This window comes from Streptomyces sp. DS1-CR2, from assembly GCF_055760475.1.
In genome coordinates, this window is the sequence record NZ_CM147085.1 from 8,804,086 (window position 1) to 9,028,170 (window position 224,085).

At 68.9% G+C, this 224,085-nt stretch carries 216 protein-coding genes and 16 pseudogenes (2 of these 232 cut by a window edge); 117 read left to right on the plus strand and 115 right to left on the minus strand.

Annotated elements, in window-relative coordinates; translation table 11 throughout:
* From ACY0PA_RS41230 to ACY0PA_RS41250, 5 genes are all read right to left on the minus strand, one after another.
* Positions 1-333, minus strand: partial view of a carbohydrate ABC transporter permease gene (locus ACY0PA_RS41230; protein WP_473082448.1) — the 5' end (the start) only. Its footprint begins 651 nt before the window's first position; the window shows 333 of its 984 coding nt (coding positions 1-333); it begins with the start codon at positions 331-333; its stop codon lies beyond the left edge, outside the window.
* A gap of 31 nt (positions 334-364) precedes the next feature.
* The gene (locus tag ACY0PA_RS41235; RefSeq protein WP_473082449.1) at positions 365-1,711 is read right to left on the minus strand and encodes an ABC transporter substrate-binding protein; all 1,347 of its coding nucleotides are present in this window, start codon (positions 1,709-1,711) and stop codon (positions 365-367) included.
* Positions 1,712-1,814: 103 nt separating this feature from the next.
* The gene (locus ACY0PA_RS41240) at positions 1,815-2,981 is read right to left on the minus strand and encodes a substrate-binding domain-containing protein (protein ID WP_473082450.1); all 1,167 of its coding nucleotides are present in this window, start codon (positions 2,979-2,981) and stop codon (positions 1,815-1,817) included.
* A gap of 173 nt (positions 2,982-3,154) precedes the next feature.
* On the minus strand, positions 3,155-3,517 hold the full coding sequence (locus ACY0PA_RS41245) for a PucR family transcriptional regulator ligand-binding domain-containing protein (RefSeq protein ID WP_473082451.1): 363 nt from the start codon (positions 3,515-3,517) through the stop codon (positions 3,155-3,157).
* Between the two features lie 175 nt (positions 3,518-3,692).
* Entirely contained in the window at positions 3,693-3,896 is a 204-nt protein-coding gene (locus tag ACY0PA_RS41250) for a substrate-binding domain-containing protein (RefSeq protein WP_473086596.1), read from the minus strand.
* Between the two features lie 172 nt (positions 3,897-4,068).
* Here ACY0PA_RS41250 and ACY0PA_RS41255 point away from each other — a divergent pair, with 172 nt between their 5' ends.
* Positions 4,069-5,547 carry an FGGY-family carbohydrate kinase gene (locus tag ACY0PA_RS41255; RefSeq protein ID WP_473082452.1) on the plus strand — a complete coding sequence of 493 codons (1,479 nt, stop codon included), beginning with the start codon at positions 4,069-4,071 and terminating at the stop codon, positions 5,545-5,547.
* 134 nt (positions 5,548-5,681) lie between these two features.
* Positions 5,682-6,572 (plus strand): MBL fold metallo-hydrolase, encoded by an 891-nt coding sequence (locus ACY0PA_RS41260; protein WP_473082453.1) that lies wholly within the window; start codon positions 5,682-5,684, stop codon positions 6,570-6,572.
* 135 nt (positions 6,573-6,707) lie between these two features.
* Here the strand turns inward: ACY0PA_RS41260 and ACY0PA_RS41265 are convergent, their stop codons facing one another.
* From ACY0PA_RS41265 to ACY0PA_RS41290, 6 genes are all read right to left on the minus strand, one after another.
* Entirely contained in the window at positions 6,708-7,157 is a 450-nt protein-coding gene (locus ACY0PA_RS41265; RefSeq protein WP_473082454.1) for a spore-associated protein, read from the minus strand.
* Positions 7,158-7,419: 262 nt separating this feature from the next.
* On the minus strand, positions 7,420-7,713 hold the full coding sequence (locus ACY0PA_RS41270) for a zf-HC2 domain-containing protein (protein WP_473082455.1): 294 nt from the start codon (positions 7,711-7,713) through the stop codon (positions 7,420-7,422).
* A gap of 249 nt (positions 7,714-7,962) precedes the next feature.
* Positions 7,963-8,652 carry a response regulator transcription factor gene (locus ACY0PA_RS41275; RefSeq protein ID WP_473082456.1) on the minus strand — a complete coding sequence of 230 codons (690 nt, stop codon included), beginning with the start codon at positions 8,650-8,652 and terminating at the stop codon, positions 7,963-7,965.
* A complete protein-coding gene (locus ACY0PA_RS41280) occupies positions 8,649-9,848 on the minus strand; it encodes a sensor histidine kinase (protein WP_473082457.1) in 1,200 nt (399 codons plus the stop codon). Before ACY0PA_RS41280 ends, ACY0PA_RS41275 begins: the two co-directional genes overlap by 4 nt.
* A 147-nt stretch (positions 9,849-9,995) precedes the next feature.
* Positions 9,996-10,583 (minus strand): hypothetical protein, encoded by a 588-nt coding sequence (locus ACY0PA_RS41285; RefSeq protein WP_473082458.1) that lies wholly within the window; start codon positions 10,581-10,583, stop codon positions 9,996-9,998.
* The gene (locus ACY0PA_RS41290; protein WP_473082459.1) at positions 10,580-11,389 is read right to left on the minus strand and encodes a ferritin-like domain-containing protein; all 810 of its coding nucleotides are present in this window, start codon (positions 11,387-11,389) and stop codon (positions 10,580-10,582) included. The genes ACY0PA_RS41285 and ACY0PA_RS41290 overlap by 4 nt, the downstream gene beginning before the upstream one ends.
* A 463-nt stretch (positions 11,390-11,852) precedes the next feature.
* Between ACY0PA_RS41290 and ACY0PA_RS41295 the strand changes: the two genes are divergently transcribed.
* Together ACY0PA_RS41295 and ACY0PA_RS41300 are read left to right on the plus strand one after the other, a co-directional pair.
* Positions 11,853-13,049, plus strand: coding sequence for a Rieske 2Fe-2S domain-containing protein (locus ACY0PA_RS41295; RefSeq protein WP_473082460.1), 1,197 nt, complete (start codon positions 11,853-11,855; stop codon positions 13,047-13,049).
* Positions 13,009-13,236, plus strand: a complete 228-nt coding sequence (locus tag ACY0PA_RS41300; RefSeq protein ID WP_473082461.1) for an FCD domain-containing protein — start codon at positions 13,009-13,011, stop codon at positions 13,234-13,236. Before ACY0PA_RS41295 ends, ACY0PA_RS41300 begins: the two co-directional genes overlap by 41 nt.
* A gap of 29 nt (positions 13,237-13,265) precedes the next feature.
* Here the strand turns inward: ACY0PA_RS41300 and yicI are convergent, their stop codons facing one another.
* The 6 genes from yicI to ACY0PA_RS41330 form a co-directional block, all read right to left on the minus strand.
* Positions 13,266-15,602 carry an alpha-xylosidase gene (gene yicI / locus ACY0PA_RS41305; protein WP_473082462.1) on the minus strand — a complete coding sequence of 779 codons (2,337 nt, stop codon included), beginning with the start codon at positions 15,600-15,602 and terminating at the stop codon, positions 13,266-13,268.
* A complete protein-coding gene (locus ACY0PA_RS41310) occupies positions 15,599-17,083 on the minus strand; it encodes a beta-glucosidase (protein WP_473082463.1) in 1,485 nt (494 codons plus the stop codon). The genes yicI and ACY0PA_RS41310 overlap by 4 nt, the downstream gene beginning before the upstream one ends.
* 29 nt (positions 17,084-17,112) lie before the next feature.
* Positions 17,113-17,940, minus strand: a complete 828-nt coding sequence (locus ACY0PA_RS41315) for a carbohydrate ABC transporter permease (protein ID WP_473082464.1) — start codon at positions 17,938-17,940, stop codon at positions 17,113-17,115.
* A 6-nt stretch (positions 17,941-17,946) separates the two neighbouring features.
* Complete coding sequence (locus ACY0PA_RS41320) at positions 17,947-18,912, minus strand: carbohydrate ABC transporter permease (protein WP_473082465.1); 966 nt, start codon at positions 18,910-18,912, stop codon at positions 17,947-17,949.
* A 10-nt stretch (positions 18,913-18,922) separates the two neighbouring features.
* Positions 18,923-20,161 carry an ABC transporter substrate-binding protein gene (locus ACY0PA_RS41325; protein ID WP_473082466.1) on the minus strand — a complete coding sequence of 413 codons (1,239 nt, stop codon included), beginning with the start codon at positions 20,159-20,161 and terminating at the stop codon, positions 18,923-18,925.
* A 157-nt stretch (positions 20,162-20,318) separates the two neighbouring features.
* Positions 20,319-21,365: a LacI family DNA-binding transcriptional regulator gene (locus ACY0PA_RS41330; protein WP_473082467.1), complete on the minus strand. Its 1,047-nt coding sequence runs from the start codon at positions 21,363-21,365 to the stop codon at positions 20,319-20,321.
* Positions 21,366-22,085: 720 nt separating this feature from the next.
* On the opposite strand from ACY0PA_RS41330, the gene ACY0PA_RS41335 reads away from it, so the two are divergent.
* Positions 22,086-22,361 (plus strand): hypothetical protein, encoded by a 276-nt coding sequence (locus ACY0PA_RS41335; RefSeq protein ID WP_473082468.1) that lies wholly within the window; start codon positions 22,086-22,088, stop codon positions 22,359-22,361.
* Between the two features lie 47 nt (positions 22,362-22,408).
* Here the strand turns inward: ACY0PA_RS41335 and ACY0PA_RS41340 are convergent, their stop codons facing one another.
* From ACY0PA_RS41340 to ACY0PA_RS41360, 5 genes and pseudogenes are all read right to left on the minus strand, one after another.
* The gene (locus ACY0PA_RS41340) at positions 22,409-22,546 is read right to left on the minus strand and encodes a hypothetical protein (RefSeq protein WP_473082469.1); all 138 of its coding nucleotides are present in this window, start codon (positions 22,544-22,546) and stop codon (positions 22,409-22,411) included.
* Between the two features lie 161 nt (positions 22,547-22,707).
* A complete protein-coding gene (locus ACY0PA_RS41345; RefSeq protein WP_473082470.1) occupies positions 22,708-22,929 on the minus strand; it encodes a hypothetical protein in 222 nt (73 codons plus the stop codon).
* Positions 22,930-23,010: 81 nt separating this feature from the next.
* Positions 23,011-23,862, minus strand: a complete 852-nt coding sequence (locus tag ACY0PA_RS41350) for an ABC transporter permease (RefSeq protein ID WP_473082471.1) — start codon at positions 23,860-23,862, stop codon at positions 23,011-23,013.
* A complete protein-coding gene (locus tag ACY0PA_RS41355) occupies positions 23,822-24,667 on the minus strand; it encodes an ABC transporter ATP-binding protein (RefSeq protein ID WP_473082472.1) in 846 nt (281 codons plus the stop codon). The genes ACY0PA_RS41350 and ACY0PA_RS41355 overlap by 41 nt, the downstream gene beginning before the upstream one ends.
* Before the next feature lie 95 nt (positions 24,668-24,762).
* A pseudogene (locus ACY0PA_RS41360) lies at positions 24,763-25,203 on the minus strand (MarR family winged helix-turn-helix transcriptional regulator); the annotation flags it as partial.
* 87 nt (positions 25,204-25,290) lie between these two features.
* Between ACY0PA_RS41360 and ACY0PA_RS41365 the strand changes: the two are divergent.
* Positions 25,291-26,490, plus strand: coding sequence for a cysteine desulfurase-like protein (locus ACY0PA_RS41365; RefSeq protein ID WP_473082473.1), 1,200 nt, complete (start codon positions 25,291-25,293; stop codon positions 26,488-26,490).
* A gap of 216 nt (positions 26,491-26,706) precedes the next feature.
* Here ACY0PA_RS41365 and ACY0PA_RS41370 read toward each other — a convergent pair whose 3' ends face one another.
* Together ACY0PA_RS41370 and ACY0PA_RS41375 are read right to left on the minus strand one after the other, a co-directional pair.
* Positions 26,707-27,363 (minus strand): TetR/AcrR family transcriptional regulator, encoded by a 657-nt coding sequence (locus ACY0PA_RS41370; RefSeq protein ID WP_473082474.1) that lies wholly within the window; start codon positions 27,361-27,363, stop codon positions 26,707-26,709.
* Between the two features lie 55 nt (positions 27,364-27,418).
* On the minus strand, positions 27,419-28,357 hold the full coding sequence (locus ACY0PA_RS41375; protein WP_473082475.1) for an alpha/beta fold hydrolase: 939 nt from the start codon (positions 28,355-28,357) through the stop codon (positions 27,419-27,421).
* Positions 28,358-28,507: 150 nt separating this feature from the next.
* Between ACY0PA_RS41375 and ACY0PA_RS41380 the strand changes: the two genes are divergently transcribed.
* The 5 genes from ACY0PA_RS41380 (at position 28,508) to ACY0PA_RS41400 (ending at position 33,463) form a co-directional block, all read left to right on the plus strand.
* Complete coding sequence (locus ACY0PA_RS41380; RefSeq protein WP_473082476.1) at positions 28,508-29,326, plus strand: enoyl-CoA hydratase-related protein; 819 nt, start codon at positions 28,508-28,510, stop codon at positions 29,324-29,326.
* A 19-nt stretch (positions 29,327-29,345) separates the two neighbouring features.
* Positions 29,346-30,887 (plus strand): long-chain-fatty-acid--CoA ligase, encoded by a 1,542-nt coding sequence (locus ACY0PA_RS41385; protein ID WP_473082477.1) that lies wholly within the window; start codon positions 29,346-29,348, stop codon positions 30,885-30,887.
* Positions 30,888-31,084: 197 nt separating this feature from the next.
* The gene (locus ACY0PA_RS41390) at positions 31,085-31,897 is read left to right on the plus strand and encodes an SDR family oxidoreductase (RefSeq protein ID WP_473082478.1); all 813 of its coding nucleotides are present in this window, start codon (positions 31,085-31,087) and stop codon (positions 31,895-31,897) included.
* Positions 31,898-31,990: 93 nt separating this feature from the next.
* A complete protein-coding gene (locus ACY0PA_RS41395) occupies positions 31,991-33,088 on the plus strand; it encodes a phosphotransferase family protein (RefSeq protein WP_473082479.1) in 1,098 nt (365 codons plus the stop codon).
* A gap of 57 nt (positions 33,089-33,145) precedes the next feature.
* Positions 33,146-33,463 carry a putative quinol monooxygenase gene (locus tag ACY0PA_RS41400; RefSeq protein ID WP_473082480.1) on the plus strand — a complete coding sequence of 106 codons (318 nt, stop codon included), beginning with the start codon at positions 33,146-33,148 and terminating at the stop codon, positions 33,461-33,463.
* A gap of 116 nt (positions 33,464-33,579) precedes the next feature.
* Here the strand turns inward: ACY0PA_RS41400 and ACY0PA_RS41405 are convergent, their stop codons facing one another.
* Positions 33,580-33,765, minus strand: coding sequence for a hypothetical protein (locus ACY0PA_RS41405; RefSeq protein WP_473086597.1), 186 nt, complete (start codon positions 33,763-33,765; stop codon positions 33,580-33,582).
* A gap of 196 nt (positions 33,766-33,961) precedes the next feature.
* On the opposite strand from ACY0PA_RS41405, the gene ACY0PA_RS41410 reads away from it, so the two are divergent.
* Positions 33,962-34,384 carry a universal stress protein gene (locus ACY0PA_RS41410; protein ID WP_473086598.1) on the plus strand — a complete coding sequence of 141 codons (423 nt, stop codon included), beginning with the start codon at positions 33,962-33,964 and terminating at the stop codon, positions 34,382-34,384.
* Here the strand turns inward: ACY0PA_RS41410 and ACY0PA_RS41415 are convergent.
* Both ACY0PA_RS41415 and ACY0PA_RS41420 read right to left on the minus strand, forming a co-directional pair.
* Positions 34,356-35,633: a hypothetical protein gene (locus ACY0PA_RS41415; protein ID WP_473082481.1), complete on the minus strand. Its 1,278-nt coding sequence runs from the start codon at positions 35,631-35,633 to the stop codon at positions 34,356-34,358. The genes ACY0PA_RS41410 and ACY0PA_RS41415 overlap by 29 nt on opposite strands.
* A 178-nt stretch (positions 35,634-35,811) precedes the next feature.
* Positions 35,812-36,621 carry a DUF4389 domain-containing protein gene (locus ACY0PA_RS41420; RefSeq protein ID WP_473082482.1) on the minus strand — a complete coding sequence of 270 codons (810 nt, stop codon included), beginning with the start codon at positions 36,619-36,621 and terminating at the stop codon, positions 35,812-35,814.
* Positions 36,622-37,166: 545 nt separating this feature from the next.
* On the opposite strand from ACY0PA_RS41420, the gene ACY0PA_RS41425 reads away from it, so the two are divergent.
* The 18 genes from ACY0PA_RS41425 to ACY0PA_RS41510 all read left to right on the plus strand — a co-directional run bounded on the left by ACY0PA_RS41425 (position 37,167) and on the right by ACY0PA_RS41510 (position 55,426).
* Positions 37,167-38,441 carry a winged helix DNA-binding domain-containing protein gene (locus tag ACY0PA_RS41425; RefSeq protein ID WP_473082483.1) on the plus strand — a complete coding sequence of 425 codons (1,275 nt, stop codon included), beginning with the start codon at positions 37,167-37,169 and terminating at the stop codon, positions 38,439-38,441.
* Positions 38,442-38,765: 324 nt separating this feature from the next.
* Positions 38,766-40,475: an enoyl-CoA hydratase-related protein gene (locus tag ACY0PA_RS41430; RefSeq protein WP_473082484.1), complete on the plus strand. Its 1,710-nt coding sequence runs from the start codon at positions 38,766-38,768 to the stop codon at positions 40,473-40,475.
* A gap of 128 nt (positions 40,476-40,603) precedes the next feature.
* Positions 40,604-41,692, plus strand: coding sequence for an NADH-quinone oxidoreductase subunit B family protein (locus tag ACY0PA_RS41435; RefSeq protein ID WP_473082485.1), 1,089 nt, complete (start codon positions 40,604-40,606; stop codon positions 41,690-41,692).
* Between the two features lie 89 nt (positions 41,693-41,781).
* Complete coding sequence (locus ACY0PA_RS41440; protein WP_473082486.1) at positions 41,782-43,560, plus strand: nickel-dependent hydrogenase large subunit; 1,779 nt, start codon at positions 41,782-41,784, stop codon at positions 43,558-43,560.
* Positions 43,557-44,159, plus strand: coding sequence for a hypothetical protein (locus ACY0PA_RS41445; protein WP_473082487.1), 603 nt, complete (start codon positions 43,557-43,559; stop codon positions 44,157-44,159). The genes ACY0PA_RS41440 and ACY0PA_RS41445 overlap by 4 nt, the downstream gene beginning before the upstream one ends.
* The gene (locus tag ACY0PA_RS41450) at positions 44,156-44,809 is read left to right on the plus strand and encodes a DUF5947 family protein (protein WP_473082488.1); all 654 of its coding nucleotides are present in this window, start codon (positions 44,156-44,158) and stop codon (positions 44,807-44,809) included. Before ACY0PA_RS41445 ends, ACY0PA_RS41450 begins: the two co-directional genes overlap by 4 nt.
* Positions 44,806-45,471 (plus strand): DUF6084 family protein, encoded by a 666-nt coding sequence (locus tag ACY0PA_RS41455; RefSeq protein ID WP_473082489.1) that lies wholly within the window; start codon positions 44,806-44,808, stop codon positions 45,469-45,471. The genes ACY0PA_RS41450 and ACY0PA_RS41455 overlap by 4 nt, the downstream gene beginning before the upstream one ends.
* Positions 45,468-46,913 (plus strand): hypothetical protein, encoded by a 1,446-nt coding sequence (locus ACY0PA_RS41460; RefSeq protein WP_473082490.1) that lies wholly within the window; start codon positions 45,468-45,470, stop codon positions 46,911-46,913. The genes ACY0PA_RS41455 and ACY0PA_RS41460 overlap by 4 nt, the downstream gene beginning before the upstream one ends.
* Positions 46,910-47,452 (plus strand): hydrogenase maturation protease, encoded by a 543-nt coding sequence (locus tag ACY0PA_RS41465; protein WP_473082491.1) that lies wholly within the window; start codon positions 46,910-46,912, stop codon positions 47,450-47,452. The genes ACY0PA_RS41460 and ACY0PA_RS41465 overlap by 4 nt, the downstream gene beginning before the upstream one ends.
* Positions 47,453-47,462: 10 nt before the next feature.
* A complete protein-coding gene (locus ACY0PA_RS41470; protein ID WP_473082492.1) occupies positions 47,463-47,567 on the plus strand; it encodes a DUF6893 family small protein in 105 nt (34 codons plus the stop codon).
* A 136-nt stretch (positions 47,568-47,703) separates the two neighbouring features.
* Complete coding sequence (locus tag ACY0PA_RS41475; RefSeq protein ID WP_473082493.1) at positions 47,704-48,102, plus strand: hydrogenase maturation nickel metallochaperone HypA/HybF; 399 nt, start codon at positions 47,704-47,706, stop codon at positions 48,100-48,102.
* 3 nt (positions 48,103-48,105) lie between these two features.
* The gene (hypB, locus tag ACY0PA_RS41480; protein ID WP_473082494.1) at positions 48,106-48,855 is read left to right on the plus strand and encodes a hydrogenase nickel incorporation protein HypB; all 750 of its coding nucleotides are present in this window, start codon (positions 48,106-48,108) and stop codon (positions 48,853-48,855) included.
* Entirely contained in the window at positions 48,852-51,209 is a 2,358-nt protein-coding gene (gene hypF / locus ACY0PA_RS41485) for a carbamoyltransferase HypF (protein WP_473082495.1), read from the plus strand. The genes hypB and hypF overlap by 4 nt, the downstream gene beginning before the upstream one ends.
* Positions 51,210-51,259: 50 nt before the next feature.
* Positions 51,260-51,586 (plus strand): HypC/HybG/HupF family hydrogenase formation chaperone, encoded by a 327-nt coding sequence (locus ACY0PA_RS41490; RefSeq protein ID WP_473082496.1) that lies wholly within the window; start codon positions 51,260-51,262, stop codon positions 51,584-51,586.
* Positions 51,583-52,707, plus strand: coding sequence for a hydrogenase formation protein HypD (gene hypD, locus ACY0PA_RS41495; protein WP_473082497.1), 1,125 nt, complete (start codon positions 51,583-51,585; stop codon positions 52,705-52,707). Before ACY0PA_RS41490 ends, hypD begins: the two co-directional genes overlap by 4 nt.
* Positions 52,700-53,773, plus strand: coding sequence for a hydrogenase expression/formation protein HypE (gene hypE / locus ACY0PA_RS41500; protein WP_473082498.1), 1,074 nt, complete (start codon positions 52,700-52,702; stop codon positions 53,771-53,773). The genes hypD and hypE overlap by 8 nt, the downstream gene beginning before the upstream one ends.
* A gap of 165 nt (positions 53,774-53,938) precedes the next feature.
* Entirely contained in the window at positions 53,939-54,292 is a 354-nt protein-coding gene (locus ACY0PA_RS41505) for a VOC family protein (protein ID WP_473082499.1), read from the plus strand.
* A 699-nt stretch (positions 54,293-54,991) separates the two neighbouring features.
* Positions 54,992-55,426: a VOC family protein gene (locus ACY0PA_RS41510; RefSeq protein WP_473082500.1), complete on the plus strand. Its 435-nt coding sequence runs from the start codon at positions 54,992-54,994 to the stop codon at positions 55,424-55,426.
* A 770-nt stretch (positions 55,427-56,196) separates the two neighbouring features.
* Here ACY0PA_RS41510 and ACY0PA_RS41515 read toward each other — a convergent pair.
* The 4 genes from ACY0PA_RS41515 to ACY0PA_RS41530 all read right to left on the minus strand — a co-directional run bounded on the left by ACY0PA_RS41515 (position 56,197) and on the right by ACY0PA_RS41530 (position 62,603).
* Entirely contained in the window at positions 56,197-59,229 is a 3,033-nt protein-coding gene (locus tag ACY0PA_RS41515) for a 3-keto-alpha-glucoside-1,2-lyase-like domain-containing protein (protein ID WP_473082501.1), read from the minus strand.
* Between the two features lie 187 nt (positions 59,230-59,416).
* Positions 59,417-60,610 (minus strand): hypothetical protein, encoded by a 1,194-nt coding sequence (locus tag ACY0PA_RS41520; RefSeq protein ID WP_473082502.1) that lies wholly within the window; start codon positions 60,608-60,610, stop codon positions 59,417-59,419.
* 663 nt (positions 60,611-61,273) lie between these two features.
* Positions 61,274-61,741 carry an SRPBCC family protein gene (locus ACY0PA_RS41525; RefSeq protein WP_473082503.1) on the minus strand — a complete coding sequence of 156 codons (468 nt, stop codon included), beginning with the start codon at positions 61,739-61,741 and terminating at the stop codon, positions 61,274-61,276.
* A 196-nt stretch (positions 61,742-61,937) separates the two neighbouring features.
* The gene (locus ACY0PA_RS41530; protein ID WP_473086599.1) at positions 61,938-62,603 is read right to left on the minus strand and encodes an SDR family NAD(P)-dependent oxidoreductase; all 666 of its coding nucleotides are present in this window, start codon (positions 62,601-62,603) and stop codon (positions 61,938-61,940) included.
* A 550-nt stretch (positions 62,604-63,153) separates the two neighbouring features.
* On the opposite strand from ACY0PA_RS41530, the pseudogene ACY0PA_RS41535 reads away from it, so the two are divergent.
* Positions 63,154-63,444: pseudogene (locus ACY0PA_RS41535) on the plus strand (hypothetical protein); the annotation flags it as partial.
* On the opposite strand, the gene ACY0PA_RS41540 reads toward ACY0PA_RS41535, so the two are convergent.
* On the minus strand, positions 63,431-63,943 hold the full coding sequence (locus ACY0PA_RS41540) for a DinB family protein (protein ID WP_473082504.1): 513 nt from the start codon (positions 63,941-63,943) through the stop codon (positions 63,431-63,433). The pseudogene ACY0PA_RS41535 and the gene ACY0PA_RS41540 overlap by 14 nt on opposite strands.
* Before the next feature lie 70 nt (positions 63,944-64,013).
* On the opposite strand from ACY0PA_RS41540, the gene ACY0PA_RS41545 reads away from it, so the two are divergent.
* Both ACY0PA_RS41545 and ACY0PA_RS41550 read left to right on the plus strand, forming a co-directional pair.
* On the plus strand, positions 64,014-64,799 hold the full coding sequence (locus tag ACY0PA_RS41545; protein WP_473082505.1) for a cyclase family protein: 786 nt from the start codon (positions 64,014-64,016) through the stop codon (positions 64,797-64,799).
* Positions 64,796-66,430, plus strand: coding sequence for a thiamine pyrophosphate-binding protein (locus tag ACY0PA_RS41550; protein ID WP_473082506.1), 1,635 nt, complete (start codon positions 64,796-64,798; stop codon positions 66,428-66,430). Before ACY0PA_RS41545 ends, ACY0PA_RS41550 begins: the two co-directional genes overlap by 4 nt.
* Positions 66,431-66,968: 538 nt before the next feature.
* On the opposite strand, the gene ACY0PA_RS41555 is transcribed toward ACY0PA_RS41550, so the two are convergent.
* On the minus strand, positions 66,969-67,766 hold the full coding sequence (locus tag ACY0PA_RS41555) for a maleylpyruvate isomerase family mycothiol-dependent enzyme (RefSeq protein ID WP_473082507.1): 798 nt from the start codon (positions 67,764-67,766) through the stop codon (positions 66,969-66,971).
* A gap of 272 nt (positions 67,767-68,038) precedes the next feature.
* Between ACY0PA_RS41555 and ACY0PA_RS41560 the strand changes: the two genes are divergently transcribed.
* The gene (locus ACY0PA_RS41560) at positions 68,039-68,935 is read left to right on the plus strand and encodes a LysR family transcriptional regulator (RefSeq protein WP_473082508.1); all 897 of its coding nucleotides are present in this window, start codon (positions 68,039-68,041) and stop codon (positions 68,933-68,935) included.
* A 69-nt stretch (positions 68,936-69,004) separates the two neighbouring features.
* Here ACY0PA_RS41560 and ACY0PA_RS41565 read toward each other — a convergent pair whose 3' ends face one another.
* On the minus strand, positions 69,005-69,778 hold the full coding sequence (locus ACY0PA_RS41565) for an SDR family oxidoreductase (RefSeq protein ID WP_473082509.1): 774 nt from the start codon (positions 69,776-69,778) through the stop codon (positions 69,005-69,007).
* Positions 69,775-69,906: a hypothetical protein gene (locus tag ACY0PA_RS41570; protein WP_473082510.1), complete on the minus strand. Its 132-nt coding sequence runs from the start codon at positions 69,904-69,906 to the stop codon at positions 69,775-69,777. The genes ACY0PA_RS41565 and ACY0PA_RS41570 overlap by 4 nt, the downstream gene beginning before the upstream one ends.
* Positions 69,907-70,340: 434 nt before the next feature.
* On the opposite strand from ACY0PA_RS41570, the gene ACY0PA_RS41575 reads away from it, so the two are divergent.
* The 5 genes and pseudogenes from ACY0PA_RS41575 to ACY0PA_RS41595 all read left to right on the plus strand — a co-directional run bounded on the left by ACY0PA_RS41575 (position 70,341) and on the right by ACY0PA_RS41595 (position 74,834).
* A complete protein-coding gene (locus ACY0PA_RS41575) occupies positions 70,341-72,182 on the plus strand; it encodes a SpoIIE family protein phosphatase (RefSeq protein WP_473082511.1) in 1,842 nt (613 codons plus the stop codon).
* Positions 72,183-72,860: 678 nt separating this feature from the next.
* Positions 72,861-73,097: pseudogene (locus tag ACY0PA_RS41580) on the plus strand (integrase); the annotation flags it as partial.
* Positions 73,098-73,428: 331 nt separating this feature from the next.
* A pseudogene (locus tag ACY0PA_RS41585) lies at positions 73,429-73,725 on the plus strand (amino acid permease); the annotation flags it as partial.
* Positions 73,726-73,797: 72 nt separating this feature from the next.
* Complete coding sequence (locus ACY0PA_RS41590) at positions 73,798-73,926, plus strand: hypothetical protein (RefSeq protein WP_473086637.1); 129 nt, start codon at positions 73,798-73,800, stop codon at positions 73,924-73,926.
* Entirely contained in the window at positions 73,923-74,834 is a 912-nt protein-coding gene (locus tag ACY0PA_RS41595; RefSeq protein WP_473086600.1) for a TniQ family protein, read from the plus strand. The genes ACY0PA_RS41590 and ACY0PA_RS41595 overlap by 4 nt, the downstream gene beginning before the upstream one ends.
* Before the next feature lie 7 nt (positions 74,835-74,841).
* Here ACY0PA_RS41595 and ACY0PA_RS41600 read toward each other — a convergent pair whose 3' ends face one another.
* Positions 74,842-75,675, minus strand: coding sequence for a transposase family protein (locus ACY0PA_RS41600; protein ID WP_473082512.1), 834 nt, complete (start codon positions 75,673-75,675; stop codon positions 74,842-74,844).
* Between the two features lie 54 nt (positions 75,676-75,729).
* Positions 75,730-76,182, minus strand: coding sequence for a hypothetical protein (locus ACY0PA_RS41605; RefSeq protein ID WP_473082513.1), 453 nt, complete (start codon positions 76,180-76,182; stop codon positions 75,730-75,732).
* A 258-nt stretch (positions 76,183-76,440) separates the two neighbouring features.
* Between ACY0PA_RS41605 and ACY0PA_RS41610 the strand changes: the two genes are divergently transcribed.
* Positions 76,441-77,478, plus strand: a complete 1,038-nt coding sequence (locus tag ACY0PA_RS41610; RefSeq protein WP_473082514.1) for a hypothetical protein — start codon at positions 76,441-76,443, stop codon at positions 77,476-77,478.
* A 711-nt stretch (positions 77,479-78,189) separates the two neighbouring features.
* Here the strand turns inward: ACY0PA_RS41610 and ACY0PA_RS41615 are convergent.
* Positions 78,190-78,795 carry a hypothetical protein gene (locus tag ACY0PA_RS41615; protein WP_473082515.1) on the minus strand — a complete coding sequence of 202 codons (606 nt, stop codon included), beginning with the start codon at positions 78,793-78,795 and terminating at the stop codon, positions 78,190-78,192.
* Positions 78,796-79,387: 592 nt separating this feature from the next.
* Between ACY0PA_RS41615 and ACY0PA_RS41620 the strand changes: the two genes are divergently transcribed.
* Both ACY0PA_RS41620 and ACY0PA_RS41625 read left to right on the plus strand, forming a co-directional pair.
* Positions 79,388-79,843 (plus strand): VOC family protein, encoded by a 456-nt coding sequence (locus ACY0PA_RS41620; RefSeq protein WP_473082516.1) that lies wholly within the window; start codon positions 79,388-79,390, stop codon positions 79,841-79,843.
* A gap of 639 nt (positions 79,844-80,482) precedes the next feature.
* Complete coding sequence (locus ACY0PA_RS41625) at positions 80,483-81,109, plus strand: hypothetical protein (protein WP_473082517.1); 627 nt, start codon at positions 80,483-80,485, stop codon at positions 81,107-81,109.
* A 206-nt stretch (positions 81,110-81,315) separates the two neighbouring features.
* Here the strand turns inward: ACY0PA_RS41625 and ACY0PA_RS41630 are convergent, their stop codons facing one another.
* From ACY0PA_RS41630 to ACY0PA_RS41645, 4 genes are all read right to left on the minus strand, one after another.
* The gene (locus tag ACY0PA_RS41630; protein WP_473082518.1) at positions 81,316-81,702 is read right to left on the minus strand and encodes a fic family toxin-antitoxin system, toxin component; all 387 of its coding nucleotides are present in this window, start codon (positions 81,700-81,702) and stop codon (positions 81,316-81,318) included.
* The gene (locus tag ACY0PA_RS41635) at positions 81,699-81,998 is read right to left on the minus strand and encodes a type II toxin -antitoxin system TacA 1-like antitoxin (RefSeq protein ID WP_473082519.1); all 300 of its coding nucleotides are present in this window, start codon (positions 81,996-81,998) and stop codon (positions 81,699-81,701) included. Before ACY0PA_RS41635 ends, ACY0PA_RS41630 begins: the two co-directional genes overlap by 4 nt.
* A gap of 140 nt (positions 81,999-82,138) precedes the next feature.
* Complete coding sequence (locus ACY0PA_RS41640; RefSeq protein WP_473082520.1) at positions 82,139-86,212, minus strand: trypsin-like peptidase domain-containing protein; 4,074 nt, start codon at positions 86,210-86,212, stop codon at positions 82,139-82,141.
* 8 nt (positions 86,213-86,220) lie between these two features.
* Positions 86,221-86,532: a trypco2 family protein gene (locus ACY0PA_RS41645; protein WP_473082521.1), complete on the minus strand. Its 312-nt coding sequence runs from the start codon at positions 86,530-86,532 to the stop codon at positions 86,221-86,223.
* Between the two features lie 320 nt (positions 86,533-86,852).
* Here ACY0PA_RS41645 and ACY0PA_RS41650 point away from each other — a divergent pair, with 320 nt between their 5' ends.
* Entirely contained in the window at positions 86,853-87,791 is a 939-nt protein-coding gene (locus ACY0PA_RS41650; RefSeq protein ID WP_473082522.1) for an endo-beta-N-acetylglucosaminidase H, read from the plus strand.
* A gap of 283 nt (positions 87,792-88,074) precedes the next feature.
* Here the strand turns inward: ACY0PA_RS41650 and ACY0PA_RS41655 are convergent, their stop codons facing one another.
* The 6 genes from ACY0PA_RS41655 to rhaI form a co-directional block, all read right to left on the minus strand.
* Positions 88,075-88,737, minus strand: coding sequence for a LutC/YkgG family protein (locus ACY0PA_RS41655; protein ID WP_473082523.1), 663 nt, complete (start codon positions 88,735-88,737; stop codon positions 88,075-88,077).
* Entirely contained in the window at positions 88,734-90,170 is a 1,437-nt protein-coding gene (locus ACY0PA_RS41660) for a LutB/LldF family L-lactate oxidation iron-sulfur protein (protein WP_473082524.1), read from the minus strand. The genes ACY0PA_RS41655 and ACY0PA_RS41660 overlap by 4 nt, the downstream gene beginning before the upstream one ends.
* A complete protein-coding gene (locus tag ACY0PA_RS41665) occupies positions 90,167-90,910 on the minus strand; it encodes a (Fe-S)-binding protein (protein WP_473082525.1) in 744 nt (247 codons plus the stop codon). Before ACY0PA_RS41665 ends, ACY0PA_RS41660 begins: the two co-directional genes overlap by 4 nt.
* The gene (locus ACY0PA_RS41670; RefSeq protein ID WP_473082526.1) at positions 90,910-92,376 is read right to left on the minus strand and encodes a rhamnulokinase; all 1,467 of its coding nucleotides are present in this window, start codon (positions 92,374-92,376) and stop codon (positions 90,910-90,912) included. The genes ACY0PA_RS41665 and ACY0PA_RS41670 overlap by 1 nt, the downstream gene beginning before the upstream one ends.
* A 119-nt stretch (positions 92,377-92,495) precedes the next feature.
* On the minus strand, positions 92,496-94,541 hold the full coding sequence (locus ACY0PA_RS41675; protein WP_473082527.1) for a bifunctional aldolase/short-chain dehydrogenase: 2,046 nt from the start codon (positions 94,539-94,541) through the stop codon (positions 92,496-92,498).
* Between the two features lie 56 nt (positions 94,542-94,597).
* On the minus strand, positions 94,598-95,764 hold the full coding sequence (rhaI, locus tag ACY0PA_RS41680; protein ID WP_473082528.1) for an L-rhamnose isomerase: 1,167 nt from the start codon (positions 95,762-95,764) through the stop codon (positions 94,598-94,600).
* Positions 95,765-96,222: 458 nt separating this feature from the next.
* Between rhaI and ACY0PA_RS41685 the strand changes: the two genes are divergently transcribed.
* The 6 genes from ACY0PA_RS41685 to ACY0PA_RS41710 all read left to right on the plus strand — a co-directional run bounded on the left by ACY0PA_RS41685 (position 96,223) and on the right by ACY0PA_RS41710 (position 102,487).
* Entirely contained in the window at positions 96,223-97,752 is a 1,530-nt protein-coding gene (locus ACY0PA_RS41685) for a sugar ABC transporter ATP-binding protein (RefSeq protein ID WP_473082529.1), read from the plus strand.
* A gap of 2 nt (positions 97,753-97,754) precedes the next feature.
* A complete protein-coding gene (locus ACY0PA_RS41690) occupies positions 97,755-98,804 on the plus strand; it encodes an ABC transporter permease (RefSeq protein WP_473086601.1) in 1,050 nt (349 codons plus the stop codon).
* Entirely contained in the window at positions 98,797-99,837 is a 1,041-nt protein-coding gene (locus ACY0PA_RS41695; protein ID WP_473082530.1) for an ABC transporter permease, read from the plus strand. The genes ACY0PA_RS41690 and ACY0PA_RS41695 overlap by 8 nt, the downstream gene beginning before the upstream one ends.
* Before the next feature lie 62 nt (positions 99,838-99,899).
* On the plus strand, positions 99,900-100,991 hold the full coding sequence (gene rhaS, locus ACY0PA_RS41700) for a rhamnose ABC transporter substrate-binding protein (protein WP_473082531.1): 1,092 nt from the start codon (positions 99,900-99,902) through the stop codon (positions 100,989-100,991).
* 94 nt (positions 100,992-101,085) lie between these two features.
* The gene (locus tag ACY0PA_RS41705) at positions 101,086-101,406 is read left to right on the plus strand and encodes an L-rhamnose mutarotase (protein WP_473082532.1); all 321 of its coding nucleotides are present in this window, start codon (positions 101,086-101,088) and stop codon (positions 101,404-101,406) included.
* Positions 101,407-101,467: 61 nt separating this feature from the next.
* Positions 101,468-102,487, plus strand: coding sequence for a LacI family DNA-binding transcriptional regulator (locus tag ACY0PA_RS41710; protein WP_473082533.1), 1,020 nt, complete (start codon positions 101,468-101,470; stop codon positions 102,485-102,487).
* Here ACY0PA_RS41710 and ACY0PA_RS41715 read toward each other — a convergent pair.
* Complete coding sequence (locus ACY0PA_RS41715) at positions 102,484-102,732, minus strand: hypothetical protein (protein ID WP_473082534.1); 249 nt, start codon at positions 102,730-102,732, stop codon at positions 102,484-102,486. The genes ACY0PA_RS41710 and ACY0PA_RS41715 overlap by 4 nt on opposite strands.
* A 113-nt stretch (positions 102,733-102,845) precedes the next feature.
* On the opposite strand from ACY0PA_RS41715, the gene ACY0PA_RS41720 reads away from it, so the two are divergent.
* The 4 genes from ACY0PA_RS41720 to ACY0PA_RS41735 all read left to right on the plus strand — a co-directional run bounded on the left by ACY0PA_RS41720 (position 102,846) and on the right by ACY0PA_RS41735 (position 104,964).
* The gene (locus ACY0PA_RS41720; RefSeq protein ID WP_473082535.1) at positions 102,846-103,205 is read left to right on the plus strand and encodes an ArsR/SmtB family transcription factor; all 360 of its coding nucleotides are present in this window, start codon (positions 102,846-102,848) and stop codon (positions 103,203-103,205) included.
* A gap of 85 nt (positions 103,206-103,290) precedes the next feature.
* Positions 103,291-103,713: an ATP-binding protein gene (locus tag ACY0PA_RS41725; protein WP_473082536.1), complete on the plus strand. Its 423-nt coding sequence runs from the start codon at positions 103,291-103,293 to the stop codon at positions 103,711-103,713.
* Positions 103,714-103,763: 50 nt separating this feature from the next.
* Positions 103,764-104,156, plus strand: coding sequence for an STAS domain-containing protein (locus tag ACY0PA_RS41730; RefSeq protein WP_473082537.1), 393 nt, complete (start codon positions 103,764-103,766; stop codon positions 104,154-104,156).
* Between the two features lie 457 nt (positions 104,157-104,613).
* Positions 104,614-104,964: an ArsR/SmtB family transcription factor gene (locus ACY0PA_RS41735; protein ID WP_473082538.1), complete on the plus strand. Its 351-nt coding sequence runs from the start codon at positions 104,614-104,616 to the stop codon at positions 104,962-104,964.
* A 167-nt stretch (positions 104,965-105,131) separates the two neighbouring features.
* On the opposite strand, the gene ACY0PA_RS41740 is transcribed toward ACY0PA_RS41735, so the two are convergent.
* Entirely contained in the window at positions 105,132-105,563 is a 432-nt protein-coding gene (locus ACY0PA_RS41740) for a DUF7144 family membrane protein (protein ID WP_473082539.1), read from the minus strand.
* A 686-nt stretch (positions 105,564-106,249) separates the two neighbouring features.
* Here ACY0PA_RS41740 and ACY0PA_RS41745 point away from each other — a divergent pair.
* Positions 106,250-107,245 (plus strand): Acg family FMN-binding oxidoreductase, encoded by a 996-nt coding sequence (locus tag ACY0PA_RS41745; RefSeq protein WP_473082540.1) that lies wholly within the window; start codon positions 106,250-106,252, stop codon positions 107,243-107,245.
* A 346-nt stretch (positions 107,246-107,591) separates the two neighbouring features.
* On the opposite strand, the gene ACY0PA_RS41750 is transcribed toward ACY0PA_RS41745, so the two are convergent.
* The 5 genes from ACY0PA_RS41750 to ACY0PA_RS41770 are packed head-to-tail and all read right to left on the minus strand — an operon-like array spanning position 107,592 to position 112,758.
* The gene (locus ACY0PA_RS41750; RefSeq protein WP_473082541.1) at positions 107,592-108,779 is read right to left on the minus strand and encodes an FAD-dependent oxidoreductase; all 1,188 of its coding nucleotides are present in this window, start codon (positions 108,777-108,779) and stop codon (positions 107,592-107,594) included.
* A 19-nt stretch (positions 108,780-108,798) separates the two neighbouring features.
* Positions 108,799-109,431, minus strand: a complete 633-nt coding sequence (locus tag ACY0PA_RS41755) for a maleylpyruvate isomerase family mycothiol-dependent enzyme (RefSeq protein WP_473082542.1) — start codon at positions 109,429-109,431, stop codon at positions 108,799-108,801.
* On the minus strand, positions 109,428-110,258 hold the full coding sequence (locus ACY0PA_RS41760) for a fumarylacetoacetate hydrolase family protein (RefSeq protein ID WP_473082543.1): 831 nt from the start codon (positions 110,256-110,258) through the stop codon (positions 109,428-109,430). The genes ACY0PA_RS41755 and ACY0PA_RS41760 overlap by 4 nt, the downstream gene beginning before the upstream one ends.
* Positions 110,255-111,415, minus strand: coding sequence for a cupin domain-containing protein (locus tag ACY0PA_RS41765; RefSeq protein ID WP_473082544.1), 1,161 nt, complete (start codon positions 111,413-111,415; stop codon positions 110,255-110,257). The genes ACY0PA_RS41760 and ACY0PA_RS41765 overlap by 4 nt, the downstream gene beginning before the upstream one ends.
* On the minus strand, positions 111,412-112,758 hold the full coding sequence (locus ACY0PA_RS41770) for an MFS transporter (RefSeq protein WP_473082545.1): 1,347 nt from the start codon (positions 112,756-112,758) through the stop codon (positions 111,412-111,414). Before ACY0PA_RS41770 ends, ACY0PA_RS41765 begins: the two co-directional genes overlap by 4 nt.
* A gap of 49 nt (positions 112,759-112,807) precedes the next feature.
* Here ACY0PA_RS41770 and ACY0PA_RS41775 point away from each other — a divergent pair, with 49 nt between their 5' ends.
* Positions 112,808-113,548 carry an IclR family transcriptional regulator gene (locus ACY0PA_RS41775; RefSeq protein ID WP_473082546.1) on the plus strand — a complete coding sequence of 247 codons (741 nt, stop codon included), beginning with the start codon at positions 112,808-112,810 and terminating at the stop codon, positions 113,546-113,548.
* 706 nt (positions 113,549-114,254) lie between these two features.
* Here ACY0PA_RS41775 and ACY0PA_RS41780 read toward each other — a convergent pair.
* A complete protein-coding gene (locus tag ACY0PA_RS41780; protein ID WP_473082547.1) occupies positions 114,255-114,848 on the minus strand; it encodes a TetR/AcrR family transcriptional regulator in 594 nt (197 codons plus the stop codon).
* A gap of 96 nt (positions 114,849-114,944) precedes the next feature.
* Here ACY0PA_RS41780 and ACY0PA_RS41785 point away from each other — a divergent pair, with 96 nt between their 5' ends.
* The 3 genes and pseudogenes from ACY0PA_RS41785 to ACY0PA_RS41795 all read left to right on the plus strand — a co-directional run bounded on the left by ACY0PA_RS41785 (position 114,945) and on the right by ACY0PA_RS41795 (position 116,730).
* Complete coding sequence (locus ACY0PA_RS41785; protein WP_473082548.1) at positions 114,945-115,889, plus strand: alpha/beta fold hydrolase; 945 nt, start codon at positions 114,945-114,947, stop codon at positions 115,887-115,889.
* 15 nt (positions 115,890-115,904) lie between these two features.
* A pseudogene (locus tag ACY0PA_RS41790) lies at positions 115,905-116,072 on the plus strand (ISL3 family transposase); the annotation flags it as partial.
* A gap of 253 nt (positions 116,073-116,325) precedes the next feature.
* Positions 116,326-116,730 carry a nuclear transport factor 2 family protein gene (locus ACY0PA_RS41795; protein WP_473082549.1) on the plus strand — a complete coding sequence of 135 codons (405 nt, stop codon included), beginning with the start codon at positions 116,326-116,328 and terminating at the stop codon, positions 116,728-116,730.
* 72 nt (positions 116,731-116,802) lie between these two features.
* Here ACY0PA_RS41795 and ACY0PA_RS41800 read toward each other — a convergent pair whose 3' ends face one another.
* The gene (locus ACY0PA_RS41800) at positions 116,803-117,807 is read right to left on the minus strand and encodes a GlxA family transcriptional regulator (protein ID WP_405785269.1); all 1,005 of its coding nucleotides are present in this window, start codon (positions 117,805-117,807) and stop codon (positions 116,803-116,805) included.
* Positions 117,808-118,354: 547 nt separating this feature from the next.
* Between ACY0PA_RS41800 and ACY0PA_RS41805 the strand changes: the two genes are divergently transcribed.
* Positions 118,355-119,434: a TDT family transporter gene (locus ACY0PA_RS41805; protein ID WP_473082550.1), complete on the plus strand. Its 1,080-nt coding sequence runs from the start codon at positions 118,355-118,357 to the stop codon at positions 119,432-119,434.
* 96 nt (positions 119,435-119,530) lie between these two features.
* Here ACY0PA_RS41805 and ACY0PA_RS41810 read toward each other — a convergent pair whose 3' ends face one another.
* Both ACY0PA_RS41810 and kgd read right to left on the minus strand, forming a co-directional pair.
* Complete coding sequence (locus ACY0PA_RS41810; RefSeq protein ID WP_473082551.1) at positions 119,531-121,054, minus strand: SLAC1 family transporter; 1,524 nt, start codon at positions 121,052-121,054, stop codon at positions 119,531-119,533.
* 378 nt (positions 121,055-121,432) lie between these two features.
* Positions 121,433-122,578, minus strand: a pseudogene (kgd, locus tag ACY0PA_RS41815) (multifunctional oxoglutarate decarboxylase/oxoglutarate dehydrogenase thiamine pyrophosphate-binding subunit/dihydrolipoyllysine-residue succinyltransferase subunit); the annotation flags it as partial.
* 258 nt (positions 122,579-122,836) lie between these two features.
* On the opposite strand from kgd, the gene ACY0PA_RS41820 reads away from it, so the two are divergent.
* Together ACY0PA_RS41820 and ACY0PA_RS41825 are read left to right on the plus strand one after the other, a co-directional pair.
* Entirely contained in the window at positions 122,837-123,205 is a 369-nt protein-coding gene (locus ACY0PA_RS41820) for a MarR family transcriptional regulator (protein ID WP_266570800.1), read from the plus strand.
* Positions 123,206-123,491: 286 nt separating this feature from the next.
* The gene (locus tag ACY0PA_RS41825; RefSeq protein ID WP_266570801.1) at positions 123,492-123,917 is read left to right on the plus strand and encodes an ester cyclase; all 426 of its coding nucleotides are present in this window, start codon (positions 123,492-123,494) and stop codon (positions 123,915-123,917) included.
* On the opposite strand, the gene ACY0PA_RS41830 is transcribed toward ACY0PA_RS41825, so the two are convergent.
* The gene (locus tag ACY0PA_RS41830) at positions 123,907-124,518 is read right to left on the minus strand and encodes a muconolactone Delta-isomerase family protein (protein WP_473082552.1); all 612 of its coding nucleotides are present in this window, start codon (positions 124,516-124,518) and stop codon (positions 123,907-123,909) included. The two genes, ACY0PA_RS41825 and ACY0PA_RS41830, sit on opposite strands and share 11 nt — an antisense overlap.
* Positions 124,519-125,757: 1,239 nt before the next feature.
* Here ACY0PA_RS41830 and ACY0PA_RS41835 point away from each other — a divergent pair.
* From ACY0PA_RS41835 to ACY0PA_RS41845, 3 genes are all read left to right on the plus strand, one after another.
* Positions 125,758-126,012, plus strand: coding sequence for a hypothetical protein (locus ACY0PA_RS41835; RefSeq protein ID WP_473082553.1), 255 nt, complete (start codon positions 125,758-125,760; stop codon positions 126,010-126,012).
* A gap of 5 nt (positions 126,013-126,017) precedes the next feature.
* Positions 126,018-126,359 (plus strand): hypothetical protein, encoded by a 342-nt coding sequence (locus tag ACY0PA_RS41840; RefSeq protein ID WP_473082554.1) that lies wholly within the window; start codon positions 126,018-126,020, stop codon positions 126,357-126,359.
* Positions 126,360-126,440: 81 nt separating this feature from the next.
* Positions 126,441-127,130, plus strand: a complete 690-nt coding sequence (locus tag ACY0PA_RS41845) for a type 1 glutamine amidotransferase domain-containing protein (protein WP_473082555.1) — start codon at positions 126,441-126,443, stop codon at positions 127,128-127,130.
* A 316-nt stretch (positions 127,131-127,446) separates the two neighbouring features.
* Here ACY0PA_RS41845 and ACY0PA_RS41850 read toward each other — a convergent pair whose 3' ends face one another.
* Complete coding sequence (locus ACY0PA_RS41850) at positions 127,447-128,274, minus strand: alpha/beta fold hydrolase (protein ID WP_473082556.1); 828 nt, start codon at positions 128,272-128,274, stop codon at positions 127,447-127,449.
* Between the two features lie 449 nt (positions 128,275-128,723).
* Here ACY0PA_RS41850 and ACY0PA_RS41855 point away from each other — a divergent pair, with 449 nt between their 5' ends.
* Complete coding sequence (locus tag ACY0PA_RS41855) at positions 128,724-128,960, plus strand: hypothetical protein (protein ID WP_473082557.1); 237 nt, start codon at positions 128,724-128,726, stop codon at positions 128,958-128,960.
* Between the two features lie 148 nt (positions 128,961-129,108).
* Here ACY0PA_RS41855 and ACY0PA_RS41860 read toward each other — a convergent pair whose 3' ends face one another.
* From ACY0PA_RS41860 to ACY0PA_RS41870, 3 genes are read right to left on the minus strand one after another with little or no spacing between them, the layout of a single operon-like run.
* Entirely contained in the window at positions 129,109-129,255 is a 147-nt protein-coding gene (locus ACY0PA_RS41860; RefSeq protein ID WP_473082558.1) for a hypothetical protein, read from the minus strand.
* Between the two features lie 59 nt (positions 129,256-129,314).
* A complete protein-coding gene (locus ACY0PA_RS41865) occupies positions 129,315-129,794 on the minus strand; it encodes a Chromate resistance protein ChrB (RefSeq protein WP_473082559.1) in 480 nt (159 codons plus the stop codon).
* Complete coding sequence (locus ACY0PA_RS41870; protein WP_473082560.1) at positions 129,791-130,645, minus strand: NmrA/HSCARG family protein; 855 nt, start codon at positions 130,643-130,645, stop codon at positions 129,791-129,793. Before ACY0PA_RS41870 ends, ACY0PA_RS41865 begins: the two co-directional genes overlap by 4 nt.
* Positions 130,646-130,867: 222 nt before the next feature.
* Between ACY0PA_RS41870 and ACY0PA_RS41875 the strand changes: the two genes are divergently transcribed.
* Together ACY0PA_RS41875 and ACY0PA_RS41880 are read left to right on the plus strand one after the other, a co-directional pair.
* Entirely contained in the window at positions 130,868-131,824 is a 957-nt protein-coding gene (locus tag ACY0PA_RS41875; protein WP_473086602.1) for a DUF5996 family protein, read from the plus strand.
* A gap of 625 nt (positions 131,825-132,449) precedes the next feature.
* Positions 132,450-132,659, plus strand: a complete 210-nt coding sequence (locus tag ACY0PA_RS41880; RefSeq protein ID WP_473082561.1) for a hypothetical protein — start codon at positions 132,450-132,452, stop codon at positions 132,657-132,659.
* Positions 132,660-132,868: 209 nt separating this feature from the next.
* Here ACY0PA_RS41880 and ACY0PA_RS41885 read toward each other — a convergent pair whose 3' ends face one another.
* The gene (locus ACY0PA_RS41885; RefSeq protein WP_473082562.1) at positions 132,869-133,480 is read right to left on the minus strand and encodes an ABC transporter ATP-binding protein; all 612 of its coding nucleotides are present in this window, start codon (positions 133,478-133,480) and stop codon (positions 132,869-132,871) included.
* A 334-nt stretch (positions 133,481-133,814) separates the two neighbouring features.
* On the opposite strand from ACY0PA_RS41885, the gene ACY0PA_RS41890 reads away from it, so the two are divergent.
* On the plus strand, positions 133,815-134,105 hold the full coding sequence (locus tag ACY0PA_RS41890) for a hypothetical protein (RefSeq protein WP_473082563.1): 291 nt from the start codon (positions 133,815-133,817) through the stop codon (positions 134,103-134,105).
* An 80-nt stretch (positions 134,106-134,185) separates the two neighbouring features.
* On the opposite strand, the gene ACY0PA_RS41895 is transcribed toward ACY0PA_RS41890, so the two are convergent.
* Complete coding sequence (locus ACY0PA_RS41895) at positions 134,186-134,779, minus strand: helix-turn-helix domain-containing protein (protein ID WP_473082564.1); 594 nt, start codon at positions 134,777-134,779, stop codon at positions 134,186-134,188.
* Between the two features lie 104 nt (positions 134,780-134,883).
* Between ACY0PA_RS41895 and ACY0PA_RS41900 the strand changes: the two genes are divergently transcribed.
* The 11 genes from ACY0PA_RS41900 to ACY0PA_RS41950 all read left to right on the plus strand — a co-directional run bounded on the left by ACY0PA_RS41900 (position 134,884) and on the right by ACY0PA_RS41950 (position 145,435).
* Positions 134,884-135,387, plus strand: coding sequence for a flavin reductase family protein (locus tag ACY0PA_RS41900; protein WP_473082565.1), 504 nt, complete (start codon positions 134,884-134,886; stop codon positions 135,385-135,387).
* Positions 135,384-136,271: an MBL fold metallo-hydrolase gene (locus tag ACY0PA_RS41905; RefSeq protein ID WP_473082566.1), complete on the plus strand. Its 888-nt coding sequence runs from the start codon at positions 135,384-135,386 to the stop codon at positions 136,269-136,271. Before ACY0PA_RS41900 ends, ACY0PA_RS41905 begins: the two co-directional genes overlap by 4 nt.
* The gene (locus tag ACY0PA_RS41910) at positions 136,268-137,464 is read left to right on the plus strand and encodes an amidohydrolase family protein (protein ID WP_473082567.1); all 1,197 of its coding nucleotides are present in this window, start codon (positions 136,268-136,270) and stop codon (positions 137,462-137,464) included. Before ACY0PA_RS41905 ends, ACY0PA_RS41910 begins: the two co-directional genes overlap by 4 nt.
* 106 nt (positions 137,465-137,570) lie before the next feature.
* The gene (locus ACY0PA_RS41915; RefSeq protein ID WP_473082568.1) at positions 137,571-138,317 is read left to right on the plus strand and encodes an ABC transporter ATP-binding protein; all 747 of its coding nucleotides are present in this window, start codon (positions 137,571-137,573) and stop codon (positions 138,315-138,317) included.
* A complete protein-coding gene (locus ACY0PA_RS41920; protein WP_473082569.1) occupies positions 138,314-139,294 on the plus strand; it encodes an ABC transporter permease in 981 nt (326 codons plus the stop codon). The genes ACY0PA_RS41915 and ACY0PA_RS41920 overlap by 4 nt, the downstream gene beginning before the upstream one ends.
* 34 nt (positions 139,295-139,328) lie before the next feature.
* Positions 139,329-140,513 (plus strand): substrate-binding domain-containing protein, encoded by a 1,185-nt coding sequence (locus tag ACY0PA_RS41925; protein WP_473082570.1) that lies wholly within the window; start codon positions 139,329-139,331, stop codon positions 140,511-140,513.
* Positions 140,513-141,910 (plus strand): FAD-binding oxidoreductase, encoded by a 1,398-nt coding sequence (locus tag ACY0PA_RS41930; RefSeq protein WP_473082571.1) that lies wholly within the window; start codon positions 140,513-140,515, stop codon positions 141,908-141,910. The genes ACY0PA_RS41925 and ACY0PA_RS41930 overlap by 1 nt, the downstream gene beginning before the upstream one ends.
* A gap of 2 nt (positions 141,911-141,912) precedes the next feature.
* Entirely contained in the window at positions 141,913-142,686 is a 774-nt protein-coding gene (locus tag ACY0PA_RS41935) for a creatininase family protein (protein ID WP_473082572.1), read from the plus strand.
* A gap of 25 nt (positions 142,687-142,711) precedes the next feature.
* Entirely contained in the window at positions 142,712-143,140 is a 429-nt protein-coding gene (locus ACY0PA_RS41940) for a cupin domain-containing protein (protein ID WP_473082573.1), read from the plus strand.
* Positions 143,137-144,660: an amidase gene (locus tag ACY0PA_RS41945; protein WP_473082574.1), complete on the plus strand. Its 1,524-nt coding sequence runs from the start codon at positions 143,137-143,139 to the stop codon at positions 144,658-144,660. Before ACY0PA_RS41940 ends, ACY0PA_RS41945 begins: the two co-directional genes overlap by 4 nt.
* Positions 144,653-145,435 carry a cysteine hydrolase family protein gene (locus tag ACY0PA_RS41950; RefSeq protein WP_473082575.1) on the plus strand — a complete coding sequence of 261 codons (783 nt, stop codon included), beginning with the start codon at positions 144,653-144,655 and terminating at the stop codon, positions 145,433-145,435. Before ACY0PA_RS41945 ends, ACY0PA_RS41950 begins: the two co-directional genes overlap by 8 nt.
* Here ACY0PA_RS41950 and ACY0PA_RS41955 read toward each other — a convergent pair.
* Positions 145,432-145,623, minus strand: a pseudogene (locus ACY0PA_RS41955) (DUF6480 family protein); the annotation flags it as partial. The gene ACY0PA_RS41950 and the pseudogene ACY0PA_RS41955 sit on opposite strands and share 4 nt — an antisense overlap.
* A gap of 102 nt (positions 145,624-145,725) precedes the next feature.
* Between ACY0PA_RS41955 and ACY0PA_RS41960 the strand changes: the two are divergent.
* Positions 145,726-146,859, plus strand: coding sequence for an IS630 family transposase (locus tag ACY0PA_RS41960; RefSeq protein WP_473082576.1), 1,134 nt, complete (start codon positions 145,726-145,728; stop codon positions 146,857-146,859).
* 622 nt (positions 146,860-147,481) lie between these two features.
* On the opposite strand, the gene ACY0PA_RS41965 is transcribed toward ACY0PA_RS41960, so the two are convergent.
* Positions 147,482-147,760 (minus strand): hypothetical protein, encoded by a 279-nt coding sequence (locus tag ACY0PA_RS41965; protein ID WP_473082577.1) that lies wholly within the window; start codon positions 147,758-147,760, stop codon positions 147,482-147,484.
* A 442-nt stretch (positions 147,761-148,202) separates the two neighbouring features.
* A complete protein-coding gene (locus tag ACY0PA_RS41970; protein ID WP_473082578.1) occupies positions 148,203-148,646 on the minus strand; it encodes a MarR family winged helix-turn-helix transcriptional regulator in 444 nt (147 codons plus the stop codon).
* A gap of 105 nt (positions 148,647-148,751) precedes the next feature.
* On the opposite strand from ACY0PA_RS41970, the gene ACY0PA_RS41975 reads away from it, so the two are divergent.
* Together ACY0PA_RS41975 and ACY0PA_RS41980 are read left to right on the plus strand one after the other, a co-directional pair.
* Positions 148,752-149,291: a phenolic acid decarboxylase gene (locus tag ACY0PA_RS41975; RefSeq protein ID WP_473082579.1), complete on the plus strand. Its 540-nt coding sequence runs from the start codon at positions 148,752-148,754 to the stop codon at positions 149,289-149,291.
* A gap of 27 nt (positions 149,292-149,318) precedes the next feature.
* Entirely contained in the window at positions 149,319-149,669 is a 351-nt protein-coding gene (locus tag ACY0PA_RS41980; protein WP_473082580.1) for a YciI family protein, read from the plus strand.
* 357 nt (positions 149,670-150,026) lie between these two features.
* Here ACY0PA_RS41980 and ACY0PA_RS41985 read toward each other — a convergent pair whose 3' ends face one another.
* Complete coding sequence (locus ACY0PA_RS41985) at positions 150,027-150,932, minus strand: LysR family transcriptional regulator (protein ID WP_473086603.1); 906 nt, start codon at positions 150,930-150,932, stop codon at positions 150,027-150,029.
* 146 nt (positions 150,933-151,078) lie between these two features.
* Between ACY0PA_RS41985 and ACY0PA_RS41990 the strand changes: the two genes are divergently transcribed.
* From ACY0PA_RS41990 to ACY0PA_RS42040, 11 genes and pseudogenes are all read left to right on the plus strand, one after another.
* Entirely contained in the window at positions 151,079-152,197 is a 1,119-nt protein-coding gene (locus tag ACY0PA_RS41990) for a PrpF domain-containing protein (RefSeq protein WP_473082581.1), read from the plus strand.
* The gene (gene dctA, locus ACY0PA_RS41995) at positions 152,194-153,609 is read left to right on the plus strand and encodes a C4-dicarboxylate transporter DctA (protein ID WP_473082582.1); all 1,416 of its coding nucleotides are present in this window, start codon (positions 152,194-152,196) and stop codon (positions 153,607-153,609) included. The genes ACY0PA_RS41990 and dctA overlap by 4 nt, the downstream gene beginning before the upstream one ends.
* A gap of 98 nt (positions 153,610-153,707) precedes the next feature.
* Positions 153,708-153,948 (plus strand): annotated as a pseudogene (locus ACY0PA_RS42000) (acetylxylan esterase); the annotation flags it as partial.
* 86 nt (positions 153,949-154,034) lie between these two features.
* Entirely contained in the window at positions 154,035-155,093 is a 1,059-nt protein-coding gene (locus tag ACY0PA_RS42005) for a LacI family DNA-binding transcriptional regulator (protein ID WP_473082583.1), read from the plus strand.
* Between the two features lie 125 nt (positions 155,094-155,218).
* On the plus strand, positions 155,219-156,514 hold the full coding sequence (locus ACY0PA_RS42010; RefSeq protein WP_473082584.1) for an extracellular solute-binding protein: 1,296 nt from the start codon (positions 155,219-155,221) through the stop codon (positions 156,512-156,514).
* A gap of 15 nt (positions 156,515-156,529) precedes the next feature.
* Positions 156,530-157,519, plus strand: coding sequence for a carbohydrate ABC transporter permease (locus ACY0PA_RS42015; protein ID WP_473082585.1), 990 nt, complete (start codon positions 156,530-156,532; stop codon positions 157,517-157,519).
* Positions 157,520-157,617: 98 nt separating this feature from the next.
* Positions 157,618-158,382 carry a carbohydrate ABC transporter permease gene (locus ACY0PA_RS42020; protein WP_473086604.1) on the plus strand — a complete coding sequence of 255 codons (765 nt, stop codon included), beginning with the start codon at positions 157,618-157,620 and terminating at the stop codon, positions 158,380-158,382.
* Positions 158,383-158,440: 58 nt separating this feature from the next.
* The gene (locus ACY0PA_RS42025; protein WP_473082586.1) at positions 158,441-160,663 is read left to right on the plus strand and encodes a beta-glucosidase; all 2,223 of its coding nucleotides are present in this window, start codon (positions 158,441-158,443) and stop codon (positions 160,661-160,663) included.
* Between the two features lie 75 nt (positions 160,664-160,738).
* Positions 160,739-161,821: an endo-1,4-beta-xylanase gene (locus ACY0PA_RS42030; protein ID WP_473082587.1), complete on the plus strand. Its 1,083-nt coding sequence runs from the start codon at positions 160,739-160,741 to the stop codon at positions 161,819-161,821.
* A gap of 5 nt (positions 161,822-161,826) precedes the next feature.
* A complete protein-coding gene (locus ACY0PA_RS42035; protein ID WP_473082588.1) occupies positions 161,827-162,882 on the plus strand; it encodes a glycoside hydrolase family 62 protein in 1,056 nt (351 codons plus the stop codon).
* 79 nt (positions 162,883-162,961) lie between these two features.
* Positions 162,962-163,123 carry a hypothetical protein gene (locus ACY0PA_RS42040; protein ID WP_473082589.1) on the plus strand — a complete coding sequence of 54 codons (162 nt, stop codon included), beginning with the start codon at positions 162,962-162,964 and terminating at the stop codon, positions 163,121-163,123.
* A 109-nt stretch (positions 163,124-163,232) separates the two neighbouring features.
* Here ACY0PA_RS42040 and ACY0PA_RS42045 read toward each other — a convergent pair whose 3' ends face one another.
* Positions 163,233-163,634 carry a transposase gene (locus ACY0PA_RS42045; protein WP_473082590.1) on the minus strand — a complete coding sequence of 134 codons (402 nt, stop codon included), beginning with the start codon at positions 163,632-163,634 and terminating at the stop codon, positions 163,233-163,235.
* A 28-nt stretch (positions 163,635-163,662) separates the two neighbouring features.
* Between ACY0PA_RS42045 and ACY0PA_RS42050 the strand changes: the two genes are divergently transcribed.
* Complete coding sequence (locus ACY0PA_RS42050; protein ID WP_473082591.1) at positions 163,663-164,040, plus strand: hypothetical protein; 378 nt, start codon at positions 163,663-163,665, stop codon at positions 164,038-164,040.
* Between the two features lie 211 nt (positions 164,041-164,251).
* Here the strand turns inward: ACY0PA_RS42050 and ACY0PA_RS42055 are convergent, their stop codons facing one another.
* From ACY0PA_RS42055 to ACY0PA_RS42070, 4 genes are all read right to left on the minus strand, one after another.
* Complete coding sequence (locus ACY0PA_RS42055) at positions 164,252-165,307, minus strand: endo-1,4-beta-xylanase (protein ID WP_473082592.1); 1,056 nt, start codon at positions 165,305-165,307, stop codon at positions 164,252-164,254.
* A 66-nt stretch (positions 165,308-165,373) separates the two neighbouring features.
* Positions 165,374-166,276, minus strand: coding sequence for an alpha/beta hydrolase family protein (locus ACY0PA_RS42060; RefSeq protein ID WP_473082593.1), 903 nt, complete (start codon positions 166,274-166,276; stop codon positions 165,374-165,376).
* 42 nt (positions 166,277-166,318) lie between these two features.
* Entirely contained in the window at positions 166,319-167,413 is a 1,095-nt protein-coding gene (locus ACY0PA_RS42065; RefSeq protein ID WP_473082594.1) for a glycoside hydrolase family 62 protein, read from the minus strand.
* A gap of 308 nt (positions 167,414-167,721) precedes the next feature.
* Entirely contained in the window at positions 167,722-168,696 is a 975-nt protein-coding gene (locus ACY0PA_RS42070; RefSeq protein ID WP_473086605.1) for a LacI family DNA-binding transcriptional regulator, read from the minus strand.
* An 820-nt stretch (positions 168,697-169,516) separates the two neighbouring features.
* Between ACY0PA_RS42070 and ACY0PA_RS42075 the strand changes: the two genes are divergently transcribed.
* Positions 169,517-169,714: a DUF6381 family protein gene (locus ACY0PA_RS42075; RefSeq protein WP_473082595.1), complete on the plus strand. Its 198-nt coding sequence runs from the start codon at positions 169,517-169,519 to the stop codon at positions 169,712-169,714.
* A gap of 575 nt (positions 169,715-170,289) precedes the next feature.
* Here the strand turns inward: ACY0PA_RS42075 and ACY0PA_RS42080 are convergent.
* The 7 genes and pseudogenes from ACY0PA_RS42080 to ACY0PA_RS42110 all read right to left on the minus strand — a co-directional run bounded on the left by ACY0PA_RS42080 (position 170,290) and on the right by ACY0PA_RS42110 (position 177,255).
* A complete protein-coding gene (locus tag ACY0PA_RS42080) occupies positions 170,290-170,694 on the minus strand; it encodes a cofilin family protein (RefSeq protein ID WP_473082596.1) in 405 nt (134 codons plus the stop codon).
* 201 nt (positions 170,695-170,895) lie between these two features.
* Positions 170,896-171,021: pseudogene (locus ACY0PA_RS42085) on the minus strand (aldo/keto reductase); the annotation flags it as partial.
* 179 nt (positions 171,022-171,200) lie between these two features.
* Positions 171,201-171,406 (minus strand): annotated as a pseudogene (locus ACY0PA_RS42090) (FAD-dependent oxidoreductase); the annotation flags it as partial.
* The gene (locus ACY0PA_RS42095) at positions 171,402-174,365 is read right to left on the minus strand and encodes an aminotransferase (RefSeq protein ID WP_473082597.1); all 2,964 of its coding nucleotides are present in this window, start codon (positions 174,363-174,365) and stop codon (positions 171,402-171,404) included. The pseudogene ACY0PA_RS42090 and the gene ACY0PA_RS42095, both read right to left, overlap by 5 nt.
* Positions 174,366-174,416: 51 nt before the next feature.
* Positions 174,417-174,857, minus strand: a complete 441-nt coding sequence (locus ACY0PA_RS42100) for an Lrp/AsnC family transcriptional regulator (protein WP_356284224.1) — start codon at positions 174,855-174,857, stop codon at positions 174,417-174,419.
* Positions 174,858-175,414: 557 nt separating this feature from the next.
* Positions 175,415-176,074 (minus strand): response regulator transcription factor, encoded by a 660-nt coding sequence (locus tag ACY0PA_RS42105; protein WP_473082598.1) that lies wholly within the window; start codon positions 176,072-176,074, stop codon positions 175,415-175,417.
* The gene (locus ACY0PA_RS42110; RefSeq protein WP_473082599.1) at positions 176,071-177,255 is read right to left on the minus strand and encodes a sensor histidine kinase; all 1,185 of its coding nucleotides are present in this window, start codon (positions 177,253-177,255) and stop codon (positions 176,071-176,073) included. Before ACY0PA_RS42110 ends, ACY0PA_RS42105 begins: the two co-directional genes overlap by 4 nt.
* 207 nt (positions 177,256-177,462) lie before the next feature.
* Here ACY0PA_RS42110 and ACY0PA_RS42115 point away from each other — a divergent pair, with 207 nt between their 5' ends.
* The 4 genes and pseudogenes from ACY0PA_RS42115 (at position 177,463) to ACY0PA_RS42130 (ending at position 181,125) form a co-directional block, all read left to right on the plus strand.
* A complete protein-coding gene (locus tag ACY0PA_RS42115; RefSeq protein ID WP_473082600.1) occupies positions 177,463-178,050 on the plus strand; it encodes a DUF308 domain-containing protein in 588 nt (195 codons plus the stop codon).
* Between the two features lie 364 nt (positions 178,051-178,414).
* Positions 178,415-178,621, plus strand: a pseudogene (locus tag ACY0PA_RS42120) (IS630 family transposase); the annotation flags it as partial.
* Positions 178,622-179,241: 620 nt separating this feature from the next.
* Positions 179,242-180,081, plus strand: a complete 840-nt coding sequence (locus ACY0PA_RS42125; protein WP_473082601.1) for a COG4705 family protein — start codon at positions 179,242-179,244, stop codon at positions 180,079-180,081.
* A gap of 168 nt (positions 180,082-180,249) precedes the next feature.
* Positions 180,250-181,125, plus strand: coding sequence for a COG4705 family protein (locus tag ACY0PA_RS42130; protein ID WP_473082602.1), 876 nt, complete (start codon positions 180,250-180,252; stop codon positions 181,123-181,125).
* Between the two features lie 6 nt (positions 181,126-181,131).
* On the opposite strand, the pseudogene ACY0PA_RS42135 reads toward ACY0PA_RS42130, so the two are convergent.
* Positions 181,132-181,896: pseudogene (locus tag ACY0PA_RS42135) on the minus strand (sensor histidine kinase); the annotation flags it as partial.
* A 9-nt stretch (positions 181,897-181,905) separates the two neighbouring features.
* Positions 181,906-182,748 (minus strand): helix-turn-helix domain-containing protein, encoded by an 843-nt coding sequence (locus tag ACY0PA_RS42140; RefSeq protein WP_473082603.1) that lies wholly within the window; start codon positions 182,746-182,748, stop codon positions 181,906-181,908.
* A gap of 73 nt (positions 182,749-182,821) precedes the next feature.
* On the opposite strand from ACY0PA_RS42140, the gene ACY0PA_RS42145 reads away from it, so the two are divergent.
* The 3 genes and pseudogenes from ACY0PA_RS42145 to ACY0PA_RS42155 form a co-directional block, all read left to right on the plus strand.
* The gene (locus ACY0PA_RS42145) at positions 182,822-183,640 is read left to right on the plus strand and encodes a phytanoyl-CoA dioxygenase family protein (RefSeq protein ID WP_473082604.1); all 819 of its coding nucleotides are present in this window, start codon (positions 182,822-182,824) and stop codon (positions 183,638-183,640) included.
* On the plus strand, positions 183,637-183,912 hold the full coding sequence (locus ACY0PA_RS42150; protein WP_473082605.1) for a hypothetical protein: 276 nt from the start codon (positions 183,637-183,639) through the stop codon (positions 183,910-183,912). Before ACY0PA_RS42145 ends, ACY0PA_RS42150 begins: the two co-directional genes overlap by 4 nt.
* Before the next feature lie 143 nt (positions 183,913-184,055).
* Positions 184,056-184,217: pseudogene (locus ACY0PA_RS42155) on the plus strand (ISL3 family transposase); the annotation flags it as partial.
* Between the two features lie 402 nt (positions 184,218-184,619).
* Here the strand turns inward: ACY0PA_RS42155 and ACY0PA_RS42160 are convergent.
* Positions 184,620-184,970: a hypothetical protein gene (locus ACY0PA_RS42160; RefSeq protein WP_473082606.1), complete on the minus strand. Its 351-nt coding sequence runs from the start codon at positions 184,968-184,970 to the stop codon at positions 184,620-184,622.
* Between the two features lie 247 nt (positions 184,971-185,217).
* Between ACY0PA_RS42160 and ACY0PA_RS42165 the strand changes: the two genes are divergently transcribed.
* The 4 genes from ACY0PA_RS42165 (at position 185,218) to ACY0PA_RS42180 (ending at position 187,609) form a co-directional block, all read left to right on the plus strand.
* Positions 185,218-185,688 carry a helix-turn-helix domain-containing protein gene (locus ACY0PA_RS42165; protein WP_331719947.1) on the plus strand — a complete coding sequence of 157 codons (471 nt, stop codon included), beginning with the start codon at positions 185,218-185,220 and terminating at the stop codon, positions 185,686-185,688.
* Positions 185,577-186,359: an IS630 family transposase gene (locus tag ACY0PA_RS42170; RefSeq protein WP_473082046.1), complete on the plus strand. Its 783-nt coding sequence runs from the start codon at positions 185,577-185,579 to the stop codon at positions 186,357-186,359. The genes ACY0PA_RS42165 and ACY0PA_RS42170 overlap by 112 nt, the downstream gene beginning before the upstream one ends.
* 108 nt (positions 186,360-186,467) lie before the next feature.
* Complete coding sequence (locus ACY0PA_RS42175; protein ID WP_331719947.1) at positions 186,468-186,938, plus strand: helix-turn-helix domain-containing protein; 471 nt, start codon at positions 186,468-186,470, stop codon at positions 186,936-186,938.
* On the plus strand, positions 186,827-187,609 hold the full coding sequence (locus ACY0PA_RS42180) for an IS630 family transposase (RefSeq protein WP_473082046.1): 783 nt from the start codon (positions 186,827-186,829) through the stop codon (positions 187,607-187,609). Before ACY0PA_RS42175 ends, ACY0PA_RS42180 begins: the two co-directional genes overlap by 112 nt.
* Before the next feature lie 52 nt (positions 187,610-187,661).
* Here ACY0PA_RS42180 and ACY0PA_RS42185 read toward each other — a convergent pair whose 3' ends face one another.
* Together ACY0PA_RS42185 and ACY0PA_RS42190 are read right to left on the minus strand one after the other, a co-directional pair.
* Complete coding sequence (locus tag ACY0PA_RS42185; protein ID WP_473082607.1) at positions 187,662-188,174, minus strand: MaoC family dehydratase; 513 nt, start codon at positions 188,172-188,174, stop codon at positions 187,662-187,664.
* A gap of 42 nt (positions 188,175-188,216) precedes the next feature.
* Positions 188,217-189,173: an SMP-30/gluconolactonase/LRE family protein gene (locus tag ACY0PA_RS42190; protein WP_473082608.1), complete on the minus strand. Its 957-nt coding sequence runs from the start codon at positions 189,171-189,173 to the stop codon at positions 188,217-188,219.
* Between the two features lie 301 nt (positions 189,174-189,474).
* Between ACY0PA_RS42190 and ACY0PA_RS42195 the strand changes: the two are divergent.
* The 4 genes and pseudogenes from ACY0PA_RS42195 to ACY0PA_RS42210 form a co-directional block, all read left to right on the plus strand.
* Positions 189,475-190,011: pseudogene (locus tag ACY0PA_RS42195) on the plus strand (transposase); the annotation flags it as partial.
* Positions 190,012-190,181: 170 nt separating this feature from the next.
* Positions 190,182-190,880 carry a hypothetical protein gene (locus tag ACY0PA_RS42200; protein ID WP_473082609.1) on the plus strand — a complete coding sequence of 233 codons (699 nt, stop codon included), beginning with the start codon at positions 190,182-190,184 and terminating at the stop codon, positions 190,878-190,880.
* 211 nt (positions 190,881-191,091) lie between these two features.
* Positions 191,092-192,344 (plus strand): IS3 family transposase gene (locus tag ACY0PA_RS42205; protein ID WP_473082610.1). Its coding sequence is split into 2 segments (ribosomal slippage): positions 191,092-191,374 and positions 191,374-192,344, totalling 1,254 coding nucleotides; the frame shifts between segments, so codons are not numbered across the junction.
* 202 nt (positions 192,345-192,546) lie between these two features.
* Positions 192,547-193,071: an AAA family ATPase gene (locus ACY0PA_RS42210; protein WP_473082611.1), complete on the plus strand. Its 525-nt coding sequence runs from the start codon at positions 192,547-192,549 to the stop codon at positions 193,069-193,071.
* Positions 193,072-193,561: 490 nt separating this feature from the next.
* Here ACY0PA_RS42210 and ACY0PA_RS42215 read toward each other — a convergent pair whose 3' ends face one another.
* The 12 genes from ACY0PA_RS42215 to ACY0PA_RS42270 form a co-directional block, all read right to left on the minus strand.
* A complete protein-coding gene (locus tag ACY0PA_RS42215; RefSeq protein ID WP_473082612.1) occupies positions 193,562-194,752 on the minus strand; it encodes a GTP-binding protein in 1,191 nt (396 codons plus the stop codon).
* Between the two features lie 5 nt (positions 194,753-194,757).
* Positions 194,758-194,928 (minus strand): 50S ribosomal protein L32, encoded by a 171-nt coding sequence (gene rpmF, locus ACY0PA_RS42220; protein ID WP_473082613.1) that lies wholly within the window; start codon positions 194,926-194,928, stop codon positions 194,758-194,760.
* Between the two features lie 77 nt (positions 194,929-195,005).
* A complete protein-coding gene (locus ACY0PA_RS42225; protein ID WP_473082614.1) occupies positions 195,006-196,598 on the minus strand; it encodes an ABC transporter ATP-binding protein in 1,593 nt (530 codons plus the stop codon).
* Positions 196,595-197,425: an ABC transporter permease gene (locus ACY0PA_RS42230; protein ID WP_473082615.1), complete on the minus strand. Its 831-nt coding sequence runs from the start codon at positions 197,423-197,425 to the stop codon at positions 196,595-196,597. Before ACY0PA_RS42230 ends, ACY0PA_RS42225 begins: the two co-directional genes overlap by 4 nt.
* Entirely contained in the window at positions 197,422-198,375 is a 954-nt protein-coding gene (locus ACY0PA_RS42235) for an ABC transporter permease (protein WP_473082616.1), read from the minus strand. Before ACY0PA_RS42235 ends, ACY0PA_RS42230 begins: the two co-directional genes overlap by 4 nt.
* The gene (locus ACY0PA_RS42240) at positions 198,372-199,946 is read right to left on the minus strand and encodes an ABC transporter substrate-binding protein (protein WP_473082617.1); all 1,575 of its coding nucleotides are present in this window, start codon (positions 199,944-199,946) and stop codon (positions 198,372-198,374) included. The genes ACY0PA_RS42235 and ACY0PA_RS42240 overlap by 4 nt, the downstream gene beginning before the upstream one ends.
* 55 nt (positions 199,947-200,001) lie before the next feature.
* Complete coding sequence (locus tag ACY0PA_RS42245) at positions 200,002-200,805, minus strand: class I SAM-dependent methyltransferase (RefSeq protein WP_473082618.1); 804 nt, start codon at positions 200,803-200,805, stop codon at positions 200,002-200,004.
* A gap of 32 nt (positions 200,806-200,837) precedes the next feature.
* Complete coding sequence (locus ACY0PA_RS42250) at positions 200,838-202,103, minus strand: MFS transporter (protein ID WP_473082619.1); 1,266 nt, start codon at positions 202,101-202,103, stop codon at positions 200,838-200,840.
* A complete protein-coding gene (locus ACY0PA_RS42255) occupies positions 202,087-203,145 on the minus strand; it encodes a dipeptide epimerase (RefSeq protein WP_473082620.1) in 1,059 nt (352 codons plus the stop codon). The genes ACY0PA_RS42250 and ACY0PA_RS42255 overlap by 17 nt, the downstream gene beginning before the upstream one ends.
* The gene (locus tag ACY0PA_RS42260) at positions 203,142-204,230 is read right to left on the minus strand and encodes a PLP-dependent cysteine synthase family protein (RefSeq protein ID WP_473082621.1); all 1,089 of its coding nucleotides are present in this window, start codon (positions 204,228-204,230) and stop codon (positions 203,142-203,144) included. The genes ACY0PA_RS42255 and ACY0PA_RS42260 overlap by 4 nt, the downstream gene beginning before the upstream one ends.
* A complete protein-coding gene (locus tag ACY0PA_RS42265; protein WP_473082622.1) occupies positions 204,227-205,096 on the minus strand; it encodes a Rossmann-like domain-containing protein in 870 nt (289 codons plus the stop codon). The genes ACY0PA_RS42260 and ACY0PA_RS42265 overlap by 4 nt, the downstream gene beginning before the upstream one ends.
* Positions 205,093-206,349 (minus strand): ATP-grasp domain-containing protein, encoded by a 1,257-nt coding sequence (locus ACY0PA_RS42270; RefSeq protein ID WP_473086606.1) that lies wholly within the window; start codon positions 206,347-206,349, stop codon positions 205,093-205,095. Before ACY0PA_RS42270 ends, ACY0PA_RS42265 begins: the two co-directional genes overlap by 4 nt.
* A 140-nt stretch (positions 206,350-206,489) precedes the next feature.
* Between ACY0PA_RS42270 and ACY0PA_RS42275 the strand changes: the two genes are divergently transcribed.
* Positions 206,490-208,013, plus strand: coding sequence for an alpha/beta hydrolase (locus ACY0PA_RS42275; RefSeq protein WP_473082623.1), 1,524 nt, complete (start codon positions 206,490-206,492; stop codon positions 208,011-208,013).
* A gap of 183 nt (positions 208,014-208,196) precedes the next feature.
* On the opposite strand, the gene ACY0PA_RS42280 is transcribed toward ACY0PA_RS42275, so the two are convergent.
* The 3 genes from ACY0PA_RS42280 to ACY0PA_RS42290 all read right to left on the minus strand — a co-directional run bounded on the left by ACY0PA_RS42280 (position 208,197) and on the right by ACY0PA_RS42290 (position 209,516).
* Positions 208,197-208,685: a carboxymuconolactone decarboxylase family protein gene (locus tag ACY0PA_RS42280; protein WP_473082624.1), complete on the minus strand. Its 489-nt coding sequence runs from the start codon at positions 208,683-208,685 to the stop codon at positions 208,197-208,199.
* A gap of 341 nt (positions 208,686-209,026) precedes the next feature.
* Positions 209,027-209,182, minus strand: a complete 156-nt coding sequence (locus ACY0PA_RS42285; RefSeq protein WP_473082625.1) for a hypothetical protein — start codon at positions 209,180-209,182, stop codon at positions 209,027-209,029.
* 4 nt (positions 209,183-209,186) lie between these two features.
* On the minus strand, positions 209,187-209,516 hold the full coding sequence (locus tag ACY0PA_RS42290) for a hypothetical protein (RefSeq protein WP_473082626.1): 330 nt from the start codon (positions 209,514-209,516) through the stop codon (positions 209,187-209,189).
* Between the two features lie 175 nt (positions 209,517-209,691).
* Here ACY0PA_RS42290 and ACY0PA_RS42295 point away from each other — a divergent pair, with 175 nt between their 5' ends.
* Both ACY0PA_RS42295 and ACY0PA_RS42300 read left to right on the plus strand, forming a co-directional pair.
* A complete protein-coding gene (locus tag ACY0PA_RS42295) occupies positions 209,692-210,153 on the plus strand; it encodes a hypothetical protein (protein WP_473082627.1) in 462 nt (153 codons plus the stop codon).
* 429 nt (positions 210,154-210,582) lie between these two features.
* Entirely contained in the window at positions 210,583-211,173 is a 591-nt protein-coding gene (locus ACY0PA_RS42300) for an ATP-binding protein (protein ID WP_473082628.1), read from the plus strand.
* A gap of 229 nt (positions 211,174-211,402) precedes the next feature.
* Here ACY0PA_RS42300 and ACY0PA_RS42305 read toward each other — a convergent pair.
* The 8 genes and pseudogenes from ACY0PA_RS42305 to ACY0PA_RS42340 form a co-directional block, all read right to left on the minus strand.
* Positions 211,403-211,546: pseudogene (locus ACY0PA_RS42305) on the minus strand (hypothetical protein); the annotation flags it as partial.
* 154 nt (positions 211,547-211,700) lie between these two features.
* Positions 211,701-212,129, minus strand: coding sequence for a VOC family protein (locus ACY0PA_RS42310; RefSeq protein ID WP_473082629.1), 429 nt, complete (start codon positions 212,127-212,129; stop codon positions 211,701-211,703).
* A gap of 402 nt (positions 212,130-212,531) precedes the next feature.
* A complete protein-coding gene (locus tag ACY0PA_RS42315; RefSeq protein WP_473082630.1) occupies positions 212,532-213,326 on the minus strand; it encodes an SDR family NAD(P)-dependent oxidoreductase in 795 nt (264 codons plus the stop codon).
* 332 nt (positions 213,327-213,658) lie between these two features.
* Positions 213,659-214,591: a glutaminase gene (locus ACY0PA_RS42320; protein WP_473086607.1), complete on the minus strand. Its 933-nt coding sequence runs from the start codon at positions 214,589-214,591 to the stop codon at positions 213,659-213,661.
* A gap of 36 nt (positions 214,592-214,627) precedes the next feature.
* Entirely contained in the window at positions 214,628-216,040 is a 1,413-nt protein-coding gene (gene aspA, locus ACY0PA_RS42325) for an aspartate ammonia-lyase (protein WP_473082631.1), read from the minus strand.
* Positions 216,041-216,072: 32 nt separating this feature from the next.
* Positions 216,073-217,089, minus strand: coding sequence for an asparaginase (locus ACY0PA_RS42330; protein WP_473086608.1), 1,017 nt, complete (start codon positions 217,087-217,089; stop codon positions 216,073-216,075).
* A gap of 11 nt (positions 217,090-217,100) precedes the next feature.
* Positions 217,101-218,552: an amino acid permease gene (locus ACY0PA_RS42335; protein WP_473082632.1), complete on the minus strand. Its 1,452-nt coding sequence runs from the start codon at positions 218,550-218,552 to the stop codon at positions 217,101-217,103.
* Complete coding sequence (locus ACY0PA_RS42340) at positions 218,549-219,226, minus strand: FadR/GntR family transcriptional regulator (RefSeq protein WP_473086609.1); 678 nt, start codon at positions 219,224-219,226, stop codon at positions 218,549-218,551. The genes ACY0PA_RS42335 and ACY0PA_RS42340 overlap by 4 nt, the downstream gene beginning before the upstream one ends.
* Positions 219,227-219,481: 255 nt before the next feature.
* Between ACY0PA_RS42340 and ACY0PA_RS42345 the strand changes: the two genes are divergently transcribed.
* Together ACY0PA_RS42345 and ACY0PA_RS42350 are read left to right on the plus strand one after the other, a co-directional pair.
* Positions 219,482-220,114 (plus strand): LysE family transporter, encoded by a 633-nt coding sequence (locus ACY0PA_RS42345; RefSeq protein WP_473082633.1) that lies wholly within the window; start codon positions 219,482-219,484, stop codon positions 220,112-220,114.
* Positions 220,115-220,376: 262 nt separating this feature from the next.
* Complete coding sequence (locus ACY0PA_RS42350) at positions 220,377-220,529, plus strand: hypothetical protein (RefSeq protein ID WP_473082634.1); 153 nt, start codon at positions 220,377-220,379, stop codon at positions 220,527-220,529.
* Between the two features lie 50 nt (positions 220,530-220,579).
* Here ACY0PA_RS42350 and ACY0PA_RS42355 read toward each other — a convergent pair whose 3' ends face one another.
* Both ACY0PA_RS42355 and ACY0PA_RS42360 read right to left on the minus strand, forming a co-directional pair.
* Complete coding sequence (locus tag ACY0PA_RS42355; RefSeq protein ID WP_473082635.1) at positions 220,580-221,140, minus strand: STAS domain-containing protein; 561 nt, start codon at positions 221,138-221,140, stop codon at positions 220,580-220,582.
* On the minus strand, positions 221,137-221,499 hold the full coding sequence (locus ACY0PA_RS42360) for a DUF488 domain-containing protein (protein WP_473082636.1): 363 nt from the start codon (positions 221,497-221,499) through the stop codon (positions 221,137-221,139). Before ACY0PA_RS42360 ends, ACY0PA_RS42355 begins: the two co-directional genes overlap by 4 nt.
* 212 nt (positions 221,500-221,711) lie before the next feature.
* Between ACY0PA_RS42360 and ACY0PA_RS42365 the strand changes: the two genes are divergently transcribed.
* The gene (locus ACY0PA_RS42365) at positions 221,712-222,509 is read left to right on the plus strand and encodes a uracil-DNA glycosylase (RefSeq protein ID WP_473082637.1); all 798 of its coding nucleotides are present in this window, start codon (positions 221,712-221,714) and stop codon (positions 222,507-222,509) included.
* A 31-nt stretch (positions 222,510-222,540) separates the two neighbouring features.
* On the opposite strand, the gene ACY0PA_RS42370 is transcribed toward ACY0PA_RS42365, so the two are convergent.
* A complete protein-coding gene (locus ACY0PA_RS42370; RefSeq protein WP_473082638.1) occupies positions 222,541-222,663 on the minus strand; it encodes a hypothetical protein in 123 nt (40 codons plus the stop codon).
* A 218-nt stretch (positions 222,664-222,881) separates the two neighbouring features.
* Positions 222,882-223,040: pseudogene (locus tag ACY0PA_RS42375) on the minus strand (MBL fold metallo-hydrolase); the annotation flags it as partial.
* A 208-nt stretch (positions 223,041-223,248) separates the two neighbouring features.
* On the opposite strand from ACY0PA_RS42375, the gene ACY0PA_RS42380 reads away from it, so the two are divergent.
* A complete protein-coding gene (locus ACY0PA_RS42380; protein WP_473082639.1) occupies positions 223,249-223,383 on the plus strand; it encodes a hypothetical protein in 135 nt (44 codons plus the stop codon).
* A gap of 432 nt (positions 223,384-223,815) precedes the next feature.
* On the opposite strand, the gene ACY0PA_RS42385 is transcribed toward ACY0PA_RS42380, so the two are convergent.
* On the minus strand, positions 223,816-224,085 hold the final stretch of the coding sequence (locus tag ACY0PA_RS42385) for a hypothetical protein (RefSeq protein WP_473082640.1). Its footprint extends 375 nt past the window's final position; 270 of the gene's 645 nt are visible here — the last part of the coding sequence; the start codon falls outside the window, past its right edge; the stop codon is at positions 223,816-223,818.

A 224,085-nucleotide genomic window follows, 5' to 3' on the forward strand; every position in this document is an offset into this window, starting at 1 on the left:
GATGTAGATCACGCAGTACAGCGTGACCGTGCCGAGGCCGGACAGGAACGACGGGTCCGTGAGCACGGAGGCGTACGAGCGCAGGCCGACGAAGACCGTGCGCTCCGGGCCGAAGCCGAGGCCCGGCTGGTCGTCGCTGAAGAAGCTCAGCCACACCGCCGTCGCGACCGGGATCAGGAAGACGATTGTGAGGAGGATGAAGAACGGGGCCATCAGGACGCCCGCGGCGCCGCCCCGGCGTCGCCCCGCCGCACGCTGCGCCTTGCGCCGGGCGCCGTCCGCCTCCCGCTGGGGAGCCGCCGCCGTAGCGGGGACATGGGTTGTCGCGGTCATGGGACTCACCTGCCTTTCGGGATGCGGGGGCTCACGTGGAGCGCTGGGTGGTCTTGAGGCCGAGCGCCTTGAGATCGGGCATCGTTCCGTCCTGCGCGGCGCGCATGGAGGACTCGATCGTTCCGGAGCCTGCCGCCGCCCGGGCGAAGGCGTCCGACATGACCTGCCCGGTCGCGGTCATCCGGGGCCCCCAGACCCAGCCGTCGCTGATCTTCTGGGCCTCGTTCTCGAACAGCGTGTAGATGTCCTGCCCGCCGTAGTACGAGCGGTCGAAGGCGGCGCGGCCCACCTTGATCAGCTCGGTCGCGGCCGGGTACTGGCTGCTAGCGCCGCTGGAGAGCCGGGCCTTGAGAGCGTCGGGGTGCGAGACCTGCCACTCGATGAACTCCATGGCGGCTTCCGGGTGCTTGCTGTCCTTCGTGATGGCGAAGGTCGAGCCGCCGTGGGTGCCGAGCGCCGGCTTCGCCGAGTCCCACTGGGGCTGCGGGGCGATCCGCCACAGTCCCTTCTGCTGGGGGCGCGCATTCATCTGCGCACCCGCGTCCCAGGCGCCGCTGTGCCGGGTCAGGACGAGGCCGTTGCCGACCTGGGCGTCGGCCTCGCGGCTGTTGGGGGGATTGACATAGACGAGGTCCTCGTCGATGAGCCGCTGCCAGTACTGGGACACGCGGCGCGTGGGCGCGTCGGCGAGCGACACGTTCCAGGCGCCCTTCGAGGTGTCGAACCAGTGCGCACCGGCCCCCCAGCACCAGCCCGAGAACTGGCCCATGTCCGTGGAGAAGAAGGTCACCTTGCGCTTGCCGCCGGTACGGCGCGCAACGGCGCGGGCCAGATCGGTGTACTCGTCCCAGGTGGTGGGGACGTCGAAGCCGTACTTGTCGAAAAGGTCCTTGCGGTAGTGCAGCACCATCGGTTCGACGTCCAGGGGCACGCTGTACGTACGCCCCTCGAACGTCGTCAGTCCGAGCGCCTGCGGCAGCAGCTTGGCCTTGAGTTTGTCGCTGATCACGTCCGTGATGTCCCGGGCCACACCGTCGATCGCGTAGCCCGGGACCTGCGGGTACTCGATGGTGGCGACGTCGGGCGCGTTGCCCGCGCGGGCCGCGTTGCTGAGCTTGAGATATCCGCCGGAGGTGCCGGACGGTATCTGCTCGAAAGCGACCTGGATGGTGTCGTGAGTCTTGTTGAACGCATCCACCACCTCCTGGCTGCCGCGGAGCGCGGACCAGAACGTAATGGTGGTCTTGCCTTTGGTACCGGACTTGCTGCTGCTCCCGGATGACGCGCTGTCGTTCCCGCTGCAGGCGCTCAGGGCGCCCGTCAGGGGCAGCGCGGTGATCGCGGCGAGCACCGATCGACGGCTCTGTCGACCAGGCATGGGCGCCTCCCGCGGCTCCTGCGTGTTCGAGTCACGGGAATCCTGATCGGCTGACCGGACTTGGTCAATAGAGCGATCAGAAGAAAATGAAACGGTCAAACGCTCATTGCGGAGCGGCAGTTGTGCCCGAGGTCCCTGAGGTGTCGGGTGCCTGCGATCCCATGGCGTGCGGGGCCTGAGTCGAACCGCGCACCTGCAGAGTGGGGAGCAGCTCCAGACGTCGCGCCGGTCCCGCCCCCGAGGCCGACGACTGCCCGCCGAGCCGGCGCAGCAGCAACTCCGCCGCCGCCCGGCCCACCTCGGCCTTCGGCGGCGAGACGGCCGAGAGCGGCGTGCTGCCGAGACCCGCGACCACGTCGTCGTACGCGATCACGGAGCAGTCCTGAGGGACCCGCACCCCGCCGTCGCGCAGCGACTGCACCAGCATGAGCGCGTCCACATCACCGTGCAGCACGGCTGCCGTCGCACCCAACTCGGCCAGCAGCCCGGGGAGTTCGACGGGCTTCTCCGTCACCTCCGCCGCCGGGTCGGGAGCCGCCCCGGGCGAGCTGAGCGCCACCGCCCACTTGTCGACGTCCGGATGGTCCGCGGCGATCTCGACGAACGCCGCGCGCAGGGCGCGGGCGGTGGGGCTGTCGTCCCTCGCGGCGAGCACGATGCGCCGGTGGCCGAGGCCGGTGAGGTGTTCGACGGCGAGATGGATGCCATACCAGTGATCGGTACAGACCGTGTCCACGGCGTGCAGCGCGCTGCCGCGCCGGGGCCTGCGCTCCATCACGACCGCGGGCACCGGCAGGCAGGCGAGCCACGTGTAGTCGGCCTCCTCCGTGGCCCTGCTGCGCCAGCGCGGGGCGATGAGCAGGCCACGCGCGCCGGCCGCCAACGCCTGTTCCACGATGGGCTGTTCGGCTCCCGCGACAGCCGGCGCGATGTGCAGCGCGATCCGGATCCCCGCCTCTTCGAACGCGGTCCGGGCGCCGTGCAGCGCCTCGTAGAGATACGAGTGGCGTTCGGGAACGACGACCGCGACCGGACCGCCGTCGGCCATCGGCTCGACGGGGGCAGCGGCCCGTTCCGTCTCGGGCAGCACCGGGCGGGCGACGCCGTGACCACGGCGCAGCTTGCCCTCCCTGGCGAGTTCCTCGACATCGCGGCGCAGCGTCACCACCGACACGGCGAGCTCCGTGGCGAGATCGCTCACCCGCGTCGCCCCGCGCGACTGCACCACGGCGAGAATCCGCTGCCGCCTGAGATCGACCGGCTCACGCATGCTGATGGCCCCCTCGACACCCGCTGTTCGTTTGAGCGCTTCCGTGAACGCTTCGGCGGCAGCATAACCAGCGGGTGCGCGAAGGTCAGCCCTTCTGCGGCAGGGACCTCGGTGTGGGACGGGGCTGCCCTGTGTGCGGATCCACCGGCCGGAGCCGGGCCGCACGATCGTGCTCACCAGGCGGGGCCATCGGGCGGCCGGATGCCGCGGCGTGGGAGGCGGCCCACAACAGGCATGTGCAGTTGGGCGGAGACGGCCAGGGCGGCCACCCCGGCGTCGTCGAGCCGTTCCAGGTAGGCCCGCTGCCCGGCGGCCGAGCGCGGCATCGCGAGACCTGTCGTCATGATCATTTCGGCGCCCAGGAGCCAGGGTGTCGGGTCGTCCAGCTCGCTGACATGCGCCCACGACACCGAGTGGTTCAGGCCCGCCGCGCCCGCGACCAGGCCCAACTGCAACGCGGGGTAGGACAGCAGGTCCCCGACGGTCACCCGCTGGCGGGCCACCCCGTCGGTGCGGTGTTCTTTGCGCTCAGCCACAAAGCGAGGCTGTCGGATTGCTTCGGCAATCGGTGCGGGCACGAAGAGGCCCAGCACGCAGGTGGCGAAGGTGTTGGCGCCACCGAACGCGACTCGGAACAGGTCCAGGGGCTTGGCGGAGCGGTCCCGCCTTCCCCATCCTGTTCGGCCTCTCGTTCTGGCAGTCCGGGCACCGTCACTCCCGGGCCGGTCCGCTCGTCGAGTCCCTGGCCTGGAGGGACGTACGCAGGACCACCGTCCACAGTGGCTTGTCCGTGCCCGCGATGCGCTCCTGAAGGAGTCCCGCCGCGGCGAACCCCAGCTCGTACGACGGGAGGTGGACCGAGGTCAGTGACGGGGTGACCAGTTCGAGCCACGGTACGTCGCCGAAGGAGAGCAGTCCGGTCCGCGCGAACTGGAACTACGTCCTGGCAGCCGCGGTGGTCGCGGTGACACCCATGCTCGCCCCTCTTCCTCGTCTTCCAGCGCCAGATGGTCGAGTCCATCAAGACTTCCGGCCTGAAATGACTCAGCCAAACACTCCGGATCGGACCGGGCAATACGGTGCTCGTATGCCTCAGTCAGCAGTCATCGGTGTGGACATCGGAACGTCCAGCAGCAAGGGCGTGCTCGTCGGCCTCGACGGCGCCGTGCTGCACACGGCCGTCCGAGAACACGCCGTCGACCGCCCGGCCCCCGGGCACGTCGAGATGGACGCGGACATCTGGTGGGGCGAATTCGTGTCCCTGTCCCGCGAGTTGACCACCGTCCACGACGCGGAGGTCGTCGCGGTCGGGGTCAGCGGCATGGGACCCTGCGTGCTGCTCGCCGACGAGCACGACACACCTGTACGCCCCGCGATCCTGTACGGCGTGGACACCCGCTCCGTCCCCCAGATCGAGCGGCTCGAAAGCGAGCTGGGCGCCGAAGAGATCGCCCACCGCTGTGGCTCGCGGCTCACGACCCAGGCGGCGGGGCCCAAGGTGGCGTGGATCGCCGAACGGGAACCGGAGCTCTACGGCCGCGCCCGCAGGCTCTACATGCCCAGCTCCTGGCTCGTACGCAAACTGACCGGTGCCTACGTCCTCGACCACCACTCGGCCAGTCAGAGCACCCCGCTCTACGACACCCTGGCCCGCGACTGGTACACCCCGTGCAGCGACCTGATCGCCCCCGGCATCGAACTTCCCGAACTGCGCTGGTCCGGCGAGGCGGCGGGCACGGTGACCGCCGAGGCCGCGCGCCTCACCGGCCTGCCGACCGGTATCCCGGTCACCACCGGAACCATCGACGCCTGGGCCGAGGCACTGAGCGTCGGCGCGCACGGGATCGGCGACCTCATGCTCATGTACGGCACGACGATGTTCCTTGTTCACACCGTGCCGGGGCTGCTGCGCGACCCCTCGCTGTGGAGCACCGTCGGCGCCCTCCCCGACACCCGCAACCTCGCCGGCGGCATGGCAACGTCCGGCGCCGTCACGAGTTGGCTGCGCGAGCTGTTCGGCAGCGACGACTACCGGCAACTGCTGCACCTGGCCGAGGAGTCGGGCCCAGGCGCGGGCGGCCTGCTGATGCTTCCGTACTTCGCCGGGGAGCGCACCCCGATCACCGACCCACGGGCGCGCGGCGTCATCGCGGGCCTCACGCTGTCCCACACCCGCGGAGACCTGTACCGGGCAGCCCTGGAAGGCACGGCGTACGGAGTGCGGCACAACATCGAGGCCATCGAAGCGGCCGGGGGTGACATCCGCCGTGTCGTCGCTGTCGGCGGCGGCACCCAAGGACGCCTGTGGACCCAGATCGTCTCCGACGTCACCGGCAGGGCCCAAGAGGTGCGTACGACCTCGATCGGTGCCTCCTACGGAGGGGCGCTCCTCGCCGCCCAACTCGTGACCGACGCCCGCATCGACGCATGGAACCCGGTCCAGGAAGTCGTCACCCCCCGCCCGGAGATGACGTCCCGCTACGACGAGCTGTACGCGCTGTACCGCGAGCTCTACCCGGCGTCGTCCCACGTCGTCCACGCATTGGCCGGCTTCCAGTCCCGCTGAACACCACGGCGGCCTCACCGCCGTATGGCGGGCCCGGCCGCGGTTCGCGCCCGCGCTCGTCTTCGACGCTCCGGTGCTGCATGCGATGTGGGCGTTCGACCGGAGACCGGACCGGAAAGTGAGAGAATCTTGAAATGCGGACCACGGAATACACGGCGGCAGAATACGGCGACGTCAGCGTGCTCGTGGGCGCCCAGCGAGGTGCCTACCCGTACGGCAACACGCTGTTGGTGCGTGGCACGGCCGAATCGCTGGTCGTCGACCCGTCGTTGTCGCTCGTCGAAGGCGCGCCACCCGCGGACCTGGTCCTCGTGAGCCATGCGCACGAGGACCACATCGCCGGTCTCGGCAGTTACGAGGTGCCGGTCCACACCCACGAAGGTGACCTCGACGCGCTGCGATCCCGTGAAGCTCTGGTCGCCGGAATCGGCCTTCCGCCCGAAGAGGTCGTCGTCGTCGACAAGATGATGCGGGACGAGTTCCATGTGCAGGGACGACCGGACGCGAAGGGGTTCGAGGACGGGGCCGTGTTCGACCTCGGCGGCCGCACGGTGACCGTCGTGCATCTGCCCGGGCACACCGCGGGCCACAGCGGCTTCCTGATCGAGCCGGACGGCTTCCTGTTCGTGGGGGACATCGACCTGACGTCGTTCGGTCCGTACTACGGGGACACCGGCAGCAGTCTCGTGGACTTCGAGGCGTCGATGCGCCGGTGCCGGGAGATCGACGCCCGCTGGTACGGCACGTCCCACCAGAAGGGCGTGATCGAGGGTGCCGAGGAATTCCGGCGCCGGCTCGACGCTTTTGCCGGCGTGGTGGCCAAGCGCGAGGCGGCGCTGCTCACGTTCCTCGGAGAGCCGCGGACCGTCGAGGAGATCGTCGAGCACAGGCTCGTCTACCGGCCCCACGTCGAAGGGCCGCATGTGAGGCCGGTCGAGCGGAGGACGGCGGTGCAGCACCTGGACGTGCTGATGGGCGGAGGGCTGGTCGCCGAGGTGGAGCGGGGACGGTTCCGGGCGACGTAGGCGCGTGGGTGTCTGCTGCAACAGGCTTGATTCTGTGGGCACTTCGCGCGGAGACCGGCCAACGGTGGGTGAAGTGCTTCCCGTTGGCCGGTCGGTGGTGCGTTGGTCAGCTGTGCCTTGTCGCGCGGCGAGCGATCAGCGGGTCGTGGTGACCCGGTGCTCCCTGAGCGCGGCACAGTTGGACCCGGTCACCTGGACGTACACGTTCTTGATGTTGCCGCCCCAGTCGACGCAGTGGGCCTTGCCGTAGACGTAGATCGGTCCCGCGTACGAGGTGTACTGCCCGTAGTCCTGGTCACCCTGGTCGGTGTCGGAGACGTAGATCCACGCGGACATGTCCAGCCGGGTGCCGGGGTTGTTGCGGATGGTCGCGACGCAGTTCTTGCCGTTCGTCGCGTTGTACGTGAGGTAGACCGTGCCCAGTGAGCCGACCGGCGCCGAGTTGACGGTCTTGTAGCTGCTTCCGCAGACCTTCTGCGGTGTGGTGTTGGGCGCGGCGGAGGCGGGTCCCGCCAGCGCAGTCGTGCCCCCGATCGCCAGGGCTGCCAGAGCTGCACCAGTCAGGACAGGTCGGCTGAATCGCATATTTCCCCCTTGTGATCTTTGCGAGTTTGTTGCTCTTACTTCATGTGACTCGCGACACATCGGGATGGTTGTGCCTCTCCGCAAAAGAAGTCGGATCCGGATCCTCGGGCCTGCCGACAGGTGCCCAACGGCCTTGCGTGGACGGCCTGTTGGCATCGTCACGAATTCTGGATGCGATGCGATGCGATGCGGAGACGGAAGCGGCACGGGGGAGGGCGTCTGCCGGGGGACGCTTGACGCCCTCCCCTCAGTGCACCGCGTTTCAGCCGGTCGCCGCCAGCACCTTGCAGTTCGCCCAGCGCGCGAGAGTCAGCGACTCGGTCCGCGCCGGGCGGCGCCGACGGGGCATGCTGCGGCGAGACTCGTCGGCCAGCGCCTCCCGGAGAGGAATCAGGTGAGCGGCCACCGCCGCCAGGCAGTAGTGCTCGTCCCGGCACGCGGAACAGGTCGCCAAGTGGGCGGTGACGGCGCGGGCCTCTTCCTCGGCGAGCGCGTCGAGCGTGTAACCGGCCAGCCGTTCACGGGTGGTGTGGCATTCCTGGGCGTTACTGAACATGTCGAGTCCTCTCCTGGCCACCGCACAAGCGCGGAATCGCGCAGCTGCGACACATGAGGCGGGCAGGCGCCGAGGCGGTCGTGCCGCGGGGCACTGGGGCTCGAAGACCTGCTTCCTTCATACGTTCAATGTGGCCGACGCGGGGCGATCACGCGTCGTCCCCCTGGAGCGAATCGCGTCTACTGCATCCGTGGTATCCGATGCCCGGGCGTACGGCCGACGCCGTCCCGCCTGCTCCGGGCGGGCCCTTCAGGCCTGTGGGCCGGCCGGTTCCACTGCTGGGCTGACCAGGCCGCACTGGTAGGCCATGACCACGAGCTGGGCCCGGTCACGTGCCGCCAGCTTGGTCATGGCGCGGTTGACGTGCGTCTTTGCGGTCAGCGGGCTTACGAACAAACGTTCGGCAATATCTTCGTTCGATAGGCCCAGCGCCACCAGACACATCACATCGCGCTCCCGTGGCGTCAGGTACTGCAGGCGTTCCTGGACGACGGCCGGATACAGCTCGGGCTGCGCCAGAAAACGGGAAATCAGCGCGCGGGTCGCCACGGGGGAGAGCAGCGCCTCACCGGCGGCCACCGTGCGGACGGCTTCGAGCAGGACCTCCGGCCGCACACCCTTGCCGAGAAAGCCGCTCGCCCCCGCACGCAGCGCCTCGGCGACGTGCTCGTCGTCCTCGAAGGTGGTGAGGATCAGGACTTTCACCCCGGCGAGGTCCTCGGACTCACTGATGAGGCGCGTGGCGTCGAGGCCGTCCATCTCGGGCATGCGGATATCCATCAGGACCACGTCCGGCTGGAGCTCTTCGCAGAGGTCCACGGCCTCCCTGCCGTTCTCGGCTTCCCCCACGGTTTCCATGTCGTCCGCCGAATCGAACAGCATCTTGAAGGTGCCCCGCAGCAGAGCCTGGTCATCGGCGAGAAGGACACGGATCGTCACGCTCGTCCCTCCTCGGCGGTGCCACTCGAAGCCGTCTCGTCGGTACCCGCCGACGCCGGTTCGCCTTCGCCGGTGCCGGACAGCAGCGGCAGCTCGGCAGTCACGGTGAAACCGCCTTCGGCGCGCGGTCCCGCTTGCACCCTGCCTCCGACTGTGCCGGCCCGCTCACGCATCCCGATCAGCCCGTGGCCCTTTCCCGGGTCGGAACGGGCGGGCTGCGAGGGTCCGTCGTCCTGCACAGTGATCGTCAGCAGGTTCGGGAGGTAGGACAAGTCGAGTCGGGCCTGGTCCACACCCGAGTGCTTGCGCACGTTGGTCAGGGCCTCCTGAATGATGCGGTACGCCGCCAGGTCGGCCGCCGGTGGCAGGGGTTTGGCGTCGCCGCTCAGCGTCTGTTTGACAGCAAGCCCAGCACGTTCGAAGGACGCCAGGAGGTCGGGTACGTGACCCATGCCCGGCGTCGGATCACGGGGCGCGGCTGTCTCGTCCGGCTGCCGCAGCAGGCTCACGGTCACCCGCAGCTCGTCGAGCGCGGACTGACTCACGTCGCGGATCCCCTCCAGGGCCGTGAGTACGTGTTCGGGCCGCTGCTCCACAAGATGGACGGCGACGCCCGCCTGGGCGTTGATCAGGGCGATGTGGTGGGCCACGACGTCGTGCAACTCACGTGCGATCCGCATCCGTTCGGCCGCCACCCGCTGCCGGGCCTCCTGCTCGCGGGTGCGTTCCGCGTGCTCCGCCCGCTCTTCCACGGCAGCCACATAGGCCCTGCGCGATCGCACTCCGTCCCCGACCGCCGCCGGCAGAGCCGTCCATGCCAGCATCGCCGCGTTGTCCGGGGAGAGCCACGACCGTTCGGTCACAATGGCCGCTCCCACCAGCACGGTCGCCGACATGCACGCTGTTGTCCAGGTGGTGCGCCGGTCGGTGCACGCGGCGACGGTGTACACGGACAGGATGACCGAGCTCGTCCCCAGTGGACCCTCCCGGAATCCGAGCGCCTGAAGCACCACCCCGCAGCCGACGGCCACGACGAGTACGCCGAAGGGGTGGCGGCGCCGCCACACCAGCGCGAAGCAGCTGGTCCCGACGAGCACCACGGCCTGCCATCGGATGGAGATCCGATGCTCCTCATGAACGATCGAGACCGCCACCATCGACAGCACAAAGAGCACGGCCGCCAACAAGACGTCCACGACGCGAACCCGAGCCTGCGCTCCCGGACGTTTAGCGGTCATCACTGCCATGTCACCAACGTAGGGCTGGTGACCGGACCAGGCACCGCGAGCGCAGGCGTCGTCACCGTGGACGCATCCGCAGTGGGACCCGTGGACACATCCTCCTCAGCGGTCCTCGGTCAGCTGGAAGGCGGGGGCCAGGAAGGTCTTCGCGCCGGGGGCGCTCGGCATCCGCATCAGCGCACGGGCCTGCTCACCGAGGGCTTCCATCTGCGTCTCGGCCCGGCGGAGCTCTTCGGGGTGGCCGTCGAACACGCGGTTGAGCGTCCTGAGCATCTCGGTGTAGGCGCGATCGCACTGTTCGGACGCTGTGCGCGCTGCCGAGCCCTCCTCCAGCCGCTTGGTGTCGGGATTCTCGACCAGGCGATGCACACCGCTCGGATCGAACGGGATCCGCCGCCCGTCGAACGCCCAGTAGCCGTGCGTCTTGACCAGCTGGCGCCCTTGCACGATCTCCCAGAACCGGTAGTAGTGCGCCAGCTCATCCGCACCCGGCTCGGCCTGGACGGCCGGTAGTGGTCCGTCGGCCGCCGATGGTTCGGTGACGGGCGACGGTTCGGTGACGGCCGACGCCGAGGCCGGTGCCCCTGCGCTGGTGACGAGCACCCCCGACACAGCGGCAGCGGCCGCCAGTTGCAGAGCGGTACGACGGTCGGGCCCGCCGGCGGCCCCGTCCTGTTCGGTGCTGGTCATGACGCCCTTCCCGGTAGCGGGCCCACGGTCGGGTCCTGGGCGTGGCCCTCGCCCTGGTCGATGATCTCGAGGATGGCCCAGCACGCTGTCTGCAGATTGGTCACCCGGTACAGCCGTCCGGGGGCGTGCGGCCAGCTGACCTGTCTGTCTGGATCGCCGCTGAACAGATTCTCGTCACTCTCGTCGAGATCGGTCAGCACCTGTGCGATGTGCTGGTAGAACCCGCCGACGGTGGTGGCGTCGTAGTCGGCCAGGGCGAAGAACTTTCGAGGGGCGTCGAGGGCCTCTTCGTCGAGGTTCTGGATGTTCCCGTGCTCGTCCAGCTGAGGGTTGTAACCAGAGATGGCCTTGAGCGCTCTTTGGCCGGCCGGGGCGAGCGGGTCCTCGGGCCGCTCGATGCCCATGAAGACCTGGCGTACCCGTTCGATCGAGCAGGCGCCGAGCGAGACCTCCAGGTCGGGCAGGACCCCGCCGGGCAGCCGCCCCGGGTAGACGGGAACCAGGTCCGGGTCGTCGAACCTGGGGGTGGTACCGATCGAGTTCATGATGTTTCCGATCAGTGCCAGGTGCAGCATCTCTTGCATGACGACGCTGCGGATGATGCGTTCGACCTCTCGGTTCTTTCCGTCTTTGAGGGAGAACATCGCGCAAAGGTACGGGGGAATGGTGGCGTGTTCGAGGGCGAGGGCTGATCTCAGGAGCAAGTCCAGCTCTGCCCGGTCGTGCACCGTCGCGTTCGCCCTGGGGGAGCCGCGATCATTCCCGGCCTCGGCCGTTCTGTTGGGAATTGTAACGGTCTCGTTCATACGTTCCTTTGGTCGCGTCGCTCTGACGCTGCACGATCGCACGGCGTCAACGCGTGGACGGGGAACGGCGAAGCTCAGTACCGCGCCCAGGGGAGCCGAACAGGCAAATGGAGTAGGAGGAGGGCCGTCTCCCGGCCTGCGGGTGCGTCCGGTCCAGTAGTGGACGCACCTCGTCGTGCTCGGGCCTGCCGCGCCCGGACGGACCGGCGATGCGCGCTGTCGCAGTTGCCGTTCGGGCCGCCTGCTACCACCGTGGAGAAATGGAGTCCCGCTGCGGCATGCGGAGCACCCTCGGCCTCCGGTGGCTCGGACCGAACCGATGCCGCCGACGGCGTGCCCGCTGACCGGCAGCCAACGGAACCCAAAGGCTCGGCATGGGACAGGCCGGCCGCGCCACGCGCGTACCCCTCCGGGGAGCTTGGTGCTTCCCTGTCCTGCCGGCTCCAGCGCAAGGGAGCAGTACATGACCGAGGCCCTTCCCCGAACGGACGGGTACAGCGCCGACGGACCGGCGGGCTTTCCCCGGCGTCCGGTGGACGAACGCGGAGAGGCCGTCGCCGACCTGCGGCGCATCGGGATCGACCCGGATTACTGGTATCCCGTGGCCCGGTCGCGGGCCGTGCGCAGGGAGCGCACCTTCGCCGCCGTCTTCGCCGGACAACGGATCGCGCTCTACCGCGGCCGGAGCGGAAGGGTCTACGCCCTGGAGGACCGGTGCGCGCACCGCCAGGTGCCGCTGAGCCTCGGAGTCGTCGAGGGGGACGCCCTGCGCTGCTGCTACCACGCCTGGTCCTACCGCGGAAACGGCCGCATCTCGCAGATCCCGTACCTGCCCAAGGGGTGCGAGCGGCCGCCGCGCGGAGTGCGGTCGTACCCGGTCCGCGAGGCGTTCGGCCTGGTGTTCGTCTTCCCCGGTGACCCCGAGAAGGCCGAGTCGGCGCCGTTCCCGGCGCTGCCGGAGTTCGGCGCGGCCACGCACCGGACCATGACCTTCTCGCGCACCGTGCGCTGCCACTACTCGTTCATGCACGAGAACCTGCTCGACATGAACCACCAGTTCCTGCACCGCAGCGTGCTGGGCAGAATTCAGCCCGAGCTGCTGGGGTACGAGACCGGCCCGCAGTTCGTCGAGGCCCGCTACCTCTTCGTCCCCGCCGGGGGCAAGAAGGACCGCGGTGCCGGACTGCTGTCCGCCGAAGGGCTCGGTGGACAGCAGACACCCGACGAGATCACCATCCGCACCCAGTACCCGTACCAGACCCTGCAAGCCGTCCCCGACGGCGCCGAACTCCCGTCGTTCTCCCTCTGGGCGGCCTACGTGCCGGAGGACGCCGAACAGCGCATCAACCACGCCTACGGCCTGCTGATGATCGCGAAGCCGCCGGTCCCCGGGGTGCTCCACCTGGCATGGCCGCTCATCCGCCGTTTCACTGAACGGGTGTTCGCCCAGGACCGGATGGCGGTCGAGGCCGAGCAGCGAGCCTGGGACGAACAGGGTGAGGACCGGAACCACGAAGTGTTCCCACTGATCCTGGACGTCAGACACATGCTGCGGACGAACGGCGTAACGCTCGACGCCGAGCCCGTCGGCGAGGGCGGGCGGCAGGATGCTCCGCCGGATGCCGACGGCCACGAGACGGATCCCGGGCGCACGAACTGACCGGCACAGCCTGGGTGTTGGCGGTCAGCGCCAGCCCGGCCGCCCTGCCCAGTCACTCGAACAGCATCAACTCGTCGCCGACGCCGTGAGGGCCGGCCCACCCGAAGACGCGGCCCGGGCCATGCACACCCACGTCGACAGCGTCGGCAAGGTCAAACTCCTTGACTGGCGGCCCGAGGGGGAGTGACCGCCCACTAGCCGCTCCCCTTCAGGCAGCTACGTCGAGTCCGCCTCCAGGAGAAGCGCCGAGACCGTCGTGACGCCGGGCGCGGCCGTGATCAGGGTGCCGACGGTGGTCTGCTCGGAGTGCTCGCCGGCGGCTTCGATGCCGACGAGCAGGACCCGCCACGGCACTTGGGCGCCCTCGCCCTCGGTCTCGACCGTGATGACGTCGCCCTCCCGCCGCGTGCGGAAGGTGACTGCCGTGGAACCATCCGCGGCAGGGATCCGAGTGACCGTCATCATGCCGTCCGACGGGTCGTGGACACGCAGCGTCACCCCGTGCGCCCAGTCGTACACCGCGCTGTCGTCACTCTCCCCGAACGGGATCACCGAGCCGGGGCGGGCCAGCAGCGGCAGGCTGTCGAACCCGTACCGCTCGCGTCGCCAGCCGGGCCCCCGGACCCGCTCACCCGACAGCAGATGGGTCCACGTTCCGTCAGGCACGTAGTACTCGACAGTCCCCTCCGCCGAGAACACCGGGGCGACGAGCAGGTCCTCGCCGAGCATGTACTGCCGGTCGAGGGCGTGGCACGCCGGGTCCTCGGGGAACTCGAGCAGCATGGCGCGCATCACCGGCGTGCCCCGCTCCCGCGCCTGCTGGGCCGCGCGGAAGAGATACGGCATGAGGCGGTGCTTGAGCCGCGTGAAGTCGCGGGTGACCGTCACGGCCTCCTCGTCGAACTCCCACGGCACGCGGTACGACCTGCTGCCGTGCAGCCTGCTGTGCGAGGACAGCAGGCCGAACTGCACCCACCGCTTGAAGACTTCGGCCGTCGGCGTGCCCTCGAAGCCGCCGATGTCGTGGCTCCAGAAGCCGAAGCCGGACAGGCCGAGCGACAGGCCGCCGCGCAGCGATTCGGCCATCGCCCCGAAGTGGGACTCGCAGTCGCCGCCCCAGTGGACCGGGAACTGCTGCCCGCCCGCGGTCGCGGACCGCGCGAAGAGCACAGCCTCGTCGGTTCCCCGCGCCTCGCTCAGCACTTCGAAGACGGTTTCGTTGTAGAGCTGGGTGTAGTAGTTGTGCATGCGCTCCGGGTCGGAACCGTCGTACCACACCACGTCCGTCGGAATGCGCTCGCCGAAGTCGGTCTTGAAGCAGTCCACGCCCTGCGCCACAAGACCGCGCAACTTGCCCGCGTACCACTCCCGCGCCTCAGGGTTGGTGAAGTCGACCAGCGCCATGCCCGCCTGCCACAAGTCCCACTGCCACACATCGCCGTTGGCCCTGCGCACCAGGTAGCCATGGCGCATCGCTTCTGTGAAGAGGGGGGACTTCTGGCCGATGTACGGGTTGATCCACAACGAGATGCGCAGCCCCTGGTCGTCCTTGAGGCGGCGCAGCATGCCCCCCGGGTCCGGGAAGACGCCGGGGTCCCAGGTGAAGTCGCACCACTGGTACTCGCGCATCCAGAAGCAGTCGAAGTGGAAGACGCCGAGCGGGATGCCGCGCTCCGACATGCCGCGGACGAACCGGTTGACCGTCTCCTCGTCGTACGAGGTGGTGAAGGACGTGGACAGCCACAGCCCGAACGACCAGGCGGGCGGCAGCGCCGGGCGGCCGGTGAGGGCGGTGTAGCGGTCCAGGATGTCCTTGGGCGTCGGGCCGTGGATGACGTAGTACTCCAGCGACTGGTCCTCGACGCTGAACTGCACCTGCCCCACTGCCTCGGACCCGATCTCGTACGAGACGTGGCCGGGGTGGTTGACGAAGACGCCGTAGCCCCGGTTGGTGAGATGGAAGGGGATGTTCTTGTACGCCTGCTCACTGGCCGTACCGCCGTCGGCCTGCCAGATGTCCACACTCTGGCCGTTCCTGGTGAACGGGGTGAAGCGCTCGCCGAGCCCGTAGACCAATTCACCGACACCCAGGGACAGTTGGGCCAGCGAGTGGTGGCGGCCGTCGCCGGTGAGGGCGAAGCCGGTGCCGCGGGACCCGGCGGAGGTGAGGACGCGGCCCTCGGCGGTGAAGTCCAGGCGCCAGGGTGCGGCGGTGTCCACCCGCAGGGACAGCTCCCCGCTGGTCAGCTCCAGCAGGGACCCGTCCCGGGTGATCTTCGCGGTGTGGTCGGGGTCGGTGCGCAGGGCGAAGTCGGGGCCGTGTGCGGCGGCGCCCGCGTGGTGGGTGGAGCGGACGCCGATCACGCCCTCGGCGGGCGACCAGCATTCGACGGTCAGGAGCGGGCTGTTGAGGGTGTGGCCCCGTTCCTCCACCCGCCGCACCGGGGCGTACAGGGTGAGCCGGTCGCCGTCGACGCGCGCCTCGGCGGTCTCGGTGGCGTACGACGCCCGGACGCCCTCGCGCATCAGCCAGTAGCCGTCGGTGAACTTCATCGGTGGTCCTTGTCAGCGGTGGTGGTTCGCGCGCGGTGGGTGGCGATCAGGTCCCGGAACCAGCGGTAGCTGTCCTTGGGGATGCGCTCCTGGGTGTCGTAGTCGACCCGGACGATGCCGAACCGTTGGCCGTAACCACGGGCCCACTCGAAGTTGTCGAGCAGCGACCACACGTAGTAGCCGCGCACGTCGACGCCGGCGCGAAGGGCGGCGGAGAGGGCTTCCAGGTGGCTACGGAGGTACTCGATGCGGTCCGTGTCGTGGACCCGGCGGTCGTCCGTGACCGTGTCGGCCTCGGCCGAGCCGTTCTCGGTGATGACCAGCGGGGGCAGCTCGGGGTAGCGCTTGGTCAGGTCGACCAGCAGGTCCGTGAAGGTGTGCGGGACGACCGGCCAGCCCATGGTGGTGTGCCGTACGTCGTCGCGCCAGGTCTCGGTGACCCGGATGTCGACGGCCGTACGGGTCGCCGGGTCCGGGTCGCGGTGCGGGGCGTCGGCGATGGTGATCGGCCGGTAGTAGTTGATGCCGACGAAGTCGAGTGGGGCGGCGATCAGTTCGAGGTCGCCTTCGAGACGGTACGAAGTGTCGAGCCGGAACGAAGTGTCGAGACCGTATGAACCGTCGAGCCCGTATGAACTGTCAGGTCGGTTCCAGCCGTTGGCCGGCTCGCCCCAGGTCTCGGCTTCATGCTGCGGATAGCGCCCGGCGAACAGCGGGTCCAGCCACACCTCGTTGTGCAGGGTCTCGGCCCGGCGCACGGCGGCGAGGTCGGCCGGCGAACCCGGGGTGGCGGCGAGCAGCCGGTCCGGGTTGAGCGTGATCCCGACCTCCTGGGCGCCGGCCTCGCGCAGGGCGCGGACGGCGAGGCCGTGGCCGACGAGGAGGTGGTGGGCGGCGGCGAGCGCGCCACGGCCCTCCCGTGCACCGGGGGCGTGGGCGCCCGCGGCGTAGCCGACGAAGGCGCTGCAGAACGGCTCGTTGAGGGTGATCCAGCGGCCTACCCGGTCGCCGAGCCGCTCCACGACAAGGCCGGCGTAGTCCGCGAAGCGCTCCGCAGTTTCCCGTACCCGCCAGCCGCCACGGTCCTCCAGAGCCTGGGGGAGGTCCCAGTGGTAGAGGGTGGTGGCGGGGGAGATCCCGGAGGCCAGCAACTCGTCGACCAGCCGGTCGTAGAAGTCCAGTCCGGCCGCGTTGGCCGGTCCTGTGCCGTCGGGCTGGATGCGCGGCCAGGCGACGGAGAAGCGGTAGCTGTCGACACCGAGGCCGCGCAGCAGAGCCACGTCCTCGCGGTAGCGGTGGTAGTGGTCGCAGGCGATGTCGCCGGTGGCGCCGCCGGCCACGCGTCCGGGCTCGCGGCAGAAGGTGTCCCAGATGGACGGCCCTCTGCCGCCCTCCCTGTAGGCCCCCTCGATCTGGTAGCTCGCCGTGGCGGCGCCGAAGAAGAAGCCGTTGGGGAATTCCGGGAATGCGGGGGTGCTCATGCGGCTGAAGCCCTTATCGCTATGTGCCATTACTTGATGGACCCGCCGGTGATCCCGGCGGAGATGTACTTCTGGGCTACGACCAGCAGGATCGCCGCGGGTACCGCGGACAGCACCGCGGTGGCCATGACCGCGCCCCAGTCGCTGACATGCGCGCCGACGAACTGGTAGATGCCCAGCGTGATCGGCTTGACGTCGTCACTGGTGTTGAGGGTCAGCGCGAACATGAAGTCCGACCAGGCGAACAGGAAGGTGAAGAGCCCGGCGGTGATGAGAGCGTTGCGGCTCATCGGCAGCACGATGCGGACAAACGCGGTGAAGCGGTTGGCGCCGTCGACCATCGCCGCCTCGACGACCTCATTCGGTATGGACACCATGAAGGCCCGCAGCAGCACGATCGCGAACGGCAGGCCGAGCGAGGCGTCGGCGAGGATCAGCCCCAGGTAGGAGTTGACCAGGCCCAGTTCCGCGTACGCGCTGTAGAGGGCGTTGGCGATGACGATGCCCGGCACCATCTGCGTGATCAGCGTGGTGAACACGATGCCCCGGCCGCCGCGCAGCCCGAACTGGGCGAGTCCGTATGCGGCGGGCGCGGCGAGCGCGAGGCATACGGCGACGGCGCCGAGGGCGACGACGAAGCTGGTCAGCAGCGAGCCGCCCTGACTGGAGAACGCCGTGTCGAAGTTCTCCAGGCTGGGAGAGGCGGGGAACCACTTGGTCGCGGCGACGCTCGACTCGGGCTGGAGCGCGGTGTTGAGCATCCAGTAGACCGGGAAGAGCAGGACGGCGAGGATCAGCAGCGCGGCGGTGGTGTTCCAGGCGGCCCGCAGGCGGCGACGGTTCGAGTTCGGGTTCACGGTCGGTCACAGCCCCTTTCCGAAGTCGGCGCGGTTGGCCCGCAGATACAGCACGGCGAAGACCGCGCTGATGAGGATGAGGACATTGCCCACGACGGCGCCCTGGCCGAAGTCGAGCTGGAGGAACGAGAGTTGGTACGTCACGGTGCCCAGGGTCTGTGTGGAGTCCGCGGGTCCGCCCGAGGTCAGCGCGAGGATCAGGTCGAGGATCTTCACCGTGGACATGAAGCCCAGAACGAGGACGACGGTGACGACCGGGCGCAGCATCGGCAGGGTGACGCTGCGGAAGGTCCGCCAGGGGCTCGCCCCGTCCAGTGACGATGCCTCGTAGAGCTCGCGCGGGATCTCCTGGAGGCCGCCGTAGAGGATCACCATGTTGAACGGGATGCCGATCCAGATGTTGACCAGGATCGCCGAAAGCAGCGCCACCCCGGGGCTGTTGAGCCACGGCACGCCGCCCTCGGTCAGGCCGACGGCGTGCAGGGCGCTGTTGAGCATGCCGTGGTCCTGGTCGAGGATGCGCCGCCAGACGACGGCGGACACGACCATGGGCACCAGCCAGGGCAGCAGCAGGATCGCGCGGACGAAGCCGGAGAGCCGGAAGCGGCGGGAGAAGAAGACGGCGAGGGCCAGGCCGATGGTGAACTGGCCGAGCAGGGAGCCGGCTGTGAAGAGCGCCGTGTGCCACAGGGAGCCGGCGAACAGCTCGTTGGCGAAGACGGCCCGCCAGTTGTCCAGGCCGTTGAACGGTGCCTCGCCGGTGAAATACGTCTTGGGCGTGTAGTGCTGGAAGCTCATCACGATGTTGCGGACGAGCGGGTAGCCGAAGAAGAGGGCCATGTAGGCGAGCGCGGGGGCGACGAAGAGCCACCGGAGCAGCCCGCGGCGGCGGGTGCCGGAGCCGGCCCGCGCGGGGGTGGCCGGGGAGCCGGAGGTCTTGGCGGCCGGGGCGGTGGAGGCGAAGGTGCTCATATCCGGTTCCTCACTTCCCCGTGGAGGCCTGTTGCTGGGCGCGGTGCAGGGCCTGTTCGGGGCTGGTCCTGCCGGTCAGTACCGACTGGAAGGCACCCGCGAGCGCGTCGCCGACCACCGGCCAGCGGGTGCCGACCTCGGCGGTCCGGGAGCGGGCGGTGGTGACCAGGTCGGCGAAGGCGGCGAGCTTGGGGTTCTGCTCGGCGTAGGCCCGTGCGGCGGCGGCCCGTGTGGGTACGTTGTTGACGGACTCGCCCCACTGGAGCTGGTTCTTCTGGGAGTTGAGGCAGTTGAGGATCTTCCCCGCGTTCTTCTCGCGGGTTCTGTCCTCGTTCTTCGGCACGGCCATCACGGTGCCGCCGATCGGTGGGATCGCGTCCTGTCCGGCCTCGGGCACCGGGATGCGGGCGACCGCCCAGTCCACCTTCTTCTGGGCGTCGAGCACCGGCACCTGCCACGGCCCGTTGATCATCATGGCGGCGCGGCCTGCCACGAACTGGTCGTTGACGTCCTGCTGGTTCCAGTTGACGACGGACTTCGAGGCGGATCCGTCCGAGACCAGGTCCTTCCACAGCTGGAGTGCGGCTTCGCCCTTGCCGTTGTCGAGCTTCGCCTCGTCACCGCCGCCGGACCAGAAGAACGGCAGGAACTGGTACACCCCGTCGGCGTTGGGGCTCGCGCTGAACGCCATTCCGTAGGTGGTGCCGCGAGTCATCTTCTTCGCGGCGGTCTTCAGCTCGGCCCAGGTGGTGGGCGGCTCGACCCCGGCCTTCTTGAGGAGCTTGGTGTTGTAGATCAGGGCCAGGGAGTTGACGGAGCGCGCGATGCCGTACTGGGTGCCGTCGTACGAGCCGAGGGAGGTGGCGCTGCCGGAGAACCCGGACGTGTCGACGCCGACTTCCTTGAGCGGGCGCAGGCCCTCGGTCCCGGCGAACTGCGGCAGCTCGGACCCGTCCAGCTCCAGGATGTCGGTGAGTGACTTGGACGAGGCCATCCGGAGCGCCTTCGACGCGACCTGGTCCGCGGGCACGCTGATCTGCTCGACCTTCAGCCCGAGGGGCCCAGCGCAGCGATCGAAGAATTTCTGGTTGGCGGTGTGCTCGGCGGTGTCCGTGGCCGAGTTGAGCACGGTGACGGTGTCGGCGGCCGGTGTGGCGGCGCACCCGGTGAGGCCCAGCGACGCGGCCGTGGCTACCGCGAGGCTTGCGGCTATGGCGGGTGGCAGTCTGCGCTCTGCGCGGTAGTGCACGAGCGGTTCTCCAATCGGGGCTGCGGCTCGGGGAGTTGAGAGTCTTGCCGTGCGGTTCGGGGATGGTGCGCGGCAGTGCGTTGCGGCGTGAGCGTCTTGCGAGCGGTTCTTTGCCTGTGGTTCGCGGCTCGCGGCCGCCGCATCGTCGGGACGGCGCTCAGGCGTGCCGTTTCGGCGGCGCGATGGTGATCCCGGGCGCCATCTGCGGCTCGATCAGGCGGTGAGGGGAGAGGCCGGGGGCCGGATGGGTCTGGGTCCCATGGCCGGGGGGCGCGGCGGCAATCGCCTTGACCGCGAGTTCGACGACTGCCAGGGACATCTCTGCGACGGGCAGTTCGATACGTGGCAGGAGCCGTCCGCCCAGGTCGTCGGGGAGGGTGCCGACGGGCACGACGGCGAGGTCCTCGGGGATCCGTAGATCTGCCGCGGCCACTTCGGCAAGCAGGTGGGGGAGGCGGTGCAGGTGCTGGACGACCAGCGCGGTCGGGGCGGGCCGCGCGCCCAGCATGTCGCGCACTCGGCGCCGCAGCACGTCGGGGTCGCTGCTCGAGGGGTGCACCCGGATGTCCGCGCCCGTCTCCTTCGCGGCACGCCGGGCGCCGTCGAGGCCGTGGACGGCGTAGCCGCGGCGGGCCTCGATCTCGTGGTCGGCCGAGGCGAGGAAGATGATGTGCCGGTGGCGGGCCGCGGCGGTCTCGCGCAAGGCGAGGTTGACGGCGGCCTCCCAGTCGAGGTCGACCCAGGGCAGCGCCGAGTCGTCGTCGCCGCGGCCCAGCAGCGCGGTGGGGAAACCCAGTTCGCGCATGGCGCCGATACGGGGGTCCTGCTCCTCCACCGCCATCAGGACCGCCGCGTCCGCCAGGCCGCTGCCGGCCACCCGGCGCAGCCCGCCGACCCCGTCCAGGTCGGTCATCAGCAGCAGGTCGTAGCCGTGACTGCGGGCGGCATCGCTGATGTCGATGGCGAACCGGCCGTCCACCGACCGGTATTCGCCGGGCACGCGGGGGACGGCCAGGGCGAGAACGTCGCTACGGGCACTGCGCAGGGTGCGGGCGCTGGCCCGGGGGTGGTAGCCGAGCTCGGCGATGGCGGCCTGTACCGCGCGCCGGGTGTCCTCAGAGATCTTGCGGGAGCCGCTGAGGACGTAGCTGACGGTGCTGGGCGCGACGCCCGCGCGTTCGGCGACGTCTTTGATCGTGGCCATTCCCGCTCCTTTGCGGTCCGGTCCTGGTCGTCCTGGCCGTTCTGGTTCCGGCCGCTCCCGCGGCGCTGTCCGCTGTCGTCGAATCGATTCGACTGGCGGCGTGCGTGACTCTAGGAGGCTCTGGGGCGCGAGGGCAATACCTCTGCGAGAGATCGTTTGAGTTTATGTACATGAATCTACGTGGGGCTTTTGGGCGCGAAACATGTCAATTGACCGCTTGGATGCGCCAGTGACGCTTCGATAGGCCAGTTGATCGAGTACGTGAACAACTTTCACTGGTACGAACCCTTGAGGGTCCCGAACGGCGAGTGATAGGCCTATGCCCCGACGATTTTTCTCTTCCCTGACACCTGAGTTGTGGGGCTGTCCTGCCTACCGGCGCACCCCGCGACGCGCATCCGTCAGGCCTGGAGGCGACACCGTTGCGAACGCCCATGTCCCGACGCACCTTCGCCCGACCCGCCGCAGTGCCCCCCGTCGGAGCGCTGGTCGGGCTGCAGCCCGGCATCGCGTCGGCTGCGGACCGGCCCGCCGCTCACCCCGCAGGCTCACACACCGGCACCGGCACCGGCACTGGAAGCGCCCGCACTCGAGCCGCGTAAGCCATGCGCCGCGCAGCGGCCTTCATGGACGAGCGCGTGGCCTGCCGCGGCGCGTACGTCTGGAGCTACCGGGATTCATTCGCAGTGCACCGGCCTGAAGGACTCTGCTGATGAATGCGTGATTCGAGCAGGGCTGGGTCGTTGGTTCTCCACGATCGACCTGTTCCGAGGCGCCGACCCGGCCCTGCCCGAGGTGACCGACGGCCAGGCGAGCGCCCTCGTGGACGGCCTCGGCGCCAAGGACCACTGGATCACCCCCATCGGCACCACGACCAACCCGTCGGCAGCACCGCCCGCGCAGCCGCCGTACCAGCCGAACGGCAGTGCCGAGGGCATCACGACGTCCGCCTGCACCGGCAACATGGCCAAGCTCATCGCCTACGCCGCCGACTGAGCCCTCCGCCGCTAAGGTCCCGGCCTCAGGGGGAGCCCAGGACCGGCTCACGGCTCCAGCGGAAGACGTGGACCAGGCGGCTCGACGATTCCGGCGGTCGGAATCTGGCCCGCGAGGTCGCGGAGGAATCCGCCCGATGTGATCAGGCCGTCGGTGAACGGCGCCATCATTCCAAGTCGGAGCATGCCGGGGTTCCCTCGCTTCAGCGCGTCACCACTATGCCTGTGAGAAGTGTTCCTAATCAGGAATAGCGGGAGTGCGGAAGCGAGTGAACACGGAGCGGGTGCCGGCGTCCGCCCTGGCGCTGTCGGGGCTTACGGGAGGGCAGATCGGTGTCGCCCGCCGGTCAACTGTCCTTGCGGGCCCCGCTGGCCTTGATCCACGCGTGGGGGGCGTAGGCCACCTCTACCCTCGTCTCGGCACGGGGGTCTGCCTTCCATACGAGCAGCGCACCGGCGTCGATCGAGTACGAGAACTTGCCCTCCTTGCCGTCGACGAAGTGCAGCACCTCGCCTTGGTGCTCCGAGGTCTGCCCCTCTTTGCCAAGCACTATGAGATTTACGGACATAATTCGACGTTACGGCGCGATCGCCGATTTCGCCCGCCGGATGCAGGGTCGGGGGCTCCCTGGAGGGCCGCCGCGTGCGGGTTACCTGGCCAGTCGGGGCAGCAGCGAGGACGCGGCGACGATGCCGAGTGCAGCGGCCACTGCGAGTACCGCGTAGTCCAGAGGTAGATGCGCGGGTGTGCCCAGCAACAGGCCGCGCAGCGCGTCGACTTGGTAGCTGAGCGGGTTGATGCGGCTGATCGCCTGCAGCCAGCCCGGCATGAGCGAGACCGGGTAGAGGGCGTTGGACGCGAAGAAGAGCGGCATGGTGATGGCTTGGCCGATGCCCATCAGGCGGTCCCGGGTGAGGACGATGCCGGCGATGGTCATCGACAGACAGGAGAAGAACGCCGAGCCCAGCACCACGGCGACGGCAACGCCGAGCAGACGCAGTGGGTTCCAGGTCAGCGCGACGCCGAGGAGCGCCGCGATGACGATCACGACGACGGCCTGGATCAGTGCCTTGACTCCGGCGGCGAAGGCCTTGCCCGTGATGAGCGCCGCGCGCGGTGTGGGCGTGACCAGGAGCTTGGTCAGGATGCCGGCGTCTCGTTCCCAGATGATCATGATGCCGTAGAAAATGGCGATGAACATCGCGGACTGGGCGATGATGCCGGGCGCGAGATAGTCGATGTAGGGGATGCCGTGGGTCGGGATCGCCTTGATCCGGGTGAAGGTCTCGCCGAACACCAGCAGCCAGAGGGCGGGTTGGACGGCTCGGGTGTACAACTCCGAACGGTCGTGCCGGAGCTTCTGTAGTTCTACGGCGCACAGGGCGATCACCCGGGCGGGCACCACGCGCCATCCGGTACGGGCCGTGGGCGGGGTGAGGAGCAGATCGAACTCGGCCGGTTCAGCCGAGCCTTGACGCGGTGCGGCGGGTGCTGCGGACATCGCGGAAGTCACCACCTTCGCCACCGTCGCTGTCGAGCCCGCGGCCGGCGACGTCGCGGAAGACGTCCTCCAAGGTCGGCCAGGGCTCCTGGGATCCGGCGTTCCCGCGCTGCTCGTGCAGGTCGCGGCGGAGTCCGTCGGGGGTACCGAGAGCGTGCACGCGCCCGCGGTGCATCAGCGCGACCCGGCCGCAGTACTGGTCGGCCTCGTCCATGTAGTGGGTCGTGACCAGGACGGTCATGCCGGTGGCAACGCGGATCGCGTTGATGTGGTTCCACACGCTGGTCCGGGCGATCGGGTCGAGGCCGATGGTGGGCTCGTCGAGGATCAGCAGGCGCGGGGCGCTCACCAGTGCCTGGGCGAGTTCCAGCCGGCGCACCATGCCGCCCGAGTAGGTCTTGGCGAGCCGGTCCGCGGCGTCCGTGAGGTCGACCGCGGCGAGTGCCTGGGACACCCGGCGGGCCCGTTCGCGCCGGGAGACGTCGAAGACGCGGGCGAACAGCGTCACGTTCTCCCGCCCTGTCAGGCCGGAGTCGGCGGACAGCTGTTGCGGCACGTAGCCGAGGAGCCGGCGGACCGCCATCCGCTCGGTCGCCGCGTCGTGCCCGAACACGGATACGCGGCCGCGCGGAACCGGCAGAAGCGTGGTGATGCAGCGGATCGCGGTTGTCTTGCCGGCGCCGTTGGGTCCGAGCAGTCCGAAGACCTCGCCCGGCCCGACCGTGAGATCGAGGCCGTCGACGGCCCGGGTCTCACCGAACGCGTACTCCAGTCCGCGGCAGCAGACCGCGGGGTCCTCGCTCATGCCTGTGCACCTCCCGGTTCTCCCTGTATTACCTGTACTGCGTGGGGCGTTTCACCTTCTGTGCGGACGGCGGGCGTGCGGATCGTGGGCGGGCGGTCCTCGTGCAGGTTGCCGGCGAGTTTGCGCAGGGCCGGCAGCGCGGCGGCGAGCGCGGCCCGGTCCGCCGGATCGAGCGCCGCCAGTTGCTCCCGCATCAATGCGCCCCGCCGGACCTGCCAGTCGCGCAACCGGGCCGCGGCGGCCGGGGTCGCGTACAGCAGCACCGACCTGCGGTCCGAGGGATCGGTCTCGCGGCGCAGAAAAGCGGCCTTGACCAGCTGGTTGACGAGTGTGGACACGGAGTTTCCGGCGAGACGCAGCTCCCGGGCGGCGGCCGACACCCCGATTCCCGGCCGGTCGACCACCAGGCGCAGCAGCTCTACCTGGGCGCCGCGCAACGGGGGCGCAGTCAGGCCGTGCCGGAGCCTGCGCCGGGTCAGGCGTTGCACGGCGGTGAGCGCGTCGGCGAAGGAATCTGCCAGCTCGTCCGTGGCCATGAAATAAGTTTAGCTCTGTGTACGAGCTATTCCCAGACCCCTACGGTGGGCGCACGGAGCCTTTCCCTTCTCCAGAAAGCTGAGGCCATGGCCATCGACGTGAACGCTCTCCGGGCCCACTTCCCCTCCCTGGACCACGGGTTTGCCTTCTTCGACGGTCCGGGCGGGACGCAGACCCCGCGCCCGGTCGCCGACGCGATGGTCGCGACGCTGACGGGCCCTCTGTCCAACCGCGGGATTGTCAGCCGCTCCGAGCTCAACGCCGAGCGCGCCGTCACGGACTTCCGCGCCGCGTACGCGGACCTGCTCAGTGTGCCCGCCGACGGTGTCGTCCACGGGCGCAGCGCGACCCAGCTGACGTATGACTTCTCCCGTCATCTGGCCAAGGCCTGGAACGCGGGCGACGAGATCGTCCTCAGCCGCCTGGACCACGACTCCAACGTCCGCCCCTGGGTACAAGCGGCCGAGCGTGCCGGAGTGATGGTCCGCTGGATTGAAATCGACAGCGAGCGCATGGAGCTCGACCTCGATTCGTTCGAGCGGGCGCTGTCGCCCCGGACACGCCTGGTCGCGGTCACGGCGGCCTCGAACGTGCTGGGCACCAAGCCGCCCCTGCGCCGCATCGCCGACCGGGCGCACGAGGTCGGCGCCCTGGTGTACGTAGACGGTGTGCACTACGCCGCCCACCACCTGGTCGACGTGCCCGCGCTGGGCGCGGACCTGTTCGTCTGCTCCCCGTACAAATTCCTCGGACCGCACTGCGGCGTGCTCGCGGCGGCGCCCGAACTCCTCGACACCGTCCACCCCGACAAGCTCGCGCCTTCCCCCGACACCGTGCCGGAGCGCTTCGAGTTCGGCACCCTGCCGTACGAAATCCTGGCGGGAGCCACCGCAGCCGTGGACTTCCTCGCCGCGATCGACCCGGGCACGGGGGCCGCACGCAGGGAGCGGCTCGCCCATTCGCTGGGCTCCCTGCACGAGCACGAGCGGGCGCTGCGTACGAGGCTCGAAGAGGGGCTACGCGCTCTGGGCGATGCCGTCACCCTGCACTCGAAGGCGGCCGACCGCACCCCGACCCTCCTGATGACGATCGAAGGCCGCGACGCCCGCGAGGCCCAGGTCCATCTCGCCGCACGCGACGTCCTGGCCCCCGCCGGGTCGTTCTACGCCTACGAGACCTTCACCGCCCTGAAGCTGGAGAACCCCGCCCTTCGAGTGGGCCTGGCGCCGTACAACTCCGCCGAAGACGTGGACAGGTTCCTCGAAGGGCTTGCGTCTTTCCTCTGACTCGCTTTTCCTGTCTGTGGCCGGCAGGGCCTCGATCAACCGATCATTACCGGGACTGAGGGCCTGCCTGCCCTGTCAGCCCTTGGGCCCCGCGGTCCGTGAGGGCTGCCCCTACTCACCGGCCAGCCGACGGGCGCGGCGCCACGTTGCGACGGTTGCCGCACAGCTCGGGCGTGCAGTACCGGCGCCGGGCCGCCGCGGCCCGGCCCTGGGCGGTCAGCGCTCCGGCTCGGAGGCCGTGAGCTGGAGGCCGTTCTCCCAGATCTTGTTGAGTGTGGTGACGAGCCGCTCGAAGGGAATGCGCTGGCCCAGCACGAACACCATGTAGGCCATGCGGCTCACCATCACGGACAGGGCGTGCGCCGTGACCAGCGGATCCAGGCTCATGTCGGCTTCGCCGCTCTCCTGCAGCGTCTGGATCAGCTTGGCGTTGCGGCGCGCGAACGCGTTGCCGCGCTCGATGCGCAGCGCCATGAACTTCTCGTCGACCTGGGCCACTTGCTCGAACAGCGCCATCAGGCGCGCGTTCTTCTTGTACGCGCGCAAGTACTCGCGGTTCGACGCGTCGATGAGCTGCCGGGTGTCGGTGATCCCGGTGCGCTCGCGCAGGTGCGGGTGGAGCATCTCCTCCTGCACCTGCTCGACAAGCGCCTGGAAGATCTCTTCCTTGCTGTTGAAGTACGTGTAGAAGGACCCGGAGGCGACATGCGCCGCCTTGGAGATGTCCGTGATCCGGGCGTCCAGATATCCGTCGCGTTCGAAGACCTCTCGGGCGGCGGTGATCAGCGCGTTACGTGTCCGGACGCCGCGCGGGCTGCGTGGCGTGATCGGTTGTTTCTGGCCGCCGTCTGCGGCCGGGGCCTGGGCACCCACTGGGGTCCATCCACTCTTGGTCGATCACGTACATCATCGGTAGCGGCGGATGTTATCAGCCGAGGGTGGAGAGGAACTCCAGCAGCGCGGCGTTCACATCCTCCGCTCGCTCCTGTTGGATCCAGTGCCCGGCGCTGTCGAGGACGACGTGTCCGCGGAGGTCGGTGAGCATCCGGTCGAGGCGCGCGGGCATGAACTTCCCCACCGGGTCCTTCGACCCGGTGATGAAGAGTGACGGCTGGTTGATGAGGCGGCCGTCCAGGTGCTCGGTCAGCGCCCAGTTGCGATCGAGGTTGCGGTAGTAGTTGAGGCCACCGGTGAAGCCGGTCTCCTCGAACGTCGTGACGTAGTAGGTGAGTTCCTCGTCGCTCATCCATCGCGGAGGCGGCAACTGCTCGTCGGCCTCGGCGGCCCACTTGGCGGAGTAGATCTCCCTCGTGACGAGGGTCCTGCGCACGTTCTGGCTCAGCGCCCGGTCGGCGACACCCGGCTCCTGGAACCACACAATGTAGAAGTCGTCGCCGTTGCGTGAGCGCAGGATGGGCAGCGGAGGGGCCGGGGCGCGCGGCGTCACCGGCACGCTCATCCCGGCCACCGCGCGTACCCGCTCGGGATGGAGCAACGCCATGTTCCACACCACGGAGGCGCCCCAGTCGTGCCCGACGAAGATGGCGTCGTCCGCGCCGACGTCGTCGAGGAGCCCGGCCAGGTCGGCGCAGAGCGTCAGGATGTCGTAGGCGTCGACATCGTCGGGGCGTGAGCTGCCGCCGTACCCGCGCATGTCGGGAACCAGGACGCGGTACCCCGCCCCGGCGAGCGCGAAAATCTGATGCCGCCAGGAAAAGGCCAGCTCAGGAAAGCCGTGGCACAGGACCACGGGAGGACTGTCCGGCCGTCCTTCGCCGTGTTCGAAGACGCGGAGGCTGATGCCGTTGGTCGTGACATCCCGCGCCGCGACGCGCTCCCAGTCGGTGATCGGCATATGTGTCGTCATGTGCCCGGAACTCCTGTCGTTCGCATGCCGGCCGGCGCAAGGAACGCACGCCGGTGAGGGGCGTGTTGTAGGTGTTGAACTTGACGTTGGGTTCAAATATACATGAGGCGGGCCCCAGAGGTTCGAACCGCTGAAGAGGAGACGACGACGGTGACCGGAAGCATCCAAGCAGCCCAGTCGACGACGGTTCTGGCCGAACGACGAGGTTCCGTGTTCGTGCTGACGCTCAACCGCCCGGACCGTCTCAACGCCTGGACCGACGAGCTGGAAGAACGCTACTTCGGCCTCCTTGACCAAGCCGAGGCGGATCCCGAGGTGCGGGCGATCGTCCTGACCGGAGCGGGCCGCGGCTTCTGCGCGGGAGCCGACATGGACGACCTGCAACAGGCCAGTGCGACAGTGGAGTTGATGGATGGCGCGATACCGAAGAGGGAGCGCCCCCGGTGGTTCCCGCTGACGCTGCGCAAGCCCCTCATCGCGGCCGTCAACGGGGCCGCCGCCGGGCTCGGCCTCGTCGAGGCCCTTTACTGCGACATCCGCTTCAGTACACCCGATGCCAAGTTCACGACGGCGTTCGCGCGCCGCGGCCTGATCGCCGAGTACGGCATCGCCTGGCTGCTGCCGCGCCTCATCGGCCAGAGCCGGGCCATGGACCTGCTGTTGTCCGGGCGGGTGGTGCGCGGTACGGAGGCGTACGAAATGGGGCTGGTCAACATGGTCGTCGACGCGGATCAGCTCCTCGACGTCGCGGTCGAGTACGCCGCCGAACTGGCCACCTGGTCCTCACCCGCGTCGATGGCCGTCATCAAGCGCCAGGTGCTCCAGGCTCTCGACACCGACTTCGTCACGGCCGCCGACGTGGCGGACGCACTCATGCCGGAAGCCTTCCGCCGACCCGACGCCGCCGAGGGCGTCGCCAGCTATCTGGAGGGCCGCGCGCCCGCATTCCGCCCCCTCGACCCCAAGTGAGCACGGAAGGCCGCCCCGCATGACCAATGCTGCCGCACCAGTCTGGAACCACGCCTCGTCGACACCCGACCGCATCGCCCTTCGCGGGGAGGACGGCGAGGAATGGACCTACGGCCGCCTCCGTGAGCGCGCCGCCGCCGTCGCGGGCCGCCTGGCGGAGCACGGCGTACGCCCAGGCGACCGAGTCCTGCTCGTCGCGCCTTCCGTGCCCGAGTTCGCCTTCGCCTACTACGGGATCCTCGCCGCCGGTGCGATCGCCGTCACCGCCAACACCATGGCCCCGCAAAGGGAGTTGGCGTTCATAGCGGGCGATGCGAAGGTGTCGCTCGTCCTGGGCTGGCATGCGATCACTCCGGCACCCGAGCAGGCCGCGGACGAACTGTCCGTCCCGTACTGGGAGTTGCGGCCTGGTCTCACCGAAACGGGTCCGACAGGGACCCCGTCTATCCTCGATGTGCACCCAAGCGAGGACGACGACACAGCCGCTCTCCTCTACACGTCCGGCACCACCGGACGGCCCAAGGGCGCCCAGCTCACCCACGGCAATCTCAACGCCTGTGCGGCGGTCTTCTGCGACTTGCACGCCATCACCGCCGAGGACTGCGCCGTGACCGGCCTGCCCCTGTTCCACGTCTTCGGTCAGGCGTGCGTGATGGGGACCACGATGCGCGCCGGCGGCAGCCTCACTCTCCTCGAACGCTTCCACCCGTCGACCATGCTGGCCATGATCCGCCGCGACCACCCCACCTTCATCGCGGGCGTACCCACCATGTGGAACGCGATCCTGCGCGCCGCCGACGACACAGGCGCCGACTTCACCGGTCTGCGCCTCGCGTCCTCCGGCGGCGCCTCACTGCCGGTGGAGGTGATGCGCGCCTTCGAGAAGCGGTTCGGCTGCACCATCGTCGAGGGATACGGCCTGACGGAGACCACCGGCGCCGCGACCTGCCATCTCGCGGGCCGGCCGGCGAAGCCGGGACACGTGGGACGGGCCCTGCCGGGCTGCGCCGTCTCCGTACGGGACGACGACGGTCACGAACTGCCGCCCGGCCAGGTCGGCGAGGTCCACATCAAGGGCCCCGTTGTGATGAAGGGCTACTGGAACCGACCCGATGCCACCGCCGGGGCCCTGCGCGACGGGTGGCTGAGCACCGGCGACCTCGGCGCCACGGACGAGGCCGGAGACCTGCGCATCGTCGACCGCAAGAAGGACCTTGTCATCCGCGGTGGCTACAACGTGTACCCGCGCGAGGTCGAGGAGGTCCTGTACGAACACCCCGACATCGTCGAAGCGGCCGTCATGGGAGTCCCCGACGAGTTCTACGGCGAAGAGGTCGCGGCCGTCATCGCGGTACGGTCCGGCGCCCGCCTCGGCGTGGCCGAACTGCGCGCATGGGCCAAGGAACGCCTCTCCGCCTACAAGGTGCCCCATCTCGTCGCCGTCGTGGACGAGTTGCCGAAGGGAGCGACCGGGAAGATCCTCAAGCGCGCGATCGATCCCGCCCTTCTGAAGGCGGACACGAGCACGGCCGACGCGCCGGGGACGATACGGCGGGACTGAGCAACTGCACTTCCTGGAACGCCTCGAACCAGCGACGGGACAGACGCATGACGCCGCGGGCGGCGACGCGACTGAAGGGCTGACGTGCGCTCCGCGCGGGGCCGGTCCACCGCGACGAGGCATTGAAGGTGACACCGGATTCAATTACGGTGCAGGGGCCGCAGGAGAGACGGTCGAGCAACTGAACGGGAGAGTTCGTGCAGATCAACGGGAAAGTCGCGATCGTCACGGGAGCAGCGGGCGGCATCGGCGCCGCCATCGCGCAGCGCCTCCTCGAACACGACGCTCAAGGCGTCCTGCTGACGGACCTCGACGCCGGCCGCCTCGACGCGACGGTCAAGCAGCTGGCCGGTTCGCACGGCGAGCGGGTCGCGGGAGTGGCGGGCAATGCCGCGTCGACGGCCGACCTGGAGCGGATAGTCGACGCGGCCGAGGAGCAGTTCGGGCCGGTCGACCTGTACTTCGCCAACGCGGGTGTCGGCGGTGGCGCGGGGCTCGACGCGAGCGAAGACGAGTGGAGCCGCGCGCTCGACGTCAACGTGATGGCCCACGTGCGTGCCGCGAAGGTGCTGGTGCCACGCTGGATGGAGCGCGGCGCCGGCTACTTCTTCAGCACGGCGTCGGCTGCCGGGCTGCTCACACAGATCGGCTCCGCGACGTACTCCGTCAGCAAGCACGGCGCTGTGGCCTTTGCCGAATGGCTCTCCGTGACGTACGGGGACAGCGGGGTGCGGGTGAGCTGCCTGTGCCCGCAGGGTGTCGAGACCGAGCTGCTCATGGCCGGCACCCGGTCGGACGATCCGGTCGAACGCGCCGCCGCCCGCGCCGTGTTGGACTCGGGGGAGCTGCTGCGGCCGCTCGATGTCGCCGACCGCGTGATGGAGGCGGTCGGGGACGAACGGTTCCTCGTCCTTCCGCACCCGCAGGTACTCGATTTCTACCGCCACAAGGGCAGCGACTACGACCGGTGGCTCCGCGGCATGCGGCGCTATCAGGCGGCTGTGAAGTGACCTGAAGCAGCACATCGCTGCCGCGCACTGCCACGCCAGGACTGGTGATCGCGGACCTCGCGCCGGGCGGCCGTCGGTGAAACCGTAAGAGACATGACCGTTGGAGGATGCGTGTTCGAACTGTCCGACCGGGGGGACGAGCGCGAGGCGAACGTCGTCGTCGCCGGGGCGCCGGCGGGCACCGGCCTCGGCGCGCTCGCCCGATGGCTGGGGGAGCGGGGCGAGCAGGTCACCGGGCCGCTCACCGCCCGGCGCATCGGCCTCGGCCAGAGCAACCTCACCTACCGCGTCGACGACGCCGACGGCCACTGCTGGGTGGTGCGCCGTCCCCCGCACGGCCCCCTGCTGCCCACCGCCCACGACATCGGGCGCGAACACCGCATCATGGCGGCCCTCGCCGGCACGCAGGTCCCCGTACCCGCCGTGGTCGGCCTGTGCGACGACGACGGCGTGCACCACCTGGTGATGGAGCACGTCGACGGGATCGTGCTCGACAGCCTGGAAGTGGCCAAGGCTCTGCCCACCCGGGTACGGGAAGGCGTAGGACCGTCACTGACCCGCACCCTCGCCGCCATCCACGCAGTGAACCTGGAGACGTCGGGCCTGCACGACCTCGCCAGCCACCGGCCGTACGCCGAACGGCAGTTGAAACGGTGGTCCCGGCAGTGGGAACAGAGCCGCACCCGCGACCAGCCCGCCCTCCACCGGCTCACCGAGCTGCTGCGCCGCCGCGTACCCGATCGACAGAGCCTCGCCCTGGTCCACGGCGACCTGCACATCCGCAACGTGATCTGCTCGCCGGACACCGGCGCCGTGCGCGCGGCGCTCGACTGGGAGCTGTCGACGCTCGGCGACCCGATGGCCGACCTGGGCACCCTGCTCGCCTACTGGCCCGAGCCCGGCGGAGTCCCGCCCGACCGCCCCGCCCTCGGCGTCACAGCACTGGACGGCTTCGCCCGACGCGACGAACTCGTCGACAGCTACGCCCGGTCGAGCGGCCGTGACATCGGGCCGGAACTCGCCTTCTGGCACGTACTCGCCGTGTGGAAGGTGGCGGTCATCGGCGAAGGCGTACTATGTCGCGCTCTCGACGAGCCACGCAACGCCGCGGAGGGCGGCCCGCCCAGCACTGCCTACATCGACCAGATGGTCGACCAGGCCTGGGCACTGGCCACCGACTACGGCCTCTGACACTGCGCCGCTCTCCCCGCCCCGTCCTCCCATCGATCACCCCAGGAGAAGCACCCCATGTCATACGTCGTCATCGCCACCATGATCGCCAAGCCCGGCCAGGAGGAACTCGTCGAGAAGACGCTCCGAGAAGCCGCGGCCGATGTGCACGCGGAGCCGGGGTGCGCCCGCTGGGCCCTGCACCGCAAGACCGGCACCACCGGCCACTTCGTCATGGTCGAGAAATGGGAGTCCAAGGAAGCGCTCCACACCCATGGCAAGGGCGCCGCGCTCGCCGGGATCGGACGCGCGCTGAAGGACGCGTTGGAGGGACCGGCGGATGTCGCCGTCTTCGACGCGCTTTGTGCGGGAGACGCCGAGAAGGGCGCGCTGTAGACACGCGCGATCGCGTCGGCCACGCAGTAGTGCGTACGTGCTGATGGCTCCGGTGCCCGTGGCGGGCGGCACGGGCACCGGAGCCGTTCAGAACCGCTCGGAATCCCTCGGACCCGTCAGAGCACTTCGAAGAGCCCGGCGGCCCCCATCCCGCCGCCGACGCACATGGTGATCACCACATGGCGGACACCGCGCCGCCGCCCCTCCATGAGCGCGTGGCCGACCAGGCGAGCTCCGGTCTTGCCGTACGGATGGCCGACCGCGATCGCGCCACCGTCGACATTGCATCGGTCGGGATCGATGCCGAGCGCGTGGGCAGCTGGGTGCCGGACGCGTGAGGCCGGTCCCCCAGCGTGTCACCGATCGAGAGTCTCGGAGCGGCTGAGCCCTTCGACCCGCCTGAGCGTGCTCCCTTCTCGCGTGGCGATGTGTGCGAGTTTCGGACACTGTGGAGGTAAAAGCGTCGGAAGGGTGAACGCAATGGACAGGCCGCCGAGGATCGTAGTGGGCATCGATGGGTCGCCCTCTTCGCAGGCCGCGCTGCGCTGGGCGGTCCGGTACGCGGACTTGGTGGGCGGGAGGGTGGAGGCGGTGTCGGCGTGGGAGGTACCTGGCATGGCGTCGTGGTCGGCCCCGGCGGTGGACACCGAATTCGACGAGGAGCAGGCCGAGCAGGGTCTGATCGAGGAGGTCCGCGCCGTCCTCGGCGAGGACGGCAGCTCCCTGGTGCACAAACGCCTGGTGCGTGGCAATGCGGCCGATGTGCTGGTGGATGCCGCCGAGGGCGCCGAGATGCTGGTCGTGGGCGGCCGCGGCCACGGCGGCTTCCGACGGGCGCTGCTCGGTTCGGTCAGTCAGCGGGTGGCGCAGCACGCTCCGTGCGCGGTGACGATCATCCGGCCGGACGTGCCTGTCGAGTGACCTCCCGCCCGTTGTGCCAGTCGGCCTCACCCAGGTGGCTCAGGGCTTGCCGGAAGTCATCGAGGGCGGGCCCGAACTCGCGGGCCGCTGTGTGAAAGGCCGATCGGTCGATCAGGATCTTGGCCAGTGTCCGGGGACCGTCTGCGGGGTCCTGCCGCGCCAACTGGTGGGCCAGGCTCACTCCTTCGTTGAACAGAGGGCGCACTCGCTCCGCGAAAAGATGGGTGTGCTGTTCCCAGTAGACAGCGGAGCGAACGGTGAGGACCCGGTGAAGCCGCACCATTTCGGCCACGTGGCGATCTGGGTCTTCAGGGGCTCGCAGGGCAAGGCTGTCCACTTTCTCGCGCAGAGTGATACGGCTGTCGAAGTAGCGCTGCCTGACGTCGGGAGTCCACGCCCTGGGCGTTGATCCCGAGGGGAAGTGCGGTTCGCCGGACGCCTGCCGCTCGGTGTCGGCGCCGGAGAAGCGCAGCAGGACCGCCCAGTAGGCTGCTTGATAACCGCTCCAGGACCTGCGCTCGCCCGTCGCGGCCAATTCCGTCAGCAAGGCGAGCGCTTCTTGCCTTACGGCAGTGGCCTGTTCGCCTCGGCCGCAGGTGTCGAGCATGTGCGCGTAGCCGATGAGTGAGTAGAGGTGGCAGGCTATCGGGCCGCGATCGTTCGCGGCCTCGGCCGCTTCCATGGTGACGAGTATTTCGAAGGCTGCGAGTGCTTCGCCGGGCCGGCCGGCGGCATCCAGAGCGGCGATCCATTCCAGGAGTGACCAGGCGAGACTCCCGCTGTTGGGCCCGTGGGGCAGAAGTGCCCCGACCCACTCGGTCAGCGCGTCGGCCGCCTCGGCGAAGCGGCCTTCCTCAGAGAGACCGGCAGCCCAGTCACGCAGCCCCCGAACCCTGGGGTCTCGGGACAGTTCGGCCTGCGCGCGGCCGACGGCGAGCATCTCGGCGCGCAGGGCGAGACCTTCGGTACGCCGGCCCTGCGTGTACAGCTCTTTCTGGCAGGCGTCGAGCGCTTCATACAGAACGTCCGCACGGGCAGGTTCAGCCGGATCGATGGCCCGCGCCGCGGCCACCGACTCCTCGCACAGCGCGAGACAGGCGTCGTGCCGTCGGCCGGAGCCGGTGTCGTAGCTCAGGCACTGCAGGGCCTTGGCCAACCGGGGCAGGTAAGCGGCGGGGCTGACTTGGACGAGTACTCGGTAGGCGTCGACTTCCTCGCGCGCAGTGCGGCGTCCGGAGGCGAGCAGCACATTCCGCGCCCGCACTATGTCGTCCTGATCGACGTTCCCCGAATGATTCATGGCGGAGATTCTGGGTGCATCCGGGTGGGCCGAACAAGCCTGGTGACCTGTGCCGTTCGTCCTACGAAAACGCCTTCTGACCTGTCATGATGGGTGTGTCATCGCCTCCTTGACGCTGTGGAACAGGTCAGAATTGCCCCGGCGCCACGGCGCCGGCCGAGTGATCGGTGATGCTGTCGGCGTCGTCGGAGTCATAGTCGACGGAGCTGTTGGCGATCTGTCCTACCAGGCCGAGCAGCAAGAACAGCACCACCAGGACTTTGGCCGCGGTGTCGAGCCGCAGCGGCCGGGTGCCGGAGCGGACTTCCTCCGCGGGCGCCGGCTCGTCCCCGAAGAGACGCTTGGGGTAGGCGGGCGTGAGCAGGGAGGCGTACGCGTTCAGACGCAGGCTGTACCGGACGACAGCGGCCGTCGCGGCGTACAGCGGAGCGGGCAGGCGCCCCAGAATGAGGGCGATGAGCCAGAACACCCAGCTGATCGTGACCCAGCCGCTCCGGACAAGGGTCGCGATGATGGCTGCCGGGATGAGCAGGATCAGGCGGAAGAACACCGCGAGACGGTTGAGCGGAGTGGCGCGGAGCTCGATCTGCACCGGGTACTGAGGGGCCGAGAAGGCGAAGGGCGGGTATCGGTCGACCAACAGTGTGGCGCTCGCATTGACCCGGGTCTCGTACGCCAGGACGGAACCGAGGAAAGAGAAGATCCCGTCCGGCAGACGCCTCGTGAACAAGGCCGCGAACCAGCCGACGATCACGACGAAGAACGCCGCGACGGCGAGAAAGAACAGCACCACGTACTGGGGAATCAGCAGCAGCCAGCGCAGCAGAATGGTCCAGCGTCTCTGCCGGCCGGGAGCGGGGACGTCGAGGACCGGCAGCCACTCGGCGCCGCTTCCCCCGGAGCCGGTCGCGGGTCGATCACCCCAGCCTGTCGCCATGAGCACTCCTGACCGTTCCGGTACGGCTGACACCGACATGCTGTGCCCTCCCGACCGCACCCGCGCGGGCACAGAGCCAAACGGAGGCGGGCAGGGAGGTGCGGGGGGAGCCCATCACCTGGACCCCGTGCCACGACTGGCACCGGGCCCAAGCGCTGCCTCATGCCACCCAGCCCTCTCCGGTCACACGGCCGCCGGCGTGCCCGCCTCCCGTGCCTGCGTCGCCGGGAGCCGGAATTCCTGGCCCGCCAGGGACTCGTACAGACGGACCGGGCTCATCTCGCCCGCCAGTCGCCGTGCTGGGCCTTGGAGCGCCGGGCCGCGCGCCGCTGGACGGCGATGTCGCACCCGGTCGACGCGCCCGATCACAGTGCATGGGCCGGAGGCTCACCTGCCGCCTCTCGGTGTTCTGGGCGCGGAGAAGCCGGGGGAGTGGGCCGAGAATGCGACACTCCGCGATCTCTGCCGCGCCTCGAGCCACCCCGAGCCCGCCTAAGATCGGCCCTTGTCGAACCGTTGAGACGGGACGTTGACGTGGCGGGTCGTTGGCGACGGCGATCGTGTGCCAGTGGAATTACGGGAGGTGGGTCCTGACCCCTCGTAAGTGGGCCGGCGGCACCGCCGCCAAGGTGCAAACCAGCGACGTCATCGCGTTTCGACTGCACGCGCACCATCTCGCGATGCGGCAACCGGCCGATGGCCTGCACGAGGTGGCGGGGGCGTGTGGAATCCAGAACACTCCGCCGGGTTCGGCGCTGCTCGCCCTGCACGCCCGCGTCGAGGACATGACGCAGGGCCGCGTCGACCACCTTGTCGGCGAGGAGAAGAGCCTGCTGCAGACCTGGTGCATGCGGGGGTCGCCGTTCTTCTTCCCGACCGTCGACGCACCGGTTTTCACCACTGGCGTCCTGCCGGCCACTGAGACGGCGCGACTGCATTTGATCAGCGGCGTCGAGGGGGCGTTAACCACACTCGGGATGGGTTTGGGCGAGGCGGTCGACCTCACCGCCGACGAGATCGGGCCCGTGCTGTCCGGGCGGCAGCTGGCGATCAACGAACTCGGTCAAGAGCTGGCAGAACGCATCGCGGGCAGACTGCCGGCCGCCCAGCGCAAGATCTGGCAGGCGGAGGGCCCTTACGGTCGGAAGGTCCCGCTCGGTGAGGCGGTCGTGCACTTCAGCATCCGGGTGCTGACGCTGCGCGGCATCGTCTGCTTCGCCCCCCGCAGCGGGAACAAGGCGCCGTTCGTCCTGGTACGGGAATGGCTGGGCCGACCGCCGCGGAAGGTCGACCCCGAGAAGGCCCGCGCCGCACTGCTGCGTCGCTACCTGCATTGCTACGGCCCGTCCACCCGCAAGGATTTCGCCGCCTGGCTCGGTGTCCACGCCGGCGACGTAGACCCGTGGTGGACCACACTGGAGGACGAACTCACCCCGGTCGAATTCAACGGCAGCCGGGCGTGGATTCTCGCCAAGGATCTGGACATCCTGCGGTCGCCGCGGACCGAAGCGCGCGGGGTGCGGTTGCTGCCACCGAGCGACCCGTACACCCAACTACGTGACCGGGACACCATCGTCGACCAGAAACACCAACGGGACGTATGGAAGACCGTGGGCGCGCCCGGCGCGGTACTGGCCGATGGAAGAATCGCCGGAATCTGGCGGCCCCGCAAGAGCGGTCGCAAGCTCGCACTGTCGGTCGAGACATTTCAGCTATCGAGCGCCAGGCTCCGCAAACAACTGGGCGCTGAGGCCGAATGCGTTGCCGAGCTGCGCGGCGCGTCAACGGTTGAGGTCGAGCTCGACAACGCAGCACACTGACCCCGGCAGTTCCTCCTCGGAGAAGGGGCAGCTTGAACGCAGCGGCAGGCCGCCGAGGCTGAGGGAGATCAGGCCCAGGGCCCGCACGACCGACTGGTCCTGGGCTCGGCTGGAACCGGCGCTGCCGGCGTGCGATGCCGCCTGGCGAGGGACCTGTCCTGACGCCGCTGTCGACGACTCGCACGTGCGCCGAGTGGTGGTCAATCCCTGCGCTTTAGAGTGACGACGCGGCCCGGCTTCTGTGTGCCTCCTGCCCCGTGTCCGAAGCTGTCGGGCGACCGGACCCGCTCCGGTTTTGCAGCCGCGGGGCTACGGGAGGTTGCCGTGCACATTCTGCTGGTGGCGAGCGCGTTCAACAGTCTCACTCAGCGCGTCCACGCCGAATTGCGGGACCGAGGCCACAGTCTCGACGTGCATCTCGCATCCACTGACGATGCGCTGCGCGACGCACTCGGCGCCTGTAAGCCGGAGCTGGTCATCGCGCCCATGCTGAAGAGGGCCATCCCCGAGGATGTGTGGCGGGCGCACACCTGCCTCATCGTTCACCCCGGCCCCGTCGGTGACCGGGGCCCGTCCTCGCTCGACTGGGCGATCAGCGCGGGCGTGGACCGTTGGGGCGTCACCGTGCTCCAGGCCAACGCAGAGATGGACGCCGGCGACGTGTGGGCATCGGCCGGCTTCCCGGTGTCTCCGGTCGGCAAGAGCGACCTGTACCGGAACGAGGTGTCGGACGCCGCGTCGGACGCGGTGCTCCTGGCCGTCGACCGATTCGCCTCGGGCACCTATTCGCCCCTGCCCCAGGCTCAGGTGAGGAACAGGGCGGCGGCAGGAACCCGCCCCTCCTACCCCCAGGGCCTGCGGCGCATCCGCTGGGCGCGGGACAGCACCGAGACCGTGGTGCGCAAGCTGCGCGCTGCCGACTCGTCCCCGGGCGTGCTGGACGAACTCCTGGGCGGCGAATGGCACTTGCACGGGGGCTACCCGGAGGACGAACTGAAGGGGCGCCCAGGGGAGTTGCTCGCCACCAGGGCCGGGGCGATCTGCCGGGCGACCGTGGATGGCGCCGTATGGATTCCGGAACTGAGGCCCCACCGCCGACCGGGGGAGCCCAGGCCGTTCAAACTGCCGGCCGTTCAGGCCCTCGCCGACCGGCTCCCCGAGCTTCCGGAGAGCGTCTTCGCGCCTGACGCGGACCGTGACCGGCGTACCTGGTCCGACATCAGCTATCGCGAGGACGGGGCGGTCGGATTCCTGTCCTTCTCCTTCCCGGGTGGCGCCATGAGCACGTCGCACTGCCGGCGCCTGCTCGACGCCTACTGGGCGGCCTGCTCGCGACCCACTGCCGTGCTCGTCCTCGGCGGCACCCGGGACTTCTTCTCCAACGGAATCCATCTGAACGTGATTGAGGCGGCCGATGATCCGGGCGCTGAGTCCTGGACCAACGTCAACGCGATGAACGACCTGGTCGAGGCTGTCCTGACCACCACTGACCGGCTGGTGGTCAGCGCCCTGGGCGGCAACGCGGCCGCGGGCGGGGCCATGCTGGCCCTCGCCGCGGACGAAGTGTGGTGCCGTGCGGGCGTGGTGCTCAACCCGCACTACCGTCTGATGGGGCTGTACGGGTCCGAGTACTGGACCTACACGCTGCCGCGCCGCGTGGGTGCCGACGTGGCCGACCGACTGACGCAGGAGGCGCTGCCGGTGAGCGCGTCGGCGGGGCTGCGGCCGGGTCTGGTGGACCGCCTCGTCGAGTGCTGTCCCCAGGACTTTTCCGGCGAGGTGACCCGTTTGGCCGTCCGGCTCGCCCATTCCTCCGGGATGCAGGAGCGCATCGCGGCGAAGAAGCAGACACGGGAGCGCGACGAGTCCGTCAAGCCGCTGTCCCTCTACCGGGAAGCGGAGCTCTCCAGCATGCTCCGCACCTTCTCGGATCCCCACGCCCCGTACCACGCGTTGCGCCGTGCATTCGTTCGTAAGCAGCCCTCCACCGAGGCGTCGTCGCGCCTGATCCGCGCCGTTGCGGCGGGTCGGTGACCTGTCCGGGTGGCCATGCGCGGGCCCGCGCATGGCCACATCGCGTGCTGGCCGGGTGCCTGCTATCAAGGAATACGAGGGGCGATGTGTGCCCTTTCATTGCATTCCTCCCCCTAGGAGGCATCCCTATGGATGCAGCACCGCCGACCGTGGTCGATTCCGACGTGCCCGGTCTGCCGACAGAGGAAGAATCCCCGATGATTCACATCCTCTGGATCAACGCGGGACTGAGCTGCGACGGCGACTCCGTGGCCCTGACAGCGGCCATGCAGCCGAGCATCGAGGAGATCGTGCTCGGCGTGCTGCCCGGCCTGCCGAAGATCGCCGTCCACTGGCCGCTGATCGACTTCGAATGCGGACCCGTAGGCGGCGCGGACACCTTCATCGAGTGGTTCTTCAAGGGGGAGCGCGGCGAGATCGACCCCTTCGTGCTGGTCATCGAGGGATCGATCCCCAACGAGGCCATCAAGCCGGAGGGTTACTGGTGCGGGTTCGGCGACGATCCGGAGACGGGCCAGCCGATCACGACGAGCGAGTGGATCGACCGGCTCGCGCCCAAGGCGCTGGCCGTCGTGGCCATCGGGACCTGCGCCACCTACGGCGGCATCCACGCGATGGCGGGCAACCCGACCGGTGCCATGGGAGTGCCCGACTACCTCGGCTGGGACTGGAAGTCCCAGGCAGGCATCCCGATCGTGTGCGTACCGGGATGCCCCATCCAGCCGGACAACTTCTCCGAGACTCTGACCTATCTGCTCTACCAGGCGGCAGGGTCGGCCCCGATGATTCCGCTGGACGACAAGCTGCGTCCGACCTGGCTGTTCGGGGCCACCGTCCACGAGGGCTGCGACCGGGCCGGCTACTACGAGCAGGGCCAGTTCGCCACCACCTACGACTCGCCCAAGTGCCTGGTCAAACTGGGCTGTTGGGGACCCGTCGTCAAGTGCAATGTGCCCAAGCGCGGCTGGATGAACGGCATCGGCGGCTGTCCGAATGTCGGTGGCATCTGCATCGCCTGCACCATGCCCGGCTTCCCCGACAAGTTCATGCCGTTCATGGACGAGCCGCCCGGCAGCAGGCTGTCCAGCGCGGCGAGCGGCGCGTACGGGTCGGTGATCCGAAAGCTCCGCTCCATCACGGCCAAGACCGTGGACAAGGAGCCCAAGTGGCGCCACCGCGGCAAGGAGTTGACGACCGGATACCGGTCACCGAGGTGAATGGGTGTCCCGCACGGCGCCCTCGGGGTGGCCGTCCCGGGTGATCCGACCTCCCGCACGAAGACTTGACGAAGGGCGCTGCACAGAAGATGGCACCAAAGACGAAGACCGACGGCGACGGCCTGGTGGAGATGTCCTGGGATCCGATCACCCGGATCGTGGGAAGCCTCGGCATCCACACCAAGATCGACTTCAAGCAGAAGCGGGTGGCGGAGTGCTACAGCACGTCGTCGGTCTTCCGTGGCTACAGCGTCTTCATGCGGGGCAAGGACCCCCGCGACGCGCACTTCATCACCAGTCGCATCTGCGGCATCTGCGGCGACAACCACGCCACCTGCTCCGTGTACGCGCAGAACATGGCGTACGGAGTGAAGCCGCCGCACCTCGCCGAGTGGATCATCAACCTCGGCGAGTCCGCTGAGTACATGTTCGACCACAACATCTTCCAGGAGAACCTGGTCGGGGTCGACTACTGCGAGAAGATGGTCCGCGAGACCAACCCCGGCGTGCTGGAACTCGCCGAGCGCACCGAGGCGCCGCACGCCGCAGAGCACGGCTACCGCACGATCGCCGACATCATGCGCTCGCTCAACCCGCTCGAGGGCGAGTTCTACCGCGAGGCCCTCCAGGTCAGCCGCTACACGCGGGAGATGTTCTGCCTGATGGAGGGCCGCCATGTGCACCCCTCCACGCTCTACCCGGGCGGCGTGGGCACCCTCGCGTCGGTCCAGCTCTTCACCGACTACATGAGCCGCCTCATGCGGTACGTGGAGTTCATGAAGCGCGTCGTTCCCCTGCACGACGACCTGTTCGACTTCTTCTACGAGGCCCTGCCCGGGTACGAGGAAGTCGGGCGCCGCCGCGTGCTGCTCGGCTGCTGGGGCGCGCTCAACGACCCTGAGTACTGCGACTTCACGTACGCCAACATGAGCAACTGGGGACGGAAGATGTTCGTCACCCCGGGCATCATCGTGGACGGCAAACTCGTCACGGACGACCTCACCGAGATCAACCTCGGCATCCGGATCCTGCTCGGCAGCTCGTACTACGAGGACTGGCAGGGCCAGGAACAGTTCGTCACCCACGACCCGCTCGGCAATCCGGTCGACCCGCGCCACCCCTGGAACCAGCACACGATCCCCGCCCCCCAGAAGCGCGACTTCGAGGGCAACTACAGCTGGGTGATGTCCCCTCGCTGGTTCGACGGCAAGGACTACCTGGCGCTTGACACCGGTGGCGGCCCCATCGCCCGACTGTGGTCGACCGCGCTGTCGGGGCTCGTCGACACCGACTACGTCAAGGCCACGGGCCACAGCGTCGTCATCACCCTGCCCCGCACGATGACCAGGCCCGAGACGCGCTTCGAGTGGAAGATCCCGAAGTGGAGCAACGCGCTGGAGCGGAACAGGGCCCGTACGTACTTCCAGGCCTACGCCGCAGGCATCGCGCTGCACTGCGCCGAGAAGGGCCTGGCGGAAGTCCGCGCCGGACGCACCCAGACCTGGGAGAAATTCGAGGTGCCGGACGAGGGACTCGGCGTCGGCTTCACCGAGGCGGTGCGCGGAGTCCTGTCCCACCACATGGTGATCCGCGACGGCAAGATCGCCAACTATCATCCCTATCCGCCGACTCCGTGGAACGCCAGCGCGCGGGACACCTACGGGACGCCCGGCCCGTACGAGGACGCCGTGCAGAACACGCCGATCTTCGAGGAGAACACCCCGGAGAACTTCAAGGGCATCGACATCATGCGGGCCGTGCGCAGCTTCGACCCCTGTCTGCCCTGCGGCGTCCACATGTACGTCGGTGGCGGCAAGACCGTGCAGAAGATGCACGTGCCGACCGGACTGAGCGGGCTGGCCGGATGAGCGCGTCCACCACCACGGCCCGGCCGCCGGGTAGGACGGCGGTGAACGCGGAGGAGGCCGGCCGGCGGGTCGAGGAAATCATCGACCACATGACCTCCGAGGGCGACTCCGAAGCCGCCCGTGCGGCCGAGGAACTGGTGCGCGTACTGATGGACTTCTACGGCACCGGCCTGGCCCGCATGGTCGCGCTGCTCGACGCGCCCAAGGCCAAGGGCGAACCGCTCGCCGCACTGCTCGACGACGAACTGGTCACCAGCCTGCTCGTCCTGCACGACCTGCACCCCGAGGACACCGCCACGCGCATCTCCCGTGCCTTGGGCAGCGTGCGCGGCTATCCCGTCGAGCTTCTGAGCTTCGACGAAGCCGCCGGCACGTTGCACCTGCGCTCCGCGGAGAGCTCGGGCTGCGGCTGCGCAAGCACCGCGGCGGCCGGCCGTCAAGCGGTCGAGGATGCCCTTGCCTGTTTCGCGCCGGAAGTGACGACGGTCGAGATTCAGGGGGCGGAACCCTCGCAGGAACAGGAACCCCCTCTTCTGCAGATCTCGCGACGGCCCTCAACTGCTGCCGGCAGCGCGCCCGACTCGCCGAAGGCACCATGAGCACGCCGCACAAGCGGACTCGTCCGCCTGCATCGGGGCTGCGGCGGTTCGCGACGCCGCGCATGTCTCGCCCCGAGACGTGCGAACTGTGCGGAGCGCCGATCGACGACGGCAACCACCGGCACATGGTCGACACCGAGAACCGCGCCCTCGCCTGCGCCTGCACCCCGTGCGCCGTGCTCTTCGAGCAGAGCGGCGCGGGCGGCGGGAGGTTCCGCACCGTCCCGGACCGCTATCTGACGGACCCGGACCACCCACTCGATCCCGGTGCCTGGGAGCTCCTGCAGATCCCGGTCAGTGTCGCGTTCTTCTTCCGCAATGCCTCGCTCGACAGACTGGTCGCGCTCTACCCCAGCCCGGCGGGCGCCACCGAGAGCGAACTCGACCCGTCCACCTGGCAGACCGCACTCGGCAAGAGCCGTCTGGCCGAACTGCTCGAACCCGATGTGGAGGCGTTGCTCCTGCGGCGGGTGGAGGAGCGGACCGAGTGCTATCTCGTGCCGGTCGACATCTGCTACGAACTCGTGGGACGGATGCGCATGTTGTGGCAGGGATTCGACGGCGGGGCGGAGGCCCGTGCCGATCTGACCGCGTTCTTCGATCACATCGCGCAGCGGGCCAGGACACCGGAGGAGGCGCACCGTCGATGACGGAGTTCTCGTTCTCCTGCGTCGGCGTGCGCGCAGACCAGTACGCCGCCGGCCCCACCCTGGTCTTCCGGCTGCGCATCAACGCATCCGAGCACACGCGCGTGCACGCGCTCGCCCTGCGCTGCCAGATGCGCATCGAACCGGCCAGGCGCGGCTACGACGCCGACGAGGCCGAAGGACTGCATGACCTCTTCGGCCGCCGAGCCCGTTGGGGCAGCACCCTCCAGCCGCTGCAGTTCGCACAGATCTCGCTCATGGTCCCCAGTTTCACCGGGCTGACGGAAGTCGACCTGGTCGTGCCCTGCACGTACGACATGGACGTCGCCTCGACCCGCTACTTCCACGCTCTGTCGAGTGGCGATGTGCCGCTCCTCTTGCTCTTTTCCGGGACCGCGTTCACCGGGGCCGGAGGGTTCCACGTAGAGCCCGTGCCCTGGGACCGCGAGGCCGCCTACCTCATGCCGGTCAAGGTGTGGCAGGAGATGATCGACCAGCACTTCCCGGGAACCGGCTGGGTAAGGCTGCCCCGCGACACCATGGACGACCTGCTGGCGTTCCGTTCGCGGCGGGCGCTGTCCTCCTGGGAAGCGACGATGCGCACCCTCCTGGAATCCTCTGACACGGACACGCCGCCCCAGACCACCGAGAGGTCGGCGCCGTGACGACAGCCGTATTCAGCCAGGAGACGGAGTCACGGTTCGCCGCCGCCCGCGCGGTGGCCGACGCGGTGCTGTTCGAGGGCTACGTGCTCTATCCGTATCGGGCGTCGGCGGCCAAGAACCGGCTGCGCTGGCAGTTCGGAGTGCTGGTCCCGCCCGCCTGGGGTGCGGACTGCGACGAGCACGACTTCCAGCACACCGAGTGTCTGATGGAGCCCAGAACGGACGCCACCCTGTCGGTCGAGGTGCGCTTCCTGCATGCGCAGCGCCGCACGGTTCAACGGGCCTGCCAGGACGGCTCGTTCGAGGACGCGTCCGAACTGTCGCTTCCGGACCGTGTGCTGGTCCCCTGGGACGAGGGCGCGGAGGAACGCGTCGAACTGACCGCCACCGTGGCCGAGCTCGCCGGCGACGGAATCACTGTCCCCTTCAGCCGCCCCGCGCGCGAGGAGACCGAACTCGTACATGACGCCGAGGGCCGGCTGGTGGGACGACTGGTCCGCCGGTGCGAAGAGGTCAGCGGAGTCGTACGTCTCTCCACGTGCGAAGTCGACGGCCCCTACCGGGTCTCCCGGCTGACCGCCGTGGTGGAGAACACCAGCACCTGGTCCCCGGACGACGGGAGAGCCGACCGCGACGCCGCCCTCCCGCACTCGCTCGTCGCCGCACACCTGTTGCTGTGTCTCGGCGCAGGCTCGTTTCTCTCCATGACCGACCCTCCGGAATGGGCCCAAGGCGCTGTCACCTCGTGCCGCAACCTGCACACCTGGCCGGTCCTCGCCGGCGAGCCGGGCCAAGCGGACCTGATGCTCTCCTCGCCGATCATCCTGGAGGACCATCCGGCCGTCGCCCCCGAAAGCCCCGGAGCGCTGTACGACGCCACCGAGATCGACGAGATCCTGGCCCTGCGCACCGCGGCCCTCACCGAGCAGGAGAAGCGCGAAGCACGCGGTACGGACGCGAAGGCCGCCGCCGTGATCGACCTGGCCGAATCCATGCCTCCCGAGGTGCTGGAACGCCTGCACGGCGCGGTGCGCTCACTGCGGGAAGTAACAGGCTCTGCCCCGAGAGCGCCCGGCGACGAGGTCGAAGCGGACCTTCCCGTCGAGCCGGGTCAGCCGCATGTCGTCATGCCCGAGACCCCCTGGTGGAATCCGGAGGGCGACGCCGGCCTGGACCCGGCCCGCGACGAGATCTCGGTCGACGGCCGGCCGGTGAGTGCCGGAAGCCGGGTGATCCTGCGCCCGGGACGGCGTCGCACCGACGCCCAGGACCTGTTCCTGCACGGACGCACCGCGCTCGTCGAGGCCGTGTTGCACGACGTCGACGGGGGCGTGCACCTGGCGGTGACCGTCGAAGGCGACCCCGGCGCCGACATCCGTCGGGAGCAGGGCCGTTTTCTGTACTTCCAGCCCGACGAAATCGCCCTACTGGAGGACGAGTGACCGGGGACGACAAGACCGGCGCTCGAACGCTCGTCGCCGGCGTGGGGAACATCTTTCTCGGCGACGACGGATTCGGCGTCGAGACGGTGCACGTACTCGCAACACACCATCTTCCCGGGCACGTTGAGGTCATGGACATCGGTGTACGGGGTGTGCACCTCGCGTACCAACTGCTCGACGGATACGACACCCTCGTGCTCGTCGACGCCACCGCCCGCGGCGGTGACCCCGGAACGCTCTACCGCATCGAAGTCGACTCGCCTGGTGACATCGCGCCGCAAGGACCCGTGCTCGACGGCCACCACATGTCACCGGACGCGGTCCTGGCCCTGCTGGAGACCCTCTGCTCCGGGACCGGCGGGACACCTCCCGGCCGCACCGTGGTGGTCGGCTGCGAGCCCGCCTCCCTGGAGGAAGGCATCGGCCTGAGTGCTCCGGTGGCCGCCGCGGTTCCGGAAGCCGTGCGTCTGATCCAGACGATCGTGGGTGAGGGCGAGGCGCCTGTAGTCGGGACCGCTGCCCATCAGGCTCGTAAATGAGGAGATGTTCATGAAGAGGTCCGTGATCGGGGCCATCGCCGTCGTCGCGCTCGCCGCGCTGGCACGGCAGTTCATGCCCGACGTCCAGCGCTACCTGCGTATGAGAAGCATGTAACGGCCCTGCTTGCGCCGAACGGTGCACCCGAGCAGGGGAGTCGGCGAGCCCCGCGGTCGCTCGGCAGTGGGCCCCCTGTAATGGAGCCGAGCGCAATGGCCGCCCCACGATCGGCCTCTGCCAGGGACGGAGACCGATGCACGAGATGTCCATCGCCATGGCTGTCGTCGGCCAGGTGCAAGAGGCGGCGGAACTGAACGGCGGGGTCACCGGGGTCAGTTCGGTGCGACTACAGGTCGGCGAGCTCGCCGGCGTCGTCCCGGACGCGCTGTCCTTCTGCTTCGAACTCGCCTGCGCCGAAACCCTCCTCGAGGGGGCCGAGCTTGTCACCGAGTCCGTGCCCGGCCGGGCACGCTGCTCACCTTGTGCCGACGAATGGGCGGTGGGCATGCCGCCGCGACTGTGCTGTCCGCGCTGCGGTGAGCCGACGCCCGAACTTCTGGCGGGCCGAGAGCTCCAGATCGTCAGCGTGCGCTGGGAGGAAGAGCCGACCGCCCGCCGACGAACCTGCGAACCGATCTCCGAGGAGTGCTGAGTCATGTGCCGAACCGTGGACCTGCGCCAGGCGGTGCTCGCCAAGAACGACGCGACCGCACACGCTCTACGCGCCGAACTCGCGGGCCGCGGCACCACGATGGTCAATCTGCTGTCCAGCCCCGGAAGCGGGAAGACGGCCCTGCTGGAACGCGAACTCCTGCGCGCGCGTGAGCGCGGAGTGCCGACCGCCGCGCTGACCGCCGACCTCGCCACCGAGAACGACGCCAGACGACTGGCGCGGTCCGGCGTGCCGGTCAAGCAGGTGCTCACCGACGGGCTGTGCCACCTCGAAGCCTCCATGCTCGGGCGGCACCTGGAAGGCTGGCTGCCGGAAGCCACCCGCCTGCTGTTCGTGGAGAACGTCGGGAACCTGGTCTGCCCGGCCTCCTACGACCTCGGAGAGGACCTTCGAGTGGTCCTCGCGTCAGTCACCGAAGGCGAGGACAAGCCTCTGAAGTACCCCACTGCCTTCGGGCTCGCGCACCTGGTCGTGATCACCAAGGCCGACATCGCCGAAGCCGTCGAGTTCGACGAGGAGGCCTTCCGCGCGCACGTCGAGCAGGTCAATCCCGGAGTGGAGGTGGTCCTGACCTCGGCCCGACGCGGCAGCGGCGTGGGGGAGTTGCTCGATCGTGCCCTCGCGGTAGCGGACGGCGGGGCCGTCCACGAACCGGTCATGGCCGCACAGCCGCACGAGCACCACCGCCACGATCACGTGGACGATGTCGTCACGACGCGGCCCCTCCCGTGAGCACACTCCAGCCCGGCCCGGCCGCCGCCCGGGCGGTTCAGCGCCGTCGCGTCACCGTACGAGGTGTCGTACAGGGTGTTGGGTTCCGTCCGTTCCTGTACACCCTGGCCACGTCGCTGGAGCTGGCAGGGCATGTGACGAACACCGAGGACGGCGTCGTCGCCGAGGTCGAGGGAGATCACTCCGCCGTTGCCCGGTTCTGCGACCGGATCGCTCAACAGGCCCCGCCACTGGCCCTGGTGGAGTCCGTGGAACACGAGCAGGTCCCCCTTACGGGCGGCAGCGGATTCGCCATCGTCGCCTCGCGTTCGCAGGGATCGTCACGCACACTCGTCCCCCCTGACACGGCCACCTGTGCCGCGTGCCTCGCCGAAATGGCCGACCCCGGCGACCGTCGGCACCGTCACCCGTTCATCACGTGCACACACTGCGGGCCGCGCTTCACCATCGTCACCGGACTCCCTTACGACCGTGCGCACACCACCATGGCCGGCTTCCCGATGTGTGCCGACTGCACACGCGAGTACACGGACCCGGCAGACCGGCGATTCCACGCCCAGCCCGTCTCCTGCCGTTCCTGCGGCCCGCGCCTGAGCCTTGTGTACGCGTCGCCCCGACCCGATACCGACGTCGACCCGATCCACGAGGCACGCGCACTCCTGGCCGCCGGCGCCATCCTCGCCGTCAAGGGCGTCGGCGGCTACCACCTCGCTTGCGACGCCGAGAACTCCCAGGCCGTGTCCGCGCTCCGCAGCCGCAAAGGACGGGGCGACAAGCCGTTCGCGGTGATGGTGAAGAACCTCGCCGACATCGAGCACCTGGTGCACATCAGTCCCCCCGAGCGGACCCTTCTCACCGGTGGTGTCCGTCCGATTGTCCTGCTGAGGAGTCGAATTGATGCCCCGTCAAGGCAGCTTCGGCTCTCGGACGCGGTGGCACCGGGCAGTCCCGATCTGGGGGTCATGCTTCCGTACACCCCCGTGCACCACCTGCTGCTCGGCCTGCCCGGGGACCCGGACGGGCCGCGAGTGCTGGTGATGACCAGCGGCAACGTGGCCGGTGAGCCCATCGTCACCGACGACGCCGAGGCATGGGAGCGGCTGGCGCCGCTGGCCGACGCCTGGCTCACCCACGACCGCCCCATCCACGTGCCCTGCGACGACTCCGTGGTGCGCGTGTGCGACGGGGAACGGATGACGGTACGTCGCGCCCGTGGCTATGCCCCGCTGCCGGTCTCCCTGCCGGTGCCCGTCAGGCCCTCTCTCGCCGTGGGGGGAGACCTCAAGAACACCTTCTGCCTCGGCGAAGGCAGGAGGGCGTGGCTGTCCGCGCACATCGGAGACATGGACGACCTCCAGACCCAGCACGCCTTCGCGCGCGCAGAACGTCAGTTGGAGACCATCACAGGTGTGAAGCCCGCACTGCTGGCGGCGGACCGGCACCCCGGCTACCGATCCGGTCAGTGGGCCGAAAGGCACGCGAACACCCGCCGGGTCGTACGCGTGCAGCACCATCACGCTCATGTCGCCGCGGTCATGGCCGAGCACGGCCTCGACGGCACCGGGCCTGTCATCGGCATCGCCTTCGACGGCACGGGATACGGAGACGACGGGGCGGTGTGGGGCGGTGAGATCCTGCTCGCGGACTACGACACGTCCCGGCGCCTTGGCCATCTGGCGTACGTTCCCCTGCCGGGCGGCGACGCCGCCGTGAGCCGCCCGTACCGGATGGCGCTCGCGCATCTCCGGGAAGCGGGCATCGCATGGACGGACGACCTGCCCAGTATGATCGCCTGCCCGCATGACGAACGGCGGGTACTGGCACGGCAGTTGGAGCGGAGTCTGAACTGTGTGCCGACATCGAGCATGGGCCGGCTCTTCGACGCCGTCTCTTCGCTGGCGGGCGTGTGCCACCTGGTGGGATACGAGGCACAGGCCGCCATCGAGCTGGAGGCGGCCGCACTGCGGGCGGCCGTGGACGGAGATGGCGCCGGCTACCGATTCGCGCTGAGTCCAAAAACGTCGGAGCCGATGACCGCCGACCCCGGACCTGTGGTGCGAGCCGTGGTCGAGGACGTTCGCGCAGGCGCGGAGCCGGAGGTCATCGCGGCCCGCTTCCATGCAGGAGTAGCAGATCTCGTACGCCGGATCTGTGCGGTGGCGCGCGACCGGCATGGCACGGCCACTGTCGTCCTGACCGGCGGTGTGTTCGCCAACGTCCTGCTGTCCTCGGCTTGCGCGCGGGGGCTCGGGGAGGACGGATTCACAGTACTGCGCGCCGGTGAAGTCCCGCCGAACGACGGGGGGCTGGCGCTGGGACAGTTGATGATCGCGGGGCGTGCGACCGACGTGTGACACCGCAGTCGGCAAGCCGGATCGGACCACCACAGCGAGGAGAGCACCCCATGTGCCTGGCGGTACCCGGGAGAGTGACGGAAATCGAGGATCGCGACGGCACCCGCATGGCCACCGTCGACTTCGGCGGCGTGGTCAAGGAGGTGTGCCTGGAGTACCTGCCGGACCTACAGGTGGGCGAATACGCCATCGTCCACGTGGGCTTCGCGCTCCAGAAACTGGACGAGGAATCGGCCATGCAGACGCTGGAGCTCTTCGAGAATCTCGGGATGCTTCAGGAGGAGTTCGGCGACCCGTGGGAGCTTGCGGCTGAAGCAGGCGGACCAGGACATCAGTGGGCCGACGACAAGGACGTTCCACAGGAGGCCGAACAGTGAAGTATCTCGACGAATTCCAGGATCCGGACCTGGCGCGGCGTCTGCTCGACGACATCCACTCCGTGGTGACCCGGCCATGGGCCCTCATGGAGGTGTGCGGCGGACAGACGCACACCATCATCCGCCATGGGATCGATCAACTTCTGCCCGATCAGGTGGAGTTGATCCACGGGCCGGGGTGCCCCGTGTGCGTCACCCCGCTCGAGGTCATCGACAAGGCTCTCGAGATCGCCTCCCGGCCGGGAGTGATCTTCTGCTCCTTCGGCGACATGCTCCGGGTGCCGGGCACCGGCCGAGACCTCTTCCAGGTGCGCGGTGAGGGCGGCGACGTGCGCGTCGTGTACTCGCCGCTGGACGCTCTGCACATCGCCCAGCAGAACCCCGACCGGGAAGTGGTGTTCTTCGGCATCGGCTTCGAAACGACGGCCCCGCCCAATGCCATGACGGTTTATCAGGCACGCAAGCTGGGCATCGGGAACTTCAGTCTCCTGGTGTCGCACGTGCGGGTCCCGCCGGCGATCGAGGCGATCATGCAGTCCCCGGACTGCCGGGTCCAGGGATTCCTCGCCGCCGGACATGTCTGCAGCGTGATGGGCATCGGCGAGTATCCAGAACTCGCGGACCGCTATCGCGTTCCGATCGTGGTCACCGGCTTCGAACCTCTCGACATTCTGGAAGGCGTACGCCGGACCGTGCTGCAACTGGAGCGGGGTGAGCACACGGTCGACAACGCTTATCCTCGCGCTGTCCGGCCCGAGGGAAATGCCGCGGCCCAGTCCATGCTGGCGGACGTCTTCGAGGACACCGACCGGGCCTGGCGCGGCATCGGTGTCATCCCGAACAGCGGCTGGCGGCTCTCCTCCAGGTACCGCGACTTCGACGCCGAGCACCGATTCTCTGTGGCCGGCATCGACACTCATGAACCCGCCGAGTGCCGCAGCGGCGAGGTTCTGCAGGGCTTGCTGAAGCCGAACGAGTGCGCCGCATTCGGCACCACCTGCACACCGCGCAATCCGCTCGGAGCCACAATGGTCTCGAGCGAGGGCGCGTGTGCCGCCTACTACCTGTACCGACGCCTCGACATCACCACCGCACCGCTGGAGGCGAGCCCCGTTGCCTGAGACCACCCGACTCACAGCCGTGGACCCGACCGCATGGACCTGCCCGGTGGCGTTGCGTGATCACCCGAGGGTGGTGATGGGACACGGCGGGGGAGGGGCCCTGTCCGCCGAACTGGTGCAGCACATCTTCGCGCCCGCCTTCGGCGGCGAGACACTGTCGCAGCTCGGCGACTCCGCCGCCATCTCCCTCGGCGGTGTCCGGATGGCGTTCTCCACCGATTCCTACGTGGTGCGGCCCCTGTTCTTCCCGGGCGGCAGCATCGGCGACCTCGCGGTCAACGGCACCGTCAACGACCTCGCCATGAGCGGCGCACGGGCCGCCTACCTGTCCTGCGGCTTCATCCTGGAAGAGGGCGTCGAGATGTCCGTCGTGGCTCGGGTCGCCGAGACCCTCGGCGCGGCCGCACGGCGCGCGGGAGTCGAGGTGGTGACCGGTGACACGAAGGTCGTCGAAAGCGGCCACGGAGACGGTGTCTTCATCAACACCGCCGGGATCGGGCTCATCCCGTCAGGCGTGGACATCCGCCCCCAGCGTGTCGTCCCCGGCGACGTAGTCATCGTCAGCGGTGACATCGGCGTTCACGGAGTGGCGATCATGAGCGTGCGTGAGGGTCTGGAATTCGGTGTCGAGGTCGAGAGTGACTGTGCGGCGCTGGGCGGCCTGGTGGACTGCATGCTTGCCGTGACACCGGACCTCCACGTGCTGCGCGACCCCACCCGGGGCGGACTGGCCGCCGCGCTCAACGAGATCGCGGTCGCCTCCGGCGCCGGCGTCGTCATCCGGGAAGGTGACGTGCCTGTCCCGCCGGCCGTGGCCAACGCGTGCGCGATCATGGGTCTCGACCCCCTCTACGTGGCCAATGAGGGCAAACTCGTGGCGTTCGTTCCGCGCGAACACGCGGACGCCGTCCTCGATGCGATGCGCGCACATCCACTGGGTGCGAACGCGCGGGTGATCGGCGAGGCCGTCGCGGAGCATCCGGGCATGGTGGTCGCCCGCACGGGCCTGGGCGGCACACGCGTCGTCGACCTGCCGATCGGCGAGCAACTCCCGCGGATCTGCTGACGATCGGAGCGGGTCGGACAGGCGGTGCGACGGAGCGTGGATGCGGGCGGCGTGTGCCCAAGGTGAGCACCGCCGTACGGCGGAGGGCAGGGAGGGCCGCCCCGTCGCAATGGACATGGCGGCTGTGCCGCCGAGGGCACCGCCTGGCGGGGACAGGAGAAGCACATGCGCGCGAACCGCATCATCGCCAACCTCCACGTAGCCGACGTCGACACGGCGAAGGGCTTCTACGCCGACTACCTCGGGCTGCGCACCGAGGAGTTCAACATGGGGTGGGTGGCCCGGTACACGTCTCCCGAGACGGGGGCGAACATCCAGCTCGTCACGCGTGACGCCACCTCATCCGCGGACTCGGTCGTCTCCGTGCTCACGGACGACGTGGACTCCGCCTACGCGGAAGCGCAGGAGTTGGGTTTCGAGATCGTGCGTCCGCTGACGACGGAATCCTGGGGCGTGCGTCGCTTCCTGGTCCGGGCGCCGGACGGCAACGTCATCAATATCGTGAACCACCGGGACTGAATTCCTGCCCAGGGTGTGGACCGAGGCCGCCGAGCGGCGGGGGCGGCTGGTCCGGCCCTTGGCCGCTGACGCCACTGCCTGTGGCGCAGCGCAGGAGGCGGGGCCGTCGGGCGTGTCCGCCGCGGCATCGGCGCTCAGCGCACGCCAGGGGATTCCTTGGTGGAATCTGTCCCGGGACCGGTGTACGTCATAGGTCCGCCGGGGCACGGACGCACGCTGCGTGGTGCATCCGCTGGAGGTGGACAAAGAAGTGTCCGCGCGGGCGGACGAGACATAGGAGCCGGTTTCGGCCTCGTAAAGGGCCGTGTTCGGTGCTTGGTTCACTCCGCGTCGACAGGACCGTATGGGGCTCCGCGAGCAGACCCCAGCCATCTACGTACTGTGCGCCAGCGACACGGTAGACCTCGCTGATGCTCTCGCGCGTCGGATCTGGAGCACCGAGCCGGCCAACGGCACGGACGACCCTGATCGCCGTGACCGCGCGGTGCGGTTCGTCCTGCGCGGACCAGGTCGCGGCCAGCAGGTCGAGACCCATGGCTATGCCGAACTGGTCGCCGATGCGGCGCTTCGCATCGAGCATGTCGCCTGCGTGGCCGCCCGCCGCACGGTTGCGCCTCTCGAACAAGGCGATCAGTCGTCAACGTGCGTATGCCTACCGGGAGATGAGCAACGGAAGTACCCCCCTGCTATGGTGCGCCGATGTCATCGATCAAGAAGTTCCAAGTCACCTTCGACTGCGCGGATCCTGAGCGCGTCGCTCGCTTTTGGTGCGAGGTGTTGGGGTACGTCGTACCGCCGGCGCCGGAGGGGTTTGCTACTTGGGACGATTACAATCGCTCGCTGCCGCCTGAGCGTCAGGGTTCAGGGTTTGTCTGCATGGATCCCTCAGGCGTGGGCCCGCGCATGTACTTCCAGCGCGTTCCCGAAGGCAAAGTCGTCAAGAACCGGGTGCATCTCGACGTGCGGGTCGGCACCGGGCTCGTGGGTGAAGAGCGCCTCGCCGCGCTCGAGGCCGAGTGTGCACGTCTGGTCCCGCTCGGCGCGGTACGGGGGCGACTGCTGATTGCCGATGAGTACAACGAGTCGTGCCTCCAGATGCAGGACATCGAGGGCAACGAGTTCTGCCTCGACTGAGCATCCTCCGAGACGGCAAGGTGGAGACGCGTCTCCCTGTTTGCGGTGCACGGCCACACCCCAGTCGCCCGGTGCCGGGTCGTCGCTGTAGGCGAGTGGCGCCCGGTGCTGGGCAATCAGCCCTTCGGCCAACTCGGTCCACGGCGGCGTGGCGCGTGGCCCGAAGTCTTTCTGCAACTTGGTGACTTGGGAGTGTGCCTCGTTGCCATCGCGCTCCATTGGTCAGCGCGATGACCATGACCGGCTGCGTGCGTGCGCCGGGCCCTCTCCACGCGCTCGGCGAGTTCCGCTACATCTGCCACATGCCCGAGCACTTGCACGTCGCAGCTATTGCCTGCCTGCCGACACCTGCGGCGTCAACTCGCCCTTGGGCCACCGCCCGCCAGACGCAATCTTTTCGCAACACGTCATCCTCGTCGGCACCCGACAACTGTCCTACCTGGCTGGCTTCGTGTGCGAAGACACGGTGGAGACGAAGGCCGTCCGGGACCGAATTCCCCTTCGAGATGACGTCTCCATGAGTGAGATCATTTTGATGGCGGATCCTCGGTTGCCGACTCCCCCAAGCTCTCGGCTGCGCTCGAGCAGGGGGTACCCCCATCGCGTCGACGCCCTCCTCCGCCTTGCAGCTGCACGCACCGGACGCCGCGGGGCCCGCCCTCCGGGCGGACGACGGGAATGTGAAGACAGGCCCTTGCGCCGGTGAGCGGCACCCTGCCGACGGCCCGGTGAGCGAACCGTCGCCAGGGTGCGCTGCGGAAACAGCCGTGTCAGGACAGTGGCTCCACCCACACGTCCCGGAATCGCACCTTGTTCCCGTGGTCCTGGAGCCGGATCGCGCCGGCCGCCGCGGACTCCGGGTCGCCCGCGCCCGTCGGGCCGTCGACCGCCACGTTGTCATGGACCTTCTTGCCGTTCCACACCACCGTGACCCTGGCGTCGGATGTCTTCTTGCCGTCCGCGTCGAAGCGGGCCGCGCGGAACGTGATGTCGTACGTCTGCCAAGTCTCCGGCGCAGTAGACGCGTTGAGGTCGGCGGCCTTCTTCTGGTAGATCGCCCCCGCCTCGTTGTCCGCGAGCTTCGCCACGCCGAACGAGTCGAGGATCTGCACCTCGTAACGCTCCTGGAGATAGACCCCGCTGTTGCCCCGGTTCTGTCCGGTCACGTCGTCCGGCAGCTTCGGCACGCGGAACTCGACGTGCAGCTTGAAGTCCTGGAAGTGCTGCTTCGTGCGCAGGTCGCCGCAGCAGACCTCCATGGACTTGTCGGCGGTGTGCGGCCATTCGGCGCTGCGGCCGTCGGAGTGCTGCCAGGCGGTGGAGATGCTCCCGCCGGAGAACAGGTCGATCCGGGCGCCGGGCCGGCGCACGTCGAGCGCGTCGAGATTCACATGACCGGTGTCACCGGCCCCGACGGCGTACGTGATCGTGTTGCGGCCCTTGCGCAGTTCGAGCCGCTCGGTCTTGGTGGACCAGCGGTTCCACTCGCCCGTGGACGGCAGGCTCGTCTGCTTCGGTTCGCCGCCGTTGACAGTGACGCTGATCGTCTTGGTGCCCGGTGCGGGGTGCGGGCCGTTCGCGTACCGCAGGCCCACGTCGTACATGCCCTTCTTGTCGACCGCGACGTCGAAGCTCGCCTTCGCCCCCTGCTCGCCGAAGCCGTCGACGAAGCCTCCGCCGGTGTAGCCGGCGTGCTCGGTGTCGATGCCGGCACTGCCGGAGAGCTTCGCGGACTCGGCGTCGTAGGTCGTGACCGGCTCCTCGGGACCTGGCTTGGCGTTGAGCGTGTACCAAGCCTCGGTCGACCACAGCTGCTCGCCCTCGGACGACGAGAACGGGCGGGGTGAGCGCACGTGCACCACGCGGTCCGGCTTCAGGCCCGGGATGGTGAGCCGGACCTTGCGGCGGTCGTCGGAGAGCTTCGCCGACGCGACCGGCAGCGACTCCTCGTCGACCTTCGGTCCGCCGTACGCGGGTGTCGGCACATAGCGCCACTGCTCGACGGAGTACGCCCCCTTGGTCAGCTTGGTCGCGGTCTCCTCGGACAGGGGCTTGGTGTAGGTGAGTTCGAAGCCGTCACGGGTGGCGCGCATCGTCTTGATGTCGAAGGCGGTCTTCCCGGTTGGCGTCAGCTTCTGCAGCCCGAAGCGGAGCTTGCCCTCCTGGCCCCAGTTGCCGTCGGCGCCGAGCCCGCCGGTGTAGATCGCGCCGTCGGGCCCGGTGCTGATCCGGCTGATGCCGGACTCGAGGCCCTGCGTGTGCCGGAACACCGCACCCTGGTACTCGCCGGCGACCTTCTCCAGGTCGGCCCGCTGGAGTCCTCCGTAGGTGACGTCGCCGAAGACCATCTGCCCGGCGAACGGCCCCTTCTTCAACTGCATCGGCGTACTGGGTGAGTTGGCGATCTCGTTCTGCGGCAGCCAGAGCGCCGGCTTGTTGACGGGCTGGTCGTCGAAGGGGCCGTCCGGGTTCATGTAGTGGTTGAAGAACCGGTCCTGCTTGATGTGCACCAGCTTGGACGCGGGCAGCCAGCCGCCCTGGTTGTCCGCGACGAACAGGTCATCGCCCGGGCCGCGCCCGATCCCGTTCGGCGTGCGCAGACCGCCGGCGAGGTAACTGACCTTGCCTGTCGCCTTGTTGACCTTGATGGTCGTACCGCGGTTCGGCGCGGGCTGCGGATCCGTACTCGCTCCGCCGTAGTTGATCGCGACCGAAAGACTCAGATAGAAGTCGCCCTGGTCGTAGAGCAGCCCGAAGGCGAACTCGTGGAAGTTCCCGCCGTACGGCCACTCGGCGATCTTCCGCTTCTCGTCGACGACGTCGTCGCCGTCGGTGTCGTTCAGCTCGGTCAGCTGATGCTTCTCGGAGACGTACAGTTTCCCGTCCACGTACTTGATCCCCATCGGCTCCTTGAGCCCGTCGGCGATCTTCTTGTACGTGACCTTGTCGGGCCCGGTGTCCCCGGTGACGTGGTCGAGGAGGTACACCTCGCCCTTCGTCTCGGTGCTGCCGCCCCAGGTGGTGATCGCAAGACGGTCGTCGGGCAGCCAGTCCATCGCGGAGACCTGCGGCTCGAAGCCCTTGGGCCGCAGATCGGTCAGTTTGTACCCCGGGTTGACCTCGGTCAGCGGCAGACCGTCTCCGGGGGTGTCGTACGTCCCCTCGCACTCCTTGCGACCGGGCGCCGTCACTCGTACGACATCGGCGTCCGTGCTCAGCACGGAGTTCGGCACCGTGGTGAACTCATCTGCTCCCGGCGGCTTCCACTGCAGAGTGACCTGCTGGCCGCCACCCGCGTCGAAGTGGTCGATGCGCAGCGACTGGTAACCGGCGTTCAGCGTGATCTCGCCGTCCTTGGGCTCGGCTCCGTGCAACCCGTCGTGATCGATGACCTGCTGTTCGCCGAGGAAGAGCCGCGAACCGTCGTCGCTGATCAGCCGGAAGCCGTACGAGCCGGCCTCCGGAACATTCAGATTGCCGATGATCTGCGACACGAAGTTGTTCTCGAACCCGAACCCGTCGGTGGAGGTCCAGTCGGCGGTGGGGATCAGCTTGTCGACGTTCGGGGTCTGCGCGGGCTTGAGGTCGCAGAGTTTGGTCAGCGGTGACTGGACGTCGAAGACGCGCAGGGTCACCCCCGGTTCCTGCGGGGGCAGATCCGCGAACGGCCGCGGACCGTCATCGGCCGCGCCCGGCGTCGGGGCGGCCAGGCCGGCACCGAGGAGAGCGGTGAGCAGCAGCCCGGTGGCTCCTCGGGCGCCGCGACGTCTGGAGCGTGATATGTGCACGGGGCGTGGCGTCACTCTTCCTCCTGCGTGGTTCCGCTGTGGGTAACGCAGACTTCTGGGGCCGAGCGACGCTCAGCGTAGGGACGGGGTCGCGGAGCGTCCACACTTTGTCCACAGAAAAGAAAAACTGAAGGTGAGTGAAGGCGTGCATCCTCAGTGAAAGAAGCCCGAAACACCGGTGGGCACCGGGTGGTTGGCGAAGTCAGCTGCCGCGCTTGAGGCGTACCACGACGGGGGCCCCGAAGGGGTCGCCGGACTGGTTGACCTGGACGTGCCCGGCACCCAGCCATTCGTCGGTGCCCGGCACCCGGTGGATCTCCTCAAGCCAAAGGGACTGGTTCGAACCCTTGCGGGCGCCGCTGGACAGGGGGAGGCGGTGGCGCTTGATCTTCACGCATGTGTCCTCGCCGGCCAGGTACCAATTGCCGTCGAGGAACAGACCCTTGTCGTCCTGAGCGACCGGTCTCCGCAGAGCACAACCGCCCGGCGCGGGCTCCTGCTCCACCCACTTCGAGCCGTCCCGGCGCAGCCGGAGGAACTGGTCTGCGGGCTCGTTGTCGACCTCGCCGTGATTGAAGGTGTTCATGCCGTACGCGCGAACATCACCGCTGTCGAGCGCGAAGACCTGGTCGAGGCCGGCGCCTGGCTCCGGCGGAACGGGGTCCTCGAAGTGGGCCTGTGGGGTGTCGACCGATTTCCAGGACGTACCGTCCCAGTGCATCGAGGCGGGCTGGCTGTAGACCTGGCCGGAGCCCAGTTCGGTGCCCGGTCCGGTCGATCGGCTGCCGACCGCCCAGACATCGTCCGGTCCGACCACTGCGAGGTCGGAGGTTCCGTAGGGCAGGCGGGTCGTGGTCCAGCGGGTGCCGTCCCAGTGCTGCGCGGTCTGCTTGGCCGCGTCGAGGGTCCAGATGTCGTCCGGGCCCGTGGCCTCGAAGTCAGCGGCGCTGCCTGGCGGGGGGCTCGGCACCGCGGACCAGCGGATGCCGTCCCACTGTGCCCAGCGGTTCACGGCGGTGGCGTCTTCGTCGGTCTGCGGCCGCAGCCACAGTGTTTTCTCACCGACCTCTTCGAGGAAGGGCGGGTAGTTGCCGGCGCTGAGCGCTTCGGGCAGGGGCTCGCGCTTCCACTGCGTACCGTCGTAGTGCAGCAGATGGGCGTTGGACTCGCCGTTGTTCTCGGTCGCGACCGCCCAGACGTCGTCCTCGGCCAGGGCGGCGACATCGGTGAGCTTTCCGCTGAAGTCCGCGATGTGCTCGAACTCCCAGGTGAGGGAGCCTGCTGACGCCTTCGGCGAGGCGTCGTTGCCACGGGAGCCCTGCGTGCTGCCGGAGCTCGAGGCACCGGAATCGGTCGGCTGGGAGCCCGTGCCGCATCCCGCAGCCGTGAGCAGCATGCCCAGCACGGTGACGCACACCCCGCACCTGTGCCTGATTCCTGCCGCTCTGCGCATGATCGCACCCCTCCTCGCTCCTCCCCGGAGCGATGTCTCAGCGATTCCTCAGCCATTCGTCAGCGATTCTTGAGCGAGCGGGCAGCGTACCCGGCCGGTGCCCACGCGTCCGGCGCCCGTACCTGAGGACGGCTTCCTCCGCGTGCAGCGCTCGGCGGCTGCCCTGAACCAGGGCCCGCCGCAGCCGGTCGCTGGGCGTGAGTCCGCGAAGGACGAGCGGGGCCGATGCCCGCTGGGCCGGGAGGATGCGGGCGAATTCCCGGCAGACACCCAGCGATCGGTACTCGTGTCGTAGATGGCCATGGCTGGGATGCACCTTCCAGGACGACGAGGTATTCGAGTACCTCATCGTGTACATCGAGGACGACGAAATCCGTCCCGTCGTCTCGCGCACCTACCGCACCTACCCCCTTGGCCCAAATCGCCCAGGCACAGCAGGACTTATTGTCCAAGAAGTATCCCGGCAAGCTCGTCCTCATCGCGCCTCCCGTCGCCGCCCCGTAGCCCGGCCATCCCGGCTAGGCGGCGGCAGCACACATCAGAGCGGCGACGTTGCAAGCCCTTTCCTCCCACGGCGCCGTGCAGGGTGGACCGTGCCTGCCCGCGTCAGCGAGCTGCTTCGACGTACGACGCCAGGTTGGCCAGCGATGAGGCGATGCCGCTCTCGTGGGCTGCTTGGTCGATGCCGGGTGGCACATCCGTGGCGGTGACGGTCACCGCGGTCCCGTCACTGGTGGCAGCGAAGTGCCAGGTCATCGTCATGATGCCCGCGTACGACGGGTCGTCCGACTCGAACACCGCCTGCTGCACCACGCGTTCCGTCGGCACCAGGTCGGTGAACCCGACATCGACGACATCCGTCGCATCCGAGGTCTTGCCGGGGCTGCTGGCGGGGTCGAGGTAGGTGAGCACCATCCGGAACCCGCCACCAGGCCTGGGGTCCCACCGCTCCACCCGCCCGCGCATGCCGTCCGGCGGCAGCCAGGCCTCGAGGGACTCCCGGTCGAGGAGGGCGGCGTAGACGGTGCCCGGTGGTGCCGCGATGACGCGGCTGACGCGGTCGGTTCTGCCCATGGCGCGAGTCTAGAACCGAAGAGGGTTCCGCCAAGCCCATCCTCGTCGAAGCAAAGGCCTGGCGCTCAGTGGTGGATGCCGGGGACGGGGAGGCCGGCGAAGAGCCGGTGCAGGCCGCGACGTCCGGGAGCAGAGCGGCTGCCGGGACGGCGCGGGCCAGGACACGGAGGGGCGAGTTCGTGGGCGTGCGGGCTGGTCACTCGGGCAGGGGTTCGGCGTAATGCCGGAACCCGGTCCGCTCGGCGTGGAGGGCGTACAGGCGCTCGGCCAGGACGTCGGGGCTGCTGTGTTCTGCTTCGGGGTGGATCGCGCCGGGGATGATCAGCTGGGCCGTGTGGATGTTCTCCGGTGCGAGCACGTCGTGCAGCATGCGCGCGTAGGCGCTCTCTGCCGCGAACGCGATCGAGGTGCCGGCCCGCTCCGGGTGCGGGCGCACGGCGCTGCCGCCGTTGACGAACAGCAGGGTGCCGCGGCCCAGGGCCCGCATGCCGGGCAGGACCGCGTCGACACAGGTGACCGGTCCCTTGACGGAAAAGGCCAGCGGGGCGTCGAGGTCCGATGCACGGGTGTCGAGGACCGGCTTCATGAAGTCGGCGCGGGGCACCGGGCTGTACTGGAGGATCTCGATCGGCCCGAGAGTCTCGGCGGCGGCCTCAAGAGCCGTGGTGAGGGAGTCGGGGTCGAGGACGTCGGCGGCGAAACCGCGGGCGGGAACGCCGTCACGGCTCAGTTCGGCCGTCAGAGCGTCCAGGTGCTCGACGTTGCGGGAGATGAGCGCGACGCTGTGGCTTGCCGTTCCGAAGCGGCGGGCGGTGGCCAGTCCCAGGCCGGGGCCGGCTCCGACGAGAGCGAATGTGGTCACGGTGAGTCCTTCGCGGGGCGTTTCGGGGCCGGGCCGCAGGCGTCCGGCCAGGGTGTGTGTGGGGGCAGGGCGTGAGGAGGCCTTGGTGGCGCGGCGCACGTCCACGGCCTGGTAGCCCTCGGCGACCTGGTCCAGGGGCAGGGTGGGGTCGAAGACCTCGCCCGGGTTGATGCGGCCGGTCAGGACCTGGTCGATGAGGTGGGGCAGGTAGTAGCGGCGTACGGGGCGGGGCCGCCGCGCACAAGTGACGGCCGTGCGGATGATGACATCGGTCGGCCGGAGGATCTTCGGGTCGCCGAGGGTCTCGAAACGTACATCGCCGGGGGAGGGGAACACTGCTCCGCGCATGAGGCTTTCCTTACGTGTCGGGGCGGCCGACAAGGGGGAGCTACCGGCCGATCACCGACGACTGCAGTTACGTCCTGGGAGCACAAAGACGTCGCCTGCGTTCCCGGGGCCGGTCCTCCTTTCCGTGGCTTGGGCGCTGCCGGGCCGGGAGGGCCATGGCATCCAGGTAACCGGCTTTCCGCGCGGGCAGCGAGTCACCAGCATGGGGTGTACCGGCCAAGCATCCTCCCGAGGCGAGTGGGCAAGGCGGCCCGCCGGTTGCCGTCGCCGAGTCCCGGGCCTGCACTGGAGCGAGGTCGCTGCGCTGACCGTCATCAGCGTTGAGTACTACGCCAAATTGGAACAGGACAGTCTCGCCGGAGTTGCCCGGCCGTCCTCGAAACCGTGGCCCGGGCGCTCCAGCTCGACGACGCGGAGCGCTCCCATCTGCTGCCCCGTGCGAGCCCCCGACGGCTCCGACGCGCTCACCCGGCCGCGCGCTAAACGCCGGTGGTGCCGTCGATGCGTTCCCGAAGCAGGTCGGCGTGGCCGTTGTGGCGGGCGTACTCCTCGATCATGTGGACGTAGATCCAGCGGAGGCTGACGTCCTGCTCCATGAAGCAACCAGTGTCGGTCAGGGCACTGTCGGCGCAGAGTTCGCGGGCCCGGGCAATCTCCGTGTGCCAGGTGGCGAGGGCACTACCCAGGGTTGCACCCTCAGCCAGTGTGAAGCCACCGTCGGGGGCGGACGGGTCGGCCTGCGGATCGTAGACGGGCGGGGCCGCTTCCCCGGCGAACACTCGGCGGAACCAGTTCCGTTCCACCTCCGCCATGTGCTGGACGAGGCCGGTCAATGTGAAGCCGGACGGTGGCACAGACGCGACAGCAGCCTGCTCATCGTCCAGGCCCTCACACTTCATTGCGAGTGTGGCGCGGTGAAAGTCAAGCCAGCTTTCCAGCGTGATGCGCTCGTCGGCGTTCAGGGGCGGCATAGGGCGTTCGATGGCGTTCATCGGTCGATTATCACGCCTGTGCGAGCACTATGATCCTCGGCGGATCAGCCCCCATCCGCAGGAGGCCAGCATGTCCCACCCCTCCGTCCTCGCCGCGCTGACGTCCGCCTTGCGCAGTGGCACGATCGAAGTCGTCGACCTCACGGCGCCGTTGTCGTCGTCCACACCTGTGCTCCAACTGCCCGCCCAGTTCGGCCAGACCGCGGTCTTCGAACTCGAGGAGATCAGCCGCTACGACGACCGGGGACCCGCCTGGTACTGGAACAACTTCCGCAGCGGCGAGCACACCGGCACCCACTTCGACGCCCCCAACCACTGGATCACCGGGCAGGGCCTCGCCGACGTGGCATCCGTGCCCGCACAGCAACTGATTGCCCCGGCAGCAGTGTTGGACTTCTCCGACGAGGCGGCCGCGAACCCGGACTTCCTGGTCGAGGTCGAGCACATCAAGGCGTGGGAAGCACAACACGGGTCGCTGCCCGACGGGGGCTGGCTGCTGCTGCGCACAGGATGGGACGACCGCTCGCATGCTCAGCAGGAGTTCCTCAACGCTGATGAGAACGGCCCGCACACCCCAGGGCTTTCGGCGGAGTGCGCTCGCTGGGTCGCCGAAGAGGCGCCCGTGATCGGTCTCGGGGTCGAGACGGTGGGCACCGACGCCGGCCAGGCACCGGGCTTCGATCCGGCCTTCCCGTGCCATTCCTTCCTGATGGGCAGCGGCAAGTACGGCCTGACCCAGCTGCAGAACCTCGCCGCGCTGCCGCCGACCGGCGCCGTTGTCCTGGCCGGACCGCTGCCCATCGTCACCGGATCCGGCGCGCCCGCCCGCGTGCTCGCACTGGTGGAGCACACGTGAAGGTCGCAGAAGCGGTCGGCCGGGCCCTGGCCGCGGCCGGCGTCGACCACGTCTTCGGTGTGGTCGGTTCGGGGAACTTTCATCTGACCAACGCCTTGGTCGCGGCCGGCTCCCGGTACGTCGCGGCCCGCCATGAAGGCGGGGCGGCCACCATGGCCGACGCCTATGCCCGTATGAGCGGCAAGGTGGCGGCGCTGTCGGTGCATCAGGGGTGCGGGCTGACCAATGCCCTCACGGGCATCGGCGAGGCGGCCAAGAGCCGCACTCCGCTGCTCGTTCTGGCGGCGGAGACCACCGAGACCACCTCGAACTTCTACGTCGACCAGGACGCGCTGGCCCACGCGGTGGGTGCCGTCAGCGCGCGTGTGACCTCGGCCGAGGACGCGGTCGACCAGGCATGCGCCGCCGTGCGGCGCGCCCTGCACGAGCGTCGTACCGTACTGCTCAATCTGCCGCTGGAGATCCAGGCCCTGGATGTTCCCGAGGACACATCGATCACGCCACCCCCCGAACGGACCCCGGTCGAGCCGGAGTCGGACGCCGTCGCCCAGCTGGTGCAGACCCTCGAACGCGCGCAGCGCCCGGTCTTCGTCGCCGGCCGGGGAGCGCGGACGCCGAACGGCCGCGACGCCCTGGCCGCGCTCGCCGAGCAGCACGGCGCGCTCCTGGCCACCTCTGCCGTCGCCCGCGGGCTGTTCCACGACAACCCGTGGTCGCTCGACGTGTCCGGTGGATTCTCCTCGCCCCTGACCGCGGAACTCGTCAAGGGTGCCGATGTGATCGTGGGCTGGGGCTGCGCACTGAACATGTGGACGATGCGGCACGGCCGGCTGATCGGCCCGGAGGCCACCGTCGTTCAGGTCGACGACGACCCGTCCGCCCTCGGCCGGCACCGCACCGTCCACCTCGGCATCATCGGCGACGTCGAACGCACGGCACGGCGCGCCCTCGAAGCGAGCGGAGGGCGACGAACCGGCTACCGCACCCCCACCATCAGAGAGTCCATTGCCGCACGCGTGCGCTGGCGCGACGTGTCCTACGAGGACGAGAGCAGCCATGAGCGCATCGACCCGCGCACCCTGAGCATCGCGCTGGACGACCTGCTGCCCGCCGAGCGCGTGATCGGCGTGGACTCCGGGAACTTCATGGGCTACCCCTCGATGTTCCTGTCGGTGCCCGACCACAACAGCCTGTGCTTCACCCAGGCCTTCCAGTCCATCGGCCTGGGCCTTTCGACGGCGATCGGCGCGGCGCTGGCCCGGCCCGACCGGCTGCCCGTCGCCGCCCTGGGCGACGGCGGCGCGCTGATGAGTGCCGTCGAACTGGACACCGTCCGCCGCCTGGGACTGCCGATGGTGGTCGTCGTCTACAACGACGACGCGTATGGGGCAGAGGTCCATCACTTCGCCCCCGGCCAATTCCCCCTGGACACGGTCGAGTTCCCGTCCACCGACATCGCCGCCATCGCCCGGGGCTACGGCTTCGAAGCGGTCACCGTCCGCACCCGCGCCGACCTCGAACCCGTCCGGGACTGGGTCACCGGGCCCCGCTCCACACCCCTGCTCATCGATGCCAAGGTCACCTCCGAGCACGGGGCCTGGTGGCTGGAGGAGGCCTTCCACGGCCACTGAGAGACGGCGATGAACGTGGCCGAGGAGAGGGCAGTTCGCCGTACACGCCGGCAGTCCCAAGGGCCGTCAACTGGCTTCCCGGCCGCGTGCGGCACTCACGTTCCCCTGGCCGCTTCAAGGCCGCCAGGTGCGGGTGAGGGGCACGGTCGAGAGAGCGTCTGCCGAGAGCAGAGCGCGGCCGATCTGTTGGCGCGTGCACCCTCCGCACTCCCGGCGGGTTGGAGTCGGTGGTCGGTGCCGACAGCCTGCTGGATGCCACGGTCGAGCGCATCATGAACGAGACCGGCCTCGCACACCTATCCGCCCTGGACAGATAGCTGCAAGGGACTCGGCGAACACGGCCAGGGCGCCGACCTCGACCCGGAACCCGGGTGACCGGCACACCACCTGGACCAGCGAGCCGGGCCGGCCCGAGGCATCCAGGCGAACCTGGCCGGAGATCGCGATCAGCGGCCAGCCAGCGACGGCGGCGTCGCTGTAGCCGTTGATGCGGGCATGGCCTCGGGGTGCACGAGGCGGAGCATCGTCACGTCACGTTCTACTCCTCCGGCTCCCAGGCCTGGAGCAGGTCGAAGAGACGGCGGTCGCCCTCGAGCCTCAGGGAGTCCACCGGAATACGGCCGTACAGGGCCAGGACCAGCTCACCGGCCGTGCCCCGGAAGGAGGCGTCGGCCGTGTCCGGGCCCTCGCCAGGAGCGGTGGCGGGACTTGCGCCGGGCGCGGGGAGGCGGGCGGTCCGTGCGCCGTCGGCGGAGAGCGAGAGGCACCAGGAGCGGCCCTCGGTGGCGTGGAAGTCGACGGCAGCGGGCTTGTGCGGCCAGGCACTTGTCGTTGCGACGCAGGTGGACAGGAACTCGCCGACACCGTCGAGTGCCGCCTCGTCCGGCAGCGGCTGCGGGGCGCCCACGGTGATCTGGGCGTCGTAGGTGTGCACCGCCATCTGCTGGAGCTGGTGCCGAGCTACGGCACCGGAGGTCTGCGGCGACTGCGACGTCCCCCACCACGTCCAGCAACCGCGATCCGGGCCGGCCTTCCGCAGTGCGTCCAGCAGTTGCTCCGTGGACTCCGCCAACCAGGCCAGCAGGGCCTCGCGCTCCCGAGGCGCAGCCGGGGCGCCCTCCGCTGCGGACTTGGCCGGAGCAGGCCCTGCGGCGACGGTGGCGGCCCAGGCGCGGCGCCCCTCGCCGATGTGCTGCGCCAGATCGAACAGCGTCCACTCGGGGCAGGTCGGCACCTGTACGTCGAGGCTGGGCGCGGAGGCGACCGCGGCGCGGAAGGCGGTCGACCGTTCGTCGATCAGTCGCAGCAGAACGGGGAACTCGAGTGTCGTTGTCACCCTGAATCTCTATCACTGCGTTCCGACAATCGGACAGCGATTTTTGACAGCCGACGCGACGGGCGCGCAGCACGGGCCGCGCGCCCTCGGACGACGCAGGTGTCCTCATGCCGCCTGCTGGTTGTCGGCACCTGCTACGAAGAGCGGATACCAAGAGCGGATCGGCTCCGGCCGTGTCTACGGGAATCCCCGCGGGCGGAACGGAGTTACTTGCTGCTGCAACGATGACGACGGGTGGGCCCCGGTCCGCCGCAGCGAGGGAACGGGAGCCGATGAGCCTTCGTCAGTTCGAGTACGCCCTGGCCATTGCCGAGGAGGGGTCGGTGACGGCGGCCGCGGAGCGGCTGCGCGTCGCTCAACCGTCGGTGTCCCAGCAGATCCGCGGCCTGGAGCGGGAGCTCGGCGTGGAACTGTTCGCCCGCACGCCGACCGGACTGGTGCCCACCGTGGTCGGCCGCGCGTTCCTGCGGGAGGCGGAGGCCGCGGTGAGCGCGGCGCGGCGGGCGAGGGCTACGGCGCGGGCCGGCGCCGATGAGCTGGTCGGCGAGCTGGTGGTGGCGGTGCAAATGGGCTTCGGCACACGCCAGTTGCCGGGTGCACTGGGCGCGCTGCGTCGCCGCTTCCCGCGGCTGGAGGTCACCGTCTTCGAGGAGCCGAGCTCCGCCGAGTTGGAGCGGCTGGGGCGACGGGGCGTGCTGGACCTGGCCCTGATGGCGGCGTGCGAGCAGAGCCCCGCCGACGCCCACCACCTCGGCGACGAGGAGTTCGTCGTGGCCCTTGCCGCCGGGCACCGGCAACTCGCTGCGGACCGGGTCGAGCTGCGTGAACTGGGGAGGGAGCCGTGGGTGAGGTTCGACCGCGACAGCGCGCTCGACGGCGTGCTGCTGAACGTACTGCGGGACAACGATCTGGCTCCGACCACAGCCGCCCGCGTGTCCCAGACGGCGACGGCCGTGCGCTGGGCAGCCCACGGCCTTGGGGTGACGCTGGTCCCGGCCTCCGCGGTGCCTCGCGGTTACGAGCACCTCGTGCGCCCGGTTTTCCCGGTCGTGTCCCAGCCCGTCATCGCTGTGGTCAGGCCCGGCGCGGGTCCGGCGGAGACGGCCCTGCTCGAACTCCTGCGTCATGAGACCTGGTCCGAGTCCGCTTCCTTCTCACCCGCGTCCTGACGGCCGAGAAGGAAGCGGGCGCCGCTGAATTCCTTTTGTCGAAACTGGCGTTCCGGAATGATGTCGGCGTCAGCCCCTGGGGAATTCGCCGCCGTCCACGACGAGACTGCTCCCGGTCAGCCAGCTCGCCCGGCCGGACGCGAGGAACAGCACCGCCTGGGCGATGTCGTCGGGCCGGCCATCGCGCCCCAGCGGCGCGGTGGTGGCGTCGTTCTGGCCCGGCGCCAGATCCAGGCGCGCCCACTGCTCCCGCGTCTCTTCGCCACCGGGAGTGGCGACTCTGCCGGGAGACACAGAGTTGACCCGGACTCCGAACGGGGCCTGTTCCAGGGCCAGCCCCCGGCTGTAGTTCTCCAGCGCCGCCTTCGCCGCCGTGTAGTGCAGGAAGGGTCCTACGGGGGTGAGGACCGCGGCGGATGAGATGTGCACGATCACCCCTGAACGCCGTTCCCGCATCCCCGGGAGCAGCAGCGCGTCCAGCCGCACCGACGCCAGGAAGTTCAAGTCCAGGGCGTCCTGCCACTCCTCGTCGGGGATCGCCGAACTACCCTCGTGCGGTCGCGCCCCACCCGCGTTGTGGACCAGAACGTCCACCCCGCCGAGCACCTCCTGTGCGGCCGTGGCGAGCGTCTGTGCTCCAGCCAGTGTCCGCACGTCGGCCTCCACGAAGGTGGCCCCTTCCGGCACTGTGCTTGTCGCCGACCTGGCAGTCGTGAGCACATCGGCACCCGCGTCCAGGAGTTGGCGCACGACAGCCGCTCCGATCCCGCGAGAACCACCCGTGACCAGGGCCCGCTTTCCCGCGAGTTCTCGCATTCCCGATCCGTGCTCGATCGTGGTCATGCCACCGGTCCTCTCAATTCGCGTGTTGGTCCGCTCGACGGAAATGGATCGACATGCGCAGAGCGTAATTCCTCGGAGAAATCGAGAAATCGAGAAATCGCGGTGAGCACCTCGTCGAGCTGTTTCACGGTACGTACGGAAATTGGTAAGAGGCAAAGACGAAATGGCAGCACGCGCTATAGGGAATCCCTATGGCGCCTCGGACGGCTGACGCGGTGAGGACGTCGGTGGGCAGGACCAGTGCGGTGACGCTGTCGTGCGAGCCGGTTTCGGATCGGAGGGGGCTACGGATGTAGGCGGAGAGGACATCGATGAGGTGGGCCGTCCCGGTGGGCAGCAGCGGAGGGCGATGTCCCCAGCGCCTCGCCCTCCCGGCGTCTTGGATCGCATTCCAGGGGCCGACTCACCTCAGTCGCGGCTGAACCTCAGCAACGTCGTCAAAGCGGTGTCTGTCGATGTCCGTCCCGCCGGTCCGCATCCGTTGGCGCGTTCGATCCGGATAGGGAGGTCGAAGGGCGCCGGGGCGTGAGTGAGCAGGCGAGGTAGGGCGGATCGACGGAACATGGAAGGAGCGGGAAAGGCAGAGTGCGCCGAGCAGACGGGAGTGCCGCAGGTGGGTGGCGGGCGCGAGCACGGCGATTCCGAGGAGTACGACGCCGAGGTGCGCCAGCTCGCGACTCTCAACCGTTTGGCGGGGCCGACCGCCGCCGGACCCGGCGAGGCGTCCGAACGCACGCGCCACCGCGGAGCCGAACTGCTCGTGACGGGGCACGCCCTGGCGCGGGCCGCATCGCTCGGGGAGGCGCTCACCTTGATCTCCCAGCTGGCCGACACCACCCTCCCGTTGTGCGGTCAGGCGGTGTTCCGGTCCGACCGCGAAGTCCTGAAGTGTGTGGGCCAGGTCGGCTTCCGCGAAGGCGAGGTCGACGCGCTTCGACTGCCTCTCGGCACGATTCATCCGGCCGCGCAGGTGGCCCGGACCGGGCGCCCTGTCTTCCTGGCCTCCCCGCAGGAGTACCGCGACCGCTTCCCGTCCGCCTGGCAACTCGAAGGACAGAAGGGGTACGAGGCCTGGGCCTTCCTGCCCCTGACGACGTACAGCCAGCTCACCAGCGTATGGATGACGGCCTTCGACGCCCCGGTATCGATGACCGGCGGTCTGGGCACGTTCCTGTTGACCGTGGCCCGCTTGCTCGGCCAGAGCATCGAGCAGTCGTACGACGGCCAGGCGGACCGCGCACTCTCCCAGGGCCTGCGCAGCAGCATGAGCCGGATCGACCCCGGTGTCGACGGCCTCACCGTCGCCGGCCGGTACGTGCCCACCGGCGGGGGTCTCATGGTCGGCGGTGACTGGTTCGACAGCATCCTCCTGCCCAGCGGGCGTCTCGGTGTGGTGATCGGCGATGTCGAGGGCCACGATGTGCAGGCCGCCGGGCTGATGTCGCAACTGCGCACCGCCATCCACGCCTACGCCGCCGAGGGCCACGGCCCTGACGCAGTCCTGGTGCGCGCGTCCCGCTTCCTGACGTCACTGGGCGAAGGCCGCTTCGCCACCTGTATCTACCTGGAGGCCGATCCCGCCACCGGCATCCTGCGCATCGCCCGGGCCGGGCACCCGCATCCCGTGCTGCGTCTGCCGGACGGAACCTGTCTGCTCAAACACGTGCGGGGTGGCCTGCCCCTCGGGCTCAACCTGAGGGAGGACGACTACCCCGTCAGCGTCGTCTCCCTGCGCGAGAACGAGATCCTCATGCTCTGCACCGACGGCCTGATCGAGTCCGGCGGACACGACATGTACTCCGGTTGGCTCCGTGTGCGCAATGCGCTGACTCCGGGCGGTCCTGAAGACCTCGACGGTCTGGCGGACCGGCTTCTGAACGCGGTCGTGGCCCCGTCCCTCTCACATGCGGGCGACCAACCCGGCGCCTCCTTCACGGAGGACGACATCGCGCTGCTGCTCCTGCGCCGAGACCCCTCGGATGTGCATGCGAACCGGGCCGGGCGGCACCTGCGCTTCACCCTCGAACAGGATCAGGCCCAGGGACTCGCCGACGCTCGGATCGAATTCCAGGGCCTGCTCCACGACTGGGCGCGGCCGGAGCAGGTCGACACGGTCCTCCTGCTCGTCTCCGAACTCCTCGGGAACGTACTGATCCACACCGATCATGCCGCTGTCCTTCGGGCCGAGATCGGCGGCGCTGCCCAAGGCCGGCGACGACTGCGCGTGGAGGTCACCGACCGCAGCGACGAGGTCCCGCACCGGCGTGCCCCCGGCGAACTCTCCTCCTCCGGACGAGGCCTCGTCCTCCTCGACCTGCTGGCCCACCGGTGGAACATCCGCCCCGAACCGGAGGGGAAGACGGTCTGGTTCGAACTCGACGAGGAGGGCCCGGAAGAACCCTGACCCGCGGCCGGCCGAGCGTCTCCGCTGTTCTCTCCGTCGCGCCCGCCAGCCGATTCCGGAGCCGTGCCCTCTTCGCCCGAATGGAGCCTTGGTGAGGCGCTGCCGATGCTGACCGTGAAGGCGCCCGCGGCGAGCCACGCGCCGCGTTGTAGTCCGTCACGCCGCCCGTTGCGTGATGCGTGCGCGGCGCAGGACGGACTGTACGAACGCCGCTTGGAATCGGGCCGAGTTCGCCAGGATGGTGGACGAGCTGCAGGCCGTGGAGGTGCGGCGGCCGCGGAGGACGGGGCGGCATCTGGTTCTTCCAGGCCTGTCACAAGGGGCCCTGTGCTTCCGCCTGTTGGCCGGTGAGTGAGGCGAGGGCGGGGGCTTTCGTGCAGGGTGGTGCGGCTATGCGATGGGTGTGATCAACAGTGTGGCCGCAGGTACCGCGCGTGTCAGCTGCTTGTGCACTCTTGTCGTTCCTGAGACGGCGTTCAGGCCTCGGTGACCCGGCCGGGGTGCCGTTCGATGCTGGTCGTTGGGCAACAGGCTGAGAGTCAGGGGGGCGATGGCCGTGACTGGATTCTCTGAACGAGTGAGCCAGGGCGGTGAGTTCGAAATGCATCGAACGAAAATCGAAGATAGCGAGTCTCGTGTCCCACGTACCGCCCCCACGAGGGCCTGCGGGATCCGCTGATGCCGGGCCGCGCGCTGAGCCCGAACGAGAAGTACGCCGCGCTGGGCGCGGCCGCCGGGCACGTCCCGGTGGCGTTGAGCGGCGACGAGTACGTGGAGCTCCTTCCGCGCTGTCGCCGCGCCATCAACGCGTACGGCATCCGCCTGGGCCATCGCACCTATGACAGTCCCGAGCTGGTCCCCTACCGGCGTCAGCGCTCGGGTATTGGGGCCGGTGGCGGGGGCTGGGAGGTTCACTACGACCCCTATGACATATCCCGCATCTGGATCCGTGACCCGCGGGGGCCCGGATGGATTACCGCGTGGTGGCGGCATCTGCGCACGGCGCCGACGCCCATGGGCGAGCTGGCCTGGCAACGTGCGCGACAGATCCTCGCCGAACGCGGCGAACGCCGGGCCACCGAACAGGCGCTTGCAACCTGCCTTTGCGCCGGCAGCACCGTTGGCTCCTGTCGGCTAGCTGAGGGTCGCGTCGGCGCGTGCCCACGCCCGGCGAAGGCTTTCTGCGGCGGCTGGCAGAGCAACTGCTCCGCTGGGTGGGCGTTTTGGCACCCGTCTCCTCGGGCTCCACCGGGCCGAACTCCTCGTCGGCGCCGTCGTCGCCGTAGCAGCCGCGATCACGGACGTGCGCGGAGCGATCGGCTTCTCCTCCTTCGGCGTCCTGGCCTACTACGCCATCGCCAACGCCTCCGCCTGGACCCTGAGCCCGGCCGAAGGCCGCCCTGCCCGGATCATCCCTGCCTTCGGCCTCGCCGGTTGCCTCGTCCTGGCCTTCGCCCTTCCCCTGACCTCCGTCATCACCGGAGCCGCCGTACTCCTGGCGGGCGCCGCCACTTACGGCATCCGCCACGTGGCATCGCGGTAGCGCACTCGTCGACGCGGACGCCGCGGGAAGGATCCCCGACGTCACGGACGCGACCTGGTGTGCTCGAAGCCGGTGACGAGGTTCGGCCCCGAATTCACCAAAGCCTCGCTGGAGCGGGTCGACCTGGACGAGAGCGCCGAACAGCAGAACGTTCCCCGCGCGCGTCGCCGCCGGAGCCGCCACGAGAAGCGCATCGCGTGACCGGTCGGCCGCGGACCCTGCCCCTCACGCCGCCGCCCGTCCACCACGAGACCATCGGCTCCTACCTGAACCGCCTCGCCGACGCCAACCACCTCACCATCGGCTACCTCGCACACCTGCTCGGGCCGTCCCGCCAACACCGTCGAGTCGACAACCGGGTCGGCTACTGGACCCCAGATGCACTGCGCCGGCTCGCCGCCTTGACCGGCCGGAGCCCGGCATCTCTGGTCCAGGCGATGCCGCCGCTCGGCTCGATCGGCGACCCGCTTCGACACCACCGGTCCGCCACCGAGGAGGTCGTCGAGCCACGGCGGCGTCCGGCCTGCCGCCTCTGCATGGCCCGGCGGCACGTCCACGGGCTCGTCGTCCGCAGCACCCCGCACCATAAAGGCATCTGCCACCGCCACCACCGCTGGCTCCTCGGAGAGGAGCAACACGATCTGACCCGACTGCCCGAGGTTCTGCAGGCCACCCTCCGCCATCACCGGATCGTCCGCCGGAGCACCCATCCCTTCACCACGCTGGCCTTCATCGACGCCCGCGACCGCCTGACCAGGTGGTTCACCAGCGACAGCAGCGATGAGCCCCTTCGGCAGAGATGGAACCGCCGGCTCGACGTGCTGGGCGAGGACTCGTTCGGTGATCCCCACCGTCCCTCCAAGGCACGGGGCGAACTGGTCACCTACCCTGAAGCCGTTGTCCTCACAGGGCTGTTCACCTCGTCGCACTGGCGAGACCACTCCGAGCTGCCCGCCGAAGCGGCACGGCGCCTCGGCATCGCATCCCACCAGCTGCAGTGCGGTGGAACAATGAGATCGTTTCAACCTGAACTTTGCAGGTCAACGGGTCTGGCCTGGGTGGAAGTTGAGGGTTTGTTGCCGGTTGCGTCCTTGATCAGGTCGGGGTGATCGTCTGTCATCGTGAGACTTCGGCGCGGGTGAGGACGAGCAGGGCCCTCAGCAGTGCAGTGGCGTGACGGGCGTTCAGGCGGAGTTTGGTGAGCACGCGCCAGTTCTTGAGGTCGGCGAAGCCGTGTTCGTTCGCCGCGCGTTCGCGGGCGACGAGCTTGTTCGCTTCCTTCTGGGCGGGGGTGAGGCGGCGTCCGCGGGCAGCGCGGTAGCCGGTGATGATGACGGGGTTGTCCGGGTCGTCGTCCAGGCCGAGGAAGCCGAGGTCGCAGATCGCGCCGAGCCCTGCTTCACGCAGGCGGGCGGTGAGGTGATCGTGCCGGGCGGCGGTGATGTCGTGGGTGCGGCCGCGTCGGGCGGCTGAGACCCAGATCAGGTTGCCGCCCTCGTCGGTGAGCGCGAGGACGTGCAGGCCGTGCATCTTGCGTTTGCCGGAGTAGTTGGGACGGTTGTCGGCGCCGGTGCGGCGCCGGGTGGGTATCAGGGTGCCGTCGATCAGCACGACCTGCCCGCCCTTCGTGGCGACCTTCTTCAGGGCGCGGTCTAGGCGCTCGGCGCGGGCGGCCAGCAGGTGGACGACTTCCAGCAGCCAGCGGCGCACGGTCGAGGCGGAGACATGGTAGGCGCCGGCCATGTCGGCGAGCCGCTGGTCATGGCGGAGCACGGCGAGGACGATCAGGGAGATGCGGCCCGACGCGAGCTTGCGCCACCGCGAGCCGATCTTCTTCAGGTGGGCCCTCACGAGCCCGGCGACGAGGTTGAGGGTGGCGCTCGACAGTGGCAGGCGGCACTGGTAGACAAGCGGGTCCGGGCCCTCGACGGCAGTGGCGTTCTTCGACATGAACACCCCAACTGGCGTCGGGGGTCTGCCCGTTACGCACGAAACCGGCCACCGCTACTTCTCGCCGAGGACGGTGAACCGGCCACCCGGGGTGCGGTGCAGCCAGCCCCGCTCGGCCAGCCTCTTCAGCTTCGCGCGCACCCCCTCGACCTGGCCGGGCAGGGTGCCCTTGCCGAGTGCCTCGCTCACCTGTCCGGCCTGGGCCGGCCCCTCGGCGTCGGCCACCACCTTCATGATCACCTGGTAGTCGTCGGGCAGTACGTCCACGTCCATGCCCCGCTCACGGTCCGGGATCAGTCGCATCCCGCCCGCGCCGGGGGTGGTTGTGACCCGCTCGAACTCCGCGTCCACGGCCGGATCGTCGGCCTCACCGGCGCGTTCGGCCTCGATGAACTGGCCGATCACAACCTCCGCGGCCTCCAGCCGAAGCACCTCGGCCACCGCTTCCGCGAGTTCCTTGCGCAACTGCTCGACCCGGTCGGCCAGGACGACCCGTTGCTGAATCACCCATGTCAGCATCTCGGCCACCAGCCGGTCCCTCCCGTCCGCGAACTCCCTTTGTCCTGCGGACAGTAGCGGCGACGAACGGCCTCAACCCGCAGTTCTGCGGAACCGCCCCCGTGGCCGACGATCTCCTGCTACCGATCACGCCACCGACCAGGACGAGCACTCACACGACCGGCCACACCAGCCCCGTGACCAGCGACTTCAGGATGAAACGATCTCAATGAAGGTCTTGCAATCGCCACCAGGGGGAATGTGTCTGTGAAGGTCGGACCGGCACGTTCCGCCGCAGGCCAGTGGGTCGCCCGGTATGCCCAATCCGATGCCGGCTATCGCGGCGCGTACTTCAGCGGCTCGACCGTCGGGCTTCCGGACGATGCCGAGCTGCCGCCCTCCTCCGACGTCGACATCTCCGTCGTCACCGCCGCCGACGGCCCGCCGGCCAAGCCGGGGAAACTCCGCTACCACGGTGCCCTGCTGGAAATCAGTTACCAGCCCTGGGCCGAACTCGCCTCCGCCGACGAGGTCCTCGCGTCCTACCACCTGGCCGGCAGCTTCCGCACCGACACGGTCATCGATGACCCCACCGGCCATCTGCACAAGCTGCACGCACACATCTCGCCAAGGTTCGCCGACCTGCCCTGGGTCCGCCGCCGGTGCCAGGACGCCCGCCACCGGGTCGAAGCCCGCCTCGCGGCGATGAACACCTCGGCACCGTTCCACGAGCAGGTGAACGCCTGGCTGTTCCCCACCGGCGTGACCTGCCACGTGCTCCTCGCCGCCGCCCTGCGCAACCCCACCGTCCGCCTGCGCTACCCGGCCGCACGCAAGGTCCTCACCGACTACGGCCACCTCAGCCTCTACTTCGATCTCCTCCGCCTCCTTGGCTGTTCACACCTGTCTGCGCAACGCGTCCAGCACCATCTGCGCGAACTCGCCAAGACGTTCGACGCCACCGCCCAGGTGGCGAAGACCCCGTTCTTCTTCAGCAGCGACATCACCCCCACCGCACGGCCGATTGCCATCGACGGAAGCCAGACCCTCATCGATGCCGGCGACCACCGCGAGGCGGTCTTCTGGATCATCGCGACCTTCGCCCGCTGCCACACCATCCTGGCTACCGATGCTCCCCAACTGCACGAGTCGCTCGCCCCGGCGTTCCAGGCAGCCGTTGCCGACCTGGGCATCAGCTCCAGCCGCGACCTTCTGCACCGGGCCGAAGAAGTCACCCGGTTCCTGCCCCGGCTCTGGCAGACCACCGAGGACATCCTGACCAGCAACTCCAAGATCACCGAATAGCGAAGGAAGGACAGCGCCTCGTCCGGGGAGCGCTGTCCGTTCTCTCTTACGAAGCCAGGCACGGTCCGGGCCGGCCCCGGAAACTGCCACCTTCAGTGAGAGCCCTCACGGCAAACGTCTCACCGTCCTGACACAGCCCAGCTCAGGACGCATCTGCACCGCCATGATCGACGAGACGCGTTCGCGGCGGTGGAGCTGCAACCGCAGAAGACACCCTGCGGTCTCGTCACGAATCCCACTTCAACCTGTCACCCCGCAGGTCAACACCCTCATCTCTGCAAGATCTAATGCGACGGGACAGGATGGATACGAGCAAGATGTCGGCGGAGGACGTCGAGTTGGAGTACATCACTGAGGCAGGACTCCGTCAGCGCGGTTCTTTGGGGCGCCTGTGGTCGGTTCCGTTCGAGTCGGTGCGTCCCGGGCGCCGGATTCCGGCCTTCCGCGGGCAGAACAACTGGTGCGGCTCGTACCGGGTGGCGTCCTGCGGCGGCCACGAGGGGTACGAGCCGTGGCTGGAGAGGGACCGGTTGATACTGCTCGACTTCGATCCGCTGGTCATAGGGACGGCCTCGCAACCGCTCCGTCCGTCCTGCGCGGGACCGGAGAGGAAGCCGGTCCGGCACACCTCAGACCTCTTCGTAGACCGTACGGACGGGACTGGTGGTCGATGTCAGACCCGACGCGCAAGGGGCCCCCGCTGGTCATCCGTCAGGCGCGTAGACCCGCTTGCCGCAGGCCGATCGCCGCCAGGTCGGCGATGACCTGTTCGTCGCCGCGCCGCCAAGCCTCTGCGAGGCCGCCGGGTGGCGTGGGCAGCGCTGCGAGTTCGCGCTGCGAGCCGGCGAGGACGCGCAGGGCGAGGATGTCGGCGCCGCCCGGATCGGCGGCGAGGCGCCGGGTGGCGGCGCTGCGGCGGATCCAGCGCAGGCGCGGGGGCAGCCACAGCAGCAGCACGAACACCACCGGGATGACGATCAGGGCGACCGTGGAGAGCGTCGCCACGTGGCCCACCGTGTCCTGAAGCGAACGACCTGCGTCGGCCAGCCCGGTGCCGGCCTCGGCGGCGGACCTGAGCGGCTTCTTCAACTGGCCTCCGACGAACGGCACCTTCGAGGCGGCGTTGCCCGCGTCGACGAGTCCGTCGGAGAGGCTTTTGCCGGCGCTTTCCGCCTTGCGGCCCGGATCGGCCAGTCGCCTGATCGCGTCGTGCACGGCCAAGGCCAGCTTCACCACGGCGCAGATCAGGGCCACCGCGATCAGGTCTGCGAGGACCTGGCGGCTCCGACGGGCCGTGGTCTGGGCGTACAGACGCATGGGCGTGCTCCTTTTCCGGTAGGGCATCGGCGCTCGGCGGCTGCCCGTACGGCTACCCCGGTAGGGAGGGCGGGACGCCGCGCCCACGTCGGCCCATGGGCCTTCAGAGATAGACCAGGCCCTGCTGCATTTCCGCGCGAAGGCGGACGGCACCGTCAACCGCACCCGTTCGCGAGCCTCATATGATCCATGTGGGCCTCTCGGTGAGCCAGACCGTGCAACCTTTGCCGGCACAGGACAGCTTGTGACTGAGCGCCGTTGTCCAGTCTCCGATATCTCTGGAAACGGCGTCGTTCCGGCCTGCGGTGACTGGACTTGAGCGAGGCGCCCAGTCACTGTCCTGCGGCCAACTGCGATGCTCAGAGTGGCCAACCAGCGTGCTCCGTCACAGCTGTGACGGAGCACCTGAGGCTTCGCACGGCACTCGGCACCTGGCGCTCGCGGAGGCAACGGGTGCCGCGGCGGACGACATCACCTCGCGTCGGCGGCGCTCGGCGCGGCCGTGCACCGGGTGACGTTCCGGGGGTGCTCACGGACTACTCGGCGAGTCGGGCCTGTACGGATGTGCGGCGTGGTCTGCCAAGCTCTGGTTATGGAGATGACCCTGCAACTGACGATCGACTGCGCCGACGTACAGAGACTTGTGGCGTTCTGGAGCGAGGCTCTGGGATACGTACCGGAACCTCCACCGGGCGGCCATGCCACGTGGCGGGAGTATTGGGCGGCCATGGGGGTGACCGAGGAGGAATTGCCTGTCGGTGCCGGCGATACTCCGGAGTCGATCGTCGATCCCTCAGGGAACGGGCCGCGGGTGTGGTTCCAGCAGGTTCCCGAACCCAAGGCCACCAAGAACCGAATACACCTCGACCTTAAGGTCGGCGGCGGGCGCGACGTCCCGTTGGCGGTCCGCGCGCAGCGGGTCACCACCACAGTGGAAAGACTGATCGCAGCCGGCGCCGGCGTGCTTCGGACCACGGATGAGCCGGACATGGGGCACTACGCCGTCGTGCTGCAGGACCCGGAGGGCAACGAGTTCTGCGTTGTCTAGGAGTCGTTCGCCCGCGCCGCTCCTAGCCACTAACCACTCGCTGATGGCCGCGACCAGACCAGACCAGGCCAGTCCAGACCCGACCCGGGTTGACCCGGACAAAGCTCCAAGAGCCATCCGCGCCTGTTGACGCGGGATGCGAGCGGCAGCCTCACGAGCCTGCAGCCGGAGCTGAATGTGACGACCGGCGTATCGCCCCCTCGATCCCGGCGAGTTGCGCTGGAGACCCCTACCTCGTGCAGGACGCCGGTTCGCGGTACGGCCGTCACGACGACTCGCCGATCACGGACTCTGAACTGCCGCATAGCATGCGGCAGTTCCTGTCCAAGACGGCCTCTCAGAGTGCTCGCCGACTAACAATGTCCAAGCGCCGTGCGCAATGAGTTGATCTAGTGCAGAGTGATCAGGCAGCAGGCGAGCTGGGAAGGCTTCATGGATGTCGATGCGACGCTTCCAAGGGCGCGGCCGGCGCCCATGTAGCGCGAAGGATCGGTGGGGGAGCGGATGAGAGAGCAGTTGGCGTGGCCCGGTGGCCGACCGAGCCGGGCGCAGCGGATCGGGTCCGGTCTGGCGATCCGGCTGATCGGAGCTGCCGTCATCGGTGCGCTCACCGGGTTGGCTGTCTTCAGCCTCACCCAAGTGACCAGCCGTATTCTGTTCGTCATCACGGGTGGTGTCGTGGGCGCGGTGACCGTCCTCGTACTGCAGTGGTACCAGCGCACCGCCCGCCTCACGGAGGTGAGGGTGAGTATCCCGCAGCTGAGCGAGCTCACCTTCGCGGTCAACAACGACGCCCGCCAGGTCGCCTGGAAGATGTTCGTCGAAACGGTGACACGGGTCTCCACCCAGCCCCTGGCCAGTGATGAGGGAGTCGTCCGCGAGGCGCTCACCTCGATGTACGGACTGTTCGCCACGACACGCGAGACGCTGAAGGCCACGCGCCCGTCCGCTGCGGTCCCCGGTGGCCGGACGGTCGAGTCCCTGGCGATCTCCCTGCTCAACCGCGAGCTGAGGCCGTTCCTCTCCCAATGGCACCCACGGCTGCGGGAGTTCGAACAGGCTCACCCCGACAGTGCGGAATCCGACTGGCCGGACAATGCCGCATGCCGTGCGGATCTGCAGCGGGTGCAGCGCGACATCTACGACTACGCGGTCGGCTTCGCCCGTCTCGCCGGTGTACGTGAGGCCGAGTCATTGATCGGGCAGGTCCCCGCGCCTCGCATCCCCGAGGGCCGGACCGCGGGTGGTGCACGCCGTCGCCCTTGACACGGCGGTCGCGCGGGGTCTCAGAGATGCTCGTGTCCTCGCCTCACCGAAGGTTATGTACGCGGCATCCGTCAAGGTCGGGGAAGGTCTTATCCCGTACGCAGGACGCGCTCACGACGGCAGGGGGCACGACGCGACGGGCATTGCGCCGCCTGCGTCCTCCATGAGTTCTGATCTGGGCCGATGCTGGTCCGTATTCACGGACGTCAGCTGACGGTCCAGTCGCGCAGCTGGCGGGCGATAGAGGCCACGCCAAGACGTCCGGATGCGGCGTCACCTACGAGTTCGACCGCGGCCTTGATCGGGTGCTCAAGGCGCCGGCCGTGGAGCATGAGGTACGCCTCGGCGGAATGCCAGGCGAAAGCCGCGTTCGAGTGCTCGAGGCAGGGCAGCCTCGCCAGTGTGTGCAAGAGCGCAGCCGCCTTCAGGTTCAGCGACCCATAGATGTCGTGCTCCAGGGCGCGCGCGTTGACCCTGCCGACGGCCGCATACAGGGGCCCGTAGTCGTCGACCTGAGGGTCGCCCTCGAGGAGCTCGGCGGCGTGGAGGAGGAAGGTGACATCGAGCAGGTGCTGGGGGTCGGGCTGGGTCACGCGGCGTGCCCCTGCTCCTGCGCATTGAGGTCACGCCGTGCACGATGCTCAGCGTCTCGCTGCTCGGGGCTCGGGTCCAGGCTGTCGGAGGCGGCCCGGAAAGCGTCGCCACTGCGCGCCATGGACTCCTGGAACCCACTCAGGAACTTGCGCTCGACCGCGGTCGCTCGCTCGTAGGCCGCAGACAGGATGTACTCCTGCATGCTCATTCCCTCCTGCCGGGCTGCTGCTTCGATCGCCGCCCGTTGCGCAGGGTCGGGGAACCGCAAGTTCAAAGCTTTGGGACTATTCGGCATGGTACCGATGGTACTACTGGCCCCACTCCAGATGCCAGGGTTCCCTGTCACGCCGCTCAGCGAGCGTGACAGCTTGTCGTTCGCCGCCGCATCCGCCCTGCGTACCGGTGACCAGCGCGGCGAGGGTGCTCCTGTGAAGGTCACCCGGCCCGTGTTGTCCCGGTGCGGTGGGCCGGTGAGGCCGAGGCGGTCACTTGTTCGGCATGCGGCCGGATCACCCCGAGTTGAGTTGCGATCTCTTGCAGGCACGCCGGTTCCAGGGCCGCCAGTGGGGCAATGACGTCCTCGGCGAAGCCGTGGGCCAGCGAGCGCTTGACCAGGTCGACGGGCGGCGGGGAGGTGACGGCCGCGGCGAGGGCCAGGCAGTAGGCCTTGTCGTCCTGGAGGTCGTCGATGAGGGGGAGGGCCTCGGTCAGCAGGCCTGCGTCGAGCATTGCTTTGACCATGTCGGTGAGGACGACCTCGGCCAGGACTTCGCTCAGGCGGCGGGCTTCGGTGTGGTAGCGATCCCAGAGGCGCAGGCGGACGACTGCTTCCAGCGGCACGGTTTCGGTCCCGTAGCCGGCGCCAGTGACGAGGGCGGCGTGCTGCAGCGTATCCAGAAGGCGAGTGAATTCCTCGGTGAGGCCGGCGGCCTGGCAGGCCGCGGTGAGCCAGGGACGGGCCCAGAGTGCGCTGTCCAGCGTCACGCCCGGGTCTGCGGCCCCGGCGAGTTGAGCGGTGATGTCGCGGCACAGGGCCTCGTGGCCGGCGTCGCACAGCTCGACAATCATCGCGGCTGCCTGCTCCTGCCGGCGGACGAGGTCCTGTGGGGAACTCAAGGACATGGCCAGGGCCGTTTCGCGGATCAGGGAGACAGCCGCGGGGACGTCGTCCGACAGCAGGCGCGCGCGCAACTCGAGCATGCGGCCGGGGAGGTCTGTCTCGGCGAGCCGGCGGGCCAGATCGAGGGCCACGTCGGCGTGCCCGGCGCGGAGGTGGAGGGAGATGAGTTCGTGAGAGACACGGGTACGCCAGCCGGACGCGCGCGGATCCGTCGACTTCTCGATGCCTTCGGTCACCTGGGCGATGAGCAGGTCGAGATCGGCCGAGCGGTGATCGGCGTGTGCTTCGACGGCCCTCGCTGCGTCCAGCAGGATGTCGACGCGGTCCATCTGGTCTGCCTCGAACCCCGCTGCGATCCCCAGGGCGTGGTCGAGGTGGCCAAGCCGGGCGGCTGCGCTTGCCACAGCCCGCGCCTCCCACTTGGCACGGGTGTCGTCGCTGTCCTGCAGCACCGTGTGGAGGGCCAGTTCCAGGGCCGGCGTGGCCAGGTCCGTTCGTCCGGCGGTGTCGGCGGCCAGGGCGAAGGTCGCGAGGACGGTGGGCGGCGACGTGTTCCTGGTCTCGTCGAGGGCCGCCTCCACCTCGCGCACCACGGGAGCGGCGTCCTGGGGCGTGTTGGAGTCGAGCAGCGCCAGCGCGATCTCCGTGAGGCGGGCCGCACGGATGAAGGGGATGGCGATGTCCTGGGCCAGGGAGACCGCCAGCGAGAGGTGGCCGCCTGCCAGGGCAGACGTTGCGGCGTCGGCCAGCAGTTCGTCGGATGCCCCGGGCCGCCGAGGGTCGAGGCCGTGGGCGGCGAAAGCGGTATAGGCGAGCTCGACGAGATCGAGACCGGGAGAGGACGAGGCGGGCAGGGCGAGCAGGCGGCGGGCCCGTTCCTCGTCCTGGTAGGGGGCCGATTCCACGAGTTCGGAGGCGGTGAACTCGTGGTTCAAGGCGGTGAGGAGCACCTCGGGCACGTTTCCACGGCCTCCCTTGGCGAAGTGCTCGCTGCAGGCGGTGAGGAGGGCTCGTTTCCTGCCGTCCCGGTCCAGGGCGGCGAGGTGCTGGACGAGGCGGTCGAGGTCGCCGAGGGCGGAGAACGCCGGCGCGAGGAAGCCGCAGAAGTCGGGGCGGTCCTCGGCGTCAGCGTGTTCGATGGCCTCCTCGATGAGGCGCCGTGTCAGCGCGGGATCGATCTCGGCCAGTGCGTCGGCGGCGTTGGTGAGGGACCAGCCGCGCTCGTCGCCGCTTTCGGTGATGGCTTCGCGAGCGAGACCGGCGGCGCCTGGTTCGTGGTGCCGCGCAAGCGCGAGGGCTGCGCGCACCGTATGGGGCATCCGCTCCAGGGGCAGCCTGCCCGGTACGGCCATGGCTTCGTGGATGAGGTTCCGCGCCTCGGCCGGCCGGCTGTCCAGCAGGTGCTCGCCGATCGCCAGCAGAGCGTCGGCCCGCACGTAGACGTTCTGCAGAGTACGGGCGAACTGGATGCCCTCCTCGGCTCGGCCGACGCGCAGAAGCAACAGCGGATACGTGGAGGGCATGGTGAAGTTGTCGTCCTCGATGCGCTTGCGGAGCAGCGACACCCGCGTCAGAAGGGTGAGGTCGCAGTCGGGGGCTGCCTCGAGGAGCCTTGCCGCGTTCGACAGTTCGGACAGCGCGGCCAGATCTCCCTCGGTCCGGCGGCGGAGCAGGGCGCGGCGCGCGGGGGAGGCCAGAGCTGCCAGCGTCCGGCCGGCCCCTTCGGTGAGCAGGAGAGTCGGGTACGCCTCGGTCAGGTAGGCCGGGGTGTCATCGGGCCAGCCGGCCGCCGCGAAGCCGAGGGCCCAGCCGTCGATGGAGGTGCGGGCATGGGTGAACTCCTCGGGTTCCAGGTCCTCCTGGACGGCGAAGGACAGGGTGTCATGGGCGAGGGTGTACCGAGTCGGCGTACCGGGGCGCGGCTCCACGACCCGGGAGAGCCCTCGTTCCAGGGTCCTGCGGATCGCCAGCGTGGATTCGTTGACGATCGAGGCGATGTCGCTGCTGCTCAGCGCGCCGCGGGCGACTGCCATCGTGGTCAGGACGGTGCGTGGGACAGGCGCGGCGAGTACGTGATCCAGCTCTTGGCGCGCGCGCAGGAGCAGGCTCGTCGCCGCGGGGAACGGTGTCAGCACCTGGCGGCGGCAGGTGCGCAGCGGGTGGCTCCCGTCCACGTCGAGCGGCACGTCAGAATGGCGGCTCGTCACCAGGACGTGTGCCGCCGGACCGAGAGCGGTCGGGAGCTGCGCGGCGACACTGGGCTCAGCCAGCTCGCGGTAGTCGTTCTCGTCCAGGCCGTCGACGAGCAGCAGCAGGGAACGTCCGGGGATCCGCATCGCGCGTCCCCAGAGGCTGAGGAAGGCGGCCGCGTCCGGTTCGGCAGGCGGGAACTCGCCCAGCAGGGCGGCGAGCTGGTCGCACATGGCCCGGTGGAACTGCTGGACGCGCATCTGCCCGTCGCGCCGGGAGATGACGAACGACACCACGTCAAGACCGGGGTGGGACCCCGTGGCGAAACGGGTCACCAGCGAGGTCTTTCCGGCCCAAGGACCGGCGACGAGCATGAGGTAGGGGTCCGGCCCGGTCGCGAACGCCAGGAGGCCGGCGAGCTCCCGGTCGCGGCCGGTCAGTTCGGCGCACCGGGCTGCGTACTGGCGCAACATCGCCTCGTAGGCCGGGCGACGCCGCTCCTGCCCGCGCAGGGGTGCCGGCACGACGCCGTGCGAGGCCATCAGTTCACGTGCGGCGGCGGCACTCGGCTCGGGCTCGCGCTCGCCTTCCGCGCGCGGCTCGTACGCGCCGATCACAGCAGCCAGCCGCACGGCCTCCAGCCCGCCCGAGTGGGCCGACTCCACGACGACGCCGACCGCCGACCCCTCACAGACGACGCCCGCGCCCGAGAAACCGCTCCAGTCGCGCGCTTCCAGGCGGCGGCCATCCGTCCTGTGCAGCAGCAGGCGGCCCCGTTTCACACTCGACCCGAGCGGGATCACCCCGTCGATCTGGTCGCTGTCGCGCCAGGTCGCCGTGTGCGTGTCCGTCCAGCTCTGATGGCGCGGAAAGCCGATCGCGGTGAAGGGAAGCCGTCCGTCAGCCTCGTCCGGTACAACTGCGATGGCCATCGCAGTGACCTCGTCGAGGGAGACATCCGGAGCGAGTTCGACAAGCGCGACGTCCAGCCGGGCACCTCGCCACACCGTCCGGGCGGTGACGACGATCTCGTCGGGGGCGCCGCCGGACAGCCGTACCCTGACCGACCCATCGCCTTCGACCACGTGCCCGGCCGTCACCACCAAGGTCGTCGCCAGCCGCAGCCCCGAGCCGTACCCGGTGCCGCCGTCCTGCTCGACCAAGATCTCGGCGCACCGCCCGGCGAGCGAGCCCACCACCGCAGGCCTCAGTGCGGGAGCTCGGGCAGCCGGTCGATGACCGACAGCGGCCGGCCGGCGTCGTCGGTGGGCGTAAGCGTCATCCGCACACGCTGTGTCCGCCCTCCGCTGCGCTTGCCGTCGGCGCCCGCCTCGACCACCCACAGCTTCACCCCGCCGCGCCCGCTTGCCTCCCGCGTCATCGTGACCTCGAACTCCAGCTCCACGGCCCCGACGCCGAACTTGACCCCGTGGCCCGCCCCTTGCTGCTGTGCCGTCTCCAACTGATCGCGGAGTACGCGGATGTAGTCGGCCAGGGGCACGCCCTCGGGATCGCTCATCAGATACCGCCTCCACGTATGTCGATACCCACGAGTCTGCCAGGCGGCCACCTCGTGTGTATGCGAACCGGATTCGTTTGACCTTGGCACGCCCGCGCACTTCCTTCCGTCTCGATGCGGACCCAACCCATCGAGAGGAGGAGAGGCATGTTCACGCATCCCTTGTCCACGTGCCGGGTCGCGGTGGGACGTGCGTGGGAGTCGTGAAGAGTGCGCAGAAAATTATCGGGATTTGGTCATGGAAGCGGAAAACTCGGAGGGCTCACTCGGCGCTTTCGAACAGGTCGGGCGCCGGCCATGCGAGGGGAGACCGATCAACGATGTTCACTCTGGTACGGAGCAGAGTGCGGACGGCCGCGCTCGCGCTCTCGGCCGTCGCGGCCCTCGCTTTCGGCACGACCGCCATGACCGCCACGACCGGTGCGGCAGCGGCCCCAGCTCCTGCTCCCGCTCCCGCGAAAGAGGGTCCGACCTCGGTGGCGTACGTCGAGGTGAACAACAACAGCATGCTCAACGTCGGCAAGTACACCCTCGCCAACGGCGGCGGCAACGTCTTCGACGTCGCCGTGATCTTCGCGGCGAACATCAACTACGACACGGGCACGAAGACGGCATCCTTGTACTTCAACGACAACGTGCAGCGTGTCCTCGGCAACGCCGCCACGGAGATACGGCCGTTGCAGCAGAAGGGCATCAAGGTGGTCCTCTCGGTGCTCGGCAACCACCAGGACGCGGGCTTTGCCAACTTCCCGTCCCAGCAAACGGCTTCGACGTTCGCGAAACAACTGTCGGACACCGTGGCCGAGTACGGCCTCGACGGCGTCGACTTCGACGACGAGTACGCCGAGTACGGCAACAACGGCACCGGCCAGCCCAACGACAGCTCGTTCGTGTACCTGGTGACGGCGCTGCGCGCGAACATGCCGGACAAGATCATGAGTCTCTACAACATCGGCCCTGCGGCGTCGCGCCTCTCCTATGACGGCGTCGACGTCTCGTCCAAGTTCGACTACGCCTGGAACCCGTACTACGGCACCTGGCAGGTCCCCGGCATCGCGCTGCCCAAGTCGAAACTGTCGCCGGCGGCTGTCGAGATCGGCCGGACCTCACAGAGCACGGCCGCCGACCTCGCCCGCCGCACCGTCAGCGAGGGGTACGGCGTCTATCTGACGTACAATCTCGACGGCGCGGATCGCAGCGCCGATGTCTCCGCATTCACCAAGCAGCTGTACGGCAGTGACGCCGTCTACACGCCGTAAAGCGAGGGCAGGAGCCGGTGTGCGGTGCTCCCTTGGGGCTTGCCGCATCCTGTGGGGGCCGCGAGCCATGCAGGCCGTCACGTGCTCGCGACCGATCACGAGAGGGGGCGCCGGGAGGATGGAAGTACTTCACGAACGCTGTGCGGGAGAAGCAGGTGGTGTTCGGGGACTCGAGGTCGACGGGCGCCCGCCAGCAGGGGCGCGGCAAGCGCGAGCGGCGGCCAGTTCAATCCTATGCGCGGCCCCGCAGCTTCTTCAGTGGCACGACATGCGGCCGTGCGGCTCAGGTGGTGAGCAGCACTACATGCAGGGTGCGCGGCCCGTGCACTCCTTCGACACGGTCGAGCTCGATGTCGCTGGTGGCGGACGGTCCCGAGATCCAGGTGAGCGGGCGGCCGGGGTCCAGGCGGGGGAGCGACTGCGGGACCGAGGCGACGACCTGATCCCTGGTGCGCACGATGCAGATGTGCAGATCGGGGACGAGGGTGAGCGCACGACGGCCCTGCCCCGGGCCGCCGTCCAGGACGATCGTGCCGGTCTCCGCGATGGCCAGGGCGCAGGCGGTGACCACGGCGTCGATGGCGTCGAGGTCGTACGGCGTGAGGACGGTACCGCCCGGCGCTCCCACGTCCGGCAGTTGCTCGACCTTGGTACCGGACAGCCATCTGGCCGGCAGGCCCGGTGGCACCGCGAGAGTGCGAACGCCTTGCTCGGCGAGCAACGTCCCTATGAGTGAAGGGAGTTCGTCATCTGTGGCCCGGTGCACGATCGCCCGGTAGTCGGCCAGGTTCTCGTGCAGCAGGTCGAGGACCTTAGCGGCATCGTCGATGGTGTGCGTGGTGAGATACTCGCGCGTGGGCTCGGGCGTCTCGGGTGCGTCGGTGAGGGCCTCGCGTACGCGGGCCAGTATCCGCTCGCGGGACGAGGGCGGCGTGGGGGAGCTCATGTGCGGTTCTTCTTCCACCAGTCGCGGAACGGTTCGGCGGGCATCCGGGGCAGGTCGCGGCTGTTGGTCCACTGCCCGGCACCCGGGCCGGGGAGCTTCTTCGGGTGCAGTTTGCGGGTCCTTGACGCGACGCGTTCGCCTGCCGCGAGGGCGCCGGGGTGGTCGAGGACCCAACCCGCTGCCTTGATCGCGGCTTTCTCAAGGCGGTGGCCGGGGCCTCCTTGGTCGGCGACCTTCTCGCGCAGGTGGACGAGGACTTCGGGGATATCGATGGCGACCGGGCAGACCTCGTAGCAGGCTCCGCAGAGGCTGGAGGCGTAGGGGAGGGATGCGTCGATCTCGCTTGCTGTGCCGCGGAGTTGAGGGCTGAGGATGGCGCCGATGGGGCCGGGGTAGACGGAGCCGTACGCGTGGCCGCCGGCCCGCTCGTACACCGGGCACACATTCAGGCAGGCGGAGCAGCGGATGCAGCGCAGGGCTTGGCGGCCGACTTCGTCGGCGAGGGTGTCGGTGCGGCCGTTGTCGAGGAGGACGAGGTGGAAGGCGCGTGGGCCGTCCGCGGTCTTGGTGTCGGTGGTGCCGGTCCACATCGAGGTGTATGGGTTCATGCGCTCGGCCGTGGAGGAGCGGGGGAGGGTCTGGAGGAAGACTTCGAGGTCGCGCCAGGTGGGGATGATCTTCTCGATGCCGACGACGGAGATCAGGGTCTCGGGGAGGGTGAGGCACATGCGGCCGTTGCCCTCGGACTCGACGACGACGAGGGTGCCGGTCTCGGCGACCATGAAGTTGGCGCCGGAGATGCCGACCTTGGCGCGCAGGAATTTCTCGCGCAGGTGCAGGCGCGCGGCCTCGGCCAGCTCCGCGGGGGTGTCCGTCAGATCCTCGGGGGCCGGACGCCCCCAACTGCCCATCTCCTTCGCGAAGATGTCGCGGATTTCGCTGCGGTTGCGGTGGATGGCGGGGACGAGGATGTGGGAGGGGCGGTCGTGGCCGAGTTGCACGATGAGTTCGGCGAGGTCGGTTTCGTAGGCGTGGATCCCGGCTTCTTCGAGTGCTTCGTTGAGGCCGATCTCCTGGGTGGCCATCGATTTGACCTTGACGACCTCGGACTCGCCGGTCTCCTTGACCAGGCGGGTCACGATCCGGTTGGCCTCGTCGGCGTCGGCGGCCCAGTGGACGATGCCGCCGGCCGCGGTGACGGACTCCTCCAACTGCACGAGGTAGGTGTCGAGATGGCGGAGCGTGTGGTCCTTGATCTGCTTGCCGGCCTCGCGCAGGAGCGCCCAGTCGTCGAGTTCGGCGACGGCTTTGGCGCGCTTGTCGCGGATGGTGTGGGTGGCGTGGCGGAGGTTGGCGCGCAGGGTGGTGTTGCCGACGGCCTCATGGGCGGCTTTGGGGAAGGCGGGCATGCCGACGAAGGTGCTGCCGCTCATGACAGGGGCTCCTCTTCCGTGCTCGCCAGGATCTCCGCCAGGTGCAGGGCTCGCTGTGGGGCATCCTGGCGGCGCAGGATGCCGTCGATGTGCATCAGGCACGAGTTGTCGGCGCCGCACAGGACGTCGGCGCCGGTCGACCGGGCGCTGCGGACCTTGTCCTCGCCCATCGCCGCGGACACGTCCGCGTTCTTCACCGCGAACGTGCCGCCGAAGCCGCAGCACTCCTCCGCGCCGGGCAGCTCGATCAGCTCAAGGCCCCTTACCGCTTTGAGGAGTTGGGTAGGCCGATCACCCAGGCCCAGCATGCGCAGGCCGTGACAGGAGGGGTGATACGTCACCGTGTGCGGGAAGTACGCCCCCACATCGGTCACTTGGAGTACGTCGACCAGGAACTCGGTCAGCTCGTACATGCGTGGGACCAGGGAGTCCGCGACCTTGGTCAGCCGGGGGTCGGCGCCCTTCGCGGCGATCCGCGGGTAGTTGTCGCGGACCATCGCCGCGCAGGAGCCCGACGGGGTGACGACATAGTCGTAGCCGTCGAAGGCGCGGCCCATGCGGCGCACGAGGGGCTCGGTGTCGCGGCGGTAGCCGGTGTTGAACTGGGGCTGCCCGCAACAGGTCTGGGCGGCAGGGAAGTCGACCTGCACGCCGAGGCGTTCGAGGAGCCGGACGGTGGCGATGGCCGTGGAGGGGTAGACGGCATCGTTCACGCAGGTGGCAAAGAGGGCGACACGCATCACGACTCCTTCGTGGTGGGGAGGCGGGAGGCGGCCGTCGCCCAGGAGGCGTCGTCGCCGCTCGGTGTGTAGTGGCGCAGCTCCTGGGTGTCGGCGATGAGACGGCGCATCGCGGCCAGGTCGCCGACGCGTCCATGGGCTCGGGCCTGTACGAGGATGTTGCCGAGGGCCGTCGCCTCGGTGGGGCCGGCGATCACGGGGAGGCCGGTGGCGTCGGCGGTGAGCCGGCAGAGCAGCTCGTTGCGGGACCCGCCGCCCACCAGATGGACGTGGCTGACGTCGCGGTCGGCGAGAACGGAGGCCTGGCGCAGGACGGTGCGGTGGGCCAGAGCCAGCGATTCCAGGATGCAGCGGACCAGGGCACCCTGGCTGTCGGGCACCGGTTGACCGGTGCGGCGGCAGTAGGCGCGGATGCGTTCGGGCATGTCGCCGGGGGCCAGGAACTCCGGTGCCTGCGCGTCGACGAGGGCGGCGAACGGCTCGGCGCGGGCGGCATCGGCGAGCAGGGCGGGCAGATCGGTGGGAAGGCCCTGCATCGTCCAGGTGCGGCGGCACTCCTCGAGCAGCCACAGGCCCATGATGTTGCGCAGATAGCGGATGGTGCCGTCGATGCCACGTTCGTTGGTGAAGTTCGCGGCGCGGGATGCCTCGGTCAGCACTGGTCTGTCGAGCTCCAGCCCTGCCAGGGACCAAGTGCCGCACGAGATGTACGCGAAGCCCTCGGTCGTGGCCGGGACAGCGGCGACGGCCGAGGCCGTGTCGTGCGATGCGACGGTGACAACGGGGGTGTCGGCGGACAGCCCGGTGTACGCGGCAACGTGCGGGAGGAGCGTGCCGGCAAGGTCGCCGGGTGCGCGCAGAGGCGGCAGCAGCCCCGGGTCCAGCGAGAGCCGGTTCAGGATGTGGCCCGCCCAGGTGCCGGTGCGCGCGTCGAAGAGGCCGGTGGTGGAGGCGTTGGTCTCCTCCGCGCCGATGGAGCCCGTCAGCCAGTGGACCAGCAGGTCGGGGATCATCAGGAGGGTCCGGGCGGCGTCGATCTGCGCACTGTCCGCACTGGCGGCCAGCTGGTACACGGTGGTGAACGGGAGATGCTGGAGCCCGGTGACCTGATACAGCTCGTTCGACCCGATCCTGGGCCACACCTCGCGGGCCGCGACGTCTTCGGTGCGGTTGTCGCGGTAGTGGAACGGGTGCCCCAGCAAGGCGCCGTCCGCGTCCAGGAGCCCGTAGTCGACGGCCCAGGTGTCGACGCCGATCGAGGCGACCTGTCCGCCGGCGCGCAGGCCGTCGAGGATGCTCTGGTAGAGGGCGAGAACATCCCAACGCAGTCCGTCCGGCAGCTGGACGGGAGTGTTGGGGAACCGGTGTGCCTCGGTGAGGTCGAGGGTGTCCGGGCCTACGCGGCCCAGGATGACCCGGCCGCTGGTGGCGCCCAGGTCTACCGCGGCGTAGGGGGTGTTGTGCATGTGGTTCGCCTTTGCGCCGTGTCAGTGGGTGTTCGGGGGCGGGCCCGGGTTGTCTGTGGCTGGTCGGGCAGTTCCCCGCGCCCCTGGAGGGGCGCCGGTTCCCCGGCGCCCCGTGGGTGTCACCGCAGGAACGCGGCGGCGACGCCCGCGTCCACCGGAATGTGGAGGCCCGTCGTGTGGGTCAGGTCGCCGCCCGTGAGGGTGAAGACGGCGTTCGCGACGTGCTCGGGGAGGACCTCGCGCTTGAGGAGGGTGCGCTGGGCGTAGAACTCGCCGAGCTTGTCCTCCTCGATGCCGTACGTCGCCGCGCGCTGCGCGCCCCAGCCGCCCGCGAAGATCCCGGAGCCGCGCACGACACCGTCCGGGTTGACGCCGTTGACGCGGATGCCGTGCTCGCCCAGCTCGGCGGCCAGCAGGCGGACCTGGTGGGCCTGGTCGGCCTTGGTCGCGGAGTAGGCGACGTTGTTGGGGCCGGCGAAGACCGCGTTCTTGGACGCGATGTAGACGATGTCGCCGCCCATGCCCTGCGCCCGCATCACCCGCGCGGCCTCCCGGGAGACCAGGAAGGAGCCGCGCGCCATGATGGCGTGCTGGAGGTCCCAGTCCTTGGCCGTCGTCTCCAGGAGCGGCTTGGAGATGGAGATGCCCGCGTTGTTGACAACGAGGTCCACGCCGCCGAAGGCGAGCGCCGCCTCCGCGAAGACCTGAGTGATCTGGTCCTCGGCGGTGACGTCGACCGTCACTGCGATCGCCGTGTCCGGGCCGCCCAGCTCCTCCGCGACGGCGACGGCGTTTTCGGCGTTCAGGTCGGCGATCACTACGCAGGCACCTTCGGCGGCGAGTCGCTGGGCGATCGCCTTGCCGATGCCGGAGCCGCCACCGGTGACCAGGGCCACCCGGGTGGCCAGGGCCTTGGGCTTCGGCATCCGCTGGAGCTTGGCCTCCTCGAGGGACCAGTACTCGATACGGAACTTCTCCGACTCCTCGATCGGCGCGTACGTGGAGACCGCCTCGGCGCCGCGCATGACGTTGATGGCGTTGAGGTAGAACTCTCCCGCCACGCGGGCCGTCTGCTTGTCCGTGCCGAAGCTGAACATGCCGACACCGGGGATCAGCACGATGGCCGGGTCCGCGCCGCGCATCGCGGGGGAGTCGGGGGTGGCGTGCCGCTGGTAGTAGGCGGCGTACTCCTCGCGGTAGGCGGCGTGCAGTTCACCCAGCCGGGCCTCGACGGTGTCGAGTTCGGCCGTGGGCGGCAGGTCGAGGACGAGCGGGCGCACCTTCGTACGGAGGAAGTGGTCGGGGCAGGAGGTGCCGAGCGCGGCCAGACGTGGGTGCTCGGCGCTCGCCAGGAAGTCGAGCACGGCCTCGGAGTCGTCGAAGTGGCCGACTTGGGGGCGATCGGTGGATGCCAGCCCCCGGATGAGGGGGGCGAGGTGGGCGGCCCGTGCGCGGCGCTGGGCTGCGCCGAGCGCCGCGTAACCGTCGAGGACCGGGCCGAAGGGCTCGGCCTTGCCACGCTCGGCGAGGAACGTCTCGGCGGTGCGGATGATGAACAGGGAGTTGGCCTCGCACTCCTCTGCGGTGTCGCCCCACGCGGTGACGCCGTGGCCGCCCAGCACGCAGCCGATCGCCTGCGGGTTCGCTTCCTTGATCGCAGCGATGTCCAGTCCGAGCTGGAAGCCGGGGCGCCGCCACGGCACCCAGACGACCTTCTCGCCGAAGCATTCGGCGGTCAGTTTCTCGCCGTCGGCGGCGCAGGCCAGGGCGATGCCGGAGTCGGGGTGCAGATGGTCGACGTGTGCCGCGTCCACCAGGCCGTGCATGGCGGTGTCGATGGAGGGGGCGGCGCCGCCCTTGCCGTGCAGGCAGTAGTCGAACGCCGCGACCATCTCGTCCTCGCGCTCCACGCCCGGGTAGACGCCGGTGAGCGCCCGCAGCCGGTCGAGTCGCAGTACGGCGAGTCCGGCCTCCTTGAGGGTGCCCAGGTCGCCGCCCGAGCCCTTGACCCACATCAGCTCGACGTCCCCGCCGGTGACCGGGTCGGTCTCGGTGCCCTTGGCGGAGGTGTTGCCGCCGGCGTAGTTGGTGTTGCGGGGATCGGCGCCGAGCCGGTTCGAGCGCGCCAGCAGCGCGGCTACTTCGGGATGCGTGGCGGAGGCCATGACGTTTTTCCTTTGCGAGTCAGGGGGTGCAGTGTTGAGGGCCGGGGATCGTGCGCTCAGGCCCCCCAACCGGCCTGATCGCCACCTACCCGCTCGGCCACGATCCGCGCCTGCCACCCGGATGCGGCGTACGCGGCGACCGGGTTCGGGTGCAGCCCCCGCTCCTCGCGCCACTCGGCCAGCAACGGCCGGACATCGGTGTTGTACGCGTCCATCAGCGCCGCGTTGGAGGCGAGCACGTCACCTGTGGCCTGCGCATTCCGCAGCGCATCGAGGTCGACGAGCAGTGCCTTGGCCGTGGCCTCCTGCACGTTCATCACGGAGCGGATGACCGCCGGGATCTTCGCCTCGATGTTGTGGCACTGGTCGAGCATGAACGCGACGTTCGTCTCCGGTTCGAAGCCGCCGTTCTTGGCGACCTCGTGCAGGATGCGGAAGAGCTGGAAGGGGTCGGCGGAGCCGACCATCAGGTCGTCGTCGGCGTAGAAGCGGGAGTTGAAGTCGAAGCCGCCGAGCTTCCCCTCGCGCAGCAGCAGCGCCACGATGTACTCGATGTTGGTGCCCGGCGCGTGGTGGCCGGTGTCCACGACGACCTGGGCGCGCTCACCGAGCTTCATGCACTGCAGGTACGAGGTGCCCCAGTCCGGCACGTCCGTCGTGTAGAAGGCCGGCTCGAAGAACTTGTACTCCAGGAGCATCCGCTGGTCGTCGCCGAGCCGCTCATAGACCGTGGCGAGGGATTCGGCGAGGCGGTCCTGGCGGGCCACGATGTCGTCCTGGCCGGGGTAGTTGGTGCCGTCGGCGAACCACAGCTTGAGGTCCTTCGATCCCGTCGCGTCCATGATGTCGACGCATTCGAGCAGGTGGCCCACGGCCTTGCGGCGCACCTTGGGATCCGGGTGACAGACGCTGCCGAGTTTGTAGTCGTCATCCTGGAAGGTATTGGAGTTGATGGCGCCCAGCTCGACGTTCCGCTCCTTCGCGTACGCCGCGAGTGCCGCGTAGTCGTCGACGGTGTCCCAGGGGATGTGCAGCGAGACCTTGGGGGCGATACCGGTGAACTCGTGCACCTTCGCCGCGTCGTCCAGCTTCTCGCGGGGGGTGCGGGGCACACCGGCCTGGGCGAACACCTTGAACCGGGTGCCGGAGTTGCCGTAGCCCCAGGACGGCGTCTCGATCCGCTGGTTGGCGAGTGCGGCCTTCACGGCAGCGATGTCAGGCATGTCCACCTCTGGATGACTGGGGGAGTGTGCACGGCCCGGAAGCGGGGCCCACGAGCGCAGGAATCGAGACCATGCGGTGACGCCATGCGGCGACGACTGTGAATCGATTCATTCGATGGGGAGAAATTAGCTCCCACCCGAGGGGGCGTCAAGGTGTGGACGTGAATGGACGACGCTCCGTTCCTAGTTACTGAATCGTGCCGTTCGCGTGTCCAGGTGGCTGTTGGTGCGGAAATCGCTGCAGGTCAGTGCTCATTGGAAGCGTCTCGGAGGTCGCCTGGAGGCCTGGGGAATCGGATTGACCTCTTGACCAGTCCGGCGGGTGGGACTAGCTTCCGGGCAACCCCACTGAAACATTTCATGCCGGGTGGCACATGCGGCATTGGTCGGCGCGGGTCCGACACACACCATCCCGGCACACCCCCGGCACATGTCTGGGCAGACCCATGGAGACACGCATGACGCATCCTGAACCGGAGACGACTCCGGTGCTCGCGCTGGAGGAGGTGAGCAAATCCTTCGGTGCCGTGCGCGCCCTGCGCGGTGTTTCGCTGCGTCTGTACGCCGGCGAGGCGCACGCCCTGGCCGGCGAGAACGGCGCGGGCAAGTCGACGTTGATCAAGGCCCTCGCCGGGGTGCACCGCCCCGACGCCGGCACGGTCCTGCTCGACGGCGCGCCGGTCGAGTTCCATGGTCCCGCCGATGCACGGGACGCCGGCGTCGCGGTCATCTATCAGGAGCCGACGCTCTTCCTCGATCTGTCCGTCGCCGAGAACATCTTCATGGGCCGCCAGCCCAGGCGATCTCTCAACCGTGTGGACCACAGGGCGGTCAAGCAGGCCGCTGCCGATCTGTTCGCGCGGCTCGGCGTCGACCTCGACCCGGACCAGCCGGCGCGCGGTCTGTCCATCGCCGACCAGCAGCTCGTCGAGATCGCCAAGGCGCTTTCCTTCGACGCCCGGGTCCTGATCATGGACGAGCCGACCGCGGCGCTCACCGGCAGCGAGGTCGCCCGCCTGTTCGGCGTCGTCAGGACGCTGCGCGAGCAGGGCGCCGCCGTGCTGTTCATCTCGCACCGCCTGGAGGAGATCTTCGCGCTCTGCCAGCGTGTCACCACCTTGCGCGACGGCGCCTTGATCGGGAGTGAACCGCTGGAGGGGCTGACCGAGGACGACCTCGTGCGCCGCATGGTCGGCCGCGACCTCGACGAGCTCTACCCCAAGCAGGAGACCGAGGCCGGCGAAGTCGCCCTGCAGGTTCGCAGGCTGACCCGCGAGGGAGTCTTCACCGACGTGTCGTTCGAGGTACGGCGCGGTGAGATCGTCGGCCTCGCGGGGCTCGTGGGCGCCGGTCGCAGCGAGGTGGCCCGCGCCGTGTTCGGCGTGGACCGGTTCGACGGCGGCGAGGTCGAGGTGCTCGGCACCAGGCTCAAGCCGGGCGCGCCCAGTGTGGCCATGGCCGCAGGCCTGGCCCTCGTGCCCGAGGACCGGCGCGCCCAGGGTCTGGTGATGGACATGTCCATCGAGCGGAACATCGGTCTGACCGGCTTCGCCGAGACCACGCGCGCAGGCCTCATGAACCGCAGGGCCGAGCGCAGCCGCAGTGTCGACTGGGCCGTGAAGCTTCAGGTCAAGTACGCGCGTCTCGCCGATGTCGTCGGCACGCTCTCCGGTGGTAACCAGCAGAAGGTCGTGCTGGCCAAGTGGCTCGCCACCGGGCCGCAGGTGCTGATCGTGGACGAGCCGACGCGGGGGATCGACGTCGGGACGAAGGCCGAGGTGCACCGGCTGTTGTCGTCCCTCGCCGCCGAGGGAGTCGCCGTCCTCATGATCTCCTCCGACCTGCCGGAAATCCTCGGCATGGCCGATCGGGTGCTGGTGATGCATGAGGGCCGGCTCACCGCCGAGATCCCGCGGGCCGAGGCCACTGAGGAGACCGTGATGGCTGCCGCCACCGGCCGTACGAAGGAAGGGAGTGCGGCCGCGTGACCATGACCGCCCAGCCCGTGCGGAGCGAATCCGCACCCCGGCCCACCGCATCCAGGCAGTTCATCGACAAGGTGTTCAAGGCCCGCGAACTGGCCGTCGCCGTCGTCCTCGTCGTCATGCTGCTCGCCACCCAGATATCCAACGGCGAGTTCCTGTCCGAGCAGGGCGTCAAGGACCTGCTCCTGAACTCCACGATCCTCGTCCTCGTCGCCACCGGCCAGGCCGTCGTCGTCATCACCCGCAACGTCGACCTGTCCGTCGGCTCGGTGCTCGGTATTTCTGCCTTCGCCGCGGGCAACTACTTGCAGAGCGGCGGAAACTCGCTGATCGCCGTGCTCCTGGCCGTCGCGCTCGGCGCCGTCTTCGGTTTGCTGAACGGCGCGCTCGTCAGTCTCGGCAAGGTGCCCGCCCTCGTCGTCACGCTCGGCACGCTGTACGTGGTGCGCGGCATCGACTCCATCTGGGTCGGCTCCAGGCAGATCACCGCGGACGGTCTGCCGGGCGGTTTCGTCGACTTCGGCACCAACGGGATCTCGGTCGTGCCCTACCTGGCGCTGCTGACCGTCGCCGTGCTGCTCTGCGTGGGCTACTACCTTCGCAGCTACCGCAGCGGCCGCGACATGTACGCGCTCGGCTCCAGCCCCGAGGCCGCCAACTTGGCGGGTGTTCCGGTGCGCAAGCGCATCATGACCGCGTACGTCCTGTGCGGCGCGCTCGCGGGCCTGGCCGGCGCCCTGTACCTGGCGCGGTTCGGCAACGTCGACTCCGCGACCGGCAACGGCTACGAACTCACCGTCGTCAGCGCCGTCGTCGTCGGCGGAGTCGCCTTCACCGGCGGCGCGGGGACCGTTTACGGCGCGGCCCTCGGCGCGCTGCTGCTGACCTCCATCAACAGCGTCCTGCCTGCTCTCGGCGTCAGCTCCGTCTGGGTGACCGCGATCAACGGCCTCCTGCTGCTGCTGGCCATCGCCGTGGACCGGATCCTGGCGCTGCGCGTCGCCGCAGTGCTGCGCAAGCAGGCCGCACAGATGAGGAGTGCCCGCCATGACTGACATCACGGCTCCCAAGCCCACAGCCCGCCGTGGCCTGGGCGGAGCGGTCCGCTGGGACACCGCGGTCGGCGTCCTGCTCGTTCTCCTGCTGCTGTTCTCGTTCTCGTTCGTCGACAACTTCGGCAATGCACTCAACGTGTCGTTCCTGATCGGCAACACGCTCCCGATCGCGCTCATCGCGCTCCCGATGACGATGCTCGTCGTCTCCGGCGAGGTCGATCTTTCCGTGGGCTCGACGGTCGGCCTGTCCAGCGCCGTGATGGGCGCCCTGTGGAACCAGGGCATGGCCATCGAGACGATCATCCCGATCTGTCTCGTACTGGGTGTCGTCTGCGGCCTGATCAACGGCCTGCTCGTGACCCGCCTCGGCCTGCCGTCCCTCGCCGTCACCATCGGCACCATGGCCGCCTACCGTGGCATCGCCCAGATCGTCCTCGGCTCCGACTCGGTCACCGACTTCCCGTCCCAGTACCTGGACTTCGGTGCCGGCCGCTTCGGCGACACCATCATCCCGTACGCCGCCCTGCCGTTCGTGGTGCTGCTCGCCATCGCCGTGGTCGTCCTGCATGGCACGCCGGTCGGCCGCTCACTCTTCGCGATCGGCGCCAGCGAGGAGGCCGCACGGTTCGCCGGCATCCGCGTCAAGCGGCTCAAGCTGTCCATGTTCGTGACGACCGGCCTGCTGTCCGCGCTCACCGGCGTCTTCTGGACCCTCCACTACGCCAGCGCCCGTTACGACAACGCGAGTGGACTCGAACTCTCCGTCATCGCCGCCGTGTTGCTCGGCGGAATCGACTTCGACGGCGGCAAGGGCACACTGGGCGGCGCCATCGCCGGTGTGTTCCTGCTCGGCACGCTGCAGAACGTGATGAGCCTCGTCAACGTCTCCGCCCAGTCCCAGATCCTCGTCACCGGCGTCCTGCTGGTGATCTCCGTACTCGCCCCCCGTGTCGGCCGGCAGCTCGCTCAGGCCAGAGCAAGGAAGAAGACGGCGGCGACGCCGCCTCCCTCGCCGGCGCCCGTCACGTCGTAGGGCAGCCAACTCCCGTTCCGTCCACCGCTGTACACCGTCGTACTCCGCAAAGGCAGGACCTCATGTCTCTCAGCAGCACCGCCAGAACCCGTCGCCTCGGCATGGCGCTCGCCGTCACCACCACCCTCGTCCTCGGAGCCACCGCCTGCGGTGGCACCACCAAGGACGACGCCAACAAGGACGCCGCCAAGTCCGCCGCCGCGGGCAAGGCCGACCCGAACGCGGCCACCAAGAAGGGCCTCACGGTCGCCTTCCTGCCCAAGCAGGTCAACAACCCCTACTTCACCGTGGCGGACAACGGCGGCAAGAAGGCGGTGCAGCAGCTGGGCTCGACGTACAAGGAGGTCGGCACCAGCAGCGGCACCGACACCTCCGGTCAGGTCTCCTACGTCAACACCCTCACCCAGCAGCAGTCGGACGCCATCGCCGTGTCCGCGCAGGACCCGGGCGCCCTGTGCACAGCCCTGAAGCAGGCGATGAAGAACGGCGTCAGCGTCGTCACGTACGACTCCGACACCAAGGCCGACTGCCGCAACGTGTTCGTCTCGCAGGCCAGCGCCGAGGACCTCGGTCGCACCCAGGTGCAGCAGATGGCCAAGCAGATCGGCGGCAAGGGCGAGATCGCGATCCTCTCGGCGGCCCAGACGGCCACCAACCAGAACACGTGGATCGACTACATGAAGGATGAGCTGAAGAAGCCCGAGTACAAGGACATCAAGCTCGTCACGACGGCCTACGGGGACGACGACGCCCAGAAGTCGTTCCAGCAGACCCAGGGCCTGCTCCAGGAGCACCCGAAGCTGAAGGGGATCATCTCCCCGACCACCGTCGGCATCAAGGCCGCCGCCCAGTACCTGTCCGGTTCCAAGTACAAGGGCAAGGTCAAGCTGACCGGCCTCGGCACCCCCAACGACATGCGCGCCTACGTCAAGAACGGCACCGTCGAGGGCTTCGAGCTGTGGGATCCGGCCGCTCTCGGCGCGCTCGCCGCACACACTGCCGTCGCCCTGGAGTCGGGCCAGATCACCGGCAAGGAGGGCGAGACGTTCAAGGCCGGCGACCTCGGATCGTTCACCATCGGCAAGGACGGTGTGGTCTCCCTCGGCAAGCCGACCGTCTTCGACAAGAAGAACATCGACAACTTCAAGTTCTGAGTCGTACACGATCTGAGCCGTGGACAAGAGGGGTCGGGGCCATCACACCGCTGTGCGACGGCCCCGACGCCACGAACATGCAAGGGTGATGAGGATGCGGCGAGTCTGCTTCCTGCTCAAGGTCAAAACCGACCGGATCGACGAGTACCGCCTGCGCCACGCGGACGTGTGGCAGGAGATGCGCGACGCGCTGACCGCCGCCGGCTGGCACAACTACTCCCTCTTCCTGCGCGAGGACGGACTGCTCGTCGGCTACCTGGAGACCGAGGACTTCGAAGCGGCCCGCGCCGCCATGGACGCCACCGACGTCAACGCGCGCTGGCAGGCCGAGATGGGGTCGTTCTTCGAGAACCTGGACGATCAGGCTCCCGACGCCGCGATGCGTCCGCTCTCCGAGATCTTCCACCTCGCCTGAGCGGTCGGCGGGCGCGGGGCTGTTTGGATGAGCGGTGCTCAGAGTACGCAGAGGGGAACGCATGACCGTCGGCATCAAGGACGTGGCGCAGCAGGCAGGTGTCTCCGTAGGCACGGTCTCCAACGTCCTCAACCAGCCGGATCGCGTCTCGCCGCACACCCGCCGGCACGTTCAGGAAGTCATCACCCAACTCGGGTACGTCCGCAGCGAGTACGCCCGCCAGCTGCGGGCCGGACGCAGCCGCATCATCTCGCTGCTCGTCCTCGACATGGCCAATCCTTTCTTCGTCGACATCGCGCGCGGCGCCGAGCGCGCTGCACGAGATGCCGGGCTCGGCGTGATGGTCTGCAACAGCGGCCAGAGCCCCACCGAGGAGGCCGACTACCTCGCCCACTTCGCCGAGCAGCGGGTGCGCGGCGCCCTCATCGCACCGGCCGACCCCAGCGGGCAGACCGTGCGGAACTTCCGGCGACACGGCATCCCTTACGTCGTGGTGGACCGGGTCACCGGGGACGAGGAGGGGTGCTCGGTGGCCGTCGACGACGAGGCGGGCGGTGCGCTCGCCCTGCGCCACCTCGTCGCCCAGGGCCATCGCCGCATCGCCTTCGTCAGCGGCCCGCCGCACCTGACGCAGGTCCAAGACAGACGCACCGGCGCCCTCCAGGCCCTGTCCGAGGCCGGCCTGTCGTCCGACGTCCTGCGCGAACTGCCCACCGAGCGCATGGACGTGGCCGCGGGCCGCGACGCCGGCGCCCGCCTCCTCGGCCTGGCCGACCGCCCCACCGCCGTGTTCTGCGCCAACGATCTGCTCGCCCTCGGTGTCCTCCAGGCGCTCTACGCGGCAGGGGTCAAGGTCCCCGAGGACATGGCGCTCGTCGGCTACGACGACATCGAGTTCGCCGCGGCCGCGACCGTCCCACTCACCTCGGTGCGCCAGCCGGCTTTCAGCCTGGGAACCATCGCCGCCGCACTGCTGCTGGAGGAAACGGGCCCGGAGGCGAAGGACCACCGACACCAACACGTGGTCCTGCAGCCGGAGTTGGTGGTGCGCCAGTCGAGCATGGGCGGCCACGACGGCTAGGCGGTTTCGTTTGGATCAGTCGGTCGTTGGACGGGTGTGACGTGGACAGACGCCCAGTGGGTGCGAATGTTCTCAGACTCGACCGATCCGATGTCCCGGCAGACGCGGCCCAGGATCCGGTCCCACTCGTCGCGTTGCGCGTCGGCCAGTCGGAGCAGGGGCAGGTCGGCGTCGGGATCAAAGCCGGCGTCGAGGCGGCCAAGTGTTTCCTGAGGCGTCAGGCCCGGCTGCACCCGCACGCGCATGAAGGTGCGAGGGTCGTGTCCGCGGTTGCCGCATGGTGTCGCAGGTGACCGCGGGCACGGCCGCCTGTCGTGTGCGCGCCTCGCAGAGGGGCGAAGGTCGGGGAGAGGGTTTCGTGTCGGTTCCGCTGTACCAGGCCAAGGCCGAGTTCTTCCGGATGCTCGGTCATCCCGTGCGGATACGGGCTCTGGAGCTGCTCCAGGACGGTCCGATGCCGGTGCGCGACCTGCTCGCGGCGATCGCGGTGGAGCCCTCCACGCTGTCTCAGCAGCTTGCCGTCCTGCGCCGTTCCGGCATCGTGACTTCCCAGCGCGAGGGCTCCACGGTCGTCTACGCGCTCGCCGGCGGGGACGTCGCCGACCTGATGCGGGCCGCGCGCCGCATCCTCACCGAGATGCTCTCCGGACGAAACGAACTCCTCGCTGAACTGCGCGACGCGGACCAAGACCAGGCAGTGGAGGTCGCAGCCCGGTGAGATCCGTCATCGGCTACCGGTTCTTGAGCACGGCCCGCTCGGTGAGCGGCTTCCGGCTCGCCCGCGTCGAGGAGGTCCAGCTGTGATGGCATCGGAACTGGGCGAGCTGCCCTGCCGGCACGTGCTGACCCTGGCGGCCATGCCCGCGGCAGTGCGGATAGCCCGCGAAACCACCGAACAAGTACTGGCCGAATGGGGCGTCAACCACCGCCATCCGGCCGTCGACCCCGCGCTGCTGATTCTCTCCGAGCTGGTTGCCAACAGCGTCCGGCACGCCGCCGAGATCTCCCCACAGCTCACGGTCCTGTACGCCGCGAGCGCGGACACCTTCGCCTTCGGCGTCCACGACCGACACCCCTACCAGCCCGCCCTCTACGGCGCCCTCACCCAGAGCGGAGGCGGGCTCGCCACCGTCGTCGAGCTCACTCTCGGCCTCGGCGGCAGCGCGGTCGTACGACCGGACGCGGACCGCGGCGGCAAGAGCATCTGGATCACCCTGCCCCTGTGACCCGCACACGGCAAGGGGACCAGGCAGTACCCGAAAGGCAGTTCACGACCGTGACCATCGAATGGCGCTACCGCATCGAGCAGGACCTCGGCATCCTCTCCGTGGCCGGACACCTCGGCCCTGACGCCACCCACCGTTTCAACGGCGCGGTCGGCTGGGTCCTCGCCCGCGGCACCGGCCCGGTCGTCGTCGACCTCACCGAGCTGCGCGGCTGGTCCACCGAGGGTCAGCTCGCGATCATCGACGCCGCCCGGCAACTGGCCGACGGCGGCCGCTCGCTGGAACTGGCCGCGATCCCGGCCGACGGCTCCCTCGTCCCCCACGGCGACTGCCCCGCCATCCCCGTCCACAGTGACCTGCTCACAGCCCTCGCCGCGCACGCGCCCCTCGGAACCGGGGACGAGGATGCGCGGGAGTGGCGTACCCAGGGCTGGCCTACCTGAGGGCTGTGCCGCCGCCGGCCGGCTCAACTGCCGTACAAGGGGCCCCATGTGGCTGCCTCGGCCTTTCAGTGATCCTCCCCGGTGTGCTCCTCTGCCGACGGTGGGGCAGTGGGCCGACCGCCGCGCAGGCTGTCCAGCCTTACCAGGTCGGTGTGGCCGCAGCGCGGGCAGACCCCCCGCCGGGTCCGACAGCCGTCCGGAGGCACTTGAGGCGAACAGGCAGGACACTCGAGCAGCATGCCGTTCGCGCCACGCAGACGCGGGACTCGTATGGAGCACACCCCTCCTATCATTAGTAATTGCTGATGTTGGCAATTACCGAGTTCATCAGCCTGGCCGTCACAGGCGAGGATGACCCTATGCAGACGATTTCTGGGCGGACGCGATGGACGCAGCACTCACGGCGCCAAGCCGTATGGCAGCCGCGCATCGACGAGGGCAACAGGAGGCGCTTCCAGTGAGCACGCCCCTGTACCAACTCAAGGCCGAGTTCTTCAAAATGCTCGGGCATCCCGCCCGCATCCGGGTCCTGGAGCTGCTGAGCGAGCGAGAGCACGCGGTCGCCGAGATGCTGCCCGAGGTAGGGATCGAGCCCGCCCACCTGTCGCAACAACTGGCCGTACTGCGCCGGGCGAACCTCGTGGCCACCCGCAATGAGGGCTCGAACGTCTACTACCGGCTGACCAGCCCGCACGTGGCGGAACTACTGCGGGTCGCCCGCACCATCCTGTCCGGGGTCCTGACCAACCAGGCCGAACTCCTCGCCGACCTCAAGGCGGCGTCGAGCGAGCCGAACCCGCCCTCCTAGACGGCACCTGATCGGCGGCCGCCTCTCTGCGTGATGCGGTCAGCTTTCACGCGCCGGCGTCCCATCCGATGTGCGGTGGATCACCACGACGCCACACGCCGGATGGCCCGGACAACGCCGACGCGCCGCCGCTCGGCCGGGCCGGCCCGGCATGCCTCCGCCTGGGTTCACCGACCGCCGCTGGCTGTGGGAGAGAACCTGGTCAGCGACCACACGATGAAGAGATCGAGGGCCATGACGGTGATGGACCAAGCGGGGTAGTACGGAATGAACATGAACTGGGTGATCAGGCTGATCGCCGCCACGGTGATGCCGGCCCCGCGCCCCCAGGTCTTGCCTGCCACAACTCCTACGCCGGCGACGACCAGGGCCACGCCGATCAGAAGATGAAGCCAGCCCCACGCGGTCAGATCAAACCGGTAGGCGTACCGAGACGACGCGAACAGGGTGTCGCCTGCGAGACCGGATGCACCCAGCAGAATGCTGAGTGGCCCGCTCAGCAGCAGCGTCACCCCGGCGAACAGGGTCGTGCCGGTGACCATTTCGCTGCTGTCGGGGCTCTCCGGCCCTCGCGGCACCTCGTTGGGCATTGCTGCCATGCCGTCGCCTTCCTGTCAGGCGCGGCCACACAGCCTGTGCAAGGCCGGCCGCGCTCCCGTGCCATCTTCACCTCAGTCTTGCGGCGTCGCGACTGCAATCCGCCATGCGCGGACCCCGGGCTCCTACCGCAGGTGCTCGGCCTCGGGCGGAAGCCGGAAGCGGCGAACGCAGGCGTAGTGGGCTCGGGCTCTTCGACCTCGGCGAATAGGGGGCGGACGGTGGCGAGGGAGGCGATTGCCTTGCCCCTTGCCAAGGTGTCGCGTGGCGATGACGCGGTTCCGGGTGGTTTTCTGGGTGCGGGGACGTCGTCGCTCGCGGCCCGGGGGCAGGTGGCCATGTCGCCCGGCGCTCTTGGGCGGCCGCCGTTCAGCGGGGCTCGGGGTGGCGGTCCTGATCCCGTGGTTGTCTCGCAAGGTGCGGCTCGGTCGCCACTGCGATAATCCAAAGGGGGCTGCGAAGAGCCGACGGAACCCGTGGGGTGCACATGTCTGACGTGTTGCCCGTGGCCTTTTTTGAACTGTCGATCCGTGTCTACTGCTCGGTGGACGACGACGTGGTCTGCCGAGGCCTGCGCGACCGTGTGGAGGCTGGGTGCCGTTCTCGCGATGGTGTGGTTTCCGCACAGCCACGATCGTTGCCTGCTCGCTCGCGCGCCGGCGGCGATCTCTCACAGACGGGATGAGCCGTGTCCCCCACAGATCTTGATAGGGCGTTCGTGACGTCGTTGGTCGAGGACGCTGTGATGGCGCCCTCCATGCACAACGCACAGCCCTGGAGGTTCATCCAGCGGACCGGCAGCCGTTCCGTCGCGCTGTACGGCGATCCCGACCGCGCGCTGCCCCACGGCGACCTCGAGCACCGCGCACTGCACCTCGGATGCGGCGCCGCCCTGTTCAACCTGGTCGTGGCCGCAGCGCACGCCGGTTGGACCGCCACCGTCGGGCTGCTTCCCGACCCCCGGGCCCCCTGGCACCTGGCCGACGTAGCGCTCGACAAGGCCGAGGCCGAGGATGCGGACCGTGATCTCGCGGACCTCTACCGCGCGGTACGGCGGCGGCACAGCAGCCGCTTCCCCTTCTCCGACGAGCAGATTCCCGAGCCCATATTCGATGGGCTTTGCTCCGCCGCTCTCCTGGAGGGCTGCCGGTTGATCACTCCCAGCGCCTGGCATGCCGACGCGGTGATGGACCTCGTGCACGAGGCCGAGCTGCTCGAGGCTGCGAACGAGGCCGTACGTGAGGAGATCGCCACCTGGACGCGCACGGGCAGGGGCGATGAGGGACCCGCTGCCGACGGCATCCCAGCCGACGCCCTCGGTCCACGGCAATACGGCGTGAGCTCGCCGGTCAGGGACTTCGACTCCTCGCGCCGGGTGCCGGACCGTGCCGTTGCCGTGTTCGAGGAGCATCCGCAGATCGCGCTGCTCGGCACGGTGCATGACACTCCGGCGGACTGGCTACGGGCTGGGCAGGCAATGCAACGGGTGCTCCTGCAGGCCACTCTCGACGGGCTCGCGACCTCGCTGATGTCGCAGCCACTCGAATGGCCAGAGCTCCGGTCTTCAGTACGCGATCCCAGTTCCGCGATCGGGTTCGTCCACATGGTGTTCCGTCTCGGCTACGGCCCCCAGGGCGCGGCGACTCCTCGCAGGCCCGTGACTGAAGTCCTCAGCTTCGAGTGACGGTGTTTCGGTTGTCGGCAGTTGCACCGGAGGCGATCAACGATGGAGCGGCAGGTCAACATCCCCGTCGTCGAGGCTCCCAGTCCACCGGACCCGACTCAGCAGACGCCACGGTGGCCGTGCACGCCCTCGCCCTGAACGCCGCACTCGACGAGCGGCCCACCGCTCTCAGCCCCACGGAGACGGCCCTGCTGCGCGAGTGGCTGGAACGGCTGGCCACCCACAGAACCTGAAACGACGAACCGGCCGCAGAGGCGGGCTTCGTCGCCCACCTCGGCGGCCGGATCGCCGGCGAGGGTCTGACAGTTCAGACGTGTCTGACCGGATCAGACCCCGTGCAACCAGGTCAGGCCCCGTACAACCAGTCAATGTGCTTGAAGTCGTCCGGCTGCCGGTCGCGGAACAGCTCGTTGCGGATCGACCGGGCCAGGCCGTCCACGTGCCACAGGTCGCCCCAGACCCGTGCCGACGACTGGACCCGGGCGGTGCGCTCGGTGCGGGCCTTCTCGTACTCCTTCAGCGCGACGGGCCAGTCGACCTCGCCGTGCGGGGACTGTACGGCCGCTTCCGAGGCGAGGCTGTACGCGTCCTCGATCGCCTGGCAGGCGCCCTGGGCGAGGTACTGCAGCATCGGATGGGCGGCATCGCCGGTCAGGCCGAGACGGCCGTCCACCCAGTGACCGATCGGAAGCCGGTCGTACATCGGCCAACGGCGATCCTTCCAGAGCGAGTTGAGCCCGCGCTGCACCTCCGGGCAGGTGCCGGCAAAGACCTGCGCAAGCTCCTCCGGGCCGCCCCAGTCCTCCTCGCCGCGCTGGTGCGCCGGCGAGGCGAAGACCGCCACGGTGTTGAACATCTCGCCGCGGCGCAGTGGATATTGCACCAGGTGACAGCCCGGACCCATGTAGACCACGACATCGGTCAGCGCGTGCTCGTCGAGCTCGGTGTCGATCTCCGACAGCGGGAAGGCGCCGCGGTAGGCGACATAGCCGGAGCAGACCGGCTCGTCGTCGCTGAACCCGCGACGCAGGACCGAGCGGAGACCGTCCGCTGCCAGGGCCACGTCCGCGCGGTGCCCCCCGGTCGAGCTGTTCACGTCAGCTGCGTCGACGGAGGTCGCCACCTCGTCCACGACACAGTCCGGCACCAGCTCGACTCCGGCCCGCTCGCATGCGCGGGCGAGGATCGAGAGCAGGTCACTGCGGTGGATGACGACATACGGGGCGCCGTACCGGCCGAGGAACTTCTCGTCGAGCGCGATGTGGGTGAGTTCGGAACCGTCCAGCGCGTCCTTGAAGACCAGGCGCTCGGGGACCACCCCCGCCTCGATGACCTCGTCGAGCAGGCCCCACTCGCGCAGGATGCGGGTGGCGTTGGGCGCCATCTGCAGACCGGCGCCGACCTCGGCGAACTCCGGCGCTCGCTCCAGCACACGCACCCGGTGACCGGCCCTGGCCAGCGCATAGGCGTTGGCCAGGCCGCCGATGCCGCCGCCCACGACGACGACGTCGGTGTCCTTGGTGGATGGATTCATCGTTTACCTCCTCGAACTCTCACAGCCAGGGACCGAGTACGGGCGCCCCGCCCGCCCGCCCGGTCAGCCACGCGGCCAGCACGGCGGCCTCGCCGCCTGCGGAACGCTTCTTCAGCGCGTCGGCGGCCAGGGCCGCACTCAGGTCCCCGGGCAGGTCGTCGAAACCGACGCCCGCGTTCAGGTCAACCGCGTGCACGGCGACCTCCCGGGCCCGCATCCACGGGATCTCCGACGCCGGTACGGTGCGCCCCTGAGCGGTCACGACCTCGTGGTGCCACGCCTGCTCGGGAAGCGTGTCGAGGTCGGCGGCCAGGGCGGCCGCGGACCGGGACACCATGGCGCGCAGTTCGCCGGGCGGCAGCTCGGCGCCCGCCGCGATCTCCGCGGCGCGCTGGCCCGGCCCGGCGTACATCCGCTGCTCCGCACCGGTGGAGGCCCAGCTCACAAGGCGGCGCAGCGCCTCGGCGTTGAAGTGGACATGGGCGATCACATGGCTCCGGGTCCACCCGTCGAGTGCGGTGGGCGCGCCGAACGCCTCGTCGCTCAACCCCTCGACGGCAGCGAGGAAGAGCCGGGTGCCGTGGTCCATCCACTCGCGGGTGTTCACGACGTGTGGGCCGCCGACATGGGCGCTCGTGACAGGGGTGCTCATGACGCGCGCGCCACGTTCTTGAGCCGGCCGATGCCGTCGATCTCCGTCACCAGCGTGTCGCCGTCGGCGAGGTAGCGGGCGGGCTTGCGGGCATGGCCGACCCCGCCCGGCGTCCCGGTGGCGATGACGTCGCCGGGACGCAGCGTCATGATCGTGGAGGCGTACCGCACCAGGTCGACCGGACCGAACACCAAGTCGGAGGTGTCCGCCTTCTGCACGACGTCGCCAGCCACCGAACACGTCATGGTCAGGGCCGGGGCGAGACCGCCCTCCAGCTCGTCGGGGGTGACCAGGACGGGACCGAGCGGTGTGGTGCCCTCGAACGTCTTGCCCTGCAGCCATTCCTTGGTGCGGAACTGCCAGTCACGCATGGTCACGTCGTTCATGACGGTGAAGCCCGCGATGGCGTCGCCGGCCTCCTGCTCGTCGGCGCGGCGCACGGTCCTGCCGATGACCACGGCCAGTTCCGCCTCCCAGTCGACGCAGTCGGACTCGGGCGCGAGGTCGATGTCGTCGCGGGCGCCGATGAGCGCATCGGCGAACTTCGCGAACAGCGTGGGGTGTTCGGGCAGGTCGCGGCCCATCTCCAGGATGTGGTTGCGGTAGTTCAGGCCGACGCAGAGCACCTTGCCGGGACCGGGTACGACGGGAGCGAGGTCGACGCCGTCGGCGGGGTATGTCGTACCACCGTCCTCGGCTGCGAGCGACGTCCAGTCCTCCTGCGCCAGCAGCGCGCCGACGTCCTTGAATCCGAGGTCGACGTATCCCTGGTCCGTGGCGCGGACGGCGCGGGTGCCGAGGGGGGTGCGGATGGTGGCGAGCTTCACTGGTTCGTTCCTTCTGCGTTGTCGTTGCTGCCGGTTTGGACGCGGTCCTGATGGAGCCGCTCGAAGAGGGGGGTGTCGCTGAACCGGAAGAGGTCCAGGCCCCGGTCGGTGGCGAGGGTCAGCGGCTGCCAGGAGGGCACCACGAACAGATCGCCGCGGGCGACCGTCCAGGTCGCATCGCCGACGGTCACGTGCCCCTCGCCCTCGAAAACCTGGAACACCGAGGAACCGACCTCGCGGCGGGTCGCGGTCTCGGTGCCCCGCGCCAGCCGGTGGAACTCGGTGCGCAGCGTCGGCATGACGTCGCCGCCGGTCGTCGGGTTGATGTAGCGGACGGCCGCGTGGCCGGGCTCGACGGTGGCGGAGTGGCCCTCGGCCTCCAGAGCGAGCTGCTCGGTCAGCGCCCGGTCGGTGTACTCCCAGCGGTAGGCCAGCAGCGGTGTCGACGGCGTTGGCTGAAGCCGCGTCAGCGGACGCAGACAGGGGTGGGCCCACAGGCGCTCGGAGCGGGAGCGGTCCGGTGCCTCCAGGGTCTCGACCTCGTCGGGACCGAACTCGAAGAAGGTCGAGTCGGTGTAGTGCTGCAAGGGGATGTCGAGGCCGTCGATCCAGGCCATCGGCCGGTCGCTGGCGTTGTGGTGACCGTGCCAGTGCCAGCCCGCCTGCGGAAGGAAGTCACCGCGGCGCATCGCGACCGGATCGCCGTTCACGACCGTCCACACCCCCTCGCCCTCGACGACGAAGCGGAAGGCGTTCTGTGTGTGCCGGTGGACCGGAGCATCCTCACGGGGATTGAGGTACTGGATCGCCGCCCACAACGTGGGAGTCGCGAACGGCATGCCGCCCAGACCGGGGTTGGCGAGCGCGATCGCGCGGCGCTCACCACCCCGCCCGACCGGGACCAGCCCACCGGCCTGCTCGGCCAACGGCAGCAGCGTGCTCCACCGCCAGATGTGCGGGAGCGCCGCGGACGTCGGATGCATCGGCATCAGATCGCCGATCTCGGTCCACAGCGGAACGAGGAGCTCGCGTTCGAAGCCGCGGTAGAGCGACTCCAGCTCAGGGGTTCGGGCGGGCTGGTCGGGGGCGTCCGAGGTGGCGATGGTGACGGGGGTGGCAGGGATGGCAGGGGTGGCAGGGGTGGTGCTGGCGGTCATGGCCGGACAGCTCCTTCACTCTCGGGGGCGGATACGGCATCGGTGACGGCCCATGGCTTGGACGGTCGCGGGCAGAGCAGCAACAGGGCTCCGGCCACCGCTGCGGCCAGGGCGAATGCCAGGAAGTTGGAGTTCACGCCGAGCCCGGCGGCGAGCAGCCAGCCGCCCGCCTGGGGCGCGAGGACCGCGCCGATCCGCCCGAAGCCGAGCGAGAAGCCCAGTGCCGATCCCCGCAGATGAGCCGGATAGTGGTTGGCGACGGCGGCGATGATCAGACACTGGGTGCCGTGTGTGCCGACACCGGCGAGTACGAGCGCGCCGTACGCCACGGACGAGTGCGGATGGGTGAGCAGAACCCCCAGGCCGACGGCTGCGGCAAGGGCGGCGATGACCGCTGTCGGGACGGGGCCGATCCGGGCTCCGCCCCAGGCCGTCACCAGCGAGCCCAGCACGGCGCCCAGACTGAGCGCGAGCAGGAAGGTCAGTGACGACCCGAGGTCGAAGCCGCTCTCCCGCATCAGCTGAGGCAGCCAGGTGGCCAGGCCGTACCACGCGAAGAGAGTCACCACGGTCGCCAGCGAGAACAGCACGGTGGCGGCCGTGTACGGCGGACGCAGCAGCGAGCGCAGACGCCGCGGATCCTGCGGTACGGCGTCGTGGCCGGCGCCGCTTTCGGACGGGCCGGACGAGGGCAGGCCGAACCGCTCCTCGATCCTGGCGGCCCGCACGTGCTCACCGCGCGAGCGGAGCCAGAGGGGAGACTCCGGCAGCAGCCTGAGACACAGCGGCATGACGACCAGCACCGCGAGCAGCGCGATCAGGAACATCGCCTGCCACCCGAACCGTGGCAGGACGCCGATGCCCACCAGGGACGCCGCAGCCCCGCCGATCGGGACGCCGGACATCATCAGCGTGGAGACAACCGACCGTTCGCGCGGGCCGACGAACTCGCTGGCCAGCGCGCTCGCGCTGGGTACCAGGCCGCCGAGTCCGACCCCCGCGAGGAAGCGCAGTACGCCGAAGGCCTCGGGGGTCGTGGCGAACGCGCACAGAGCGGTGAAGACGGAGAACCAGGCGGTGCAGACCAGGACGGTCCGCCGGCGGCCGAGGCGGTCGGCCGCCGTGCCGACGAGGACGGCGCCGACGAGCATGCCCAGGAAAGCAAGGCTGCCGAGCAGGCCGGCCGTGGACTTGGTCAGATGCCAGCCGGGCTCGTCAAGGAGCTTCGGCAGGACGGTCCCGTAGACGATGAGGTCGTATCCGTCGAAGACAACGATCACCCAGCACAAGGCGGTGACAAGGAACGCGGTGCGGCGCGCCGCCGTGTTTGTGGTCTGCGTCATGGCAGAGAGACTGCAGAGTTTTCCTCAAGGTGGGATAGCTTTTTCTGCTATGAAGAACAAACCCGCCTACGCCATCGAGTCGGTCGACCACGCGCTGCACCTGGCGTCTCTGCTCCAGCAGGAGGGGCCACTGCGGGTGACGGACGCGGCCGAACGCCTGGGAGTCTCCGTCTCCACGGCCCACCGCCTGTTCTCGATGCTGGTGTACCGCGACTTCGCGGAACAAGGCCCCGACCGGCGCTACCGGGCAGGGAAGGTGCTGCGCCCCACGGAGACGTCGGAAGCACCGATCGCCCACCTGCGGCGTGCGGCGCTGCCCCACATGCACGAGTTGGTGGACCGATTGCAGGAGTCGGTCAACCTGATGGTGATGGCCGGCACCGAGGTCCGTTTCATCGCCACGGCCGAGTGCGAACAGATCCTGCGGGTGGGGGACCGCGCCGGCCGGACCCTGCCCGCCCATGCCGCCTCGGGAGGCAAGGCGATCCTGGCGACCCTGCCCGCCGATGAAGTGACGGCGCTGTACGACGGCGTGGACGACGTGGACCTGACCAAGCTGCGCCGAGAGCTCAGCCTGGTCCGCAAGCGCGGGTTCGCCATCAACGACCAGCTCACCGAGACCGGCCTCACCGCGGTGGGCGTCGTCCTTCGCGGCCCTTCGGGCACACCGGCAGCGCTTTCCCTCGCCCTGCCGACAGCGAGATTCGACCGCGAGCACCTGCCCACTTGGGTGGGCGCCCTGTCTGCAGCCGCCGCCGCGATCGAACACGACCTCACCACGACGGCCTGAGCTGCCCGCGAGCGTCGTCCGGCTCCGGTCGGGCTCTGCTTTGGCGGAGGTCGACGGCGATGGCCGGTCGTGGGTGATGTGGTCGGGCAAAGCCACGGCGAAGGCCTCGGGTGACGGCGGGCACGGCGAGGTAGGTCATCAGGACGCTGAGCAGTGGCGTGGTGATCAGCGAGCGCAGCGCGGGCGCGTACTGGGTCAGGTGGGGGAGATGAGCAGGGTCGAGGCGACAATCAGGGGTGCGATGGCGAGGGCGGAAGCGACCGCCCAGTGCGCGGGCCGTCATCGGGGAACGCCCGCCGGCCGACCGGAGCCCTGCCACCGGTTCTGAGCGACGCGCTTGCCGATGAACCCCGTTGGATCGACCTGAGGCGCCCTCCGCGTTCAAAACCACGCAATGGTGATGGGTCTTGCCGATGTCCGTACCCGCCCAGATCTGGACCACCAGTTCCTCCGGTCGTTCGATGTGCTGTCCTCCCGGACGACCTCGCCGGCGCGGTCCTACTCAGCGATCCGCTCGAAGGCGTTCGCAGCTCCTCATCAGCGGCCGAGTCGCCGTGAGACACCGGGCGGCCAGGTGAGTGAAACCATCGAGGGCAACCGCATAGAAGCCATACTCAGTGTCGCTGGGTCTCTGGACCTTACGATGGCCCGTCCAACCCACGAACAAGGTAGGACCACATAGGGCACGGTCTGAGCAGCGTTCCCCCTAGACCCGGGGAGCGCGCAATGCCTGCGAGAGCGCGCTCATGCTGATGTCGATGATCGTGTGGAGCTGCTTCTGACTCGCCCCGGCCCTGCTCATCACGGCCAGTGACTGGTTGACCGCCGCGATGTGGACGGCGAAGTTGTCGGCGTCGCTGTCAGCCAACTTCGCGGCGAGCAAGGCGGTCCGCAGCCGCGCACGCTGAAGGCGCAGAGCTTCGATCGCGCGCGTGGCGATGCTGGGACTCAGTACCGGTATCGCCATCGCGGTCTGGGCGACCAGGCATCCGTCCGGCAGGTCGGGGTCGGCGATGCGCTTCAGTGTGACTTCGAAGAACGCCCGTACTGCCCGCAGCGGCTCTTCGGACGCACCTGCAAGGGCCTGGTCGTACCTGTCTCCGTACCGCGTGGCGTAGCGGTCCAGACAACGAGAATAAAGCGAGTCTTTGTCGCCGAGTGAGGAGTAGATGGAGCTGCGGTTCAGTCCGGTCGCCCTGGAGAGGTCGTCGAGAGATGTGTCGGCGTATCCGGCTCGCCAGAACTGGACCATCGCCGCATCGAGCGCGACGTCCACATCGAACTGCTTCTTCCCGGCCATCGCGCACGCACCTCGTTCTTGAGCTTGAGCCACGCCGTTGTGGCCCTGCTCATCATATCTTGAACTGGATAGTTCAAGATGCGTTAGGGTTGAGGCATGACTGACGCTGCAACTGCCGCGAATCTCTCTTCGGGCCAGAATTCGATCTCCGGGCTGCCGCTGCACGACCTTGCGGGCTTCACTCACCGCTGGCTCGACGTAGAAGGCATCCGACTTCATGCCGTGGAAGGCGGTCAGCCGACCGGTCCCACCGTCGTCTTGCTCGCCGGATTCCCGCAGACCTGGTGGGCTTGGCGCAAAGCGGCGCCGGACCTTGCCGAGCGATTCCACGTGATCGCAATCGACCTGCCAGGGCAGGGCCACTCTGACCGCCCTCAAGACAGCTACGACACGCATACAGTCGCTTCGCGCATCCAGGCTGCGGTGACTGCGCTCAACGTGCAGAAGTACTGGCTCGTCGCCCACGACATCGGGGCCTGGGTTGCCTTCTCGCTAGCACTGAAGTACGAAGAGCGCCTGCACGGTGTCGCTCTGCTTGACGCCGGCATTCCCGGCATCAGCCTCCCGGACGCCATCCCAACGGATCCCGACCGGGCCTGGAAGACCTGGCACTTCGCGTTCCACCTGGTGCCAGATCTTCCCGAGACACTGCTCGCCGGTCGCGAGCGTGACTACATTGACTGGTTCTTGAAGGTTAAAACCCTGTCCCCGACCACGTTCGACAGTGCCGAGATCGACCATTACGCCGCCGCTGTCGCTGCAGAGGGCGGTCTTCGAGCGTCTCTCTCCTACTACCGCGACGCCGCGGAATCAGCGCGCAAGAATCATGTCGCTCTTGGACGACAGCACTTGACCGTCCCGGTCCTGGGAATCTCCAGCTCCCACGGCTCAATCCCCGACATGGCCGCTTCCATCAGCCCCTGGGCAGACAACGTGACCGGTGTCGTCATCCCACATTCCGGACACTTCATCCCTGACGAGCAGCCCGCCGCAGTTGTGGACGCGTTGACTGCGTTCATCGCTCACGAGAGTCTCGGGTAGTTCGAGCCTCGTCATCATCAGATCAGCTTTACCAACGGCCTGGAAATCGACCGGCGTGCCGTGGACGCCGGCCTCACCTTGCCCTACCGCAACGGCCGCATCGAAGGCGTCAACACTCGCACCAAGCGGATTACGAGGCAGATGCACGGCCGCGCCGGATTCGACCCCCTCCGCCACCGCATCCGTTGCCCTCGGCCGGGTTCAACAGGGTGGCGAAGCTGCGCACCTCAGCGTGCCCCGGAAGCTATCGCCGGTCGCCCAAACGGTGCCCGGGCGCGATAGGTGTCACTTGGGCACGGTTGTTGTCATCAAGATCAATTCGGGGGCGGCTCGCTCAGTTCCCTGAACGGCAGCGGTACGCCGTCCGCGGAAGGCGCCTGGGCGGCTGCGGTCGGAGGTATCCAGGCTGACACTTGCTGGAGAAGGGGGCGATGCCATGGATGCCGAGTCCCAGATCAGGGACGCGATCGAGGAACATTGGCGGGCTTCGGAACGCGGAGACATCGAGGCCGAGCATGCGATCTACGCTGCGGACGCGGTGCTGGACTATCCGCAGTCGGGCGAGCGATTCCGAGGCCGCGAGACGATCGCGGCACAACGCGGCGGGCACCCGGCAGACCGGCACTTCACCATCCTGCGCATCACCGGCCACGCGCACGTATGGGTGAGTGAATGCGTCATCACCTACGACGGTTCGCCTTCGTACTCGGTGAGCGTCATGGAATTCGCCGACCAGCAGGTCGTGCACGAGACGCAGTACTTCGCCGGTCCTTTCGGCACGCCCGCGTGGCGGGCCGCGCTCGCAGAGCCGATGCCGGGGCGGACTGTCGAGGAGGCATGATTGGCCTCGTCCGGCACGGCCGGCCTGTCGGACTTCGGCGATTGCCTGTGCTCGCCGGATACCTACAGGGCGTCAGGCACGCTTGCCGTCACCTGCGGTGCGCGTGGTACGGAAGCGCGCCCGGTAGACCCCCGGCGTGATGCCGAGGTTGCGCGTGAAGGCCCGGCGCAGCGACTCCGGTGACCCGAAGCCGGTGCGCCGGGCCACCGTGGCCATGGGGTCGTCGCTGTCCTCCAGCATCGCCTGGGCGGCTTCCATGCGGACCTGCTCGACGTAGCGGGCCGGGGTCGTGGTCATCTCGTCGTGGAACAGGCGCGTCATGTGGCGGGCACTCACACCCGCCCGGCGCGCCATGGTGGCAAGGGTGTGTGGGGCGGACGGGTCCTCGGCGACCGCGTCCAGGACCCGGCGCAGCATCTCCTGTCTCGCGCGCGGCGTGTGGGTGCGGACACTGAACTGCGACTGGCCTCCCGGACGCTGCATGAACACGACCATGTCCTTGGCCACGGCGCGGGCGACATCGGCGCCGAGGTGCTCCTCGACCAGGGCGAGCGAGAGATCGATGCCCGAGCTGACGCCCGCGGAGGTCATGATGTGGCCGTCGCGCACGAACAGGGCGTCCGCCTCTACGGTCACCTGCGGGTAGCGCAGAGCGAGCTGGTCGGCGAAGCGCCAGTGCGTGGTCGCTTTGCGTCCGTCGAGCAGTCCGGCCGCGGCGAGGAGGAAGGCTCCGGTGCAGATGGACGCGGTGCGGCAGCTGCGTGCGTCGAGCGCCCTTATGGCGTCCAGCAGGTCGTCGTCCTTGATGAGGGAGGGCCACTCCGGGCCGCCAGGGATGACGACCACATCGCTGGCCTCCTGCACCTGCGCGGCAGCCAGGTCGACGCGCAGTCCGGTGCCGGCTGCGGTAACCGCGTCGGTACCGTCCGGGGAGACCGTGCGTACGCGGTAACGGCCGCCGAATTCGTTGGCCGTCGTGAACACCTCGATCGGGCCGGTGACGTCGAGCAGCCGTACGCCGGGGAAGACCAGCACGGTCACCAGTAGCGGCTTTCTGCCTGACGGCCTGTCCTTCATCGTGCGCCTCCCGGATGGACTGCGGCCCACAGACGGACTGGGGCCCACAGCGGTAGACACCATCATCCGCCTGGCGACGCCCCGCCCGCGCCGTGCTGATGAGTGTCGTCCGCGTCCCTGCGGCATGATGCTGCCTTCTGTCGTGCGTGTGGATCGAGGCGTCGGGATTCGGCGCCTCATCGCTTTCAGCGGCCGCCTGCCGTCTCGTCATGGCCGCATATGCGGACACAACACGCTCGGATAGGGACATCGGGGCATCCGGCCGACACGCGGCAACGGGCCTGCACGGCGCTCGATGTCCTGGTGTGAGGGCGTCATGGCGCGTGCTGTTCTGTGGCGGGAGCTGCCCTTCGCCATAGCGTCGAGGGCGCCAACGGGCCGACGGTCTCGGCCGCGTTCCGTGAGGTGCGGTCCGGCCGGTCACCGTCGTCGAACGTGGGCGGTGACGAATCCGACACGAGAAGAGAAGGCACTCCGCGCCGTGACACCCCACCCCAGTACCAGCCCAGCCATCCCGTCCCAGGTCGGCACGGCCTCGAGATCGTCCGTGCATGTCCGTGACCAGCCGGACGAGGCGAACGGCAGGGAGCGGGGTCGTCTCGGTCCCGGCTGGTTCGCGGCTGTCATGGGCAGCGGAATCGTCGCCGTCGCGGCCGCCACCCTGCCGCGCGGTTTCCCAGGGCTCGGCGAGGCCGCCACGGTGGTCTGGGCGGGAACCGCGCTGCTGCTGCTCGTGCTCGCAGGCATCTATACCCGGCAGCGGACGCTGCGGGCGCATGCCGGTGATCCGGTACTGGCCCAGTTCTTCGGGGCGCTGCCGATGGCGCTGCTCACGGTCGGGGCCGGGACGCTGCTGCTCGGCCGGCGGCTGATGGGGGAGCGTGCGGCGGTGGATGTGGACTGGGTGCTGTGGTCGGCCGGTACGGTGCTGGGTCTCGCCACGGCCTGCGCGGTCCCGTATCTGATGATCACGCGGCACCGTTTCACGCCGGACGCGGCGTTCGGAGGCTGGCTGCTGCCGGTGGTGCCGCCGATGGTCTCCGCCGCGACGGGCGCGCTGCTCGTCCCGCGGGCGCCGGCCGGGCAGGTGCGGCTGGCACTTCTGCTGGGCTGCTACTCGATGCTCGGGCTCGGACTGGTCGCGGTCCTGCTGGTGCTGGCCATGGTCTACAGCCGCCTCATGCATCATGACGCGCCCCGCGGTGCGGTGGTGCCCACGGTGTGGATCGGTGTGGGGGCGCTGGATCAGGCGGTGACGGCGCTGGGGACGCTGGCCACGGCGGCGCCGAGCGCGCTACCCGCCCCGTACGCGCGCGGGAGTGCGGTCATAGCGCTCCTGGGCGGGCTCGGGATCTGGGGCTTCTCCCTGCTGTGGCTGGCGCTGGCCACGGCGCTGACCGTACGGGAAATCCGCAGAGGGCTGCCCTTCGCACCCACCTGGTGGTCCTTCATCTTCCCTCTCGGTGCCTGCGTCACCGGTACCAGCGCGCTCGCCGCGCGTACCGGCTCGCAGCTGTTCGTCTGGATCGCTGTCGTCCTGTATGCCCTGCTCGTCGCCGCCTGGGCGGTGGTCGCCTGGCACTCCTTGCGCCATGCTGTCCGGCAGCGTGAGCGCGCCCGCGGATGACGGGGCCCGTGTACCGCTCCGCATGACACGGACGCGGCACCGAACCCGGCCGCTTGCCGACGGGCAGCTGGGTTCGCGCCGCACGGGCACCCGTTCCTATGGCAGCGCCCCGGGCGACGTCGAGGCCGTGCTCTGCGGGCGGTCCGTCTGCCCCGCACCGGCGGATCCGTGCGCGGTCGTGGGGCGGGCCCGGAACTTGGCGGCCACCATGGCGGCGAAGACGACAGCCCAGAAGACTGCGGCGACCCAGACCTCCCAGCGGCCGACGCTCGTCATCCACGAGGTTGCCGTCGAGCGTCCCAGCTCATGCGTGGTGACCGCATACATGCCGACCGGGAAGACGAGGTTCCACCAGCCGAGCTCGTAGCGCAGCGGGATGCGGCGCAGCGCGTGTCGCCATACGCCCAGAGCCAGGAGGAGCGGGATCAGCCAGCTGGAGAACGCCCACAGGACGACGGACGACCCGATGACGAGCGGGCGCGGCAACATCGTGTTGCCGGCCGGGAGTTCGATCAGCCGCACTCCCGCGAGCGTGCCGATCGCCGCCGCCCCCATGAAGATCCATACGGACGTCATGAGGCCTTCCGGCCGCACCGGCCGGGCCAGCAGCCGGGCCAGGACCAGTGCGGCGGTCAGCAGGTACTGCATCAGGCCGACGGCCCAGCACACCACCGCCAGCACGGCGAGTGCGTGTCCGGGGGTCACCCGGGCCAACGAGGCCGCCGCGACCGCCACCGACTCCGATCCCACCGCCCACAGGAACCAGGTGCCGTTCACCTGGTCGAGCGAGGGGCCCCGCTTCAGGGTGGTGATGAGCGCGAGCGGAATGCCGTAGTCCAGCACCACCCACGCCAGCGTCCCGAACGCCAGGAACGCCCCGGCGACTGCGGTGTGGCCGTCCGGTACAAGGCGCGCGGCCAGCACGTTCGAGGAGATCGCGAGGGTGAGGAACGCGAAGGCACGCGGCCCGAGGAGATCCGCGACGAACCGCTCGCGCCGACGCAGCAACCGCCAGCCGTAGGCGGGCACCAGTATCGCGAAACCGGCCAGGGCCACCCACAGCAGCACGGCGGAGGCGGTGCCGGCGCCGTTGACGTACAGGGCCGTGGAGACGATGCCGGTGCCCATCACGAACGCGAGCGCGCCAGCGTTGAGGTTGGCCACCGCGGCGGAGACGGCCGCGCGGTGTCCGGTCGGCCGGGAACCGGGAGCGGTACGTCCGGGCTCGGGCGAGACGGCATCCACGCGCCGCTCATCGTGAGAGCCGGGTTCGGTGAGCCATTCGGCCAGGACCGCGGTGTGGCTGTGGTCCATGTCCTGGGTGGCGGTCAGCAGGGTGAGGCTGCGGTGTTCGGCCAGGTCCCGAAGCCGGGCAGACGCGTACCGGTGCCGTTGATCGCCCAGTTCGGTGAGATAGCGGCGGCGGAACTCACCGAACTGCTGGGGGTTGTGGTCGTACCAGTGCTGCAGCTCGACGGACGGTGCGACCTCCCGCAGCCACACGTCGAGCGGTGCGCCTTGCCGCCGGATGCCTTCCGGCCAGACCCGGTCTACCAGCACGAACTCGCCGACCTCGCCTGGCGTCTGCTCATCGATTCTGCGGCAGATGATCTCGGCCATGACGCGCCCTCCGGCCGCTCTCGCGATAGCAGCATTTTACTGGTAGGCCAATTTCATTGTCTTGGGCGCGGGGATGGTGCGGAGGCCGGCGGTTACTGCGGTGACGGCCGCCCAGGCCAGGGCCTGGGTGACGGTGTGCGCGATTGCTCGTGCGGTCGGGCCTGCTTCCGTGGGGGTCTCGGCCCGGGTGGCCTGCCGGGGAAGCCCGTCCGCCACACGCCCAGGGCACGGCACGCCGGGACCCACGTCGAGCTGCGCGCCGAAGCCGCCGCACAGCCTGGAGCATCGCCAGGCCGTGGGACGGCCAGAATCCTCGCGCTTCCGCCCGAGGAGCCTGTCAAGCGGTGGGCAGCCGATGGGCACCGCGTGAGCCGCTGGTCACCGGAAGGCCGATGTCACGAGAGCCTTCTGCTCCATGCTGTGCCGACGGGCCGAGCCGACCGCGGGCGCGGGCGCCTCGGGCCGGCTCACGCACTCCACAGCGCGCCGGGCCAGCCGGTACAGACGCGGCGCGACGAACGACCACGCACCCTGGTTCTCCGGCTCCTCCTGTACCCACCGCACGTCCGCGGCCGAAGGGAAGCGGGTGAGTTCCGCCGCGAGCTCCTCGTCGGGGAACGGATAGAGGCGCTCCACGCGGACGATCGCCGTGTCGGTCGAGCCCGAGGCGTGCCGGTGGGCGTCGAGGTCGTAGAACACCTTGCCCGAGCACAGCAGCACGCGCGTGACCCGGGCCGGGTCCACCGTCTCGTCCGGCAGGACCGGACGGAAGCCGCCCTGGGTGAACTCGGCCAGGCCGGAGGTGGCCGCCTTCGACCGCAGCATCGACTTCGGGGTGAAGACCACCAGCGGCCGCCTGCTGCCGCCCAGCGCATGCTGCCTGAGCAGATGGAAGTAATTGCCCGGCAGGGAGGGCATGGCCACGGTCATGTTGTCCTGGGCGCACAGCTGCAGGAAGCGCTCGACCCTGGCGGAGGAGTGGTCCGGGCCCTGGCCCTCCAGACCGTGGGGCAGCAGTAGTGTCACTGCGGAGCGCTGGCCCCACTTCTGCTCGGACGAGGCGATGTATTCGTCGACGACCATCTGCGCGCCGTTGGCGAAGTCCCCGAACTGCGCCTCCCACAGCACCAGGGCTTCGGGGCGGGCCAATGCGTAGCCGTACTCGAAGGCCAGCGCCGCCAGTTCGGACAACATCGAGTCGTACGGTGCGAAATCTGCGGCCCGCGGGCCGAGGGAGCCCAACGGCGTGTGCTCCGCACCGGTACGACGGTCGGTCAGAACGGCGTGGCGCTGGCCGAAGGTGCCGCGCCGCGAGTCCTGCCCGGCCAACCGCACCGGGACGCCCTCCAGCAGCAGCGAACCGATCGCCAGCATTTCCGCGGTGGCCCAGTCGACTGCTCCCGTCTCAAGCGCCGCTGTACGCCGGTGCAGCTGCGGCATGACGCGCGGGTGCACCGTGAAGCCCTGCGGCAGGTCGGCCTGCGAGGCGATCACCTGCCGCACCTTCGCCTCGCCGATCGCGGTCACCGCCCGGCGCGTTGCGCGCGGCGCGGTGCCCTGTCCGGCGCCGGTGCCGGGACGGGGACGGACGGTCCACCAGGCCACATCAGCCTCATATCGGGACATCGGCCGGACGGTCGTCCGCGGAGCGGGCGCGGACGATGCGGTGTCCTGACATGAGGGCTTCCTGTCCCATCGGCCCGCCATCAGCGTCGTGGGGAACCTGGTTACGACCGTGTGGCCGCGAGCCCGCGGCCGGTGGACCCACCCCGGGAAAGAAACATGATCGACTGCGATCCGGCGGACACCACACCACAGCCTCCACCGATCCTGTGGAGCCTCGGCCTCCTGCACGGCGAGTTGCGGGCGCTGCACGGTCTGTCGCTCCACGACTACCTCATTCTCGGTGCTCTCGCCGGAGCTGAGGGCCGACCCGTGCCCGTGACCCAGCTGACCGCATTCCTCCAGGAATCGGGGACCCGGATGTCCTCGCTCCTGAAGAACCTGCAGACGGCCGGGCTGATCGAACGCAATCGCCGCGGCAGAGACCGCAGGACGGTCGAGGTCACACTGACCGAGGCGGGACGTGTCAGGTTCGCCGACGCCGAGAGGACCGCGCACATGCGGCTGCGCCGGCACCTCGTCCTCTGACTGATGCACACTCACCGGTCGTCGGCCGGAATCGCTCGTCGTCGGTGCGCGATGCTCTGCCCGCTCGGACGCCGTCCCCACGGACATGAGCCTTCGCCAGTGATGCCATCGGCCCGCCGCTGGTGACCTTGAGGGGCGGTGCGCCACGTCGGCCGGCAGCCCCGGCGGAGGCCTGCCGTGCAGACATGCTGTGTGTCAGCGCCGGATGTACGGTCGGTGTACGGCGTAGGTGCGGACCTCTCGGCCCGCGAACAAGCCGGTGCCCCATACATGCCCGGGAGTGCCCATGGCGCAGCAAGCGAACATCGCCGCACAGACCGCATTCGGAGAGGCCGTGGTCACCGGGAACCTCGACGCCCTCGACGACATCGTCGCTCCCGATTCCGTCGATCATGACCCCGCTCCAGGGCAGGCCCAGGGACCCGAGGGGTACAAGGCCATGTTCAACGAGCTACGAGTTGCTTTCCCCGACTTGCACGTCGAGGTGGAACACCTGATGGCCACCGACGACGAGCTGGCCTTCGCCTACGTGATCAGCGGGACGCATCTGGGACCGTTGATGGGCCGGCCGGCGACCGGCAAGAAGGTCAGCTACCGCGGCATGCAGATCAGCCGCTTCGACAGCGACGGCAAGCTCGTCGAGCGCTGGGGCAGCAGCGACGAATTCGGCATGCTGCGTCAGCTCGGCCTGGCTGAGGTCATCAGCTCCTGACCAGCCCTGACCCCGGGTCATTCGGGTGCTCGCTCAGCGGGGTCGTTTCCATGGAGAGCCATGGTGCCAAGGGCAGCGAATCCAGGACCGACTGCATCTCGGCGGGGTCCCGGGCGCGCCACAGGCCGAGCGCACGGCCCTCGCCGGGCGTCTGCCACAGCCGCACCAGGTGCCCTTTCCCGGCCAGTTCCCTCGCACGGACCGCCTCCGCCGCGGTGGCGTCCGCCGGCGCCTGGGACGAGGCGCCCTCGTGCGCGGCCGGGGCGAAGGTCACCAGGAACTCCTTGGCGGCGCGCGATTCGCCGGTCCAAGCCGGTCCCGGATCGTTCGGGTGCTGCGTCAGGGGTGTGACCTCGTCACTGCGCCAGACGCGCAGCGGCATGGAAGCGAGGGCATCCTCCAGCCCCTCGGCGTCCAACGCGGCGAACAGCCCGAGGGTGCGCCACTCGCCGGGCCGCAGGGGCGGGCGCCACAACCGGAGCAACTGCCCCTTCTCGGCGAGCCTGCGGGAGTTCGCGGCCTCACGAGTGCGGATGTCGTCGACTTCCTCCTGTGCCGTTCCCTCAGGGACGTGGGTGGTCATTGTGACGAGGTATTCCATGGCGGATGCTCCACTCAGCCGGTGCTGCGGTGCGAGTCGGACGGCGGCTGGTACGGATAGTGCTGGGAACGGCCACCGGCGTCCCCGGGAGCGTGCACGCAGGGGCCGTCCGGATCTCAGCCGGGGCGGATCTCGCGGTGACCTGGCGCAGGTCACGGCGCACCTCTTCGATCGAGGGGGCCCTTCCCAGCCCCAGTAGCCGTTGTGGACCAGTCCCGGCTTGAGCACGAGGGGTGTGCCGGACCATCGGGTCGTGATGGGCGATGGGGATCGGGGTGCTCCTGTATCTCCAGATCCTCGAGATTTATGTCCACCAAGACCGCTCCCGCCGTCCCGGGCCCGTCTCGGCTCGTGTCCAGCGCCGCAGCAACGCGGAATCGCCACCTGGATCCACCGTCCCGCACCTGGCGGTCGATCGCATCCCGTTGCAAGTTCCGGTCACCGTCCCTGGTGAGCGCGGCGCCGTCGTCCTCGGCCGCTCGCACCGAATCAGGCGCACGGGGGCGGACGCGGTTCCTCTACGTTCCTGGAGCTGCCGGCCAGGAGGGCACCAACGGGGACGGCCCGACCATCGGGTCCACACTCTCCGCAACGATCCTCGCCGCTCCGGTTCTGCGGACCAGACCCCGGCGGCTCAGCGGCCCTGGCCGGGATCGTCCTGCAGCAGGGTGGCCGCCTCAGCAGTTCGGTGGCCGGACTGCGCCCGCTCGCTCCGGCACGGCCGTCGGAGACAGCTCTGCGTGATCTCCGGCGCCGGGTGGGGACCGCCCTGTTTGACCAACTGCGTCTGCGTTCCTTGATCCCGTCGGACGCGCTCGACGATGGCGAGCCGGCTGGGTGACTGCGTACGGCCGGGAACGGCACGGGGATCGACTTGCCGTTCCGACCGCTGACCACTGTGGACACCATGGCCGGGTATGCCTGACGCTGCTTTGAGGCAAGAGTGGCACTGCTGGGACGCAGCAGTATCGTGGAGGAGTCTCTTCGGCGCGCAGTCTCCGCCGACCTGGTGCAAAACAGGTGCGCCGGCGGCGGCAGACGACGGGTAGTCGTCTCGGGCCCGGTTGAGCACGTGCAGCCTCTTGTCCACCCCGTGGCAGGGCTTACACAACAACGCTGTTGCGGTGCTCAAACAACCCTCACCAGGTGTTTCACCGGCGGACCCGCTGCGCGCCAGAGCGCGGAAGTCGTGGTGACCGGCGAGGTTCACAACTGCCAAAACAGCAAGAGGGCTCCACCATGGACATGAAACTGGAAGTCGTAGTGATCCCGATATCCGACGTCGACCGGTCAAAGGGCTTCTGCAAGTCGCTGGGTTGGCGGCTGGATGCCGACTTCGTCGCCGGTGACGGCTTCCGCGTGGTGCAACTGACACCGCTGGGTTCCCCCTGCTCGGTGATCTTTGGCAACGGGGTCAGCTTGGCTGTGCCGGGATCTGCCGAGGGCCTCTATGGCTGTACGCCATCGGCGACGTGTGCGGCCGCGCGCTGTTGACGCACATGGGCAAGTACCAGGCCCGTATCGCCGGAGAGGTGATCGCCGCACGCGCACAAGGCTCCGCCGAACTGCCCTCTTCTACCGCAGGACACATCGGGCTGCCCCAAGTCGTCTTCACCAACCCGGAGGTCGGCAGCGCCGGGATGACCGAGCAGCAGGCACGGGCCGCCGGTATGGACGTGGAAGTCGTCGAGTACGACCTCGCTGCACTCGCCGGAACCTACGTCATGCGTTCGGATAACCGAGGCCTTGCCAAACTTGTCGTCGACCGCACCGCCGGCGAGATCTGGCTCCGGCTTCTGGAGGCCCTCCGCTCGAAGCGGCGTACAAGTGACGGGAGTTGAGAACAAACCCCGGCACGGCATGGGCCGTGGATCGCCCTCTGCGCCAACCGCAACAGACTCGGACGAGGAGGAGAATATCCGATGGCGAAGCTGCTTTTCGTGATGACCGGAGCCACGTACTGGACGCTCAAGGACGGCACCAGGCACGCGACGGGTTACTGGGCCGAGGAGTTCGCGGCCCCGTACAAGGCACTCACCGAGGCCGGCCACCAGGTGGTGGTTGCCACCCCCAACGGCGTTGTACCGACCGTGGACATGATGAGCCTGCGTCCCGACATGGCCGGCAGCGCTCAGGCCGCTCTCGATCTGGAGGCGATCATCCGGTCCGCAGAGGTGATGCGGCGGCCTATCCACTTGGCGGACGCCCGCCTGGAGGACTACGACGCCGTCTACTGCCCGGGCGGCCACGGCCCCATGGAAGACCTGTGCATCGACGCGGACGCCGGCCGGTTGCTGACCGCGGCCCTCGCCTCCGGCAAACCCCTTGCCATCGTCTGCCACGCACCGGCCGCGATGCTCGCGACCAGGATCCATGGCGTATCGCCCTTCGCCGGCTACCGGGTCACCGCTTTCACCAACGAAGAAGAGAACGCGGTCGGGCTGGGTGCGAAGGCCCGCTGGCTGCTGGAGGACGAACTCATCGACCTGGGTGTCGACTTCACCAAGGGTGAGATGTGGCAGCCCTACACAGTGGTCGACCGGACTCTCTTCACCGGACAAAACCCTGCTTCGGCAGCCGTCTTGGCCGAACGGCTGCTCAACGTCCTCTGATGGGTTGTCGGCGAGAGGCCGAGACCGAGGCGTGTACCGCCGGGCTCCGTACGCCAGCCCCCAGACGCGGTCACCGTGCTGAGCCCGGCACCGGGCGATGTTGCCGGGCGGGGCAAGCGGGGTACACGTGCCAGAATCCGGTGAACCACATCAGCAAGCCGGTGGCCAGCCATCGTATACGCCCATCGGGTACGGATGACTCGCACCACCCAGCCCATCAGCCGCAAAGGCACCGAGTAGCGTTCGATGGCGAGGTCGACGCGGGAATCAGGTGGCCGAACAGTTGGAGACGCTGGCGAGTTGAGAGCGTCGTCCTTCACCCGCGCGCGAAGGCCAGCAGGTCGGCGTTGAACGGGTCGGCGTACTTGGGGATGGAGGTCAGGCCGTGGGGGGCGCCCGGGTAGACCTTGAAGGTCGAATCCTTCACGAGCTTCGAGGACTTGTTTCCCGCCGCCACGATAGGGACGATCTGATCGTCATCCCCGTGCACAATCAGCGTGGGGACGTCGAATCGCTTCAAGTCCTCGGTGAGGTCGGTCTCGGAGAACGCCTTGATGCAGTCGTACGCGCCTTTGATGCCTACGGACATGGACCACATCCAGAATGCGTCGCGGGTCCCTTGTGTCACTGTCGATCCGGGGCGGTTGTCCCCGTAGAAGGCTGCGCTGAGGTCCTTGTAGAACTGGGAGCGGTCGTTGGCGACGCCGTTGCGGATCTCGTCGAAGACCTCGATCGGCAGTCCTTCGGGGTTCTCCGGTGTCTTCAGCATCAACGGCGGGATCGCGCTGAGCAGCACGGCCTTGGCGACCCGGCTGGTGCCATGCCGGCCGATATAGCGGGTCACTTCGCCACCGCCGGTCGAGTGGCCTACCAGGATGATGTCCCGCAGGTCCAGGTCCTCGATCAGTGACGCCAGGTCCTCGGCGTACGTATCGAGGTCGTTTCCATTCCAGGGCTGGCCTGAGCGGCCGCCCCCACGTCGGTCATGGGCGATCGCACGAAAGCCGTTATCTACTACCCATTTCGCTTGGGGGTCCCAGACGTCGGCGGTCAGCGGCCAGCCGTGGCTGAAGACGATCGGCTGACCGGTGCCCCAGTCCTTGTAATAGATCTTGGTACCGTCCTTGGCGGTGATGAACGGCATGCGTCGTTCCTTTCGTTCGCATCGGCGCTGGATGCCTGGGAGTTAGCTATGGGCACTCGTTCCGCCCGGCGCTGGGGTGCGATGAAACTTCGGCAGGCGAAACCGAGGCCGCTTGCCGTAGCACTGAGATCGGGCCGCCGTACTTTGTGGGCCGCGTAGCGCCCCGATGTCTTCAACGATGACCCGTGAGTACTGGTCCCGCCACTTGCGGGGCGGGCCGCACAGCGGCCCGAACCGGCTGCCTGAGTGCCCCGCGCCGGCGCTGTCCTCACTCAAGAGAGAGGGCACGCCGAACGCGCACCCGCCAACGACAACGTCATCCCGCTCCGCCCATCGACCTGACCAGCAACGCGCCTGAAGGCGAGCCCTCCGGATGCTGTTCTTGAACGTTCCCCTCGGATGGTCAGCAGGCCCCGCATGGAGTGGCGCCACGCAGGGGCGTCATCTGCGTGGGCGGCGCAGTCGAGCGTGGACTCGATCACGTCGAGGTCCTAGAAGACGAGCGGGAGTTGGCGCTGTTCGAGCGTGCTGCGGCACTCTACGGCCGGCGCGGTGACGCCCAGGGCGAGGGTGAAGCAGTGTTCTGGATTGGCACCTTCCACCAGGTGGTACGCGACGACAACGAAGCCGCCCTACCGTGCTTCAAACGCCCCTCGACCTTGCCACCCGGGCCAATGACCGGCTGACCATGTCCTATGCCCTGGGGCACCTCGGCTTCGTCGACCACATGGGCGGGCGCCTCGACGAGGCCCGTGCCCACTTTGAGGAGTCCACGTGCCTGTGCCGGGAACTGGGATTCCTGTCGGGGGTCGCGGCAAACTTGATCGGACTGGCCTATCTCGCCGCGCAGTCGTACAGGGCCAGCAGCAGCCCCAGGTACAGCAGCGACCGGGTCAGGTCGGCGTCCGCCTGGCCAAGGCTGGCGGCGATCCCGTGGGCTCCGAAAGCAGTGGTGAACCCGGCCGCATACAGCGGCCACATCCGCCGCGATGCCCCAGGCGCAGGTATCTGCCCCGTATCACTGCTGGTTGAGGGCGCGGTCATGACCGGCCGTCGTCCATGCCCGGCCCGAAGGCGTGCAGGGCCGTGAAGACCCGCTCGGTGTAGTCCTCGAAACGCCGCGCGCACTCGGCAAGCCGCTGCTCGGCAGCGGCGGCGCCGGGCGCCCCGAACACGTCGCGGGCCTTGAGGTCGCGGTGCCAGCGCCGCAGCCGCTCCAGGCTCTGCTCCTCCTCTTCGAGCTCGGCGAGGGTGACCTTGGCGTTGCGGACCTCCTTGTCGATTTCCGCCTCGCACTTGCCGCGGTGCGCCACGAACTCCGCCCAGTCCTCCTCGCGGGCGGCGGTGAACAGCGCCTGGAACCGGGCCGCATCACCTGCCTCACGTCCACTGGCCCGCAGCACGATGGCCTCACCGTCCGCGCGCTCAGTCAGCTCCAGCGCCCGCTGCAGCCTGTCGGCGAACACCGGCCGGGTGTGGCCGCGGGCGGCGGACGACCTGTGGACAAGGCGGCCTGTCATGGTGCCGGTGAGAAGTTACTCTCGGCCCAGTCGGCGAACGACGTCCAGCGCAGATCGGGATGGGCGGCGTGCAGTGCCGACATGTCGACGCGGTAGCCGTGGCCACGCAGGAACGTCCACATCGCTCGCATGTCGTCGTTGCCGATCTCGTCGAGTTGCACTTCGTTGTGGCGAACGGTCCGACCGAGCGACGTGCTCAACGAGGCGGCCATATCGTCGGGCGTGGGGGCGTCGCCGGCGAGCTCGATGCGCTGTGCGATGAACGTGTCAGGTGCGGCGAAGACGGCGGCGGTGAACTCGCCCAGGTCGGGGCGTGCAAGTTGTTGCAGCGGGCGGTCTGGGGGCAGCGGCAGGTCGAGCACCCCCTGGCGGATCCGGTCCACGTCGCCGAGGGCGTTGTCGAAGAAGTAGGTGGGACCCAAGATGGTGTAGGGCACGTCGCCTGCGGCCAGTTCCCGTTCGATCACGGCCTTGGTCTCGAAGTGTGGCACGCCAGTGTCCTGGTCGGCCCCTGCGACGGAACTGAAGACCAAATGTGGCACACGGGCCTCATGGGCGGCGGTGAGAATGGCCTGGCCCTGTGCGATCTCGGCGGCCGGCCCTGACTCGAAGGGCGTGGTCATCGCAAACACACCGGCTGTTCCCCGCATGGCTGAGGCCAGGGACTCGCGGTCCCTGAGATCTCCGCCAACAACCTCGACGTCGCGGGCGGCCAGGCGTCGGGCCGAAGCGGATTGAGGGTTGCGGACCAGGCCACGGACGGCCACACCGCGGGACAGCATCGCGCTGACGACGGCACTGCCCTGCCCCCCGGTGGATCCGAGTACCAGCACCGGCTGGTCGATGTTCATGATGAAGACTCCTTCCGAATCGGCCCTACAGGGCCTCGCCGCCTCTGGTGAGACAGGGCCGTTGGATCACTGTCCTGTCGAGGCAGGCGCAGCGGCTGCTCGTGGAGCATGCCAAGCATTCCGGTCCGATGGCCGGTGAGGCGCGCCGGGTTGCCTGATTCTTCGGCTCAGGGCAGCGTGGTCGGTATCGGTCAGTTGTCCTGGGAGGAGTGTGCTGTGGCCATGGTCTTTCATGGGGCGTCGCGGACGATGTGGCCGCGGCTGCGGGTCGCCGACTGGACCGAGACCCGCGACACACTGCACATGTGGACCCAGATCGTCGGCAAGATCCGGCTGGCCCATGCGCCCCTGGTCAATCACTGGTGGCAAGTCACCCTGTACGTCAGCCCGCGCGGCCTGACCACGTCGGCGATCCCGTACCGTTCAGGGGTCTTCGACATCGAGTTCGACTTCCTCGACCATCAGCTGTGTGTCCGCACCAGCGACGGCGCCAACCGCAGCGTGGCCCTGGAGTCGAGACCGGTGGCTGACTTTTACCGCGAGACGATGCACGCCTTGGGTGAGTTGGGAATTGAGACAACGATCCAGGCGTCTCCGAACGAGGTGGACCCGGCGATCCCCTTCGATGAGGACTACCAGCACGCTTCCTACGACCCGAGCGCCGCACAGCTCTTCTGGCAGCAGTTACTGCAGGCCAACCGGGTGCTGGGGGAGTTCCGCTCGTGCTTCGTCGGCAAGGTCAGCCCAGTGCACTTCTTCTGGGGTGCCATGGACCTGGCCTGCACGAGGTTCTCAGGACGGGCCGCCCCGCCGCATCCTGGCGGCGCCCCGAACTGCGGTGACTGGGTGATGATGGAAGGCTACTCCCGCGAGTTGAGCAGCTGTGGTTTCTGGCCCGGCGGTGGTGAAGAGGGGGCCTTTTACTCGTATGCCTATCCCGAGCCGGATGGATTCGCCGCGCAGCCGGTTACCCCGGCCGACGCGTTCTACAGCTCTGACCACGGTCAGTTCCTTCTCCCGTACGAGGCGGTGCGTACTGCGGCCGACCCAGACCGGGTACTGGCTGGCTTCCTGCACACGACCTACGAGGCTGCTGCGGAACGCGGCGGCTGGGACCGGTCGGCCCTGGAAGAGGACCCGGACCGGTGGCGACAGCACCGTAGTCATCAACCACGGTGAGCGTGCCTGACGATCCGCAATGAACTGGCGGCAACGGTGGAGCGGCCCTGAGGCGGGGCCGTCCCGTGGCGGGCGCTTCGCCGGGACCGGCAGCCACGGCGTTGGCCAGCGCGAGGCGTGCCTCGACGCGTTCCGCCGGCTGCACCGCTACAACACCCGACGATGTCACTCCCGCCTCGGGCAACGCAGCCCGATCGCCTACGAGACAGCGTTCAGAACCATCAACTACAAGGCCCGGTCATCCGCCGTCAGCGAATCTGCACATCGAATCCGCAGCCGCGGCACGGTGCGCGATGGATCTACACAAGGGCGCGCCGGATTGTGCGAAGCATCCCGTTCGGAACCTTGGAGGCAATGCCGGCCACGCCCCGGTGCGCGCAGTATGTAGAGAAGTTGCTCTCAAGAGGTGTGCACGCCTGCACGGAAAGGTGGCCTGCACGTTCAACCGCGTGGGTGAGTCGGCCGGTTGACTGGATGCCCGGCCCGCTCCGTGCTTTGATCGTTTGCGCCGTGTGGGTCGCGCGAAGGTATCCGGAAACGGGTGTCGCACGCCTGCGGCAGAGGCCCGCCGTCCCCAGCGGGGCCGCCCCCCTTGTGGATCATCTATACGAAGGGAAGTTTCCTCATGAACTCCGCTCCCCAGGTTCAGACCCTTGAGATCTCCGACGTCGAGCTCGACAACGTATCCGGCGGCCTGAGCCCGCACGCCAGCGTCGTCGCCGGCCCTATGGCGGTCAGCGAGTCGGATGTCCTGGCGCAGGCCGTCGCAGCCAAGAACGAGGTCCTGGGCGCCGTCGGCCAGTACCACCAGGCCGGCCTCAGCGTCTCCTTCTGATCGGCAGCTCGAAGGCCAGTCGGTGAGGCCCGGCTGACCTGACGGTGTGGTTGGCGCGTTGGCGGATGCAGGCCGTAACAGGTCTCGGTGCCCGACCACCTCACCAGCTACGCACCAGAGCATGTGCCCGGGTAGCGGCAGTACGCCGCTCTCGGGCACACTGCTGCCGTGCCACACGGTGCGGTCGCACCCGTATGGACGTGCGCGCATCATGGGAACTCTCCGGCTGCGGTGAAGAGTTCACGGGTGTACGAGTGGCGTCCCTCGGGCGTTGCCAGCGCCTTCGCCTGCAGGGTCTCCACGATCGCCCCGTCCTTCAGCACGGCGACCCGGTGCGCGACCGAGGCCACCACGTCCATGTCGTGGCAGATGAACAGGTAGCCGAGCCCCAGCTTCTGTTGCAGCGACTCCAGCAGGTCCAGCACACCGGTCCGTACAGTCGAGTCGAGCCCGGACACCGGCTCGTCGAGGATCAGCACCTCGGGATCGGAGGCGAGAGCCCGGGCGATGCCGACTCGCTGGCACTGGCCCCCGGACAGTTCGTGGGGCCGGCGGGTGCCGAGCGTGGGATCGAGGCCGACCTGCCGCAGCAGTTCGGCGACCCGGCCCGGACCGCTCGCGTCGTCCCAACGCCCCTCTACGCGCAGGGGTTCCGCGATCGCGTCGCGGATGCGCTTGCGCGGGCGGAGCGAGCCGTACGGGTCCTGGAACACGGGCTGGATGCGCGGCCGCAGCGCCCGCATCTCCGCGTCGCCGAGACCGAGCAGGTCCCGTCCTGCGAAGCGGACCGATCCCGAGGCGGCGGGGCGCAGCCGCAGCACGGCCTCGGCTATGGAGGACTTGCCGGATCCGGAGGCGCCGATCAGCGAGGGTCTCGCCGCGTGCCACGTCGAAGGAGACCTTGTCGACCGCCGTCACGGCTGCCTCTCCTCGGCGCCTTCCCGGGTAGCGGACCGTCAAGTCACGTACGGTCAGCAAGAGGTCAGGGTCTTTGTCCGGCGTCGGGCGCTGTCGGCGTCGGGTCGCGTCGACGAGCCTGCGGGTGTACTCCGCCCGCGGCTCGGTCAGGACACGGTCCACCGCCCCGGTCTCCTGCACCGTTCCGCCGTGCAGCACCGTCAACCGGTCCGCCCAGCGGCTCACGAGCGACAGGTCGTGCGTGATGAGCAGCAGCGCTGCCCCCGACGTGGCCCGCTGCTCGGCGAGCAGGCCGAGGATCTGCTCCCGGACGAGCGGGTCGAGCGCGGTGGTGGGCTCATCGGCGACGAGCCGGTAGGCGTTCGGGTGCAGACACGGGCCTGGTCCAGGGTCGCCGAGCACGTGACGTCGGAGGCATGGCGGGCGCGATGTCAACAGCGACGTCAGACCGCCATGCCCCCCGTCTTCCAGACCGTCATGGACGTGACGATGCTGCCCTCACCGAAGAGCTGCAGGCCGAGGGAGTGAGTGCGGGGCGGGTAGCGAGCAGGAGTGCGGGTCCGACGGGTTGCCGGTGCTCTTTGACGACGGAACATCGGCGCAGGACGTTAGCGAGGTGCGTTCTGTACGGCGAGGAGGCGTACCTCGGGGATGTCCTGATCCTCCACCAGGACGCGCCAGCGGTGTGGGGTTCCGCCTGGATAGAGAAGGCTGTCGCCAGAGGAGAGGCGGTGCAGTTCGCGGCCGCCGGGGCCCAGCAGGTCGACCTCGACCGCACCGTGGACCACATAGAGGAACTCGTCACCCGGGTGGTCGTAGTACTCCTCGAAGACGGTGCGACCGCCGGTGTACTCGACCGGGTGGATGGCGAACTGGGGCGCCCCGAGCATCCTGGCCGAGCCGCCGCTGTTGTCGATGGGGATTCTGGTTCCCTGCCGTACGACATGGATGCCGGCAGCGGTGGTGGCCGAGTGTGCCATCAGGGCCTGCTGGGTGGTGCCGAGCGCCTGGGCGATCCGGTGCAGCGAGGGCATGCTCGGGCGGGCCAGTCCGCGCTCGAGCTGGCTGAGGAAGGGGTGTGAAAGTCCTGCGCTGGCCGCGAGCTGGACAAGGGTGAGGCCGCGCTTCTTGCGCAGCCGGCGGATCGCGGAGCCCAGCTGCTGGTCCGGATCGACGGGGGTCTCGGTGGGGCGGTCTGCCATGGCGGGAATCCTAAGTGATTGCTGCAGAGCAGGATTTACCCATGCGAAACACGTGTCTCCTACGCTCGATGTTGATGTGGCCAACATTCTAGCGAGGAGCCCGAATGACCGCGACCACCGCTGCCCGGCCCCCCACGGCCGGATTCCTTGATGCCATGGCCGCCCTCGCGGGTGGTGTCTGCGTGGTCACCGCCGCCGGAGCCGACGGCGCACCTGCTGGGTTCACCAGCACCGCCGTGATGAGCCTCAGCCGCACGCCGCAACTGCTCGCGATAGGCGTCAAGCAGGGGAGCCGAACCCTGCCGCTGCTCCAGGGCGGTGGCAGGTTCGCCCTCAACATACTTGCCGCGGCCGGCGAATCCGTCTCGCGGCGGTTCGCCGATCCGACCGCTGACCGATTCGGGGACCTTGAGTGGACCGCGGGCGACGGTGGCATACCGCTGCTGCTCGCGCAGAGTACGTACGCCGTGCTCTGCCGGGTGCGGCAAGAGGTGACGGCCGGGGACCATCTGCTGTTGATAGCCGATATCGAGGAGATCGTTCCCGGGCGGGGCGGGGGCAGCGCACTGGTCCATCACGCCCGCACGTACCACGGCATCGGCGCATGAGCGGGCGCGGCTGGTTCTCGGTACGGGAGACTGCACCCGGGACCTTTCTCATCGCGGAGCCGGGTCACGTCAACAGCTACCTGGTCGTGGGCGATGAACTGGCGCTGCTGTACGACACCGGCATGGGCATCGGCGACATCGCACGCGAGGTGCGCGCACTCACGTCGCTGCCCCTGCTCGTCGTCAACTCCCACCACCACTACGACCACCGGGGTGGCAACACCTCGCTCCTCGGCGACGCCAAGGACTTCGCCGTGCACGAGGCGGGCGCCGCACTGCACGGTGAACCCGCGCCCCGCGAGTGGCTCGAGGGGTACGGGCACATCGCCCACGAGATGCGGTATCGGTACACGGAACTGAGCGCGCTCTCGGCCGAGGGCTTCTTCCTCACCGACTCACGGATCGAGGTGCGGCCCGTCCCCGATCTGACCCAGTGGCGCATCGACGCGGTGCGACCGACCCGGCTGCTCAGGGAGGGGGAGCGGCTCGATCTGGGCGGTCGGACATTGAGCGTCCTGCACACCCCCGGGCACTCACCCGACGGCATCTGCCTCTGGGAGCCGGAATCCGGGCTGCTCCTTGCCGGCGACACCCTGATCAGCGGGACCTTCTTCGCCCATGTGCCGGGTGCCGATGTGGCCGCCTTCGCCGCGTCGACGCGGCGGCTTGCCGAACTCCCGGTCAGGACAGCCCTGCTGGGGCACAACCTCCGCCACCGCGAGGACCACTACTTCGTGGGGCGCGTCGCCGAGGCCTTCGATCGGGTGGTACGTGGCAGGACCCGCCCGGTCCGCCGCCGTGACATGTTCGGCACGCCCGCGTTGTGGCACGACTTTGACGGCTTCGCGGTGCTCACCGCGCCGGAGAGCGGAGAGTCGAAATGACGGCGCTACTTCTACGTGGGGCCAGGCTGCCCGAAGGGCAGGTCCGTGATGTCCTGATCGAGGACGGACGGGTGTCGTCCGTCGCGCCCGCCGGTCAGCTCCCTTCCTCGTGCAAGGAGATGGACCTGGCCGGCTTCCTCCTGCTGCCCGCTCCCGCCGAACCCCACGCCCATCTCGACAAGGCCCTCACCTGGGATCTGGCCGGTGCACCGCCGTGTGATCTGCCGGGGGCGGTCGCCGCCTGGCACGGGTATGCCGAGCGGGTGACGGAACAGGACGTGCTGGTCAGGGCCCGCCGCGCCCTGGGCGAGCTGGTCGCGAACGGGGCCACCGCCGTCCGCTCCCACGCAGACGTCCTGCCCGGACCCGATCCGCTCCGGGGTCTGCGGGCGCTACTGCGGCTGCGCGAGGAACTGCGTGAACGGGTCATGCTGCAAATCGCCGTGCTGCATGTCGACGCATCCGACGAAATCCTCGACGAAGCACTGGATTTGGGGGCCGACCTGCTCGGCGGCTGCCCGCACCTGTCCGACGACCCGCAGGCCGCCGTCGCTCGCGCTCTGACGATCGCCGAGCGACACGGCGTTGGCGTCGATCTGCACGCGGACGAGCATCTCGACCCGGATCCGAAAGATCTGCTGCTGCTCGCCCGGTGTGTTCGGGAACGGGGCTTCGCGCATGGGGCGACCGCCAGCCACTGCGTGGGGCTGGGCGGCCTGGATACGGCCGAAGCCGCTCGTATAGCCAAGGAGGCGGCCGCTGCCGGGATCGGGGTCGTCGCGCTGCCCCTCACCAACCTCTATCTCCAGGGCCGCGGCACGCCTACGCGCACCCCGCGCGGACTGACCGCCGTACGCGCCCTCCTCGACGCGGGCGTGCCCCTGGCCGGGGGCGGCGACAACATCCGCGACCCCTTCAACCCGGTGGGGCGGGCCGACCCCTTGGAGACCGCCGGCCTCCTGGTCGCAGCAGGCCACTTGACGCTCCCCGAGGCCGTCCACGCGGTGACCAACGGCGCCCGCCGCGTCCTCGGGCTGCCCGGGGCAGGACCGTACGAAGGTGCGGTCGCCGACCTCCTCGCTGTGCGGAGTGACTCGCTCTCGGGGGCCCTCGGGGCCTCGTACCCGGACCGGATCGTCTTCAAGGGCGGGCGAGCGGTGAGCCGTACCACGGTTGTCCGCGAAGTGCTCTGAACGGTCCAGGACGTAAACGCCTGGGACATCCCTCCGAAACAATGAATGTTGATGCTACGAACATCGATGAACGCACCACAGGCCCGGCACACAGGAAGGAGTCGGCGTGGCAACAGCAGTGCGGACGGCGTTGAGCTTCATAGCCGTCGACAAGCGTTTTGACAGCGGGACCACCGCGCTCTCGGGAGTGGAACTCCACGTCGGAGCAGGGGAGTTCGTCGGAGTCGTCGGCCCCTCCGGGTGTGGCAAGTCCACCCTGCTGCGGCTCGCCTCCGGTCTCGACGCCCCCAGCGCAGGCGAGATCAGCGCCCCGGGCGGGGACATCGGTTACGTCTTCCAGGACGCCACCCTCCTGCCCTGGCGCAGTGTCCTTTCCAATGTGGCGCTGCCCGCCGAACTGGCCGGCCGCCCCAAGGCCGAACGGCACGAGCGCGCCATGGACGCCATCCGTCTCGTCGGCCTCGACGGCTTTGAGAAGCAGCTGCCGGGCCAGCTCTCGGGCGGGATGCGGATGCGGGTCTCGCTGGCCCGCGCACTGATGATGCGCCCCGCGCTCTTCCTCTTCGACGAACCTTTCGGCGCGCTCGACGAGATGACCCGGCTCCGTATGCAGGAGGAGCTCCAGCGGATCTTCGCCGAGACGGGATTCGCGGGTCTCTTCATCACGCACTCGGTGACCGAGGCGGTCTTCCTGGCCAACCGGGTCGTGGTGATGTCGGCCCGCCCTGGACGCATCACCGCCGAATTCGAGGTCCCGTTCGCCCACCCCAGGCCCGCATCGCTCCGTTACGAACCGGAGTTCGCCGCGATCGCGGGCGCGGTCTCCGACGCCCTGCGAGGAGACGCCACGTGACCACGAACACCCCGTCCGCGGCCCGCCAGGCGCCGCCCGCGCCCATCGCGTCGGCGGACCATGAGACCGCCGGAGCCGCTGCATCCGACTCGCCCGCCGTCGTCACCACGTCGGACACCCGGTCCGCCGCCGGGAGCGCGTCGGATGCAGCCCGCGGGTCCGCCGGGGCGGCGGCCCCCGCACCCCTGCGCCCGCGCCGCGGCCCCGTCGCCCTGGTCGCCCCCATCGGCTCACTCGTCGTCGCCATCGGCCTGTGGTACGCGGCGAGTTACCTCCTCCTCGCCCCCGCTCGCCGCTTCCTCGTACCGCCCCCGCACCAGGTCCTCCAGGTCGCCGTCCTTGACTGGACCCACCTGCAGCCCATGCTCCAAGCCCTCGCCCTCACCGCGCAGGTCGCTCTCTCCGGGCTCGCCATCGCAGCCGCCCTCGGTATCACCGGGGCCGTCGTGATGAGCCGCGCCCGCTGGCTGGAGCGCTCTCTCTATCCGTACGCCGTCATCCTGCAGACCGTCCCGATCCTCGCCATCGTCCCGCTCATCGGTCTCTGGTTCGGCTTCGGCTTCACCAGCCGGGTCGTCGTCTGTGTCCTGATCGCCCTCTTCCCGCTGATCGCCAACACCCTCTTCGGACTGCAGTCCGTGGACCGTGCCCACCACGACCTCTTCACCCTCCAGAAGGCGAGTCGCTGGGCCCGGCTGCGCAAGCTGGAGCTGCCCGCCGCACTCCCCGCCATCTTCACCGGGCTGCGGACCTCCTCCGGCCTGTCCGTCATCGGCGCCATCGTCGGCGACATGTTCTTCAAGCAGGGCGCGGCCGGAATCGGCACCCTCCTCGACGTCTACCGCTCACGCCTCCAGTCCGAGGACCTCTTCGCCGCGATCATCCTCGCCTCGCTCTTCGGGGTCGCCGTCTTCGCCCTCTTCACACTGGTGTCCCGTCTCGCCATCGGCTCCTGGCACGCGTCCGGCCGCAGCTGACCACCCTCTTCAGAGCCCTTTCCGGGAGACAGCCATGCCACTTTCCGCCGCCCCAACGCCCTCCGGGCGACGCCTTGTCACGGGACTGAGCACCGCGCTCTTTCTGCTCGCCGCCACCGGCTGCGGCGCCGGCGCCACCGCCGCCGGGTCATCCGCCGATCCAAAGCCCGCACCCGCTGCCCAGCGTCTCGACAAGGTCTGCCCCGCCACCGTTGTCGTCCAGGCAGACTGGGAGCCTGAGGCCGAACACGGCCCGCTCTACAACCTCGTCGGCCCGGGTTACACCGTCGACACAGACAAGAAGCGGGTCACCGGCCCGCTCGTCATCGGCGGCAAAGACACCGGCGTCAACATCCAGATACGGGCGGGCGGCAGCGCCGTCGGCTTTCAGAGCCCCGCCTCGCAGATGTACATCGACCAGTCCATCACCCTCGGCATGGTCACCACCGACAGCGCCATCCAGGCGGCCGGCAAGCAACCCGTCACCGCGGTCGCCGCGCTGATGAAGAAGAGCCCGCAGGTCCTGATGTGGGACCCCAAGACCCACCCCGACTGGCAGACCATCTCCGACATCGGCAAGAGCGGCGCAAAGGTCGTCTACCGTGACGGCGAGATCTTCGCCCCGATGCTGGTGTCGAAGGGGATCATCAAGAAGAGCCAGCTGGACGGGAGTTACGACAGCGCGCCGTCCCGCTTCGTCGCCGACCCCTCCATCGCCCAGCAGGGCTTCGCGACCGCGGAACCGTACCTCTACGAGCATGAAATCGGCGCCTGGAAGAAGCCGGTCAAGTTCCAGCTGCTGGCCGATGTCGGCTACACCGTCTACCCGCAGGCACTCTCCGTCCGCACCGGAGCACTGAAGAAGCTCAGTCCTTGCCTGAAGAAGCTGGTTCCCGTCATTCAGCAGTCGGCCGCCGACTTCGCCGCGGCGCCGGACACCGCGGTGACGCTCATCGACGACATCGTCAAGCAGTACGGCACCAGCTGGGTCTACTCCAAGGGCACCGGCCAGTACGCCGCCAAGGAGATGGTCAAGCTCGGCATCCTCGGCAACGAGGCCGACGGATCGATCGCCGGCTTCGACAAGAAGCGGGTAGCCGACTCCCTGAAGATCTTCGAACCGATCCTCACCAGGGGCGGCGTCAAGATCCCGGCCGGGCTGAGCGCCGACGACCTGGCGACCAACGAGTTCATCGACACCAAGATCGGAATGAAGTGATGGCCGTCGACCCCAACGGCGCGACCCTGTCTGCAGCCGAACTGCGCCGGATGACCGAACTTGTCGCAGACGACGCGGTGCCGGGTGTCGGCCCAGGTGCCTTGCACCGGACCCCCGGCATCGACGAATTCTGTGCGGAGGCTGCCGCACTGCTGGGGGCGGACGCCGTCGTACGCGAGGACTCCGCCCTCGACAAGGCGTCCCGCGACTGGGCGCACATGTCGCCGATCCTCGCTGCCAAGCTCCCCGCCGGCCGCGCCGAGGTGGTGCTGCGCCCGTCGTCGTACGAACAGATCCAGCCCCTCGTCGCCCTCGCCCACCGCCTACGCATCCCGCTCACCCCGCGCGGCAAGGGCACCGGCAACTACGGGCAGGCGATCCCGCTCCATGGCGGAGCCGTCCTCGACCTCACCGGGTGCCGGCGCATCCTGGGCGCGGGCAACGGGTGGATCAGGGCCGAGGCCGGCGCGAAGATGTCCGACTTGGAGGCTCATGCGCGTTCGCTGGGCCAGGAGCTGTGGATGTTCCCGTCCACCTTCGGGACGTCGCTCGGCGGCTTCCTCTCGGGTGGGAACGGCGGCACGGGCTCGCTCGCCAACGGCACCAACGGTGACGGTTTCGTGCGGGAGTTGACGGTCGTCCCGTGCACGACGCACGCTGAGCCCGTCACCGTACGCGGCGAGGAAGCGCTCCCGTACATCCACGCGTACGGCACCACAGGCATCACGACGACCGCGACCGTCGCACTTCAGCCGGCCCGCGTCTGGACCGGCCTCTTCGCCTCGTTCAGCACCTGGACCTCCGCCACCGCCGCACTCTCCGACCTTGTACGCCTGGAGCCCGCCCCGCGCCTGGTCTCCCTAGATGAGCCCGGTCTCGTCGAGACCTTCGAGGCCGACCCGGCCCTCGACCCCACCGCGCTGAGCGTCCGCGCGATCATCGAGGAGGGGGCCGAGGCCGACGCCCGGGCCATCATCGAGAAGCGCGGCGGCCGGGTGACGGAGGTACGTCCCGCACCGCGCGGCCCCGCCCTCATCTCCTCGCTCTCCTTCAATCACCCCACGTACCACCTGATGAAGGCCAAGGACGGCTACTTCCATCTGGAGATCGGCGGCGACGTACTGCTCGGCGACCCGGCGGCGGTCAAGGCCGTCTTCCCCGAGACGGTGCTGCACTTGGAGGGAATGCGCTCGGGGACCGTCGGCATGCTGATGGCGCACTACCAGGACGAGGCCACCGTGTACGAGGGGATCGCCGCCCTGGAGGCACTGGGGGTCGGCGTCCATGACGTCCACAACTGGTACGTCGACCGGCGCGTCGACCTCGCCCGCGCCACCGCCCGCACCGCCGACCCGCTGGGGCTGCTCAACCCCGGCCACCTCCTGGGAGCGCGCTGATCATGGCCTTCACCCGCTTCACCGACCTCAGCGGACCGTCGGTCACCGGCCTGTCCGCCGACACCGTGGCCGTCCTACCCGTCGGCGCGATCGAACAGCACGGGCCCCACCTTCCCGTCGCCACCGACTACTTCATGGCAGAGGCGATAGCTCAGGGAGCCGCCCTGGCCGCGTCCGACAGCTGCGACATCACGCTGCTGCCGGGCCTCGCGTACGCCAAATCCGACGAACACGCCTGGTCGCCCGGGACGCTGTGGCTCAGCGCCTCGACGCTCTTCGCGGTGCTGGACGACTTGGGACGCTCTCTCGCCAAGGGGCCCGTCCGGCGGCTCGCGTTCCTCAACGCGCACGGCGGTAACAGCGCGCTGTTGGGAGTCGCCCTGCGCGAACTCCGCACCAAATACGGTCTGTTCACCTTCCTGCTGCACGCCGCGCTCCCCGCGGACCAAGGCGGCACGTCCCCGTCCGGCGAGCTGGGTCTGGGGGTACACGGAGGGCTGAAGGAGACTGCGGCGATGCTCCACCTCCACCCGGAGACGGTGCACATGTCGCTCGCCCGGCGGAGTGTCCCCGAGCACCTGACCGCCTACGAGCACATCGGCTTCGGCAAGTCCGTCTCCTTCGGCTGGACCAGCGACGACTTCGGCACGGGCAACGGCGTCATCGGCGACCCCACCGGAGCCACCCCCGAACTCGGCCGCAAGCTCGTCGACACCGCCATCGCCACCAACGCGGCCGCACTGCGCGAATGCGCCCGCTTCCTGCCTTCTGCCTGAACGCCGACGTCGAGGACACCCCGCCATGGCCATCCCCCCGCTCCACAAGCCGCTCAGTAAGATCACCGCCCACCACATCACCGCAGGTGACACGGTCAAGCTCGCCGTCCTCACCGGACCGGCCGACGGCTCACCGACCACCGTCGTCTTCGAGGTGTGGGAGCCGGGCGGCGCCCAGCCGCTCAACTGGCACCCCGAGTCCGTGGAGACCTTCGTGGTGCTCGCGGGCGAGGGCCGCGCGGTCAGCGACGAGCATGAACGCGACCTCGCACCGGGCGACGTACTCGTCCTGCCCGTCGGCTCCAAGCACCGGATCACCAACTCCTCGGCCACCGAGCGGCTCTACACCCTCACGGTCATGTCCCCCGACGGGGGCTTCGCCGACCTGATACAGCGCGGCCCCTTCGCGGTCCTCGACGATGCGGACCTGGCCGTCCTCGGAGCCGCCCGATGAGCGAGCTGCTCGATGCCTTCTGGTCCTACGAAAAGGCCCTCGGCGCCAATGACGTGGCAGCCCTCGACCACTGGTTCCTGGACGCCCCGGACACGGTGCGCGCCGAGGGCTCGATGGTGCTGAGCGGACACGCGGCCATCTCGGACTTCCGCCGCAGCCGCGGCACAGGAGCCCCGGCCCGTACGGTCGAGCGCGTCCACGAGGTGCCAGTCACCGAGGGCGTCGCCGTACTGATCGCCGAAACGCTGCGGGCCGGCGGGGCGCGAGGCCTGCAGACCCAGGTGTGGCAGCTGTCTGGGGAGGGCTGGCGGATCGCGGCCGCGCACATCAGCGCGGTGCCGGGCCCGCCGGCGGACGAGACGCCGGACCCCGCGGTGTGGCGGGTGGTGGGGGAGCCGCTGGTCGCCGGGGCGGGGCAGGGGCCGCTCGCCGGCCTGCGTACCGCGGTCAAGGATCTCTTCGCCGTCGCCGGACAGCGGATCGGCGGCGGCAACCCTCAGTGGCTGGCCGAAGCGCCGGTGGAGTCCCAACACGCGGACGCTGTAGCGAAATTGCTCAGCGCTGGGGCCCAGCTCGCCGGGATCGCCCAGACCGACGAACTTGCCTTCAGCCTCGCCGGTGCCAACACCCACTACGGCACCCCGGTCAACCCCGTCGCCCCCGGCCGGATCACCGGCGGCTCCAGCAGCGGCCCGGCGGCGGCGGTCGCCCGCGGTTGGGCGGACCTGGGCCTGGCCACGGACACGGCGGGCTCGATCCGGGTGCCCGCCTCCTACTGCGGCCTCTACGGCTGGCGTCCCACCCACGGATCCGTCCCGACCGGCGGCCTGCTCCCGCTGGCCCCCTCCTTCGACACGGTGGGACTGCTCACCCGTGAACCGGACTTGTTGTGCGCGGCGGCCAAGGTGCTGCTGCCCGCGCGGGAAACGGCCCCCGTCACCATGCTCCTCGTCGACGACGCCCTCACCGCGCTCGCCGAGCCGGAGGTCAGGGCCTCGTTCGAGGCGGTGTGCCGGGCACTCGCGCTCCGTACCGGTCTGGAGCTCGTACGGACTGACACGGGCATGGGGCACTACCTGGAGGAGTGGCTGCCCGCCTTCCGTACCGTCCAGGCGGCCGAGGCCTGGACCGCGCACGGGGAGTGGATCGACAAGCACCCGGGCGCACTGGGGGCCGACATCGAGGCCCGGTTCGCCGCAGGCAGCCGGATCGCGGACGACGAAGTGCGTGACGCCAATTCCCGCCTCACCGCAGCGCGCTCGGTCATTGCGGAAGCCCTCTCACCCGGCGTCGCGCTCCTTCTCCCCACCACGAGCAGCCCGGCCCTTCGCGCCGACGCGACACTGGCCGAGGTCGAGACCACACGAGCCGCGACCCTCCGCCTCACCTGCCTCGCTTCGCTCGCCGGGCTGCCCGCCGTCACCATGCCCCGGTTGCGGGTGCGCGACTTGCCGGTCGGCCTCTGCGCGATCGGCGCACCCACCATGGACCACGCCCTCCTGGAGCTGACCCATGCGTGAACTCGGCCCCAACTCCCGCAACTCCTGGCGCGCGGATCTCCAGCATGTCGACCTTCGCCGCCCACAGCGCCCCTCCCGCCTCATGACCGTGGACGCTCAGCCTCAAACACTGACGCTCGACCTGGCCTCGACGGCGATCGTCGTCATCGACATGCAGAACGACTTCTGCTCGCCCGACGGCTGGCTGGCCTCGATCGGCGTGGACGTGTCCCCGGCCCGCACCCCCATCCCCGTCCTTCAGCGGCTCCTCCCCGCCCTCCGGTCAGCCGACGTCCCGGTCGTCTGGCTCAACTGGGGCAACCGCCCCGACCGCGCCAACCTCCCGCCCGGCGTCCTCCACGTCTACGACCAGGATGGAACCGGAGGCGGCCTCGGCTCCCAACTGCCCACCGGGGCAAGAGTCCTGGAACGTGGCAGCGCCTCCGCAGACATCACCGCACCCCTCCGTGCGGCACCTGGCGACCTGCACATCGCCAAATACCGCATGAGCGGCTTCCAGGACACCGAACTCGACAGCGTCCTGCGCAATCTGCGCGCCGACACGCTCCTCTTCGCCGGAGTCAATGCCGACCAGTGCGTCCTTGCCACCCTCATGGACGCGGCGAACCTCGGCTATGACGTGCTGATGCTGGAGGACGCGGTGGCCACCACCTCACCCGCGTACTGCATGAACGCCACCGTCTACAACGTCCGCCAGTGCTTCGGCTTCACCCTCACCGCCGCCGACCTTCAGGATGTCCTGTGCCCCGCCTCCAACTACTGCCGGGGTCTCTAAACCATCAAGGCCACCGCCATCGCGATCAGCCCGACTGCGATCAGCGCCACCACCAGCATGATCAACGCGAGAGGCAATGGTCCCCACCCCTTGCGCAGCTCAGGCTCCGGATAGGAGATGCCAGAGGTGGTATCCCCCTCAGCGGGAGGGGTTTCACCGGGGGGTATCCCGCCGCTTGGTTTGAGTCCCGGGGCCCGGCTAGTGCCGCATCAGGCAACGTTGGCCCTGTTGTGATGTGACGCGCCGTCCGGATGCTGTGCCGGGCGGCGCGTCTCCGACACCCTGTCCGAGTGGCAGAGCGAGTACGAGTCCGAGAGATCGACGATGACGAGGGACGGCGGCTTCTGCGGATCATCCGCAGAGGCACCGGGTCGGTGGTGACCTGGCGCCGGGCTCAGATGGTCCTGCTCTCCGCGCAGGGCATGCCGGCAGCGAAGATCGCCGAGGTGTCGTTCACCAGCGACGACCGGGTCCGCGATGTGATCCACAACTTCAACACCGACGGTTTCGACTCGCTGTATCCGAAGTACAAAGGCGGCCGCCCGAAGACGTTCACGCTGCCCGAGCGCCGCGAGATCAAGAAGATCGCCAAGTCCAAGCCCACCGAGCACGACCTTCCATTCTCGACCTGGAGCCTGGCCAAGCTGGCGGACTTCCTGGTCGCCGAGGGGGTGGTCGACGACATCAGCCACGAGGGCCTGCGCATCCTGCTCCGCGAGGAAGGCGTCTCCTTTCAACGCCTGAAGACCTGGAAGACCTCCCGCGACCCCGACTACGCGGCCAAGAAGGCCCGTGTCGAGCACCTTTATGCAATCGCCGACGGTGAGGTCATACCCGAGGACGGCGAACCCGATGTCGTCTTCTGCATGGACGAGTTCGGTCCGCTCAACCTGATGCCGCACCCCGGACGGCAATGGGCCGAACGCGGCGGCAGGCACAAAGACCCCGCTCGCGAACCACGCCGCAGGCGCCGGGCCACCTACAACCGCTACGGCGGAGTTCGGCACCTGTTTGCCGCCCTGGACCTGGCCAAGGACAAGCTGTACGGCCACATCAAGCCGGTCAAGAGGCGGACGCAGTTCCTGGAGTTCTGCCGCTACCTGCGCACTCTCTATCCGCCGGACACCCGCATTGCGATCATCTGCGACAACTTCTCCCCGCACCTGACCACGAAACGCTGCCAGCGGGTCGGCACCTGGGCCGCGGCCAACAACGTCGAGATCGCCTACACGCCGACGAACTCCTCCTGGATGAACCGGATCGAGGCGCAGTTCACCGCCCTGCGGTACTTCACCCTCGATGGCACCGACCACGCCTCCCACAAAGAGCAGGGCAGCATGATCCGCCGCTACATCATCTGGCGAAACCGCCACGCCGACGACCGGCGCCTACGCGCCGTCGTCGACAGGGCCAACGTTGCCTGATGCGGCACTAGGAACGGCATGAGGGCTTGTCATGTGATTGCTCCTCTCGGCTATCGTCCCCGGCAGGCCGGAGTGTCACCCTGGGTGTTCATCGTGCCGTGAGGCAGTGGACGATTGGACACCGAGCCGGGCCTCCAAGGTCTGCACGACCGCCCTGCGATCGACGTGCTCGCCGGCATCCAGAGCGCCGATGCGCTGCTCCAGACCCTCCATCGGCGAGCGGGGCTAATGGCTACCGGCACTTCACCGGGTTGTCGTGTCACTGCCCTCACCTCCGCCGCAACACAGGGTGCACAGTCCGAGTTCCCGATCCCTCCGCGGAGTAACAAACTCCTTCGGTCGGCCTCAACACCAGGAGGCCGGGGGTGCCCCTGTCTCTTTGGTCAAGGTCTGGGCCACGATGGCGGCATCTGCCCGTGCACAAGGTCGCGGGTGTGGTCGCGTCCAGCGACCTGGTTCCGGACCTACGACGAGGATGCCGATCTGTGGCTGTATTTCGAGGCCGATGACGAAGGCTGGGCAGCGCGTCAGGTCGAGGTCCGCAGGCAGGACTCGCGGCCGGTGACGGCGGCCTCGTTGGAAGAGGTGCTGCTGGGCTTCTTCGTTGCCGGGGAGGTCGGGTTCACGCTGTGTCGCCGCAGGTCCGCTGGGCCTTGGAGGCGGCGGAGTCGGCCTTCTGCTTGAGCTGGTCGACGTTGTCGCGCTGGGACTGGTCGGGGTGCCCACCGTCATTGACGATCTTCTGGTAGTCGGCGAGGGCCGCCTTGTAGTCGGTCTCCGCCTGTTGTGCCGCTGCGGTGGCCGGGTCGCACTGAGTGTCGGACGCAGAGGCCATCGGGGCGGCGAGCAGGAACGTAGCGGAGGCGAGGACGGTGCCGGTGGCTATCTTCAGCGATCGCATCAGTAACTCCTCCGTCGGCGGCGGCCGCAGCACCCGTTGTGCCACACACAGCGAAAGCCGCTGCCATCCCAACGAGCATGACCCTCATCCGCTGCCTGTCGCATGTCGGCGAAAGCGTCTGCACGGCCGGCGCAGGGGATCTGTGCCTTTGGGGGAAGGGGAGATGGCGGTCACAGCCGTGACGTGCCGACCAGCGGAGGAATCGACGCCCGCTCCACCGAAACCGTGTCACGGCTCGCCAGCAGCATCACCGAGCAGCCCGGACGGAATCTGCTCCCGCGCCTGCGACCGGCAGATCTGCGCCGACACCGACGCCCTGACTCGGCTGGCGTCCGCGCACTCGACCGATCGCACGCGGTCGGTGAGAGGACGTGCGACACCTGCCGAGGCTGGAAGGAGAGGAATGGGGGCCGGGGCGCCGAGGAACTCCGGTAGTGGGGTCTCAGCGCCCCGGCGGCTCCGCTTCCAGGGCGGTGAGCAGTTCTGCGAGTACCGGCAGGGCTCGCTCCAGCGATTCGCGGCTCTGCGGGGTGAGGTCCTCCAGTGCACTGCGCAGGGCGGCGGTGCTGGTGCGGTCGTAGCGGTCGAGCATGTCCGCGGCCTTGGGGGACGCCGTGAGGCGGACGGTGCGCAGGTCTGTGGCGGACGGGGTGCGTTCGACCAGGCCGGCTGCGGTCATCGTCCGGACCAGGTTGCTGACCGTGGACGGCGCGATCCGCAGTCGTATCGCGACCTCGCGCGGAGTTGCGGTGCCGGTTTCGGTGAGTGCGCGCAGCAGTTCGATCTGGGCCTCGGGCAGGTCGGGCAGGTTCACGGCGCGGCGCGTGCGCAGCACGGCCCGGCGCAGCGGGCCGAGCAACCGGCCGAGCTCGGTGGCGGTGTCCATGGAGGCATTCTGCCACGGCATTCATTTTGTCTCAAAATAGTTTTGTGTCAAAATGAAGTCGTCGGCCAGAACACGGGCCGGCGCCATCACCGAGGAGGTTCCACCATGACGACCACTGCAGACTTCGAGACGTCCGTCGCCCGGCCCGCTCCCCCACAGGACCTGTCCGGGATCGTCGGCCACCGCTTCATCTACACCTACTCCAACGGCTGGCAGTACGAGATGTACGTGAAGAACGACCACACCATCGACTACCGGATCCACTCCGGCATGGTCGGCGGACGCTGGGTCAAGGACCAGCAGGTGGACCTCGTCCAGCTCGACGAGGACAGCTACAAGGTCTCCTGGAACGAGCCAACCGGTACGTCGGTCGCGGTCAACGTCATGCCCGGCAAGCGCCGCCTGCACGGGGTGATCTTCTTCCCGCACTGGGTCGAGGAGCATGGCGAACGCACTGTCTGCTTCCAGAACGACCACCTCGACGAGATGCACACGTACCGTGACAACGGACCCACCTACCCGATCTACGTGGTCCCCGAGTTCGCCCACATCACGCTTTTCGAGTACGTCGGCGCGGACGACGAGTCCGTCGTCTCCGTCGCCCCCGGCGACCTCCCTGCCAACTGGTCCCACCGCACCAACTGACCCACCCCGGCCATCCAGGAGACAGACATGCTTTTCGCTCTGCTCATCGAGTACACCGGGGAGACCGTCCCCGATGAACTCATGCAAGCCCACCGAGAGTGGCTCTTCCCCCGCTTCGAGGAAGGCTCCTTTCTCATCTCCGGCAGCCTCGACGCGGTCGACGACAACCCTCCGTCAGCCCTTGCGATCTTCACCGCGGACGGCCTGGAAGAAGCACGCGCCCTCGTCGACAACGAGCCGTTCTTCCGCGCCGGCGCCTGCCGGCACCGGGTCGTGCCGTTCAACGTCCGGGTGCGCGCCTCTGACCTCGACAGCGCGTTCGCCGACGACACCAAGGTCATCGCGGCACACCCCGCCCGTGGAACGCAAAAGCCATGACGTACCGGCCGTGAGCAACCGCCGCCGCAGCACGCCGGCTCCCCACCGTGTCGTCGACTCGTTCCACCGCACCGTGTCGGGAACCGGCTGCGGGCGGCTGGCTCCTTCGCTCGGTGTTGCGCAGCGGTCCTCGGTCCGGCGCCTGCAGATATCACCCTGCCCTCGGCCTGGTCACTTCCGGAGTCGACGCTCGCCGCGCTCAGCTCGGATCCCGTGCTCCTTCCGGATCACGCCGCCGAATCCAGCGTATGGCCAGGGTTGCTTGCCGCCCGTTGCTCAGGTCCAACACCGAAGTGCGGGGCCTGGGTTGGCGGCGGTGAGCGCGACGATTCCATGACCGGTGGGCGTGGTTCGGTCTCAGAGGGTTCTGGCCGCAGCGGCGTCGCGGAGGAGTCCGGCGAAGGTCAGGGCGGCGGGGGTGAGAGGGTGGTCGGTCAGGCGAACCAGGAGGATCCGGCGGACGGGCGCCGGCGGTAGGAGGGGCAGTACGTCGACGCCGGGTCGGATGCCCTCCAGGGCCAGGGTGGGGGCGAGGGCGACGCCGATGCCGGCGGCGACCATGGCCTGGGCTTCCTGGTAGTCGTGCGCCTCGTAGGCGATGTGGGGCTCGAAGCCGACGGCGCGGCAGCCGCGGACGAGGGCTTCGGCCACCGGGTGATGGTCGGCCCGGGTGATCCACGGGTCGTGTGCGAAGTCGGCGAGTGAGGCGGCGTCACGGCCGACGAGTGGATGGTGGTCGCTGACGAGAAGGGCCGGCGGGTCATCGAGAAGGGGGGTGACGACGACGTCCTCCCGGTCGATTCGGCTCCAGTCGTAGTCCCACATCAGCGACATCTCGATCTCCCGGTTCTCCAGCATCGTCCAGAGCCCGGCGATGCGGGCGCTGCGGACGGTCAGCCGTACGTCGGGGTGGGCGTCCCGGAAGGCGATCACGGCCTGCGGGAGGAGCGAGGCGCCGACGGTGGGGAAGGTGCCGATACGCAGCGTGCCCGCGCGCAGGCCGGCGAAGTCGGCGAGTTCGTTTTCCGCGGCCTGCAGTTCGCGTTCGATCCGTTCCCCTCGTTCGGCCAGCGCCCGTCCGGCGTCAGTGACGGTGACGCCCCGGGCATGGCGTTCGAGCAGGGGCTGTCCTGCCTCCGCTTCCAGGCGGCTGATCTGCTGCGATACCGCTGACGGCGTGTAATTGAGGGCGCGGGCGGTCGCTGTCACCGAGCCGCGCCGGGCGACCTCCGTGAACAGCAGGATGCGCCGGACGTCGAGCATGCCGCTACCTCCAGCGTTCACTTCACCTTAATGGCCATGCAGATTTCCGAGATTGTACTTCACGCTGCTGTAACTCACCGTGGAGGACACCACGCACGGCGAGACCGTCGGTGGGCTTCCCCTTCCATGTCTGTGAGGAGTCAGTTGTGCTGCGTTTGCAGGGCGAGATGATCCGTGGAGGAACCAGCAAGTGCTGGATCTTCGACCACCGCGATGTGGCCGCCACGGGCGTGGATGTCGATGTCCTGCTGCTCGCCGCCTTCAACGCCGCCGACCCCCGTCAGATCGACGGCGTGGGCGGCGCTTCGTCCACCACCTCCAAGGCCGCCGTCGTACAGGCGTCGCCCCAGGCCGGCGTGGATGTCGAGTACGCCTTCGCACAGGTCGGAATCGGCGACGAGCGCGTGGAGTGGGCCAGCAACTGCGGCAATTGCGCCACCGCCGTGGCCCTGTACGCCGTCCACCACAAGCTCGTGCCGATCACATCGGACACCACCACCGTCCGCATGCTCAACGTCAACACCGGGGCCCGCCTCACCGGCACGATCCCCACACCTGCGGGCGTGGCCCCGGAGGAGGGCGCGGCCGTGGTGCCGGGTACCTCGGCGCCGGGCGTGCCGGTCCTGCTCGGGTTCGAGGACCCGGCGGGCTCGACGACCGGCCGCGCTCTGCCGACCGGCCGGACGCTGGACGAGCTGACCGGCCCGGACGGCCTGGTCGAGGCATCCCTGGTGGACGCCGGCGCTCCGGCCGCACTCTTCGAGGCCAAGGCGTTCGGCCTCGATGGCACGGAATCCCTCACCGCGTTCGCCACCGCAGTGCCCGCGCTGACCCTGCTGCGCCGCCAGGCAGCGCTGGCCATGGGTCTGGCCCGCGAGGGCGATCCGGTCAGCCACGCGGTGCCGAAGGTGGGCATCGTCGCCCGGCCTGCCCCCTATCGCACCACACAGGGCATACTCGTCAACCAGGACGAGTACGACCTGGCCGTGCGCATGGTCTCCATGCACGCCCCGCACCCGGCGATCGGCCTGACCTCCGCCGTGGCCCTGGTCGCGGCCGCCGCCACCCCCGGCACCCTCGCCCACCGCGTCGCCCGGCAGACCGCCGACGGCACGCTGCGCCTGGGCACCCCCGCCGGCGTGATCGCCACCCAAGCCGTTCCCGCACCGGACGGCGCGTCCCCCACGGTGCTCCTGCACCGCGCCGCCCGGCGTATCGCCCGAGCCGAACTCCTCGTTCCCGTCCTGGAAGGACGCCCCGCATGAGCCGCAACGAAGCTGCCCCGGGTACCGTCACCGCACCACCGGGCCGCATCCGCCGGATGCTGACCCACCTGTACGTCCAGTGCCTGATCGCTGTCCTCCTCGGCGCCGCCGTGGGCTGGCTGTGGCCGTCCGTCGGCGCTGACCTCAAGCCGCTCGGCGACGGCTTCATCGCGCTGGTGAAGATGCTCATCGCGCCGATCATCTTCTGCACGGTCGTCCACGGCATCGCATCCATGGGCAATGCCCGCGCGGTCGGCCGCGTGAGCCTGAAGGCTCTGGTCTACTTCGAGGTGCTGACCACCGTGGCCATGGTGATCGGCCTGGTCGTCGTCAACGTCGTCAAGCCGGGCAGCGGTCTGCACGTCGACCTCTCGACCCTGTCCGCCAAGGGCCTGCCGCCCGAAGCGTCCACGGCCCACGAGGGCTTCGCCGAGTTCGTCCTCGCCATGATCCCGGCCACCCTGGTCAGCGCCCTGACCGGCAACGAGATCCTGCCGGTGCTGCTGGTGTCCGTGCTGTTCGGCTTCGGCCTGCACGCCAGCGGAGAGGCCGGCCTGGGCATCGCCCGGGGCATCGAGAAGTTCTCCACGGTCCTGTTCACGCTCATCCGCTGGATCATGCGGCTCGCCCCCCTCGGCGCGTTCGGCTCGATGGCCTTCACCATCGGCAACTACGGCCTGGGCACCCTGCGCCACCTGGCCCTGCTGGTCGGCTCGTTCTGGCTGACCGCCCTCTTCTTCGTCCTGGTCGTCCTCGGGACCGTGATGCGCCTGAACGGACTGCGGCTGCTGCCCTTCCTGCGCTACATCAAGGAAGAGCTGCTGATCGTCCTGGGCACCTCCTCCACCGAGCCCGTCCTGCCGCGCATGATGGCCAAGCTCCAGCACGTGGGCGCCTCCAAACCGGTCGTCGGCATCACGCTGCCCGCCGGGTACTCCTTCAACCTCGACGGCACTGCCATCTACCTGACCATGGGCTCGGTCTTCCTCGCCCAGGCCCTCGGCATCGACCTCAGCCTCACCCAGCAGCTGGCCATGCTCGCCGTCATGCTGCTCACCTCCAAAGGCGCCGCAGGCGTCACCGGCTCCGGCTTCATCGCCCTGGCCGCCACCCTCAGCGCCGTCCCGCACGTCCCCGTCGCCGCCCTCGCGCTGATCTTCGGCATCGACCGGTTCATGTCCGAAGCGCGCGCCCTGACCAGCCTGGTCGGCAACGGCGTCGCCACCCTGGCCATCGCCCGATGGGAGGGCGAGCTGGACGAGGACCGCGCCAAGGCCGTCCTGCGCGGCGAGATCCCCTACGCCCCCACCCCCGCTCCCTCCGCGGTGACAACCGAGCCCGATCCGAAGCAGACGCCCGCACCCGAGGCGATGCCCGAACCAACCCGCGACCCAGTCCCCGCCGCAAGCTGATATTGCGTGGGTGGGCCGGCCGGGAGCAGATGCTCCAGGCCGGCCCACCCACGTCTCAACAGGACGTCGTACTCGCCGTCCCGCCTGATCAGGACCGTCTGGAGGGCGCCTCGTTCGCGCGCCGCCCACGCCCCGGCCCACTTCGGCGTCGGCCTGCGGGACAAGGTGTGCCCGCCGAGCGGCGCGTACGCGGCGTACCGCCGGTACGGCGAGCTGACCGGGAGCGACCCTGTGCGGGAGATGCATACGTATCCATACAACGGTCATTAAGGGGGCGAAGCGGCCCATATGCGGCGCCAACTCGCCTGGCTGCGTGGGATCGTGGAGGGTGGGGCTTGACGGGCGGCAGGCCGGGGGCATGTCCTACGGTTTTCCGGAAAGCACACGGAGATCTTCCGGATGCCAGGTTGACGGAGGTGGGGAACGTGGCCGGGGAAGGCGCTCAGCGCAAGGCCGCCACGCGGAGCCCGGACGGGCCGGCCAAGGTGACGATCACCGAGATCGCGCGGGAGGCCGGGGTCTCGGTCCCGACCGTCTCGCGGGTCGTCAACGGGCGCTCCGACGTGTCGCCGGCCACCCGGGCCCGGATCGAGGATCTGCTGCACCGGCACGGCTACCGGCGTCGGCCGGCCGCGACGGCGGAGCGGGCGGCCCTGCTCGACCTGGTCTTCAACGACCTGGACAGCCCCTGGGCCGTGGAGATCATCCGCGGTGTCGAGGAGGTCGCGCACGAGGCCGAGGTGGGCACGGTGGTCTCCGCGATCCATGGCCGGGCGGGGGCTGCGCGGCAGTGGATGACCAATCTGCGGGCCCGCGCCTCCGACGGCGTGATCCTCGTGACGTCCGTCCTCGAACCCGGCCTCCACGACGAACTGCGGCGCCTGGGCGTGCCGTTAGTGGTGATCGACCCGGCCGGCTCGCCCGCCACCGAGGCGCCGACGGTGGGCGCCACCAACTGGGCCGGCGGGATGGCCGCGACCGAGCATCTGCTTGCCCTCGGTCACCGGCGGATCGGCTTCATCGAGGGCCCGCCCCGGCTGCTGTGCTCCCGGGCCCGGCTCGACGGCTACCGGGCGGCCCTGGACGTCGCGGGCGTGCCGGTCGAGGACGAGCTGATCGTGCCCGGGGACTTCTACCACGAGTCCGGATTCACCGGCTGCAACCGGCTGCTGCATCTCGCGGACCCGCCCACCGCCGTCTTCGCCGCCAGTGACCAGATGGCGTTGGGCGCGATCGAGGCGCTGCGCCAGAGCGGTCTGCGGGTGCCCGAGGACATGAGCGTCGTCGGCTTCGACGACCTGCCGGAGGTGCGCTGGAGCGCGCCGCCGCTCACCACGGTGCGCCAACCCCTGTCCGATATGGGCAAGTTGGCGGCCCGGGCCGTCCTCGATCTCGCGCGCGACGTCGCGCCCGCGTCGCCACGCATCGAGCTGGCGACGAAGCTGGTGGTCAGGGCCAGTACGGGGGCGCCGCGCGAGGCGTAACGGAAGACACCGCTCCGGGGGTGTCAACGGTCTCTTTCGTCAAGGCCGTTGACACCCCCGTCGCATGTCCGTAACTTCCGTGGCCATCTACCGATAGTTTTCGGATCCCTTCCGGAAGGTGCGCCATGCCAGCCTCAGATTTCTCCCGCCGACGCTTCCTCGGCACCGTCACTGTCGCCGGCCTGGGGACCGTGGTGCTCTCGTCCTGCGGGGACTCCGACACCGGGTCCACCGACAGCCAGGGCCGCACCGTCGTCGAGTGGTGGAACATCCAGACCACCCAGCCGTCCAAGCGGCTGTGGGCGGAGCAGGCCAAGGCGTACGAGAAGGCCCACCCCAAGGTCCGGATCAAGCTGGTGACGCTGGAGAACGAGGCGTTCAAGTCGAAGCTGACCGCCCTGACCAGCTCCAACAAGCTGCCCGACCTCTTCCACACCTGGGGCGGCGGCGTGCTGAAGCAGCAGGTGGACGCCGGTCTCGTCGAGGACCTCACGGACTCCGTCAAGCCGTGGATCGACGACCTGGTGCCCGTCTCCAAGGAGGCCTACACGTTCGACGGGAAGCTGTACGCGGTGCCGATCGACATCGGCGGCGTCGGCTTCTGGTACAACAAGGCGCTGTTCAAGAAGGCTGGCATCTCCGCCCCGCCCGAGACCTGGTCCGACTTCCTCGGCGCGGTCAAGAAGCTGAAGTCGGCCGGGATCACCCCGATCGCCCTCGCCGGCAAGGACAAGTGGCCCGGCATGTACTACTGGGCCTACCTCGCGATGCGCATCGCGGGTGTCGACGGGATGCAGAAGGCCGCCGACGCCAAGGACTTCACCGGCGACGACTTCGTCAAGGCGGGCGAGCACGTCAAGGAACTCACCGCCCTCCAGCCGTTCCAGAAGGGCTTCCTCGGCGCAGCCTTCTCCGGTCCCACCGGCGAGGCCGCCCAGATGGGCAACGCCAAGGCCGCGATGGAGCTGATGGGCCAGTGGGCGCCCACCGTCCAGGCGGCGGAGGGCAAGGGCATCGGCAAGGACCTCGGCTTCTTCCCGTTCCCGTCCGTCGAGGGCGGCAAGGGCAAGGCCACCGACGTGTTCGGCGGCGGTGGCGGCTACGCCCTGCGCAAGGGCGCGCCCAAGGAGGCCATCGACTTCCTGAAGTTCTTCATGGGCGCCGAGTCGGACAGCAAGCTCGTCAAGGCGGGCGTCCTGATCCCGATCAACAAGGGCTCCATGGACGCCCTCACCGACCCCCATCTCAAGGCCGTCTCCGACATGCTGAACGCCTCCACCGGCTTCCAGCTCTACCTCGACCAGGCCTACCCGCCGGCCGTCGGCCAGGAGATCAACGACTCGGTGGCCGCACTGATCGCCGGCTCCAAGTCCCCCGAACAAGTGGCGCGTTCCATCACTCAGGTCGCCAAGAGCCAGTAGCCCAGGACTCCCTCGATGACTTCGATCCAGACGCGCGACGTCCGCCCGGACGTCGCCAAGGAGCCGAGCGGCGTCCAGGCCGACCCGCGCCCGCCGTTGCGGCGCTTCCGGGACTGGCTGACCCCCTTCGTCTTCACCGTGCCCGCCCTCGTCCTGTTCTGCCTGCTCGTCCTCACTCCGATCCTGTACGCGCTCTACGTCAGCTTCTTCAACTGGGGAGGCATCGGGTCGCCGTCGGACTTCGTGGGCCTCGGCAACTTCACCCGCCTCTTCGACGACCCGGTCTTCCTCGGCGACCTCTCGCGCGGCGGCCTGCTCGTCGCCTTCTCGGTCCTCGTGCAACTGCCGTTCGCGCTTGCCATGGCCGTGCTCCTGAACCAGAAGCTGCGCGGGCGGGCCGTCTACCGGATGCTGTTCTTCGCCCCGTACGTCCTGTCCGAGGTCATCACCGGCGTCCTGTTCTCGATGATCTTCCAGCCGGACGCCGGGCTGGCGGACAAGGCGCTCTCGGCGATCGGCCTCGACGCGCTCGGCGGCCTCTGGTTCGCCGGGCAGAGCAGCGTCCTGCCGACCCTGTTCCTCGTCATGACCTGGAAGTACTTCGGCTTCCACATGATGCTCTACCTCGCCGGGCTGCAGGGCATCCCCGCCGAGCTCCACGAGGCCGCCCGCCTCGACGGCGCGGGCGCCTGGCAGCGCTTCCGCCACATCACACTGCCGCTGCTCGGCCCCACGATCAGGATGACGATCTTCCTGTCCGTGATCGGTGCCATCCAGCTCTTCGACCTGGTGTGGGTGGTGACCCAGGGCGGCCCCGACCACCACTCCGAGACGATGGCCGTCACGATGTTCCAGTTCGGGTTCAAGCGCTACCAGGTCGGCTACGCCAGCGCGATCAGCATCGCGATGTTCCTCATCAGCCTCTTCTTCGCCATCTTCTATCAACGGTTCGTGCTGCGCCGCGACACCGAAGGAGCCCTCACCAACATGCGAGCGACCCGGTGAGCGCGCCGGCCCGGACCCTGACCGCACGCGACGCGGCCCGGCGGCGCCGACTTCACTCCTTCCCCCTGTACGTGACCGCGTGGGTGATCGGCGTCTTCATGGTGACGCCGCTCCTGTACGCGCTGATCTCCGGTTTCAAGTCCACCGACCAGCTGTCCGACAACAGCTTCGGGCTGCCGTCCCCCTGGGTCGTGTCCAACTACACCGACATCCTCGGCGACAGCGCCTTCTGGCGGATGCTCGGCTCGTCCACCCTGATCGCCGTCGCCACCACGGTCCTCACCGTGGGCGCGGCCGCCCTCGCCGCGTTCGCGCTGGCCCGATTCGCCTTCAGGGGAAGGGAGTTGCTGTTCACTCTCTTCACCATCGGCCTGATGTTCCCGTTCGCCGTGGCGATCCTGCCGCTGTTCGTGCTGCTGCGCACCTTCGACCTGCTCGACAACCCGTGGGGCGTGATCCTGCCGCAGGCCGCGTTCGGGCTGCCCATGACCCTCGTCATCCTGCGCGGCTTCTTCCGGGAGATCCCCGGCGAGCTGGAGGAGGCGGCCACGCTCGACGGGTGCTCCCCGTTCGGCTTCTTCTGGCGGATCCTGCTGCCCATGGCGCGGCCCGCCCTCGGCACCGTCTCCGTCCTTGCTGTGGTGGCGAGTTGGAACAACTTCCTGTTGCCGCTGCTCGTCTTCAGTGAACCCACCTGGTGGACGATCCCGGTCGGCGTCCAGCAGTTCCAGGGTCAGTACTCGACCGACGTGGCCCGCGTCTTCGCCTATCTCGTGCTGTCCATGCTCCCCGCGCTCGGTTTCTACGCGGTCGCCGAACGGCAGTTGATCGGCGGCATCACGATGGGCGCGACCAAGGGCTGACACCGCACCCGCCCGGTATCGCCAACACCACCTGTACGCACCGCACTTGAGGAGTTTCATGGTCAAGCCCTGGCAGGACACCACCCTGTCCGCCCACGTCCGGGCGGCGGACCTGCTCGCCCGGATGACCAACGAGGAGAAGACCGCCCAGCTGTCCAGCGTATGGATCGGCGCGGACACCGACGGCGCCGATGTCGCCCCTGGCCAGCACACCTACGCGGCCCGCAGCGCCGCCCTCGACGCGCTCCTTCCGTACGGGCTCGGCCAGCTCACCCGCCCCTTCGCCACGGTTCCCGTCGAACCCGCCGAGGGCGCGGCCCGCCTCGCCGAACTGCAACGCACCATCCGCGCCGGCAACCGGTTCGCCCTTCCCGCACTCGCCCACGAGGAGTGCCTGACCGGCTTCACCGCCTGGCAGGCCACCGTCTTCCCGACCCCGCTCGCCTGGGGCGCCACCTTCGACCCCGCGCTGGTGACGGAGATGGCGCAGGCCATCGGTACGTCGATGCGCGCGGTCGGCATCCACCAGGGGCTCGCCCCGGTCATGGACGTCGTACGGGACGCACGTTGGGGCCGCACCGAGGAGGCCATCGGCGAGGACCCGTACCTGGTCGGCACCATCGGCACCGCGTATGTGCGCGGCCTGGAGGCCGCCGGGATCGTCGCCACCCTCAAGCACTTCGCCGGGTACTCGGCCTCCCGCGCCGCCCGCAACCACGCGCCCGCCTCGATCGGCCCGCGCGAACTCGCGGACGTGATCCTGCCGCCGTTCGAGATGGCGCTGCGCGACGGTGGCGCCCGCTCCGTGATGCCCGCCTACAACGACATCGACGGCCTGCCCGCCCACGCCCACACGCAGCTGCTCACCCAACTCCTACGCGAGAAATGGGAGTTCACCGGAACCGTGGTCTCGGACTACTACGGAGTCTCGCTGCTCGAGGAGGCGCACCGCGTCGCCGACGGGGAGGCCGACGCGGCGCGGCTCGCCCTTGCCGCCGGCGTCGACGTGGAGCTGCCCGCGGCCCGCTGCTTCAGCCCCGCGGCCCCGCTCCCCGAGGAACTGCTCGACCGGGCCGCGCTGCGCGTCCTCACGCAGAAGTGCGAACTGGGGCTGCTCGACCCCGACTGGGAGCCCGTCACGGGCGGCGCGCCCGTCGATCTGAACCCCCCACACATGCGGGAGCTGGCACAGAAGGTCGCCCAGGAGTCGGTCGTCCTGCTCGCCAACGACTCCGGGGTGCTGCCGCTCGGCGACGGGCTGCGCATCGGGCTCGTCGGTCCGCTCGCCCACGAACAGGCCGCCATGCTCGGCTGCTACACGTTCCCCCGTCACGTCGGAGTCCACCACCCCGACCTGCCGACCGGTGTCGAGGTGCCGACACTCGCCGAGGCGCTGCGCACCGAGCTGCCGGGCGCTGTGTTCGTCGACGATCCGGCCGGTGCCGATGTCTGCCTGGCCGTGGTCGGGGACCGGTCGGGCCTGTTCGGGCGCGGCTCGTCGGGCGAGGGCTGTGACGCCGAGAACCTGGAACTGCCTTATGGGCAGGCCGAGGTGCTCGACGAGGCGATGGCCTGCGGTGCGCCGGTCGTCATCGTCGTACTCAGTGGCAGGCCCTACGCGCTCGGCCGCTGGGCCGACCGGGCCGCGGCGGTCGTCCAGGCCTTCTTCCCCGGACAGGAGGGCGGCGGCGCCGTCGCGGGCGTCCTGTCCGGACGGGTCGAGCCGTCCGGGCGGCTCCCCGTCGCCGTGCCCCGCAGCCCCGGCGGCCAGCCCGCCCCGTACCTCGCTCCGCCGCTCGGCCGCCACGGCTTCCCCAGCACCGTGGACCCGACACCCCTGTACCCGTTCGGGCACGGCCTGTCCTACACGGAGTTCACCTGGGGCACCCCCGAGTGCGAGGCCCCCGAACTGCCTACCGACGGCGAGACGTCGATCCGCCTCGCCGTCCGCAACACCGGCGAGCGGTCCGGCACCGAGGTCGTCCAGCTCTACCTCCACGACCCCGTCGGCACCGTCGCCCTCCCCGAGGTCCGGCTCGTCGGCTACGCCCGCGTCACGCTCGACGCCGGTGCGTCGGCCGAGGTCCACGCCACGTTCCCGGCGGACCTCGCCGCGTACACCGGCGCCGACGGCCGCCGCGTCGTCGAACCCGGAGCCCTCGAGCTGCGCGTCGCCGCGTCCAGCGAACGCGTCCACCACACCGTGCCGCTCACCCTGACGGGGGCGGAGCGGGAGGTCGGGCACGAGCGGCGGATGCGGTGCGAGATGCGCGTCAAGTAACGCGCCTGCACCACATGTACGACGTTTCGCGCAAGGTCAACAGCACATTGCCGTAACCCAGTTGAGGAGATCATCATGCGCACGCCCGCACGCCGCGCCCGTACGAGAACCGCCGCCTTCGCTGTCGGCGCGGCCCTGCTCGTCGGTGGCCTCGCCGCCCCGACCGCCCACGCCGACGCCGATCGGCACAAGGCCGCCACGCTCGACTCCCTCGCCCAGCAGACCGGCCGCTACTTCGGCTCCGCCGTCGACAACCCCGAGCTCGCCGACACCCCGTACGCCGATCTGCTCGGCAGCGAGTTCGGCACCACCACCCCCGGCAACGGCATGAAGTGGTACGCCACCGAACCCCAGCGCGGCGTCTTCGACTTCACGGCCGGCGACGAGATCGTCGACTACGCCGTCGCGCAAGGGCTCAAGGTCCGAGGCCACACCCTCCTGTGGCACAGCCAGCTGCCGAGCTGGCTGACGGACGGCACCTGGACCGCCGACGAACTGCGCTCGATCCTCAAGAACCACATCACGACCGAGGTGAAGCACTACAAGGGCAAGGTCTTCGCCTGGGACGTCGCCAACGAGATCATGAACGAGGACGGCACGTACCGGGAGAACATCTTCTACAAGACGCTCGGCCCCGGCTACATCGCCGACGCCCTCCGCTGGGCCCACGCTGCCGATCCCAAGGTCAAGCTGTACCTCAACGACTACAACGTCGAGGGGATCGGGGCGAAGTCGGACGCCTACTACACGCTGATCAAGCAGCTCAAGGCGGACGGCGTGCCGGTCGACGGCTTCGGGATGCAGGCGCACCTCGCGCTGCAGTACGGCTTCCCGAACCAGATGCAGCAGAACATCCAGCGCTTCGCCGACCTGGGACTTGACGTCGCCCTCACGGAGCTCGACATCCGCATGATCCTCCCGGCGGACGACGCCAAGCTGGCCCAACAGGCCGACTTCTACGGGCGGGCCACCAGCGCCTGCCTCGCCGTGCAGCGGTGCGTGGGCATCACCGTGTGGGGCTACTCCGACCGGCACTCATGGATCCCGTCGGTCTTCGAGGGCGAGGGCGCCGCGCTGCCCTGGGACGAGAACCTTCAGCACAAGCCCGCGTACGACGCGATCGTGAACGCGCTCGTGGCCGCGAAGCGGAAGAAGTGACGGGCATGCGCGGGCGAGGAGCGCTCGTCTCCGTGCTCGCCGCCGTGGGCGCGCTGCTCGTCGCGCTCGGCGCGGCGCCCGCCGCCACGGCGCAGGGGGAGGACCTGACGTCGTCCTTCACCTGGTCGTCCAGCGGTCCGCTGATCGCGCCGCAGCCCGACGCCACGCACCCCGTGGTCTCGGTCAAGGACCCGTCGGTCGTCCGCTACAAGGGGAAGTGGCACGTCTTCGCCACCACCGCCGACACCTCCGGCGGCTGGAGCCTGGTGCAGACGACCTTCACCGACTGGTCGCAGGCGGGCGCGGCGCGCCAGACCCCGCTCGACACCACGGCGATCGGCAAGGGGTACCGGGCGGCGCCGCAGGCGTTCTACTTCGCGCCGCAGAAGAAGTGGTACCTCGTCTACCAGACAGGTCTGCCCTCGTACTCGACCACGACCGACATCGACGACCCCACCTCCTGGAGCGCGCCGAAGAACTTCCAGGACTCCATGCCGCAGATCATCAAGGACAACATCGGCAACGGCTATTGGGTCGACTTCTGGACCGTGTGCGACGAGGAGAAGTGCTACCTCTTCTCGTCGGACGACAACGGTCACCTCTACCGGTCCGAGACCACTGTCAAGGAGTTCCCGAACGGCTTCGGCAACACGAGGATCGTCCTCCAGGACGACCGGTTCGACCTCTTCGAGGCGAGCAACGTCTACAAGATCAAGGGCACGGCCGACCAGTACCTGCTCCTGGTCGAGGCCATCGGCAGCGACGGGCGGCGCTACTTCCGCTCGTGGACGTCGCACGGCCTGGACGGACAGTGGACACCGCTGGCCGACACCGAAGCGAACCCCTTCGCCCGCTCGACCAACGTGTCCTTCCCCGGCGGCGCCTGGACCAAGGACATCAGCCACGGCGAGATGGTCCGCGACGGCATCGACCAGACGATGGAAATCGACCCGTGCCGGCTGCGCTTCCTGTACCAGGGGCTCGACCCGTCGGCATCGGGTGACTACTCCCAACTGCCGTATCGCCTGGGCCTGTTGACGCAGACGAACAGCAACTGCTGAAACGGCTGATCCAGGTCAGGTGGGGGGCGCGGCGCCAGCGGGCGCCGCGCCCCCAGGGACATGAGAAGGGGTGGCCCCAGTGCCGTTTCAAAGTCCGGTCACAGCCGCTGGAGCTCCCTTCGGTTCCCTCACCGCCCGCCCGGTCGTCCCGGTCTTCGTCAACGGCGTCGCCCACCCGTTCTCGTCCCTGCGCCGCATCCGGCGCAGGGACGAGGCGATCGGCGGCCGCCTGCGAACATGAGCGACGGGCGGGTCCTGGTCATAAGCTCCGGCGGCCTCTCCCACGACCCGCCCGTCCCTCAGTGGGCCACCGCGAGCGAGGAACAGCGGACTATGCTCCTCGCCGGCCGTCACCCCACTGCCGCTGCCCGCGAAGCGCGCCAGCTGGGGGTCGTCGACACCGCCCGCCTCTTCGCGCGCGGCGAGGCCAGCATTCTGCGGTCCACGAGGTGTGGTCCGGCGTCAGCGCGGCGGCGAACGAGTACGGCCAGCCGGATGAACTGCGCAGCCTCCCTGGAGCGGCCGTGGACGTGGCAGAACAACCGCTGTGGCGAGCACGCCGCGTCCGAACGCAGCCACGGTAAGATGTTCACGGTCGGCACGAGTCGCCCGTCAATCCGTGGCAGCGGCACCGATATCAGCAGGTCGCGCAGCCGGTCCACATCGAGGCGGCCGTGGTTGAGCGCGGCGTAGAACGAACCGTAGCCGCGGCGGCGCTCGGCGGTCAGCGACCGCTCTACCGGCGTCCTCACCAGGGCTCGATGGCGAGCTTCGCGGACGATGCGATCGGCAGTTTCTTCCGGGGTGAGGGGCCGCGGTGTCGAACCACCGGCCGACGTCGCCGAATTCGCGTTTCATCTCGGCGTCGAGGGCTTCGTACCCGTCGAAGTCGAACTGTTCCCGTGGATCCCTGATGGAGTTGCGGTACCGGCAGATTTCGATGCCCGGTGTCAGGACAACGAACAGAACCTGGCGAGCAGTGAGGAGATCAAGGAAGAAGTCCAGCTTCTCGCGGGAGGGGATCATCGCATCGATCAGCGGGGTAAAGCCGGCGTCGGTGAAGTTGTTGGCCAGCGCGCACAGGTTGCGGTGCAACAGCTCCACCTGTCGCGCTGCTTCATCGGCGGGCTCGCCCCAGGGCCCAGACGAAACCGTTGACGATCATCTTGTTGAGCTCATCGCCGTCGAGCCGCGCGGAACGTGGCAGCCGTCCGGCGACAAGCTCAGGAACTGGGCTGCACGGTACGCGTTCCTGGGCAGTACGGCCGTTCTTGCGCCTCTCAGCTCTTCGTTGCCTTTGTGGCGGACGAGCCGCGCGTTGCGTACGGATGCGGGGCCCGGCAAAAGGGTCGCCGGGCCCCGGCCGGTTTCAGCTCGCCGCGCTGTTCAGCGCCGCGAGGACCGCGCCGTATGCCTCCTTCTTCTGGTAGCTGCCGTTGAAGAGCAGCGGGGTCTCCTGGGCGCGCCAGGAGTACTTGTCGGTGACGCCCCACACGGTGATGCCGTTGCACCGGGCGACGGCCATGCACGCCTGGGTGACCTGCCGGTACACATTGGCCTGTGCCGCGCCCGAGCCGCCGACGTCGAGCTCGGTGATCTGCACGTTCACTCCGAGGTCGGCGAAGCGCTGGAGGTTCTGCCGGTAGGTGCTGAGGTTTTCGTTCGAGGCCAGGTGGCTCTGGAAGCCGACGCAGTCGATCGGTACGCCCCGGGAGCGGAAGTCCTGGACCATCCGGTAGATGGCGTCGCTCTTGGCGTTGATGCCGTCGGTGCCGTAGTCGTTGTAGCAGAGCTTGGCCTTGGGGTCGGCGGCCCTCGCGGTGCGGAAGGCGTCCTCGATCCAGCCGTTGCCGAGCTGCTTCTGGAGGTTGGACTGGCGCCGGCTGCCGTCCCACTCGAACGCCTCGTTGACCACGTCCCAGGAGTCGATCTTGCCCACGTAGTGGCCGGCGACCTTGGTGATGTGGTTGCGCATCGCCTGGCGCAGGGCGTCGCCGGTCAGCCCCTGTACCCAGCCGGGCTGCTGTGCGTGCCAGACCAGGGCGTGGCCGCGAATCCACTTGCTGCGCTGCTGGGCGTAGGCGACGAGTTGGTCGCCACCGCTGAAGTTGAACTGGTTCGGGCTCGGCTCGGTGGCGTCCCACTTCATCGCGTTCTCGGCGACGACGCTGGAGAACTCCCGGTTGAGAGTGGACTCGTAGTCCGTCTCACCGTAGTGGGGGGCGACCGCGGCGCCGAAGTACCGGCCGCTCTGGGCTGCCGCGCCGCCGAGGGTGTCGGCGGCCTGAGCGGTGGGTGAGAACGCCAGGACGGTCGCTGCCGCCAGGGCGCCGGTCGCCGCAACGGTGATCGCCGACCGGGTGCGTCGCGAGGTGCGTGGCGAGGTGTGTCGCGGGTTGCGCCTTCTGGAGGATTTGTCGGTCATTGCGTGTCCCTATCTGATGGGGGTGGGGGAGCGGTGCAGGGCCAGGACTGCTGCGGCCGTCGGCCGTCAGGCCAGGGCGGCTTCCCAGCGGGTGCCGGTGGCGGTGGCGTCGGCGGGGAGGCGGTCGCGGGCGGCGGTGTCGTCGTAGAGACGCCAGCGGAACCAGTCCACGAGGGTGTTCTGGGTCTGGCCGAAGGTGGGGTACCCCGGATTCAGATACGCGGCGTGGTCCGCGCCGACGTGGGTGAGGAACGCCTTGGGCGCGGGCAGTTCCGCGTACGCCTGCCGGGCCAGGTCGTATCGGCAGGTCGGGTCCTTGTCGCCGTGGATGAACAGCACGCCCGCACGGACCGAGGCGGCGGGGGTGCCCATGTCCACGCAGGCGACCGGGACCGCGGCGACGATGCGGTCGTCGGGCCAGGCGGTCACCAGGCCGTGGATGGTCATGCCGCCCATCGAGTGCCCGGAGACGCCGACGCCGGCCGCGGTGTCGATGTGCCCGGCGAACGGGCCGCCCGCGTTCAGCGCCAGGGTCCGGGTGATGACCTCGGAGACGTCCCTCGACCATTCGCCTCCGTATACGGAACCGATGTTGGTGTTGTCGGAGATCGAGGGGGCGGGGCAGATGAAGCCGGCGGAGGCTATCGCGTGGGTCTGCGAGGCGTACGAGTCGGAGTTGCCGTACGCGCCGTGGTTCCACTCGGCGACGGGGAACACACCGTCGGCGAGCGGGGCGTCGGGAATGGGGGCGCCGCCGGGGGTACCAGGGGTGGGGTAGAAGACTTTGGTGAACAGTGAGCGGGCGCCGCGGTTCCAGTTGAACTGGCGTACTCCGACCGCGAATTCACCGGCGGGCGCCGACAGTTCGGCAGCGGAGGCGGGGTGCGGTGCGGAGCCGAGCAGGGAGGTGCTCAAGCCCGCTGTCGCGGCTGCGGTCAGGCCGAAGAAGGCACGTCGATTCAACGACATGGGTGACTCCTAGCGTGGGGGAACAGGGAGGTCTCGGAGGTCTCAGCAGGTGGGGTTGGTCTGGGTGGCCAGGCCGAGCCGGTAGGGCAACTGCGAGTAGTCACCGCCGGAGTTGGGGTCCCGGCCCTGGTAGAGGAGCTGGAGCCGGCAGGGGTCGATGGTCATGGTCTGGTCGCTGGTGGCGCGGACCAGTTCGCCGTGGCTGATGTCCTTCGTCCAGGCGCCGCCGGGGAAGGTGACGTTGGTGGAGCGGGCGAAGGGGTTGGCCTCGGTGGCGGCGAGCGGCTGCCAGGTGCCGGTCAGGCCCTTGGAGGTGAAGGAGCGGTAGTACCGGTTGCCGTCGCCGCCGATGGCTTCCCAGATCAGCAGGTAGGTGTCGGTGCCCTTGACGCGGTAGACCGCGCCTCCTTCGAACAGCGCGAAGCGGGAGTCCTGGAGCACGATCTTGGTGTTGCCGAAGCCGTTCGGGAAGTTGGCGACGGTGGTCTCGGACCGGTACACGTGGCCGTTGTCGTCCGCGGAGAACAGGTAGCACTTCGCGTCGTCGCAGATCACGTAGAAGTCGAGCCAGTTGCCGTTGCCCATGTTCTGCTTCACGACGTCGGGCACGCTGCTCATGAGGTTCTTCGGCGCGGACCAGCTGGTCGGGTCGTTGATGTCCTTGGTGGTGGAGTACGACGGCAGACCGGTCTGGTAGACGAGGTACCACTCGTCCTTGGGGGCGAAGTAGAAGGCGTGCGGGGCGGCACGGTAGCCGGGGCCGATGCGGGAGGCGGTCTCCAGGTGGGTCTGCTTCGCACTGGCGGCCTGGGACCAGTCGGAGAAGCTGGTCTGCGCCAGGCTCCAGTCGCCGGAGGTTCTCGCGGCGGTGGTCATGAAGACGTGCCATCTGCCGTTCTTGTCCCGGACCACCGACGGGTCCTTGACGGCGACGGAGTTACTGCCGTCCTGCTGCGGTGAGATCACCGGTCCTGTGGACGACCACCGGAAACTCCCCGGCAGGTCCTGCCGGAGGGTGCCCGCCGGGGTCGCCCCCTTGGCGGGCACGGCTAAGAACGCCGCCAGCAGGGGGATGAGCAGGGCCACACAGGCGTGGCGGCGATGGTGACGGGGGCGGAGACGATGTGTCAAGGGCATGGGCAGCTCCATAGCGGCTCGAATGGTGCGCATGCGGTGAGCGGGTTTGACCGGCTGTACGGCCTGGGCCGGACCAGCCCGAAGCTTGTTCGAAATACCGGACTACGGCCGGTCCTTCGGACGTAGGAATGATGGTGTGTTTGACGGAGCCCGGTCAATGCTGAGTGCGCAATATTTTCGGCCTCGTTCTCGAAAGTCTTGCGCGAAAGTTTCTTACGCGAAGGGTTCAACACCCGTGGTGAGCAGGCGACTTGGAGGGCAGCGGGGCTGCGCCGGACGCCGCACTCGGTTCGTCGGCAGAGCTGGGCTCAGCTCTTCGGCGGCGCCGTGCTCTGGCGGACCACAAGTTTCGTGGAGATCTCCAGGCCGAGCTGCGGCACTCTCTCCCCGCGGCCGAGCGCGAGGGCCAACTCGGTGGCGGAGGCGGCCATTTCGCTCAACGGCTGATGCACCGTCGTCAGCGGGGGATCGGCCCACACCGCGACCGGCATGTCGTCGAAGCCGACCACGCTCAGGTCCTGAGGTACGCGCAGCCCGGCCTCGCGGGCCGCCTGGTAGACACCGAGTGCCTGCATATCGTTCGCGGTGACGATCGCGGTCGGCCGGTCGGGCCTGCCGAGCAGGGTGCGTGCCGCGGCCTGGCCGCCCTCGCGCGTGAGCTGGGCACGGACCGTCAGATCCGGGTCGACGGGGAGTCCGGCCGCTTCGAGAGCGGACCGGTAGCCCGCCGCCCGGGCCAGGCAGAACGCGTGATCGGGGCCGCCGATCATGCCGATGCGCCGGTGCCCCAGCGAGATCGGGTGGCGCGTCGCGGACTGGCCGCCCTTGAAGTTGGTGGCGCCGACATAGGGAACACCGTCGGGCACCTCGTCCACCGGATCGAAGACGACGTAGGGGATGCCCTTCGCCTTGAGCCGCTCCCTTTCCGCTTCAGGGAGCTGGAACACCGAAAGGACACACAGCGGACGCCGCCCCACGGTGTCGTCGACCGAGGCGTCGGCGTCGTGCGGGCCGAACTTGGAGACCACGACGCCGGCGTGGTTCCTGCGGGCCACCTCCTCGACCCCGCGGATGATCTCCCCCACCCACATGCTCTCCAGCTCTCGGAAGATCAGCTCTACGAACTTCTGCTTGTTGTCCGAGGACTTGCGGTATCCGTACTCGTTGATCAGTTCCTGAACTCGGGCCCGGGTCTCGTCTGACACCCCGGGTCGGCCATTGAGTACCCGCGACACCGTCGGCACAGATACGCCCGCCAACTCGGCTATATGCGCGATCGTCACCGACGTCGGCCCGTCACTCTGGGCGGCCTTCCCGCTGTCCACCGACGCTCCCCCACGACTGTCCGCCACGACTGCCCTTCCCCGCTCCGGACGGACGCGCCGCATGCATGGTCATGTACGCCACCCACGCGATCGACACCGCCTGCGAGCCGTCATTCTGACACTCGCGTCCGCGGGTCATGGCCTGCAGGCCCCTTGATCTGCTTCGAGTTGCGTCCCGCGCTGAGCAGTGCGGCCGTCAGTGCACCCGCGGTGGGCATGTTGCGCCTTCGCGGAGGCGGAGCCTTGGGGATGCGTTCCGCGCCGCCCGTTTCGCCGGCGACCCACCGCGGCACCGCCGACCCCGCCCCCCTGGTCCGCGTCGATCGAGCGCTACGCGCCGTCCTCGACCTCTGACTGGTGGTCGTGTTTCGTACGCCCTGACAGAGAGGGGTCGCGTCACCTCGGCGGTCTGCTGCTCCGTGTAGCTCGAGGTCGGTGGCCGCTCGATGGCGTGGGGTCCGTGGCGGTGGTATCCGGTGAAGTTCCCGGACTGGGACAGGCCGCGGCCCCGACCGACGCCGACCATCTCGTATCCGATCCCGTGGGACCGGGGCCATTGAGCGCGGCACCGCTACGGCCGGCGGTACCCGATGCGGGCCGCAGGAGCCACGCACAGCATCTTCAGGTGGCTGGTCGGCATTCCCTGGGCGCTGCCGTCGTTGTGTGAGGGCTTTTCCAGCTGCGTAGATAGCGGTGGGTGACCGCTCGAGATGCAGGGGGTGGCGGGGCCTGTTTCGCTGTTGTGGCCCGCTCTTCCCCCATCACCCAAGGAGTGATCATGAGCGCTGCAGGTGAGTCCGGTCGTGCCCAGCAGATCCGTACGAAGGTTCAGGACCTGGAACAGGCCGCGGAACGTGCCACTGACCCGCAGGAGCGTCAGCGTCTGAAGGACAAGGCCCGCCAGCTCAGGGAGCAGAGCGAGCATGCAGGCGGTACGGGCAAGCCGGACATCGACACGACGGTGTCGTCCCGGTAGTTCCGAGCACAGACACCGGCCGGTGGCCGGCCTGCGTGGCTTTCCGGCACGCGAGAGGCCGCCGGCCGGTCACTGCTGTCTCCGCTCAGTCGCCCGCGGCCCCGGCAGGCACACCGGCCCAAATTTCAGGCACGGGCCCCTCCAAGACCTCGCCGTTCGATCGTCCCATGGACGACATCGCCGGCGTGTCCCTGGACAGCGATCTTGTTCGCACATCCCAATGAGCAGACGAGCCGTCGCGGGATACCGAGCGGCCAAGCTCTTTCAGCCTCAAAGCGGCAGCGCTGTCACAGCCACACTCGGCACCCCTGGGTAACAGAACCTCACGAGTGGCTCGATCGACCGGGAAAGAACGTAGGGCGCCATCACGCTGTCGGCGTCGTTTGCGAGTCCCGCTGCCGCGTCGGCGCAGGCATCGGAGAATGGCGCTTATTGCCCGCAGTGTGTCTGGTGGCTCAATGCGGCCGGGCCCGGGGTGATCGACGCGATGCTGCGCGAGGGCGGCCCGTGGGGGTGGTGACCTCACTCCAAGGGCTCCACCTGCTCCTGGCGAACGGACGAGGCCTGGAGCCGGGTTATGTCCGGGCGGCTCGGACGAGTCGGTTGTACTCCAGGTCGGACTGCCTCATGGCCTCGACGGAGAGGTCGACGCCGCTCAGCTGATTTCTGAGGGCGACGTACACCGCGGCGTGCGCTGCCATCTGCTCGGGACCGACGCCTTGGGGCGACCAGGAGATCAGGACAATGATGCCTCTGCGACTGCCGTCCCGGTCGGCGAAGCGGAGTTCATAGGCCACGAGGCATGGATCGGACGGCAGGGCTTTGAGGAGCTCGTCGTGGGTCAGGTTCCCTTCGTAGTCCAGGATGAGGGTGTCCAGGTTGTCGTTGAGCCGGTACAGGACCGTGGTGATGTGCCGGTTGCTTTTGAGTTCGTTGAAGGCGTCGATGCAGCGGTCTTCCACTGAGATAGCACTGGTCACGACGGCACCTTCCGATCACGGGGACGTTCGGACAGCTCAACGAACCCTTGACCGGGAGGTTGTGGATAGGGGCCGTTCGGCAGCACCTAACTCCGGGGCGGGGCCGCCTGCCGCGCTTGCCTACGGGCCGACCTTGTGTCTGCCACGGGTCCCTGGCCGGGCCAGCGGGGATCCTTCGGATCTGTCCGGGTACCCCACCCGGTTCGTACTCGGGTCCGGCCGGTGTACTTGGTAGAGGTCAATGCGGTCCGTGCCCAGACGCCGCAGGCTGTCGTCGACGGCCTTGGTGAGCCAACGGCGGGAGTTGCCACGCCGATTGGGGTCCTCGTCCTTGAAAGTGCGTCGGCCCGCTGGCTCACCCTGTGCCAGCGGGCCGACGCACGCCCAGGCGCACCTCCGCTGCCCGCCGGCGGGCCTTGCAGGGCCCACCATGCCGCTGTCGCGGGGTCAGAGGGGGGGGCGCAGCACGGCACGTGCCTGACGGAAGGGCGCAGCCCTCCGCGCTCTCACGCGCGACATGGCCCCTGACCTCGCACATCACGTCGGGTGAGGGAGCGCTGGGCGAGGCCGATGCCGATCGAGCGGACGGGCTCGGGCGGGAAGGGCAGCGGTTTGCGCGTACGAGGTCGAGGGCGGTGCGGGCGCCGGCCGGCAGATCGAGCTTCACCTCGGCGCCGAAGCGCGAAGCGCCGACATCGAGCCACGTGTCACCAAGTGTGGCCGTGGCCGAGTTGGATGAGGGCCAGTTCGAGCATGTCGGCGAAGAAGTCCGCGGCGGTGGTGTCGATGCACAGCGGCGGCTTGATCTTGAGGATGTTGAGGTGGTCTCCGGTGGGCTGGACGATGACGCCGAGGTCGAGCATGCGGTCGCAGAGCTCGGCGGTCTCTTCGGTGGCCGGTTCCAGGGTGGTGCGGTCCCTGACGAGTTCGAGGCCGAGATAGAGGCCCGAGCCGTGGACGGCGCCGATGATGCCGTAGCGGTCGGCCAGTGCCTCCATCCGGCGCTTCAGATGACCGCCGACGCGGACCGCGTTGCCCTGGAGGTCCTCGTCGCGCAGGGTGTCCAGGACGGTGAGGCCGACGATGCTGGACACCGGGCTGCCGCCGGTGGAGGAGAAGAAGTAGCCCTGCTCGCGGTAGCGATCGGCGACCGTCTTGGAGGTGATGACGGCACCGAGGGGGTGCCCGTTGCCCATCGCCTTGGCCACACACACGATGTCGGGGATGACCTCCTGCTGCTCGAAGCCCCAGAACCAGTTCCCCAGGCGGCCGTAACCGACCTGGACCTCGTCGGCGACGGCGAGCCCGCCGTGACGGCGCACCGCCGCGTACACCTGGGCGAGGTAGCCGTCGGGAAGGGCGACTCCTCCGGCGTTGCCGTAGAAGGTCTCGCCGATGAACGCTCCTGCCGGGCGGCCCGCGGCGGCCAGCTCGTCGATGACCGCGGCGGCTTCGGGCCCGTAGCGCATGGCGTCGGCGCCGCGATGCCGACCGCGGTAGGAGTTGGGCGAGTCCACGGTGTGGACCCAGCTGGGGCGGGTGGCCAGGGCGTTCGGGTTGTCCTGGAGCGAGGTGGAGACCGCGTCGGAGGCGTACGTCCAACCGTGGTACGCCTCGCGCAGTGCGACGACATCGTGCTGTCCGGAGGCGCCGATGGCCAGCCGGAGGCCCAGATCCACCGCCTCGGAACCGGAGTTGACAAGGAACACCGTGTCCAGGGGCTCCGGAAGGAGGGCGGCGAGGCGTTCGGTGAACTTCACCACCGAGGCGTAGTGGAACCGAGAGTTGGTGTTGAGCCGTCGCAGCTGCCGGGAGACCGCCCGCTCGACGCGGGGGTGGGCGTGGCCCAATGGGGTGACGTTGTTGACGATGTCGAGGTACGCGCGGCCGTCGGTGGACAAGAGATGATGGCGCCAACCACGCTCGATACGGGGAGGGTTGGCGTAGTAGTGCTCCTGCACGGTCGCGAACACGGCGTCGCGCCGGTCGAGCAGGTCCGTCCCCTCAGCGAGGTCGGTGGCCGCGAGGCCGAGGAGCGGTGCGGGGTCGGTGGTGAGAGGCAGCCAGCCTGCGGCGTACTCGGGACGTACCACTGGAGGGACCGCGGGTCCGGCAGCGGCACGCAGCGCGACGTGGATCGAGGCTCCAGCGGGGAGGTGCGCGATGTCCTCACGTGCCTGGACCGATGCGCCGACAGAGAGGAGAGGCCGAACGGTAGGCGGGAAGGACAGGGTCAGCACCCGTGAGCCGTGGGCGATCTCGACGTGGCCCCGGTCCGCCACGAGGACTTCCCCCGCGGCGGGAGCTTGTGCCACGGTGGCCCGACCGAGCCACAGGTCGATACCGGTGGGCACCGTGGCTGCGGAAACGGCTGACAGTGCAGGGGCCTGAGTGAGTCGGGCCTGGGCATACCGTGTGGCGACTGCGGCCGCGCCGTCCGCGAGCGGGGCGGTCACCAGCCGGGTTTTGGTGCCGGGGTCGATCCAGGCTCCGTCGTCCATGGCATCGGCGTCGGTGGACAGGTCGACGAGGACGATGTCGGCGGCGGCGAGGTCCCGGAGAAGCGGCTGCGGCGGTGAATCGGCCCGAGCGGGTGCGCCGGCCAGGCCGGTCGCGTCCTTGACGAGGTGGCTCATCACCGGAAGGGGCAGGCAGGTGGCCTGCTCGAATATGCGCCACTCGCGGTCGAGCGCCGCCTTGGCATAGGCGTTGTCCCCGTCGACGGCAGCCTGGTGGCGCCCGCTGACGACCAGGCCGGCGGCGCGCAGGACCACGAGCGGCCACAACGCCTCCGCCTCCTCCGGGGAGAGCGGCCGGACGGTGTGGAAGGCGCGGATGGCCGGCAGTACGTGGTGGGGTTCGACCCCGTCGTGGTGGAGCATCGAGGAGAGCGACACGGCGAGTTCGCCGACCGCCCAGCTGGTGGTCACGTCACCGAAGTCGATGACGCCGTCCGGCATGGGGGGCCGGCTGCCGGGCGTACGGATCAGATTGTCGTCGGTGAGGTCCAGGTGCACGGCCTGGGACGGCAGTACGTCGGCAATCTGCTGGACGCGTGCCCACGCTTCGGCGGTCGCGGCGCGGACGGCGGCGCGCCGCTCTGGCTCGCCGATGTGCCCGGCGAGCTTGGCGACGACGCGGTCGGCGTACCGCAGGTCCCATTGGAGTACACGATCGAGGCCCGGGTGCCGGAAGTCCCGCAGCGCGGTGCTGACTTTTCCGGCGATCGTGCCCATGGCCGCCACGGTGCTGGGGGAGAGGTGCCGGGGTCCCGAGAGCGTCCCGCCGGGCAGATGCCGTAGCAGTCTTGCGACGGCCGGCCCGCTCTCGGTGTCCACCGCCGTACGACGGGGGGAACCGTCAGGACGCCGCAGGACGGTGGCGACGCGCAGTTCCGGGTGCGCCGAGGAGACCAAGTCGGCGGCAGCGTCCTGGGCTTCGATCTCCACAGCGCCGAAGGCGGGGTTGGCGATCTTCAGAACGGCCAGGTCCGCTCCGTTCCCGTCGCGCAGCAGGAAGTTGGCGTCCTGCTGGCTTCCCAGCGCTTGTGCGTGTGCGTCGAACCCAAGGTGCTGAGCAGCGATGCGCTCGGCGTCGGCCGGCGTCACCCGCGGTGCGGGAAGGGCGTCCTCGGTGAAGAAGTCGATGGTGTGGTGCTCGTCGTGCGACATGCGGAGTTCCTCGGCTCGTACGGGCGGGCTGGGCTGGACGCTCCGGTGCACTCAGTCGACGTGCCACAGGAAGCGGTGGGTATGGATCGCGAAGTAGGGGAAGTTCTCTACGGATGCGACACCCTCGACGGGTCGCACGACATCGTTGATGAAGTCCAGAAGATCACGGGGCTGAGCGCACACGACTTCCGCGAACAGATCGAAGCCGCCGGACGTCAGGACCGTGTACACGACCTCGTCATGCCGGGACAGCTCATCGGCCACCGCCCTGGGATCGCCGTCGACACGCAGCCCCAGGAGCGCCATCGCCTGCTGGCCCATCGTCATCGGATCGGTCACCCCGACGACCTGGACGGCCTTGGCGTCGATCATTCGCTGCAGCCGGAGCCTCGCAGCCGAAGGCGACAATCCCACCTTCGGTCCCAGATCTGCATAGGGAATCCGGCCGTCGACCTGCAGTTCCCGCAGGATGGCCCGATCGATGTCGTCCATAAAGCACCTCTCACTCCTGCCTGAACGGCTGACCCTGCGCTTGTTTCAAGCACAATGCCTGATTGCAACGCTCGTATCAAGTGTCTAGACGATCGAATCGCGCGTGTCGAGGGCGCTGGGTGCGCGAGAGTGCTCAGGCCCGGTGAAGTCCCCGGACGTGGCGGCATCCCGAGCCGGCAGCGGCGGGGCGTCGCGGGGGTGACCCATTTCCTGGGCGCCCGTGGAGATCGCCAGGGCGCACTGGGGGGCCTTGTCGTCCCAGCCGGTTTCACGCGCGACCGGAAGCCCGAGGCCGCCGCAGGCGAACTACGGCGTCGGCGTCGCGGGCTCGCGGCTTCAAGCTGCCGGTGGGCGGCAGCTGAGCCGGGCTTCACCGCCCGGACGCATCCAGGGCGTTGGCGGGGTCCTCGTAATGGCGGAGCAAGAGATGGCCCAGGCGCCCTGCATTACCGAGCAGGCCGCGTGGGCACCTTCCCGCACCGATGCGCCGGTGAAGAAGGTATCGAAATGGGCCTGGCCGGCTTGTGACTGCTGTTTCGGGGTTCTGCTCGGCAGGCTCAGGGGTAGAGGCCGGCCCGGAAGGTGAACGAGACGAGTTGTGCTCGATCACGTGCGCCGACCTTCGTCATGGCCCGCACCGCATGCGTTTTCACGGTGAACGGCGACACGGACATCTGGGCCGCGATCTCGTCGTTGCCCAGACCGCTCGCGACGAGAACGACCACGTCCCGCTCCCTGGGTGTCAGAGCGCCGAATCGTCGCAGCAGTTCCTGGTCGATTACCGGGGGCGGACTGTCGGTCATGTGACCGATGAGCGCGGCCGTGGCGGCGGCGGACAGCGCACCACCACCGCCAACGACCTCGGTGATTCCGGCGACGAGTTCAGCGGGGCTCACGGTCTTGCTCAGGAAACCGTTGGCGCCCGCGCGAAGAGCGGCGAGAACGATGTCGTCCTGATCGAAAGTGGTCAGCACGATCACGCGCATCTTTTCGGGTGGGTGTTCTTTGCGGATCCGTCGGGTGGCTTCGACACCGTCGATGCCGGGCATCCGGATATCCATCAGGACCAGGTCGACGGGGTGGTCTCGGAGGAAGGGGACGACCTGGAGTCCGTCGGAGAGATCACCCGCAACAACGAGACTCGGGTCGAGCAGAAGCATCGCTCGGATGCCGGCCCTGATGTCGTCCTGGTCATCGACGATCAGAATCTGTGTCATCGGACGACAGCTCCCACGGGGCTGAACTCCGCACGGACCCGGAATAGCCCGCCGTCGTTGTCGATCGTCAGTCGCCCACTGGAGGACTCGACGCGTTCGCGCATCCCCACGAGTCCGAGTCCACTGCCCGAGTCGGGGCCGCGGAGTGAATGACCGACGCGGTTCTCCACAGTGACGCAAATCCTGCCGTCGCGCTCGCGCACATCCACCGTTGCCGTGCCTTCTCCATGCCGGTAGGCATTCGTGAGTGCTTCTTGAACGACCCGGTAGACCGTCACGCCGACGCTGGGCTCCACGAAACCGGTGGGGATGTCGATGGAGGGCTGGATGTCGAGGCCGATGCTCTCGAAAGAAGCGATAAGCCCTTCCAGGCCGCTGAGCGCCGGGGTCGGCCGGAGCGCCTCGTCGTCGGAGATGTCGTCTCCGAGGCGGAGGAGCGCGAGGATCCGTTGCGTCTCGACAACGACGGTGCGGGCGCTGGACCTGGCTGAGACGATGGCCTGCCGGGACGATTCGGCGTCTTCAGGAAGCCCGATCTCCGCAGCACCGAGATGCAAGCTCAGCATCGCGACTTGGTGGCCGATGACGTCGTGGAGGTCTCGGGCGATGCGGAGTCTTTCTTCGGTCACTCGTCGGGTGGCTTCGATCTCGCGGGTGGCGATGGCGCTTTCGGCCCGTTCCTCCAGCATCCACCAGTGGTCTCGATGGATGCGGAGCGCGCCCCCTGTCGCACCTCCTGCTACGGCCGAGAAGAGTGCGGCGGCTCCCACGACCGCACCGCCACGGAATCCTCCTAGCGTCATGAATGCCCCCAGGAAGAACGCCGCCACGATGACGGTTCCGGCCAGCGGCTGCTTTCCCCTGAAGGTGACCGAGAACAGCACGAGCACCGCCATCATCCACACCGACAGGGGGTCGTGGCCCACCGCTGTGACGGCGAAGGATGCTGCGCTCGTCACGATCAGTCCTGTCCACGGCTTCCACCATGAGAGGGCGACACCGCCACCGGCGAGTAGTACGGAGAGGGCTGTCGGCCAATCCGATCCCCTCAGTACCACTGCCACGATCTGTCCGGTGAACACCAGCGCGGCCACTGAATAGGCGACGAGGTGCAGCATCTCGGGGCGGCGAATCCACAGGGGTGCCGCGGGCCCGTCCTGAGTGTTCTGCGCCTTGACCATGACCTGATTCTCGTTCACGCGCGCTGCGGCCGTGTACTTCGAACGATGTATACGGCGAACCTCCTCATCGATGAAGACGGCAGAACTCGTTCGATCGATGTGGATGGCAGAACTACTTCGTTTGAAGTACACGGCCCTGCTCGAGGCCCCCGAGACTCATCAGCGAGGCAATCGCCTCACACCATCGCGATCACAAGGGGACGCCCCGTGACTCAGACCATCGAACCTTCCACCACGACAACGACGGCCTCCGGGCTCCGATCGCTCTACCTGCTCCGAGCCACCTTCTCCCTGATCTGGGTGGCATTCGTCTTCACGACCTCCGACTCGCTCGTGTCGACGGACAGGCCCACAGTGATCGCGGCCGTGCTGCTCACCATCTACCCCCTGTGGGACGTCATCGCCACGCTCCTCGAGCGTCGCATGGCCGGCACCGGCTCCACGAACCACGTCAGCACCATCAACGTGGCTCTCGGCCTTGTCACCACCATCGGGATGATCATCGCCGCCTTCTCCACCATCGGCATGGCTCTCCTCGTGTTCGGCATCTGGGCCCTGCTCTCCGGAGCGATCCAGCTCGTCGTAGCGATCCGACGCCGGCGCACCATCGGCGCCCAGTGGCCCATGATCATCAGCGGCGGACTGTCCGTCCTCGCCGGCCTTAACTTTGCTGCCATGTCCGCCTCGGCGACGAGCGGCCTATCCACCGTCGCCGGATACTCAGCCTTCGGTGCCTTCTGGTTCCTTGTCTCCGTCATCGCCCTGAGCATCCGCAGCCGACGCGCAGACCGCTGACCGCCGACTCGCAGGTCAGAGCGATGCCAGCTGAAGTCGTGTTGGGCTTGTGCTGGCGCTGCGATGACGGGGCCCAATGGAATGGGTTGGCCCCGGTCTAGAGAATGGGGAAGGCCACCCCGTCCCAGCGGAGTTCACCGGCATGTCGATCCTGCTCACCGAGGACGAGCACCGATATCCGCCCGGCGTCGTCACCGTCGACATCAACTCGCCCGGCATGCTCGGCTTCCACTGACCGTAGTACCCAAGGGTGACGTCCTGGCGGCCTGCAGCCGAGCCGAGGACCGGTCCGCGCCGGCGCATCTCGTCGGTGACGACCACGCCGGTGGTCCCCGAGTCGGATTCCGGGCCGGCCGATCTGGTGCGGCGCGCTGCCGAACGCGACGAGGACGCGGTCGGTGGCCGCCTGGATCTAGGAGGCCTGGCCGCGGGTGGAAAGACGGTGAGGGACCAGGACGCGTGGCTGTGCTTCGCGGATGAGTCGGGCCAGGTGCTCCGGCCGCCGAAGGCATGCACCTGGTCCCGCCGCGGCCGTCCGCCCCTGGGCAGGGTCCAGGCTGCCGGTTCAGGTCCCGGCTTTCTTGGGCGAAGGGGTTGCTCGGTGCCGTCGCGGGCTCCGTGCAGCCACCACACCTGTCGGGTGGAGCGGTCGCGGACGAGTACGTGCAGCATGGCCAGTACGGGGGGACGCCGACGCCGGCTGACACCAAGCCCGCGGCGTTGTCGCCGCCGACCGGGCAGAAGGTGTCAAAGTGCCCGACGGCCGATTCACCACGCGCTGATCCGCACTATGGCACTTTGAGCCTGAACGCATCCTGAACGGCGTGCGTGCGGCAGCGGTGTGACGTAGCACCGCGGTACGACCTGACCGGGTTGCGTCCAGGGAAGTGGTGCGGGTTCGACCTGATCCGGGGAGGTCAGCTCGCCGACCCCGGGGCACCGCAGAGCGGTACGGGAAAGGCAGGCCAACGAGGAGGCCACCGTCAAGCCCGCATCATCCGCATCCTGGCCAAGCTGCCTCTCCGGGACCGGGTTCAGGTGGTGATTTCCGCCCGCAGACACCGGTTGCGCCCGCACAGCCCTGATTATGGGTCGCCATGGCACGCGTGGTGCTCGGGTGAGGCGGATGCGGCAGGCGATGCCGCACGGCAGTCAGGATGCGTTCAGGTATCCAGTGTCACGGTCCGCCTCATGACATACGAGACGTCAAACACTTCCGCATCGTCGACGGTCGGCACCCAGGCGGTGTCCTCCGGCCCCCGGCCGCGCTGGAACAAGGTGCCCGAAGTCACCGCCTACTTCTGGATCATCAAGGTGCTGTGCACCACCGTGGGGGAGACAGCTGCTGACCTGCTCAACGAGAAGGCCGGCCTCGGCCTGACCGGTGTGTCGGTGCTGATGAGCGCTCTGCTGGCCGTCGTCCTGGTCGTACAGTTCCGCACCAGCGCATACCGCGCGGGCGTGTACTGGCTCGCGGTTGCCCTGATCAGTGTCGTCGGCACGCTGATCAGCGACAACCTCACCGACAACATGGGCGTGCCATTGGAGACCAGTACCACCGTCTTCGCGATCATCCTCGCGATCGTCTTCGTGGTCTGGTACCGGCGTGAGCGGACGCTGTCGATCCACAGCATCGACAGCACCGGCCGGGAGTCCTTCTACTGGCTCGCCGTCCTGTTCACCTTCGCCCTCGGCACCGCGGCCGGCGACCTGGTCTCCGAGCGCATGGACCTCGGCTACTGGTTCGCCGCGGTTCTGTTCGGCCTGGCCATCGCCGCGGTCGCCCTTGCACACTTCAAGCTCGGGCTGGACGCGGTCTGGAGCTTCTGGATCGCCTACATCCTCACCCGTCCGCTCGGCGCGTCCATCGGTGACTACCTCTCCCAGCCCACCGGCGACGGCGGCCTGGGCCTGGGCACGGTTGTCACCAGTGTGCTGTTCCTCGCGGTCATCCTCGGCCTGGTCGTGTATCTGTCGGTGACCCGGAAGGACGTGACGCAGCCGCAGCGCGCCGCCCGGCACGCGGGCTGAGAAGGCGTGCCGGAAGTGTTCAGGATGCGTTCAGGCTCATACTGCCAACGTCGCTTCCGGCGATCACTCTTCGGGGTCGCCTCGTGACACAGGATGCTCGCCCCCATCGCGGGGCGGGCTTTGTGCCGTACGACCGAATCGGAGCCCCCCACCTTGCAGCCACCCGAGATGTTCACTGATCTGGACGTCACGAGCACGACCGAATCGGTGATGAAGAAACTTCCCGAGGTCACTCTGGCCTTCTGGATCATGAAGATCGCCGCGACCACTCTCGGCGAGACGGCCGGCGACCTCTTCGCACAGACCCTCAAACTCGGCTACTTCCTCACCACGATCGGGCTGTTCCTGATCTTCGTGGTGACCTTGGTCTTGCAGCTGAGGTCCAGCCGCTACAACCCCTTCTTCTACTGGACCGTGATCCTTTCGACCAGCATGGCCGGCACCACGATGTCCGACTTCATGAACCGAGACGCGGGAGCCGAGTACCTGTCCGACGACGCCACCTCACTTGGCTGGGGCCCGCAGGGCCTGGGCCTCGGCTACCCCACCGGGGCGGCGATCCTCATCTCGATCCTGCTGGTCATCTTCGCGGTCTGGAAGGCCACTGGGATGACCTTCCAGATCCGTGACATCGTCACCTTCCGCGGCGAGGCGCTGTTCTGGTCGGCGATCCTCGTCTCCAACACCCTGGGCACGTCCCTGGGTGACTTCCTGTCCGACAGCTCCGGGCTTGGTTACGCCGGAGGCGCGCTGCTCGTGAGCGGGGCGCTCGCCGTTCTCGTCGCCCTGATGAAGGTGCCGGTGGTGCCGAACGTGCTGCTTTTCTGGATCGCCTTCGTCCTCACCCGCCCGTTGGGCGCCACCGCGGGTGACTTCCTGACCAAGCCGGTCGCCAAGGGCGGCCTGAACCTCGGCACGGCCGGTTCCTCGGCCGTACTCCTGGCCGTCCTGCTCGGTCTGGTGGCCTACGCGCAGATCCAGGAACGCCGGACCACCGCAACGCGGACGACGGAACGGGAGCCGGTCACTCAGCAGGCCGACTGAGGCCAGTCACCCGACAGGCAGGTCGCCCCGGAAGCGCGCGCCGGAGGTGCAACCGGGATCGTGGGAGACCTCGCCGCAGACGGCGCGGGCCAGGCGCCGCGCGAGCGGCAGTCCCAGGCCCGCGCCGTCGTGCCCGTCGTCCAAGTCGGTGCGGCGGCCGGGCTGGAAGAGGTCACCGACGAACATCGCCGGCACGCCGGGCCCGTCGTCGGTGACGTCGATACGCACCCTCCCGGGCAGCTGCCGCGCGGGACACGGTCACCGCGGAGAGGGCGAACCGGACCGCGTGGGTCAGGAGCGGGCTGACGATGCGTTCGAGGAGAGCGGGCGCGACTCCCGCCTGCAGCCCTGGATCCGCCACGTCGACGAAGGTCTTCACCTGCTCCCGTGCGTCGAAGCTCTCGACCGGCCGGTGCAGGACGGGGACGACGGTCGCGGTGCCGGGGGCCGCCGAGGTGTTCTGAGCTCTGTCTCGGGCGTCGCTGAGAAGCGTGTCGCAGATGGTGCGCATGGACTGGGCGGCCTCGACGATGACCCCATGGGTGGCGCGGGTTTCGGCGCGGTGCGTGGGCGCGACTTCCACCAGTCGAGCTCGATGATGATCCGGGTGAGCGGGGTGCGCAGTTCGTGGGACAGCTCGCCGGTCAGCTGCTGCTCGTGCCGCAGCACAGTGCGTATGCGGTCCAGTAGCGTGTCCAACGAGGCACCCAGACAGGCGAGTTCGGCCGGATGGTCCTCGGCACCGAAGCGTTCGTCGGAACCGACGACGGCCCTGAAGGGTCACGCGTTCTTCGCGGAGCGGACGCGGGCCGGAGCCGAGGGGCCCGCTGGACGGTCTTCGTTCCGGTTCCCGTGCGCCCGGCCCGTGCGTACCTCGCGTGGGCTCGCGCCGAGTTCGCGGCGGCATGCCTTGTTGAACGCCTGGAGATCGACGATGCCCACTGCCGAAGCGATGGCGGTGATGGACAGGGTGGAGGACAACAGGAGGTGGCGGGCGCGTTGAAGGCGTCGGTGTCGGATGTATGACACGACTGTGAGGCCGGTTTCGGCGCGGAACACACGCGTCAGATGTGTGGGGGAGATTCCGACGGCGCGAGCGACGTCCGGTACGGACAGTGGGCCGGCCAAGTGTTCCTCGACGTAGGCCTGGGCGGTGGCCACAAAGGGGTGGTGGCGTCCGGCCCCATCGCCCCTCGGCAACTCGGCGACGCGCCAGAGAGCGGCCCAGACCTCGGCGGTGGCTCGCGAGTGAGAAGTCGGCATGGCCGTCACGGCGTGTCGGAGCAGTTCGGCGAGTCGGGTGCTCTCGGCCGCGGCGTCCTGCATCACCGGGACCACTCTCGCGGTTCCGCCGTCGTACAGCCGTAGATGGACATAGAAGTGCTCCGACCTGCCCCGATAGTGAAAGTGCACTTCCGTGTTCGGCGGCACGAGGCTGACGTAGCCGGGTCGTATGGGGTGAACCGACTGCCCGAGGGACAGAGCACCCTCGTAGTTGTAGAGGTGCAGCTGCCACAGGTCGGGCAGCCGGAAGACGTCGTGGTCGATGGAGACGCCGTGTACCCCGATGCCGGCATCGACCACGGTGGGCGCCTCGTCGAGTCGTACTGTTGCGAGCTTCACGAGGACGGAAAATTACCAGCAGTGGACGATTTCAGCCCACGACTGAGCCGGACAGGACACATACGTTCGTCGCATGCCAACCAGCAAGCAACTCCTGACATCGGTTCAGGTGGCGCGCTTCGTCTCGCAGGGATATCTGCGCCTGGACGCGGTGGTGCCGCAGGAGATCAATCGACGGGCCATCGCGACCTTGACCAAGGGGCTGCCGGAGGTGCCCTACGGCACTCCGCTGGGCGAGGCGTTCGCCCAGGACGTCTTCGTCCACGAGCTGCTCGCCCTTCCGGTGGTCGCCGGCGCCGTGCAGAGCTTGGTCGGACCTGGGCCGACCGTCGACCACCATGCCGTGCATGTGCGCGAGCCGCACGGGGGACAGGCACAGCCCCTGCACGGAGACGCGATCATCGACGTACGGCCGGATGCGTTCGACATCCAACTCATGTACTACCCGCATGAGGTGACCGCCGAGATGGGCGGCACGCTCAGTGTGCCGGGAAGCCATCTGCGCCGGATCAACGAGACGGACATCGGACGCGTCCAGAACCTCAGGGGGCAGACGCGTCTGACCTGCCCGGCGGGCACGGTCGTCCTTGTGCACCACGGGATCTGGCACGGCGGCCGTCGCAATGACACCGCGCGCCGCCGCTACATGTACAAACTCCGCCTCAACCCGACCGTGCCGCAAGTGCGGCTCTGGGACACCTCCGACCTGCACGACCCAGCCGTGACGGCGGAACTCGACACCTACTTCCCCTGGTACGAGCAGGGCGCCGCCCGACTGGAGATCTACAACCGGGTCCTCCTATGGCGGGCCCTGACTGGCGACGAGTCGTTCGATGTCGAGTACTGGGTCACGCGCGTCAGCAACCGGCCGGCCCTGAGGAGTAATGCATGAGACAGCAGGTTCTGGTCCTCTACCTGGTGACGTCGGCACTCGACTCCGAGGTCGTGGGCTGGTCCAGATACGACGGGACCAGCCGAACCAGCCCGACGACCGGTGACAGCGACGAGCCGCCCTACCCGACGGGGCTTGCCGCCCTGCAGGACGGGTGGCGTCTGTTCCAGGCCTCCCAGCTGCTGCCGCCGCAGGCCGGCCACGAGTACGACGTCTCCTTCCTCAAGCACGAGTTCTTCTTCGAGAAGTGGGAGGAAGGCTTCCGGCCTTGACCCGGTGCGGGAAATGCGCCCTACTTGCCTCGGGATACCGCACCGCCTTCTTCACAGCAGCCTCAACCTCGTAGCGTGACCCGCTCTCGTCCCGGCCCATCGCGGCGTGGATCGCCACGGCAGCGTCCCCGCCAGGCCTTCCACGCCGCGCTCTGTCCGACGCGACGCAGGTCAGCGACCGATGGCACCTCTGGCGCAACTTCTGCGACAAGGTCCTGCTCGAGATCCGCGCCCACGCCGGCTGCTGGGCCACCATCAACCCGCCCCGCCCGGGCGGAGTACGCGAGGAGACCACCCGCGATCGCCGGACGGCGAACCCGTACCACTCGACGCCTTCGGCGTATCCAGGGCTCCCAGGCCCGGGGCGCCAGTCCCAGGTCATGGATCTTGGAGGTCACCGACGAGCACAAAATGGCGTCGTGCGCGCTCACGACCGCCGACCCGCCTCAGCCCGCCCGTAGAGTCGGCGCTGTTGACAGCGATCAGCGGCCAGGGATTCACGCGGACCGGGTCTTCGCCAAGGCGTGCCGTTCGATACTGGCCGCGAAAAGCGGAGTTTCGCGTCGGTTGTGGTCGCTCGAGGCTGCTTGTCGGGCTGCGGCTGCCTCCTTGAAGGTGATGCCATTCTTTTCGTTGAACTCCATGAATGCGGATGTGGGGTGGCTGGTGACGCTGTTGGTGTAGGTCAGGGTGCCGTCGCCGTTGTCCTAGACGGACAGGTTCCAGATGACCTGAACGGTGGTCCAGCCGCGTGGAGTGAGCACGTCGGAGGTGGAGACCATGTGGCAATGCTGCTTTTGGGCGACCTCTGCCACGTAGTGCTGGACGACGAGACCAGTGCCGATCATCTCGACGTTGATGGACATCGGCCGACCATCGTCGGTCGTTGTGTATCCGGCCGCTTTGTGGTCAGGAGGTGCGCAGCGCTGGTACTCCTTGTCCGGCAGGTGCAGCAGCCAGTCGAAGATGTTGATCGACTCCAGTGGCGCGCGGATCGTGGCCGTTCCCACCGACTGGGAAAGGATCTTGTCGGTGAGTACCTTGTTGTCGGTTCCCATGGTCCTTCCTCCTATGGAGCGGCCGGCGGCACTTGAGGTTGGCCGACCTTGGGGGCATGCGGCACTGCCGTAGGAAAGGGCTGGGCCGCGTGCGCAAACCACCAGCCTGGGATCCCGCACCAGCTCGCCCACCAGCTTGTCGGTGGCGGCGGCTAGTAGCGTGTCGTTGCTTAGTTCTGGGTTGTTTGGTTGGGATGGTGGGGTCCGGCAGATGTTGCTTCCCTTCTGCCGGACGGGAGTTGGGGTGATGGGTTCGCAGAAGAAGAGGCCGGTGGTGCTGACCGCGGCTGATCGTGAAGAGCTGGTTCGGGTAACCACGACGGGTATCCATCCAGCCTCGGTGATCAGGAGGGCGCGGGTGCTGCTCGCGCTCGACACCTCTGCAGGCGCGATCGGCTCGCAGGACGCGGTCGCGGCCCGGGCCGGAGTCTCGGGCGAGACACTGCGGCTGGTGGCCAAGCGGTTCGCCGAGACCGGTGGCGATGTTCACGCCACGGTCACGCGGAAGAAGCGCGAGCTGCCGCCGGTGCCCTCGCCGGTGACCGGTGAGGTCGAAGCCCGGCTGATCGCGATGGCGTGCTCACAGCCACCCCAGGGCTATACCCGGTGGTCGCTGCGCTTGCTGGAGAAGCATGTCGCGCTGGTCGAGGACATCCCGAACCTGGATCACTCCACCATCGGGCGGGTCTTAAAAAAACGGAACTGCGTCCTCATCTGAAGAAGTGCTGGACCATCCCGCCGAAGGCGAACGCGCAGTTCGCGGCCCGGATGGAAGACGTACTGGCCGTCTATGCCCGCCCCCATGACCCGGCACGTCCGGTCGTGTGCATGGACGAGAAGCCCTACCAGCTCCTGGGTCATGCCCGCGCCCCGCTCCCGGCCCTCCCTGGCCACGACGCCCGCCAGGACAGCGAGTACATCCGCTGCGGCACCTGCTCGATCTTCTGCTGGGTCGAGCCCCTGGCCGGGTGGCGCCGCGTCCAGGCCCTGCCCCGGCGCACCCGGACCGACTGGGCCGGCCAGGTCGAGCAGCTCCTGACCGTCAACTACCCCGACGCCGACACGGTGGTACTGGTGATGGACAACCTCAACACCCACACCATCGCCTCGCTCTACGAGGCATTCACCCCCGACAAAGCCTTCGCCCTGGCCCAGCGCCTCGAGATCCACCACACGCCCAAGCACGGGTCATGGCTCAACATCGCCGAAATCGAACTCTCCGCGCTGACCCGCCAATGCCTCGACCGCCGCATCAACGACCTCGACATCCTCAACACCGAACTCACAGCCTGGCAGAACGCCACCAACACCGACCAACGCCAGGTGAACTGGCAGTTCACCACCCACGACGCACGCACCAAACTACGTCACCTTTATCCCAAAAATTAGCTACGACGGTCTACTAGTAGCGTGTCGTTGCTTAGTTCTGGGTTGTTTGGTTGGGATGGTGGGGTCCGGCAGATGTTGCTTCCCTTCTGCCGGACGGGAGTTGGGGTGATGGGTTCGCAGAAGAAGAGGCCGGTGGTGCTGACCGCGGCTGATCGTGAAGAGCTGGTTCGGGTAACCACGACGGGTATCCATCCAGCCTCGGTGATCAGGAGGGCGCGGGTGCTGCTCGCGCTCGACACCTCTGCAGGCGCGATCGGCTCGCAGGACGCGGTCGCGGCCCGGGCCGGAGTCTCGGGCGAGACACTGCGGCTGGTGGCCAAGCGGTTCGCCGAGACCGGTGGCGATGTTCACGCCACGGTCACGCGGAAGAAGCGCGAGCTGCCGCCGGTGCCCTCGCCGGTGACCGGTGAGGTCGAAGCCCGGCTGATCGCGATGGCGTGCTCACAGCCACCCCAGGGCTATACCCGGTGGTCGCTGCGCTTGCTGGAGAAGCATGTCGCGCTGGTCGAGGACATCCCGAACCTGGATCACTCCACCATCGGGCGGGTCTTAAAAAAACGGAACTGCGTCCTCATCTGAAGAAGTGCTGGACCATCCCGCCGAAGGCGAACGCGCAGTTCGCGGCCCGGATGGAAGACGTACTGGCCGTCTATGCCCGCCCCCATGACCCGGCACGTCCGGTCGTGTGCATGGACGAGAAGCCCTACCAGCTCCTGGGTCATGCCCGCGCCCCGCTCCCGGCCCTCCCTGGCCACGACGCCCGCCAGGACAGCGAGTACATCCGCTGCGGCACCTGCTCGATCTTCTGCTGGGTCGAGCCCCTGGCCGGGTGGCGCCGCGTCCAGGCCCTGCCCCGGCGCACCCGGACCGACTGGGCCGGCCAGGTCGAGCAGCTCCTGACCGTCAACTACCCCGACGCCGACACGGTGGTACTGGTGATGGACAACCTCAACACCCACACCATCGCCTCGCTCTACGAGGCATTCACCCCCGACAAAGCCTTCGCCCTGGCCCAGCGCCTCGAGATCCACCACACGCCCAAGCACGGGTCATGGCTCAACATCGCCGAAATCGAACTCTCCGCGCTGACCCGCCAATGCCTCGACCGCCGCATCAACGACCTCGACATCCTCAACACCGAACTCACAGCCTGGCAGAACGCCACCAACACCGACCAACGCCAGGTGAACTGGCAGTTCACCACCCACGACGCACGCACCAAACTACGTCACCTTTATCCCAAAAATTAGCTACGACGGTCTACTAGCCTCTCCCTCTGCCTCGGCGTTGGAGGGACACGGGTCACCCCACGCACCGAAGCAGATACTTGTGCTGTCCCGAAAGGACCAGTTCGCCACGCTGGTTGTGGATGGTGGCCGCTGTGATGACCACGCCGTTGTCACCCTGATACTCCAGACCCGTGATCTCGAGAGCCGGATACAGGGTGTCACCAGAGTGCACCTCGGACAGGAAGTGGCACGACAACTCCAGGAAACTGATGAAGACTTCCCCGATGAAATGCGGGAACAAGGTGGCGCCCGGGGCGGTGAACGCCAGTACTTGAAGGCCGTGTACCACCGGCGCCGAGTGGCCGTGTCTGCGTGCCCATTCGACGTCGTAGTGCACCGGGTGGTTGTCTGCCGAGACTGTCTGAAACGCGGCGGCATGCGCCTCCGTCAGAGTGCGGCTGGGCGCACGGAACACCTCGCCGACACGCAGGTCTTCGAACGTCCTGGCAGGGACCAGCAGGAACGAGTCGGGGTCGAATTCTTCGGGAGCGCCGACTGCGGCGGAGTCTTTATGGTCCTTGCTCATCACGCGACCTCATTCCATGGGCAGATCTCGCGTGGGGGCCGGTCAGCGGCCCTGAGTGATGCAGGCGGCGAGGAGGTTGGGGTCCTTGTTGGAGAAGTAGGCACCGCTGGTGACATACGCCGTTGAGCCGCGCACCGCGACGGAGGTGGGGTTCTGCACTCCGTCGGCCCCGGTGAGCACGGGGGTGTGGGTGCCGTTGGGCCTGACAAGCAGGACCGTGTTGTTCTTGTCGATGGCCGCCAGCAGGTTGTCGCCATGTCCGGTGAATGCGAAATCGTCGATGTTGGGGACTCCGGTAGCCATGGTGTGCACAGTTCCCGCGGTGCCGTGACGTGTGATCGGGACGCGCAGGACGGTGCCCTTGTCGAGATTGCTCACCCATACGGCGCCGGAGTGGAGTTTGAGACCATTGGCTCCCAGGAACCCGGTCGACGCCAGCGCGGGTGAGGTGGCCCATTGGGTGGGGGCCCCTCCGGTGGTGGGCACGCGCCAGACCACGCCGCGAACCGAATCCGCTATATACAGCAGGCCGCTGTGCATGTCCAAGGCCATGCCGTTGAGGAGGCTGTTCGCCGGCAGCGGGGCTATGCGATGCGGGCTACCCCCGGGAGGCAGGCGATAGAGGCCTGTCAGTCTGGCGGTGCCCGTGGAATAGACGAAGTACAAAGTGCCGTCCTGAGCCCTGGAGATTCCGCCGAGGAATGCCCTCTTGAGTGCGGGCGTGACCGCACCTGCCGGGGGCGCCGGCATGGTCGCAAGGATGCGTACCTGCCCATTCGAAGAGACGTGGGCGACCTGGCGGTTGTAGGCGAAGGTGATGTTCGCGCCGTCATTGGGATCCAGCGTTATGTTCTCCGGCCTTTGCCCTGCGGCGATGTTGAAATGGGCCACAAAACGTACGTCGGTCCCTGTACAGGCGACGGTTCTCGCAGTGGCCGGAGCTACCGAGGTCATGGTAAGCGCCGCAGCCACAGTGAGGCCCATGAGACCTGATTTCATACGCACTGCTTTTCTCGGCATTTCCTTCACCTGACTTTTGGATCACGGTTTCTGGATCAAAGGAAGACCGGTCGCGGTCGCTTGTCCGATGATTGACGCCAAGAGGTGTCTCGCAGGTGGTCTCACAGGTCGGTGCTCGAATGACAGGGACTCGCCAGCCGTCAAAGCGTGCGGGAGCCGGGTGTGGATGTGGGTTCCTATCACCCCGATGGGAGAGGCTCTTCGCCTGAAAACTCTAGGGCGATGGAGAACAGGGCGCCACTCAAGGAGCCTTTCCAACCTCACGTTGAAGGTGCGCTGTGGAGAGTTGCAGCACATCGCGGTTCCCGGTGAGGCTGTGATCGACCAACTCGTCCGGACGCTCGCCGAGGAGGTGTGGACTCTGAATGAGGAAATCGCCGAGGTCGACCGGCTGATCGAGGCCAGAATCCGGGCGCATGAGCTGGCCGAGGTCGTCGCCGGCCTGCCCGGCATTGGCCCCCTCCCGGGCGCGGAGTTCCTCGCTGCGATCGGTAGCGACCTCCCTTCTTTCACCAGCCCGGACCGGCTCGCGGCTTTCGCCGGTCTGGCTCCGGCACCGCATGATTCCGGGAAACGGAACGGCAACCTGCACCGGCCCCGCCACTACCACCGGGGGCTCCAGCGCGTCTTCTGCATGTCCGTCCTGACGAGCGTTCGCTACAACCCCAACTCCCGTACGTTTTACGACCGCAAGCGCGCGGAGGGCAAGAGCCACACTCAGGCCGTGATCGCCCTCGCCCGTCGCAGAGTCGTCCTGTGGGCCTTGATCCGGGACCGGCGCCTCTATGAAGTCGTCCCACCGCATCCCACCGGATAAGCAGGTTCGTGGGCCCGGTTGTCGTTCCGGCTGGAAGGGGATCCGCCCCCGGGGCGCACAGTCACCGCTTCCATGCCGGCCGACGACCTTCGGGCCTTGACTCTGACGCGGCTGGAACCTGGACGATCGCGCCGTACGGCACACAGCGACACTTATCGGAGGCACCCGTCATGCTGCGCGGTAAGGGCATCCACTACGACACCGGCACCTTCCCCAACGGCGACACCTCGCGCCCCGTCTTCGACTCCCTTGACGCCGCGCGGGACATGCGCGTCGTCGCGAAGGACCTGCACTGCACCGCGGTCCGCATCACCGGCGGCGACCCGGACCGGATCGAGACCACGGCGCGGTTCGCGGCGGAGGAGGGCCTGGAGGTCTGGTTCTCGCCGTTCCCCTGCGAGCTGACGGACGCCGAGATGCTGCCCCTGTTCACCGACTGCGCCGAGCGGGCGGAGCGGCTGCGCCGGGACGGCGCCGAGGTCGCCCTCGTCACGGGGTGCGAACTGAGCCTGTTCGCCCGCGGCTACCTGCCCGGCGACACCTTCAACGAGCGCGTCCCCGTCCTGGCAGGCCCCGGCCGCGAGGCCGCGCTCCAGGGCATCCCCGACAAGGTCAACGCCTTCCTGGGTGAAGTCGTCGACACCGTACGACCCCTCTTCAGCGGTCATGATCGCCCCCGACGGCGCGTTCGGGATCGATGCCTACCGCTGGGCACCCCTGCATGCCAGCACAGGTGGATGGGTGAAGTCCTTGGCGCTCGCCGCCCATACCGGTCGCTGGGTCAAGACCGTCACAAGGGATCAAGGGCAAGGCCGTTGAGGCATTGGATCTGGCCGGCTTCGAGCCGGTGCCCGAAGTACATGGTGTGACCGATATTTGGTGGCGAGGCAAGGACTCGCTGATCGCCCTCTACCGAGGCGAGGCCGTTGCCCTTGAGGCACCTCAATGCTCGAAGCCCACGTGTATGACGGCCTCGACGAGTGGGGGCTCCACGGTGGCTGATCGCCGACACCGCCGGATCCGAGCACCTTGAACCGTTCCGGGTTCGGTAGGGACTCGATCGTTTGAGAGGATCGAGTCATGGCACGTCCTTCCCAGTACCCGCTTGAGCTGCGCCGTCGTGCGGTGCGGATGGTCGCCGAGGTGCGGCCCGAGTATGAAACCGAGTGGGCCGCGATGAAAGCGGTCGCCCAGAAACTGGGCATCGGCACGACCGAGACGCTGCGCAAGTGGGTGCGGCAGGACCAGATCGATGCAGGTGCCCGTCCGGGCACTACGACGGAGGAGTCCGCGCAGGTCAAGGCGATGAAGAAGGAGATCGCCGAACTCAAGCGGGCGAACGAGATCTTGAAGGCTGCGGCGTCTTTCTTCGCGGCCGAGCTCGACCGGCCACACACACGCTCGTAGCGTTCATCGACGAGTACAAGGGCCGCTTCGGCGGCGTCGAGCCGATCTGCCGGGTCCTCACCGACCACGACTGCAAGATCGCCCCGTCCACCTACTACGCCCACCACAAACGCCAGGCCAAGCCTGCGGCCCGCACCCTCCGCGACGCCGAGCTGAAGGACCTGATCACCCAGACGTACGAGGCCAACTACCGTGTCTACGGTGCCCGGAAGATCTGGCGGCACCTGAACCGCCAGGATGTCGCGGTGGCCCGCTGCACCGTCGAACGCCTCATGCGTGACCTCGGGATCACCGGCGCGGTCCGCGGCAAGCGGGTGATCACCACGATTCCCGACGTGAGCGCGGAGCGGGCCCCGGACCTCGTGGACCGTGACTTCGTCGCCCCGGCCCCGAACCGTTGCTGGGTCGCCGACTTCACCCACGTCGCCACGTTCGCCGGCGTCGTCTACGTCGCGTTCGTCGTGGACACCTTCTCCCGCCGTATCGTCGGCTGGTCAGCGGCCATCTCGAAGGAGACACGGCTCGTCCTGGACGCTCTCGAGATGGCCCTGTGGCAACGTGATCGCGACCAACACTCCTATCGGAAGGGCGAGTTGATACATCACTCCGATGCCGGGTCGCAGTACACATCGTTCGCACTTGCCGAGCACCTCGAGAAGGCCGGCATCGCCGCGTCGATCGGATCGGTCGGCGACGCGTACGACAACTCCCTGATGGAGTCCACGATCGGACTCTTCAAGACCGAGCTGATCAAGCCCCGCCGACCTTGGAAGACGCTGTCCGAGGTCGAGTTGGCCACTGCTGAGTGGGTCGACTGGTACTGCCACCGCCGACTCCACGGTGAGATCGGGCACATCCCACCCGTCGAATACGAGAACAACTACTACCGAGCAACCACGAAACCCCAGGTCACAGTCACAACCTAGAGTCTCGATCAAACCCGGAACGGTTCACCTACCACCACCTGGCCGGACGTGCCAACTATCGTGCTCAGTCATAGGTGTTGCGACTTTTCGAGACAGGTGACACCTGATCCTGGTGTTGACACCACCCTGAGAAGCGCCGAAGCCGTGCCGGATTTCTGCCGCGCCCGTTCCCACGGCCCGCACAGCGCTAGCGTTGGGTTCCATGATCGTATGGCTCAACGGCACCCACGGCGCAGGCAAGACGACGACCAGTGCACTCGTGCAGCAGTTGATCCCGGACTCACGGGTGTTCGACGCCGAGAAGGTCGGCGAGACACTCATGGACATCACGCCGGGGCTGCCCGGGACGGACAACTTCCAGCACTGGCCGCCGTGGCGGCCGCTGGTAGTCGAGACCGCCCGCCGCGTACTCGACTACACCGGCGGCACTCTGGTGATGCCCATGACTGTCCTGGTCGAGCAGTACTGGCGCGAGATCAGCTCGGGCCTCGCCCAGCATGCCATTCCGGTACGGCACTTCGTCCTCCATGCCGACCAGGACGCCCTCCGCGAGCGCATCGCGGGCGACACTGTTGTTGGCCCCAACTCCCCGTTCCGTCTCAAATACCTTGAGCCCTACGCCGAGGCGGCCCGCACGTGGCTACACGGCGAGGCCGAGGTCGTCGACACCACGCACCTCACGCCCGCCCAGGCCGCCCTGCAGATCGCAGAAGCCGTCAAGAGTTGAGCTCCGCCCGCCATGCGAAAAAAGGGCGCAGATGGCAACAAAGAACGACGTTCCGGTGTCGAATAGTGCGAACTGGCTCAACCAGAGGTCCAGCTCAGCCCAGCACCGCTATGTCATCTACCCCGAAAAGTCCCAGGTGTTGTTCGGTCTCAGAGATCTCCGGGTACGCCGTCCCGGCGACCTACGGTACCCGGACTTGAGTGAGACACCCAGTGCGTCCGGCGTCTTCGACAAATACGAGTAACCCCCCGTTGCCGCACGCCTACTCGGTAGCACCTTGACACTCCTGGCCAGCATCGACACCGGATCGTGCGCTGGCTTACAGGAGACGCCAGGGCGGTTGCCCGTAGATCTCTGCGACTGCGCGGGCTTCATGGAGACCGGACAGGTGTGGTGACTGAGCAACTAGCCAGCCCTTAAGCACGAACAGGGGTCTGGTGTACCGGGCCGGACGGTGCCGTGGCTGCGTCCACCGTCCGGCCCGGAGTCTTCAGGGACTCGCCGCCAGTGCAGGGCTCTCGTGCTCGCAGGCGTCATCGATGCCGTAGGTGTCCCAGGCGGGGAACGGGTCCACGCTCGGCAGGTGCTCGCCATCCGCCATGAGGCAGTCGGTCAGGGCCGCTCGCAGCGCGTCCGCGTGCAGGTCCGTGCCGATGAAGACCAGTTCCTGAGCGTCGGCACTGTCGCTGTCGTGGGCGCTGGAGGGTTCGAAGCGGGCCACGGAGCCGGCCTGTGACCACAGGCCCATCACGTGCGGGCGGCTGGCCAGGGTGAAGAAGCCCTTGGAGCGCAGGACCCGGCCGTAGGCTCCGCTGTCGAGCTCCTCGGTCACGAAGGTCCACAACCTGCCCGGGTGGAAGGGCAGTTGGGAACGGAAGACGGTGGAGGAGATGCCGTACTCCTCCGTCTCGGGCACATGGTCGCCGTTGAGTTCCATGACCCAGCCCGGAGCCTGCTGCGCCCGTTCCAGGTCGAAGAGCCGGGTGCCGAGAACGTCGTCGAGTGGTACGCGGCCGTGGAGGACGGGGACGATGCGTGCGGCCGGATTGAGCCGGGCGAGGGTGGCCTGCAGCCGGTCGGCGGTCTGGGCGTCGACCAGGTCGAGCTTGTTGAGGACGATGACGTCCGCGAACTCGATCTGGTCCATCAGCAGGTCACTGACGGTGCGTTCGTCGTTCTCGTACTGGTCCAGGCCGCGCTCGACGAGTTCGTCACCGCTTGCCAGTTCGGTCAGGAAGTTCGCGGCGTCGACGACCGTGGCCATGGTGTCGAGGCGGGCGAGGTCGCCGAGGGTTGCTCCGTCGTCGCGGGCGAAAGCGAAGGTGGCGGCCACCGGCATGGGTTCGGAGATGCCGGACGACTCGATGAGGAGGTAGTCGAAGCGGCCCTCGCGGGCGAGCCGGTCGACCTCTTCCAGCAGGTCGTTGCGCAGGGTGCAACAGATGCAGCCGTTGGTCATCTCGACCAGCCGCTCCTCGGTGCGCGACAGGGCGGCTTCGCCGCCGCGCACCAGGGCGGCGTCGATGTTGATCTCACTCATGTCGTTGACGATGACGGCGACGCGCAGGCCCTCGCGATTGCCGAGGATGTGATTGAGCAGGGTGGTCTTGCCGGCGCCCAGGAAGCCGGAAAGGACGGTGACCGGCAGCCGATCGAGGCGGTCGGAGTGGTCGTAGGGCACGGCGTTCAGCCCTCCGGGCGGAGCAGTCCGCGCTCGTAAGCCTTCACCAGCCGCTGAGGTACCAGATAGGAAACGCCCTCCACGGTGATCGGTGCGAGCTGCGCCGTCGTCGCCTTCCATTGGGCGCGGCGGTGGCGGGTGTTGCTGCGGGACATCTTCCGCTTGGGTACGGCCATGGGGTCCTCCTGGGTGGTGCTGGACGGTGGTGCGATGGGTGCATCGGCGGATTGAGGCTATATGAAAATGGATACCGTTACCAAGTTTCCATGCCTGCTCCCGCCCCGAAGCGGGGCCGGCTCTCCACGAGTGACTTGGTGAACGGATGGTCCGGGGCGGTGAGGACTCGTCGGGCCGGTCCCTGTTCGACGAGTTCGCCGGCGTCCAGGACGGCGACGCGGTGGCCCAGTGCGGCGGTGGCCAGGTCATGGGTGATCAGGACGAGGGACAATTCGTCGCGGTCCGTGAGCAGGCCGGTGAGAGTGGCGAGGATGTCCCGGCGGGTGATTGTGTCGAGGCCAGAGGTGATCTCGTCGCAGATGAGGACACGGGGCCGGGCGAGCAGGGCACGGGCCAGGGCCGCGCGCTGGAGCTCGCCGCCGGACAGCTCGCCGGGGCGGCGCCGGGCCAGATCCTCGGGGAGGCCCAGACGGGCCAGAGTGGTCAAGGCCTCGTGCGTCGCGGCGGAGGGCTCCGTGCCGCGCAGCCGGATCGCGGTGCGGGCGATCTGGTGCAGGACGGGCCGGTGTTCGTCGAAGGCGGCGCGCGCGTCCTGGAAGACGTACTGCACGTATGCCAGTTGGGCGCGCCCGCGGTCGCGCAGGCTGCGCGGCAGCGGCGTGCCGTCGAGGAAGATCTCCCCGTCGTGTTCGCGGTGGAGCCCGGCCAGGCAACGGGCGAGGGTCGTCTTGCCGCTGCCGGAGCGACCGAGGAGGACCAGACATTCCCCTGCGTGCAGGGTCAGTTCGGGGATGTGCATCACCTCGGTCCTGCCCCGTGTGGCGGTGCGGTGGTGGGCGGTCAGGTCGCGTATGTGCAGGACTGGGCGGCCGGTGGTGGTCGGTGGGTCTGGGAACTCCGCGCGGTCCGACAGCAGTTGGCGCGTCCACTCGTGCTCGGGAGCGAGCAGTAGATGTTCCGCCGGGCCCGACTCCACGACGCGTCCCGCCCGCATGACGATCACCTCGTCGGCGAGTACCCGTACGACGTCCAGGTCATGGCTGAGCAGGACGACGGCGATGCCGCGTGCCGCGACGGCCGCCAGCTGGTCGACGATACGGGCCTTGGTCAGGGCGTCCTGGCCGGTGGTGGGCTCGTCGGCCACGATGACCCGGGCGCCGAGGAGCAGCGCTTGGGCGAGGACCACGCGCTGCTGTTGGCCGCCGGAGAGCTGATGCGGGTAGCGTCCCAAAAGGTGTTCAGCGTTCGGGAGTTGGGCGTCGGCGAGGGACCGCAGGACTCGTTCGCGGGCGGCCGCTTGCTGACGGCCGCGGGGCAGGTGGCGTACCTGGGCCCGTGCGATGTCCGTCAGGATGGCCGAGATGCGGCGGGCGGGGTTGAGTGCGGCGGCCGGGTGCTGGGGGATGTAGCCGACCGCTCCGTCGGCCGGTAGGTGGATGTCGCCGGTGACGTGGGCGCCGGGCGGGTGCTCGCCGAGCAGCGCGAGGCCGGTGGTGGTCTTGCCGCTGCCGGATGCGCCGACCAGGGCGGTGACCTTCCCTGGAAGAGCTTTGAGGCTCACGCCGTCGACGATCGCTCGGCCGTCAATCTCGACGCGCAGGTTCCGGATCTCGGCCACCGGTGCCCCGGGAGTGCCGGGCGGGGGCGGGGTGTCATGTGTGTGGTTCACGGGTGTGCTTCGCTCCCTGCCCGGACGTGGTTGCTTCGGCGGCCGTTCGCGAGTGCCGCGTCGAAGAGGAGGTTGATGCCCATCGTCAGGGCGACGATGAGGAGGGCGGGGACCACGACGGCCCACGGCTGGACGAAAAGGCCGGTGCGGTTGCGGTCGACCATGACCGCCCAGTCGGCGGCGTCCGGGGCGACCCCGACACCGAGGAACGCGGCGGTGGCGACCAGGTAGAGCACACCGGTCAGCCGGGTTCCGGCGTCGGCGGCCAGGGTGCGCAGGATCGACCGGCCGACGTAGCCGACGGCGATGCACCACCAGGTCTCGCCCTGCATGCGCAGCGCCTCGACGGCGGGGCGGGCGGCGGCCTCAGCGGCGGTGGCGCGTATGAGGCGGGCCGCGTCGGGCACGTTCACGAGCGCCACCAGCAGGGCGAGTCCGACAGGACCGGGGGAGAACACCGTGGCGGCCAACATGATCAGCAGCAGTGACGGGACGGCGAGCAGGACATCGACAGGGCGCATCAGTAGCTCGTCCAGCCAGCGGCGACGGGTGAGCGCACCGGCGAGGGCGAGCGGGAGCGCGACGAGATACGACAGGGCGGTGGCGGCGAGCGCGGTCAGCACGACCGGCCGGCCGCCGTGCAGCACCTGGCCCCATACGTCCCGGCCCACGAAGTCGGTGCCCAGCCAGTGCCCCTCGCCGAGGGTGAAGGACGTCGTACGCGGCCCCGCTTCACCCGCGAACAGCGGGCCCAGCAGGGCGAGTACGAGGGGGACGGCGACGACCGTGACGCCAAGGGTGAAGCGGCCGGTGCGAAACTTCGTCATGCCGCCACCTCCGTCCGGGGTGAGAGGCGGTGGGCGACGAGATCAGCCCCCAGGTTCAGTACGACGGTCAGCGTGCCGAACACCACAGCAAGCCCCTGGACCACCGGCAGGTCGCGTTCGGCGACGGCGCCGAGCAGGACGGTGCCGAGGCCGGGGATCGTGTAGAGCGCCTCCACGACGATGACGCCGCACAGCAACCAGTCGACGGTGCGGGCCAGTTGCTGGACGGCGGGTGCGAGCGCGTTGGGCAGGGCATGCGTGAGGCGGATCCTGGTGCCCGAGATGCCGTAGCGGCGGGCCTGGGCCACGTACGGGGAGGCGAGTGCGTCGATCATGCCCGCCCGCACCAGGCGGGAGAGGGAGCACACCGGGCGGGACAGCAGGACCAGTACGGGCAGGACGAGCGCGGCGGGGTGGCTGAGCAGGTCGGTGCCGTAGCCGATGGCGGTCGGCGGCAGCCAGTCGAGGCGCAAGGCGAGGGCGGTCACCAGCAGCACACCGAGGGCGAATTCGGGGACCGCGTACACCGCGAGCGTGACCGAGCTGATCAGCCGGTCGGCGAGGCCGCCTTCGCGGCGGGCGGCGAGCATGCCGAGGCCGAAGCCGACCGGGACGAGCAGGGCCACGGTCAGCGTCGCCAGCAGCAGGGTCGGGCCGAAGCCGTCGGTGAGGTACTGGGCGACCGGGCGGCCGGAGGCCAGGGAGGTGCCGAGGTCGCCGTGGAGCAGGCCCGTCGTCCAGTCGGCGAGCCGCTCGACGGCGGGCCGGTCGAGGTCCATGGCCTCGCGGATGGCGGCGATGCGGGCGGGGTCGGGCTGGTCGCCGGCCAGGGCGACGGCGGCGTCGCCCGGCAGCGCCTCGGTGAGCGCGAAAACCAGCAGCACGACGGCCACGGTCTGCGCGGCACCGAGGAGCAGCCGCCGGGCGACGAAGGAACGCAGTCCGCTCACGCCAGCCAGACCTTGTCGAAGCGGGCCCAGTCGAGCGAGTTGGCGGGCGCCTCGTTCTCAACTCCCCGCAGATTTCGGGCGGTTCCGAGGATCCAGTCGGCGAAGCCCCACACGAGGAATCCGCCTTCGGCGTACAGACGGCGCTGCATGCGCTCGTAGACGGCCGCTCGTTCCGTCTTGTCGCGGGTGGACTGTGCCTGCTGGTACAGGGCGTCGAAGTCCTTGTGCTGCCACTTGGTGGCGTTGGTGGTGGAGCCGGTGAGTAGGCGCTGGGAGATGTGGGCCTCGATGGGCATGGCCCCGGAGCGGTAGCAGCACAGGGCGCCGCTGTTGAGGATGTCGGCCCAGTAGGAGTCCTTGCTGCCCATCTTCACGTCGATCGTGACGCCCGCCTTCTTCGCCTGGTCGCGGAAAATGCCCGCGGCCTCGGTGAATCCGGCGGCCACGGCCGAGGTGTCGAGGGTGACCTTCAGGTTCTCGGCGCCGGCCTTCTTGAGCAGGGCGCGGGCCTTGTCGAGGTCCTGCTCGCGCTGGGGGAGGCCGTCGGCGTAGTACTCGTAGCCCTTGCCGAACAGGTCGTTGCCGATCGTGCCCGCGCCGGACAGGGCGCCGTCGACGAGCTCCTTGCGGTCGGCGATGAGGAAGAACGCCTCGCGCACCCGCTTGTCGTCGAAGGGGGCCCGGTCGGTCTTCATGCAGAACGCCTGCATGGCGCTGTTGCGCAGCCGCACGATCTCGATCCGGCCCTTGCCCTCGTGGGCACGCGCAGTGGTGGGGTCGAGCTCATGGGCGTACTCGACCTGGCCGCCGAGGAGCGCGTTGACACGGGCGGACTCCTCGTTGGCGACGACGAGTTCGAGCTCGTCGAGGTGCGGGGCGCCCTCCCAGTAGTCGTCGTAGCGACGGAAGACTGCGGAGCGGCCGGGGGAGAAGGAGACGAACCGGAACGGGCCGGAGCCGATCGGCTTCTTGTCGAAGTCGGAGGCGTTCTCCGGGACGATGTACGCGCCGAAGGCAGCCAGGATGTTGGGGAATTCCGCGGTGGGCCGCTTGAGGACGAACTGGATCGACCGCCGGCCGGTCGCACGGCTGGCGTCGAGGTCGATGGGCTCCAGGGACGCCTTGGCGCGGAACGCCTGCTTCGGGTCGGCTATCCGGCGGTAGCTGTAGAGGATGTCGGCGGCGGTGACCGGCTTGCCGTCGTGGAAGGTGGCCTTGCGGAGGGTGACCTCCCAGCGGTCAAGGGTCTTATTGGTCTCCCACTTCTCGGCGAGGCGGGGCTGCGCCGAGAGGTCGGCTCCGTAGTCGGCGAGCTTGTCGAACAGCGCCTTGGCCCGCGCGACGTCGGCGAAGAGGTTGGCCAGGTGCGGGTCGAGGGTCTCGCTGGCGCCGCCGCCCGCGAATGCGGCGCGGAGCCGGCCGCCTCGCTTCGGTGCGCCGTCGCCCTTGGCGTCGGAGCCTTCCTGGGCGGAGCCGCCGCATCCGGTGAGGGCGAGCGCGCCGAGCGAGGCGGCGCCGGTGGCGGCGAGGAAGCCGCGGCGGCGCAGGCCGGGGAAGCGTTCGTCGTGCATGGAGATCCTTGGGGTGTGGTGGGGCGGATGGGTCGGTAGGGGTGGTGAGATGTGCTCAGTGAGGGGTGGTGAGGCGGGCGACGACATGCAGCCGGTCCGCCTCGGCCGTGTTTCCTGGCAACTCGCCTTCCTGCCAAGGCGGTTCGGTGCGCGGGCCGGGACCGTCGTGGAGTTCGAGGATGTCGAAGCCGTACGACGTCAGCAGGTGCCGCAGCTCCTGAGGGAACAGCAGCCGCCATGCGGACCGCTGCTCGACCGGCTCCGATCCGTCCTCCGCGGTCCACTCGCGCGTACGGCGCAGGAGTTGGGCCGTACGGTCCACCGTGAGCGTGGTGGTGGACCGGTGAACGGTGCCCTGCCAGGTGAAGGAGTGGACAGCGGGAGTGTCCAGCAGGTCAGAACTACCCAGGAGGCAGGCGCCGTTGCGCATCTCGGCGATCAGCAGGCCGCCGGGAGCCAGGGCCCGGCGGCACGAGGCGAGGAAGGTGTCGAGCTGGTCGTTGGTGTGGCAGTACAACAGGGCGCTGTCCAGGCATACGACGGCGTCGAAGGCGCGTCGGCCGAGATCGAATCCGTGCAGGTCGGCGTGGACGTACTCGGGGCCCGGGTGGTGGACGCGGGCGTGCTGGAGCATCGCCCGGGATATGTCGGCACCCGTGACCGTGCGTCCTGCCGCGTGCAGGTGGGCGGCGTCGCGCCCGGTGCCGCAGCCCAGGTCGAGTACGCGGGGTCCCGCATCCTGCCGCCGAAGGCAGTCCTCGGTCCAGTGTCCGGCGAGCCGTTCGGGGTCGGGGAAGCGGGCCTCGTACAGCTCGGGGTTGTCGGTGAGCAGGTTGTGCCGGACTGTTGCCGTGGTCATACGTGTCGTCTCTGGGGTCATCCGGTCGTCTCTCAGGCCGTTGTGGATTTGAGCGGCTTCGACTGGGCGGGCAGCGAGCCGAGCCGGTGCAGCCAGGCGACGCCCAGGGCTGAGGCGAGCCCGAACAGGGCGCAGCACGCCCAGGGCAGCCACGCGGCGTCGCCGCGCCCCCCGGCGTCCATGGCCCAGCCGACGACGGTGTTGCCGACGGCGGCGGCGATGCCGGAGACCACGTAGAAGATGCCGAAGTAGGTGCCGGTGAGTTCGGTCCTGCCGAAGTCGGGGACGAGTTCCATCACGAACGGCTGGGCGACCATCACGCCGAGGTAGAGCAGCAGGGCTCCGATCAGTACGGGCAGGGCGCGCAGGACGGCGTCGAGCGCGCCGTCCGGACCGCTGCCGGGGCCGACCGTCACCAGGGCAGGTGGCAGGAAGGCGAGTGCCATGAGTCCGAGGCCCGTGGCGATCCAACGCGCCCGGGCACCCCGTGACTTGAGGGCGCGGGTGATGCGCAGCTGGAGCGCCAGGTTGGTGAGGGTGCCGACGAGGAAGACGAGTCCGGCGGCGCCGTCCCATCCGGTGGCCTGCCGGGCTCCGTCGGGCAGCAGCAGGTACAGCTGGTTCTCCAGGGTGAACATGCCGACCATCGCGAGCGCGAAGGCGAGGAAGGCGCGGTTGCCCAGGACCTCGCGCCAGTCCGAGAGCACTGTGCCCTTGCTCGGTTCGACGGCGCGGGCCGGCAGCACGAGGGCCTGCGCGACGGTCAGGACGGCAAAGATCCCGGCCGCCGTCAACGCGGATGTGCGGAAGTCCACGAGCAGTAGTGCGCTGCCCAGCAGCGGGCCGATCAGGGCGCCGGCGGTGGCGAACACGTTGAACAGGGCGAACGCCTCGGCCTTGCGTCCGTCCGTCTCCTGGGCGATGTAGGTGCGGACGGCCGGGTTGAACAGCGCTCCGGCGAGTCCGCTGAGCACGGACGCGGCAAGCAGTACGGCCAGGTCGTCGCCGAGCGCGAACAGGGCGAACCCGAGGGTGCGCAGGGCGCAGCCGGCGATGATGACGCCGCGGGCGCCGAGCCGGTCGGAGGCGGAGCCGCCGATGATGAACAGTCCCTGCTGGCTGAGGTTGCGCACGCCGAGCACGATGCCGACGACGGCCGCCGACATGCCCAGGTTGTCGGTGAGGTGGGTGGCCAGGTAGGGGATCAGGAGGTAGAAGCCGGTGTTGACGCCGAGCTGGTTGACCAGCAGGAGCTGAACCGCGAGCGGGAACCGGCGCATCTCACGCCACGTCCGCATGCGCGCCTACCTCCTGAACACCCAGTCCGGGCAAAGTAGTTGTGCGGACAACGCCGTCCTCGCCGCCGATCCCGGTCCACGGGTCGCGGGCGAGCAGGAGATGCCCGTCGAGGTCGGCCCAGCGGGCCCGGTCGGCGAGATGTACGGCGGGCGCGAGACCGAGGCTGCTGGCGGTAAGACAGCCCAGCATCAGCTCCGTGCCGCTGCCATCGATCAACTCGGCGATCCGCAGGGCCGCGTGGACTCCTCCGCACTTGGCGAGCTTCACATTGACGCCCTGCACGCGCCCGGCCAGACGGCGCACGTCCTCCAGGCTCGCGGCGTCCTCGTCGGCGATGACCGGCACGGGCGAGCGCTCCGCCAGCGCCCCCAGGGCCTCCGGGGTCCCCGGCGCGAGGGGTTGCTCGACGGCCTCGACGCCGAGCTCGGCGAAGCGTTCGATGAGTGCGTCAGCCTGTGCGACCGGCCACGCGCCGTTCGGGTCGAGAAGGAGGCGGGCGCGGGGTGCGGCGTCGCGGATGACACGGACGCGTTCCAGATCGTCCCCCGGATCGCAGAGCCCTGCCTTGACCTTGATGACCTCGAAACCGTCTGCCGTGAGACGGCGGGCCTGGGCGGCAGCGTGGGTGAGGGAGGTGATGCCGATGGTGCGGGCGGTGGCCGTGACCGGGGCCGTCGCGGCGCCGAGCAGCCGGTGCACGGGGCTGCCCGCGCGCTTGCCCACGAGATCGAGCAGCGCGGACTCGGCGGCGGCGGTGACGGCCGGGGGAGTGCCGGTACCGGCCAACTCGCCGTCCTTCAGGGCCTCCAGGGCGCTCTCGGGGTCGGGAAAACGGGCGACGGCCGAGCCGACCTCGGTGAGCAGCCGTCCCAGGGTCTCGGTATCGAGACCGTAGTAGACGCTCGTGACGGCCTCGCCGTGACCGGCAATTCCGTCGTGTTCGATGGTCAGCCACACCGCGTCGCGGGCGGACATGGTGGAGCGGGAGATGCGCAGCGGCTCGGTGAGTTCGAGACGTACGGTGCGCAGGCTGGCCTTCACGTGTTCCTTTCCGGGCGGGGTACGGCCTTCAACGGGTCGGTGACACGGGTGCACCGCGCCCAGCCCGTGGCGTCGGCCGCACGGGGGTGCGGGATCTCGACGGGGCGCGTGGCTGCCGTGGCGAGGTCGAGGCCGTGGGCCGTCGCGAAGTCGTCGTCGTAGACGGTGCCGAGGTAGCGGTGCGGGCCGTCGGGGAAGACGGTGGCGACGACCGCGCCGGGATGGACGCGGGCGGCCCAGGCGGCGACGCGGGCGGCGGCGCCCGTGCTCCAGCCGCCGCTGACGAAACTGCCCTGGGCCAGGCGGCGGCAGCTGTCGACGGCTTCGGCGGGGCCGACCCAGTGGACCTCGTCGAAGGCGTCGTAGGCGACATTGCGGGGGTGGATGCTGCTGCCCAGACCGCGCATCAGCCGCGGCCGGGCGCGTTGGCCGAAGATAGTGGAGCCGGTCGCGTCGACGCCGATCAGGCGCAGCGCGGGCCAGCGCCGCCGCAGCGGTCCGATGATGCCCCCGCTGTGCCCGCCGGTGCCGACGCTGCACACCAGGATGTCCAGATGGTCCAGCCGGTCGACGAGTTCCGCGGCCAGAGAGGCGTAACCGGCGGTGTTGTCAGGGTTGTTGTACTGATCCGGCCAGTACGCGCCAGGCAGCACGGCCAGCAGTTCGCGCAACCGGGCCAGGCGGGCAGCCTGCCAGCCGCCCCGGGCTGCCGGCCGGTCGACGATCTCCAGCCGCACTCCATGGGCGCGCAGCAACTGCCGCATGGAAGGCTCCAGTTCACTGTCGCCGACCAGTACGACGGGATGGCCGAGGGCCTGGCCCGCGAAGGCGAGTCCGACGCCGAGCGTGCCGGAGGTCGACTCCACCACCGGTGCGCCCGGACGCAGTTCACCGCGCTCGCGGGCGCCCAGCAGCATCGACACGGCGGCCCGCGCCTTCATGCCCCCCGCTGCGAGTCCTTCGAGCTTGGCCCAGAAACCGGGATGCAGGCCGGGCAGATCGGCGGTGACGCGCACCAGGGGCGTGTGGCCGAGCAGAGAGAGCAGTTCCGGCCGGGCGGGGGAACGTACGGCCGTCGTGGTCATCGGCCCGCCTCCGTACACGAGGCGCTGTGGCGGTAGCGGTACAGGGCGCCGGGACCGCCGTCGAGCCAGAAGAACGGGTAGGGCTCCGCGCAGACCGCGCTCACTCCGTGGCCGAGGAAACGGGGCAGCACGGCGCTGCCCGTCTGGGCGAACATCACCAGCTGCTTGCTGCGCGCCAGCGCGTGCCGTCGCAGCGGCTCGAAGGTGGCATTGCCCAGTGTCATCCCGGACACCAGCAGGGCGTCGCAGTGGTCGGCCGCGGCCGACGCATCGGTGACGACCGTCTCGCCCCACTCGGTCTGCCCGCCCTTGAGATCGCAGGGCACGTAACTCAGCCCGCGCGAACGCAGCGTCTCCAGAAGGGAGTTGACGACTCCCACCACCAGCACGGACGCACCCGCCGGTAGATCGAGCAGCTCGACGACGGCCTTCGCCCGGACGCGGGACTTCTCCAGCGATGTACCGGCAGGCAGCGCGACGGACTGCGCCCCGTTCTGCGGAACGTGCGGAGTGACGTGCATCAGATAGGCGTCCAGCGCGGCCACCCGCACCGGCAGCAGCGGATGATCCAGGAGGCGGGCCACGTCGGCACCCACACACTCCTCGACCGCGGCGTCGGACAGCGACCCCGGCTCGACCGCGCACGAACCGACGGCCCCGCCCAGACGCAGACTGAGCACCTCGTTGCGGTAGCCAGTGCCGCGCCCGTCGTGCCGTACGGCCTGCCGCGTAGTGAACGCCACGGCGATCCGCTGGGAGGCCGGATCCGGACCCAGCTCTGCGGCGCGGACGCCCATCAGGAGCTCGTCGTACGAGGCGTACGTCGCGAAGGGTGCCTGGAGGGTCGTGCCGGAGACGGCGGTCATCGGATCACCAACCCGGACCGCAGCTCTGCGAGCAGTCCCTCTACGCGGTCACGGGCGCCCAGTCCCTCGGAGTCGCCTGCCATGACGTGTCCGAGGTACTCGTTGTTGCTGCCCGCGGCCTTGACCTGCCCCCCGGGCTCAGGGAGCTGCGTCTCCAACACGCCTTCCCTGTCAGAGAGGTGGGCGTCGTGCAGCGACTCGAGCGTGCCCGAGACCTCCGGTACGAGGAAGCCGATGGCGGCGCTGCGCAGTCCTGTGTCGCTGCGTCGCAGGTCGGGTTCGTGTCCGAGGGACACCTCCACGAAGGCTGCGGCCAGGTCGATGCCGGTCACGTGGCGAACCAGTTCGGTGATGCGGTTGCCCGCGGGCCGCGGATTGACCTCGACCACGCGCGGTCCGGCGGGGGTCAGCTTGATCTCGGTGTGCGCCACGACGCCGTCGATCAGGCCGATGGCCTTGAGCGCGGCGAGGGCCGTCTGCTCGGCAGCCCCAGCGTCGGCAGTAGGAAGGGCGGCAGGGAACATGTGCCCCGTCTCGATGAAGGCGGGTGCCCCGCCGACGCTCTTGTCGGTGACGCCCACGACGTGCACTGCGCCCGCGTGGGACACCGTCTCGACACTGACCTCAGGTCCGTCCAGCAGCTCTTCGAGCAGGACGGTGGGCTGACGCCGCTGCCCGCGAGCATTGACCGGAAATGCGGCCAGCGCCCTTACTGCGGCGGCGAGTTGCTCCTCGTCGTCGACGCGGCGCACATACATGCCCGCGCACAGATCGACGGGCTTGACGACCAGCGGGTAGCCGAGCTCCCGCGCGGCCCGGGAGACGTCGGCCCACTCTTCGTGCACGGCGAAGCGCGGTCCGGGTACCCCGGCGTCCGCGAGGACGCGGCGTGTGGCGTCCTTGCGGCAGGCGTTCTCGACCGCCTCCGGTGTCGATCCCGGCAGACCGAGGTGTCCGGCGATCCGGGCCACCGTCGGCAGGTAGTAATCGCAGGACGTGAGCACACCATCGAAGCGCAGTGCCGAGTGCAACCGCTCCACCTCGGGCAGCAGGGCATCGATGTCGTTTGTGTCGGCAGTGACGATGTTGCGGGCGCCGAGCAGGGGGTGTGTCGCGCCCTCGGGTGCCGAGCGAAGGTAGTGGTGCAGATCGCGAGTGAGGAACGTGAACTCGTATCCGCCCTCCTGGATCGCCCGTGGCAGCAGTCTGCTCATGGACCCGACCCAGCTTTCGACCAGCAGCAGATGAGCCACAATTCCCCTTTTCATGCGAGTGGTTCTGGCGACAGGCAGCCCGCAGAGCCCTCCGGTCGGGAGGGGGCGGGCTTGCGTCCCCCATACGCTAGCGATAATCATTTTCATTTACCAGTCCGATGCCGCCCTACGGAGAGACCTTGTCGCGTCGTCCCACCGCTGTGCTCCCCGCTCTCGCGGTCGCAGCCGTCCTGCTGCCCGCAACTCCTGTCCACGCCGCACCCGCCGCGCCGCCTGCGTCCCCTGTTCCTGCCGCACACGCGTCGATACCGGCGCTCCACTTCGGTGCCTGCCCCGACTCCATACCGGCGCCCGCCGCACCCGACCACGTCGAATGCGGGCGCGTGATCGTCCCGCTCGACTGGAACCACCCGCAGGGAGAGCGCATCGAGGTCGCGGTCTCGCGCGTGCCCGCCTCCGGAACTCTCGCCGAGCGGCGGGGCATTCTCCTGGTGAACCCGGGCGGTCCGGGCGGCTCAGGCCTGCAGTACGCGGTCACCAAGCGGGCCAAACTCCTCGAGAGCGTGCGGCGCGCCTACGACGTCATCGGCTTCGACCCGCGGGGAGTCGGGCGGAGCACGCCCGTCGACTGCGGGGAGATGGGTGGGCTCTTCGAAAGTCCGGGTGCCGACCCCGTACCCGTCGGACCGGGGGAGGACCGCACGTACCTGACATCGCTGCGGAACATGGCGGACGACTGTACGAAGGCCGCGAGCGACGTGCTCCCGTACCTGTCGACGGAGCAGACCGCACACGACATGGACGCGATCCGCGCCGCGCTGGGAGAGCGGCGAACAAGCTTCCTGGGGGTGTCGTACGGCAGCTACCTGGGCGCAGCGTACGCCGCCCAATTCCCGTACCGGACAGGGAAGATGGTCCTCGACAGCGTGGTCGGCCCGTGGAGCTGGTACGACTTCGACGTCATCCAGAGCCGTGCGCTGCTTCGGGCACGGGACACCTTCTTCGGCTGGGCCGCCGCCCATCCGGACCGCTTCGGTCTGGGGGCCGACGCGGCGGCCGTACGCCGGTCCTACCTCCGCGTCCGCGAGGGGCTCGACGCACGGCCTGTCGCCGGCTTCGGCCCGGCGGAGTTCGACCGCGCCGTCTATCGCGCGCTGGGCCGCACCGAACGCTGGTCGGGCCTCGCCGACGGCCTGCGCACCTATCTGAGCAGCGGCAGCCCCGACTCTCTCCACCCCGCCGCCGCTTTCGACAGCCCGGACTCCCGCAACTACGAAGCCGCCAACCGCATAGTGAAGTGCGCCGACGGCCCCGGATCGAGCACTCGCGAGATCGTGAGGGACATCCACCGCACCCGTCGCCTCGACCCGCAGCCGGTCCTGACAGGCATGGAAGCCTCCGCCTGTGTCTACTGGCACCACCGCCCCGACCACCGCACCCGGCTGGGTGGCCCCGACGCCCCGCCCGCCCTGCTCGTCGCCTCCGCCCACGACCCCGTGACGCCCATCGAAGGCGCCCGCGAACTGCGCGCATTGCTGCCGGGATCGCGCTTGGTCACCCTCGACGAGGACTACTCACACGGCGTGTTCGCCAGCCGGGGCAACGCCTGCGTGGACGACACGGTGGCCGCGTTCCTCATCGACGGAAGCCTCCCCGCGACGGATGTGCGCTGCACGGGGCCCGGGCTGCCGGCGCCGCAGTGATCGACGACGCACCGGTGCCGGCAGAGACCTCAGGCGGGAGGTTGCCGGGCGTCTACGCCGGCTCCAGGCCGTCCGCGTAAGGATGCGGTTGCACGGCTGGCCTTCATCGGCGCGGCCAAGCACTTCGGCCGTTGATCAGACACTCCCGCTTGTGGCGGACCAGGTGACTTGAGACGGGTTGGGTCAGTCCCACTGCTCGTCGGCGAGGGAGGTTACGGGTGCGGGCTTGCCGATGACGGCCAGGGCTATGAAGAAGTTGATCTGGCCGATTGCGATGGTCAAGGTGGCCAGGGCCTTCTCGTCGTAGTGCTTGGCCACTTCCGCGTACAGGTCGTCGGTGACCCGTTCCTGGCCATGCGGGGCAGGCTGGAGGGTGGCTTCCACCAGGGACAGCGCCGCGCGCTCGGCGTCGGTGAAGTAGGGGGCGTCCTGCCACGAGGAGACGGCCGTGATGCGCTCCTCGGACGTCCCCGCCTTGCGCAGGAATCCGGTGTTCAGGATGGTCAGGTATGTGTTGCCGACGATCTGTCCGGCCCGCAGGTGTACCAGGCTCATCGTGGTGCGCGGCACCGATCGGTTGCCCGTGGCACGGAACAGGGCGGCGGTGATGTCGTTCAGCTCCGGAACGAACTCGACCGGGTTCGGCATCCGGGAGATCGGGGTGCTGGTCATGACTGGACTCCTTCACATCGGCCTGCTTGGCGTTCTCATGGCACTGACGGAGCAACTCACCTCGATGTGACCGGAGTCCGGAAAATTTCTTCCCGATGCGTTGCGTCCCTGGTGAGAGCCCTCCCCGGTGTCTCGCCTCGCGCACCCAGACCTTGGTGGCGCTACGAGAGCAGGGCCACGATCCCCGTTCGGTGCGCCCTCGACGTATCTTCGCAGACCGGATCAACTGAGATTCGGCTCAGCTGCCTGTCTCCACCGACCTGGTCTCCACAGGTCAGGGGCATGGCACGGGACCAGATCCTTTGAGACGGAACAGACGCGGCATGTAGCAGGCGGGCGCCTCAGTAGACCCGATGCTCTTCGAGCCACTCGCGGTCGAGGACGATGTATGCCCACCCCTCCTCCTCGGCCTCAGCGCGCCCCGACACGAGAACCTCGTTGAACTCAGCGACGCTGAATAGGAAGAGACCTCTGCCCTCGTGCCGAATCCTGATCACCGTCTCAGTGAACCGAGGTCCGGCTCGTGCCGGTCCAGTCCGAAGGGAACTCCACGAACGCAAGCAGCGTCGTACGGACCGGATCGAAGGCGCGCCACAGGTCGCGGCGCAGCTTGTGCCTGCACCCCGGATAGTTCTTCTGCTCGGTGTTCGAGGCAGCGACGAGGAGCTTGGCGTCAACGAGCTGGTCTCCGTTGACGACGTCGTGCCCTTGGGTACGGCCGCCTTTCAGGACTGGGCTGCCACCCTGACTCGCCAGGCAGTGCGCGACGACGTGCTCGGCCGCGACAGCCCTGACCGGCCCGAAGACAGACTGATCGATGTGAAAGTCCATGGTGCTACTTCCTCGGCTTCGGTAGTTACCTGCCGGTTGTCCGGCGGGGGCCGCGGAAAGTAGCACCGACCAGATTCTGGACCGCGCGTCAACGCCGTTTCACGGCCTGAAGACCGCCGAACTCTGGCGAACCGAACTCACCCCTCCCGAGACACCGCCGGCGCTCGCCGCTCCGGTGACGCGCTGGCTGTCGGGACGGTTGCAGACCAGCGATCGCGCGGAGTCGGTCCGCCATTCGCGCGGCGCCTTCCGCTACTTCCTGCGCTGGCTCGCCCAGGCTCACCCCGACATCGACGCGATGGCCCAGCTGGAGCGTCGGCACGTCGAGGGCTTCATGGCCCACCTGCACGAACACACCAACGCCCGCACCGGACGGCCGCTGACCGCACGGTCCCGCTACACCTGCCTCAGCCCGCTACTTCAGTTCTTCCGGGAGACCAGCCAATGGGGCTGGAGCGATGTCCCGGGCCGTCCACTCCTCGGCCGGTCGGACCTGCCCCAACTCCCCTCCGCGCTGCCGCGGTTCATCCCCAGGGCCGAGCTGGACCGCCTCATGGAAGCGGTCGAGGAACACAGTACGAGAAGGTCATCGCCGCCGGCGGACGGATCGCGGGCCCGGCCGCAGAGGAACTGCTGACCAGCCGGATCGGCGAGGACACCCTCAACTGGCTCAAGACCCACTTCTTCAAGACCGAACTCGAACTCGGCCACTGCCTGCGAGCCCTCCGCCGAAGGCCCCTGCGAGTGCGACCTCTACCTCCGCTGCTCGAAGTTCCTCACCACGAGCGAGTACGCACCGCGCCTGCGGTCCCGGCTCGCCCGTGAACAGCAGCTCGCCCAGGACGCCGTTGAACGAGGCTGGCCCCGCGAGGTCGAACGGCACAACGCCATCGCCGAACGGATCCACGGCCTCCTCGCGGATCTCGGCGAGAGCACCGAGCCCGCCCCTGACGACTGCTGCTGAGCGGTTCGTTGCGGCAGCCTGAACGAGAACCCGACGGATACTTGCCGGATGGATGGATCAAGGGCTTCTTGGGTCAACACCACGCACGATTGGGCCGGCATCGTGGACGCGGGTCATCTCGGTCAGATCCGCCAGGGATCCGCAGAGTTCGCGCCGGGCGGGCCCGAACACCTTATTCTCGAGATCGTTGCTTACGCCGCTGACGAGGCAGCGAGCCGGGGCGGCGGACGGTGTGTGATCACGCTGCATACCGACGGCTCGGTGTCAGTGAAGGATGACGGCCGGGGCACCGACACTCGGGTCGACGAGCATGGCCATGTGGTGAAGAAGCCGGTCATGGCCACGAAGGATCTTCGGTTCTTCGACCTCCCGGAGGCGGAGCGGCTTCCGGACGGACATCCGCGTCGCGGCATGTCCGTCGTCGCAGCGCTCAGCGAGTGGCTGATTCATACCAACCGCCGTCTCAACGGATCCTGGAGCCAGCGCTATGAGCACGGCGTCCCGGTGACCGATCTGCAGCCCGTCGAAGCCGACGGGACCACGGGGACCTGCGTCCGCTTCCTGCCGGACGAAGCCCTGCGTTCGCGATGGTCGTTGACCGCGGGCGATCTGGTGCGGTGGTCCGAGCACTGGCCCGACCTGGCTGCCCGCCTCGACGATGAGCGCGACCGCGAGGACCGGTCAGGTCCGTGACCACGGGGCGGCACGACTGAACTGCACCAGGGAGAGCGGCCCGCTCTGCTTCCGACCCGCGGCCCTGGTGCTCGGCCCCGGTGGCTTGGAGGCGGCAGGCGTCGGGGCCGGTCTCGGTCAGGATGCATTCGAAGTTGTACCGGTTCCGCGCACGGAATTCGTCCGGACAAGGGTTCACATGGGTCCAGAACAGCGGCGACAGCCCGCGGCGGTCGGCGTCGGTGAGCGTGTCGGTCCACTTCGGATCGGTCAGGACCTGCTGCACCAGCAGGGCATTCACGTGGACCAGGGCGGCCTGGAGCAGGTGCAGCGCCAGCATGCTGACCTCCTGGCTCTCCTTGTCCGTGCCCGGCCAGGTCGCCGTCCTTGCCATAGAACAGGGCCTGGCTCGCCGAGTTCCAGTTCTCGACCACCTGCAGGCCCTCACCGATCTCCTGGCGCCTCCTTGCCGGCGGACCCGGCCCGGGGTGTGGGGCCGGGGTCAGGAGGATCGGAGAGCCGTTCGTCGGGGCCCGATGGGCCGTCGGCTAGGGGCGGATGTAGGGCCGGGTCATAATCTCCATGTTGTGCCCGTCGGGGTCATCGAAGTACGCGCCGCGACCGCCGAACAGGCGGTTGATCTGCCCGGGCTCGGTATGGCTGGGGTCGGCGTAGTACGTGGCCCCGACCGCTTCCAGACGGGCGATCATGTTGTCGAACTCCTCGTCAGGCACGAGGAACGCGTAGTGCTGCGACTGGATCGGCTCATCACGCTTCTCGTAGTAGTCGAGCGTCACGCCGTTGCCGAGGTCGACGGGGAGAAACGGCCCGAATGGAGCGCCGACCTTCAACCCCAACACCACGGCCAGGAACTCGGCCGACAGCTGCCGGTCCCTGGCGTAGATGGCGGTGTGATTCAACTGGACGGAGGTCACCGGCAGCGCGGATTCGTGCTGGTAATGCGGTTCGTTCGGCATGTGTGTGTCTCCGGGTCTTGGGATCCGCTGGGATGCGCGCCTCACGCGGGCGCCGTGCAGGAAGACTCGGAAAGCAGGGCGGGGCTCTTGCCCGCCTCGCACTCACGCCGAGGCCGGGACCCTCACTCGTGCATGGCCCATGGCCGACCCGGTAGTCACCCACCCGACTCCAGTGATCACCGCGGGCCAAGGCAACGTCGTTCCTCTCTCTCCACGGGCACCGACAAGCGGCTGGGCCTTCCTCGGCGCCGTGATGATGGCCGACCTTCGGGCCGCGTCAAGGTCGTTCATCCTCGGGTTCGGCTGCGGGCGCTCCACCTTGACCCGGTCCTGCGGTCGGCGAATGCGGCACCTACCGAGGAAAGGGCCGCTCTGTTCGTCAGGGTCTTCGTATCTCGTCACTCACGGCACCAAGGTGATGCCCCCGTCGACACGTAGGTTGATCCCGTTGATGTAGTCGGCCAGCGGGCTGGCCAGAAACGCCACTGAGGCCGCGACGTCCTCCGCGGTGCCCAGCCGCCCCGTGGGGTTCGGCGCGTACTCGGCCACCACGTGCGGCTCCAACTGCGACCACTCCTGCGGCCAGCCACGAGAGCTGGCCCCGTCCTCGAACATCCGCCGCATCCCGTCGGTGACGATCACCCCGGGGCTCACAGTGTTCGCGGTGATCCCGGACCCGGCCAGGTGCCGGGCCAGGCTGGTGGTCATGTTGACCACCGCCGCCTTCGCCGCCGAGTACTCGACCATGTTCGGCAGCGGAGTCGTCGCCGCCCGGCTGCCCACGTTGATAACCCGCCCCCAGCCGCGCTCGCGCATCGACGGCACCAACGCGCGGATCATCCGCACCGCGGAAAGGACGTTGCCGTTCATCGCCTCCAGCCACGCCGCCGGCTCCGCGGTCTCCCAGTTGTGCTCGACGAACGGACCGGCGTTGTTAACCAGCACTTCCACGCCCCAGGCGTAAGCCTGCTCGGCCACCTTCTCGGCAGCCGCGTCGTCGGCAAGGTCGCCCAAGACGACATCGACCGTCCCGCCGACGGCGCGCAGCTCCTGTGCGACCGCGTTGCTGCGCACCGGATCGCGGCCGTGTACCAGCACCGCGCATCCTTCATCGGCCAGCCGCCGCGCCACCACCGCGCCGATACCCGCGCTGCTCGCCGTCACCAATGCACGTCGTCCCACGAGATCAAGGTCCATGGCCTGCAGGCTAGTCAGCGCCTGTGACACCACTGGGTGATGCGATGCTCGCCCTCACCGGGCCTGCCCATTACCGAAGAAGCGGCGCAGTGTGTCCAAGCGAGTATCGGCCACGGCCTGCCTTGGCGGTGGCCGTGCAGAAGCAGCACAACATGTCGACCCTCAGAAACCCTCCTCGAGCTTCACTCGGAATGCGGCGCCGGGCGCGGCCTGTCCCCGCACCGCCTGCAGGAGGTGCCCCGTGCCCGCGCCCCCGAGCCGGTCCCCGACGTAGGCGCTTCTGGCCTCGGCTGATGGCAAGTCAACGCCACGACGTTGCATCGAAGGGCAGCTCAGAACACCGACAGCCCCGTCAGTGTCGTGAAGCGGTCCAGGGCCGCGACGCCCGCCACGGAGTTGCCTCGCTTGTCGAGTCCCGGGCCCCACACGGCCAGCGTGCAGCGGCCGGGCACGACCGCGACAATGCCACCGCCGACGCCGCTCTTGCCGGGCAGTCCCACGCGGTACGCGAACTCGCCGGCCGCGTCGTAGGTGCCGCAGGTGAGCATGACCGCGTTGACCTGCTTGGCCTGGCTGCGGGTGAGCAGCCGGGAGCCGTCGGCGCGGATGCCGTGCCGGGCCAGGAACCCGGCGGCGAGCGCGAGATCGGCGCAGGACGCCTCGATGGAGCACTGGCGGAAATACTGCTCCAGCAGCGCGGGCACCGGGTTGTCGATGTTGCCGTACGACGCCATGAAGTGGCCCAGTGCCGCATTTCGGTCGCCGTGCGCGGCCTCGGAGGAGGCGACGTCCCTGTTGAAGGCGAGCTCCGGGTTCCCGCTCTCTGCGCGCAGGAACTCCAGCAGGGTGCCGGCCGCATCACCGGTCTGGGTCTGTAGGCGATCGGTGACGACGAGGGCGCCCGCGTTGATGAAGGGGTTGCGGGGGATGCCGTTCTCGTACTCCAGCTGCACCAGGGAGTTGAACGGGTTGCCGGAGGGTTCGCGGCCCACGTGCTCCCACAGCTCGTCGCCCTCGCGGGCCAGGTCGAGGGCGAGCGTGAAGACCTTGGTGAGCGACTGCGTGGAGAACGGCTGCTGCCAGTCCCCCACGCCGTACACGGTGCCGTCGAGTTCCGCGACCGCCATGCCGAAGCGGCGCGGGTCGCAGGCGGCGAGCGCCGGGATGTAGTCGGCAGGCCGCCCGCGGCCCGGCGTCTGCTCGATCTCGGTGGCGATGCGTTCGAGGACCGGCCGGAAGGTCGGCGGCGAGGTCGTGATCACTATTTTGCCTCCCGGCCGGTCCTGGTGCGCGTTCGTGGTTCAGGCGTGTGCGGAGCCGCTGCCCGCGAGGACTTCCGGACGCAGCAGCTCGGCGAGCCGCTCGGCCGGCAACAGCCCCTTTTCCAGTACGAGTTCGGCGACGCCGCGTCCGGTGGCGAGGGCCTCCTTGGCGATGTCGGTGGCAGCCGTGTACCCGATGTGCGGATTGAGGGCGGTCACCAGGCCGATGGAGTTCTCGACGGCCGCGCGCAGCGTCTCGGTGTTGGCGGTGATCCCTACGACGCAGCGCTCGGCCAGGGTCAGGCAGGCGGTGCGCAGATGCGTGATGCTCTCGGACAGGGAGTGCAGGATGATCGGCTCGAAGGCGTTGAGCTGGAGCTGTCCCGCCTCCGCGGCCATGGTGATGGTGACGTCGTTGCCGATCACCTCGAAGGCGACCTGGTTGACGACCTCGGGGATCACCGGGTTGACCTTACCGGGCATGATGCTCGAACCGGCCTGCACCGGCGGCAGGTTGATCTCGTTGAGGCCCGCGCGCGGCCCGGAGGAGAGCAGACGCAGGTCGTTGCAGCTCTTGGAGAGCTTGACGGCGATCCGCTTGAGAACACCCGACATCTGGACGAAGGCGCCGCAGTCCTGGGTCGCCTCGACGAGGTTCGCGGCGGTCACCAAGGGCAGCCCGGTGATGTCGGCGAGGTGGCGGCGCGCCGCCTCGGCGTATCCGGCGGGGGCGTTGAGGCCGGTGCCGATGGCAGTGGCACCCAGGTTGATTTCATGGATCAACTCGACAGCCTCGTCAAGACGGCTGCGATCCTCGTCAATCATGACGGCAAATGCAGAGAACTCTTGACCGAGCGTCATGGGTACCGCGTCCTGCAACTGTGTACGGCCCATCTTGAGCACGTCGCGGAACTCGACGGCCTTGCCGGCGAAGGCGTCCTGCAGTACAGCCATCGCCTTGAGCAACCCGCGCACCGCGAAGACGGTCGCTATCTTGACTGCGGTCGGGTAGACGTCGTTGGTCGACTGGCTCAGGTTGACGTCTTCATTGGGGTGCAGGAACTCGTACTGACCCTTCTCGTGGCCCAGCAGCTCCAGAGCCCGGTTGGCGACGACCTCGTTGGCGTTCATGTTCGTCGAGGTGCCGGCGCCGCCCTGGATGACATCGACGACGAACTGGTCGTGCAGCTTGCCGTCGCGCATCTCGCGGCAGGCCTCGACGATGGCGGCCGCCTTGTCCGGGGCGAGCAGGCCGAGTTCCTCGTTGGCGCGGGCGGCGGCCTCCTTGACGGCGGCGAGGGCGTCGATCAGGTGCGGGTAGGCGGAGATCGGCGTTCCCGTGATGGGGAAGTTCTCCTTGGCGCGCAGGGAATGAATGCCCCAGTACGCCTCGGCGGGGACGTCGCGGTCGCCGAGCAGGTCGTGCTCGCTGCGGTGGGATGCGGCGGTCATGGCTGTGCGGGCCTCTTTCGGAGGTGTGTGGATCAGGTGTACGTGGGGTGGGTGAGACGGTCGAGCGCACGGGCGGGCCGGATGCTGCCGACCACCTCGCCGCCGCCGAGGAGCGGGGCGCCCGCGAACTCGGCGAGCGCGGCCGGGTCGACTCCGCAGCGCGCGAGGGCCGCCGCGGCCACCGGGGCGCGTGCCCGGTCCGCGCCGTCGGCGATCTTCACGGCGACGGCCCGGCCGTCCGGGAGCGCGGCGACCTGCACGCCTTCGAAGCCGTCCTTGGTGAGCAGCCCCGGCACGGCCCGCATCAACGCGGAGACGTCCCGCCCCGATCCGGAGGCCATCTCGGCGTGCTCGCGCATCGCGTCAGCCACCATGGCCTCGGGGGTGCCGGGCGCGGCGGTGACGATGCGGGCGGCGGCGCGGGCGAGGCCGTGCAGCGAGACAGAGAACAGGGGCGCGCCGCAGCCGTCGACGGTCACCTGGGCGATCCGCTGTCCGGTGAGGCCCTCGACGATCTCCGCGATGGCCTGCTGGAGGGAGTGGGCCGGGTCGAGGTAGTCGTCGAGGGACCAGTCGTTGAGCCGCGCCGTGTAGAGCATGGCCGCGTGCTTGCCCGAGCAGTTCTGTGCGAGGCGGGAGGGCAGCCGCCCCGCGCGCACCCAGTCCTCCCGGACGACCGGGTCGAAGGGCAGGTCCGTGACATTGCGCAGCTGGTCCTCCGACAGACCGGCCAGCTCCAGGATCCGGCGGGTCCCGGCCAGGTGCCGCTCCTCGCCGGAGTGGCTGGCTGCGGTGAGCGCGAGCAGCTCGCCGTCCAGCGGCAGCCCGGCCCGCAGCATCGCCACGGCCTGGACGGGCTTTAGGGCCGAGCGCGGGTAGAAGGCGGCCTCGATATCGCCGATCTGCAGGTCCACGCTGCCATCGGTGCCCAGCACGACCACCGAGCCGTAGTGGATGCCCTCGATGACACCGCCGCGGACGAGGTGGGCGACCGGCGCGTGGAGCGGCTCCCGGATGACCGGGGCCTCGGCCACCGAACTTCCGTACATCACTGCCTGGTTCACGCGTCCGCTCCGTCGCGTATCCCCGCCACCCGGCGGCGCACCCCGTACCAACCCGCGACGAGCGCCGCCGCGATCAGCGGCAGACACAGCACGGTCGTACGTCCCGCGCCTCCGTCGGCGTACATCAGCACCAGCACGGAGACCAGGAAGACGATCGTCACGATCTCGGTCCACGGCGAGCCGGGCAGGCGATAACTGGGCCTGGTCAGCTCGCCGTTCTGGGTCTTCCGCCAGAACATCAGGTGACAGAGCATGATCATGCCCCAGGTGCAGAGGATGCCGATCGCCGCGAAGTTCAGCACGATCTCGAAGGCGTCGGCGGGGACGACGAAGTTGAGGCCGACGCCGATGACGCAGATGCCGCTGGTGAGCAGGATGCCGCCGTAGGGGACCTGACTGCGGCTCATCACGCCGGTGAACCTGGGTGCCGAGCCGGACATCGCCATGGAGCGCAGGATGCGACCGGTGGAGTACAGGCCGGAGTTGAGGGACGACATGGCCGCGGTGAGCACGACCAGGTTCATGACGCCGCCCGCGGCGGGGATGCCGATGTTCGACAGCACGGTGACGAAGGGGCTCTGGGCCGCGCTGTACGAGCTCCAGGGCAGCAGCATCGACAGGAGGACCACGGAACCGACGTAGAAGAGGCCGACGCGCCACATGATCGAGTTGATCGCCTTGGGCATGATCTTCTCGGGGTTCTTGGTCTCGCCCGCCGCCACGCCCACCAGCTCGACGGAGGCGTAGGCGAAGACGACGCCCTGGACGATCAGCAGCATCGGCAGCAGGCCGTTGGGGAAGATGCCGCCGTTGTCGGTGATCAGGGACGGGCCGGGGTTGTGGCCGTCGACGGGGTGCTGGGTGACCAGCAGGAAGATGCCGATGAGCATGAAGACGACGAGCGCGCTCACCTTGATGATGGCGAACCAGAACTCCAGTTCACCGAACATCTTCACGGATATGAGGTTCACGGTGAGGACGACGGCGAGCGCGATGAGCGCGATCACCCACTGCGGGATGTCGGAGAACATGCCCCAGTAGTGGGTGTAGACGGCCACGGCGGTGATGTCGGCGATGCCGGTGGTGGCCCAGTTCAGGAAGTACATCCAGCCCGCGATGTACGCCCCCTTCTCGCCGAGGAACTCACGGGCGTACGAGACGAAGGCGCCCGACGACGGGCGGTACAGGACGAGTTCGCCGAGCGCGCGGACGACGAGGAAGGCGAAGAGGCCGCAGACCGCGTAGGCGACGAAGAGGGAGGGTCCGGCGTCGGCGAGGCGGCCGCCGGCGCCGAGGAAGAGGCCGGTGCCGATGGCACCGCCGATGGCGATCATGTTGACGTGCCGGGACTTCAGGGACTTGCTGTAGCCCGCGTCTCCGGCATCGACGTGTCCGGAGGTCGGTATCTCGCTACGCAGGTCGTCTTGCTGAAGGGATCGCTCGCTCACGCCTGGGGTCCGCCTTCCGCGGGTGGGGCCGCGCGCTCGGGGCGCACGATGGAGGTGAGGGTGGTCTGGACGCGGTCGAGATGGTGGGCCATGGCCTCCACCGCGTCGTGTTCGCTGCCGTCCATGAGGGCCTCGACGATCGCGCGGTGCTCGCGGTTGGACTGCTCGCGGCGGCCGCCGAGTTCGTTGAGGAAGGCGGACTGGCGGCCCAGCGCATCGCGGATCTCCTCGATGACCCGGCGGAACACCGGGTTCTGCGAGGCCTCGGCGACGGAGATGTGGAACAGAGTGTCCATGGCGACCCAGGCGGTGGTGTCGGTCTCCCGCTCCATCCGCTCCAGGAGGTGGGTGAGGTGATCGAGGTTCTCCGGGGTGCGCCGCGCCGCCGCGTACCCGGCGACCGGGATCTCGACGTGGCGGCGCACTTCGAGGAGGTCGCTGGCCGCGTAGTCCCCGAAGGTGGGGTCCTCGACCGTGTTGGCGACCACGAAGGTGCCCTTGCCGGTGCGGGACACGGTCAGCCCCATCACCTGCAGGGCCCGCAGTGCCTCGCGGAGTACCGGTCGGCTGACTTCGAGACGGCGACAGAGCTCCGCCTCGGAGGGGAGCTTGTCGCCGATGGCGTACTCGCCGCGCTCGATGGCGCCGCGGAGGTGGGTGAGCACCGCTTCCATCGCGCTGACGCGCCGCGGCACCGACCCACCTGTCTGGCTGTCTGACAGGTTCACGTGAGTGATCCTGCGCGCAACGGGACGGGGCTGTCAAGGGGACAACATCGCTCTCGAAATTGAGTTGTTCCGGCAGCCGCGATCCCAACAAGATCTACCCATGACCCCGATCACCGCCTTCATGCCGCTGACCTCGACCGCCCGTTCGGCGCGAGTCCAGCAGCAGCCCGGCCGACTGTGGAAGCCGACGCTCGCGCGCTCGTGATCGCCGCCCTGGTCGCGGGACTCCTTGCCGGCTACGGCATCGCCGTGCCCGTGGGAGCGGTTGCGACCTACCTTGTAGCTCTGGCAGCCCGGACGTCTTTGAAGATCGGTGCTTGTGCTGCACTGGGCGTCGCAACCGCCGACGGCCTCTACGCGCTGATTGCCGTCCTTGGAGGCTCCGCGCTCGTCCCCGTCATCGAGCCGATCGCCCTTCCTCTGCGATGGGTCTCGGCCTTGGTGCTCATCGCACTGGCGGCGCGCAGCGGCGCGGCGGCAATCCGTCGGCATCGCAGGCGGCAGACGGCAGCTCGGGCCGGCGAGGTCCCCCTCAGCCCCACACGGGCCTATATCGGGCTGCTGGGAATTACGATGATTAACCCCATGACCATGATCTACTTCGCGGCACTCGTTCTCGGCAGCCAGACCGCGACGGCTCCAGACCGCCTGGAACAGGTCCTATTCGTCCTCGCCGCCTTCGCAGCATCCGCCAGTTGGCAACTGCTTCTCGCTGGCGGCGGAGCGCTACTCGGCCGAACTCTGGCCGGCAGTCACGGGCGGCTCATCACCGCCATGGCCTCCAGCACCCTGATCACGGCGCTCGCCATTCACCTACTCGTTTCAGCGCCATGACACGTATCGGCCGCCGAAAGCCTCCAACTGACGGGCAAAGCGGCACCCGTGGCACCGAGTGACCTGCAGCCTGCAGCAGAAGGAGGAAGCAGAGTGAAGATCGTGGTAGACGACCGGCCTGGCGCCACACCGCGGACTGCGGTGTCTGCATCCACTGCCGCAGCAACTGCGCGATGCCCATGTCGCTTTCCACCCAGACTCTGTTCTTGGCGCCCTTGACGCGGAGGAAAACTTCAGCCGTGCCGACTTTGCGGACGGCGCCTTGCCGGAGAAGACCAAGCAGTTGATCGCCGTCGCCTTCGCCCAAGTGACCTGCATCCAGGGGCACACCGGCCTCGACCAGCGCAATGGTGCCAGCCCGCCCACCCTCGCCCTGCACGCCATGAAGGAGACCGCACCCGACACGCACCCATGAACCCACCACGGGTTGCCGCGCTGGGGGCACCCGGCGACCTGGGGCGTTCCTCAGCCGGAGGTGGGGTGCGGCCAGTGCGCGAGACTGCCGGGCGAGGGAGCGGATTGCGCCGCTTCCGCCGCTGACGGGTGGATCTCGTAGCTCTCGCGCATGCCGCTCAGGTCGAAGATCTTGAGCATTCGGACGGAGACGGACGCGATACGCAGCGAGCCTTCGTGTTCACGGATGCGTTTGGTGATCGCCACGATCACGCCCAGGCCCATCGAATCCATGAAGGTGACGAAGCCCAAATCCAGGACGAAGTGGCGGTGTCCCTCATCGAGGAGCTTGATCAGTCCTTCCCGGATCAGGGGGGCGGTGTGCGCGTCCACTTCACCGTCGACCTCGACAACGGTCCAGCCGTTGACCACGTCGTAGCTCACCATCATGCTCTCGTGCCGGATGATGTTCGTTCGCATGGCCCCATCCCTCTTCCCGTCTCCGGACAGCGCGAGACGCCCATCACGGTGCCGCGGAGACGGCCGGCCCATACCGATCGCGGCCTGTGGATGGGCGAGTTTGAAGAAACGACGGTGACCTTCACCGCCGTCGGCGTCTTGCGTGCTGGTCAACGGCTCTTGGGCAGCCACTCGGCGAGAACAGCGGCCTGGCTGTGGTCGACATCCTTGGTGGCGGTCAGCAGCATGAGCTTGTTGTGTGCCGCCAGGTCGCGCAGATGTTCGGCCGCCTCTCGGTGCCCGGCGTCGCGCAGTTCGGCCAGATAGCGGCGGCGGAACTCGGTGAAGCGGCTGGGCTCGTGGCCGTACCACTTGCGCAGTTCGCTCGACGGGGCGACATCACGCAGCCACTCGTCCAGATGCGCGTCCTCCTTGCGCATGCCCCGGGGCCAGACCCGGTCGACCAGCACACGCTTGCCATCCTGCGCCGCAGTCTCCTCGTAGACTCTGCGATAGGTGATCTGTTTGGCCATAATGGTGCCCTTCCAGATCGATCGGCCGGCCGCCCCGGCGTTGAGCGGGTGGACACTTCCGTGCCCTGCTGCGAAGCGGATGGTCCCGACCGCCCATTCTATCGGGGACAGCTCATGCGAACCCGTCGGGACCCTGCCAGGTCAGCCACCGCGAGCGCCGCCCGGGTGCACCGTGACGGTGTCCAGTACGGCGTATGGACGAGGAGCACGATATGCCCAGCAGACGTCCCTCGCCCGAGTCGCCCGATTTTCCCGCTCGGACCGCTCCCCGGATGAGCTCTCCGAGCGAACTGGACGAGGCGGTGGCCACCTGCCGGGCGTGCCCGCGCCTGGTGGCCTGGCGGGAGGAGGCCGCGCGGGTCAAGCGCAGAGCGTTTCGAGACTGGGAGTACTGGGCGCGCCCCGTGCCCGGTTTCGGCCCGGCGGACGCACCGCTGGCGATCGTCGGTCTGGCGCCGGCCGCGCACGGCGGCAACCGCACCGGGCGCATCTTCACCGGTGACCCGTCCGGCGACGCGCTGTACGCCGCGCTCTACGACATCGGGCGAGCCTCGCAGCCCACCGCCACCCACCAGGGCGACGGGCTGGAGCTGTACGGGGTGCGGATCACCGTGCCGGTGCACTGCGCCCCGCCCGACAACCGGCCCACCACCGGTGAGCGGGACACCTGCCGGCCATGGCTGGCCCGCGAGCTGGAACTGCTGCGGCCCACGCTGCGGGCGATCCTGGTGTTGGGCGCGTTCGCCTGGCAGGCGCTCCTGCCGGTGCTCACCGAGGCCCGCTGGCAGCTGCCCCGCCCGCGCCCGGTCTTCGGACATGGAGCCGAGGCGCTGCTCGCCGACCCCGGCGACGGACGGCCGCTGCACCTGGTCGGCGGCTACCACCCGAGCCAGCGCAACATGTCCACCCGCACCCTGACCCCCGCCATGCTCCGCGACGTGCTACGCCGCAGCGCCGAGGTCGCCGAACTCCCGGCACGGCCGCCGCACCGCAGCCGACCGGGCCCTTGAGCACCGAGTCTCTCCGACTCGGTAGCTGCCATCAGGCGGTGGTGAACGGGTTGAGTGGCGTGTCGGGGTCGGCGAGCGCGGCACGCTCGACCGTGTTGTCGGAGCGGACGAGGTGCTGGATGACGTCGCTGACGTCCCAGATGTTGATGTTCATCCCGGCCGGCACGCGGCGTCGGCGAGTCAGAAGGCGATGAACTCCCGGCCCGACAGGTCGCGGGGGCGGGGGACCGCGTTGTTCCTCTCGCCTATGCGGTCGACCACGTGGGCGTGATCGCGACCGAGAGGTATGACGGCAAATCCGACCAGCGGCTGATCGAGAAGTTCAGCTCGCCACGGGAGCGCTGTCCTGACACGGCCCGGACAGTCACCGGGTCAGTGCGAGTCGGCAGGGGCGGGCGAGAGCCGGTAGGCGCCCTCGTGGGTGACGACCTGGCCGGCGGTGGGCGGTGCGAAATGGGTGCCCAGGACGAGGGTGTCCGTGTCTGCAAGTGAGGCGAGCAGCGTGCGGCGCGAGGTCTCGGACTGCTCTGGGTGGCCGAGCCGATAGACCGGCGTGGCGCAAAGGCCTTCCACCCCCCCCGGGGGCGCCGCGCCACGCCATCTGGGCCGGCAGCCCCGGAAGCCTGCCTTGGTCACCCGGGGCTGCCGGACCGGCCGGTTCTGGTGGGGCCCCCTACAGCCCGGCAGCCCCACCCGAACGAGTGAACCGCTTTGGGGCCAGGGCGGGTATGCGCAGCTGATGGACGACGCCCGCATCAAGGCCCTGCTCGAACGGCTCGCGAAGGTCGGTGACGCCGCCGCGCTCCTCCTGCTGCACAGCCGTCTGAACGAGGACCTGCACGGGCCCGGCGCTTGGCGAGCGCGCCCTCGCTGAGCAGCACGTAATCGGTATGACATCGGCCGGTCCTTCGACGAGCGCCGTCGGCGGCCAGGATCGTCGCCGTCGCGAACGGCCGTGACGATGCCGGAGATCATCTCGCGCACAGATGCCGGGACACTGCTGCTGGAGTCGCCTCTTGCGCCTTGCGGCGACGTGTCGCCCCGAGCCGGTCCCCGACTGGTGCCGGTGACCCAACGTCCGAGACCTTCCCCCGAGTTGAGGCAAGCCTCGTAGGCATCGAGCGGCATCGGATCGCCTTTGCCGTGACCCTGGTCAAAGAGCCGGCGCCCGAAGCCAAAGAGACCGAGGAGCTCGACGAGGTCTACGGGACGGTTAAGGGAGGGCTGATCGGGGGCTCGGACCGGGCATCGGTTAGTGGGAGGGGGCGGCCGGATCGGCATGGGTTTCGGGGCCGGGGGGTGCGCGTCAGCCAACCGAGTCGGTCGGCTCCGGCGACGGATCGGGCGAGGGCGGGGGGATTGCGGGCGGCTGCGCCGTTGGGGCCGGGATGGCTTGCTGCTGAACTGTTGGTGCCGTCACCGCTGGCGGCTGGACTGCAGACAGCGGAAGCGCTGGTGCCGGGATCGTCGGCGCCTGCTGCTCGGCAAGGATCAGGGCGCTAGATGGGACGGCGACGCGCAGTTCGTGCAGGCCCACGAGGGCGGTGTGCAGATGCTCGGGGCCCTCATAGGCGTC

Bases quoted from the DNA above. Each gene is read 5' to 3' on its own strand.
- ACY0PA_RS41395 (WP_473082479.1), top strand. From the start codon at position 31,991: ATGACCGTTGGAGGATGCGTGTTCGAACTGTCCGACCGGGGGGACGAG.
- ACY0PA_RS41945 (WP_473082574.1), top strand. From the start codon at position 143,137: ATGAGCGAGCTGCTCGATGCCTTCTGGTCCTACGAAAAGGCCCTCGGC.
- ACY0PA_RS42185 (WP_473082607.1), bottom strand. From the start codon at position 188,174: ATGAGCAAGGACCATAAAGACTCCGCCGCAGTCGGCGCTCCCGAAGAA.
- ACY0PA_RS42340 (WP_473086609.1), bottom strand. From the start codon at position 219,226: ATGGAAGCGGTGCTCACCCACCTCCGCGGCGCCATCGAGCGCGGCGAG.
- ACY0PA_RS42280 (WP_473082624.1), bottom strand. From the start codon at position 208,685: ATGACCAGCACCCCGATCTCCCGGATGCCGAACCCGGTCGAGTTCGTT.
- ACY0PA_RS41300 (WP_473082461.1), top strand. From the start codon at position 13,009: ATGCCGACGGCCACGAGACGGATCCCGGGCGCACGAACTGACCGGCAC.
- ACY0PA_RS41875 (WP_473086602.1), top strand. From the start codon at position 130,868: ATGGTCTTTCATGGGGCGTCGCGGACGATGTGGCCGCGGCTGCGGGTC.
- ACY0PA_RS41930 (WP_473082571.1), top strand. From the start codon at position 140,513: ATGGCCGTCGACCCCAACGGCGCGACCCTGTCTGCAGCCGAACTGCGC.
- rpmF (WP_473082613.1), bottom strand. From the start codon at position 194,928: ATGGCCGTACCCAAGCGGAAGATGTCCCGCAGCAACACCCGCCACCGC.
- ACY0PA_RS42025 (WP_473082586.1), top strand. From the start codon at position 158,441: ATGGTCAAGCCCTGGCAGGACACCACCCTGTCCGCCCACGTCCGGGCG.
- ACY0PA_RS41870 (WP_473082560.1), bottom strand. From the start codon at position 130,645: ATGAACATCGACCAGCCGGTGCTGGTACTCGGATCCACCGGGGGGCAG.
- ACY0PA_RS42110 (WP_473082599.1), bottom strand. From the start codon at position 177,255: ATGGTCAAGGCGCAGAACACTCAGGACGGGCCCGCGGCACCCCTGTGG.
- ACY0PA_RS41450 (WP_473082488.1), top strand. From the start codon at position 44,156: ATGAGCACGCCGCACAAGCGGACTCGTCCGCCTGCATCGGGGCTGCGG.
- ACY0PA_RS41350 (WP_473082471.1), bottom strand. From the start codon at position 23,862: ATGTCCGCAGCACCCGCCGCACCGCGTCAAGGCTCGGCTGAACCGGCC.
- ACY0PA_RS41270 (WP_473082455.1), bottom strand. From the start codon at position 7,713: ATGTTCAGTAACGCCCAGGAATGCCACACCACCCGTGAACGGCTGGCC.
- ACY0PA_RS41475 (WP_473082493.1), top strand. From the start codon at position 47,704: ATGCACGAGATGTCCATCGCCATGGCTGTCGTCGGCCAGGTGCAAGAG.
- ACY0PA_RS42360 (WP_473082636.1), bottom strand. From the start codon at position 221,499: ATGGCCAAACAGATCACCTATCGCAGAGTCTACGAGGAGACTGCGGCG.
- ACY0PA_RS41420 (WP_473082482.1), bottom strand. From the start codon at position 36,621: ATGGCGACAGGCTGGGGTGATCGACCCGCGACCGGCTCCGGGGGAAGC.
- ACY0PA_RS41285 (WP_473082458.1), bottom strand. From the start codon at position 10,583: ATGACCAGCACCGAACAGGACGGGGCCGCCGGCGGGCCCGACCGTCGT.
- ACY0PA_RS41675 (WP_473082527.1), bottom strand. From the start codon at position 94,541: ATGGCCTCCGCCACGCATCCCGAAGTAGCCGCGCTGCTGGCGCGCTCG.
- ACY0PA_RS41260 (WP_473082453.1), top strand. From the start codon at position 5,682: ATGCGGACCACGGAATACACGGCGGCAGAATACGGCGACGTCAGCGTG.
- ACY0PA_RS42265 (WP_473082622.1), bottom strand. From the start codon at position 205,096: ATGACCGCCGTCTCCGGCACGACCCTCCAGGCACCCTTCGCGACGTAC.
- ACY0PA_RS41905 (WP_473082566.1), top strand. From the start codon at position 135,384: ATGAGCGGGCGCGGCTGGTTCTCGGTACGGGAGACTGCACCCGGGACC.
- ACY0PA_RS41510 (WP_473082500.1), top strand. From the start codon at position 54,992: ATGTCATCGATCAAGAAGTTCCAAGTCACCTTCGACTGCGCGGATCCT.
- ACY0PA_RS41895 (WP_473082564.1), bottom strand. From the start codon at position 134,779: ATGGCAGACCGCCCCACCGAGACCCCCGTCGATCCGGACCAGCAGCTG.
- ACY0PA_RS42030 (WP_473082587.1), top strand. From the start codon at position 160,739: ATGCGCACGCCCGCACGCCGCGCCCGTACGAGAACCGCCGCCTTCGCT.
- ACY0PA_RS41925 (WP_473082570.1), top strand. From the start codon at position 139,329: ATGCCACTTTCCGCCGCCCCAACGCCCTCCGGGCGACGCCTTGTCACG.
- ACY0PA_RS42165 (WP_331719947.1), top strand. From the start codon at position 185,218: ATGGGTTCGCAGAAGAAGAGGCCGGTGGTGCTGACCGCGGCTGATCGT.
- ACY0PA_RS41650 (WP_473082522.1), top strand. From the start codon at position 86,853: ATGTTCACTCTGGTACGGAGCAGAGTGCGGACGGCCGCGCTCGCGCTC.
- ACY0PA_RS42125 (WP_473082601.1), top strand. From the start codon at position 179,242: ATGACATACGAGACGTCAAACACTTCCGCATCGTCGACGGTCGGCACC.
- ACY0PA_RS41615 (WP_473082515.1), bottom strand. From the start codon at position 78,795: ATGCGTCTGTACGCCCAGACCACGGCCCGTCGGAGCCGCCAGGTCCTC.
- ACY0PA_RS42145 (WP_473082604.1), top strand. From the start codon at position 182,822: ATGCCAACCAGCAAGCAACTCCTGACATCGGTTCAGGTGGCGCGCTTC.
- ACY0PA_RS42150 (WP_473082605.1), top strand. From the start codon at position 183,637: ATGAGACAGCAGGTTCTGGTCCTCTACCTGGTGACGTCGGCACTCGAC.
- ACY0PA_RS42075 (WP_473082595.1), top strand. From the start codon at position 169,517: ATGAGCGCTGCAGGTGAGTCCGGTCGTGCCCAGCAGATCCGTACGAAG.
- ACY0PA_RS41685 (WP_473082529.1), top strand. From the start codon at position 96,223: ATGACGCATCCTGAACCGGAGACGACTCCGGTGCTCGCGCTGGAGGAG.
- ACY0PA_RS41825 (WP_266570801.1), top strand. From the start codon at position 123,492: ATGGCGCAGCAAGCGAACATCGCCGCACAGACCGCATTCGGAGAGGCC.
- ACY0PA_RS41320 (WP_473082465.1), bottom strand. From the start codon at position 18,912: ATGAGCACCTTCGCCTCCACCGCCCCGGCCGCCAAGACCTCCGGCTCC.
- ACY0PA_RS41470 (WP_473082492.1), top strand. From the start codon at position 47,463: ATGAAGAGGTCCGTGATCGGGGCCATCGCCGTCGTCGCGCTCGCCGCG.
- ACY0PA_RS41265 (WP_473082454.1), bottom strand. From the start codon at position 7,157: ATGCGATTCAGCCGACCTGTCCTGACTGGTGCAGCTCTGGCAGCCCTG.
- ACY0PA_RS41330 (WP_473082467.1), bottom strand. From the start codon at position 21,365: ATGGCCACGATCAAAGACGTCGCCGAACGCGCGGGCGTCGCGCCCAGC.
- ACY0PA_RS41835 (WP_473082553.1), top strand. From the start codon at position 125,758: ATGGACATGAAACTGGAAGTCGTAGTGATCCCGATATCCGACGTCGAC.
- ACY0PA_RS41445 (WP_473082487.1), top strand. From the start codon at position 43,557: ATGAGCGCGTCCACCACCACGGCCCGGCCGCCGGGTAGGACGGCGGTG.
- ACY0PA_RS42175 (WP_331719947.1), top strand. From the start codon at position 186,468: ATGGGTTCGCAGAAGAAGAGGCCGGTGGTGCTGACCGCGGCTGATCGT.
- ACY0PA_RS41255 (WP_473082452.1), top strand. From the start codon at position 4,069: ATGCCTCAGTCAGCAGTCATCGGTGTGGACATCGGAACGTCCAGCAGC.
- ACY0PA_RS42370 (WP_473082638.1), bottom strand. From the start codon at position 222,663: ATGAACATCAACATCTGGGACGTCAGCGACGTCATCCAGCACCTCGTC.
- ACY0PA_RS41910 (WP_473082567.1), top strand. From the start codon at position 136,268: ATGACGGCGCTACTTCTACGTGGGGCCAGGCTGCCCGAAGGGCAGGTC.
- ACY0PA_RS41845 (WP_473082555.1), top strand. From the start codon at position 126,441: ATGGCGAAGCTGCTTTTCGTGATGACCGGAGCCACGTACTGGACGCTC.
- ACY0PA_RS42290 (WP_473082626.1), bottom strand. From the start codon at position 209,516: ATGGACTTTCACATCGATCAGTCTGTCTTCGGGCCGGTCAGGGCTGTC.
- ACY0PA_RS41400 (WP_473082480.1), top strand. From the start codon at position 33,146: ATGTCATACGTCGTCATCGCCACCATGATCGCCAAGCCCGGCCAGGAG.
- ACY0PA_RS41660 (WP_473082524.1), bottom strand. From the start codon at position 90,170: ATGAGCGGCAGCACCTTCGTCGGCATGCCCGCCTTCCCCAAAGCCGCC.
- ACY0PA_RS42250 (WP_473082619.1), bottom strand. From the start codon at position 202,103: ATGCGGACGTGGCGTGAGATGCGCCGGTTCCCGCTCGCGGTTCAGCTC.
- ACY0PA_RS41975 (WP_473082579.1), top strand. From the start codon at position 148,752: ATGACGACCACTGCAGACTTCGAGACGTCCGTCGCCCGGCCCGCTCCC.
- ACY0PA_RS42060 (WP_473082593.1), bottom strand. From the start codon at position 166,276: ATGTCGTTGAATCGACGTGCCTTCTTCGGCCTGACCGCAGCCGCGACA.
- ACY0PA_RS42065 (WP_473082594.1), bottom strand. From the start codon at position 167,413: ATGCCCTTGACACATCGTCTCCGCCCCCGTCACCATCGCCGCCACGCC.
- ACY0PA_RS41345 (WP_473082470.1), bottom strand. From the start codon at position 22,929: ATGTCCGTAAATCTCATAGTGCTTGGCAAAGAGGGGCAGACCTCGGAG.
- ACY0PA_RS41740 (WP_473082539.1), bottom strand. From the start codon at position 105,563: ATGGCAGCAATGCCCAACGAGGTGCCGCGAGGGCCGGAGAGCCCCGAC.
- aspA (WP_473082631.1), bottom strand. From the start codon at position 216,040: ATGACCGCCGCATCCCACCGCAGCGAGCACGACCTGCTCGGCGACCGC.
- ACY0PA_RS41540 (WP_473082504.1), bottom strand. From the start codon at position 63,943: ATGAACGCCATCGAACGCCCTATGCCGCCCCTGAACGCCGACGAGCGC.
- ACY0PA_RS41880 (WP_473082561.1), top strand. From the start codon at position 132,450: ATGAACTCCGCTCCCCAGGTTCAGACCCTTGAGATCTCCGACGTCGAG.
- ACY0PA_RS42200 (WP_473082609.1), top strand. From the start codon at position 190,182: ATGCTGCGCGGTAAGGGCATCCACTACGACACCGGCACCTTCCCCAAC.
- ACY0PA_RS41810 (WP_473082551.1), bottom strand. From the start codon at position 121,054: ATGGCCGAGATCATCTGCCGCAGAATCGATGAGCAGACGCCAGGCGAG.
- ACY0PA_RS41545 (WP_473082505.1), top strand. From the start codon at position 64,014: ATGTCCCACCCCTCCGTCCTCGCCGCGCTGACGTCCGCCTTGCGCAGT.
- ACY0PA_RS42055 (WP_473082592.1), bottom strand. From the start codon at position 165,307: ATGACCGACAAATCCTCCAGAAGGCGCAACCCGCGACACACCTCGCCA.
- ACY0PA_RS42210 (WP_473082611.1), top strand. From the start codon at position 192,547: ATGATCGTATGGCTCAACGGCACCCACGGCGCAGGCAAGACGACGACC.
- ACY0PA_RS41950 (WP_473082575.1), top strand. From the start codon at position 144,653: ATGCGTGAACTCGGCCCCAACTCCCGCAACTCCTGGCGCGCGGATCTC.
- ACY0PA_RS41770 (WP_473082545.1), bottom strand. From the start codon at position 112,758: ATGACGCAGACCACAAACACGGCGGCGCGCCGCACCGCGTTCCTTGTC.
- ACY0PA_RS41635 (WP_473082519.1), bottom strand. From the start codon at position 81,998: ATGCCGAATAGTCCCAAAGCTTTGAACTTGCGGTTCCCCGACCCTGCG.
- ACY0PA_RS41665 (WP_473082525.1), bottom strand. From the start codon at position 90,910: ATGCGTGTCGCCCTCTTTGCCACCTGCGTGAACGATGCCGTCTACCCC.
- ACY0PA_RS42365 (WP_473082637.1), top strand. From the start codon at position 221,712: ATGCCCAGCAGACGTCCCTCGCCCGAGTCGCCCGATTTTCCCGCTCGG.
- ACY0PA_RS41795 (WP_473082549.1), top strand. From the start codon at position 116,326: ATGGATGCCGAGTCCCAGATCAGGGACGCGATCGAGGAACATTGGCGG.
- ACY0PA_RS42260 (WP_473082621.1), bottom strand. From the start codon at position 204,230: ATGACCACGACGGCCGTACGTTCCCCCGCCCGGCCGGAACTGCTCTCT.
- ACY0PA_RS41840 (WP_473082554.1), top strand. From the start codon at position 126,018: ATGGGCAAGTACCAGGCCCGTATCGCCGGAGAGGTGATCGCCGCACGC.
- ACY0PA_RS41860 (WP_473082558.1), bottom strand. From the start codon at position 129,255: ATGTGGCCGCTGTATGCGGCCGGGTTCACCACTGCTTTCGGAGCCCAC.
- ACY0PA_RS41520 (WP_473082502.1), bottom strand. From the start codon at position 60,610: ATGCTGCTCACGGCTGCGGGATGCGGCACGGGCTCCCAGCCGACCGAT.
- ACY0PA_RS41355 (WP_473082472.1), bottom strand. From the start codon at position 24,667: ATGAGCGAGGACCCCGCGGTCTGCTGCCGCGGACTGGAGTACGCGTTC.
- ACY0PA_RS41440 (WP_473082486.1), top strand. From the start codon at position 41,782: ATGGCACCAAAGACGAAGACCGACGGCGACGGCCTGGTGGAGATGTCC.
- ACY0PA_RS41865 (WP_473082559.1), bottom strand. From the start codon at position 129,794: ATGACAGGCCGCCTTGTCCACAGGTCGTCCGCCGCCCGCGGCCACACC.
- dctA (WP_473082582.1), top strand. From the start codon at position 152,194: ATGAGCCGCAACGAAGCTGCCCCGGGTACCGTCACCGCACCACCGGGC.
- ACY0PA_RS41980 (WP_473082580.1), top strand. From the start codon at position 149,319: ATGCTTTTCGCTCTGCTCATCGAGTACACCGGGGAGACCGTCCCCGAT.
- ACY0PA_RS41235 (WP_473082449.1), bottom strand. From the start codon at position 1,711: ATGCCTGGTCGACAGAGCCGTCGATCGGTGCTCGCCGCGATCACCGCG.
- ACY0PA_RS42190 (WP_473082608.1), bottom strand. From the start codon at position 189,173: ATGAAATCAGGTCTCATGGGCCTCACTGTGGCTGCGGCGCTTACCATG.
- ACY0PA_RS41800 (WP_405785269.1), bottom strand. From the start codon at position 117,807: ATGAAGGACAGGCCGTCAGGCAGAAAGCCGCTACTGGTGACCGTGCTG.
- ACY0PA_RS41340 (WP_473082469.1), bottom strand. From the start codon at position 22,546: ATGCTCCGACTTGGAATGATGGCGCCGTTCACCGACGGCCTGATCACA.
- ACY0PA_RS41940 (WP_473082573.1), top strand. From the start codon at position 142,712: ATGGCCATCCCCCCGCTCCACAAGCCGCTCAGTAAGATCACCGCCCAC.
- ACY0PA_RS41705 (WP_473082532.1), top strand. From the start codon at position 101,086: ATGCGGCGAGTCTGCTTCCTGCTCAAGGTCAAAACCGACCGGATCGAC.
- ACY0PA_RS41310 (WP_473082463.1), bottom strand. From the start codon at position 17,083: ATGAGCACCCCCGCATTCCCGGAATTCCCCAACGGCTTCTTCTTCGGC.
- ACY0PA_RS41565 (WP_473082509.1), bottom strand. From the start codon at position 69,778: ATGACCACGATCGAGCACGGATCGGGAATGCGAGAACTCGCGGGAAAG.
- ACY0PA_RS42100 (WP_356284224.1), bottom strand. From the start codon at position 174,857: ATGGACGACATCGATCGGGCCATCCTGCGGGAACTGCAGGTCGACGGC.
- ACY0PA_RS41290 (WP_473082459.1), bottom strand. From the start codon at position 11,389: ATGAACGAGACCGTTACAATTCCCAACAGAACGGCCGAGGCCGGGAAT.
- ACY0PA_RS41375 (WP_473082475.1), bottom strand. From the start codon at position 28,357: ATGACGACACATATGCCGATCACCGACTGGGAGCGCGTCGCGGCGCGG.
- ACY0PA_RS41575 (WP_473082511.1), top strand. From the start codon at position 70,341: ATGGAAGGAGCGGGAAAGGCAGAGTGCGCCGAGCAGACGGGAGTGCCG.
- ACY0PA_RS41670 (WP_473082526.1), bottom strand. From the start codon at position 92,376: ATGCACAACACCCCCTACGCCGCGGTAGACCTGGGCGCCACCAGCGGC.
- ACY0PA_RS41780 (WP_473082547.1), bottom strand. From the start codon at position 114,848: ATGGCCGGGAAGAAGCAGTTCGATGTGGACGTCGCGCTCGATGCGGCG.
- ACY0PA_RS41490 (WP_473082496.1), top strand. From the start codon at position 51,260: ATGTGCCTGGCGGTACCCGGGAGAGTGACGGAAATCGAGGATCGCGAC.
- rhaS (WP_473082531.1), top strand. From the start codon at position 99,900: ATGTCTCTCAGCAGCACCGCCAGAACCCGTCGCCTCGGCATGGCGCTC.
- ACY0PA_RS41505 (WP_473082499.1), top strand. From the start codon at position 53,939: ATGCGCGCGAACCGCATCATCGCCAACCTCCACGTAGCCGACGTCGAC.
- ACY0PA_RS41985 (WP_473086603.1), bottom strand. From the start codon at position 150,932: ATGCTCGACGTCCGGCGCATCCTGCTGTTCACGGAGGTCGCCCGGCGC.
- rhaI (WP_473082528.1), bottom strand. From the start codon at position 95,764: ATGCCTGACATCGCTGCCGTGAAGGCCGCACTCGCCAACCAGCGGATC.
- ACY0PA_RS41935 (WP_473082572.1), top strand. From the start codon at position 141,913: ATGGCCTTCACCCGCTTCACCGACCTCAGCGGACCGTCGGTCACCGGC.
- ACY0PA_RS42230 (WP_473082615.1), bottom strand. From the start codon at position 197,425: ATGACGAAGTTTCGCACCGGCCGCTTCACCCTTGGCGTCACGGTCGTC.
- ACY0PA_RS41755 (WP_473082542.1), bottom strand. From the start codon at position 109,431: ATGAGCACCCCTGTCACGAGCGCCCATGTCGGCGGCCCACACGTCGTG.
- hypB (WP_473082494.1), top strand. From the start codon at position 48,106: ATGTGCCGAACCGTGGACCTGCGCCAGGCGGTGCTCGCCAAGAACGAC.
- ACY0PA_RS41620 (WP_473082516.1), top strand. From the start codon at position 79,388: ATGGAGATGACCCTGCAACTGACGATCGACTGCGCCGACGTACAGAGA.
- ACY0PA_RS41455 (WP_473082489.1), top strand. From the start codon at position 44,806: ATGACGGAGTTCTCGTTCTCCTGCGTCGGCGTGCGCGCAGACCAGTAC.
- ACY0PA_RS41750 (WP_473082541.1), bottom strand. From the start codon at position 108,779: ATGAATCCATCCACCAAGGACACCGACGTCGTCGTCGTGGGCGGCGGC.
- ACY0PA_RS42130 (WP_473082602.1), top strand. From the start codon at position 180,250: ATGTTCACTGATCTGGACGTCACGAGCACGACCGAATCGGTGATGAAG.
- ACY0PA_RS41695 (WP_473082530.1), top strand. From the start codon at position 98,797: ATGACTGACATCACGGCTCCCAAGCCCACAGCCCGCCGTGGCCTGGGC.
- ACY0PA_RS41850 (WP_473082556.1), bottom strand. From the start codon at position 128,274: ATGCCGTTCATCACCGCCAAGGACGGTACCAAGATCTATTACAAGGAC.
- ACY0PA_RS41775 (WP_473082546.1), top strand. From the start codon at position 112,808: ATGAAGAACAAACCCGCCTACGCCATCGAGTCGGTCGACCACGCGCTG.
- ACY0PA_RS42050 (WP_473082591.1), top strand. From the start codon at position 163,663: ATGCGATCGGCAGTTTCTTCCGGGGTGAGGGGCCGCGGTGTCGAACCA.
- ACY0PA_RS41765 (WP_473082544.1), bottom strand. From the start codon at position 111,415: ATGACCGCCAGCACCACCCCTGCCACCCCTGCCATCCCTGCCACCCCC.
- ACY0PA_RS41785 (WP_473082548.1), top strand. From the start codon at position 114,945: ATGACTGACGCTGCAACTGCCGCGAATCTCTCTTCGGGCCAGAATTCG.
- ACY0PA_RS41365 (WP_473082473.1), top strand. From the start codon at position 25,291: ATGGCCATCGACGTGAACGCTCTCCGGGCCCACTTCCCCTCCCTGGAC.
- ACY0PA_RS41710 (WP_473082533.1), top strand. From the start codon at position 101,468: ATGACCGTCGGCATCAAGGACGTGGCGCAGCAGGCAGGTGTCTCCGTA.
- ACY0PA_RS41240 (WP_473082450.1), bottom strand. From the start codon at position 2,981: ATGCGTGAGCCGGTCGATCTCAGGCGGCAGCGGATTCTCGCCGTGGTG.
- ACY0PA_RS42330 (WP_473086608.1), bottom strand. From the start codon at position 217,089: ATGTACGGAAGTTCGGTGGCCGAGGCCCCGGTCATCCGGGAGCCGCTC.
- yicI (WP_473082462.1), bottom strand. From the start codon at position 15,602: ATGAAGTTCACCGACGGCTACTGGCTGATGCGCGAGGGCGTCCGGGCG.
- ACY0PA_RS42105 (WP_473082598.1), bottom strand. From the start codon at position 176,074: ATGACACAGATTCTGATCGTCGATGACCAGGACGACATCAGGGCCGGC.
- ACY0PA_RS41385 (WP_473082477.1), top strand. From the start codon at position 29,346: ATGACCAATGCTGCCGCACCAGTCTGGAACCACGCCTCGTCGACACCC.
- ACY0PA_RS41600 (WP_473082512.1), bottom strand. From the start codon at position 75,675: ATGTCGAAGAACGCCACTGCCGTCGAGGGCCCGGACCCGCTTGTCTAC.
- ACY0PA_RS41525 (WP_473082503.1), bottom strand. From the start codon at position 61,741: ATGGGCAGAACCGACCGCGTCAGCCGCGTCATCGCGGCACCACCGGGC.
- ACY0PA_RS42310 (WP_473082629.1), bottom strand. From the start codon at position 212,129: ATGCCGAACGAACCGCATTACCAGCACGAATCCGCGCTGCCGGTGACC.
- ACY0PA_RS42010 (WP_473082584.1), top strand. From the start codon at position 155,219: ATGCCAGCCTCAGATTTCTCCCGCCGACGCTTCCTCGGCACCGTCACT.
- ACY0PA_RS41655 (WP_473082523.1), bottom strand. From the start codon at position 88,737: ATGAGCTCCCCCACGCCGCCCTCGTCCCGCGAGCGGATACTGGCCCGC.
- ACY0PA_RS42015 (WP_473082585.1), top strand. From the start codon at position 156,530: ATGACTTCGATCCAGACGCGCGACGTCCGCCCGGACGTCGCCAAGGAG.
- ACY0PA_RS41830 (WP_473082552.1), bottom strand. From the start codon at position 124,518: ATGGAATACCTCGTCACAATGACCACCCACGTCCCTGAGGGAACGGCA.
- ACY0PA_RS42160 (WP_473082606.1), bottom strand. From the start codon at position 184,970: ATGGGAACCGACAACAAGGTACTCACCGACAAGATCCTTTCCCAGTCG.
- ACY0PA_RS42380 (WP_473082639.1), top strand. From the start codon at position 223,249: ATGGACGACGCCCGCATCAAGGCCCTGCTCGAACGGCTCGCGAAGGTC.
- ACY0PA_RS41715 (WP_473082534.1), bottom strand. From the start codon at position 102,732: ATGCGCGTGCGGGTGCAGCCGGGCCTGACGCCTCAGGAAACACTTGGC.
- ACY0PA_RS41900 (WP_473082565.1), top strand. From the start codon at position 134,884: ATGACCGCGACCACCGCTGCCCGGCCCCCCACGGCCGGATTCCTTGAT.
- ACY0PA_RS41560 (WP_473082508.1), top strand. From the start codon at position 68,039: ATGAGCCTTCGTCAGTTCGAGTACGCCCTGGCCATTGCCGAGGAGGGG.
- ACY0PA_RS42315 (WP_473082630.1), bottom strand. From the start codon at position 213,326: ATGGACCTTGATCTCGTGGGACGACGTGCATTGGTGACGGCGAGCAGC.
- ACY0PA_RS41435 (WP_473082485.1), top strand. From the start codon at position 40,604: ATGGATGCAGCACCGCCGACCGTGGTCGATTCCGACGTGCCCGGTCTG.
- ACY0PA_RS41645 (WP_473082521.1), bottom strand. From the start codon at position 86,532: ATGAGCGATCCCGAGGGCGTGCCCCTGGCCGACTACATCCGCGTACTC.
- ACY0PA_RS42095 (WP_473082597.1), bottom strand. From the start codon at position 174,365: ATGTCGCACGACGAGCACCACACCATCGACTTCTTCACCGAGGACGCC.
- ACY0PA_RS41690 (WP_473086601.1), top strand. From the start codon at position 97,755: ATGACCGCCCAGCCCGTGCGGAGCGAATCCGCACCCCGGCCCACCGCA.
- ACY0PA_RS41820 (WP_266570800.1), top strand. From the start codon at position 122,837: ATGATCGACTGCGATCCGGCGGACACCACACCACAGCCTCCACCGATC.
- ACY0PA_RS41295 (WP_473082460.1), top strand. From the start codon at position 11,853: ATGACCGAGGCCCTTCCCCGAACGGACGGGTACAGCGCCGACGGACCG.
- ACY0PA_RS42240 (WP_473082617.1), bottom strand. From the start codon at position 199,946: ATGCACGACGAACGCTTCCCCGGCCTGCGCCGCCGCGGCTTCCTCGCC.
- ACY0PA_RS42020 (WP_473086604.1), top strand. From the start codon at position 157,618: ATGGTGACGCCGCTCCTGTACGCGCTGATCTCCGGTTTCAAGTCCACC.
- ACY0PA_RS41965 (WP_473082577.1), bottom strand. From the start codon at position 147,760: ATGCGATCGCTGAAGATAGCCACCGGCACCGTCCTCGCCTCCGCTACG.
- ACY0PA_RS42245 (WP_473082618.1), bottom strand. From the start codon at position 200,805: ATGACCACGGCAACAGTCCGGCACAACCTGCTCACCGACAACCCCGAG.
- ACY0PA_RS41725 (WP_473082536.1), top strand. From the start codon at position 103,291: ATGGCATCGGAACTGGGCGAGCTGCCCTGCCGGCACGTGCTGACCCTG.
- ACY0PA_RS42035 (WP_473082588.1), top strand. From the start codon at position 161,827: ATGCGCGGGCGAGGAGCGCTCGTCTCCGTGCTCGCCGCCGTGGGCGCG.
- ACY0PA_RS41970 (WP_473082578.1), bottom strand. From the start codon at position 148,646: ATGGACACCGCCACCGAGCTCGGCCGGTTGCTCGGCCCGCTGCGCCGG.